Annotated in this window: 222 protein-coding genes, 4 tRNA genes and 1 pseudogene (2 of these 227 cut by a window edge); 52 read left to right on the forward strand and 175 right to left on the reverse strand. The window is 49.7% G+C overall.

Features of this window, described 5'->3' with window-relative positions:
* Window positions 1–241 carry the beginning of a type II secretion system F family protein gene (locus HC352_RS06345; RefSeq protein ID WP_168918095.1) on the reverse strand. The gene continues 578 nt to the left of window position 1, outside the view, so the window shows 241 of its 819 coding nt (coding positions 1–241); its start codon is at window positions 239–241; its stop codon lies off the left edge, out of view.
* Complete coding sequence (locus HC352_RS06350) at window positions 229–1467, reverse strand: TadA family conjugal transfer-associated ATPase (RefSeq protein ID WP_168918096.1); 1239 nt, start codon at window positions 1465–1467, stop codon at window positions 229–231. Before HC352_RS06350 ends, HC352_RS06345 begins: the two co-directional genes overlap by 13 nt.
* Before the next feature lie 165 nt (window positions 1468–1632).
* Between HC352_RS06350 and HC352_RS06355 the strand changes: the two genes are divergently transcribed.
* Window positions 1633–2646: a phosphotransferase gene (locus HC352_RS06355; RefSeq protein WP_168918097.1), complete on the forward strand. Its 1014-nt coding sequence runs from the start codon at window positions 1633–1635 to the stop codon at window positions 2644–2646.
* A 7-nt stretch (window positions 2647–2653) separates the two neighbouring features.
* On the opposite strand, the gene HC352_RS06360 is transcribed toward HC352_RS06355, so the two are convergent.
* Together HC352_RS06360 and HC352_RS06365 are read right to left on the reverse strand one after the other, a co-directional pair.
* The gene (locus HC352_RS06360) at window positions 2654–6175 is read right to left on the reverse strand and encodes an ATP-dependent helicase (RefSeq protein WP_211080642.1); all 3522 of its coding nucleotides are present in this window, start codon (window positions 6173–6175) and stop codon (window positions 2654–2656) included.
* Window positions 6172–9315, reverse strand: a complete 3144-nt coding sequence (locus HC352_RS06365) for a UrvD/REP family ATP-dependent DNA helicase (RefSeq protein WP_168918099.1) — start codon at window positions 9313–9315, stop codon at window positions 6172–6174. The genes HC352_RS06360 and HC352_RS06365 overlap by 4 nt, the downstream gene beginning before the upstream one ends.
* 239 nt (window positions 9316–9554) lie before the next feature.
* Here HC352_RS06365 and HC352_RS06370 point away from each other — a divergent pair, with 239 nt between their 5' ends.
* Window positions 9555–9779 (forward strand): DUF3107 domain-containing protein, encoded by a 225-nt coding sequence (locus HC352_RS06370; protein ID WP_168918100.1) that lies wholly within the window; start codon window positions 9555–9557, stop codon window positions 9777–9779.
* A 35-nt stretch (window positions 9780–9814) separates the two neighbouring features.
* Entirely contained in the window at window positions 9815–11347 is a 1533-nt protein-coding gene (locus HC352_RS06375) for a DEAD/DEAH box helicase (protein WP_168918101.1), read from the forward strand.
* 354 nt (window positions 11348–11701) lie between these two features.
* Here the strand turns inward: HC352_RS06375 and HC352_RS06380 are convergent, their stop codons facing one another.
* Window positions 11702–12325, reverse strand: coding sequence for a MarC family protein (locus HC352_RS06380; RefSeq protein ID WP_168918102.1), 624 nt, complete (start codon window positions 12323–12325; stop codon window positions 11702–11704).
* Entirely contained in the window at window positions 12325–13161 is an 837-nt protein-coding gene (locus tag HC352_RS06385) for a PHP domain-containing protein (protein ID WP_168918103.1), read from the reverse strand. Before HC352_RS06385 ends, HC352_RS06380 begins: the two co-directional genes overlap by 1 nt.
* 88 nt (window positions 13162–13249) lie before the next feature.
* Between HC352_RS06385 and HC352_RS06390 the strand changes: the two genes are divergently transcribed.
* The 5 genes from HC352_RS06390 (at window position 13250) to HC352_RS06410 (ending at window position 18478) form a co-directional block, all read left to right on the forward strand.
* Window positions 13250–14758 carry an aminopeptidase P family protein gene (locus HC352_RS06390; RefSeq protein ID WP_168918104.1) on the forward strand — a complete coding sequence of 503 codons (1509 nt, stop codon included), beginning with the start codon at window positions 13250–13252 and terminating at the stop codon, window positions 14756–14758.
* 71 nt (window positions 14759–14829) lie between these two features.
* On the forward strand, window positions 14830–16116 hold the full coding sequence (locus tag HC352_RS06395) for a magnesium transporter MgtE N-terminal domain-containing protein (protein WP_168918105.1): 1287 nt from the start codon (window positions 14830–14832) through the stop codon (window positions 16114–16116).
* Window positions 16116–16697 (forward strand): DUF1003 domain-containing protein, encoded by a 582-nt coding sequence (locus HC352_RS06400; protein ID WP_168918106.1) that lies wholly within the window; start codon window positions 16116–16118, stop codon window positions 16695–16697. The genes HC352_RS06395 and HC352_RS06400 overlap by 1 nt, the downstream gene beginning before the upstream one ends.
* Window positions 16698–16702: 5 nt before the next feature.
* Window positions 16703–17827 carry an Mrp/NBP35 family ATP-binding protein gene (locus HC352_RS06405; RefSeq protein WP_168918107.1) on the forward strand — a complete coding sequence of 375 codons (1125 nt, stop codon included), beginning with the start codon at window positions 16703–16705 and terminating at the stop codon, window positions 17825–17827.
* A gap of 21 nt (window positions 17828–17848) precedes the next feature.
* Window positions 17849–18478 carry an O-methyltransferase gene (locus HC352_RS06410; RefSeq protein WP_168918108.1) on the forward strand — a complete coding sequence of 210 codons (630 nt, stop codon included), beginning with the start codon at window positions 17849–17851 and terminating at the stop codon, window positions 18476–18478.
* 68 nt (window positions 18479–18546) lie between these two features.
* On the opposite strand, the gene tatC is transcribed toward HC352_RS06410, so the two are convergent.
* On the reverse strand, window positions 18547–19314 hold the full coding sequence (tatC, locus tag HC352_RS06415; protein WP_247645178.1) for a twin-arginine translocase subunit TatC: 768 nt from the start codon (window positions 19312–19314) through the stop codon (window positions 18547–18549).
* Window positions 19315–19323: 9 nt separating this feature from the next.
* Entirely contained in the window at window positions 19324–19515 is a 192-nt protein-coding gene (locus HC352_RS06420; RefSeq protein ID WP_168918109.1) for a twin-arginine translocase TatA/TatE family subunit, read from the reverse strand.
* A 179-nt stretch (window positions 19516–19694) separates the two neighbouring features.
* On the opposite strand from HC352_RS06420, the gene modA reads away from it, so the two are divergent.
* Window positions 19695–20456, forward strand: coding sequence for a molybdate ABC transporter substrate-binding protein (gene modA, locus HC352_RS06425; RefSeq protein ID WP_168918110.1), 762 nt, complete (start codon window positions 19695–19697; stop codon window positions 20454–20456).
* Window positions 20453–21958, forward strand: a complete 1506-nt coding sequence (locus tag HC352_RS06430) for an ABC transporter permease (RefSeq protein WP_247645179.1) — start codon at window positions 20453–20455, stop codon at window positions 21956–21958. The genes modA and HC352_RS06430 overlap by 4 nt, the downstream gene beginning before the upstream one ends.
* Here the strand turns inward: HC352_RS06430 and moaC are convergent.
* Genes moaC through HC352_RS06445 form a run of 3 tightly spaced genes read right to left on the reverse strand, consistent with a single transcriptional unit; the run spans window position 21955 to window position 24395 of the window.
* Window positions 21955–22428, reverse strand: coding sequence for a cyclic pyranopterin monophosphate synthase MoaC (gene moaC / locus HC352_RS06435; RefSeq protein ID WP_168918111.1), 474 nt, complete (start codon window positions 22426–22428; stop codon window positions 21955–21957). The genes HC352_RS06430 and moaC overlap by 4 nt on opposite strands.
* 30 nt (window positions 22429–22458) lie before the next feature.
* The gene (locus tag HC352_RS06440) at window positions 22459–23670 is read right to left on the reverse strand and encodes a molybdopterin molybdotransferase MoeA (RefSeq protein WP_168918112.1); all 1212 of its coding nucleotides are present in this window, start codon (window positions 23668–23670) and stop codon (window positions 22459–22461) included.
* A complete protein-coding gene (locus tag HC352_RS06445) occupies window positions 23667–24395 on the reverse strand; it encodes a HesA/MoeB/ThiF family protein (RefSeq protein WP_168918113.1) in 729 nt (242 codons plus the stop codon). The genes HC352_RS06440 and HC352_RS06445 overlap by 4 nt, the downstream gene beginning before the upstream one ends.
* A gap of 50 nt (window positions 24396–24445) precedes the next feature.
* On the opposite strand from HC352_RS06445, the gene HC352_RS06450 reads away from it, so the two are divergent.
* Window positions 24446–25423 (forward strand): molybdenum cofactor biosynthesis protein MoaE, encoded by a 978-nt coding sequence (locus HC352_RS06450; protein ID WP_168918114.1) that lies wholly within the window; start codon window positions 24446–24448, stop codon window positions 25421–25423.
* A gap of 3 nt (window positions 25424–25426) precedes the next feature.
* Here HC352_RS06450 and HC352_RS06455 read toward each other — a convergent pair whose 3' ends face one another.
* The 7 genes from HC352_RS06455 to HC352_RS06485 all read right to left on the reverse strand — a co-directional run bounded on the left by HC352_RS06455 (window position 25427) and on the right by HC352_RS06485 (window position 32661).
* Complete coding sequence (locus HC352_RS06455) at window positions 25427–25687, reverse strand: MoaD/ThiS family protein (protein ID WP_168918115.1); 261 nt, start codon at window positions 25685–25687, stop codon at window positions 25427–25429.
* Between the two features lie 27 nt (window positions 25688–25714).
* Window positions 25715–26773: a GTP 3',8-cyclase MoaA gene (gene moaA, locus HC352_RS06460; protein ID WP_247645180.1), complete on the reverse strand. Its 1059-nt coding sequence runs from the start codon at window positions 26771–26773 to the stop codon at window positions 25715–25717.
* An 85-nt stretch (window positions 26774–26858) separates the two neighbouring features.
* On the reverse strand, window positions 26859–27737 hold the full coding sequence (locus tag HC352_RS06465; RefSeq protein WP_168918116.1) for a 4Fe-4S dicluster domain-containing protein: 879 nt from the start codon (window positions 27735–27737) through the stop codon (window positions 26859–26861).
* On the reverse strand, window positions 27730–28356 hold the full coding sequence (locus tag HC352_RS06470) for a TorD/DmsD family molecular chaperone (RefSeq protein ID WP_168918117.1): 627 nt from the start codon (window positions 28354–28356) through the stop codon (window positions 27730–27732). Before HC352_RS06470 ends, HC352_RS06465 begins: the two co-directional genes overlap by 8 nt.
* A 140-nt stretch (window positions 28357–28496) precedes the next feature.
* On the reverse strand, window positions 28497–29459 hold the full coding sequence (locus HC352_RS06475; RefSeq protein ID WP_211080643.1) for a dimethyl sulfoxide reductase anchor subunit family protein: 963 nt from the start codon (window positions 29457–29459) through the stop codon (window positions 28497–28499).
* On the reverse strand, window positions 29459–30097 hold the full coding sequence (locus HC352_RS06480) for a DMSO/selenate family reductase complex B subunit (protein ID WP_168918118.1): 639 nt from the start codon (window positions 30095–30097) through the stop codon (window positions 29459–29461). The genes HC352_RS06475 and HC352_RS06480 overlap by 1 nt, the downstream gene beginning before the upstream one ends.
* A gap of 11 nt (window positions 30098–30108) precedes the next feature.
* Window positions 30109–32661, reverse strand: coding sequence for a DMSO/selenate family reductase complex A subunit (locus tag HC352_RS06485; protein WP_168918119.1), 2553 nt, complete (start codon window positions 32659–32661; stop codon window positions 30109–30111).
* Window positions 32662–32948: 287 nt separating this feature from the next.
* Between HC352_RS06485 and HC352_RS06490 the strand changes: the two genes are divergently transcribed.
* From HC352_RS06490 to mobA, 4 genes are read left to right on the forward strand one after another with little or no spacing between them, the layout of a single operon-like run.
* Window positions 32949–33629 carry a TetR/AcrR family transcriptional regulator gene (locus HC352_RS06490; RefSeq protein WP_168918120.1) on the forward strand — a complete coding sequence of 227 codons (681 nt, stop codon included), beginning with the start codon at window positions 32949–32951 and terminating at the stop codon, window positions 33627–33629.
* Window positions 33630–33644: 15 nt separating this feature from the next.
* Window positions 33645–33992 carry a twin-arginine translocase TatA/TatE family subunit gene (locus tag HC352_RS06495; protein WP_168918121.1) on the forward strand — a complete coding sequence of 116 codons (348 nt, stop codon included), beginning with the start codon at window positions 33645–33647 and terminating at the stop codon, window positions 33990–33992.
* Window positions 33982–34254 carry a DUF6457 domain-containing protein gene (locus tag HC352_RS06500; RefSeq protein ID WP_168918122.1) on the forward strand — a complete coding sequence of 91 codons (273 nt, stop codon included), beginning with the start codon at window positions 33982–33984 and terminating at the stop codon, window positions 34252–34254. Before HC352_RS06495 ends, HC352_RS06500 begins: the two co-directional genes overlap by 11 nt.
* A gap of 1 nt (window position 34255) precedes the next feature.
* Window positions 34256–34876 carry a molybdenum cofactor guanylyltransferase gene (mobA, locus tag HC352_RS06505; protein ID WP_168918123.1) on the forward strand — a complete coding sequence of 207 codons (621 nt, stop codon included), beginning with the start codon at window positions 34256–34258 and terminating at the stop codon, window positions 34874–34876.
* An 81-nt stretch (window positions 34877–34957) separates the two neighbouring features.
* On the opposite strand, the gene HC352_RS06510 is transcribed toward mobA, so the two are convergent.
* Complete coding sequence (locus HC352_RS06510; protein WP_168918124.1) at window positions 34958–35134, reverse strand: DUF3117 domain-containing protein; 177 nt, start codon at window positions 35132–35134, stop codon at window positions 34958–34960.
* Between the two features lie 81 nt (window positions 35135–35215).
* Entirely contained in the window at window positions 35216–35881 is a 666-nt protein-coding gene (locus HC352_RS06515) for an LOG family protein (protein ID WP_168918125.1), read from the reverse strand.
* Window positions 35882–35957: 76 nt separating this feature from the next.
* Here HC352_RS06515 and HC352_RS06520 point away from each other — a divergent pair, with 76 nt between their 5' ends.
* Entirely contained in the window at window positions 35958–36782 is an 825-nt protein-coding gene (locus tag HC352_RS06520; RefSeq protein WP_168918126.1) for a purine-nucleoside phosphorylase, read from the forward strand.
* Window positions 36783–36819: 37 nt separating this feature from the next.
* The gene (locus HC352_RS06525; protein WP_168918127.1) at window positions 36820–38508 is read left to right on the forward strand and encodes a phospho-sugar mutase; all 1689 of its coding nucleotides are present in this window, start codon (window positions 36820–36822) and stop codon (window positions 38506–38508) included.
* Window positions 38509–38710: 202 nt separating this feature from the next.
* Here HC352_RS06525 and deoC read toward each other — a convergent pair whose 3' ends face one another.
* From deoC to glyA, 12 genes are all read right to left on the reverse strand, one after another.
* Window positions 38711–39373 carry a deoxyribose-phosphate aldolase gene (deoC, locus tag HC352_RS06530; RefSeq protein WP_168918128.1) on the reverse strand — a complete coding sequence of 221 codons (663 nt, stop codon included), beginning with the start codon at window positions 39371–39373 and terminating at the stop codon, window positions 38711–38713.
* A 58-nt stretch (window positions 39374–39431) separates the two neighbouring features.
* Window positions 39432–40721: a thymidine phosphorylase gene (locus HC352_RS06535; protein WP_168918129.1), complete on the reverse strand. Its 1290-nt coding sequence runs from the start codon at window positions 40719–40721 to the stop codon at window positions 39432–39434.
* Window positions 40721–41191, reverse strand: coding sequence for a cytidine deaminase (locus tag HC352_RS06540; RefSeq protein WP_211080644.1), 471 nt, complete (start codon window positions 41189–41191; stop codon window positions 40721–40723). The genes HC352_RS06535 and HC352_RS06540 overlap by 1 nt, the downstream gene beginning before the upstream one ends.
* Before the next feature lie 68 nt (window positions 41192–41259).
* Window positions 41260–42531 (reverse strand): ABC transporter permease, encoded by a 1272-nt coding sequence (locus tag HC352_RS06545; protein ID WP_168918633.1) that lies wholly within the window; start codon window positions 42529–42531, stop codon window positions 41260–41262.
* A gap of 53 nt (window positions 42532–42584) precedes the next feature.
* Entirely contained in the window at window positions 42585–43856 is a 1272-nt protein-coding gene (locus tag HC352_RS06550; protein ID WP_168918131.1) for an ABC transporter permease, read from the reverse strand.
* On the reverse strand, window positions 43853–45406 hold the full coding sequence (locus tag HC352_RS06555; protein WP_168918132.1) for an ABC transporter ATP-binding protein: 1554 nt from the start codon (window positions 45404–45406) through the stop codon (window positions 43853–43855). Before HC352_RS06555 ends, HC352_RS06550 begins: the two co-directional genes overlap by 4 nt.
* A gap of 199 nt (window positions 45407–45605) precedes the next feature.
* Window positions 45606–46694: a BMP family lipoprotein gene (locus HC352_RS06560; RefSeq protein ID WP_168918133.1), complete on the reverse strand. Its 1089-nt coding sequence runs from the start codon at window positions 46692–46694 to the stop codon at window positions 45606–45608.
* 314 nt (window positions 46695–47008) lie between these two features.
* Window positions 47009–48124: a mannose-1-phosphate guanylyltransferase gene (locus HC352_RS06565; RefSeq protein WP_168918134.1), complete on the reverse strand. Its 1116-nt coding sequence runs from the start codon at window positions 48122–48124 to the stop codon at window positions 47009–47011.
* A gap of 20 nt (window positions 48125–48144) precedes the next feature.
* Window positions 48145–49419: a YihY/virulence factor BrkB family protein gene (locus HC352_RS06570; RefSeq protein WP_168918135.1), complete on the reverse strand. Its 1275-nt coding sequence runs from the start codon at window positions 49417–49419 to the stop codon at window positions 48145–48147.
* Window positions 49416–50288 carry an exodeoxyribonuclease III gene (locus tag HC352_RS06575; protein ID WP_168918136.1) on the reverse strand — a complete coding sequence of 291 codons (873 nt, stop codon included), beginning with the start codon at window positions 50286–50288 and terminating at the stop codon, window positions 49416–49418. Before HC352_RS06575 ends, HC352_RS06570 begins: the two co-directional genes overlap by 4 nt.
* 30 nt (window positions 50289–50318) lie before the next feature.
* Complete coding sequence (locus tag HC352_RS06580) at window positions 50319–51185, reverse strand: bifunctional methylenetetrahydrofolate dehydrogenase/methenyltetrahydrofolate cyclohydrolase (RefSeq protein WP_168918137.1); 867 nt, start codon at window positions 51183–51185, stop codon at window positions 50319–50321.
* A gap of 13 nt (window positions 51186–51198) precedes the next feature.
* Window positions 51199–52482, reverse strand: a complete 1284-nt coding sequence (gene glyA / locus HC352_RS06585; RefSeq protein ID WP_168918138.1) for a serine hydroxymethyltransferase — start codon at window positions 52480–52482, stop codon at window positions 51199–51201.
* Window positions 52483–52618: 136 nt separating this feature from the next.
* On the opposite strand from glyA, the gene purU reads away from it, so the two are divergent.
* The gene (purU, locus tag HC352_RS06590) at window positions 52619–53479 is read left to right on the forward strand and encodes a formyltetrahydrofolate deformylase (protein ID WP_168918139.1); all 861 of its coding nucleotides are present in this window, start codon (window positions 52619–52621) and stop codon (window positions 53477–53479) included.
* Between the two features lie 30 nt (window positions 53480–53509).
* On the opposite strand, the gene HC352_RS09150 is transcribed toward purU, so the two are convergent.
* From HC352_RS09150 to HC352_RS06605, 3 genes are read right to left on the reverse strand one after another with little or no spacing between them, the layout of a single operon-like run.
* Window positions 53510–54127, reverse strand: coding sequence for a sugar O-acetyltransferase (locus tag HC352_RS09150; protein ID WP_211080645.1), 618 nt, complete (start codon window positions 54125–54127; stop codon window positions 53510–53512).
* A 15-nt stretch (window positions 54128–54142) separates the two neighbouring features.
* Window positions 54143–54811: a response regulator gene (locus HC352_RS06600; RefSeq protein ID WP_168918140.1), complete on the reverse strand. Its 669-nt coding sequence runs from the start codon at window positions 54809–54811 to the stop codon at window positions 54143–54145.
* Window positions 54808–56031, reverse strand: a complete 1224-nt coding sequence (locus tag HC352_RS06605; protein ID WP_247645248.1) for an ATP-binding protein — start codon at window positions 56029–56031, stop codon at window positions 54808–54810. The genes HC352_RS06600 and HC352_RS06605 overlap by 4 nt, the downstream gene beginning before the upstream one ends.
* A 104-nt stretch (window positions 56032–56135) precedes the next feature.
* Between HC352_RS06605 and HC352_RS06610 the strand changes: the two genes are divergently transcribed.
* Window positions 56136–57530 (forward strand): PspC domain-containing protein, encoded by a 1395-nt coding sequence (locus HC352_RS06610; protein WP_168918142.1) that lies wholly within the window; start codon window positions 56136–56138, stop codon window positions 57528–57530.
* Between the two features lie 9 nt (window positions 57531–57539).
* A complete protein-coding gene (locus HC352_RS06615) occupies window positions 57540–57827 on the forward strand; it encodes a hypothetical protein (RefSeq protein ID WP_168918143.1) in 288 nt (95 codons plus the stop codon).
* On the opposite strand, the gene HC352_RS06620 is transcribed toward HC352_RS06615, so the two are convergent.
* Together HC352_RS06620 and HC352_RS06625 are read right to left on the reverse strand one after the other, a co-directional pair.
* Window positions 57765–58127 carry a YchJ family protein gene (locus HC352_RS06620; RefSeq protein ID WP_168918144.1) on the reverse strand — a complete coding sequence of 121 codons (363 nt, stop codon included), beginning with the start codon at window positions 58125–58127 and terminating at the stop codon, window positions 57765–57767. The two genes, HC352_RS06615 and HC352_RS06620, sit on opposite strands and share 63 nt — an antisense overlap.
* A 156-nt stretch (window positions 58128–58283) precedes the next feature.
* Complete coding sequence (locus HC352_RS06625; RefSeq protein WP_168918145.1) at window positions 58284–59279, reverse strand: malate dehydrogenase; 996 nt, start codon at window positions 59277–59279, stop codon at window positions 58284–58286.
* Window positions 59280–59899: 620 nt separating this feature from the next.
* Here HC352_RS06625 and HC352_RS06630 point away from each other — a divergent pair.
* Complete coding sequence (locus tag HC352_RS06630; protein WP_168918146.1) at window positions 59900–60418, forward strand: hypothetical protein; 519 nt, start codon at window positions 59900–59902, stop codon at window positions 60416–60418.
* Window positions 60415–60813: a GntR family transcriptional regulator gene (locus HC352_RS06635; RefSeq protein WP_168918147.1), complete on the forward strand. Its 399-nt coding sequence runs from the start codon at window positions 60415–60417 to the stop codon at window positions 60811–60813. Before HC352_RS06630 ends, HC352_RS06635 begins: the two co-directional genes overlap by 4 nt.
* 86 nt (window positions 60814–60899) lie before the next feature.
* Here HC352_RS06635 and pgi read toward each other — a convergent pair whose 3' ends face one another.
* Together pgi and HC352_RS06645 are read right to left on the reverse strand one after the other, a co-directional pair.
* Window positions 60900–62558, reverse strand: coding sequence for a glucose-6-phosphate isomerase (gene pgi / locus HC352_RS06640; RefSeq protein WP_168918148.1), 1659 nt, complete (start codon window positions 62556–62558; stop codon window positions 60900–60902).
* Between the two features lie 117 nt (window positions 62559–62675).
* Window positions 62676–64916 carry an alpha-amylase family glycosyl hydrolase gene (locus HC352_RS06645; RefSeq protein WP_168918149.1) on the reverse strand — a complete coding sequence of 747 codons (2241 nt, stop codon included), beginning with the start codon at window positions 64914–64916 and terminating at the stop codon, window positions 62676–62678.
* Between the two features lie 143 nt (window positions 64917–65059).
* Here HC352_RS06645 and HC352_RS06650 point away from each other — a divergent pair, with 143 nt between their 5' ends.
* Window positions 65060–67351 (forward strand): 6-phosphofructokinase, encoded by a 2292-nt coding sequence (locus HC352_RS06650; RefSeq protein WP_168918150.1) that lies wholly within the window; start codon window positions 65060–65062, stop codon window positions 67349–67351.
* A gap of 98 nt (window positions 67352–67449) precedes the next feature.
* Here HC352_RS06650 and HC352_RS06655 read toward each other — a convergent pair whose 3' ends face one another.
* The 7 genes from HC352_RS06655 to pcrA all read right to left on the reverse strand — a co-directional run bounded on the left by HC352_RS06655 (window position 67450) and on the right by pcrA (window position 77064).
* Window positions 67450–67722 (reverse strand): DUF3017 domain-containing protein, encoded by a 273-nt coding sequence (locus tag HC352_RS06655; RefSeq protein ID WP_168918151.1) that lies wholly within the window; start codon window positions 67720–67722, stop codon window positions 67450–67452.
* Window positions 67715–68899, reverse strand: a complete 1185-nt coding sequence (locus HC352_RS06660) for a cell division protein PerM (RefSeq protein WP_168918152.1) — start codon at window positions 68897–68899, stop codon at window positions 67715–67717. Before HC352_RS06660 ends, HC352_RS06655 begins: the two co-directional genes overlap by 8 nt.
* A 58-nt stretch (window positions 68900–68957) precedes the next feature.
* A complete protein-coding gene (locus tag HC352_RS06665; protein ID WP_168918153.1) occupies window positions 68958–70223 on the reverse strand; it encodes an MFS transporter in 1266 nt (421 codons plus the stop codon).
* 90 nt (window positions 70224–70313) lie between these two features.
* Window positions 70314–71234 carry a succinate--CoA ligase subunit alpha gene (gene sucD / locus HC352_RS06670; protein ID WP_168918154.1) on the reverse strand — a complete coding sequence of 307 codons (921 nt, stop codon included), beginning with the start codon at window positions 71232–71234 and terminating at the stop codon, window positions 70314–70316.
* Window positions 71235–71243: 9 nt separating this feature from the next.
* Window positions 71244–72416: an ADP-forming succinate--CoA ligase subunit beta gene (gene sucC, locus HC352_RS06675; RefSeq protein WP_168918155.1), complete on the reverse strand. Its 1173-nt coding sequence runs from the start codon at window positions 72414–72416 to the stop codon at window positions 71244–71246.
* Between the two features lie 105 nt (window positions 72417–72521).
* Window positions 72522–74561 (reverse strand): acyltransferase family protein, encoded by a 2040-nt coding sequence (locus HC352_RS06680; RefSeq protein ID WP_168918156.1) that lies wholly within the window; start codon window positions 74559–74561, stop codon window positions 72522–72524.
* A gap of 4 nt (window positions 74562–74565) precedes the next feature.
* Window positions 74566–77064 (reverse strand): DNA helicase PcrA, encoded by a 2499-nt coding sequence (gene pcrA / locus HC352_RS06685; RefSeq protein ID WP_168918157.1) that lies wholly within the window; start codon window positions 77062–77064, stop codon window positions 74566–74568.
* A gap of 129 nt (window positions 77065–77193) precedes the next feature.
* Between pcrA and HC352_RS06690 the strand changes: the two genes are divergently transcribed.
* Window positions 77194–78447 (forward strand): MFS transporter, encoded by a 1254-nt coding sequence (locus HC352_RS06690; protein ID WP_168918158.1) that lies wholly within the window; start codon window positions 77194–77196, stop codon window positions 78445–78447.
* Between the two features lie 20 nt (window positions 78448–78467).
* A complete protein-coding gene (locus HC352_RS06695; protein WP_168918159.1) occupies window positions 78468–79214 on the forward strand; it encodes a MerR family transcriptional regulator in 747 nt (248 codons plus the stop codon).
* Between the two features lie 153 nt (window positions 79215–79367).
* On the opposite strand, the gene HC352_RS06700 is transcribed toward HC352_RS06695, so the two are convergent.
* Window positions 79368–80729 carry an MFS transporter gene (locus HC352_RS06700; RefSeq protein ID WP_168918160.1) on the reverse strand — a complete coding sequence of 454 codons (1362 nt, stop codon included), beginning with the start codon at window positions 80727–80729 and terminating at the stop codon, window positions 79368–79370.
* A 172-nt stretch (window positions 80730–80901) separates the two neighbouring features.
* Here HC352_RS06700 and HC352_RS06705 point away from each other — a divergent pair, with 172 nt between their 5' ends.
* The gene (locus HC352_RS06705) at window positions 80902–82374 is read left to right on the forward strand and encodes a catalase (protein ID WP_168918161.1); all 1473 of its coding nucleotides are present in this window, start codon (window positions 80902–80904) and stop codon (window positions 82372–82374) included.
* A gap of 316 nt (window positions 82375–82690) precedes the next feature.
* On the opposite strand, the gene HC352_RS06710 is transcribed toward HC352_RS06705, so the two are convergent.
* The 9 genes and pseudogenes from HC352_RS06710 to HC352_RS09265 form a co-directional block, all read right to left on the reverse strand.
* Window positions 82691–83398, reverse strand: coding sequence for a hypothetical protein (locus HC352_RS06710; protein WP_168918162.1), 708 nt, complete (start codon window positions 83396–83398; stop codon window positions 82691–82693).
* Between the two features lie 621 nt (window positions 83399–84019).
* A complete protein-coding gene (locus HC352_RS09255) occupies window positions 84020–84286 on the reverse strand; it encodes a hypothetical protein (RefSeq protein WP_369801287.1) in 267 nt (88 codons plus the stop codon).
* A 51-nt stretch (window positions 84287–84337) separates the two neighbouring features.
* A complete protein-coding gene (locus HC352_RS09020; RefSeq protein ID WP_211080647.1) occupies window positions 84338–84790 on the reverse strand; it encodes a DpnI domain-containing protein in 453 nt (150 codons plus the stop codon).
* Window positions 84787–85710: a nucleotidyl transferase AbiEii/AbiGii toxin family protein gene (locus HC352_RS06725; RefSeq protein WP_168918164.1), complete on the reverse strand. Its 924-nt coding sequence runs from the start codon at window positions 85708–85710 to the stop codon at window positions 84787–84789. The genes HC352_RS09020 and HC352_RS06725 overlap by 4 nt, the downstream gene beginning before the upstream one ends.
* Window positions 85703–86650 carry a type IV toxin-antitoxin system AbiEi family antitoxin domain-containing protein gene (locus HC352_RS06730; RefSeq protein WP_168918165.1) on the reverse strand — a complete coding sequence of 316 codons (948 nt, stop codon included), beginning with the start codon at window positions 86648–86650 and terminating at the stop codon, window positions 85703–85705. The genes HC352_RS06725 and HC352_RS06730 overlap by 8 nt, the downstream gene beginning before the upstream one ends.
* 454 nt (window positions 86651–87104) lie before the next feature.
* Window positions 87105–87299 (reverse strand): annotated as a pseudogene (locus HC352_RS09260) (integrase core domain-containing protein); the annotation flags it as partial.
* Window positions 87300–87311: 12 nt separating this feature from the next.
* Window positions 87312–87542, reverse strand: coding sequence for an integrase catalytic domain-containing protein (locus tag HC352_RS06745; protein ID WP_168918167.1), 231 nt, complete (start codon window positions 87540–87542; stop codon window positions 87312–87314).
* Window positions 87535–87792, reverse strand: coding sequence for a hypothetical protein (locus HC352_RS06750; protein ID WP_168918168.1), 258 nt, complete (start codon window positions 87790–87792; stop codon window positions 87535–87537). The genes HC352_RS06745 and HC352_RS06750 overlap by 8 nt, the downstream gene beginning before the upstream one ends.
* A 165-nt stretch (window positions 87793–87957) precedes the next feature.
* The gene (locus tag HC352_RS09265) at window positions 87958–88197 is read right to left on the reverse strand and encodes a transposase (RefSeq protein WP_369801233.1); all 240 of its coding nucleotides are present in this window, start codon (window positions 88195–88197) and stop codon (window positions 87958–87960) included.
* Window positions 88198–89834: 1637 nt separating this feature from the next.
* Here HC352_RS09265 and HC352_RS06760 point away from each other — a divergent pair.
* Window positions 89835–90224, forward strand: coding sequence for a hypothetical protein (locus HC352_RS06760; protein ID WP_168918170.1), 390 nt, complete (start codon window positions 89835–89837; stop codon window positions 90222–90224).
* A gap of 621 nt (window positions 90225–90845) precedes the next feature.
* Here the strand turns inward: HC352_RS06760 and HC352_RS06765 are convergent.
* On the reverse strand, window positions 90846–91271 hold the full coding sequence (locus HC352_RS06765; protein WP_256367968.1) for a carotenoid biosynthesis protein: 426 nt from the start codon (window positions 91269–91271) through the stop codon (window positions 90846–90848).
* A gap of 270 nt (window positions 91272–91541) precedes the next feature.
* Here HC352_RS06765 and HC352_RS06770 point away from each other — a divergent pair, with 270 nt between their 5' ends.
* Window positions 91542–91862 (forward strand): TfoX/Sxy family protein, encoded by a 321-nt coding sequence (locus tag HC352_RS06770; protein WP_168918635.1) that lies wholly within the window; start codon window positions 91542–91544, stop codon window positions 91860–91862.
* Between the two features lie 237 nt (window positions 91863–92099).
* On the opposite strand, the gene guaA is transcribed toward HC352_RS06770, so the two are convergent.
* Together guaA and HC352_RS06780 are read right to left on the reverse strand one after the other, a co-directional pair.
* Window positions 92100–93665 (reverse strand): glutamine-hydrolyzing GMP synthase, encoded by a 1566-nt coding sequence (guaA, locus tag HC352_RS06775; protein ID WP_168918172.1) that lies wholly within the window; start codon window positions 93663–93665, stop codon window positions 92100–92102.
* Between the two features lie 182 nt (window positions 93666–93847).
* Window positions 93848–94876, reverse strand: a complete 1029-nt coding sequence (locus tag HC352_RS06780) for a virulence RhuM family protein (RefSeq protein ID WP_168918173.1) — start codon at window positions 94874–94876, stop codon at window positions 93848–93850.
* Window positions 94877–95036: 160 nt separating this feature from the next.
* Between HC352_RS06780 and HC352_RS06785 the strand changes: the two genes are divergently transcribed.
* Window positions 95037–95321: a hypothetical protein gene (locus tag HC352_RS06785; RefSeq protein WP_168918174.1), complete on the forward strand. Its 285-nt coding sequence runs from the start codon at window positions 95037–95039 to the stop codon at window positions 95319–95321.
* A gap of 33 nt (window positions 95322–95354) precedes the next feature.
* Here HC352_RS06785 and HC352_RS06790 read toward each other — a convergent pair whose 3' ends face one another.
* The 4 genes from HC352_RS06790 to HC352_RS06805 form a co-directional block, all read right to left on the reverse strand.
* Window positions 95355–95756: a PIN domain-containing protein gene (locus HC352_RS06790; RefSeq protein ID WP_211080648.1), complete on the reverse strand. Its 402-nt coding sequence runs from the start codon at window positions 95754–95756 to the stop codon at window positions 95355–95357.
* A gap of 58 nt (window positions 95757–95814) precedes the next feature.
* Window positions 95815–96600, reverse strand: a complete 786-nt coding sequence (locus HC352_RS06795) for an ImmA/IrrE family metallo-endopeptidase (RefSeq protein ID WP_168918175.1) — start codon at window positions 96598–96600, stop codon at window positions 95815–95817.
* 16 nt (window positions 96601–96616) lie between these two features.
* A complete protein-coding gene (locus HC352_RS06800) occupies window positions 96617–96946 on the reverse strand; it encodes a helix-turn-helix domain-containing protein (RefSeq protein WP_168918176.1) in 330 nt (109 codons plus the stop codon).
* A gap of 72 nt (window positions 96947–97018) precedes the next feature.
* Window positions 97019–97951 (reverse strand): pseudouridine synthase, encoded by a 933-nt coding sequence (locus HC352_RS06805; RefSeq protein WP_168918177.1) that lies wholly within the window; start codon window positions 97949–97951, stop codon window positions 97019–97021.
* 79 nt (window positions 97952–98030) lie between these two features.
* Between HC352_RS06805 and pta the strand changes: the two genes are divergently transcribed.
* The 4 genes from pta (at window position 98031) to HC352_RS06825 (ending at window position 103774) form a co-directional block, all read left to right on the forward strand.
* Window positions 98031–99650, forward strand: a complete 1620-nt coding sequence (pta, locus tag HC352_RS06810; RefSeq protein WP_211080649.1) for a phosphate acetyltransferase — start codon at window positions 98031–98033, stop codon at window positions 99648–99650.
* Window positions 99651–99707: 57 nt separating this feature from the next.
* Window positions 99708–100880 carry an acetate/propionate family kinase gene (locus HC352_RS06815; protein ID WP_168918178.1) on the forward strand — a complete coding sequence of 391 codons (1173 nt, stop codon included), beginning with the start codon at window positions 99708–99710 and terminating at the stop codon, window positions 100878–100880.
* Between the two features lie 2 nt (window positions 100881–100882).
* Window positions 100883–101338, forward strand: a complete 456-nt coding sequence (locus tag HC352_RS06820; RefSeq protein WP_168918179.1) for a GNAT family N-acetyltransferase — start codon at window positions 100883–100885, stop codon at window positions 101336–101338.
* 213 nt (window positions 101339–101551) lie between these two features.
* Window positions 101552–103774 carry a Rib/alpha-like domain-containing protein gene (locus HC352_RS06825; protein WP_168918180.1) on the forward strand — a complete coding sequence of 741 codons (2223 nt, stop codon included), beginning with the start codon at window positions 101552–101554 and terminating at the stop codon, window positions 103772–103774.
* Window positions 103775–103973: 199 nt separating this feature from the next.
* On the opposite strand, the gene HC352_RS06830 is transcribed toward HC352_RS06825, so the two are convergent.
* Together HC352_RS06830 and HC352_RS06835 are read right to left on the reverse strand one after the other, a co-directional pair.
* Window positions 103974–105362: a class II fumarate hydratase gene (locus tag HC352_RS06830; RefSeq protein WP_168918181.1), complete on the reverse strand. Its 1389-nt coding sequence runs from the start codon at window positions 105360–105362 to the stop codon at window positions 103974–103976.
* A 99-nt stretch (window positions 105363–105461) separates the two neighbouring features.
* Window positions 105462–106571, reverse strand: a complete 1110-nt coding sequence (locus HC352_RS06835; RefSeq protein ID WP_168918182.1) for a GuaB3 family IMP dehydrogenase-related protein — start codon at window positions 106569–106571, stop codon at window positions 105462–105464.
* A gap of 122 nt (window positions 106572–106693) precedes the next feature.
* Between HC352_RS06835 and HC352_RS06840 the strand changes: the two genes are divergently transcribed.
* Complete coding sequence (locus HC352_RS06840) at window positions 106694–107380, forward strand: exonuclease domain-containing protein (protein ID WP_168918183.1); 687 nt, start codon at window positions 106694–106696, stop codon at window positions 107378–107380.
* A 63-nt stretch (window positions 107381–107443) separates the two neighbouring features.
* Here HC352_RS06840 and ahpF read toward each other — a convergent pair whose 3' ends face one another.
* The 3 genes from ahpF to guaB form a co-directional block, all read right to left on the reverse strand.
* Window positions 107444–108988 carry an alkyl hydroperoxide reductase subunit F gene (gene ahpF / locus HC352_RS06845; protein ID WP_168918184.1) on the reverse strand — a complete coding sequence of 515 codons (1545 nt, stop codon included), beginning with the start codon at window positions 108986–108988 and terminating at the stop codon, window positions 107444–107446.
* A 3-nt stretch (window positions 108989–108991) separates the two neighbouring features.
* Window positions 108992–109555 carry an alkyl hydroperoxide reductase subunit C gene (ahpC, locus tag HC352_RS06850; protein ID WP_168918185.1) on the reverse strand — a complete coding sequence of 188 codons (564 nt, stop codon included), beginning with the start codon at window positions 109553–109555 and terminating at the stop codon, window positions 108992–108994.
* Between the two features lie 188 nt (window positions 109556–109743).
* Window positions 109744–110910: an IMP dehydrogenase gene (gene guaB / locus HC352_RS06855; protein WP_168918186.1), complete on the reverse strand. Its 1167-nt coding sequence runs from the start codon at window positions 110908–110910 to the stop codon at window positions 109744–109746.
* Between the two features lie 225 nt (window positions 110911–111135).
* On the opposite strand from guaB, the gene HC352_RS06860 reads away from it, so the two are divergent.
* Complete coding sequence (locus HC352_RS06860) at window positions 111136–111432, forward strand: WhiB family transcriptional regulator (protein WP_091282568.1); 297 nt, start codon at window positions 111136–111138, stop codon at window positions 111430–111432.
* 86 nt (window positions 111433–111518) lie between these two features.
* Here HC352_RS06860 and groES read toward each other — a convergent pair whose 3' ends face one another.
* Complete coding sequence (gene groES, locus HC352_RS06865; protein ID WP_168918187.1) at window positions 111519–111815, reverse strand: co-chaperone GroES; 297 nt, start codon at window positions 111813–111815, stop codon at window positions 111519–111521.
* A gap of 189 nt (window positions 111816–112004) precedes the next feature.
* On the opposite strand from groES, the gene HC352_RS06870 reads away from it, so the two are divergent.
* A complete protein-coding gene (locus HC352_RS06870) occupies window positions 112005–113216 on the forward strand; it encodes a class I SAM-dependent methyltransferase (RefSeq protein WP_211080650.1) in 1212 nt (403 codons plus the stop codon).
* 73 nt (window positions 113217–113289) lie between these two features.
* On the opposite strand, the gene tsaD is transcribed toward HC352_RS06870, so the two are convergent.
* From tsaD to glmS, 11 genes are all read right to left on the reverse strand, one after another.
* Entirely contained in the window at window positions 113290–114324 is a 1035-nt protein-coding gene (gene tsaD, locus HC352_RS06875; protein WP_369801288.1) for a tRNA (adenosine(37)-N6)-threonylcarbamoyltransferase complex transferase subunit TsaD, read from the reverse strand.
* 185 nt (window positions 114325–114509) lie between these two features.
* The gene (locus HC352_RS06880) at window positions 114510–115253 is read right to left on the reverse strand and encodes a succinate dehydrogenase/fumarate reductase iron-sulfur subunit (RefSeq protein WP_168918190.1); all 744 of its coding nucleotides are present in this window, start codon (window positions 115251–115253) and stop codon (window positions 114510–114512) included.
* Window positions 115250–117220, reverse strand: a complete 1971-nt coding sequence (locus HC352_RS06885; RefSeq protein WP_168918191.1) for a fumarate reductase/succinate dehydrogenase flavoprotein subunit — start codon at window positions 117218–117220, stop codon at window positions 115250–115252. The genes HC352_RS06880 and HC352_RS06885 overlap by 4 nt, the downstream gene beginning before the upstream one ends.
* A 13-nt stretch (window positions 117221–117233) precedes the next feature.
* Entirely contained in the window at window positions 117234–117950 is a 717-nt protein-coding gene (locus HC352_RS06890; RefSeq protein WP_168918192.1) for a succinate dehydrogenase cytochrome b subunit, read from the reverse strand.
* Window positions 117951–118137: 187 nt separating this feature from the next.
* Window positions 118138–118638, reverse strand: a complete 501-nt coding sequence (locus HC352_RS06895) for a GNAT family N-acetyltransferase (protein ID WP_168918193.1) — start codon at window positions 118636–118638, stop codon at window positions 118138–118140.
* A 15-nt stretch (window positions 118639–118653) separates the two neighbouring features.
* On the reverse strand, window positions 118654–119367 hold the full coding sequence (gene tsaB, locus HC352_RS06900; protein ID WP_168918194.1) for a tRNA (adenosine(37)-N6)-threonylcarbamoyltransferase complex dimerization subunit type 1 TsaB: 714 nt from the start codon (window positions 119365–119367) through the stop codon (window positions 118654–118656).
* Entirely contained in the window at window positions 119364–120272 is a 909-nt protein-coding gene (locus HC352_RS06905) for a hypothetical protein (protein WP_211080651.1), read from the reverse strand. Before HC352_RS06905 ends, tsaB begins: the two co-directional genes overlap by 4 nt.
* A gap of 2 nt (window positions 120273–120274) precedes the next feature.
* Window positions 120275–120802 carry a tRNA (adenosine(37)-N6)-threonylcarbamoyltransferase complex ATPase subunit type 1 TsaE gene (gene tsaE, locus HC352_RS06910; protein ID WP_168918196.1) on the reverse strand — a complete coding sequence of 176 codons (528 nt, stop codon included), beginning with the start codon at window positions 120800–120802 and terminating at the stop codon, window positions 120275–120277.
* Between the two features lie 54 nt (window positions 120803–120856).
* Window positions 120857–121981 (reverse strand): alanine racemase, encoded by a 1125-nt coding sequence (gene alr, locus HC352_RS06915; RefSeq protein ID WP_168918197.1) that lies wholly within the window; start codon window positions 121979–121981, stop codon window positions 120857–120859.
* Between the two features lie 10 nt (window positions 121982–121991).
* The gene (locus HC352_RS06920; protein WP_168918198.1) at window positions 121992–122825 is read right to left on the reverse strand and encodes an ADP-dependent NAD(P)H-hydrate dehydratase; all 834 of its coding nucleotides are present in this window, start codon (window positions 122823–122825) and stop codon (window positions 121992–121994) included.
* A gap of 10 nt (window positions 122826–122835) precedes the next feature.
* Complete coding sequence (glmS, locus tag HC352_RS06925; RefSeq protein WP_168918638.1) at window positions 122836–124692, reverse strand: glutamine--fructose-6-phosphate transaminase (isomerizing); 1857 nt, start codon at window positions 124690–124692, stop codon at window positions 122836–122838.
* 123 nt (window positions 124693–124815) lie between these two features.
* On the opposite strand from glmS, the gene coaA reads away from it, so the two are divergent.
* On the forward strand, window positions 124816–125757 hold the full coding sequence (gene coaA / locus HC352_RS06930) for a type I pantothenate kinase (RefSeq protein ID WP_168918199.1): 942 nt from the start codon (window positions 124816–124818) through the stop codon (window positions 125755–125757).
* An 84-nt stretch (window positions 125758–125841) separates the two neighbouring features.
* Here the strand turns inward: coaA and glmM are convergent, their stop codons facing one another.
* From glmM to truA, 4 genes are all read right to left on the reverse strand, one after another.
* The gene (gene glmM, locus HC352_RS06935) at window positions 125842–127173 is read right to left on the reverse strand and encodes a phosphoglucosamine mutase (protein WP_168918639.1); all 1332 of its coding nucleotides are present in this window, start codon (window positions 127171–127173) and stop codon (window positions 125842–125844) included.
* A 269-nt stretch (window positions 127174–127442) separates the two neighbouring features.
* Window positions 127443–127928 (reverse strand): 30S ribosomal protein S9, encoded by a 486-nt coding sequence (gene rpsI, locus HC352_RS06940; RefSeq protein WP_168918200.1) that lies wholly within the window; start codon window positions 127926–127928, stop codon window positions 127443–127445.
* A gap of 30 nt (window positions 127929–127958) precedes the next feature.
* The gene (gene rplM, locus HC352_RS06945; protein ID WP_091280310.1) at window positions 127959–128402 is read right to left on the reverse strand and encodes a 50S ribosomal protein L13; all 444 of its coding nucleotides are present in this window, start codon (window positions 128400–128402) and stop codon (window positions 127959–127961) included.
* A gap of 262 nt (window positions 128403–128664) precedes the next feature.
* Window positions 128665–129546 carry a tRNA pseudouridine(38-40) synthase TruA gene (gene truA, locus HC352_RS06950; protein ID WP_168918640.1) on the reverse strand — a complete coding sequence of 294 codons (882 nt, stop codon included), beginning with the start codon at window positions 129544–129546 and terminating at the stop codon, window positions 128665–128667.
* On the opposite strand from truA, the gene HC352_RS06955 reads away from it, so the two are divergent.
* Window positions 129545–130363 (forward strand): ROK family protein, encoded by an 819-nt coding sequence (locus HC352_RS06955; protein ID WP_168918201.1) that lies wholly within the window; start codon window positions 129545–129547, stop codon window positions 130361–130363. The genes truA and HC352_RS06955 overlap by 2 nt on opposite strands.
* A gap of 190 nt (window positions 130364–130553) precedes the next feature.
* On the opposite strand, the gene rplQ is transcribed toward HC352_RS06955, so the two are convergent.
* From rplQ to HC352_RS07005, 10 genes are all read right to left on the reverse strand, one after another.
* Window positions 130554–131048, reverse strand: a complete 495-nt coding sequence (gene rplQ / locus HC352_RS06960; RefSeq protein ID WP_168918202.1) for a 50S ribosomal protein L17 — start codon at window positions 131046–131048, stop codon at window positions 130554–130556.
* A 35-nt stretch (window positions 131049–131083) separates the two neighbouring features.
* A complete protein-coding gene (locus HC352_RS06965; RefSeq protein WP_168918203.1) occupies window positions 131084–132088 on the reverse strand; it encodes a DNA-directed RNA polymerase subunit alpha in 1005 nt (334 codons plus the stop codon).
* Between the two features lie 122 nt (window positions 132089–132210).
* Window positions 132211–132603, reverse strand: a complete 393-nt coding sequence (gene rpsK, locus HC352_RS06970; protein ID WP_168918204.1) for a 30S ribosomal protein S11 — start codon at window positions 132601–132603, stop codon at window positions 132211–132213.
* Window positions 132604–132656: 53 nt separating this feature from the next.
* Complete coding sequence (gene rpsM, locus HC352_RS06975; protein ID WP_091280295.1) at window positions 132657–133025, reverse strand: 30S ribosomal protein S13; 369 nt, start codon at window positions 133023–133025, stop codon at window positions 132657–132659.
* 120 nt (window positions 133026–133145) lie between these two features.
* A complete protein-coding gene (gene rpmJ / locus HC352_RS06980; protein WP_013170544.1) occupies window positions 133146–133259 on the reverse strand; it encodes a 50S ribosomal protein L36 in 114 nt (37 codons plus the stop codon).
* Between the two features lie 57 nt (window positions 133260–133316).
* Window positions 133317–133538 carry a translation initiation factor IF-1 gene (gene infA, locus HC352_RS06985; protein ID WP_013170545.1) on the reverse strand — a complete coding sequence of 74 codons (222 nt, stop codon included), beginning with the start codon at window positions 133536–133538 and terminating at the stop codon, window positions 133317–133319.
* 196 nt (window positions 133539–133734) lie between these two features.
* On the reverse strand, window positions 133735–134031 hold the full coding sequence (locus HC352_RS06990; RefSeq protein WP_168918205.1) for a ferredoxin family protein: 297 nt from the start codon (window positions 134029–134031) through the stop codon (window positions 133735–133737).
* On the reverse strand, window positions 134031–135332 hold the full coding sequence (locus HC352_RS06995) for an FAD-dependent oxidoreductase (RefSeq protein WP_168918206.1): 1302 nt from the start codon (window positions 135330–135332) through the stop codon (window positions 134031–134033). The genes HC352_RS06990 and HC352_RS06995 overlap by 1 nt, the downstream gene beginning before the upstream one ends.
* Window positions 135329–136201 carry an electron transfer flavoprotein subunit alpha/FixB family protein gene (locus tag HC352_RS07000; RefSeq protein ID WP_168918207.1) on the reverse strand — a complete coding sequence of 291 codons (873 nt, stop codon included), beginning with the start codon at window positions 136199–136201 and terminating at the stop codon, window positions 135329–135331. The genes HC352_RS06995 and HC352_RS07000 overlap by 4 nt, the downstream gene beginning before the upstream one ends.
* A 26-nt stretch (window positions 136202–136227) precedes the next feature.
* Entirely contained in the window at window positions 136228–136989 is a 762-nt protein-coding gene (locus tag HC352_RS07005) for an electron transfer flavoprotein subunit beta/FixA family protein (protein WP_168918208.1), read from the reverse strand.
* A gap of 97 nt (window positions 136990–137086) precedes the next feature.
* Here HC352_RS07005 and HC352_RS07010 point away from each other — a divergent pair, with 97 nt between their 5' ends.
* Window positions 137087–137701, forward strand: a complete 615-nt coding sequence (locus HC352_RS07010) for a TetR/AcrR family transcriptional regulator (RefSeq protein WP_168918209.1) — start codon at window positions 137087–137089, stop codon at window positions 137699–137701.
* Between the two features lie 44 nt (window positions 137702–137745).
* Here HC352_RS07010 and HC352_RS07015 read toward each other — a convergent pair whose 3' ends face one another.
* The 47 genes from HC352_RS07015 to HC352_RS07245 all read right to left on the reverse strand — a co-directional run bounded on the left by HC352_RS07015 (window position 137746) and on the right by HC352_RS07245 (window position 178817).
* Window positions 137746–138381, reverse strand: coding sequence for an MBL fold metallo-hydrolase (locus HC352_RS07015; protein WP_211080652.1), 636 nt, complete (start codon window positions 138379–138381; stop codon window positions 137746–137748).
* Window positions 138382–138385: 4 nt separating this feature from the next.
* The gene (locus HC352_RS07020; RefSeq protein WP_168918211.1) at window positions 138386–139702 is read right to left on the reverse strand and encodes an MFS transporter; all 1317 of its coding nucleotides are present in this window, start codon (window positions 139700–139702) and stop codon (window positions 138386–138388) included.
* Window positions 139703–139751: 49 nt separating this feature from the next.
* Window positions 139752–140627, reverse strand: a complete 876-nt coding sequence (locus HC352_RS07025; protein ID WP_168918212.1) for a MaoC/PaaZ C-terminal domain-containing protein — start codon at window positions 140625–140627, stop codon at window positions 139752–139754.
* Window positions 140628–140644: 17 nt separating this feature from the next.
* The gene (locus tag HC352_RS07030; RefSeq protein ID WP_211080653.1) at window positions 140645–142156 is read right to left on the reverse strand and encodes an AMP-binding protein; all 1512 of its coding nucleotides are present in this window, start codon (window positions 142154–142156) and stop codon (window positions 140645–140647) included.
* Window positions 142157–142191: 35 nt separating this feature from the next.
* Window positions 142192–143421, reverse strand: coding sequence for an L-carnitine CoA-transferase (caiB, locus tag HC352_RS07035; protein ID WP_168918214.1), 1230 nt, complete (start codon window positions 143419–143421; stop codon window positions 142192–142194).
* A gap of 10 nt (window positions 143422–143431) precedes the next feature.
* A complete protein-coding gene (gene caiA / locus HC352_RS07040) occupies window positions 143432–144565 on the reverse strand; it encodes a crotonobetainyl-CoA dehydrogenase (RefSeq protein WP_168918215.1) in 1134 nt (377 codons plus the stop codon).
* Between the two features lie 44 nt (window positions 144566–144609).
* A complete protein-coding gene (gene aes, locus HC352_RS07045) occupies window positions 144610–145569 on the reverse strand; it encodes an acetyl esterase (RefSeq protein ID WP_168918216.1) in 960 nt (319 codons plus the stop codon).
* 2 nt (window positions 145570–145571) lie between these two features.
* Window positions 145572–146870 carry an MFS transporter gene (locus HC352_RS07050; protein WP_168918217.1) on the reverse strand — a complete coding sequence of 433 codons (1299 nt, stop codon included), beginning with the start codon at window positions 146868–146870 and terminating at the stop codon, window positions 145572–145574.
* A gap of 297 nt (window positions 146871–147167) precedes the next feature.
* Window positions 147168–148001, reverse strand: a complete 834-nt coding sequence (gene map / locus HC352_RS07055; RefSeq protein WP_168918218.1) for a type I methionyl aminopeptidase — start codon at window positions 147999–148001, stop codon at window positions 147168–147170.
* 80 nt (window positions 148002–148081) lie between these two features.
* Window positions 148082–148666: an adenylate kinase gene (locus HC352_RS07060; RefSeq protein ID WP_168918219.1), complete on the reverse strand. Its 585-nt coding sequence runs from the start codon at window positions 148664–148666 to the stop codon at window positions 148082–148084.
* Entirely contained in the window at window positions 148663–149949 is a 1287-nt protein-coding gene (secY, locus tag HC352_RS07065; protein WP_168918220.1) for a preprotein translocase subunit SecY, read from the reverse strand. The genes HC352_RS07060 and secY overlap by 4 nt, the downstream gene beginning before the upstream one ends.
* Window positions 149950–150202: 253 nt before the next feature.
* Complete coding sequence (rplO, locus tag HC352_RS07070) at window positions 150203–150649, reverse strand: 50S ribosomal protein L15 (RefSeq protein ID WP_168918221.1); 447 nt, start codon at window positions 150647–150649, stop codon at window positions 150203–150205.
* On the reverse strand, window positions 150649–150831 hold the full coding sequence (rpmD, locus tag HC352_RS07075; protein WP_091280283.1) for a 50S ribosomal protein L30: 183 nt from the start codon (window positions 150829–150831) through the stop codon (window positions 150649–150651). Before rpmD ends, rplO begins: the two co-directional genes overlap by 1 nt.
* Window positions 150828–151535, reverse strand: coding sequence for a 30S ribosomal protein S5 (gene rpsE, locus HC352_RS07080; RefSeq protein WP_168918222.1), 708 nt, complete (start codon window positions 151533–151535; stop codon window positions 150828–150830). The genes rpmD and rpsE overlap by 4 nt, the downstream gene beginning before the upstream one ends.
* A gap of 25 nt (window positions 151536–151560) precedes the next feature.
* Window positions 151561–151932, reverse strand: a complete 372-nt coding sequence (gene rplR, locus HC352_RS07085; protein ID WP_168918223.1) for a 50S ribosomal protein L18 — start codon at window positions 151930–151932, stop codon at window positions 151561–151563.
* Window positions 151932–152468 carry a 50S ribosomal protein L6 gene (gene rplF, locus HC352_RS07090; RefSeq protein WP_168918224.1) on the reverse strand — a complete coding sequence of 179 codons (537 nt, stop codon included), beginning with the start codon at window positions 152466–152468 and terminating at the stop codon, window positions 151932–151934. Before rplF ends, rplR begins: the two co-directional genes overlap by 1 nt.
* 15 nt (window positions 152469–152483) lie before the next feature.
* The gene (gene rpsH / locus HC352_RS07095; RefSeq protein ID WP_168918225.1) at window positions 152484–152882 is read right to left on the reverse strand and encodes a 30S ribosomal protein S8; all 399 of its coding nucleotides are present in this window, start codon (window positions 152880–152882) and stop codon (window positions 152484–152486) included.
* A gap of 55 nt (window positions 152883–152937) precedes the next feature.
* Window positions 152938–153123: a type Z 30S ribosomal protein S14 gene (locus HC352_RS07100; RefSeq protein WP_013170568.1), complete on the reverse strand. Its 186-nt coding sequence runs from the start codon at window positions 153121–153123 to the stop codon at window positions 152938–152940.
* A gap of 5 nt (window positions 153124–153128) precedes the next feature.
* Complete coding sequence (gene rplE, locus HC352_RS07105; protein WP_211080732.1) at window positions 153129–153674, reverse strand: 50S ribosomal protein L5; 546 nt, start codon at window positions 153672–153674, stop codon at window positions 153129–153131.
* An 8-nt stretch (window positions 153675–153682) separates the two neighbouring features.
* Entirely contained in the window at window positions 153683–154027 is a 345-nt protein-coding gene (rplX, locus tag HC352_RS07110; protein WP_168918227.1) for a 50S ribosomal protein L24, read from the reverse strand.
* 3 nt (window positions 154028–154030) lie between these two features.
* Entirely contained in the window at window positions 154031–154399 is a 369-nt protein-coding gene (gene rplN / locus HC352_RS07115; protein ID WP_013170571.1) for a 50S ribosomal protein L14, read from the reverse strand.
* A 91-nt stretch (window positions 154400–154490) separates the two neighbouring features.
* Window positions 154491–154775 (reverse strand): 30S ribosomal protein S17, encoded by a 285-nt coding sequence (gene rpsQ, locus HC352_RS07120; protein ID WP_168918228.1) that lies wholly within the window; start codon window positions 154773–154775, stop codon window positions 154491–154493.
* A gap of 8 nt (window positions 154776–154783) precedes the next feature.
* The gene (gene rpmC, locus HC352_RS07125; RefSeq protein WP_168918229.1) at window positions 154784–155017 is read right to left on the reverse strand and encodes a 50S ribosomal protein L29; all 234 of its coding nucleotides are present in this window, start codon (window positions 155015–155017) and stop codon (window positions 154784–154786) included.
* Complete coding sequence (rplP, locus tag HC352_RS07130) at window positions 155014–155430, reverse strand: 50S ribosomal protein L16 (protein ID WP_168918230.1); 417 nt, start codon at window positions 155428–155430, stop codon at window positions 155014–155016. The genes rpmC and rplP overlap by 4 nt, the downstream gene beginning before the upstream one ends.
* Window positions 155431–155435: 5 nt before the next feature.
* Window positions 155436–156260 (reverse strand): 30S ribosomal protein S3, encoded by an 825-nt coding sequence (gene rpsC / locus HC352_RS07135; protein ID WP_168918231.1) that lies wholly within the window; start codon window positions 156258–156260, stop codon window positions 155436–155438.
* A gap of 2 nt (window positions 156261–156262) precedes the next feature.
* On the reverse strand, window positions 156263–156622 hold the full coding sequence (rplV, locus tag HC352_RS07140; RefSeq protein WP_168918232.1) for a 50S ribosomal protein L22: 360 nt from the start codon (window positions 156620–156622) through the stop codon (window positions 156263–156265).
* Between the two features lie 26 nt (window positions 156623–156648).
* Complete coding sequence (gene rpsS / locus HC352_RS07145) at window positions 156649–156930, reverse strand: 30S ribosomal protein S19 (RefSeq protein ID WP_168918233.1); 282 nt, start codon at window positions 156928–156930, stop codon at window positions 156649–156651.
* A gap of 17 nt (window positions 156931–156947) precedes the next feature.
* Window positions 156948–157784 (reverse strand): 50S ribosomal protein L2, encoded by an 837-nt coding sequence (gene rplB, locus HC352_RS07150; RefSeq protein ID WP_168918234.1) that lies wholly within the window; start codon window positions 157782–157784, stop codon window positions 156948–156950.
* Between the two features lie 29 nt (window positions 157785–157813).
* A complete protein-coding gene (gene rplW / locus HC352_RS07155; RefSeq protein ID WP_091280255.1) occupies window positions 157814–158128 on the reverse strand; it encodes a 50S ribosomal protein L23 in 315 nt (104 codons plus the stop codon).
* On the reverse strand, window positions 158125–158772 hold the full coding sequence (gene rplD, locus HC352_RS07160) for a 50S ribosomal protein L4 (RefSeq protein WP_168918235.1): 648 nt from the start codon (window positions 158770–158772) through the stop codon (window positions 158125–158127). The genes rplW and rplD overlap by 4 nt, the downstream gene beginning before the upstream one ends.
* A 5-nt stretch (window positions 158773–158777) precedes the next feature.
* Window positions 158778–159446, reverse strand: coding sequence for a 50S ribosomal protein L3 (gene rplC / locus HC352_RS07165; protein ID WP_168918236.1), 669 nt, complete (start codon window positions 159444–159446; stop codon window positions 158778–158780).
* Between the two features lie 13 nt (window positions 159447–159459).
* Window positions 159460–159768, reverse strand: a complete 309-nt coding sequence (gene rpsJ, locus HC352_RS07170; RefSeq protein WP_013170582.1) for a 30S ribosomal protein S10 — start codon at window positions 159766–159768, stop codon at window positions 159460–159462.
* A gap of 333 nt (window positions 159769–160101) precedes the next feature.
* Window positions 160102–161292, reverse strand: a complete 1191-nt coding sequence (tuf, locus tag HC352_RS07175) for an elongation factor Tu (protein ID WP_168918237.1) — start codon at window positions 161290–161292, stop codon at window positions 160102–160104.
* Between the two features lie 123 nt (window positions 161293–161415).
* Window positions 161416–163536, reverse strand: coding sequence for an elongation factor G (fusA, locus tag HC352_RS07180; RefSeq protein ID WP_168918238.1), 2121 nt, complete (start codon window positions 163534–163536; stop codon window positions 161416–161418).
* Window positions 163537–163579: 43 nt separating this feature from the next.
* Window positions 163580–164050 (reverse strand): 30S ribosomal protein S7, encoded by a 471-nt coding sequence (gene rpsG / locus HC352_RS07185; RefSeq protein WP_168918239.1) that lies wholly within the window; start codon window positions 164048–164050, stop codon window positions 163580–163582.
* Window positions 164050–164424, reverse strand: a complete 375-nt coding sequence (gene rpsL, locus HC352_RS07190) for a 30S ribosomal protein S12 (protein ID WP_013170586.1) — start codon at window positions 164422–164424, stop codon at window positions 164050–164052. The genes rpsG and rpsL overlap by 1 nt, the downstream gene beginning before the upstream one ends.
* A 289-nt stretch (window positions 164425–164713) precedes the next feature.
* Window positions 164714–166081 carry a PAS domain-containing protein gene (locus HC352_RS07195; protein ID WP_168918240.1) on the reverse strand — a complete coding sequence of 456 codons (1368 nt, stop codon included), beginning with the start codon at window positions 166079–166081 and terminating at the stop codon, window positions 164714–164716.
* An 85-nt stretch (window positions 166082–166166) separates the two neighbouring features.
* Window positions 166167–170144: a DNA-directed RNA polymerase subunit beta' gene (rpoC, locus tag HC352_RS07200; RefSeq protein ID WP_168918241.1), complete on the reverse strand. Its 3978-nt coding sequence runs from the start codon at window positions 170142–170144 to the stop codon at window positions 166167–166169.
* A gap of 91 nt (window positions 170145–170235) precedes the next feature.
* A complete protein-coding gene (gene rpoB / locus HC352_RS07205) occupies window positions 170236–173700 on the reverse strand; it encodes a DNA-directed RNA polymerase subunit beta (protein ID WP_168918242.1) in 3465 nt (1154 codons plus the stop codon).
* 458 nt (window positions 173701–174158) lie between these two features.
* Window positions 174159–174545: a 50S ribosomal protein L7/L12 gene (gene rplL / locus HC352_RS07210; protein ID WP_168918243.1), complete on the reverse strand. Its 387-nt coding sequence runs from the start codon at window positions 174543–174545 to the stop codon at window positions 174159–174161.
* A gap of 64 nt (window positions 174546–174609) precedes the next feature.
* Entirely contained in the window at window positions 174610–175134 is a 525-nt protein-coding gene (gene rplJ, locus HC352_RS07215; RefSeq protein ID WP_168918244.1) for a 50S ribosomal protein L10, read from the reverse strand.
* A 273-nt stretch (window positions 175135–175407) separates the two neighbouring features.
* Complete coding sequence (udk, locus tag HC352_RS07220; protein WP_168918245.1) at window positions 175408–176034, reverse strand: uridine kinase; 627 nt, start codon at window positions 176032–176034, stop codon at window positions 175408–175410.
* A gap of 193 nt (window positions 176035–176227) precedes the next feature.
* The gene (gene rplA, locus HC352_RS07225; RefSeq protein ID WP_168918246.1) at window positions 176228–176929 is read right to left on the reverse strand and encodes a 50S ribosomal protein L1; all 702 of its coding nucleotides are present in this window, start codon (window positions 176927–176929) and stop codon (window positions 176228–176230) included.
* Between the two features lie 105 nt (window positions 176930–177034).
* Window positions 177035–177469, reverse strand: a complete 435-nt coding sequence (gene rplK, locus HC352_RS07230) for a 50S ribosomal protein L11 (RefSeq protein ID WP_168918247.1) — start codon at window positions 177467–177469, stop codon at window positions 177035–177037.
* A gap of 122 nt (window positions 177470–177591) precedes the next feature.
* Entirely contained in the window at window positions 177592–178410 is an 819-nt protein-coding gene (gene nusG, locus HC352_RS07235) for a transcription termination/antitermination protein NusG (RefSeq protein WP_168918248.1), read from the reverse strand.
* Between the two features lie 34 nt (window positions 178411–178444).
* The gene (secE, locus tag HC352_RS07240; protein ID WP_168918249.1) at window positions 178445–178690 is read right to left on the reverse strand and encodes a preprotein translocase subunit SecE; all 246 of its coding nucleotides are present in this window, start codon (window positions 178688–178690) and stop codon (window positions 178445–178447) included.
* Between the two features lie 54 nt (window positions 178691–178744).
* Window positions 178745–178817 (reverse strand) — tRNA-Trp (locus tag HC352_RS07245).
* Between the two features lie 198 nt (window positions 178818–179015).
* Between HC352_RS07245 and HC352_RS07250 the strand changes: the two genes are divergently transcribed.
* Window positions 179016–180221, forward strand: coding sequence for a pyridoxal phosphate-dependent aminotransferase (locus HC352_RS07250; RefSeq protein ID WP_168918250.1), 1206 nt, complete (start codon window positions 179016–179018; stop codon window positions 180219–180221).
* Window positions 180222–180406: 185 nt separating this feature from the next.
* Here the strand turns inward: HC352_RS07250 and HC352_RS07255 are convergent, their stop codons facing one another.
* The gene (locus HC352_RS07255; protein WP_247645181.1) at window positions 180407–181681 is read right to left on the reverse strand and encodes a phosphotransferase family protein; all 1275 of its coding nucleotides are present in this window, start codon (window positions 181679–181681) and stop codon (window positions 180407–180409) included.
* Between the two features lie 110 nt (window positions 181682–181791).
* Here HC352_RS07255 and HC352_RS07260 point away from each other — a divergent pair, with 110 nt between their 5' ends.
* The gene (locus HC352_RS07260; RefSeq protein ID WP_168918251.1) at window positions 181792–182826 is read left to right on the forward strand and encodes an adenosine deaminase; all 1035 of its coding nucleotides are present in this window, start codon (window positions 181792–181794) and stop codon (window positions 182824–182826) included.
* On the opposite strand, the gene HC352_RS07265 is transcribed toward HC352_RS07260, so the two are convergent.
* From HC352_RS07265 to HC352_RS07285, 5 genes are all read right to left on the reverse strand, one after another.
* Window positions 182823–183980 (reverse strand): UDP-N-acetylmuramate dehydrogenase, encoded by a 1158-nt coding sequence (locus HC352_RS07265; protein WP_168918252.1) that lies wholly within the window; start codon window positions 183978–183980, stop codon window positions 182823–182825. The two genes, HC352_RS07260 and HC352_RS07265, sit on opposite strands and share 4 nt — an antisense overlap.
* A gap of 143 nt (window positions 183981–184123) precedes the next feature.
* The gene (gene rpmG, locus HC352_RS07270) at window positions 184124–184294 is read right to left on the reverse strand and encodes a 50S ribosomal protein L33 (protein WP_168918253.1); all 171 of its coding nucleotides are present in this window, start codon (window positions 184292–184294) and stop codon (window positions 184124–184126) included.
* Between the two features lie 54 nt (window positions 184295–184348).
* Window positions 184349–184422, reverse strand: a tRNA-Met gene (locus tag HC352_RS07275).
* Window positions 184423–184447: 25 nt separating this feature from the next.
* A tRNA-Thr gene (locus HC352_RS07280) sits at window positions 184448–184523 on the reverse strand.
* 123 nt (window positions 184524–184646) lie between these two features.
* A tRNA-Tyr gene (locus HC352_RS07285) sits at window positions 184647–184727 on the reverse strand.
* 138 nt (window positions 184728–184865) lie between these two features.
* Between HC352_RS07285 and HC352_RS07290 the strand changes: the two genes are divergently transcribed.
* Window positions 184866–185360, forward strand: coding sequence for a YajQ family cyclic di-GMP-binding protein (locus HC352_RS07290; RefSeq protein WP_168918254.1), 495 nt, complete (start codon window positions 184866–184868; stop codon window positions 185358–185360).
* 60 nt (window positions 185361–185420) lie between these two features.
* On the opposite strand, the gene HC352_RS07295 is transcribed toward HC352_RS07290, so the two are convergent.
* The 7 genes from HC352_RS07295 to HC352_RS07325 all read right to left on the reverse strand — a co-directional run bounded on the left by HC352_RS07295 (window position 185421) and on the right by HC352_RS07325 (window position 193097).
* Window positions 185421–186806 (reverse strand): FAD-dependent oxidoreductase, encoded by a 1386-nt coding sequence (locus tag HC352_RS07295; RefSeq protein ID WP_168918255.1) that lies wholly within the window; start codon window positions 186804–186806, stop codon window positions 185421–185423.
* A 174-nt stretch (window positions 186807–186980) separates the two neighbouring features.
* Window positions 186981–187655 (reverse strand): ribosome hibernation-promoting factor, HPF/YfiA family, encoded by a 675-nt coding sequence (gene hpf, locus HC352_RS07300; protein WP_168918256.1) that lies wholly within the window; start codon window positions 187653–187655, stop codon window positions 186981–186983.
* A gap of 234 nt (window positions 187656–187889) precedes the next feature.
* The gene (locus tag HC352_RS07305) at window positions 187890–188591 is read right to left on the reverse strand and encodes a ComF family protein (RefSeq protein ID WP_211080654.1); all 702 of its coding nucleotides are present in this window, start codon (window positions 188589–188591) and stop codon (window positions 187890–187892) included.
* A gap of 15 nt (window positions 188592–188606) precedes the next feature.
* Window positions 188607–190283: an LpqB family beta-propeller domain-containing protein gene (locus HC352_RS07310; protein ID WP_168918258.1), complete on the reverse strand. Its 1677-nt coding sequence runs from the start codon at window positions 190281–190283 to the stop codon at window positions 188607–188609.
* A complete protein-coding gene (gene mtrB, locus HC352_RS07315) occupies window positions 190280–191914 on the reverse strand; it encodes an MtrAB system histidine kinase MtrB (protein WP_247645182.1) in 1635 nt (544 codons plus the stop codon). Before mtrB ends, HC352_RS07310 begins: the two co-directional genes overlap by 4 nt.
* A 5-nt stretch (window positions 191915–191919) precedes the next feature.
* Window positions 191920–192594 (reverse strand): MtrAB system response regulator MtrA, encoded by a 675-nt coding sequence (mtrA, locus tag HC352_RS07320; protein ID WP_168918260.1) that lies wholly within the window; start codon window positions 192592–192594, stop codon window positions 191920–191922.
* A gap of 32 nt (window positions 192595–192626) precedes the next feature.
* The gene (locus tag HC352_RS07325; protein ID WP_168918261.1) at window positions 192627–193097 is read right to left on the reverse strand and encodes a DUF3499 domain-containing protein; all 471 of its coding nucleotides are present in this window, start codon (window positions 193095–193097) and stop codon (window positions 192627–192629) included.
* A gap of 56 nt (window positions 193098–193153) precedes the next feature.
* Between HC352_RS07325 and HC352_RS07330 the strand changes: the two genes are divergently transcribed.
* A complete protein-coding gene (locus tag HC352_RS07330) occupies window positions 193154–193582 on the forward strand; it encodes a metallopeptidase family protein (protein ID WP_168918262.1) in 429 nt (142 codons plus the stop codon).
* Between the two features lie 3 nt (window positions 193583–193585).
* Here the strand turns inward: HC352_RS07330 and HC352_RS07335 are convergent, their stop codons facing one another.
* The 3 genes from HC352_RS07335 to HC352_RS07345 are packed head-to-tail and all read right to left on the reverse strand — an operon-like array spanning window position 193586 to window position 198344.
* Window positions 193586–195064: a DUF5719 family protein gene (locus HC352_RS07335; RefSeq protein ID WP_168918263.1), complete on the reverse strand. Its 1479-nt coding sequence runs from the start codon at window positions 195062–195064 to the stop codon at window positions 193586–193588.
* The gene (locus tag HC352_RS07340; protein WP_168918264.1) at window positions 195061–197982 is read right to left on the reverse strand and encodes a glycosyltransferase family 2 protein; all 2922 of its coding nucleotides are present in this window, start codon (window positions 197980–197982) and stop codon (window positions 195061–195063) included. The genes HC352_RS07335 and HC352_RS07340 overlap by 4 nt, the downstream gene beginning before the upstream one ends.
* A 14-nt stretch (window positions 197983–197996) precedes the next feature.
* Window positions 197997–198344, reverse strand: coding sequence for a WhiB family transcriptional regulator (locus HC352_RS07345; protein ID WP_440130160.1), 348 nt, complete (start codon window positions 198342–198344; stop codon window positions 197997–197999).
* 172 nt (window positions 198345–198516) lie between these two features.
* Between HC352_RS07345 and HC352_RS07350 the strand changes: the two genes are divergently transcribed.
* From HC352_RS07350 to HC352_RS07360, 3 genes are all read left to right on the forward strand, one after another.
* Entirely contained in the window at window positions 198517–199164 is a 648-nt protein-coding gene (locus HC352_RS07350; RefSeq protein ID WP_168918265.1) for a TIGR03089 family protein, read from the forward strand.
* A gap of 66 nt (window positions 199165–199230) precedes the next feature.
* Window positions 199231–200388, forward strand: coding sequence for an LCP family protein (locus HC352_RS07355; protein ID WP_168918266.1), 1158 nt, complete (start codon window positions 199231–199233; stop codon window positions 200386–200388).
* Window positions 200389–200405: 17 nt separating this feature from the next.
* A complete protein-coding gene (locus HC352_RS07360) occupies window positions 200406–201761 on the forward strand; it encodes an LCP family protein (protein WP_211080656.1) in 1356 nt (451 codons plus the stop codon).
* A 10-nt stretch (window positions 201762–201771) separates the two neighbouring features.
* Here HC352_RS07360 and HC352_RS07365 read toward each other — a convergent pair whose 3' ends face one another.
* The 3 genes from HC352_RS07365 to HC352_RS07375 form a co-directional block, all read right to left on the reverse strand.
* On the reverse strand, window positions 201772–203088 hold the full coding sequence (locus HC352_RS07365) for a sensor histidine kinase (RefSeq protein ID WP_168918267.1): 1317 nt from the start codon (window positions 203086–203088) through the stop codon (window positions 201772–201774).
* A gap of 28 nt (window positions 203089–203116) precedes the next feature.
* Window positions 203117–203797, reverse strand: coding sequence for a response regulator transcription factor (locus HC352_RS07370; protein WP_168918268.1), 681 nt, complete (start codon window positions 203795–203797; stop codon window positions 203117–203119).
* 89 nt (window positions 203798–203886) lie between these two features.
* Window positions 203887–204927 carry an adenylate/guanylate cyclase domain-containing protein gene (locus HC352_RS07375; protein WP_168918269.1) on the reverse strand — a complete coding sequence of 347 codons (1041 nt, stop codon included), beginning with the start codon at window positions 204925–204927 and terminating at the stop codon, window positions 203887–203889.
* A gap of 114 nt (window positions 204928–205041) precedes the next feature.
* Here HC352_RS07375 and HC352_RS07380 point away from each other — a divergent pair, with 114 nt between their 5' ends.
* A complete protein-coding gene (locus HC352_RS07380; RefSeq protein ID WP_168918270.1) occupies window positions 205042–206706 on the forward strand; it encodes a DUF885 domain-containing protein in 1665 nt (554 codons plus the stop codon).
* Window positions 206703–207344 (forward strand): Maf family protein, encoded by a 642-nt coding sequence (locus HC352_RS07385; RefSeq protein ID WP_168918271.1) that lies wholly within the window; start codon window positions 206703–206705, stop codon window positions 207342–207344. Before HC352_RS07380 ends, HC352_RS07385 begins: the two co-directional genes overlap by 4 nt.
* Before the next feature lie 42 nt (window positions 207345–207386).
* Here HC352_RS07385 and HC352_RS07390 read toward each other — a convergent pair whose 3' ends face one another.
* The 5 genes from HC352_RS07390 to typA form a co-directional block, all read right to left on the reverse strand.
* Window positions 207387–208718 (reverse strand): citrate synthase, encoded by a 1332-nt coding sequence (locus tag HC352_RS07390; protein ID WP_168918272.1) that lies wholly within the window; start codon window positions 208716–208718, stop codon window positions 207387–207389.
* Between the two features lie 165 nt (window positions 208719–208883).
* Complete coding sequence (gene fdxA / locus HC352_RS07395; protein ID WP_168918273.1) at window positions 208884–209207, reverse strand: ferredoxin; 324 nt, start codon at window positions 209205–209207, stop codon at window positions 208884–208886.
* A gap of 94 nt (window positions 209208–209301) precedes the next feature.
* Window positions 209302–210987 (reverse strand): VanW family protein, encoded by a 1686-nt coding sequence (locus tag HC352_RS07400; RefSeq protein ID WP_168918274.1) that lies wholly within the window; start codon window positions 210985–210987, stop codon window positions 209302–209304.
* On the reverse strand, window positions 210987–211358 hold the full coding sequence (locus tag HC352_RS07405) for a hypothetical protein (protein ID WP_168918275.1): 372 nt from the start codon (window positions 211356–211358) through the stop codon (window positions 210987–210989). Before HC352_RS07405 ends, HC352_RS07400 begins: the two co-directional genes overlap by 1 nt.
* Window positions 211359–211368: 10 nt before the next feature.
* Entirely contained in the window at window positions 211369–213291 is a 1923-nt protein-coding gene (gene typA / locus HC352_RS07410; RefSeq protein WP_168918644.1) for a translational GTPase TypA, read from the reverse strand.
* A 120-nt stretch (window positions 213292–213411) separates the two neighbouring features.
* Here typA and HC352_RS07415 point away from each other — a divergent pair, with 120 nt between their 5' ends.
* Window positions 213412–214020 carry a PH domain-containing protein gene (locus HC352_RS07415; RefSeq protein WP_168918276.1) on the forward strand — a complete coding sequence of 203 codons (609 nt, stop codon included), beginning with the start codon at window positions 213412–213414 and terminating at the stop codon, window positions 214018–214020.
* On the opposite strand, the gene HC352_RS07420 is transcribed toward HC352_RS07415, so the two are convergent.
* The 6 genes from HC352_RS07420 to HC352_RS07445 form a co-directional block, all read right to left on the reverse strand.
* On the reverse strand, window positions 214017–215747 hold the full coding sequence (locus HC352_RS07420; RefSeq protein ID WP_168918277.1) for an ABC transporter ATP-binding protein: 1731 nt from the start codon (window positions 215745–215747) through the stop codon (window positions 214017–214019). The genes HC352_RS07415 and HC352_RS07420 overlap by 4 nt on opposite strands.
* Window positions 215744–217648 carry an ABC transporter ATP-binding protein gene (locus tag HC352_RS07425; RefSeq protein WP_168918278.1) on the reverse strand — a complete coding sequence of 635 codons (1905 nt, stop codon included), beginning with the start codon at window positions 217646–217648 and terminating at the stop codon, window positions 215744–215746. The genes HC352_RS07420 and HC352_RS07425 overlap by 4 nt, the downstream gene beginning before the upstream one ends.
* 144 nt (window positions 217649–217792) lie before the next feature.
* Entirely contained in the window at window positions 217793–219484 is a 1692-nt protein-coding gene (locus tag HC352_RS07430) for an ABC transporter family substrate-binding protein (RefSeq protein WP_168918279.1), read from the reverse strand.
* 185 nt (window positions 219485–219669) lie between these two features.
* Window positions 219670–221799, reverse strand: a complete 2130-nt coding sequence (locus HC352_RS07435; protein WP_168918280.1) for an ABC transporter ATP-binding protein — start codon at window positions 221797–221799, stop codon at window positions 219670–219672.
* Window positions 221796–222761 carry an ABC transporter permease gene (locus tag HC352_RS07440; protein ID WP_168918281.1) on the reverse strand — a complete coding sequence of 322 codons (966 nt, stop codon included), beginning with the start codon at window positions 222759–222761 and terminating at the stop codon, window positions 221796–221798. The genes HC352_RS07435 and HC352_RS07440 overlap by 4 nt, the downstream gene beginning before the upstream one ends.
* A complete protein-coding gene (locus tag HC352_RS07445) occupies window positions 222758–223765 on the reverse strand; it encodes an ABC transporter permease (RefSeq protein ID WP_168918282.1) in 1008 nt (335 codons plus the stop codon). The genes HC352_RS07440 and HC352_RS07445 overlap by 4 nt, the downstream gene beginning before the upstream one ends.
* A 268-nt stretch (window positions 223766–224033) precedes the next feature.
* On the opposite strand from HC352_RS07445, the gene lipB reads away from it, so the two are divergent.
* Together lipB and HC352_RS07455 are read left to right on the forward strand one after the other, a co-directional pair.
* The gene (gene lipB, locus HC352_RS07450) at window positions 224034–224837 is read left to right on the forward strand and encodes a lipoyl(octanoyl) transferase LipB (protein ID WP_168918283.1); all 804 of its coding nucleotides are present in this window, start codon (window positions 224034–224036) and stop codon (window positions 224835–224837) included.
* Complete coding sequence (locus HC352_RS07455; protein WP_168918284.1) at window positions 224816–225862, forward strand: lipoyl synthase; 1047 nt, start codon at window positions 224816–224818, stop codon at window positions 225860–225862. The genes lipB and HC352_RS07455 overlap by 22 nt, the downstream gene beginning before the upstream one ends.
* A 66-nt stretch (window positions 225863–225928) precedes the next feature.
* On the opposite strand, the gene HC352_RS07460 is transcribed toward HC352_RS07455, so the two are convergent.
* The 4 genes from HC352_RS07460 to HC352_RS07475 all read right to left on the reverse strand — a co-directional run bounded on the left by HC352_RS07460 (window position 225929) and on the right by HC352_RS07475 (window position 230149).
* Window positions 225929–227497, reverse strand: a complete 1569-nt coding sequence (locus tag HC352_RS07460; protein WP_168918285.1) for a class I adenylate-forming enzyme family protein — start codon at window positions 227495–227497, stop codon at window positions 225929–225931.
* Window positions 227494–228786, reverse strand: coding sequence for a M18 family aminopeptidase (locus HC352_RS07465; RefSeq protein ID WP_168918286.1), 1293 nt, complete (start codon window positions 228784–228786; stop codon window positions 227494–227496). The genes HC352_RS07460 and HC352_RS07465 overlap by 4 nt, the downstream gene beginning before the upstream one ends.
* Window positions 228787–228811: 25 nt before the next feature.
* Window positions 228812–229579 (reverse strand): alpha/beta hydrolase family protein, encoded by a 768-nt coding sequence (locus HC352_RS07470; protein WP_168918287.1) that lies wholly within the window; start codon window positions 229577–229579, stop codon window positions 228812–228814.
* Between the two features lie 117 nt (window positions 229580–229696).
* A complete protein-coding gene (locus HC352_RS07475; protein ID WP_168918288.1) occupies window positions 229697–230149 on the reverse strand; it encodes a protein-tyrosine phosphatase family protein in 453 nt (150 codons plus the stop codon).
* Window positions 230150–230373: 224 nt separating this feature from the next.
* On the opposite strand from HC352_RS07475, the gene HC352_RS07480 reads away from it, so the two are divergent.
* Window positions 230374–230686 carry the start of an NADP-dependent isocitrate dehydrogenase gene (locus tag HC352_RS07480; protein WP_168918289.1) on the forward strand. 1895 nt of this gene lie beyond the right edge of the window, so the window shows 313 of its 2208 coding nt (coding positions 1–313); the start codon lies at window positions 230374–230376; the stop codon falls past the right edge of the window.

The raw sequence follows: 230686 nt of genomic DNA on the forward strand, positions 1-230686 counted from the left end.
GCGTAGCATACTTTCGTTGCCGGGAATATCTCACCAGAGACGTAACTACAGTGCCAACAACTGCCCCGCACCCCATAAACACCACGGAAGGAATAATTATCATCGTACCTAAGCCGCCCAGTACAGCACCGCATAGTAGCGGTATCATACGCGGAGATAACCGAAAGGGGTGCGGATCTTGCCATGCTCGAATAACGATCAAACAACCTAGACCTACTAAGGCACCAACTATAAACCCCACGGTGCCTCCCCGATAAGATCTGCTACCTGATAGCCCGCAAATTCGAAGCGGTCTCGCCCAGGTATTTCGCCACCAACATAACGTAGCCCACTGCCGTCGTCAGTAAATATCTCAGACGTTTCAACGACGTCGCCTTCGATTCTCCCAGTAACTCCCACTATTTCACGTACTCGACGCACGCCACGGCGATCCCGGTGCACGTGCACAACAATGTCTATTGATCTCGCAACTGTTGGCACCACAAAACTATTAGTCACGTTATCGCCTGCTAGTAACGGCAAAGCGCACATTTTCGCAACCGCCTCGCGTGCTGAATTTGCGTGTATCGTGCACGCACCTGGAATTCCAGAATTTAATGCGATAAGTAAATCAAATGCTTCAGCTTGACGTACTTCGCCAATAACAATTCTTTCTGGACGCATTCGCAAAGCTTCTTTAACCAACCTGCGCAACGTGATTTCGCCCCGGTCTTCTAGATTTGCTGGGCGAGTTTGCATCGCCACCACGTCACGATGCGCCAGATTAAGTTCAAAAACCTCTTCGGCTGTCACAATGCGTTCCTGAGCGCTAACAGCCCCCAACAACGCCCCTAAAAAGGTCGTTTTTCCAGCTTGTGTAGCGCCAGAAACTAATACATTGAGGCCAATATCAATACTGGCATCTAAAAAACGTGCAGCTACATCGGTCAACATGCCTTGATCTACTAAATCTATGAGACGTCGTGGGCGCAGAACATACTTGCGAAGATTAACTGACCAATGCGCCCTAGTGATGTCTGGAATAACCGCATGGAGACGCTCCCCTGTTCGTAACGCCGCATCGACAAATGGACTGGATAAATCAAGACGCCGGCCTGAAGCGCGTAGCATTCGCTCAACAAGATCTCGTACCTGCTGGTCAGTTAAGACGATTGTGGTTAGTTCGCTTCGTCCGTGACGAGCTATAAATATCTTTCCTGGATCGTTTATCCAGATTTCTTCAATATCTGGATCATCAAGAAGCCGTTGAATTGGCCCTAATCCGCCAATGTTATCGCGTAGTTGTTGAACGATATCAGACTGACGCGTGACCCCTTGGGCACGTCCTTCAACAGTAAGTTCTTCATATTCATCAAGTGCTTGCTCAATAATTTGATCAAGCCCAGATAAGTCTTCTTGTGGATCTACCCCAGATATCTGTACTAATTCGCGCACTCGATCGTCTAACCATGCATATGCCGTGATCATTGTTGCCCTGCCCCTCCTTTCTGCTAGTTATCAGCGTATAAAAGCCATCACTAGCGACGTCGTGCACTTTCCACAGGTGTGGAAAACTTTAAAGGCTTGCGTGATTTTTGTGGTAAGGGGCGTGTGAGCAACAAAGAGCACCAGAAAAGTCGATACCGTAAAGGCATGAAGATGTCGCCTTATCATTTAGCTGCCCTTGCCGTCGTCGCTGTTGATGGTCTCAACGCTGTCTCTATTCGCGGACCATATTCTTCAGCGCCTGATTTTGTTTTTGGCGGCGTTTTAGACTCTACTGGCAAACACTGGATTGTTAAGGTTCCACGCACAACCCACGCGTCAACAGTTATCGAGGCCGAGGCCGGGTTAGCACCTGTTTTAGTTAATCGTTTACGTCACGGACAACTCCCCTTCGACGTTATGCGTCCTGCCGGTTTTGCTCCCGTGACCAACGGTCGCGCAGTTGTTTATCCGCGTCCGCTGGGAAAAACTATTGACTTTGAGGGGCTAACGATTGATCAAGCCCATGAACTGGGACGTACATTAGCCACCATCCATCAGCTTGACCCGACGACGATTACCGAGGCTGGAATGCCAGCTTATGATGCCGAAACAGTGCGCAAACGTTTATTGACTGAACTGCATGACGCTAGCGCCACCGGCACTATTCCGGCAATTTTGAACCGACGTTGGGAAAATGCCATTGAGAATCCGGACCTGTGGGCTTTTAATACCCGAGTTGTTCACGGTGATATCGCCGCCGATAATATTTTGTGGTCTGAAGGTCATGTCAGTTGTGTGTTGGGTTTTGGTGAAGCACATGTTGGCGATCCAGCCCATGATTTTGCCTCTTTGATGGCAGGTCTCGACGAGTCATTGTTTGACGCAATCGTCGAATCTTATCGTAATTCACTTGACAATGATATTGATGAACACTTCTTCACACGTACTGTTCTATTGTCCGAAATTGCACTTGCTCGTTGGATGATGTTTGGTATTCGTAACTCTGATCAGGGAGTTATTACTGAAGCGAACCAGATGCTCGCCGATTTGGCGAACGACGTCGCAGCTGATCCAGATCTTGCTCCAGGCCCAGTGTGGGAAGTAGACACCGTCGATCCTTCATTACCCATTGAAGAGGCTTCTGAAGCTGGTTTCCACACTGGACAGTCCGCTGAATAACACACGATTAATCAGTGCTCGACAGAGCATTGGTCGCACCGTTGGCTAACGCATCGCATATTGTTTTTTCGATTTCTGCTTCAGTTAAGTCTCCGGCATGAATCTCACGCCTAGCAGGATCACTTTCCCCTAGATAGTAGAAACATGCATCAATCTCAGCCAATGGTACATTGTGTGCTTTTGACCAAGCCAAACGATATAACCCTAGTTGTAATTCACGTGAATGAATTTCACTAGCAGCGGGGCGTACTCCAGTTTTCCAGTCAACAATAGTTACTGGTTTTACCTCCGAAATACTTGAGGTATCTAAGACCGCATCAATCACGCACCGGACAGGAAAACCAGCAATAAATATCTCTAGTGCTTGTTCGATAGCTAACGGAGCCATATTAACAAAGCGCGAGGACTCAAAACGTTTGACATATAGTTCAATATCTTCATCGGTTAAGTTAATATCAATATCAATAGGCATTTGATCTGGATTTAGAACTGAATCCACATCGAGAGTTAACGGCGAGTTGAAGCGTTGTGCGATCGCCGCATGGACACTTATGCCTCGTCGGCTAGCTACCGAGGCAGGTTGTGGAATTGGCCGTCGCTGATCCCGATAAAACTGCTGAGCATCGCTGATAAGCGAAACCACGTCTGACGCAGTTAAATGATCGCGTTTAACACTAGCAACATGCTGTTTACGTAACTGTTGGGAGCGTATATGCTCAAATGATTCAGTCCAGCTTGCAATGATCGGAGCAATCTCACGAACCTCGACCGGATATCCTCCTGCATGAGGCTCAACGCTTCGATCAACATCGGTTGGCCAAAATATATTTGCCTCGCTTAGTTTATTAACTAAAGATTCTTCTTCTACGATAGGCAGTGCCTGATCATCGCCCCATGCCACTACATCAGCAAGAATAGTAAAAGGCTCTTGATAGTTCGGATCTGGAGTTAGGCTCCCATCAAGATCTGAGATAAAAACGTTGGTGAAATATAGTGGCCAATCACCGCTTACTGCAGTATTTTCTTCTTCCCCGATTACCTCGCGGGCATCCCGATAAGCTTTACCGGCCTTTCCCTCATCCGCAAAATCATAAGTCAATAACATGAGGGTATTCTTCGGACGTGTCAACGCCACGTATGCCAAACGCCGTTCTTCATCTCCGGCATATGCGCGAACGGCCTGATCGTAAACACCATATTCTAAAATTGCTTGGACTTTTCGTATTTGAGCATCGTCAATATCAAGATAGTTTTGGGCACTAAAAAGGGGAAGATACTTAGCATCTGCACGTAATGGAGAGGGAAATACTGATGTGTTTTGATGCCATACTGGATAAGTTCGCTTAACATAATCGAAACGTTTTTCAACCATTTCCGGGATCGCTACAATATCCCATTCCAATCCTTTTGCCGCATTAACTGTCAGAATTTGTACTATGCCAGCACTAGGAATAACATCAAGCGCTAATGACGCATCTGCTGCCCCTGTTGCCTCTCCGCTATGCTCATGAATTTCCATGGCATCAACCCAAGCAAGAAAACCGCTCAGCTGTGCACTCGGATCTTGCGTTGTATACGTACCAGCAAGCTTGACAAATCCTGATAATGCGGCCTGTACTGCTGCTCCACCTTTGACCCGGCTTGCAGCGTAAATAGTCAAATCCAATGCTTTAATCGCAGAAGATACTAAGTACTCCAAACCTCGATGTCGTTCTTGTTCTAAAGACTTGAGAATTGATGCCAGATAAGCAAGCCTTTTTTGTCCTTCATCGCTAATTCCATCAACCGTCTTATGCGTTAATAACGCACTCACCAGACTAACTTCTGGACGGCTAAGTTTATTCTTAACCAGTTCGATATCTGTTTGACTAGATTGGTTCGATATTTGAGTGAGCATTGCGGCTCGCTCAACTTTAGCTAACTCGTTTGCATAATTGGAAAATTGGCGAATATCTTGAACACCAAGAGCAAAAAAATTAAACAGATACATAAGCTGATCATTGCGTTGCGGATTGTCAAGTATATTGAGCAAAGCTCGTACCGCACGGATTTCAGGCCGGACAATGCTTGATTGTCCACCAATAACTTCAAAAGGAACCCCAGCAGATTCCAACGCAGCAGTGACTGCTGGAGCGAAACTATGGTTACGTATCAAAACTGCGGCAGTGGGGATCTGCCCATCTTCTCCACAGCGCAATCGTGTAGCCAGTTGTTGCGCTAATGCTTGGTATGTATCACCCGCATAATGACGATGAATCCGAATAACCTCCCCAGCTGGAGCTTGCTCCCTTGGCCGAAGAGGGCAGATAGGTAAATTTTCATAGCTTAGTTTGCCCTGAGTAAGCTGATTTGCAGCCGCCAAAATACGCGTCGAGTTACGAAATGCTTGAGATAGTGAAAGCCGTGCGTCTTCCATAACATCGTAGTCATGTATGAAATCTGCGAATGCATTGGCAGAAGCACCACGCCAACCATAGATGGCTTGGTTAGGATCGCCCACAGCAGTAACTGAACGGGCCTGACCGAACGCGGCATGTAAAAAACGTGCTTGGTTTACTGACGTATCTTGATACTCATCAAGCAATATAACCGGGTATTGTTTCGCCAGAGATTCTTTTACGGCAGGCACAGTTTCTAAAATACGAGTAGCCCAGGAAACCTGATCTGCGAATTCAATCAGACTGTCTTCCTTTTTCTTCTCAAAATATGCTGAAACGAAATCCAATAACTGGATTCGTGTAGCTAAGCTTTTTAGAATTGGGGTACGGGAAAAAACCTTACTCATTCGATCATAGACCGCCCGCTCAGGAGACCCTTTTTCTAGCATTCCTTTTCTGAGGCGAGGTTCAAGCACAGTGCTCACTGCCTCAGCTTCTTCTTCCAAATAGGTACGGGCTTCCTTAATAGATACGTCATTATCAATTAATCCTGCGGCCATATCCAATGCCGCAGTAGTTAAGCTACTAACTGACAAGGAGGCAATACTTTCATGTAGTTGTCCGGCAGAGACAATCTCGAACATCAGCTGGAAACGCTCCGCTTCATTCATCAACCGCGCGGCCGGATCTTGTCCAATAAGCATCCCATATGATGTTGCAATATTCGATGCAAAAGCGTTATAGGTACTGATGGTAGGCCGCTCAAAAGTTACTTGTATCTGCGAAGCTCTAGAATTAAGGTCTGCCACGGGCTCGGACAGATGGGGGCTTTCGTCTTCATCATTTTCATCCGCGAAAAGCTGAACACCCGGCTCAAATAAACCACGTGTGGAAATGTCTTGTATTTTCCGGTTAACTCGCTGTGCAAGTTCCCCAGCAGCTTTTCGGGTAAACGTTAATCCGAGTATCTCTCCTGGTCTGGCTTGCCCCGATGCCAGTAACCAGGCGATTCGGTTAGCCATCGTAGCAGTTTTCCCGGAACCTGCTCCTGCGATCACTAGCGTCGCTTGATGAGATGATGTGATAACTGCCTTCTGCTCGTTTGTGGGTGGGAACTCCTCAGCCGCAATAAACTGTTCATACGTGATCATGAGAAAATGCGTTTCCCTTCCTGTGCCGGGCATAGTGTTTTATATGCACAACTGCGACACGATTGTTGCCTAGCAATCGCTGGAATTTCTTGCGATCGTTGAGCTTGAGCAGCATTGAGGATCATTTTTTCGATCTCTTGATAGCGCTGTGTTTCTAGTGCATCCTGGCTGGTAACAGAATATGTTTTTGTCGGAGTTCCGATATGAACAAGCTGAGCACCAAAGCTAGTTGTTGGAGTTTGCATCCCAGCTGGCATTTGCACCCCTCCTTGGGCAACTAACCACTGATATATCAACAATTGTGCATTGTTATCACCTTGTTTTTGGGAGGGTTTTGTTTTACCAGTTTTGAAATCAACAATGCGAACTGCACCATCAGCGCCAGCAACATACTCTAGTCGATCAATTTTTCCTGAGACAACGATGTCACCAAGATCAATAGTGGCATACAACTCGCGCAGAGCTTTTCCAGGATTCGCAGAAAGATACTCATAAAGTTTACCGATCATTGATTCGGCTCTTTCTCGCAATTGCTCAGCGACAAGATCGGAGCCAAAATCAAACGTCGGCCACAATTGGGCTAATCGCTCTTTCATAGCATCAAGATCCGGATCAACAGTTTCTTCAGCAATTTGATGAATCAGCGTTCCTAGATTAGCTAAAGCAACGTCACCTAATGCCTGCCCATGTGCCGAATCAAGTATTCCTCGCATCGGACAATCGAGAATATTCTCTACTTTCGACGGAGAAATCCGAAGTGCTTCCGTGGAAGGTTCTTGCTGAGTATATGTAATGTTATCTACCCAGATTTTCTGGGAAAACCCTTCAATATCTAACTCATTAAGTTGTTCAAGGAAATCTCGCGCTACTTGTCGTAGTTTCGAGTTATCACGACGTTGGGCTTGACGTAATTGCCCGATAAACGATGGCGTATCTAGTGTCAGCGAAGCAGTTGAATGGAATGTTAATGCCCCCTCTCCGTCTGGGAAAAGCCACGATAGAAAACGCGAAGGAATTATATCTTCGGATTGAATACAGGTAATTTCTACCGCACACGTCGCACGAGTCAGAGCATACAAAAGCATTCGAAGTTCATCATCTAAAACTTCCGACATTCGTTGTTTTGCAGCGATCGGTCTGCCAGCTAGTTGACTGCCTACCACCAAGGAAACAAGTTCTGGCACATGTGTGAGCGGATTGCGCAGCCGTAGGTTCGGCCAAACTCCTTCATTTAACTGGGAGATAAACACATGGCTCCATGTCCGACCGATCGTTGCACTCGGTGAGGTTAAGATAATTCCTTCATCATTAGCCGATACCCGAGCAATTGAGTCTTCCGGAACATCTTGTTCTTCCAAGACTCGTAACAGATCATCTATATGCGCTCCTTGAGGATCGCGATCTGTCAACCGTTGTGCAATCCGAAATAGCTGAATTACTGCATCCAAGTTTCGATTAGCTTGATCTGCATTTTTTCCTCCCGCCAAAGAAATATCGCGCCACTGTTCCGCTTTATCTACTCCATCCCACGTGACCCATAAAACTTCTTCCGCTGAAGAACCTTTGCGTAGTGACCTTCGAATATTGGCAAGAACGCGCCTAATCTGGTGAAACTGTGGAATTTGAGCAGCCGGTGAATGCGGATCTTCATCTATGACAGTAGCCAGAAGTTGTTCACCAACCCGATTACCACCCGCAACTAATTCCCAACCATGCAACCGCCCAAGGAGCACGGATAAATCAGATGCAGATAGCTCAAACAATGGGCCAGTAAGAACCTGACGGATCTCAGACACGAGGTTATCTTCCCCATATCCCCGTGCAATATTAATAAGCAAAAGTATATGAGCAACAACCGGTTGGAAACGTAGCGGATTAACAGCCGGTAGCGCCTGTACTGGAATACCATAGTCCAATAGAGCTTGACGTATTGTTCGATGCTGCGAGCGCGATCGAGTAACAACAGCCATCTGGGAATAATCGACCCCTTCATGGGCATGTAAGTACTGCATCCGCGTAGCCAAATAAGCAACTTCATCGTGCTCACTCAAAAGAACATGCCCAGCTATTTGACACGACGCAGCATGCTGATAATCAGCTAGCCTATGAGCTGCAGATCCGGCAACATGGATCGCGGAACTAACCTGAGCAATTATCCCTGCCATATCACCGCCGCCTCGGTAACGATGGTTCAAAACAAACCGTTGCGCCCCTAAACCACCGAGGTTTCTAGGGCGTTCAAGCAATACAGGCAATTTCGCAATTCCACCCCGATACCCCTGGACGCCAACATCCGGATCACCGCATGTTACGATTCGAGTGCCATAACTTTGCATAACTGCTAATAAGGTTCGCAACGCTAACGTACAATTCGATATGTCATCAACAAATACCCAGTCCCATTCAGGACGTTTACGCGCAATTATTTCACCGGGACGGTTATCCCACTGTTGCAAAAGTGCAGCCGCCTGAGTGACGATCCGAGAGTGGTCTGTACGATCGGGATTTGTTCGGCCCGTTCCTGCCTGTACTGCTAGTGCTTTTTCATATTCTTCTAGTAAATCACCCCCGATAACCCATGAAGGGTTGTGATTTTCTTTTCCGAGTTCACGCAATTCTTGGGCAGTTAACCCTAGTTCTGCAGATCGCGTCAGCAGATCTCGATACTCCCGCCGGAAGGCCTCCAACTGCGCCACTTGTGGATCAACTGAGCCAAGAAGACCTGCTGTGGGATAAAACCGGGTAGCGATATCGATCACGTCACGAATGACAGCATCTTGATCCGGTCCGGACAATAGTTCCGGTTCTTTTCGGCCAATTGCTTGTGCATACTCCGAGACAATAGCGAATGCAAAAGCGGTAATCGAACGCACTTTAATGTTCTCTCCCAAGACTGATAATTGTTCAACGATAACATTACGCATGTCACTCGCCGCCCGACGATCCGGGGAGAGAACTGCAATACGTGACTGAGGCTCAGCAACTAAGACTTCACTCACACATCTTTTAATCAACTCAGTTTTACCAGTGCCCGGAGCACCAAGAATAGAAAATGCGCACCCGCGTTGCCCAGTAGAAATAACCTCGTAACACGCTTCAATAACGGCTTCCTGCGAAGAATCAGGTACGGCGTGAGACATGAGCATCCTTCCTGTGCAACCAACCTCGTGTCTTTATGTTCTAACTCTATCCTCCCCCTCCCACACATTTCTGTGCCACCTCATCATTCATTATATTTACCCATGACCCGCGAGAATATCTGTTCGACCAGCGATAAATATATGCTCACAAAACTACGCCCTACGCGATTGCCTTGTCTGCTTAGCTGAAACTCGTTGCTAGGAAAGGTAGAATCACATATGGAAAGAAAGGACAAACCTTGGATATTACAATCGGAATCCGCGACGTTGCCGGCGCGGTGAACATTAGTGTCGATATGACTACCGACGAAATCAACAACCTTGTGACTGATGTTTTGACAAACCACAAACCACTTGTGTTGACCAGTTCAGACAATGAAACTGTGTTCGTACCAGCAGATGCCTTAGGTTACGTCCAGGTATCAGGAGCGTCCCAGCGGCGCGTCGGCTTCGGTTTCGCGTAAAAATGAAACAATAGCTGAATAAAGAAAGCATAAGTATGACTCAAACGTCAGGAATTGCGGATACATCACATGCATCCGTGCCAACACAAATAGAACCAGTAGCTGATATTGAAGCTGCCGGAAAAGACCTCAACCTTGAGCAAAAGACATTTGCCGACTACGGCGTATCGGCACCTATTGTCAGTGCGCTAGCCAAAAAAGGCATAACTCATCCATTCCCTATCCAAGCATTAACTTTGCCTGTTGCGTTGAAAGGTTCCGATATTATCGGTCAAGCAAAAACCGGCACAGGTAAAACCCTTGGATTTGGCATCCCCATGATCCAGCGCTGTATCGGTCCGAACGAAGAAGGATTCGACTCCCTCGAATTTCCCGGAGCACCGCAAGGCCTTGTTATCGTCCCTACTCGTGAACTTGCCAAACAAGTCGCCCAAGATCTCAAAGATGCTGGTGCTGAGCGAAACGTACGCATTGTCGAAGTCTATGGCGGACGTGCCTATGAACCTCAAGTCAAAGACTTAGAAAAAGGTGCCGAAATCGTCGTCGGAACACCAGGACGACTCATTGACTTAATGAAACATCGAACGCTAAATCTCAGTGCCGTACGAACAGTTGTTTTAGACGAAGCTGATGAAATGCTCGATTTAGGCTTCCTTGAAGACGTCGAAAAAATCCTCAGCGCTACCCCACCCACCCGCCACACGATGCTATTTTCCGCTACGATGCCAGGACCAGTTGTGGCTATGGCCCGGCGTTACATGTCTCAAGCAACTCATATCCGTGCGCAAGCCCACGATGACGATTCCAGTACCGTCAAGGCTGTTCGCCAAGTTGTTTACCGCACCCACGCAATGAACAAAATCGAAGTGCTGGCTCGTATTTTACAAGCGCGCGGACGTGGATTAACTATTATTTTCACTCGTACGAAACGAACTGCTTCGCGCGTTGCTGAAGACCTTGCGGCACGCGGTTTCGCTACTGGTGCGATGCACGGCGATCTAGGACAGGGCGCACGAGAACAAGCATTGCGTGCTTTTAGGCATGGCAAGATTGACGTTTTAGTTGCTACCGACGTCGCCGCCCGCGGTATCGACGTCGATAACGTTACCCATGTTATTAACTACCAGGCACCGGAAGATGAGAAAACATACATTCATCGTATCGGGCGCACAGGTCGCGCTGGCCACTCCGGTACCGCGATTACGTTCGTTGACTGGGAAGATACCCCGAAATGGGCTGTTATTAATAAACTGCTCTCACTGGGTATGCCAGAACCGGTAGAAACCTACCATACTTCTGATCATCTGTACACAGATTTGGATATTCCAGCAGAGGTTACTGGCCGGTTGCCTAAAAATCTACGCACCCGCGAAGGTCTGGCGGCTGAAAAGCTTGAAGACCTTGGAGAAACAGGTAAGAGCGCTAGCCGCGGCAGACGGCAGCACGGCTCCTCTGAGCACCGTAATTCGCGTGCTTCTGCATCGCTTTCACCACGCTCAGCCAGCGGACCGGAAACAAAAGAACGCAAACCCCGTCAGCGTCGACGAATTCGTAAAACAGATTCGTAAAAACAACTGACTAACGTCAGCATGTGGTGTGGGCTGGCAAGATCTTTTTGATCTTGCCAGCCCACACCACATGCTACTGGTACGATAAACTTGTTATTTTGCATCTTTATTCGGCGTGCCCCGAGATTACTTTGTGGCCTGATCTTTTTGAGCATTTTGCTCCGTAGCTGCCACATCGTCACGTTTAGCAATTTTGCCTCAATGAAAATGTGAATTTAGGTAAGTGAATGTCCCCCAATGGTAACGTTTTTATACATTTATGGGGGCCTTTAGCCAAAGTCACTATTATCGAGAGGTTTTTCCTGACAATCCACCCAACATGACAATACTGGTATGCGCCACACCATACTTGGCTTAGGTAAGGAAATTCGTATTGACGATAGCGATAATTCCATTAATCATCAGCTGTGCCGCAATCGCGGCTAGCAACATTCCAGAAAGTCGAGTCAATAGCATGATTCCCGATTCGCCCAAAAGTTTCAAAATAGGATTCGCAAATCGCATCGATAGCCAAGAAATCGTCAATACTGTTACTAATCCGAGAACCGTGGTGACGATCCTGGCCCAATCGTGACCAGCGTCGTCAATAAGCAACATAAAAGCAACGATAGATCCTGGTCCGGCGAGCAACGGCATTCCTAGCGGAACCATCGCTACATGTAAGTCACCATCTGACTCTCCTGGGTCTTCTTCTTGTCCGGTCAGTAATTGGAGTGCGATTAACAAAAGCAACAAACCGCCCGAAAGCTGCAATGCTGGCGCGGAAATGCCCAGGGCATTAAAAACCGTAAACCCGAAAAACCCAAAGAGTAACAACAAAATTCCGGCGATGAAATTTGCTTGAAAAGCAATCCGCCGACGGTTGCGCTCAGAAGCTTTCGCCGTGAGAGCCAGAAAGATGGGCAAGTTCCCCGGAGGATCAATAATGACAACGAGTGTTGCAAAAGCTGAGACGAACAACGTCGTATCGAATGACACTAGATAACCTCCGCGAAAGTCCCATCAATAAGCTCATAATATACGTCACGAGCCGTGGTGTTTTCCCCGAGCTCGTTAGGTTTTCCCGTCCCGTGATAGTCGGACGAACCAAACCTTGCAAGCCCATACTCTTTAACAATATCAGCCAACGCCGGCCGTGTATCGGCAGGATTGTCACGGTGATCTACTTCAATTCCAAACAACCCAGCTTGCGCCAGCTCGGCAAACGCGCTATCTGGAGCAACTTTACCGCGAGCCATAGCACGCGGATGTGCCCACACCGTTTTACCACCAGCTACGCCAATAAACTCCACAACCTCTCTAGCTGTGGGCGCATATTGACTCACATAATATGGCGAGGAACTCGCCAATAACCGTGCAAAAGCCTGGGAACGATTCGCAATCACTCCTGCTGCCACAAGAGCATCTGCGATATGTGGACGACCTAAAACTGCACCCGGTGCCGCTTGGGCAACAACGTCATCGAACGTGATGGGAAAGTCTTCAGCAAGCCGCTCAGTAATCAGTCGCGCACGATTTACTCGCGAAGCTTGCACTGTTCGAATATGCTCTTGGACTGCCCGATGATGCGGATCGAATAAGTAGCCCAAAATATGAACACGCACCCCATGACAGGTTGCAGTTAGTTCCATGCCACGCACGAGTTTTACTCCCAACTGTGACGCAGCTTGGCTAGCTTCATCCCAGCCAGCAACCGTATCATGATCAGTGATTCCGACAACATCAACATGTGCCGCATGAGCTTGCTCGATGAGTTTCGCAGGAGAATCAGTGCCATCTGAACATGTGCTATGGGTGTGCAGGTCAATCTTCATAGCTCCATCTTACTCGGTGGCTACCACGATATACTCACACCTAGCGTGAGGGTTTAAAATCCGCGAACTTTAGTGGGATAATGGTTGTATGAGTGATGAAAAACAAACTTTAGAAGAGCGTGCCCACAACCGCACGCAACGTCCACAAAGTGACGCATTTCGTTCGTTCATTGGCGAGGATTGGGGACAACGCCCCACTGGCCCACAACGCGGTGCAGTAGCTGATTATTTACCTGCCCGTCATCTTAAACTCGGCTCACAGTTTATTGGCGAACGTTTGGTTTTCCCAGCAGGAGATCTCCAGGTTCGTTCTAACGATACCGATTACCGCTTCCGCGCCCATTCGGCCTTTGCTCATTTAACTGGCTTAGGTGGCGAAGATGAACCCGGAGCAGTACTAGTACTTGAACCGCGCAATACAGAAAACCGCACTCCGGATGCCACCCATGACGCCGTACTGTATTTCCATCCGCGTTCCTCGCGTTCCTCTGAAGAGTTTTACGCTGATTCTCGCCATGGCGAATTTTGGGTGGGTGCTCGCCTTTCCGCCGAAGAAATGGCGACATTAACCGGACTTAAAATTGCACATATTGATTCACTGCGTGACAACCTGGCAAAAGATCTTGGGGAAGTAAATATTCGCGTTATCCCCGACGCCGATGCTCAGGTTACGGAACTGGTTCAACAGTTGCGCATAGAAAACGGTCTTGAATCTGATGCTCAAGAGATGAACGCGAAACTTGCGGAAGCCGCCTCTGAACTGCGCCTTATTAAAGACGAGTATGAAATTTCCGAAATGCGCAAAGCAGTAGACGTCACTGCCGCTGGTTTTGATGAAATTGTTGCTTCTTTCCCACGCGCTCGCACACATTGGCGCGGTGAACGTGTTATCGAAGGCGCTTTCTTCGCCAAAGCCCGCGAAGAAGGTAATGGCTTAGGTTATGATACGATTGCTGCAGCAGGAAATCATGCAAATACCTTGCACTGGATCAAAAATGATGGTCCGCTTGTTGATGGAACGTTGATGCTTATTGATGCCGGCGCTGAAGTTGATTCGCTTTATACCGCTGATATCACTCGCACCTTGCCAGTATCTGGAAAATTCAGCCCCACACAACGCAAAGTATATGACGCTGTTCTTGAGGCCTGTGATTACGCCCTTGAAGTTGCTTCACAACCTGGTGTGCGGTTCCGTGACGTGCATGCCGCAGCCATGACTGTGATTGCCCGCCATCTTGAACAGTGGGGTATTTTGCCAGTTTCCGCTGAGGAATCTCTCATCCCGGAAAACCAGTATCATCGCCGGTGGATGCCGCATGGCACCTCCCATCATCTAGGTCTTGACGTCCACGATTGCGCCCAGGCTAAACGTGAACTGTATCAAGATGCAGTACTAGAAGAGGGCATGGTCTTTACCATCGAACCCGGATTATACTTCCGCGAGGATGATCTTAAGGTTCCCGCAGAATTCCGTGGAATTGGCGTTCGTATTGAGGATGACATCGTCATCACCGCTACCGGTGCAGAGCGTATCTCTAACCATATTCCGCGTACTGCAGATGATGTTGAAGCTTGGATGGCACGCCTCGCTCAATAACACTTATATAGTTGCTGTTTTCTATTAAACCCGAGCGGGGAATCTCGCCACGAGGAAAGGAGAGTGAAGGTATGAGCACTCAAAAACCATCGCGCGTATTTGTTGGGCGCCTTGCTGGTGCCGATGTTTTCGACCCCATTGGTGATCGAGTAGGTAAGGTCAACGATGTGGTGGTGGTTTTCCGATTACGTGGCGCCCCGCTGGCGGTTGGTCTCACTGTTGAAGTTGCCGGAAAGCGACGTGTTTTTGTTCCGTTAACACGCGTGACAGCAATGAAAAATGGTCAAGTCATCACTACTGGCGTGGTCAATATGCGCCGATTTACCCAACGACCAGTTGAAACAATGGCTGTCGGGGAGCTTCTTGACCGCCAAGTAACGATCGTGGAAACTGGTGAGCTTGCCGAAGTTGAGGATTTGGCGATTGAGCAAACGCGTGCCCGCGAATGGCGAGTGACAACACTTTACGTTCGAATGGCTCGCGGAACGAAGGACGCAGGTAATACGCTTCTTATTCCGACGACGTCGGTGCGCGGCTTAGCAACAAAAGTATCGAACCAAGGCGCTACAGGCTTGTTAGCCCAAATTTCTGGACTCAAGGCGCCTGACGTTGCAGATATTTTGCGTGACTTACCAGAAGACCGCCTGCTTGCTGTGGCTCATGAGTTATCCGATGAACGCCTAGCAGACATTCTGGAAGAGCTGGGTGACGACGATCGAGTAGCCATTATGGAATCACTTGACGTCGATCGTGCAGCAGACGTTTTGGAAGTTATGCAACCTGACGACGCTGCGGACTTAGTTAACGAACTTCCTGTTGCTCAAGCTGAAGCACTTTTGGATCGTATGGAACCAGAAGAAGCACGTGATGTGCGGCGGTTGATGAGCTATTCGGAACGTTCTGCCGGTGGTTTGATGACTACTGACCCAATTATTCTGCCACCAGACTCATCCGTAGCGATGGCTCTTGCGCAAGCTCGACGCCCCGAATTGCCACCAGCTTTGGCATCCATCATTTTCGTTACTCGCCCGCCCCATGAATCTCCTACTGGCCGGTATTTGGGTGTCGTCCATCTGCAACGCGCATTACGTGAACCACCGTCGAATATGATCGGCGGTATTGTGGAACAGGTTGAGACGCTTGCCCCAGAAGATGGTATTGGAACGATAACCCGACTGCTAGCTACCTATAATTTGACTGCCTTGCCAGTCTTAGCTGATGAAATGCTTGTTGGGGCTGTTTCCGTCGATGACGTTCTTGACCACTTGTTGCCAGATGACTGGCGCGAAGCCGATGAGGCTGAACTTGATGAAGCTGTCGATGCACAGCATAGTTACGATGAGGAGGAGGGTGACTAATGGGAAACTTCGATGAACCATCGGATAAGCGTTCACGCCGAAGTAAGAAAGTTCGGTGGGATCCAGAGTCTGTTGGAGTTATTTCGGAACGTATTGCTCGTTTTTCAGGTACTCCCCAATTTCTTGTTTATCTAACGATTTTTGTGTTCGTTTGGCTAGCGTGGAATACCTGGGGTCCTGACTCTATGCGGTTTGACTCCGCCGAGCTAGGATTCACGGCATTAACGCTGATGCTCTCATTGCAAGCATCGTATGCTGCCCCACTTATTTTGTTAGCACAAAACCGCCAAGATGATCGCGATCGCGTCACCGCTCAACAAGACAGACTGACTGCGGAACGTAACTTAGCAGATACCGAGTTCATTACCCGGGAGATCGCATCTTTACGTCTCGCAATCAACGATATTGCCACCCGTGACTTTGTTCGTTCAGAAATTCGCGATCAACTTGGGATATATCGAGAAACAAATAGTGACCTTGAAACTGAACTACAAGAAAAGGACGAACAAATTGCCAAACTCGAAGCGAAAATTGCTCAGATTTTAGCCCTACAAGAACATACCGAAAAGAAGGTAGACTAAACCTCATGACTGTTTCGCTTGAAAAAATTAATGAAGCCCTCAGCACTGTCCACGATCCAGAGATTAGACGTCCAATTACCGAAATTGGAATGGTTGGCTCAGTTGACGTCTCTGATGACGGCAAAGTGACTGTTGGTGTTAATCTGACAACCGCCGGTTGCCCACTACGAGATAAACTCACCACTGATATTACAGCTGCGGTATCCGCTGTAGCAGGCGTCTCTAGCGTCGAAGTAGTGATGGGCGTGATGAGTGACGAGCAAAAGGCTGAATTGCAAAAAACTTTACGTGGCGGCACTCCCGAACGCCACAATCCGTTCAAAGATCCCGCCTCTCTCACCCGCGTATATGCCATTTCTTCAGGAAAAGGTGGAGTTGGAAAATCTTCAATGACCGTCAATCTCGCTACTGCGATGCAACGTCAAGGACTCAAAGTCGGTGTTGTTGACGCTGATATTTACGGTTTTTCGATTCCGCACATGATGGGTGTTGACTCTCCGCCGCAGGTCATGGATAAGATGATTATTCCGCCGGTGGCTCATGATGTAAAAACAATTTCTATTGGGATGTTTATGGAAGAAAACATCCCAGTTGTATGGCGTGGCCCAATGCTCCACCGCGCACTCGAACAATTCTTCTCTGATGTTTACTGGGGAGATCTCGATGTTTTACTCATCGATCTGCCACCAGGTACCGGCGATATCGCATTATCGGTTGCCCAGCTCATTCCGCAGGCTGAGATTGTTCTTGTCACAACCCCGCAGGTAGCTGCTGCGGACGTGGCAGAACGTGCTGGAATGATGGCTAAACAAACGGATCAGAGAGTTGTTGGCGTGATTGAGAATATGTCATTCTTAACTATGCCTGACGGATCAACAATGGAAATTTTCGGTTCTGGTGGTGGACAAAAAGTCGCACAAGAGCTGTCCTATATTCTCGGTTATGACGTTCCACTTCTTGGTCAAGTTCCGCTAGAGCAACCGTTGCGTGAAGGTGGTGACGCTGGCAAGCCATTGGCTACTCAAGATGTCACCTCACCAGCCCGTGAAGCTATCGATTCTATTGCTTCAACGTTAGCCAAGCGTGCTCGTGGTTTGTCGGGTAAATCTCTTGGCGTTTCGCCAGTATAGGAAGACGGAAAGCACATCAAGATGAGCGTCGAAAAAGCCCAATCATGGTTATATGCGGAATCCTTTGTCACTGATCACGATTCCATTGTGCGCGCCCGTCAGCAGGCTGGCGAACTTGGAATTGATGCTATCAGTCCAGCAACAGGTCATTTCTTGACGATGTTAGCTTCAGCAAACAACATCAAAACTATTGCTGACATTGGAACTGGAACTGGCGTTAGCGGCCTATATCTCCTTAATGGACACAATCAAGCGCATCTGACCAGTATCGATACTGATTCCGAAGCCCAAAATCTGGCTCGGCAAAATTTTGCTGACACCGGCCTTCGTTCCGGGCGTTACCGTCTCATTAACGGTCGTAGCTCTGATATTTTGCCTCGGCTAGCTGCCAATTCATATGACTTGGTCTTTATTGACGGCGATCTTTTTGAAGCCGAAGGAGATGTTATCGAGGCCTTGCGAATGCTCCGACCGCACGGGCTAGTTGTTGTTGCACATGCGCTATACCATGACCGCGTTGCTGATCCAGCACGACGTGATGAGCATACTGTTGCTATGCGGAACTTAGGCAAGATGCTCCACGATTCACCGGATCTTACGACATCGTTGATTCCATTGGGCGATGGTTTATTAGTTGCTGTCAAACATTAACGACGAACACTTAACAAGTTGTGGCGCCAAGCATACGAGCTTGGCGCCACAACCTTAAAAGTCACATCTTATGCGTGATCTTTTATCGCCTGCCGGCGTGCCACTTTAGCTAGATAACGTTCTCGAATCCACGAAATAAGTACTGCTAGCAAATATAGGAATAATAAGAATAATGCTTGGACAACCATCGGCCACGGACTAGGAAGTGGATTTGCAATAGCTGCGAAAACGAAAGCAATAACGGTTGCCCATCGCCAACCATGAATCATTGTTTTTGCTGACATAAGGCCAAGGAAGTTCACAACAACAAGTAATTCTGGAAGCAAAAATGACACACCGAAGGCAATCACTAAACGCATATAGAACGTGACATATGTATTGGCTTGCAGCAGGGACACTCCCCCGTCAGGTACAAAGGACTGTAATATTTCAACAGCCCGCGGCGCCATCCATACTCCACTTACTGCTCCACAAGAGAAAAGAACTACGCCGACGATACCAAAAATAACAACATAGACTTTTTCTTTACGACGCAGCGCTGGCGCGATAAATAGTCCCAGTTGGACAATCCACCATGGACTAGTAATGAGCACTGCTATCCATATCGCAACCGTGAGTTTGAGATCGAAAGCCGAACCAATCGTCGGAAAATTCAGACCTAAACTAGAGTCACCTGCTGCACTAACCGGCTTTTGAATAAAACTCATCACCGGATCATACAGATACCACCCAGGTACTGTACCAATAACAATGCCAACAAGAATTAAAACAAGCCGTTTCCGAAGTTCGCGAATATGGGCTAAAATCCCCATCCGTGCTTCTGGATTGTTCCCCACAAAACTACCTTACTTAGCTTCAGGATCCTTATTTTCTTTTGTCTGGGCCGATTCCGGCGGAACGTCATCTTGTAATTCTTTCATCTCTTTTTTCAAGACTTTTGCGCTTTGCCCAATCGATTTAGCAATCTCAGGCAACTTCGTCGCACCAAAAATGATAATAAGAACAACAATCAACACAACGATATGTGACGGTCGCATTTATTCCTCCCTCATCCATTATTGTTCATCGCCACATATACTATGGTGTAGCATGACGTGAACATATCCATGCCTCTAAGCATATTGGTATTTGTCATTATCTAATAGTTGTGACAACGATTTGATAAAACTGATAGGTATTTAGGCAACGGATCACATTTTTGACGGGAAAGGTTACAGTGCTAAAACGCAAATCGCTTCTTGCCGGGTTAGCAGGATTATTGGCGCTAGTTGGCTGTTCGAACACGCAAACAGCACCGGAGCCGACGCAACCAGTCACTATTTTCGCCGCCGCTTCGCTACATTCGGTACTGCCAGAGCTACTAGCTGAACTCGCCCCAAACACACCCGTAACTTTCAATTTTGACGGTTCTTCTGGACTAGTCGATCAACTTTCTGCTGGTGCTCAGGCTGATTTATTACTGACTGCAAATAAAAAGAATATGGATAAAGCTATTGCGAAAGATCTCGTTGACGAAGCTGATGTTTTCGCCACTAATACTCTCGTTCTTGTTACTCCTGCAGGCAATCCCGCGCATATCACCGGGTTCAATGATGGATCACTGACTAACAAGCACCTTGTCATATGCGCCAGGGAAGTTCCTTGCGGGACGGCAACACAAGAATTGGCAGAGCTAAACAAAACTGTGCTTTCGCCGTCATCCGAAGAACAATCCGTAACTAGCGTATTAGGAAAAGTGACAAGCGGCGAAGCAGATGCCGGGATTGTCTATAAAACAGATGCGCAAGGAGCCGCAGATAAAGTTCAGGTTATTCCAATTGAAAAATCCGACCACGTCATCAATAACTATATGATCGGGCTAACTACCCTGGCACGCAATAGTGACGACGCCCAGCGTATCTTCAACCTTATCGTTAGCCGAGCCGGCCAAGAAAAACTTGCGGACTATGGCTTTTCTACCACGACGGATCACCCGTGATACGCCAGTCTAAAACGCCGGTTCATTTGCCTTATGCGCCGTGGCTCTTGATACCTGCCTTATTAGCGTTAAGTTTCCTCCTCATCCCCTTGTGTGCTATTTTTCTGCGCACGCCCTGGCTTGATTTGCCCCGCTTAATCTCTAGTCCGGAAGCAACCGATGCCTTATGGCTTTCGGTGCGCACATGTCTGATATCGACGGCGATCACTACTGTTCTTGGAGCTCCCTTAGCTTTTGTTTTGGCACGCACTGCGCAATGGTGGGGCACAATAATGCGAATCATCGTCTTATTGCCGATGGTTTTACCGCCGGTTGTTGCTGGTTTAGCACTCTTGTTGACATGGGGACGGCGCGGGCTTCTTGGCCAATATCTTGAGTTAGGTGGCTGGTCAATTAGTTTTTCCACTATTGCAGTGATTTTTGCTCAAGTTTTTGTTTCACTGCCATTTTTAGTAATGTCGTTTGAATCTGCGGTTCGCGCAACCGGTTTAGCCTACGATAAAACCGCGCAATCTTTGGGGGCAAGCCGAACAGTTACTTTCTTCCGTGTCACCCTTCCGATCCTCAGCCCTGGTCTCGTATCCGCAATCGCCTTAGCTTTTTCGCGGTCTTTGGGTGAATTTGGTGCCACCATCACATTTGCGGGTTCACTACAAGGGGTTACCCGCACTATGCCCCTCCAAATATATTTACAGCGTGAACTAGATACTGACCAAGCCTTAGCTTTAGCTGTTGTGCTGATCGCTTTAGCAAGTGCGATGCTCGCAGTGACCGCGCTTTCGCATTACTATTGGACGCTTTATGGGCGGATAAGATCTTGGTTCGTCCGGCCGCATCTTGATTTTGACGACGAGGATCTGCTCGCTGTTCCTTCCTCGGGGCCTGATATCACAGTTCACGCCCACGTTCAGGACCGTGACGTCCATATTGATGCACATTTTCCGGGTAAAACAATTACAGCAATCATGGGAGCTAACGGTTCCGGTAAATCAACACTTTTAGAACTAATCGCCGGTTCTTTGCCGCCATCCATGGGCACAATAGAATTCACTACGCACAAACCCAGGATTGTGCTCTTACGTCAAAATCCGCTCTTGTTTCCACATTTGACCGTCTTAGGAAATGTTGAATTTGGGTTGCGAAGTGCCGGGATGTCACGAAAAGATGCCCGACAATACGCCAAAAAAGAACTGGCTCTTGTTGGCATGTTGGACTACGCCCACCGGAATGCAACCGAACTATCTGGCGGTCAAGCTCAACGGGTTGCCATAGCTCGAGCTATGGCAACTAGCCCTGATGTGGTGTTACTCGATGAACCATTTGAATCACTCGACGAAGCAACCACCGAATCACTTCGGAGCTCCTTACGTATCCGCCTTTGTGCTAGCGAAGTCACTGCTGTTTTTGTGACACATAATCTTCTTGACGCACAAGACCTAGCTGACTATCTAGTCATTCTTCGGCGTGGGCACGTTGATCGGACCCAAAAGATCGAACGTTAGTCCTGATCTCGGTGCCATTCGCCCGAGCATCCTCCAGCTTTGTAAATGATTTTACAATCTGTCATGAGCGCGCTCCGATCAACTCCTTTAACCATATCTATGATCGCGAGCGCACCCACTGTTACAGCAGTGAGTGCTTCCATTTCAACACCAGTACGATCTGCTGTCCGTACTGTTGCACAGATAGCAACATGGTCTTCTTCTAAGCTAAGATCAACACTCACCCCATGCACCCCAATCGTATGAGCTAAAGGCAATAATTCGGGAACCTTCTTGGCAGCTGAAATCGCGCTAATTCTGGCAACTGCTAACACGTCACCTTTGGGAACTGTGCCATCACGCAGTGCCTGCATCACCTGCGGAGAACAGATCACTTTACCAACTGCTTGAGCAACCCGAACTGTGGGTTGTTTTGCCGTCACATCCACCATATAGGCCTGACCGGCACTGTTTAGATGCGTAAATTCCATGGCGCTCCTTCGTCGTTCATCGCACACATATTAGCGAAAAGGTAAAATACGGATAGTGTCACCCGCATGTATCCACTCTGTTGTAGCTGGAGTTAAAGCTAAAAATTCTGCCCGCGGTAGTGACCCTACTAAATGCGATCCAGAACCACCAGCACTTGCCGGAACTACTCCTGTTGGACCGAGAATTGCTGGCATAAATTGGTCACGGCCGTATTTGTGACGCCAAGAAGTGCCCGCTACTCCCCACGTAAACATCTCATCAAAAGAGAGCGGTATTTCCCCAGATATAGAACGCAGCAGCGGGAGAACAAATAGGTGCATAGAAACAAAAACACTTACTGGATTTCCAGGAAGGCAGATCACCGGCGTCGATCCACTTCTTCCCCATCCTTGTGGTTTTCCTGGTTGCATAGCAACGTGGGCAAACTCAACTCCAGCAGAATGTAATCGGGCCTTAACCACATCAAAAGCACCAGCGCTCACTCCACCGGTAGTAATAACAAGATCACACTGTTCAACAAGAGCGGTAAATGCCTCATCGAACGCTGTTGGCTCGTCACTATGGAGCGACATTGTCATCACGTTCGCCCCGTATTCTTGGCATAGCCCACTCACCAAGAAAGAATTGGAATCTGGAATACTGCCATGTTCTAACGGCTGCCCAGGCGCTCGCAATTCACTGCCGGTCGCTAAAATACCAACTCGAACACCTCGATGCACACGTACATGACCGTATCCAAGCGCAGATAACGCTCCAATATGTGCGGGGGTAAGACGGGTTTGGCGGGTAAATACTTGATCTCCTACCGCAACGTCTTCTCCCATGTAACGCACATTTGCTCGTTCATCAACTGGCGCAGTGACCGTGATAGCGGCTGGTACTTCAGCACCCATATTGGCCATCTGCCCGGCAGTATCTTCAACTTTGACAACAGTATCTGCTCCGGCTGGCATCGGGGCGCCAGTCATAATACGAATTGCTGTACCTGCAAGTAATTCACGATGAGGTACTGCTCCTGCCGGAATATCATCGATCACAGACAAGGCCTGACCCACCTGTACATCTGATGCCCGCACTGCAAAACCGTCCATGGAAGAATTAGTAAAGGGTGGAATCGCGTAACGCGCTGTCACATCTTCACCCAAAATTTTACCCCGCGCCTGATCAATCGGTACGGTTACCAGCTCTGTGGGTGCACCTAAGCTCATAACGTCGTTGTAATGCTGTTGTACAGTTTTCATTTCTTCTCTACATTCTTATGCTTAACAATCGGCAGGGTGCGCATATCGGCGCTGAAAATATCAATAAGTGCAATGCGACCAGTCATTATCTTACCCACCCCGGTAATAATCTTGATAACTTCACCTGCCATAACTGACCCTACTACCCCACACAGAGGCCCAAATGTCCCTTTTTCTTGCGGGGATGGTAGCGAATGAAAATCAGGTGTGCGCGGATAAATATCGTCAAGCGTTACACTATGTGGGCTACGGTCATGAATAAAGACACTGACCTGGCCGTAGTATGCAATGACTGCGCCCCAAACATGTGGAATCTGATGTTCGTGGCAAGCATCGTTGACCAGATATCGGGTAGTAAAGTTATCTGAACAGTCCACCACCACATCATAGGAACTGACGATCTGCCCAGCATTTTGAGGTGTCATCCGATACGGGTAACGAATAATGGATACGTTTGGGTTTAGTTCAGTTAAGGTTTGTTCTGCACTGAGTGTTTTTTCCTGCCCAGCGCGTGGTGTTGTATGTATCACTTGTCTTTGCAGATTTGATAAGTCGACGACGTCGTCGTCAACTATCCCGATCGTACCTACTCCAGCAGCAGCCAAATACAGTAAAACAGGTGACCCAAGTCCGCCAGCGCCGATAACCACTACTCGGGCGTACTCTACTGCCGTTTGGCCGGTATCTCCGAAATCGGTTAATCGCGTGTGTCTGGTGTAGCGCACGTCTTTCCCTTTCCGTTTGCGTGTTAACAGTTATCCCCTAAACTTATTCCATGAGCCAAAACCTTGTGAAATTTGCTGTTATTACTGTTTCTGATCGCGTCTCCCAAGGAGTACGCGAAGATGGTTCTGGCCCATTAGCCTGTGAACTATTAGCCAAACACGGCCACGTAGTCTCCTCTTCAGTTGTTCCGGACGGGATTGAACCTGTCCAAGGCGCAGTACGCGAAGCAATGCTGAGCGGTGCTCAGATCATTCTAACAACTGGCGGTACTGGAATTACCCGCAGAGATCAAACCCCGCAAGCAATCTCCTCAATCATTTCTTATGACATACCGGGGATTCCAGCGCTGATCCGAGAACAGTCTAAAGTTGCTACTGCCGCACTAACTCGTTCAGTAGCCGGAGTTATCGACGATGGTAACCGGCGCGCAGTTGTTATCTCCCTCCCCGGTTCACCCGGTGGTGTAGCCGAATGTATATCTATTATTTCGGGGCTGTTCACCCATATTGCCAGCCAACTCGCCGATGGTGATCACATCCAAGAAAACTCTACGCATGCAACAGCCACTTATCACCTCGCTCACAGCAGCCAACCTTCCCATGGTTTAGGTGAAGTTATTGTTGCTGCAGTTCAACAAGATCCCATCGATATGGCGCAATTAGAGCAAAGCGTGCGCAGCGATGCAGCTGGAGCTATTTCAAGTTTTTGTGGCCGGGTACGCAACCACGATCAGCATAAAGGGGTAACGAGTATCGATTACTCAGCACATCCCAGTGCTAACGATATTATTACCTCAATCGCTCATAAAATTGCTACCGAATATGGACTGCATAAAATCGCAGTTATTCATCGTTATGGGCATTTGGAGATCGGCGATATCGCGTTAGGTGTGGCAGTGAGTTCAGACCATCGCAAAGAATCCTTCCGAGCCGTTGAAGAAGTAGTTGAGCGTATCAAACTCGAACTCCCGGTGTGGAAAAAACAAGAGTTTAGCGACGGCTCATCCCAATGGTCTGGGATGGCTTAGTGCTCACCCGCCGGCAAATGGCGGAAGAATATCTATTTCCACATTTTCCCTGTGGCTAACAACATCGTCATCAGCGAAGCGTCGCCCATCCACAAGCATGGCGCACATCCGCAGATGCTGGCCAAACTCTTGTCCATGTCGGTCAGTCAGTTCTCTCACCACATCGCCTAACGTCATCGTGCTTTCAGCATCAAGGCGATCTTCGGCCACTCCAGCAGCTTCAGCAATACCGGCAAAATAACGGACCACAATCGTAGTTTTCATCGTTCTCCTCATAACTCCACCACCGGGTTAGCCGCCGATGGAACTCATATTTCGTTCTGGAGGAATAAACCCCTCATCATTAATACCGTGACTGGCAGGTTTAGCCCACATTGCTGATTGCCACACAGCAGCGATCTGTTGATCACTAGCACCCGAGCGAAGCAAAGTGCGCACATCGTATTCGTCGTCGGAAAACAAACATGAACGAATCGATCCTTCAGCGGTAAGCCGCGTCCTATCACACTGAGCACAAAATGGTTGTGAGACGGAACTGATAAAACCCACTTGGCCGCCGTCGTGAGGGATTCCGCGGAAAGAACCTGGCTGCACATTCCATAATGCGGCTGGGGAACTGCCTCGCTGCGTTTCCTGAACCGCAGACAAATCGAAATGCTGCGATAGCTGATCAATTAATGCCTGCGAGGTAATCATCTCGTCTTTATTCCATTGACCACGCGGACCAATAGGCATATATTCAATAAACCGTAGCTGTGCCCCTAAGCGCAATGATAAACTCAGCAGCTGACCAACAGAATGGTCATTGACTCCTGGCATCACTACTGCATTAATCTTCACCGGCGATAACCCAGCCGAGACTGCGGCCCTAATCCCGTCTAGGGCGTGTTGAAACCGATCGCGACGAGTAAGCGAAAAATATTCTTCTTGCGACGAAGAATCTAAGGAAATATTGACTCGCCTAAGTCCCGCATCACGCAATGCCTGGGCTCGATGTGCCAAACCTAAAGCATTTGTTGTTAAAGAAATATCCGGGTGGCCCCCATCGACAGTATCAAGTTTCGCAGTTTCTTCAACGATTCGTTCAAGGCCTTTACGGAGTAATGGTTCTCCGCCGGTAAAACGCACTGTGGTGATTCCCAAAAGTTCAACGCCGATCCGAACCATGCGAATAACTTCATCATCAGAAAGTATCTTCGTCAGTGGGAGTAACGGCAACCCTTCTTCTGGCATGCAGTACTGGCATCGCAAGTTACATCGGTCAGTTAACGATACGCGAAGATCGCGCGCGCTACGACCGTATTGATCGCGTAACATACGTGGCAACGGCTCAGGCTGCTGGTAAACCACAATACCCCCATATCCATCTAGAGATACCTGACACTACTAGGGTGACAGTTATCTTTCAAACCATACGCGAGTACGTCCCGGAAACCTAGTCCAGATTTTCGCCAATCAGTGAACGCATAAGCTCCATTGGTACTGACTCAAAAGGATGGTCTTGACGATAAGTACACAACGGACACAGCTCAGTATCGCGAGTAACAAATGTTGCTCCACATTGCACACATGCGCGAGTTTGACGGCTCACTAGTTGCTGTTGTGGTTTGGTAGTAAGCGTAGACCACGACGACGGACCAGTAACTTCTAATGCGTCAACCGGGCATAAGTCCACACACGACAAGCATCCACGACATGCTCTGTGATTGTGCCACAAAGTATCTTTACTTGTGCTGCTTGGACTAGCGCCAGCAATATTCAACGCGTCATGAGGACAAGCTTTAACGCACACCCCACACATTGTGCACCCAGTGGCCTGAAGTTCAATACCAAGTGGCGCATGAAGTGGCAATGCATCAAGGTCACTGACTCCTAATAAAACCAGCGCCGCTAAAGTGCGTTCTTGATCATCACTTGTTAAGTCAAGCGGACATGAGATGCTCAGGCCTAAAATTGCACGGCGAGGTAACGGCATGTCATTGAGCTTCAGTGTAGTTCCAGCACGCAATCGTCGTTTATCGGATGCCTCGTAGCGGCACACACGCTCAGGGGTAAGACTTTCCCAGATAGCAATTTTATGTTCGAGTGCGCTGAGGTTCTCAGGACACGGATGGACATATACCGTATGTGCTCCCACCGCAAGCATCTGGGCAACTACTCCGTCAGAGGCATGAGCTAGGCACTCATTCCATACAACGCTAATCACATGCCGCTTTGGCTGAATAGGCTGAGCATGAGCACATGAAATAATGACATGGCTACCAGGTTCTTGAGCTGCTAGCCAACGCAGTAAGGTAGCAACAGCATCACTCATGTGGATACGTTAGGCCGATTGCGGTAAACCAAGTCTCTAGTGCGCCTTGAGTTAAGGCAATAACTCCGCGTAGCCACGCGGTAGTAGCTTCCTGAGATGCGTGAGCTAACATAGCGGGCATCCAGGTAACAATATGCTCCTTGGTAAACGAGACAGCAAGTTCTTGCGCCATATCGTGACCATCAAGTGCCGCTATACAACACCTACCTAAAAAATCGAGTTCTAGACCTATGTGATCGTCTGGCTCAGTGTTATATTTTGGCGCTTGAAGTGCGAGCTTGGCGTATTCTTGGCGCACCTCTAGAGTTTGCCTATCAAAAACAAGACGATCTTGCCCACAGTGTACGGATTCGTATGGGGGTACTTTCGCCGAAGCAGAAATGCCGTAGAGGGTGTCTTGATCAGTGATGATCGCGTCATCGTTCTCTGCACGCTGGGCCGATTCAGCCAAAAGTTCTAGACCGCGGGAGCTATACTGCGATAAAGCGGAATCAAGTGGCCACTGATGAAGTAGCCCGATAACATCGGATCGCGTTTGACCGTCAGCGGGCTGGATATGTAACCGCCCTAAGACGGTAAAAGCGGCGGCAAAAGCATCATACTCTGCTGGGCTAAGCACAGATTTTCTCCTTAAATATGGGTCTAGGGTAAGGCTACCTCGAGTCAGTGCGAATTGCATTGCCACTGGCACACTAACAAAACCAAACGTGAGCTGGGAAGGTCTTTCCCAGCTCACGTTACATCAAGCATTCATAAAGATTATCCAGTGATGGTTTGCCAGGTGTTCAGCCCGGCACGCCACAGACCATCGTAATGAATTGAGCGTCCCATAAATTCGGAAATAACAGCTAGCACGAACGCAGCAACAATAACAGCAATCAATATTCTATTGGGTATTGCAGACATCCGCGCTTGGTTGAAAGCAAAAACGCCTGAAATGACTACTGCTACTCCAAGAAGCAACAAGCGCCACAACAAGAAGCTGAAGGATATTTCCGAAGCTACATGTTCTGCTGCCGGGCCACCATGTACCAACGTCAGAAGGTACATGGGGTAGGTAATAAAGATAACCACACCAGCTGCGGTTGCAACCGCAGTTAGTCCTTGAAGCGCGGAACGCAAGAGCGAAATAAGATCCTCGTTAAATGCTTCTGCTTTATCTTTACGTATCTTCCCAAGCGGATCTCGCGTCCAGACGACCAACAATGCCAAGGCTACTGCCAACGGGCCAGTAAGTAAGGTCGAAGCAAAGAAGAAGACTGGAACAGTGAAGTTATTCCAAGCTGGAATAGTAATTGTCGAGTAATAGACTCCGCTCATTGACACAAGCAAGAATAATCCAGAAAGCGCAGTAAGGATCGCCAGGATTTCACGCAATCCACGAGTAAACCAGTTGAACCATTGCGAGATTGCAAAAGCGGCACCGAAACCACCGAATAAGACACCAGCAAATAGCTCACGGCTCAACCACGATGAAAAAATATTATTCATCGTGAAAATTGCATGGAATGGGTCATTCAAGTGGAAGAACGCGGCAAAAAATCCAGCAACGAGGAGCGGCCCAACCGCATACATTGCTACATCGGTAATCCGATCGATTGCCGCCACAGAAATTTTCCGATATCTACCCAGCAATTGAATAGCGCCGAGTGCCCAAAAAGCTCCCACCGACATTTGCGCCACGACGGTGAAGATAATCATGGGTAATTCGTGGATATTCATCAGATCTCCTTCGGGTTTGTAATCTGACCGGTGCCGGAATCCCATGCTTGAGCATCACGGTGCGGTGTAATAACAAGATGTGGTTTGGTAATCGATGAATCCGGCAGTGGAGCGACGGAATCAGTATCCCCATACTTTTCACGCAATTCATCGATTGGACCCCAATCAAGGGCGCGTGATGGACAAGCTGCTACGCAGGCTGGATCTTTTCCTTCGGAACGGTAGTCGTAGCACAAATCGCATTTAGACATATGTCCAGTTTCCGAATTGAGCTGCGGAGCACCGTATGGACAAGCCCACTGACAGTATCGACAACCCACGCACTTCGATTCATCAACATATACAGTACCGTCCGGGCGTCGGCTCATCGCCGTCGTCGGACAAACCTCCATGCACACCGCATTTTCGCAGTGATTACATGAAATTGAGGTGTAATAAGCAAATACGTTGGGCTCGAAAGTATTGCCATGAACTTGCCATGAACCACCCGAATATTCGACAACGCGACGCCAGGTGATTCCTACTGGAAGATCATGCTTATCTTTACAAGCAATCTGGCAGGCTTTACAACCATTGCACAGCGACTGATCAAAGTGGAAGCCGTATTGGGCGCCTTCTTTTGTGTAATCTTCAGCCATGATTGATCCTCCTAGGCCTTCTTAATTTCAACAGTGACAGTGTGTACTGCATTGCCACGGGCTAACGGTGACGGATGCAATGCACTCAACGTATTAGTATTGCCACCAATATCTACCGGCACATTTTGATTGGCTTCCTTCGGTGGAGCAACTTCAGATGTTGGCACAGGGGTGAACCATGCACCTTGTGGCAACGAAGCGACACCGGGAGCAATACGTTCCGTGACCTTGGCTTCGATCTTAACCGTACCGCGGTCATTGAAAGCAAAGACTTGATCGCCATTCTTAATACCCCGAGCTTGCGCATCAATTGGGTTGATCCAAATAGTTTGGATATGGGCTTCACGTAGCCAGTCAACGTTTCCGTAGGTTGAGTGCGTGCGCGCCTTGAAATGGTGTCCAATCAGCTGAATCGGATACTGTGAATCGCGCGCATCCAGTGCACCTTCCCACGTGGGGACATATTCTGGAAGTGGAACGAGCTTATCGCCTTCTTTGGAATCTCGGAAATCATCAAAAGTCCACTTTTCTGCCATACGCTCAAGGCGCTGAGAATAGATTTCAATCTTTCCAGATGGTGTATCAAGCGGATTTTCTACTGGGTCTTCCCGGAAGTCTTCCATCGAAACGACCGGACCAGCCAGTTTGCGGAAGATCCCCATTTCTCGCCACTGCTCGTATGTAGGCAACTCTGGATCTTTGGCACGTGCCTTTTCCACAGCTTCGCGTAGCCAGCCTTCCCGATCTTTACCTTCAGTGAATTCCTCTTCCACTCCTAGGCGTTGCGCTAATTCAGCACAAATGGTGTAAACGTCCTTGCACTCGTAAAGAGGTTTGATCGCTTGCGAAGAAAGAATACCGTAAGCCATCGGGCTGGCATTTTCTCCCGGATGCAAATCAAATTCTTCAGCTGCAGATGTACCCGGCAAGACATAGTCAGAATAACGGCAAGAGACGGTCATCTGAATATCGCAGTTAACAATGAGTTCGCACTTAGATTCGTCTTGCAAAATCTCAACAGACTTATTGTTATCACCAGTCTGATTGACGATTGAGTTACCGCCATATTGCCAGACCATCTTGATAGGCACATCAAGTTGAGTATTCGTTGGGTTGCCATTTTCGTCAACCGGGACCTTGAAATCACGAACGCCTTCTTTAGGCTTTTCCATCACGCCAGCATTAAACGTGTTCATTTGCGGACCGTGCTCGATAGCATCCAACCAGGCGAAGACTGGAATAATCTTCATCGATGGATTTGGCTTATTCGCAGTTAAAAGTTTCTTGATTGGCAAACCTGGCGAGGATTCACGGGCACCGTTACCACCGCCTGCAATACCAATATTTCCGGTCACACAGGACAGCAGGAAGATAGCCCGTGCAGTGTTCTCACCATTAGCATGACGCTGTGGCCCCCAACCTTGGGTGATCGCACATGGCTTAGCGCCTGCAATATCGCGAGCGAGTCGACGAATCACATCAGCGGGAACACCAGTGATATCTGCGGCCCATTCTGGCGTCTTTTCAACGCCATCCTTCTTACCTTCAATGTAGGAACGGTAAGAAGAATTTGCTGGAGCACCTTCGGGCATATGATCTTCATCGAAGCCCACACAGTAAGTATCTAGGAACTGCTGGTCATGAAGGTTTTCTTTCAACATCACCCAAATCATGCCAGCAATAAGAGCCGCATCAGTGCCTGGACGCAGTGCGATCCACTCGTCAGCTAGGTCCAAGGCGGTTTCCGAATAACGTGGATCAATAACGATCGTTCGCACGCCTGACTTCTTACGAGTTTGCTGTGACACGAATGTTAATCCGCCACCAGACATACGCGTTTCTAATGGATTGTTTCCAAACATCACTTGGAGTTTGGCGTTCGCGGCATCGTCAAGGGAATTTGACCCAAACCAGCTACCGTAGAAATACGGATATGCCGAGGTAATTTCAGTGGTGGAATAGTCTGAATAGTGGTCAAGATAGCCACCCCAGCAGTTAAGCAACCGAGCAAATGCGGTTGCGTCTGGCGGCCACGACGTCGAGACTACCGAGCCAAGCGTGCCGGTACCGTAATTAACGTAGAAAGCTTCGTTGCCGTACTTGTCTTTAATTTCTTTCATCTTGGCAGCAATCTCATCGAGTGCTTGCTCCCATGAGATTTCTTCCCATTGACCTTCGCCACGCTTAGTACCCGGCTTGCGCTTGAGTGGCTTCTTTAACCGGTCTGGATTGTAAATCCGGTGGCGAATCGAACGCCCGCGAACGCATGCTCGCACGGATTGGTTACCTAATTCGTTAGTTCCGGTATCATCTGGCAAAACACGAACAACCGTGCCATCTTTAACTTCCAGACGAACTGGGCACCGCGAACCACAGTTAACGGTACAAGCCGACCAAATGAGTTTTGAATCGTTTTTTTCAGCTCCATGCGCAGATGATCCCAGCCATGCTGACCCACCTGCTCCCACGAGGGTTGCGCTACCGGCAGCCACACCTGACCACTTCAGGAATGACCGACGTGAAATATCGAACGCACCCTCGCGATTCTCGGTTTTATCCACCATGAGAACCTCCTCTTTTTCCGTTATTTTCGCGGGCATAATTGTCCCCCAGTTACTGCGATAGTAGGAGTAATGAACACCCGTTCAATAGGACAAAGGTCCTCAACTGGACGCCTGTCAATTAACGCAATGAAAGTCGCGCTAAATCTAGTATCTTTACGCAAGCCCCACCTTTCGAAAAGACCTTTAGACCCATCCGCTTCGCCAGATATCCCATTCGTTACGCATTCATGCCGGTTAACATATAATTAACCCATTACCGAATAACGCTCAGCAGTGAAGGAAAATGTGTGACACCGCAGTCAACAAACACTCAAGACCCACGCTATTTACGCTCACGTATCCTTTTACGCGAAGCCATACTCAACCTCACCACACACAAACGCCCAGACGACATCACCATTGCGGAACTAACCAAAGCTGCCGGCGTCTCACGGGGCACCTTCTACGCTCATGCCACCACTCCAGCAGAGCTCCTCGCGACTATTCTTATCGCGGAAATATCGCCTAACTTCTCCCGAATTTCAACTCTTATCCACGACGAATCAAACCAATACCTACTCCGCTGGCGTGATATCTATATTGACTTACTCAAACACGTTCGCACCCATAACGCTATCTACCGGCAGGTTTTCCTAGAAAAACCTGAATCAGCCACCCTGGGCTACCTCACTACATACTTCCGCCAAGCTATCTCCAGCTATGTTCTCGGCTTCGTCACACACAACGAAGAACCCCTTACGCCACTGTGGATAACCATGGCAACTGAGCAGCAAGTACACAACACAGTTGTCATTATTTCCTCGTGGCTCGAAACCGATATGACTACCTCACCCGAACTAGCAATGAACACGTTCATGAGCCTGATACCACCATGGCAGCTAGCAAAACTATCCGACGACGGACGGATCTACCTACGCCGAACACGCGCCTTGCACGATATGCTAACCTCATCTTCAAAGACACCATAAGAAAGGAAGCAAACAATGTTCGGAATCAATGGCGCCGAATTTATTGTTGTGCTCATCGTCGGTGTTATTGTTCTAGGCCCAACTCGAGCCGCTCAAGCAATAGTCTGGCTACAACAAGGCCTCGCAAAAATGCGTGGCTGGTCCGCACAAATGCGAGAATACACCGCAGAATTACGCGCTCTTGACAAATCTAGCCTCAACGATGTCAACACCACACTTTCCGAACTCAATCCGGCACAACTCGATCCACGATCCATGATCCGCCAAGCTGTTGCCGAAGAAATGCAATTGTGGCTCAACGAGACCACAAACAACCCATCCCGCCCATCGCAAAACCCGAAAGAAGATTCTCATGACGCGTAAAGATGACCCCGCAAAAATGGCCCAAATGGAAGCCTGGCTCAGCGCAGTTAATGCCGAACTAGAACTCGATCCACAACTCATCGCAGATCACAAAAAACCACTACTACAACTCATTTCAACCGTCGCACACGGTCCGTCACGGCCCGGAGCACCACTGACTGCTTTCCTTGTCGGTTACGCAGCAGCTACTACCGGGGCAAACCCAGACGATCTCAGTTTACGACTCGAAGAACTCGCTCGTAACTTCCCAACTGCCGACTAAAATGCCCCTCACCGGCGTCATCTTCCTCGGCGGTGGACACGGAAAACGACTCAACGGCGTCGTCAAACCACTCCTCACCCTCGAAGGCAAAACTCTACTCGACTATAGTCTGCAAGCTCTTGATGATAGCGTCGGCCACACTCGCACCATTGCAGTTACTGCCCCTGATCACCGTCTCCCACCTGGCATGCCTCAAACACTGGAAGATCCGCCATTCGGTGGTCCGGTAGCCGGAATATCTGTCGGGCTGACATATCTGTATCCAAATAAAAACTATCCAGATACTGGTTGCGAACGCATCGCCATCTTCACTGGCGACGCACCTCTTGCCCCATTACTTCTCCCCCGGCTTTTATCGCACGCCACCGAACGCGATGGTGCAATATGCCAGTGGGACGGACGCCTGAACTATCTTATCGGCGTCTATGATGTGACCGCACTTGCCCGGGCACTGCCGGAAAACCCACACGGTTGTTCCGCCCGTAAAGTTTTAGGAGCATTGGACTTAGCTATCGTTACCGACGACGAACATTTCAGCGCAGATATCGACATACCCGACGATATCTGCCGGGTTCAGAGACTGATACACACCCATTTAGGCACACGTAGTGCTAACACATAGCTAGATATACCGTCACCACTATGACTCAAGTCGGCAACACAAACACTGTGTCGCCGACTTGACCGTTCATACTTAGTCGCTCTAACTACGCTCAGCAACTGCTTGTTGAACAACTTCTAGTAATTCTTGTAATTCTTCGTCATGAAGCTCAAGGACCATACGCCCGCCGCCCTCGAGTGGGATGCGCAAGACAGTACCATGGTTTGATCGCTCCGTTTCAAGCGGACCATCACCAGTGCGGGGTTTCATCGCAGCCATGAGACCTCCTCTCGTAAGTCAACTAGGCTGATATACACTATAATAATGCATCCCACTAGGCTTAGGGAGTAAAAATACAGATTAACTCTCTTGGCTTAGCACATGAGCAGCATGCAAGGCACGCACTACTCCCTCTGCGTCATCAACTACCGAAAAAAGGCCATTATAGCCAGGGGAAACCATTTGTTCACCAAGCATCGTCTGGTCCATCCACGTCATCAAACCATGCCAATAATCTGTCCCAACCAAGATGATCGGAAAGTTCAGCAATTTCCCCGTTTGAACTAGGGTTAATACTTCAAAAAGCTCATCCATTGTGCCAAAACCGCCAGGAAAAACAACCGCACCTAACACGTGTTTGACCATCGCGACTTTGCGAGTATAAAAATAGTCAAATGTTAATCCAACATCCAGATACTCATTCGACGTCACCTCTTGAGGGATCTCAATCCCCAATCCCACTGACAGAGCACCGCTGTTTTTCACGCCTCGATTGGCAGCTTCCATTATTCCCGGACCACCGCCAGTAACAATTGCTAGTCCTTGGGCGCCCAACAGTTGCCCTACACGATACGCCAGCTTATAGCGCGGATCCCCTACACTGATACGAGCCGAGCCATAGACGGCAATTGCCGGCCCGATCCCACGCAAAGCATCTTCTGCACGAGTTAAATCAGTAACTGTGCTAGACACCTGTGAACTAAGAGCGCCAGTTTGGGCATGTGGAATATTTCCAGATGACGTCATGACTATAGTCTACTCTCACCTTTGTTGGGTGCTGGTCACACCCCTATCTAAGCCGGGTTTTTGGTAGAATTCTCCTATGTTAAATACAGATATAACTCCGCACGAATTAGCCGCTCAAGCAGCCTCAGTGATTGCGGAACGCACCGGCGTTTTACGCCACGATATTGCTCTGACACTCGGATCTGGCTGGGGTGGAGCCGCCGAACTTATCGGCGATATTGTTGCTGATATTGACGCCGCTGACATTCCTGGCTTTCACGCCGCTGCTGTTGCAGGTCACGGCGGAAAAATAACTTCAATCAAACTCGCTTCCGGACATCACGCATTGGTGCTTGGTGCCCGCACACACTATTACGAGGGCAAAGGCGTGCGTGCAGTCGCCCACGGTGTTCGTACCGCTGCTGCTGCCGGTGCACGCGTGTGCATCTTAACTAATGGCTGCGGTTCTACCGTTGCAGAGTGGGGCCCAGGAACTGCTGTCCTCATCAAAGACCACCTCAACCTCACTGGCACCTCGCCTATTGAAGGGGCAAACTTCGTAGACCTCACTGATGCCTACTCCTCACGTCTGCGTACTATCGCGCATGAAGTAGATGGAAGTCTGCCAGAAGGCGTCTATACCCAATTCCCTGGTCCACACTATGAAACTCCCGCTGAAGTCAAGATGGCACGTGTGCTTGGTGGGGACCTCGTAGGAATGTCTACCGCGCTAGAGACAATCGCTGCGGCAGAAGCTGGCCTCGAAGTTCTCGGAATTTCATTAGTAACAAATCATGCTGCTGGTTTTGCCCCAACAAAACTCAATCACAAAGAAGTGCTCGAAGCTGGAGCTGCCGCTGGGCCACGGATTTCCCGTCTACTCGCCGATATTATCGAACGCATTTCCACTACCGTGCTATAAAACCATCAATTCACATTGCCATTATTTAAGGAGAATTATGTCGTACAACGTCGCTGAAATCGAAGAGTGGATTGCTCACGATCCTGATGAAAAAACAGCCAATGAAGTTGCGGAACTTCTCAAGCAGGCACAAAACGGCGATGAAGCCGCCCAAACTGAACTTGCAGATCGTTTCCAAGGGTTCCTCGAATTTGGTACTGCCGGCCTACGCGGCTCCATGGCAGGTGGCCCTTATCGCATGAACCGCGCCGTCGTGCGCCGTGCTGCCTACGGCTTAACCGCATGGCTAAAAGAAAAAGTTGGTGACGATGCCCTCGTCGTCATCGGATACGATGCCCGCTACAACTCAGCTGATTTCGCCGCCGACACTGCCGCAATCGTCACTGCTGCTGGCCTACGCGCAAAAATCATGCCACGTGCCCTGCCAACACCAGTTCTTGCATTTGCCGTCCGCCATTTCAACGCCGAAGCTGGCGTGATGGTTACCGCTTCACACAACCCAGCTAAAGATAACGGCTATAAGGTCTATACTGGTGGACGCGCAATCGACGAAAACGGCCGGGGATCACAAATCGTACCACCAGTCGATTCCGAAATCGCTGCCCATATTAAGGCTGCACCACCAGCAGACGAGATCGCCTTAGCAGAATCAGGCTGGGAAACTATTGGCGAAGACTTCATCGATACTTACGTATCTACCACAGTTGCAACTATCAGCCCAGATACCCCACGCGATCTCAAAATCGTCTACACTGCAATGCACGGCGTCGGCGCACAAATCATGCGTCGTGTATTGGCGGATGCTGGCTTTACTGACGTCGTCGAAGTCGCGGAACAAAACACCCCAGATCCAGATTTCCCCACCGTCTCTTTCCCCAACCCTGAAGAGCCCGGTGCCCTAGATATCGCTATCGCGTTAGCCGAAAAAGAAAATGCTGACCTCGTTATCGCGTCTGACCCTGATGCCGACCGCGCCTCAGCTGCCATTCCAGTCAATGGCGTATGGACGCAACTGTCTGGCGACGAAATCGGTTCAATTTTAGGCGAACAAATCGCTGCTCGTATCGCCCGCGAAGGCACAACCGGCACACTAGCTAACTCGATCGTCTCCTCGCAATTACTCGAACAAATTGCGCACCATCATGGTCTAGACTACGAAGCAACTCTGACCGGCTTCAAATGGATCTCACGCGCACACAATATTATCTTCGGATATGAAGAAGCCATCGGATTCTGTGTTGATCCAACACACGTCAAGGACAAGGACGGCCTATCCGCTGGACTCTTGATTGCCCAAACAGCAGCCCAACTCAAGAGCGAAGGAAAGGGACTGCGCGATGAACTCGATCGTATTGCCACCACTATCGGCTCGCTCTACCTGACCGGACCGGTAACAATCCGCGTCGAAGACCTATCAATTATCCCAGCAACGATGGACAAGGTTCGGCAAAACCCACCAACGGTACTCCTTGGATCGCCGGTCACCTCAGTGGTTGACCTTTCACATGGCACCGATCAGCTTCCGCCAACAAATGCGATGGTACTGCGTACCGAAGCTGGCGATCGTGCAATAGTTCGTCCTTCTGGAACAGAGCCAAAGGTCAAGTGCTACCTCGAAGTTATCGTGCCGTTAGATGGCCGCGATATTAACGAAGTACGAAGCATCGCTGCCACTCGTCTCGCGCAGTTTAAGACCGAGATGGGCGATGTTCTCAAACTAGACTAAAACCCTATCTCCAGCTTATACAGCTCTAAATTCTGTGGGTTCGCTAGATACCGTCTGGCGAACCCACAGAATTTTACTATGGTCATAGCATCTTCTAACGGCTGATGTGAGCATTAATGTCAGTATTAAAAGGAATAGCGCAAGCTGTGACTAGGATTCTCACAGCTTGCGCTATTACCTGATGCTACGTTGAGCCCACTACTCACTCAGGAAGTGTGTCAAGGACTTTCTTCGTACCGGACAAACCTAGACGAGTAGCGCCTGCCTTCATCAGTTCAAGTGCGAACTCGCCATCATGAATTCCACCAGATGCCTTGATTTCCAGCTCGTCGCCAACGGTCTTCTTCATCACTTCAACGGCGTGAACTGACGCACCACCTGTTGGGTGGAAACCGGTAGAAGTCTTGACGAAGTCTGCGCCAGCATTCATCGAAGCTTCACATGCCTTGACGATTTCTTCATCAGTGAGTGCAGCAGATTCAATAATTACCTTCAGCACTGCATATGGGATAGCATCTCGAACAACAGCAATATCGTATTCGAGCTCTTCCCAAGCGCCTTCCTTAGCTAAACCAATGTTGATGACCATATCGACTTCATCAGCACCAGCAGCTACCGCACGTGCAGCTTCGGTTGCTTTAATTTCTGATGCGACCGCACCTGATGGGAAACCACAAACGACAGCGAGTTTGACATCGCCTAGTTCAATTTCTTCTGGAAGTGGCAGCATCGACGGTGATACGCACACTGAATAAGTACCAAGTGCCTTCGCGTCTTCAACAAGTTTCTTCACATCTTCCATGGTTGCTTCTGGCTTGAGTAGCGTGTGATCTACGATGCCTGCAACTTCTTCACGTGTTGCCACGATTTCTCCTTTTCTTAGCAAGAAATGCTTTCCTTGCCTATGTTACTTGTTTCTTTCGTTATGAGATACGGTCTAGAACAACTGATGGACGTTCTTTATAGGCGCCACCGATTTCGATACCGCCTTCGAGGGAAGCGAGTGCTCGTTCGATACGCGATTCATCATCAGTATGCAGAGTCATGAGCTTTTGACCCTTCTTGACTTCGTCACCTGGCTTGGCAAATAGCTCAATACCAGCAGCGAGCTGAACTGGTTCTTCTTTAAATGCTCGACCGGCACCCAAGCGCCAGGAAGCAACACCTACACTCAAGGCATCGAGGGTAGATAGAACACCGTCAGATTGTGCAATAACATCATGGGTATGTTTAGCAACTGGCATTGGCGCGTCCGGATCGCCATCCTGAGCTTTAATCATCTTGCGCCACACGTCCATAGCACGGCCGTCTTTAAGGGCCTCTTCGACGTCGGCATCGGGTTGTCCAGCGGCAGTGAGCATTTCACGTGCCAAGGCAATAGTTAGTTCGACGACGTCAGCTGGGCCACCACCGGCAAGTACTTCAACGGATTCTTCTACTTCTAGTCCGTTACCGATCTTCAATCCAAGAGGGGTGGACATGTCTGTCAAAAGTGCTGTGGTTTTCACGCCAGCATCAGTACCTAGATCTACCATGGTTCGTGCTAGTTCTTGTGCCTTGGCAAGATCCTTCATAAATGCGCCTGAACCGACCTTAACGTCTAAGACTAGTGAATGCGTGCCTTCTGCAATCTTCTTAGACATAATCGACGAGGCAATCAGCGGGATACAATCGACTGTTGAGGTGATATCGCGCAGGGCATAGAGTTTCTTATCTGCTGGTGCTAGACCGGATCCGGCTGCGCAAATAACCGCTCCGGGACCTTCCAGACCAAGCTGGTGCATTATTTCTTCGTTAGATAGCGCCGCACGCCATCCGGGAATAGCTTCAAGCTTATCGAGTGTACCTCCAGTATGTCCGAGACCACGGCCAGATAGTTGGGGCACAGCCACCCCGTAAACTGCAACAAGTGGGGCTAGTGGCAAGGTGATTTTATCGCCTACACCACCAGTAGAATGCTTATCTGCCGTGATACGGCCTAGAGCGGAGAAGTCCATGCGCTCCCCCGATTCAATCATTGCATGGGTCCATTGAGCGATTTCTTCGCGATCCATACCGTTGAGGAAGATAGCCATCGCTAACGCAGCCATCTGTTCGTCTCCAACAACTCCTCGGGTATAGGCGTCAATTGTCCAATCGATTTCAGCCTTGGAGAGTTTATTATGATCGCGCTTAGCACGAATTACGTCAACTACATCAAACTTTTCTGCCATTATTTGTCCTTCTTCTCCTTTTCCGCATCACTTTCCCGAAGTGCGTACGGAGTATCAATTGTTATCTGACTTGTGGCTACAAGAGCTAAGTCTGCTGGTCCAAATCCTTGCGGAAGGACCTCATCCATCCGCATGATTCCTGACGGCATTGTCACGAGTAAATTTGGGCCACCGTGTTCGTAGAGTAATTGCCGGCAACGTCCACAGGGAACGATAACATCGCCGTTACCGTTAACGCAGTAGAATGCAACGAGCCGGCCACCGCCGGTGCGGTGCAGCATTGAGACAAGACCATTTTCAGCGCAGGTTCCAAGACCGGTAGAAGCGTTTTCCACGTTACAACCGGATACGAGACGGCCATCATCAACCAATGCGGAAGCGCCCACTGGATAACCAGAGTACGGCGCATAGGCAGTTTTCATTGCCTCAATAGCAAGATCTTTGAGTTCATCCCAGTTAATCTCAGGCATTTCGACTCCTTTCATTGTTGAATGAATGCGGTGGGCCGGCTTAGCCGGCCCACCGATCCACAAATTGTTTACTTAATGTACGGAATATTCTCTGCAGCTGGTGGCCGCGACTTCCCGACGAAGCCAGCCACTGCAATAATCGTGATGATATACGGAATCATGTTCACTAGCTGGGATGGAATTCCGCCATGAAGGTTTGGCATCAGCAATGCAACTGCTTTAGCAAAACCAAACATTCCTGCTGCACCAAGTGCACCTACCGGATGCCATTTACCGAGAATCATAGCAGCCAACGCAATATAGCCGTTTCCAGCGGACATGTTGTCGGTGAATGCTAATCCTTGCCCGATGGTGAAGAACGCACCACCAAGACCAGCAATTGCCGAACCGAAGATCGTATTACGAATACGAGTACGGTTGACGTTGATACCTACTGTGTCAGCTGCGCGTGGGTGCTCACCACATGCTCGCATCCGCAAACCCCAACGCGAGCGGTAAAGGAATACCGTCAGGAGAGCAACAGCAACATACATGATATAGACCAAAATTGTTTGGTCAAACAGCATTGGACCAACCACTGGAATCTCAGCAAGTAGCGGAATTCTAATCGATGGCAGCGAGTACTGATTGGTATTGAGGATTTCTGCGTTATCAGACATCAGTGTGCCATAGAAGAAGGTTGTTAAACCTAGGCAGAGCACGTTGAGCACAACACCAACGATAATCTGATCTACACCGTACTTGACTGAGAACAATGCCAGCAAGGAGCCTACTAGTGCACCGGCAAGCGGGGCCGCAAGCAAGCCCATGTATGGTGTCTTAAAGAAGGAGGCTGCCATAACACCGACGAAAGCACCAACGAGTAGCTGACCTTCGATAGCGATGTTAACGACGCCAACGTGCTCACACACTACACCGGACAATGCGCCGAAAATCAACGGAGTTGAGATAGCAACAGTGATACCGAGAGTTGATGTTAGTGTAATTGCACCTGCTGAGCCGCCACCGGCGAAAATCAAGAAACTAAAAATGGTCAAGACAGCCACAATAATGGTGGAAACTTTGTCTAAGATGCTTCCCATCTTGGCGTATTTTCCACGACCGAGCGCAGAAATCACTGACCACACAGTTGCCAGCGCAATGAGTACAAAGAATACCCACAAAGTTGTCACTGCTGGAATGGTGATATCAGGAATGTCTACTGATGATGCACGGTCATTCAGGCGCAGACGGGCATCACCAGTTGCTCCCATGGCAAAGAAAAGGGCAAGCAGGGTTGCTAGTCCATAGGTAACTGGGAATTTCCAAGAGATTTTACCAATGACTTCGCCTTGGGGCATGTTCGGAAGATCTGTGTTAGCTTGAGTCACTTTGTGTAAACCACGACTTTCCATTATGCCTTCTCCCCCTTTCCGGTAGATGCATGCTCATCTGAGGCGGTATTCTCCGATTCCGCCTGCTCAGATGCGTGAGCTGTTTTTGGTTGTGACACATTCTCACCTAATGTTGCAGCGTATTCGCGCAAGCTCTTGCCATCAGGCTTAGGCAGGCGGAACATCCAACGAACCAGTGCTGGAGCCGCAATGAACAGAACAATTACTGATTCGAGAATGAGAACCATATCAACTGGCACACCTTGAGCCTGCATTGAATATCCACCGGCTTTAAACGCGCCGAACAATAGACCAGAGAAGAAAATTCCCATTGGCTTATTGCGGCCAAGCAAAGCAACTGTAATTGCGTCGAATCCAACTGTTCCGGCAATACCAGATGTCACGCCTTGATGGGCTTGATACATCGTACCGAGAGCTTCATTTGCACCAGCTAAACCGGCAAAGATGCCTGATGTCATCATTGTCAATGTCGTGACTTTAGCGATTGACATTCCTGCTGTACGAGCAGCGTTCGGATTTGCGCCGACTGCACGAACTTCAAAACCGAAGGTAGAACGTTCCAAAATCCACCAGTAAACAAAGACCGCTATAAGAGCGAGGACAAGTCCAAAATGAATCTTAAACGGTGTAGGAAGCAGTGCTGGGAGTGCCGCAGTGTCACTAGCTACTGGTGTGACTGGGTTGTTCTGTCCGGGCTGATGCCACGAATCGAGCGATAGAACATAGGAAAGTGCAAGCGTAGCAATCGAATTCAGCATGATCGTGACGATAACTTCGTTCGCCCCGGTCTTTGCTTTCAAATATCCAGCGATACCAGCATAGATACCACCAGCTACAGCTGCTGCCACCAGCGCCACAATAAGGTGGATGCCATACGGAAGATCAAGGCTAAAAGACACCCAGATCGCAGCTAGAGCACCAAAAATAATTTGGCCAGCGCCACCAATGTTAAACAAACCTGCCCGGAAGCCGAAGCCTAAGCCAAGACCAGCCAAAATAAGTGGAGTAGCGAAAAAGAGCGAGTCCATCATTGGGCGGATCGCATATGCAAACCCACGGTTAAGTGCGGCCGCATTAAAAATTGATCCTTTAAACATGGCCACGTAGGCATCTAAGACGGATGCTCCGGTGATCACGATGAGGATCGCTCCCAAGGCGAAAGCAAGCAGGATTGCAATAATACCTACTAGCCAGCCAGAACGAGGAGCAGAATGGACAATAGCCTTAGCCCAAGTCCCAGCACTAATCGGAGTTGATTTCTTATTGCTCATGAGAGTGCACCTTCCTTTGCAGAAGACTGAGCTGCTGAGGCTAGGGCCTCTTCTTGTGGCACGCCAGCCATCATTAAGCCAAGTACATCGCGTGGAGTATCTGCTGGAACAATACCAATGATGCGCCCGCGATACATCACTGCGATACGGTCTGCCAATGCCACAACTTCATCAAGTTCAGAAGACACCAGAAGGACTGGCGTACTGGCATCACGTGCTTCAATAATGCGTCGGTGAATAAATTCAATGGATCCTACGTCAACACCACGGGTTGGCTGGCTGGCAACAAGGAGTCGGAGGTCACGGGAAAGCTCACGTGCTACCACAACTTTTTGTGCATTTCCGCCAGATAGCGTGGAGATCGGATCAGTGATTCGGGTGATTCGGATATCGAATTCTTCTACTTTTTCATGCGCGTTATCTGCAACAACTTGTGGGTGCATTGCTGGACCACTTGCATAAGGAGTATTTAAATACTGATCCAGAATCAAGTTTTCCGCGATAGAGAACGAAGCGACCATGCCGTCTTTGGAACGGTCTTCTGGAATAAAGCCGATACCAGCATCAATATTGCTACGAACGCTACTTCCTTGGATTTCGACACCGTCAAGGGTAATAGTTCCTTGATCCGGCTCTAATAGACCGAGGACGGCTTCAGCGAGTTCAGTTTGCCCGTTGCCTTGGACACCTGCAATAGCAAGAACCTCTCCGCGTCGTAATTCAAAGGAAATATGATCAAGGACGCGCGAACCGTTATCGTTAAGCATCGTGACATCATTGAAAGCAAGTCCGACTTCACCAAGTTGTGGCGCATCCTTTTCCAGTTGAAGCATAACTGGACGACCCACCATTTTTGTTGCCAGTTCAGTTTCTGACGACGTCGGGCTCGCAGTGCCGACGACAGCGCCACGGCGAATAACCGTAATATCGTCTGCTACTGCACGCACTTCGCGTAGTTTGTGGGTAATGAAGACAATTGATGTACCAGAAGCTGCAAGTTGCTTCATGATTTCCATCAGTTCGTCTGTTTCTTGCGGCGTCAACACAGCAGTTGGTTCGTCAAGAATCAAAATCTTTGCATCACGCGAAAGCGCTTTGACAATTTCTACACGTTGTTGTGCGCCAACTGGAAGATCTTCAATATATGCGTCTGGATCGAGATCAAAACCAAATTGCTTTGATACATCGATAACTGTTTGACGCGCTTCCTTAATATCAATCAGACCAGCTGTGCCGGTAGGTTCGTATCCTAGTGCCACAGATTCAGCAACGGTAAATACTGGAATCAGCATAAAATGCTGGTGAACCATTCCAATACCAGCCGCGACTGCATCGCCTGGCCCATCGAACTTTACCTTTTTCCCGTCAAGTAATATTTCGCCTTCATCTGGATCGTATAGGCCGTACAACACATTCATGAGTGTTGATTTACCAGCGCCATTTTCACCGAGAAGCGCATGAATATGACCTTCTTCAACGACGAGGTCAATATGATCATTCGCTACAAGAGGGCCAAACCTCTTTGTAATGCCCCTTAGCTCCAGCTTCACGCTGAACCCCTTTCGTTTCTCAGTTTCGAGTCAATCTGAGTTTTGTGTATCAATAATCATACCTTGCTTACAGGCATTTTTCTGACGCTGGCACTCTATTTCCCCACGTCAGATGCTAAGAAACGTGGGGATCTTAATCTGAACAGAATAAGATCCCCACGTCCCTACATTAATTCGTCATATCAGCTAAACCGCGAAATTAGTTAGCTGCTGGCGATTCAATCTTAAGTTCACCAGAGGCGATCTTAGCTTCAAGTTCCTTGACTTCAGACTTGAGATCATCAGAGAGAACTGAATCGAAGTCGTGGTAAGGAGCTAGAGAAACGCCCTTGTTCTTCAAGGTTCCAACGTATGGAGCAGTCTCGTACTTACCGTCCTTAGCGCCTTCGATGGCTGCCTTAACGGATTCGCCGATACCCTTCATAACAGAGGTAACAACGATGTCCTTGTAGTCAGGTGCCGAGACATACCAGTCGGAATCAACGCCGACGATGAAGATGTTTCCGGCTTCCTTCGCAGCAGCAGCTGCACCAAGGCCAACTGGGCCAGCAACTGGCATGATGATGTCCGCACCCTGCTCAATGAACTGCTGTGCCTGGGACTTACCGAGTGACTGATCGTCGAAGGAGTTGGTGAAGGCGCCGTTCTGCGTCTCCTTATCCCAACCGAGAACCTTGACGTCCGTACCCTTTGCCTCGTTGTATGCCTTAACACCATCGACAAAACCGTCCATGAAGATGGTTACTGATGGAATCTGTACACCACCAAAGGTAGCAACGGTACCGGTCTTAGTAGCGCCGGCAGCTACGTAACCACCAAGGAATGCTGCTTCTTGGGTGTTGAAGAGTAGTGCGCGACCGTTAGAAATTTCAACGGCATTGCCGTCAGCATCGGCAAAACCAGAATCGATGAGGCCGAAGTGGAGATCTGGGTTCTCCTCAGCTGCCTTCATAATTGCTGGCGCGAGCATGAAGCCAACGCCGATAACGAGGGAACAACCGTCATCAATCATCGTCTGAGTGTTTGGACCGAAGTCCGAATCACCCTTTGATTCAGCGGTGTTAATAGCAACGCCAAATTCCTTTTCGGAATCCTTCAGGCCGTTGTAGGCTGATTCGTTGAAGGACTTATCATCCCAACCGCCAGCATCGGATACGAGGCAAGCTTTAAAGTCAGACGCGTCTGCCGAGCCGCCTTTACCGGAATCTTTTCCGTCCGTACCAGAACATGCTGAGAGGGCCAATGCAGATGCTGCAGCAACTGCAACTAAAGACTTGAATTTCTTCACTAGTTTCTCCTGATCTAGTTTTCCAGTTTGGTGTATTCAATCACCAAAACCGTTCATCTACTAAGAATAGGCTGGAATTGCCAGACATGCCACCCTATAAGATGTTCTAGCTCACTTTCTGGATGTTTCGTAACCGAATCGTTACATTCAATGCTGGTGTCTCACAAATATGCCTCTTGACATCCGCAACGTGGTTACCTAAGCAGTCTGTCATCTCATATACTGACCGAAACGTATTGCCGAGTGAACCTCATTATTAACTGACGCCCGCTCTCACAGACTAAAGCAACTTATGAAAAGCTCCCATTCAAAAGCTATTGCAACGATGTCAGATTGTGTTCCGGTAGTTGTTCCACAACATTTTTCACGTGTTGTGCATCTTCACTCGCAGTCACCAGTAGCACATCACCGGTATCGACGACGATGACATCATTAACGCCAACTACTGCGATAGGACGATCATACGTAAAAACTGTCACATCATGAGAATCAACCGCTATCACCGGGGGCGCCTGTCCCCCATCGCTTGACCGGACAACAAGTCCATGACGCTCATTATCATCAAGCGACTCCCTGATCATATCGTCAACAGCAGCAAAGTCTCCCACATCTGTCCACCCCATCTGAACGGGCACTACCGCAACACCACCACGGGACGCCAACGGTTCGGCAATCGCATGGTCAATAGCGATCTTTGTTAATTCGGGCCACTCATGTTCAAGAACGCTACTGCGTTCAGTGGTATCCCATGCGCGAGCAATCCGCGAAATACCCTCAGCCAAACTTGGCTGGAAGGATTCCAACGCGGTCAAAAGTACATCAGCCTGAGCAATAAACATACCTGCATTCCACAGATATTGACCGCTGTCTACATATCGCCTGGCAGTATCAGCATCAGGTTTTTCTAAAAATTCTGCTGCTTGGAAGACGCCAGCTACTCCATCAACCTCATCTGCAGCACGAATATACCCAAAACCTGTTGCTGGGGAGTCTGGGCTAATCCCAATAGTTACCACATAGCCACGTTCAGCTGCCGTCATCGCCTGGTTGACTGCCCTGACGAACGCCTGCGGTTGACTGATAATATGGTCGGCAGCAAATGAGCCAACAATAACGTTGCCATGACGTTGGCGGATAATCGCCGTCGCTAATCCAATAGCTGCCATCGAATCACGTGCAGATGGTTCTGCAATAAACTGTTCTGCATCTAGTTCAGGAAGCTGACGGACCACATGAGGAATGTGAATGCCTCCAGTAACGACCATAATATTCGAACCAGCAACCGGCGAAAGGCGTTCAACAGTTTGGCGTAGCAAGCTCTGACCGCTACCTGTTAGATCCTTTAAAAACTTCGGCGATCCAGACCGCGAGATCGGCCATAATCTAGTCCCGGCACCACCTGCTGGAATGATCGCATGTAACGAGCTCATCTTCGCCCCTCACCCACTACCTAGTTTTCTTCACTGTCCCGAGCTAAACGCTCTCCCACGTCATGTGGGTCTGCTTGTGCATATTCACTCGACGTCGTTGGAACTGACTTTTTCTTATAAGCGTCCCAGGCAGCTTGCACATAAGCATCCCGCACGTCACTAAGCTGAGCTTGGGCATCTACCAGCTTCTCCTCCGCACGAGCAATCTTGCGTTTCATCCACGCGGCCCTCATGCCAGTCCACGGTGGCGCAATCTTCTCCTCTATAGTGTCGGTCGGATGCGGAGCAACCACACCAGTCATCGGATCAAAATTCCACTCCAAGGTACGCTTAACAGATTTAGTCACATAATTTGGGTACTCTTCTGAATGTTCAAGTTGGGAGCGAGTCGGTACTCCAGGTTTGGGCGGATTCGCAACAAAGGCAGCAGCTACCAGTGTCACTTGGGCAAGCAAATTAACCCAGATAAGCAACGTAATAATTGCTGCGAATGGAGCCAGAAGCGCATTACTCGACACTGAGGAAACCACCGTCGTACCCAAAACACGCAAGGTTGATGATCCGATTCCAGCCAGGAATGAACCTATCACCAAGTCTTTTAACGGCGGATGAGCCCCAGACATGACACTAAACAAGAACATGAAAATCAGCGTGTCAACAACTAATGCAATGGCAATGGGTAACGATTGAATGAAAAATGATCCTACAGTGCCAGAAACATCTAGCCACAACAAGATATGCTCGGAAAGTTGCGTCGAGACAGTCACTAGCGCCACTGTGGTCAAGGCTCCGATACCAATCATTAAAAAGCCGGAAATATCAAGTAGTTTCGCTTTGATAAAAGGACGTTGTAGATAGGTAATACCAAACATCCCTAAAATAGCAATGCGCAACGCAGTCATTAACGACGCAGCAGACCACAGCAAGACAAAAAACGAAATAATCGATGCGGGATTAATCGGGTTTTCGATAATGAGATCCTGTGGATCAAGCAGGCCCGATTCGTTTCCCTCGACCTTCAAAATACCTGGCAATGATGCATTGACAGTCTCAAACAGTGTTTGTTGCAGGTCCTTATTTCCACCGAGAAGATAGAAAAACGTCGTAAAACCAATAGTGAGCGCACCTGCGATAGCGAACAGAGCAGAATAAGCGATACCGCCCGATAAAAGATATCCACGCGCCCACATGTACCGTCCAAAAGCCCGGACAAAGCGCAGTTCCATAACCCAAGCAATTACTGCGTTTAGCCGATCCATAAGAGTAGGATGCGCAGTCACACTAGTGTCACTCATGCTTTCTCCATATCATAAGTAATGAGTAGTGGCGCATGGTCTGACCAACGCTGATCATATGACTTAGCCCGGTCAATTCGCACCGATTGGGCACGCTCAGCCAATTGTGGCGAAGCCAAATGGTAATCAATACGCCAGCCAACATTGTTATCAAACGCTTTACCCCGCTGGGACCACCACGTGTATTCGGCCTGGTCATCCCCGATCAGTGAACGTTGCACATCAACATACCCTAAGTCGCGCGTCCAGCGGTCAACATAAGCGATTTCTGGATCTAAAACGCCCGAGGTCCGATTGTGATTCGAACGCCAGTTCGTGATGTCTCGTTCGGTGTGCACAATATTAAAATCGCCAGCAACCAGAACATAGGGCACCTCTGCAGGGCGATTGCGTTGCAATTGTTCGAGCCGCATAGTTACCCGATCAAGGTGGGAATACTTAGCTGTCATTTTCGCTTCGTCAGTGGCATTGCCCGAATGTAAATACGCACTAACAAATGTTGTGCCATATTCCGGGATATCCACTTCAACCCAACGCCCGGTATCAACAGGCGGTTCGCTCGGGCGTTCCCAAACAGTTCTCGCATCGGCATCTGGATCTGAATCCGGTAAATCCGCACCTAAACCGATACTGACTCGACCGATATCCAACCCGTTCTTCACCGCAATAGCTACCCCGGCACGGCCCTTGATTTCACAGGCCTGCTGAACGATCTGATAATGATCACCCACGAGCTCCGGAACGAGCTCCTCTGGCGCACGCACTTCTTGCAACAGGAAAACATCTGGACTAGCCGATGCTATCCACTCTTGCATCCCCTTACGAACAGCCGCCCGAATACCGTTAACATTGCACGTTGCGATCAGCATATTTCTTTCTCCAGCTTCACTTTGTCATATTCACTTGGGCAAATATGAGACATGCGCATCGACGACGTTCGTCAAAAGCATCGCCCGAGTCATCGGGCCAACCCCACCAGGATTTGGCGAATACCAACCAGCCAGGTCAAAAACTGCAGGATCTACATCCCCAGCCATCACAGATTCTCCAGTTTCCGGATCGATGACTCGAGAGACTCCGACATCGAACACGGCCGCACCTGGACGCACCATATCGGGAGTGATCATATGAGCAACGCCTGCAGCGGCAATAATAATATCGGCGCGCCGAGTATGCTCCGCCAAATTTTTAGTCGCCGAATGGCATGCGTCCACCGTGGAGTTAATGCTACGCGAAGTAAGCAAAATGGCTAACGGTTTCCCTACGGTTGTACCGCGCCCAACAAGACAGACATTCGCGCCTTCCCATTGCACACCATAACGACGGCCCAGCTCCACAATCCCCATCGGAGTACAGGCAACTGGCGCCGGGATTTCGTTGGCAAGCCGACCAATATTGACTGGATGCAAACCATCAACGTCCTTAACCGGATCAATTGCTTCCAACACAGCGCGAGTATCAATATGTCGTGGCAACGGAAGCTGAACAATAAACCCGCTACATTTCGGGTCATCATTCAACTTCCGCACCTGTGCCAGCACATCTTCAGTTGTTGACTCCTCCGGCAAATCTATCCGGATAGATTCAATACCGATCTCCGCACAATCACGATGTTTCATATTCACATACATCTGCGAACCAGGATCTTGACCAACCAAAATAGTTGCCAAACCTGGAGCAGAATCAAGGTGCGCAATCTTTTCCTGCATCTCCACCTTGATCTGTGCAAGAGTGGCCCGTCCATCCATTTTTACCGGAATTGTCATGTGCGTAAACCTCTCAGTGGGTCTGATCTAAATCTGGGTACAACGGGAAGCGATCAGTCAACGCACTGACGCGTTCACGCAACGCCGCAATATCGGCCGTTCGGCCATCACGCAATGCCACCGCGATAATATCTGCTACCTCAGTAAACTCGGCATCGCCAAAACCGCGAGTAGCCAATGCAGGTGTACCGATTCGCAGTCCGGAAGTGACAGCCGGTGGACGCGGATCGAACGGGATCGCATTACGATTAACAGTAATACCAATCTCGTGTAGCAAATCCTCAGCTTCTTGGCCATTTAATTCATGGTTGCGCAGATCGACCAAAACCAAATGAACATCTGTGCCACCGGTCAACACCGATACACCCTTATCAGCAACATCAGATTCAACAAGGCGCTGCGCCAAAATCTTTGCACCGCGCAAGGTCCGCTCTTGGCGATCCTTGAATTCTGGTGTTGCAGCCAGTTTCAATGCAACTGCTTTCGCGGCAATCACATGCATCAGCGGGCCACCTTGTTGACCAGGGAAAACTGCCGAGTTCAATTTCTTCCCCAAAGACGCATCACGAGACAGAATCATGCCCGAGCGTGGACCGCCGATGGTCTTGTGGATCGTCGTCGTCACCACGTCAGCATACGGAACTGGGTTCGGATGCAAACCAGCCGCAACAAGACCAGCAAAATGCGCCATATCTACCCACAAGTAGGCACCAACTTCATCCGCGATCTCCCGGAAAGCTGCAAAATCTACGTGACGCGGATAAGCCGACCAGCCAGCAATAATCATCTTCGGCTTGTGCTCACGGGCAAGCCGACGGACCTCATCCATATCAATCAGATAGGTTTGCGGATCAACACCGTAAGAAACGATGTTGAAGTTCTTTCCTGAAAAATTGATCTTCATGCCGTGCGTTAGATGACCACCATGAGCCAACGACAATCCCATTACCGTATCGCCATGTTGCAACAATGCATGATAAATTGCGGCATTCGCTTGAGCACCCGCATGCGGCTGAACATTGACATACTCTGCACCAAAAAGCTTCTTCGCGCGTTCAATCGCTAAATTTTCCGCAATATCAACAAACTCACAACCACCGTAATATCGCCGACCCGGATACCCCTCCGCGTACTTATTCGTCAACACCGAACCTTGAGCCTGCAATATTGCCCGTGGCACAAAATTCTCCGACGCAATCATTTCTAATGTGGCGCGCTGACGACCCAGTTCATCTTCTAAAACCTGCGCAATGTCCGGATCTAACTCAGCAAGCGAGAGATTAAAGGAATCTGTCACTTCCAGCCTCCTTAAGGGTTTCCATAGTGGGTGAGTACATCTCTAGTCTACCCTCCCCCTCCAACACATTTAGCGATCAGCACTCACAAGCACAGTGAATTTCGCCGTCGTCGTCGAAAAAGCGTAAAATACCACTATGGAAAAATCGGTATTGAACGCACACTCACTTATTTTTACAATTTCTTGCCCGGACCAGTCTGGAATCGTCTACGCCGTCACCGGACTTTTAACCCAAGTAGGCGCTAATATCACCCAGTCGCAAGAATATCGTGACCCACGCCAAAACCGATTTTATATCCGTCTGCAAGCCGACGTCCCTGGCGGTCGGCTCACAATCGAAGCCGCATTCGCTGCCCTCGCGGCACGTTTCGAGATGGACTACACCATTTCCGACGCCAGCCCCATGCGCACCATCATCATGTGCTCGAAGGACCCCCATTGTTTAACGGATTTACTTGCTAAACAACGCGAAGGACGGGTACCGATCGACGTTGTCGCCGTCGTTTCCAACCACGAAACATTGTGTCCACATGCCGATTTCTATGGCGTGCCATTTATTCATATTCCGGTGACAAAAGACACGAAAGCGGACGCAGAAGCACAGTTACTTAAACTTGTGGACGATTGCGACGCCGAACTGGTCGTTTTAGCCCGTTACATGCAGATTTTGTCCGACGACGTGTGCCAAGCATTAGCTGGTCGAATCATTAATATTCATCATTCTTTCTTACCGTCATTCAAAGGCGCTCGACCATACGCCCAAGCTCATGCTCGCGGTGTCAAACTCATTGGCGCCACCGCGCATTACGTCACTGCTGATCTTGACGAAGGACCAATTATTGAACAGGACGTCGCCCGCGTCTCGCATGCCCAAGATGTTCCCGAGCTACAAGCAATGGGTGCAGAAGTTGAACGCCAAGTCCTCTACCGCGCAGTGCGTTGGCATGCTGAACACCGTGTCCTTCACGATGGTTTACGTACCGTCGTCTTCGAATGACACGGCAGTCACTGCATCACGTACCGCGATCTACAGGTGATCGAGTAAGTGCGCTGGCACGATATCTGAGGCCGACTTATCCGCTGGCAAAGCCTTACACACCCGCGCCGGACTGCCTACTGCTATCATATTTGCCGGAATATCTTTCGTCACTACCGAGCCAGCGCCAATGACGCTATTATCCCCGATGGTGACACCGGGCAGTACCATAACCCCGGCGCCGAGCCACACATTATCTCCGACGACGATCGGGCTACCGCCCTCCCAACCTTCACAACGTAGCGTAGATTCGAGCGGATGCCACGCAGTTAAGAGTTGTACCTGCGGGGCAATCTGACAGTTTTTCCCGATAGTAATCGGGGCGACATCAAGGAAAATGCAATCGTAGTTAATGAATGTTCCATCACCAATCCTCACGTGTTGACCATAGTCAACACGCAACGGCGCCCGCACAATCACGCCCTCCCCCACGCTACCTAACCAACACGTGAGGACCTGATAATGCGCGTCCCAATCGGCTGACGGCAACGCATTAAATTCATCTTGGCAAGCCATCGCATGGCGATGAATCTCTTGAAACTTTTGGCCTTCAGGCTTGTAGAGTTCGCCATTGAGCATACGCTGGTACAGTTCTTCATCACGAGTCATACGAGCCAGTCTACGCTACTCAATCCCGCGAGCTGCGGCCCACCGGGAAAGCTCATGGCGATTCGATAATTGGAGTTTGCGCAACACTGCTGAGACATGTGTTTCCACCGTTTTAATGGAAATAAATAATTCCCCTGCCGTCTCTCGGTAGGTATATCCCCGAGCGATTAACCGCATAACCTCTTGTTCGCGCTCCGAAAGCCGATCCAATTCTTCATCGCGTTCGGCTACGTCTGCCGCTTGCGCGCCAAAGGCATCAAGCACAAAACCTGCCAGCCGTGGAGAGAATGCGGCGTCTCCAGCGGCAACCCGCCTGATGGCTTCCACAAGTTCTTCAGCACTAACTGCTTTTGTCACATAACCGCGAGCGCCCGCACGAATAACGGCAACGACGTCGTCGGCCGCATCAGATACTGACAACGCCAAAAAACGAGTAGGAACCCCACCAGCTAAAACCCGACGGGCAACCTCAGCACCACCACCGCCGTGGCCTCCTGGAAGATGCACGTCAAGCAACACGACATCGGGAACAGTCTCACTTGCCAGACTAGTCAATACTGCCACGGCACTATCAACGGAATCAGCTTCGCCCACACAATCAACATCCGAAAACTGCGCAAGTTGTGCCCGCACACCAGCACGAACCAAGCCATGATCGTCAACAATAAATACCGTCAAACTCACGACGCACTCCCTTTAACAACCCGCATCCGCACCTCTGAACCACCGCTAGGTAATGGCGAACGGATCTCCACTTCTCCCCCAACTTTAGCAAGACGTCCTCGAATTGAGTCCCTAATTCCAGCGCGGTCACTCGGAATAGTATCCACATCAAACCCTGGTCCGCGATCACGAACAAAAACTTCGCATACCTCATCACTAAGCTGCGCAAAAAGCGAAATCTTTCCCGGAGCATGCTTCGCCGCATTCGTTAACGCTTCCCGGCTAGCGCCCAACAGCGCTTGAGTCAGCGAACTCGGTTGTGCGTCACCCGTTACCACAACGTCAATCTCAGTATGGAACTTCTCATCAGTATCTGCCGCGATATGGGCAATATCGTCGGCAACTGACGTTCCTTCCACCGCACGATCAGAATACAAATAGCGACGCAAATCCCGCTCCTGCGCCCGTGCCAGACTCGCCACTTCCTCCGGAGAATCTGCCCGCGAACGAATAAGCGCCAATGTTTGGAGTACCGAATCATGCAGATGAGCCGCAATATCGGCCCGCTCCGACTCGCGGATCCGCTGGGTATATTCATCACGCAACTGAGTACGGTTATGTAACAACACTGGAAGCACAACCACTGCCAGCGCTGCTACCACCGCCAGCCCGACCCCTAGACTCGCCATCGTCTGATAAAAACCATACTGCGTACTGGTAAAGGTCAATGCACCACTGATAGCAATTAACGCTCCGGTAATCGTCCACCCAATCGGAGCTGAATCATTACCGACAGGATGTGACCACGCAATTCCAGCACCGGCCAAAATAATCAATACCGGAATCAGATTTCCACCATAGCCACCATTAACTAGCGCGATTCCCACGGCGCTAGCTAGCAAAATAAGCGCAGTGAGGAACAGTGGCCGACGATTCGTATTTTTAACTTCCGGAGTATTTGCTAATGCCGGAATTAATCGACGTCGGCGGGCGCAAAGGCCACTATCTTGAGGCATCGACACTGCCAACACCACATATGCCATCACGCCAACACCAAAAAATGGCGTTGCTAAAACAAACGCCCATCGCCAGGCAACTACCGAACCACCCAAATGCACACTCAAACCACGCGCCACGCCCGCAATCACACGCGGTGAGCGCCGCGTTAGCGCCGGCCGTTCCGATACTCCAGGAGCACGCAAATGCGAATAGTCATTATTCCTCGTCATAACATCTATCATCACACATGCCTCCCACATATTTTGACCCCTGAGTAGCAAAATCAGGGACGAATCAGGGTGTCACCTCATAGCCACAATGCCCTTCCATCTGACACGATAAAAACATGAACATTTTTGAACGCTTGACCGCCCAGCCATTACGGCGGACCGACGATGGATACCTCGGTGGCATCTGCGCAGGGTTATCACACCGTTGGGAAATTTCCCCTCTCTTACTACGCCTCGCATTTATTATCATGTCGTTCTTTGGCGGCATCGGCGTCCTTGCCTACGGTATTGCGTGGCTTCTCCTACCACACGATCCAGATAATCGTATCGAGCTTAACGAAGTGGTCGAAGGCAGACTCTCTGGCGGGTTCGCAGCCAGCCTTGCAATGCTAGCAATCGGCGTCTGGCTCTTCTTCGAACAGCTTGCTCACGCCCGCTGGTTCTTCTTTTCTCGGTTTACTGGTTCCTTCATCACTGTTATTGCAGTCGTCGTCGTGGCGGTCATCGTCTTGCGAAATAAACAAGACACAACCCCGCAGCCAGCTCCTTCTACATCTCCTTCAGCAGAGGAAAACACAACTATGCTAACGCCAACTTCGCCAACGCAAGCAGAAAACATGCCCCCACTAAAACCCGTGGCATCTCAGTCATACTCTCGCACTCCGGTAGTATCTGGGACATACATTCTCATCACTTTAGCGTTAAGCGCCGCCGGAGCCGCAATCACTATGCTGGCTACACAGCGCACACTCGCATCTGCACTATTGGTACTCGGAGTGCCACTGACGATTCTTGGCATCGGTATCGTATGGGCCGGCATACGTAGAAAACGAAGTAGCTGGCTAAGTTTCATCGCAATGTTACTTGTATTTCCGGCCTTTACACTTGTTTCGTTGTCCTTCGTTGTTCCGACAAACATCATGAACACGCCACACCTAGACTTTTTCGGCAGTGGGGCACGCACCGGTTCTACAAGCATCTTTGACCAGCAAGAACGTCGCACTACACAGCTTGCCGACGGTAGCGAAATCAGCGCTGTTTTCGCCGATCCCAACTTTTTCCTCGATCGTGACGATCCAGTTATTTTAGAGATCGCCCTGACCGGACAAATATCCATGAACGATTTAGGTGGCTGGGAAATACGCAACCATAATGCCGAGACTTTTACTACCAACACCCCGCACATATATTCTCTCAAAACCGATGAAGACTTCGATGGCTCTCACGGTGAGGGGCCAATTAATATTAACGATTGGTATGTCATCCCAAACAATGTCATGCTCAATCCTTCACGATCCCCTAAAGTGCACGTGACAGTTATTAGTCCGGCAGCACAAAAAGATCCACAACTGGCTCGTCACATTAAGGTCAATTACGGCTTTGGTGACGTGAGCTTATCCGAAAAAATCCAAGGTAACGATGCTGTTGCATTCATTGCCCGCCAACGCGGGATCCCCATTGATTCCGACACACCAGATTTAGCCGCAAACTCAACACAATCGACAAAATAGGAGATCACCATGAAAATCGGAACATTCTTATGGGGCATAGTTATCGCCGTTTGCGGTGCAGTGGCTATCATCCGTGGCACTAGTACCCAGCTTGATCCATCTACGCTTGTCATCGCATTACTGCTTGTCTTTGCCGCTGCCTGCACCGTAGCAGCCTTTGTTCCCACGCGACGCCAGGAAAAAGAACCTGAGATGTATGCGCAAACTGCGCCAGCTTCTCACTCACCAACCATGTCACCTAGTCAGACTGAGCGGTTCGAGGTAGAGCCATCTGCCGAGCCGTCTCACGAAGCGTGAACGTTCATGAAGACTGCCCTTCTCTCCTGATGATTGATCAAAATATGAAGCGATAAACTCGACTTCATCCCCAGATGCATCAATGATCTCCAATCCCGTCCAGCGGATTCCTTGAGTGGAAACATCCGGTGGGCGGGTTTTTGGATGCCATGAGGTGAACACGAAGTCATCCCGGCCAAGAGCATAGGCACAGTACCTAGCACGCATTAATTCCTCGGGACGATCCGCTAAGCGCACACTGTCATGGAGCGGTTCGCAACAATCGGCATAGATTTTACCGGATTCACATGGGCATTTCATAGTTTCTCCTATTCGAGGTATAAGGGAAACCGGGTAATAGCGCAAACCTAGAGCTATATGGCCGGGGTTTGCGCGATTACCACGATTAGCCGACACTTTTCGGACGGTAACGCAAAAGGCGGGGACCACGTCCCCGCCTTTTGGTGGAAATCAATCTCAGATCAAGCCAAGTTCGCGAACTGCATCAGCTTCTTCTTGGAGAGCCTTAACATTACGCTCGATACCTGCCTTGGATGCTTCAGAAAGCTCAAGACCTTCAACAACCTTCCACTCTCCGCCTTCGGAGATGGCCGGGAAGCCGAAGATGAGTCCTTCTGGAACACCGTAGTGCTTGCCATCTGACCAAATACCTGGGGTAACCCAATCGCCTTCTGGAGTACCGTTGACCCAGTTGTAAACGTGGTCAATAGCTGCCGAAGCTGCCGAAGCTGCCGAAGAAGCGCCACGGGCTTCGATAATGGCAGCGCCACGCTTAGCAACGGTTGGTACGAAGTAATCAGAGAGCCATGCTTCATCAACAAGCTCAGTTGCTGGCTTGCCGGCAACAGTTGCCCAAGAGATGTCTGGGTGCTGGTCTGCCGAGTGGTTGCCCCACACGGTCATCTTCTTGATGTCCGAAACCTTCGCGCCAGTCTTCTCCGCAAGCTGGGAGATTGCCCGGTTGTGATCCAGACGCATCATCGCAGTGAAACGCTCGTTTGGTACGTCTGGTGCGTTGTGAGCTGCAATGAGCGCATTGGTGTTTGCTGGGTTGCCAACAACGAGGATGCGAACATCATCAGCTGCGTGATCGTTGATAGCCTTTCCTTGTGGGCCAAAGATTCCGCCGTTTGCGGCGAGAAGATCAGCGCGCTCCATACCCTTGGTACGTGGACGTGCACCAACGAGAAGACCGACGTTAGTTCCTTCGAAAGCCTTGTGTGCATCGTCAAAAATGTTAACGGACTCAAGTAGCGGGAATGCGGAATCATTCAATTCCATCGCAGTACCTTCAGCGGCCTTCATGCCTTGTGGGATCTCAAGAAGGTTCAAGCGAACTGGAACGTCAGCTCCGAGTAGTGCGCCTGATGCAATACGGAATAGTAATGCGTAACCGATATTTCCTGCAGCGCCAGTAACGGTGACGGTAACCGGAGTACGAAGCTCAGCCATGTAGTCAACTCCTATATTCTATGGCGCTGTTCGTTATTGAAACATGACGCCAGTTTGTCGTTGAGCGAGATGAATTCTCACACCACTTCTAAGAATACCTTGCCAACGAGTTATTCTGGGTGGCATTTAGTCCCGCTCGTCGTCTCAAGTTTGCCATCACTAGCCGGAGACATTGTGTTCGGCGGTTTTCCGCCATAAGTTGTATTGACACAATCCTTGTATTTAACTATATTAATTTTGTATCAACACAATGCGTTTACCGAGGAGAAGCTATGGATTCGTGGATTCCACTCTTACTGAATACTGGAGCTATCCTCATCGGCTCTGTATTTGCCTACTTGGTTTGCGTAATCATCCCGATAACTCATCGCATAGAAATTCGGCAGACGTCCCACTTTCCACCACACACAATTCCGTTACCGCCACCTAGCATAAACTTCATTCAGCGCCTTCAATGGCGCGAACAAGTTATTAAATCTAAACTTACAATTGCTTTTATCGTTATTTGTGTTGTCCAAATAGCTTTATTTGCTACAGTTCCTAGCTTTCCCCATTTTTCATTTCCCCTTAGCCTGCTACTAGGCTTGTTTATTCAGAGCTATCTTCGTATGCGCACTGACATGAAAGCTCTGTTAAACCCAACAACTTATCCTCAAACATCGCTAGATGCCAATCGCGTCTCGCGTGGCATTCAACTTCAATTCACTGATTACCTTCCTATGTGGGCGATACTAGGATATTTTGGCGCATCTCTTATCCCCCAACTGTTATGGATCTTCATCCAGCTACCTCACCTACCTCGACAAACTATATGGGTCTTCATGCTACTTGGCGCAAATATAGTGAGTATTCTCGGAATTTTCGTGATATCTCGCTATGCACGAACTCCAATTATTGCCTACGATATTGAAGATATTCATTGGGAAGACGATATACGTGCTGAATCAACAAATACGTTAATCCTTTCAACAGCCGTGATCCCCTGGGGGATTCCATTGGTAGCAGAAAATTTTTCCGCTTCGGCTGTGCCACTAGCACTCATGATGATTTATCTCGTTGCCGTACTCGTGATGGTAGGCATCTTCTATTGGGCTTCTCGCCAATATGCTCGACATATGTGGAGAGAAGTTAGCTCATGATTTTTTCTATTGACCCATCACTAGACGTTCCACCCTACGAACAGATCATCAATCAGATCGTTGCTGGTATTCGAAGCAAGCAATTACTTGTGGATACACGACTGGCTCCAGTGCGTCATTTAGCTGTAGAACTCGGAGTATCACCAGGAACCGTAGCGCGCGCCTACAAAGATTTAGAAACTGCGGGAATTTTACAAACGCGCGGACGAAACGGCACCTTTGTTTGCGCAATTCCCGATACTGCGCAAACCACGTCTCCTGCTAGTTTGGAAACTGCTCTTGCCGGGCTCATCAGATATGCACACGCTGAAGGTATCACGCTTGACGATCTACTCACTCGCGTTCGCACAGCGTTCTATTACAATAGCGCAGAGCCTAACGAAAGCGACAAGTAATCGAACTCGCTAGCGATAATATCTCCGGCAAACTTCACCATAGTATGAGGCAGGCCAGCTAATATCTGGCCTGCCTCAATCTGCGGTCACTTAGTGCGGTGTGCGCGATAGTATTCGATAAGCGCGCGAGTGGATTGATCTTCAGCCGCAAGCGCTGCCTTGTCTCCACTAACTGCGTTCGTGAGTGCCTTCGCCATCTGCTTACCAAGCTCAACGCCCCACTGGTCGAAGGAGTCAATTCCCCAGACGATTCCTTGAACAAAGGTGATGTGCTCGTATAGGGCAATGAGCTGTCCAAGGACAGACGGAGTCAGCTCTGGAGCCATAATCGAGGCAGTCGGCTTGTTTCCTTCAAACACACGTGCAGACACAATTTCTTCTGGCGTGCCTTCAGCGCGGACTTCATCAGCAGTCTTGCCAAAGGCTAGTGCCTTTGTTTGTCCGAAGAAGTTGCCGAGGAATAATTCGTGCTGATCAGCATCGCCATCCTTGAACGCATATGTTGGGTTAGCAAAGGCAATGAAATCAGCTGGAATGAGCTGTGTTCCTTGGTGAATCAACTGATAGAAGGCGTGCTGACCATTCGTTCCTGGTTCACCCCAGAATACTTCACCGGTCTTAGAGGTGACTGGAGTGCCGTCCCACCGAACGCGCTTGCCGTTTGACTCCATAGTAAGCTGCTGCAAGTAGGCTGGGAAGCGATGCAAGAACTGCGAATATGGCAGAACTGCGTGGGTGGCGGCATCCATAAAGTTGACGTAGAAAACATTGAGCATTCCCATGAGGACTGGGACGTTACGCGAAAATGGTGTGTTCTGGAAATGTTCGTCCATCTTGTTGAATCCAGCTAGGAACTCCGCAAAGTTATCTGGACCAATCGCAATCACGAGAGATGTTCCAACAGCAGAATCCACAGAGTAGCGTCCGCCTACCCAGTTCCAGAAGCCAAAAGCATTTTCTGGATCGATACCAAATTCAGCAACCTTATCGAGTGCAGTGGATACGGCAACGAAGTGCTTTGCTACTGCCCCATCAGTTGGCGCACCTTGTTCTTCAAGGGAGCGTAGCAACCAGGCACGGGCAATACGTGCATTAGTCAGCGTCTCTAACGTTGTGAAGGTCTTGGAGGCAACAATAAAAAGTGTTGTTTCTGGGTCAAGTCCAGAAAGCTTTTCACCAGCATCGGTTGGATCGATGTTGGAGATAAAACGGCACTCGATATGCTCCGCCTTAAACGGCTTGAGGGCTTCATATGCCATCACCGGGCCGAGATCGGATCCACCAATACCGATGTTGACGACGGTCTTAATAGCCTTTCCGGTGATTCCCTTCCACTGGCCAGAACGAACCTTAAGAGCGAAATCATAGACACGCTCAAGAACGCTGTGGACGTCGCTAATAACGTCTTGACCTTCAACGGTTAATGAATCCGTCTTCGGACGACGTAGTGCAGAGTGGAGAACTGAGCGATTTTCGGTAATGTTGATCCGCTCACCGCTAAACATCGCATCCCGACGTTCGGCCAAATTAACTTCGTTAGCCAATTCTTCCAGGGCAGCTTTCATATCATCAGTCAATACTGACTTAGATAAATCAACGAATAAATCTCCTGCACTGAAACTGAATTTTTCAGTACGCTCGGCGTCTTGCTCAAACCAGGAACGAAAATCGACATTAAGATTGTGGTTAATCTGCGCGAGTTTTCCCCACGCGGCAGTTTGGGTTGCGTCAATTGGGGTTGGCATGAGTTTCCTCCATTAGATATACATCAGGTTCCGGAGCTCATGATATTAGCAACCGGTAACACTTTCTTAGTTTAGCTTTTCTTTACACTACGCCGAGTATTCGATTTCTCACCATCTTTACTCATTGTGCGGTTCTGGGCCACCTACCAGATAGGTAAATGATTGGCCACGCCCGCCATCGGTAATTGCCCGATATTCTAGTAGGGTCCCTTCGTTAAATTTACTAATATCGTGGTAAATCTTTGGTTCTGGGCCACCTACCGACCCCAATGGGAACCACTCACCAGAGCCAATAATCCGATAGAAGAATGCCGTGTTAGCGTAGCGCCTATCTTGAGTATTAGCATGCAGTTCGATAAACGAATCAGATGTTTTTTCTCCCGTGAGTTTGGTAATACCGCTACCGCGTTCGAGTTTCTTACCTGCTTTAAACACCTTGATTCCTTGCGCCGGGACGTCGACGCTCAGTTCGGTTATTCCACCTTCACTGCTCGCTGGCGGAGTAGGAGTATTGGCCGGCACCGACACTGTTCCGTCAGATACCTCCATAACTAAGGACCAGTCAGCAGTCGTTGTTAGAACAGGAACTTTCGCCGTCACGTTATGATCGGCAGAATTGGTGACGACGACGTACTCAACGTCTTCATCAGGGTCAACGCGGGAAAAGGCGTATGTATTACCTTCACTGAGCAGTTCAATTTGTGCTCCGTTAGATAGTCCCGGATGATCTTTCCGATACTTTGCAAGCTTCGAAATTGCCTGATAAAGCGGATGATCGGTATCCATATGAGACTTTTTGCCAAATTCACTCCCGTCCAGCAAGGACTGGCTCTGGTAGGAAGGTACTTGAGTAGCAAATAGCGGTTGCCGGGCGTCTTTATCCCCGTCAGTGCCGGCGAAACCCTGCTCATCACCGTAGTAGACCACAGGTTGGCCACGCATGGTGAACATGAGTGCGTGCGCAAAAACCGACGAGGCGACTTTGTCTCCTTGAAGCTTCGATCCCACTCGACCCATATCGTGATTACCTAAAAACGTAGGGAGATCAAGAGCAGTAGCCCGTTCAGTTGCGTAGCGCGAATCTTGTGCGAAAAGATCTGATAGTTCTTGGGCATTTCCACCGTTAACAAAATTGACAATCGCATGCTGGAACGCGAAATCTAACACTGCATCCATATCTGTTTCGCGTACATAACGAGAAAGCGTTGGAACATCAGTATCGTAAACTTCGCCGAACATAAAGAAGTCTTTATTGGCTTTACGTTTAATTGCTTGTGTCCAGTGCTGCCAGAACTCCATATTGACGTGTTTGACAGTATCTATCCGGAAACCATCGATACCAGTTGCGAGCCAGTCACGGTAAATATCTTCCATTCCCCGCACAACCACTGGATTCTCCGTCATCAAATCGTCGAGCCCATAGAAGTCACCCATCGTCACCGATTCACCACTAAACGTAGAATCGCCACGATTGTGATAAAGATTGACGTTATTGAGCCACCCGGGTACTTTCTTTTCCGAGCCAGCTACTGGCGTGTAGGGGAACGACGACGGATCAATTTCCGGGAAGTCTTCACTTCCGGCAACATCAAAAATATTGACCGGCGAACCCGTTGTGTCAATGTAGGGCTTAATCGTCGTCGGAACGTATGTAGGCGACTCTTCTTTATAGGAAATAACGTCTGCCGTATGGTTCGTGATGACATCCATATACACTTTCATGCCACGTTTATGGGCCTGAGTGACAAGCTCCGTGAAATCATCCATTGAACCGATATGCGGATCTATCTGGGTAAAATCCGTCACCCAGTATCCGTGATAGCCAGCAGATTCATCCTCGCCTTTGCCCTGTACGGCTTTATTCTTCATAGGTGGCGATATCCATAACGCCGTAGTACCAAGGCCTTGAATGTAATCAAGATGCTTAATGATTCCTTGTAGATCACCGCCAAGGAAGAATCCTTCACGGGTTGGATCAAATCCTGACGTGTGTGGATCTTTTCCTAAACCGCCAGTGTCATTGCTGGTATCACCATTAGCAAACCGATCGGTGAGCAGAAAATAGAACTGCTCATCACCATTATCGGAACGGAATATCCCCTCCCGAGAGGCATCTGAACCACGAATCGCCGCATCAACACCTAAATCAGACGGGATAACGGAAGTTCCGTCAATTTTAAGATCGGCGCGCCCAGGCAATTCCAACCGATAGTCTTTTCCAGCAATAGTAATGATGTGCGAGCCGGCATCATAGTGGGTATAACCTTCTGGTTGCCCATTCGAACAACCCGAAATACCCACGCCAACTAACGCAATACTGGCACTGACAGCAATCGCTAATCTCCGACGACGAACCACGCATACCTCCAACCCTCTGCTTCTATTGTAAAACGCTCCTCCCACAGAATTCCGAACACCGCCCTAAGTCCAAAAGATTTGTGACGCAAATGTGGCAAGATGGGATACAGACAACATTATCTTCCTGCACTAAGGAGAAAAATATGCCGGAACTGTCTGAACACGTCACCGCTGACCGATGCGCTACAGGACCGAGAATTGGTATCCTCACCTCCGGTGGCGATGCTCAAGGCATGAACGCCGTTGTTCGTGCCGTTGTGCGTACCGCCTTGCACGCCGGAGCTACTCCTTTCGCGTTACACGAAGGATGGAAAGGCGCCATCGAAGGCGGTGACTTTATCCAAGAACTATCCTGGACATCAGTGTCAGGTATCCTTTCCAAAGGCGGAACAGCCATCGGAACTGCCCGCTCTGATGAATTCCGCGAGCGCTCTGGACTAAAGAAAGTCGTCCGAAATCTTGTCTTGCGCGGAATCGATCGCCTCGTCGTCATCGGCGGTGATGGCACACTTTCTGGAGCAGATGAACTACGCGAGTTCTGGCCAGAACTCCTCAGCGAACTCGTTGCCGAAGGCGAAGTAAGCCCAGAAGCTGGCGAAGAACACAAGCGGTTACGGATCGCTGGAGTTGTCGGCTCCATTGATAATGATCTAGTCGGCACGGATATGACCATCGGCACCGACTCTGCGCTGCACCGCATTATTGAAGCCATTGACGCAATCGCGGCTACCGCAGCTTCCCACCAGCGGACCTTCATTATTGAAGTTATGGGGCGCGCCTGCGGTTATTTGGCTTTAATGTCTGCTATCGCAGGAGGCTGTGATTACGTATTCATTCCAGAGCTTCCCCCTGAAGACGGTTGGGAAGAAGAAATGACAACTAAACTTCGTATTGGCCGGGAACGTGGCAGACGAGATTCGCTTATTATTCTGGCTGAAGGAGCTCTTGATCGGTCCGGCAACCCGATCACTGCCTCCCAAGTTGCTAGCGTTATCAAAGACCGCCTCGGCGAAGATGCACGTATCACTTCTCTTGGCCACGTCCAACGCGGTGGACAACCCACTGCCTACGATCGATGGATGCCCACTTTACTTGGGTACACTGCAGCTCTTGACATGGTAAAGGCCGGCCCGGACACTGAGCCAACAATCATCGGCACGAAACGCAACCGTATCGTGCGCATGCCGATGATGGAAGCCGTAGCCAATACCCGCAAAGTTAAGGCATATCTAAAAGAAGGAAACTGGGAGGCAGCCATCGAATCACGCGGATCTGGTTTCCGTGAAATGATCGATATTTTCGAAGCAATGTCCTCCCCCATGGCTAAAACCGAGCATGCTGCCAAGGATTCACCACGGGTTGGTATTATTCATGCCGGTGGTCTGGCTCCAGGTATGAATCCAGCTGCGCGCGCTGCGGTTAAGCTTGGCATCGATCGTGGCTACACCATGATCGGTATTGAAGGGGGATTCCCTGGCTTGCTAGAAGGACATACCCGCATACTTGAATGGGGTGACGTCGAAGGCTGGGCAGAAGATGGTGGTGCTGAACTAGGTACTCGGCGTACAATCCCAAGTATCGACCAATACTATGCACTATCCCGTGCAATTGAAAACGCCGAATTAGACGCTCTCATCGTTATTGGCGGGTTCAAAGGCTACAAGATGGCCTTCGATATGGGTCAAGAAAAAGATCGCTATCCTGGTTTCAATATTCCAATTGTGTGCGTACCAGCTTCGATTGATAATAATCTTCCTGGTTCGGAGCATTCCATTGGTGCCGACACCGCATTAAACACCAACGTAGAGATTCTCGATAAAATCCGTACTTCTGCATCGGCTTCACAACGTTGTTTCGTTGCCGAAACAATGGGCCGTAATACCGGCTATCTGGCGTTATTCTCAGCTATTTCTTCTGGTGCGGAACAAGTATATTTGGCAGAAACTGGCATCACTTTGCCACAGCTTGCTCAAGATACCCAACGTATGGTTCACGCATTCGAACACGGACGTCACCTGTATTTGGTGGTACGCAATGAGGATGCCTCTGACTACTACACAACCGATTTCTTGAGCCGCATTTTCGAAGAAGAAGGACATGACTTATTTGATGTACGCACCTCAGTGATTGGTCACGCACAGCAGGGCGGAAATCCGTCACCATTTGATCGAACTATGGCTGCTCGCATCGTTAATTCGGCAATTAATGTTCTTGACGAAGAATTGCGCTTCCAATCCAAGAATGCACGTTCCTTCCATATCGGCATGGTTGGTGGAGTTATTCAAGCTATGCCGCTGTCTCATATTGGCGACTTGATGGACATGGAAGCACGCACCCAATTCGATCCTTGGTGGCTACCGCTTAAGCATGTCGTGTACGTAGTTTCTGATCCTACCTACACTGGACCACTAGAAGATCTTGCTATTATCCAATAGCAACGCTGAAGATATGTACAATCGGTGCTCCGAAGAGCACCGATTGTACATATCATTACATGTTCGGAGATTACTCCAATGCCACCTCAACTCATGCGTCACACGACTGCTGGAGTATCTCCCCAATTAGCAAAATAAGCTAAGACAAGTGCCAACACAATAAGAGTGACAACATCAAACCAACGCGAGCGCACTTGTGGCACCATCCCGACCGGCAAAACTAATCGGGCCAGCGCTAATCCGCCAAGGCTAGCAGCAAATGTGTACATCGCCGGCTGAACGCCCCAAATAAACGACAAGATGATCACACACACGAGCCATGCCACAAGTAGTATGAAGAAAAATACAGAAGGTACACGATGCTCAGTCATTATCGCTACTTTCTACATCTGCGGAAGACTCCGACACAACAGAGTTTTTTCGAGGTAAGTGACTTGTTATATAGGTTCGCGATGTTGGATGCGATAAAAGACAACCAAGCATAAAAGGCAAACCAATCACAATAATACTCAGTCCAGCACTCAGTGCTGGTTCTGGCCCAGTAACTGCCATTCTGCCTGGCCCAATTGCCCCAGACGTCATAAAGGACACCACTGACACGGCCACTGCCCCTAGCCCCACTGCTAACGCAACATCAATAAGCTGAGCGCGCAACGCCGTCGTCGAAACAAACTTGCGAGCAACCAGCACCCCATAACCGCAGGCTAATAGGATCACTAGAACAAAAAGCCATATCATATTCTGGCCTGGAGCTGGCAATGCGCCAAAGAGCGGAATCGCCGGAAGCGGACCAGCGCTGACCGCAAAAATCGAAAAATTTGTCCCCGAACCAACCGAGAATCCAGCCCCAATCAGCCAGGAAAACATCCAGATAACATAAACTGGCAGATACAAAAGTTGCAGGAGAATCAATCCGATGCTCCCCATAAAACCCGTCAAATAAAACCCATGAATCTCACTGATAGCACTAAAACGGGCAATAATAAAAACTAACGTCATGACGCTAGGAATAATAAGTAACGCCAAACCAAGCCAACGCAAGTATTGCCATGCTTGAGCGACGAGTGACCACCACGGCAGACAATACAACAGATTTTCTCGGCCACTCCAGATCGCACATATTCCCGCAAGAATAGCAGAGCCAACAAGCCCAAACCACCAGTCACCAGGCGCCCGGCCAGCCAATGAAATTCCAGCCAAAATAGCTGGCCAACTCAAGGTAGCTGCTACAACATCCTGCCAGGTTTCGATATTGCGTCCGCGCCAACTTTGATATGAGGCATACATGACGATACCAGTAAGCGTCAATGGCATGAGCGTCAGCGAAGCATCACCAATGGATACGGCACCGCCAAAAATCGTTGTCCACCAACCAGTGGCAAAAAAGGCCGCATGTTGCCAAACAATATCCCCCATCATCTGGGCTGAGGCATTAAAAGTATAGAACACCATAACAACAAGGAAAATGCCGAACCACGAAAAAAATGGTGCAGCAATTCCACCCCGGAAGATGTACCAATAGCGAGAAAGATCAATATGAGTATTCATTGCTTCCCATCGTTACGTGTTTTACAAGTAAACGCACGGTATTGACATGGTGTGTTGCTTACGATTTCGCTCGATAGTTCCGAAAAGCAGGCAGAACCAACGCAAAAATAATGGTTCCGATAATAACACTCAGGCCACCTGCCCAGATTGTGGTAGCCGCTCCTAACGATTCTGCGGCCAGCCCGTGAAAGGTATCAGCAATACGTGGACCACCAGCAACAACGATAACGAAAACTCCTTGCAGCCGACCCCGAACATGATCATCAGCTGACATGAGCAAAATACCTTGCCGAAATGCCGAAGATGCCATATCCGCAATGCCACCAATCATCAAGGCGCCACAGGCTAGTCCCAACATCAACCTTGGGGCATATACAGCGTAGCTAGTTGCTAGTCCCAATAAGCTCATCGCAACTCCCCAGACGATAATCGACCACAGCACGGCCTGCCCGTATGCTCGTATTCGACTAATCCAACCGCCTAACAGCCCGCCAATCATCGCCCCTGCAGGCATCGCAGCATAAAGCAACGCAAACTCAAACCCGCCTTGTACTGGTCCCCCAAAGTTCACATGCGCAATCTCTGGATAAAGAGCTCGCGGCATCCCAAAAATCATCGCAATTAAATCAACAACAAAACTGCCTAATAAAATATGATGCCCCGATAGATACTTCAGTCCATCAATCACTGAGCGCATTCCGGGAGATCCCTGAGGCGTAGCAACTGGTAAGGCCGGCAACCAATAAACTGCATAATAGGTGGCGAACAACGTCAAGGTGTCAACAGCATACAAATAGCTGTAGCCAAGTACTGGGATCAGAGCTCCGCCCACAAGCGGGCCGATAATTGCGCCACCAGCAAATACCGTCATATTCAGGGCAGAAGCAGCCGGGATTTGTTGTGCCGGAACGATTTTCGGCAATATCGCGGTACGGGTTGGTTGATTAACCCCAAAGCAAGCTTGCTGAACGGAAAAAATGCCGAGCAAAAGCCACACATTATTTAGTGCTAATACCGCTTGGAGCCAAAATAATAACGATGTGAGGATAAGACCTGCGGTGGTAAATTCAAGTAATTTACGCCGATCCATGTGGTCTGCTAAACTCCCACCCCATAATCCGAAAATCACAAGTGGTACCAGACCAAACATTCCGGTCAGCCCAACCATCCCGGAAGATCCCGTCATGTCATACACCTGGGCAGGCACTGCCACGACGGTGAGTTGCGCGCCGATAACAGTAATAATGTTAGCTAGCCACAGCCGCCGAAAATGTGGGTGTTCTAAAGGCGCAGTGTCAGCAAAGATCTTTCGTAAATGTGCCACAGCGATCCTTTCACACCGTCACTAAAAAATCACATCCAGGTGAAGGACATAACAGGTTAGTCCTTCGCCTGGATGATAACAAGATTACAACTAGCTGTTCAGAATAGCACGGGCAATCTGCGCGGCTTCAGTTGGTGTTTTGCCAACCTTGACACCTACTGCTTCAAGTGCTTCTTTCTTTGCCATAGCAGTACCTGCGGAACCAGAAACAATGGCTCCTGCGTGTCCCATCGTTTTTCCTTCCGGAGCAGTAAATCCCGCCACATACCCAACGACTGGCTTGGTGACATGTTCTTTAATATATGTCGCAGCGCGTTCTTCGGCGTCACCACCGATTTCACCGATCATAACAATCAGTTCTGTTTCCGGATCTGCTTCGAAGGCCTTGAGCACATCAATATGGGTGGTACCAATAACTGGATCGCCACCGATACCAATACAGGTAGTGAAGCCAATATCTGCCAGTTCGAACATCATTTGGTAGGTCAGCGTTCCAGACTTTGACACAAGGCCGATTTTTCCTGGCCCGGTAATATCTGGTGGCGTAATGCCGACGTTTGATTGGCCAGGGGTAATAATTCCAGGACAGTTCGGGCCAATGAGTTGAACACCTTTGTCAAGTGCATAGCGCACGAATTCTGCGCTGTCTTTAACTGGCACTCCTTCGGTAATGACGACGACGAGGTCTAAGCCCGCATCAACTGCTTCGATAACTGCTGCTTTAGTAAAGGCAGGTGGCACGAAAATCACTGAGGTGTTTGCCCCAGTAGCTTCTTTCGCTTCCTGCACTGTTCCGTACACTGGAACCGACACAGTTCCAGCTTGCCGTTGATCAGCGTCGATACCAATTGGTTCAACATCAAAGTCCACGCTGGTTCCGGCTTTGCGCGGATTCGTGCCCGCAACGATTGCGGTGCCGGCACCAAGCATCCGGCGGGTGTGTTTTTGCCCTTCGGCCCCGGTCATACCTTGGACGATAACTTTGGAGTCTTTATTGAGGAAGATAGCCATGATTATTTCTCACTTTCCAGCGAGCTGAGCAGCTTTTGCTGCAGCTCCGTCCATTGTGTCTTCGAGCGTGACAAGCCGATGGTGTGCTTCGGATAGAATCTGACGTCCTTCCGCTACTTTATTCCCATCGAGGCGAACTACGATTGGCTTATTGGCGTTTTCCCCGAGTGTTTCGAGTGCACTGACGATACCTTTAGCAACTTCGTCACAAGCAGTAATTCCGCCAAAAACGTTGACGAAAACAGACCGAACATCGGGATCGTTGAGGACGACGTCGAGTCCGTGTGCCATAACTTCTGCATTGGCTCCGCCACCGATATCGAGGAAGTTTGCTGGCCCAACTCCGTATTTTTCACCGGCGTAAGCCACCACATCAAGAGTGGACATTACTAGACCAGCACCGTTGCCGATAATACCAACCTGTCCATCGTCAAGTTTGACGTAGTTTAATCCGAAGGCCTTTGCTTTAGCTTCGAGTGGGTTTTCGGTACGTTTATCAATATAAGAGGCATGTTCTGGATGACGAATACGCGCATTGTCATCAAGCGAAACCTTACCGTCAAGAGCAATGATTTCGCCGGCTGGCGTCTTCACTAGTGGGTTCACTTCTACGAGGGTGGCGTCCTCAGAAGTGTAGGTGTCCCAGAGTTTGAGCAGGACAGGGATCAGGGCCTTGTGTTCTTCTGTGGCAAATCCTGCAGCAGAAACAATTTCCCGGGCTTTTTCTTCCGTCATCCCAATATTGGGATCAACTGGTACTTTGGCAAGTGCTTCTGGTCGCTCTACCGCAAGCTGTTCGATGTCCATTCCGCCTTCCTTTGAGCACATGGCAAGATATTGGCGTTGGGAGCGGTCGAGTAAAATCGAAAAGTAGTATTCTTCAGCAATATCCGAACCGGCGGCGATAAGAACTTGGTAGACGGTGTGCCCTTTAATGTCCATCCCTAAAATATCAGCAGCTTTTTCTCGTGCTTCTTGTGGGGTGCGGGCAAGTTTGACACCACCTGCTTTACCGCGTCCACCGGTTTTAACTTGAGCTTTGACGACGACGAGGTCTGTTTGCGCTAACAGCTGTTCGGCGGCCTGTGCCGCCTGGTCAGGCGTTGTTACCACGATTCCAGGCAATACTGGTACGTCATGTTTAGCAAAGAGTTCGCGTGCTTGATATTCATATAGGTCCACGGAGTATCCTTCCGTTGTGGTCGTGTTCTTACGCCGTTGTCTCTACATCGAGACTCATTATCAGCCTACCGGTTTTCGGGGCATTGTGAAAACCTTGAGCGACTTTTATTCCCCATCCTCAGATCGGGATTTCTTGGATGCTGGCGGTTCAGTTCCCCATCCTTTTCCTGGATCAACGCCTTGTTGAGTAGAGAATTTTGTTGCTCCGGCAGTGATCGATTCTTTAATCAGTTTGCCGTATGCGTTCGCTCCTTCAATCGAGGTGTGGGTAGCATCAACTTGTAATAAATCTGGTTCCTTGGAGGCCAGGGTGTACCAGTCAATAAGCTCAACATTCGGATATTCGTCAGCAATTTTTTCTAAAATCTCATTTGCTGCTGGAACGAAGGTGGACGGCGAATAGATATTGACGAGGAAAATCATACGTTTTTCGCCAAGTTGTTCGATCGCATCACGAATCAGATCTGGTTGGGAAATTCCTCCGTTAGTCCCGAAGTCTAGAACCGCAACACGTCCGATATCACCATCTTTTTCCAGCTGCGAAATCATCTGGCTCGCCCCTGCCCATTGCTTTGACGGTTCACCGAATGCTTCCACCCCTGGCATCGCATGACGCAAACCCGTTCGCGATGCAGATACCATTGAATCACCAATAACCGTAACTTCATAGGTATCTGGAATAGTCGTATCAAGATCTTTGGATAAGACCGTGGGACGATTTGGCCGTGGGCCACCATCACTACTATTATCTGACTCGTTTTTGGCTTCATCACCCGCCGTAACCGGTTGACCATCATGGCCGTTTTCAATCAGAATCTGGGTAGTCGTTTTACTCGGGGCAAAAAATACTGCGGCTATTGTTACCCCGGTGAGACCGATGGCAATCACGCTCATTACCGTAATTATTTTATTGGTTTTTGCCGCATGAATAAAGGCACTCATTGCGCGCCGATATCCAATTCTGCGAATAGGATTTTCGACCAGACGATACGATAACTCGACGATAAGCATGGCTAATGCAATCGCTACCGCCGAGCGAAGTGCGTGAGCTGCACTGTGAACTGCCACCGGATATGCGGCACCGACTAGAACCAACACTGGCCAATGCCACAAATATAGAGCATAAGAACGCGTTCCAACCCAGCGAAGAACGCCAATTTCACCAACTTGCGCCAGGATCGATCGTGGATATAGCATCTGCGCGATCACGCATGTGGTAGCAAGAGAAGCAGCAAACATTCCGCCCATATATGCCCACGGCCCGGTATCTGGCATGATGAAAATAAAGACCACGAGGGTAATTAAGCCGCCCCAACCATAGAGACCATGATATGTCCGCCAATGTTTGGTAGAAAATATTTGCTTTTGCCGATCGGCCCATAAGAAAGCCAATGTGATACCCGCACTAAGCCCAAAAATATGAGTATCAGTACCGTAATACAACCGAGTGAGGTTATCTCCGTTGTACAAAATCATCATCAGTAATGCTGAAACGCTCATCATTGTTACTGATAAAACAACTCGAGCACGCAATGTGCTTATCAAAGCTAAAACAACAAGCATGATGATCGGCCACAGCAGATAAAACTGTTCTTCGATTGCTAGCGACCAAAAGTTTTTAAAGAGCAGCGGCGCGGTAGTATCGAAGTAGCTAGAGCCGTGAGCTATTTCTAGCCAATTCGTTGAAAAAGTCAATGCGCCGACGATTTGCCGTCCGATGCCAACAAGTAAATCAGAATTAATTGCCCAAGCACTTGGCACCACCACAATAATCAAAACGAGGAGTGCCGGAATGAGACGGCGTGCTCGCCGCACCCAAAACTGCCGCAAATTTAGATAATTGTTTTCGCGATCTTCGCGGAGTAACAACGTCGTAATTAAAAATCCGGAAAGGACGAAAAAGACGTCAACTCCTAAAAATCCGCCGCGCACAACTCCCGGAAATACGTGATAAAGAATCACTGATATAACAGCGAATGCCCGAATTCCATCAAGCCCCGGAATATATCCGCCTTGATCGTTAAACGCCTGCTGGGTACGCGAGCTAGGGCGCACTGGCCGCGTCTTATGCGGGCGTTTCTTCGACGGCGATTTTTGCGAACCGAATCGCCGCGGGGTACGCAAAGAGTAGGAGGATTCCGTCATAGCTTTAAATCTTTTCTAATGGCGCGAAGCGAAGCATCAACCGTTTAACTGCACCGCTTTCAAATCGAACTTTAGCTACCGTAGATTTACCACTTCCTTCGAAGGACAACACCTTTCCGATACCAAATTTTGCATGGCGTACAGTATCACCAGTATTAATTCCGCCAGTGACAACATCATCTGCTTGAGTATCACTGACTGGTTCCGGATCAGCTTCGAGAATTTTGCCAGGCTTAAACTTTCCGTTTCCACTGCCAATTACTGGAGCAAAATCGTCATCGTTAATGGCATTATGTCGTTTTGATCCCCAGCTATCGCGAGCGCTCCCCCATGATGAGCCACGAACCGTATCCATTGCTGAGTGTGCACGGCGCCATTCAATAACCTCATTTGGGATCTCGTCTAAGAATCGCGACGGTGGAAGCTCTTGCGGCGCACCCCATTGTGAGCGGGTTGCGGCGCGGGTAATGTAGAGCCGTTCGCGCGCACGTGTGAGGGCAACGTACGCGAGGCGTCGTTCTTCAGCTAGTTCAGTTGCAGAAGCCAAAGTACGAATATGCGGGAAAGTGCCGTCTTCAAATCCGGTAGCGAAAACAACCGGGAACTCTAGTCCTTTGGCGGTGTGAATAGTCATGAGGACGACTTCGCCTTCATTGTTTTCGTCTCCGTCTGGGATTTGGTCTGAATCAGCCACAAGTGAGATTTGGTCAAGGAAGTCTGCCAGTGTTCCTTCTTCATTACGCACCCGGAAATCAGATGCTACCGCATGGAGTTCGGCAAGATTTTCTACCCGTACCTCATCTTGTGGATCCTTAGATTGTTGGAGAGTGTCCAGATATCCGGAGGCATCCATTAACGCATCCAAAATGTCTGCTGGAGCTATACCGCTATCAGCTTGAGCCCGCGCGGTTTCCAGCATGGTAACAAATGAGCTCATGGCGTTACGAGCCCGCGCCTGTAATCCGGCTACTGCACTACGGCCAGCTTCAACAGCTTGTTCTGGATACGCCACATCGGCAAGCGCCTGACCGAAAGAAATACGGTATTGTTCAGCGTGCATGGCAACGGCTGATTCTGCTTTTGCCCCTAGTCCGCGTTTTGGTTCATTCAAGATTCGACGGATAGAGACCGTATCATCCGGATTAGCTACCGCATGCAAATACGCTAATGCATCCTTGATTTCTTTACGTTCATAGAAGCGAGTACCGCCAACAACCTTGTACGGGACGCCGGAACGTACAAACATTTCCTCAATAGCACGCGATTGGGCATTCGCCCGGTAGAACACCGCAATATCGCCATACTTATATCCGTGCTTGGTACGCACATTATCTATTTCTTCGACGACGAAGGCAGACTCATCAGATTCCGCATCCGCAACATAACCCACAAGTTTAGGACCGTCACCTGCCGCGGTCCACAACTTCTTTGGCCGCCGACCTTTATTATTGGCAATAAGTGAATTAGCAGCCGTCAAAATATTTTGGGTGGAGCGATAATTTTGCTCCAAAACAACCGTGGTAGCGTTTGGGAAATCTTGCTCAAAATCTTCAATATTGCGGATAGTAGCCCCACGGAAAGCATAGATTGACTGATCTGCATCACCAACAACGGTTAATTCCCCATGTGGCTGATCAGTTTCTTCACCAACAAGTTCGCGCACCAGCTGATATTGTGCCGTATTCGTATCTTGATACTCGTCTACCAGCACATGCCGGAAACGACGACGATAATGCTCCGCAATAGCCGGGTTATCACGCAGTAAACCCACCGTCAACATAATCAGATCATCAAAATCCACCGCGTTTGCCGCACGCAATCGCCGCTGGTATCCAGCATACGCATCAGCAATCATCTGATCGTCACGATCTACAGCCTGTTCCTTTGCCTGCCCAACTGTGACCATCGCATTTTTCAGATCAGAGATCTTCCGACTCAAGGTTTTTGGCGGAAACGCTTTAATATCAATATTTTCCTCTTGGGCAACAATCTTCATCAGCCGCGCCGAATCCGCCGCATCATAAATCGTGAATGACGATCGCATCCCCAACGCCTGATGTTCCGTACGCAAAATCCGCACACAAGCCGAATGGAAAGTGGAAATCCACATGCGTTGCGCGGTAGAGCCAAGCAAAGACTCCAGCCGTTCCCGCATCTCCTTAGCAGCCTTATTCGTAAAAGTAATCGCCAAAATCTCTTGCGGGCGCACCTGGCCAGTGGCAATCATATAAGCAATACGTGTAGTGAGCACGCGAGTTTTACCAGAACCAGCCCCCGCAACTACCAGCAGATGCCCGCCGGTATGCACAACTGCCTGCTGCTGTTGTGGATTGAGCCCGGCTAACAGTTCTTTCACCCGCGCATCATCACGCCCGCGAGCGCCGTCGTCACGCGCACGGGACAATCCAGGCGCAACTGAACTCATCGCAGGTGACTCCTGAGCCATAGCGATCTTCGACTTTAACCGATCCATTGCTGAAACAAACGCATCATTAGTACTCATAACACTTCAAGCCTAAAGGACACCTCCCACACATTTTGGTAAACACACGGGACTACCACGGATCTGTGGGCAAAATCGGCTCATTTTCCCATTGACTTACCCCCAAGGGCCACCTTTTACACTGACTTTATGACACAACAACCTGTCCCACAAGGAACTCAAAAAGCTTGGTATGCCGTCGCTTACCTTGCCTCAAACGCACTATCTGTCCTCGGCAACTCCCTGATCACAGTAGTTTTGCCCGTGCTCATCATCATGCGACTTGGCTCACCAACCTGGGCTGGCATCGTCGCCGTAGCCACCACCAGCGCACAAGTATGTGCCGGATTATTAGGCGGAGCACTAGCCGACCGAGTCAACCGTAGAAACCTCTGCCTCGCCGCCGATCTCCTATCCACACTCTCTGTCTTCAGCCTTTTCATTATCGACTGGATCGGACTAACCAGTGCACTGTGGTTTATCACCCTCGGAATTATCGGAGCATTCGCCGACGTCCCCGGGCAAACTGCCCGGCAAGCCCTCGGCCCGCAGGTGGCCACGTCGTCGTCGATAAAATATGAAACTATCACCGGATACTTCCAAACGCTGCAAGGAGGCGCGCTCATCATCGGCCCGGCACTCGCCGGAGTATTCCTCATAATGCCCGATCCGTCCTGGGCGCTCCTAGCCACCGGAATCTGTTCCCTCCTCGCCGCTTTCACTACTGCGCTTATCCCCTACGATATCGGCGAATACGAAAGCACAACACAAACACATGACCTCATCACCCAAATAACAACCGCCGTCACCCTAATCCGCAAAACTCCGCTCTTGCGTTTCGCCATCACATTTGCGATTGGAATCAACGTCCTCTACACAGTCACCCAAAGCTTTGTTCTGCCCACACATTTCACGCTGCTTAATCAGCGACACTACATCGCCTGGATTTTCACAGCCTTGGGAGGCGGAATGATGATCGGCGGAATCGTCTACGGGCTGTTATCCACAAAACTAGCTCGCTCCACCCTATTTCTCAGTAGCACCTTCCTCGGTTTTATCGGAGCGCTTATGGTATTGAGTTTATGGGACTTGTCCGCGGTGATCAACGGTGCCTTTTTCCTCGGTATTGCCTTTGCCATCATCAACGCCAGTGTCACAATCGCCATTATGGAATCACTACCCGAAGGAAAGCGCGGATCAGTCATGGGAATTATCCTCACTCTTATCCTTGCGGTTTACCCGCTCGGGTTCGGACTTGCCACATTGTTCTACACGTATAGCGGACTAGGCACAGTTAGACTAGTGCTCGCAGGCGGATTCGCCGTCGCTACCGCGTGGGCGCTTCTATCTCAACAAAGCCATGCACTCAATACTGCACCACACACTTCCCAGCCAACATCCTAGACCACCCTAAGTAGCTCAAGATGATCCTCTACTCCCAGCAACTGACTAAATTAACCGGCGCATCCCGCAAAGCCTTGCGACTCTATGAAGATCGTGGACTGCTAACCGCAATCGGCCGCGACACCAACGGCTGGCGAATCTATACCGCAGAACACCTCCTGCGAGTAGCAACCATCAAATTCCTGCAAGAATCTGGACTGACCTTGGATGACATTGCTGCTGTCTTAGCCGATAGCCAAACATCGCAACCATGGGACCTCGCCGAACAACGCCTCAAGGCGCGTATTGCCGAGGCCCAAGAAAAATTGGCCGTCTTACAACAGCTGAAAAACATGCGTACCCATGACGCAGATCTGCCACTCTATTCACCCGATATCCGCGACCTTCTCAATATCCTCATCAAGCGTGGCTACCCAGCAGAAATGGCCTACCGCAGTGGTCAAATCTTACAATTCTTGGAAATAACACTAGCTGCAGAACAATGGCAGGCAATCCTCCGTTTAGGAAGGAAAGAAGTCACCAATATTGACGACGACATAATCACGTTAGCCCGAGAATTTGTTGATTTAGCACATGTGCCCGCCGATTCGCCGCGGATAGATGAGTGGCGCGATAAGGCACTTTCTTATGAACAAACACATCCAGATACCGTACACACCGGTTTTAAGTCCCTGGGAATAGAACAAAAGATAAGCACTGTTCTTGATAGCTTATGGGCTGATGGGCTATCCCCGGCACAACTTCGTGCGAGCGCAATATTTGACTAAATCCTATGGAAAATGCTTTACCCACTGGATGAAGCTGGATGAATAAGACAGTGACTGTGCATACGATTTGCATATTCGTGCATTTAGCCGAAGAAACACAGGTTTTTGAGCAAAAATGCAAACCGTATGCACGCTGGTTAAGCAAACGAGCTTTTATAGCGCATCCAACGATGTCCCGTTCGTTTCCTTTGCGAACATATAGATAAGACCAGCTGCAAACAGCAAGGCAGCAAACAATATAAAAGCCGGTACAACGGCGTTTAAGGTCACTTCTTGTTTGACCACACTCCCACCGATCAAAAGCCCCATCGCTAGCGGGCCGAAGATTTTTGCCGAGGCGCCTAACCCATAGCCCAAGCCCAGGCCGGTGGCCCGCACATGGTTCGGGAACTGTTCGGCACCAAAAGCGTTGAGGATGCCGAACGCACCGTCGCCGAACGCCATCGCTATTACCACCCCGGCGAAGAACATCACCCAGGAACCGCCGGCACCTAATGATGCCGAGAATGCCATTAGGAATGAGCCGCCAGCCCCGAATACACCGCACATCAGTATCGTCGGGCGCCGCCCGATTTTATCGGCAAGCCAAGCTACCCCTAGCCGACCCAGCAAGTCCGCAAGGGAAACGAACATGAACAGCGTGGCGACCGTCGTCGTCGATAACAAATAGCCTTCGTGAAGTAACGTCTGGCCCCAGGACTGAATCGTGGCCGAACCAAGGACGAAACTGAACGTGCCGGCAGCAACGATGAGGAGCGAACGCCAGTGGTAGCGAAAAACCGTGCGATAGGAGGATGATTGGGTTTCGTGCGACGACGGTAGTGCACCGACCTCCTCAACGGGAAGTTCGAGCGCCCAAGCTAAGGATTGTCGCGCCTGGTCCGGCCGGCCGTGAACCAGGAGGAACCGCGGAGATTCGGGAACCGTGTGTAGCCAGAAAAGTAAGAGGATGGGCAGCGCACCCAAGGCAATCAGCCCACGCCAGTTGTCACCAAACCCCCACTGCGCAAGCGCACCTAAAAATAGGCCGAGCGGAATAAAAACCGAGGCCAGCCCGGAGAGGAACCCGCGATGTTTGGCCGGGACGAACTCTTGGACATACGGAATCGAGACAATGTTAAGCCCACCCACACCAATTCCCACCAGTATTCGCAACATCGCGAGCATGACCCAGCCACGCTCGGGAGTGAAAACTGAGGCTAGAGTGAAAACGGAGAACATGAGGACGCACCAGAAGAAGGCGCGTTTGCGACCGATGTTATCTGCCAGCCTGCCCCAGATAATCGCACCCAACACAGTGCCGAGCCCCGAGCAGGCGAGGATGATTCCTGCTTGCATGCCGGACAGTTGCCAAGGGCCGGTCAGGAGAGAAACAACGAAGCCAATGAGGAACATGTCGAAGAACTCTGCGATATTTCCGGCAATCACCAGGCCGATGAGCGACTTTTGGTGGCGGGTAAGCGGGCGCGAATCGATTTGCTGGAGGGCGGTTTGGAGAGATTGTGAGGGCGTCATGGCTATAGGGTATCAAGGCAGAGATTCGGTTATGGAGTCAGTGGCTATCAACTCACCGTTGACGGATTCACGGCTGACAAACTCGTTGTCAGCGAAATCTAAGACAATATCTCCGAAAGCCTACTAGACTAAATAATGCAGGTTTCAACTATTTTAATCGGAGGTAATCGTTATGACTCGTCGTCCTACTCCACCGGCATCCTCGGCTGAACCAACCGGCTCAACTATGTATAACGGAGCTCCTGCCGATTCCGATCGCAACTCGCTCTCGCAAGGAAATCTTGGCCCGCTCTTGCTCCACGATGTTCACCTCGTCGATACGCTTGCACATTTCAATCGCGAATCGGTGCCCGAACGCCGCCCGCACGCTAAAGGCGCAGGTGCGTTCGGCACGTTCACCGTTACGCAGGACGTGTCCAAGTGGACCAAAGCTGATTTTCTTCAACCGGGGAAGACCACTCGAACTCTAACTCGCTTTTCCACCGTCGCCGGTGAAATGGGTTCGCCCGATACTTGGCGTGACGTTCGTGGCTTCTCCACCCGCTTCTACACCGAAGAAGGCAACTTCGACCTGGTAGGTAACAACACTCCAGTATTCTTTATCCGCGACCCGATGAAGTTCCCACACTTTATTCATTCCCAAAAGCGCCTCGCCTCTAACGGGTTACGCGACAACAATATGCAATGGGATTTTTGGACGCTCAACCCAGAAACCGCACACCAAGTTTCCTATCTTATGGGCCCGCGAGGTCTACCGAAGTCGTGGCGTACCATGAACGGCTACTCCTCACATACCTACATGTGGATCAATGCCGCCGGGGAACGTTTCTGGGTCAAGTACCATTTCATTTCCGAACAAGGTGTGGAAAACTTAACCAACGCTGAGGCCGAAATTTTGGCTGGCAAGGACGCCGAATATCACCGTCGAGACCTATGGAATGCAATCGCAGAAGGCAATTTCCCATCCTGGAAGCTCTCCGTTCAGGTCATGCCTTACGAGGAAGCCAAGACCTATCGCATCAACCCCTTCGATTTGACTAAAGTGTGGCCACACGCAGATTACCCATTGCATGAGGTGGGTATGTTGACGTTGAACGAAAATCCGGAGAACTACTTCGCGCAGATCGAGCAGGCCGCATTCGCGCCGTCGAACTATGTGCCCGGAACTGGCTTCTCGCCAGATAAAATGCTGTTGGGTCGCGTTTTCGCCTACGCTGATGCTCAACGCTACCGGATCGGGCCAAACTACGACCAGCTACCGGTTAACCAGCCAATTCCCGAGGTCACAACGTATAAACATGACGGCCCGATGACTTACCATCATGTGGGTTCGGCTCCAACCTACGCTCCGAACTCCATGGGTAAGCCGTTCTCTGATTTTGAAGGACGAGTTGAAGACGGCTGGGAAGCTGACGGAGAGATGATTCGCGCTGCTTACGAGCTTCGCGAAGACGACGACGATTTCAGCCAAGCCCATGACTTGGTCCGGAACGTCTACACCGAGCAAGAACGTGAGGATCTTGTTGATACGTTGGTGAGCGCGACCGAAGGCACGAACGACGAAGTTTTCGAACGTGTGATTTGGTATTGGACGAACGTAGATGAAGAGGTTGGCGCTAAGCTGCGGGAACGGGCTAACCGGTAGCGTAGCAGGCATAGTGCACTAACTGGACGTTGCACGGTTCGGTAACGTTGCGTGCGATTCGGCGACGTTGCGTGCAGTTCGGCAGAGGTGCACGGTTCGACGACGTTGCACGGCAGCTACAGAACCACATGCGCAGTAGTTGTGGGAGCTTATCTATTACAGGACAAGCTCCCACAACCCATATTTACAGAGTTTTATCCGTTTGCCTGACGCGACCTTTACCGAAGAGTGTTGAAAGCGTGAACGTGCGTCACACATAGCCATCGAGATATGCCTGCCGGGAGGTATGTGGAATATCTGGGCGGGTCAGTTTTCCCTACGACCAGTCGTAGGTGAACAACGCGATGCGACTCTTAGGCTCGAAGAACAGCACGATAGCATCCGCCCCGCTACCGCAATAGTTGTAGCCGGCAACCTCGCCCACAAATAAGAATTCTCTGCCCTGATAGGACAGTGAAATCCCATCGTTGGGCAGACCGTCCGCTGGATCGATCGTCATCTCAAAAGCAGACGGAACAGGTGATGTCTCAGACCAGTTTCCGTACGAAATCTCGCCACCCAGTACGTCCATAAAAGCCTGCGGATTATTATCCTGCCACGGCAACAGCTTCCCCGTCGTGTGGAAACGGTCCCGACTACGCTGATAGATCGCCTTCATTTCTTCGATGACCTCAGCCATGTCTTCATCCTCGTCCCCATGAGTAGGTGAAGAAACGAAATAGTCTTCGCTAGCTAAGAATCGGTACTTGTTATCTGGGGTCAACTCGAAAGCCAGCCAGTTTTCCCCACAAAACTCGGTATGGAACTCCTCAGTCCCCTCCCCGATCAAACCGTCATAGGGCTCGAAGGGGTTCAACATGTGCACAACCGTGCCGCGCAGCTCTTCGAGAAACAAGCCCAAATCTATAGAGATCAAAGGCAGAAAATAGTTGGCGAGCCAAGGCTGATCTGGAACAAACACGCCCTCAGGGAAGGGAGATAACCCTTCGACGAGTTCACGGACATCTTCTTGATCGGCAGGCATGCTGTCCTCCTGTTTTCAATTCTCGCTCAACGATGGCGGGCGATTTGGGCATCACATCTAAAACCACACGGTTTACTTCCGCTACAGTATTAATAATTTGGTTATATATTCATACCAGAATATCACGCAAAAGCTGAGCCTAGTTCGAGCTCATCGCGTCCTTGAAAGAAGCCGAACGCATTACAATCGGACAACTAATAGGTGCGGCTATCACCTTGAACATCACATGAACGAATTTCGGCTGGTAGCCATATCCTTTTCTGCGCACACTGGAGCCACAAGTCCCAGTATCAATAATCGTAATTCACCAAATCTTAAGCCTGCGGCCAATAGCAGGCATTAACATAAGCTTTGCCGTCGGGAGATTCACCCTCGTATCTCACGTTATCCACTTCAGCTCCGCGGCTCGTTAGTCGTAGCACGCCGTCGTCGTCAAGCATGAGATAACCATCCCGGATCAAACTCTTGCTGGGCTTTTCACTTAAACGCTGCGATGCTGCTGGCGACCATCAACATCGGTGACGTGTGAGCGCAGAGAATAGATCTACTGGAGAGCTGTTTGCGAGGTGGAGATGAGAAGAGGCTAACTGGTGATAGCGTGGAACTTAGTACGTTGCTGAATCATATTGCTCTCCTATAGTATCCATTACCCAGGAACTCGATAAAACCTCTATCGCGTAGAAGCTGGAGCTGCTGACGTATCTTTGCTTTCACATTCTTATTTTGGGGATGCTTCTGGCTAAGGACATGCTCAAAATTATAGAGATCTCGGAGTGAAAATTCTGCGCTACCAAGCTGCTCGATACAGATCAAAACGTCTAGTAACCACCCACGTAAATTAGGGTTTTCGAGCCGCAAGCTGCTATTGGAAGATACTTGTTTGCGCACTTTTTCAAAATCAACGAACCGCCCATCTTTAATCAAATAAACTAACGCTTGCTACGGAATTTCACTAAATAAGATATTGCATCCCACCCAACCAGCACGTCTTGCCGTATCTGCCAGCGGTTTTCTCTTTTCAATGACTTTCGGCGCGAAGAAGTACTTCGGAACCATCAGTAAACTGTTGATGACGTAGGAGTCCTTATCATAAGACATCACGAATAAATCAGGATTCTGATTGCTTGATATCCGTTCAATCATTGTCGAATACGCACCATCAGTGATTTTGCTGCCTATTTTTCCAGACTTACTTTTCAGCTCATATTGCGCCGCGCATTGGCCACAAAACAAATCGGCAACTGGACGGTTATTTTCAAAATGATCGAGCTTCGGATTCCCGCAATACGGGCAATAAACATGCTGAGCAACCCAAGCTTCACTAGCAACACGGATCTGTTGGGAGCTACTCCGATACCCTTGAACGAGACTCATATCTAATTTCAGATTCATTGTTCTTGCCGTCTCTTCTCCCAACGCAAATTACGAGAATCCCATACAGCCCCGCCGGTTTCTCCCGCTAGAGCCGGGTCAATACAAGTTTTTACTAGCGCTTCAGCAGTCGCAATATTTTGTAGCTCTACCGGAAGCTTTGCTTCTTTAGCTATCCTTCGGAAACCATCTGAGTACTTGCTCAGCCAATCCTCTGGAACATGGAATGAATCCAGCGTCCCTAGCCGTCGAATCCGTGCTTCTGACGCTAGTTGTTTTGAAAGCGCATCTCCATCAATGTCTTCATTTCGCATGTAAATAATGAGGTCCACGAGGTCTCTAACCCGACTGGAGGCTCGGCCTCCTTCATAGCGTTGCATAGTTGCACATACTTTATCCGCTATAGCATTCACTACTGGATAAACACGATAGGTGAATACCGGAATCCCCTCGACACTCAATCGATTTGCCGGTTCAATAGCATCTGTTTCTTCAATCGCAATACGATCAACAACGAGGTCAAGCGTTATTGCATTGAGTTTCTTCGTTTTACCGAAAAGCACCGATATCTTTACTCGATAACCATCGCGATATTCTTGATTACTGGCGATCAGTTGCGGATCGGGCTCAACCGTATATTCAAGATAATCGCCAAGGTCAATTCTTGCGATACGCTTGAGCTCGGCAACAGCTTCTTCGAGATCGTGGCCGTTGTAGACGACGTCGGTATCTCGCGTATATCTCGCGTCAATCGTACGAGCGAGCATACCTCTCCCACCTTTGAGGATAAAAGCTGGCGGATCTTCACTAAATATTCTTTCTAGAAACCTCCCCGCATAATACCCTTCTATCGCGCGGTTCGTATCCTGGGAAGATTTTTTCGCGCTCTCTTTGACCGCGAGCTCAAGCGCACGCGCAGTGCGATAACGGCGTTCAGTCATCGGCGCTCTTCTTTCCCAGGATCGCATTAAGCTGACTAAAATCAGGCGTACTTTGACGGAACGACGCGTTAAGAGCTTCCATGGTTTCTTTCCCCAATTCTAGACTTTTAAACCATCCCTGGATCTCTGATGCCATCGAAAGAGTACGCATGAGTGATCGGTAGCTTTCAGAATACAACCCGGTAGTTTTCGCTATTGCCTCTGCAGAGTCTTTCAACATATTATGTTGAGCACGCATAGCCTTTCCGGCTTCTGTTATCATTTCAAAAGACTGCGCTAGAGTTGCAACACCGGCGTTCAACTGCAGCAAAGCAGCATTACGCGCGAACAAGTCGCGCGCAAAGGCTTCCCCATCACCTGCTGTATATCCATGCTTCTTTGCCAGCGGTTTAAGTAGATAGGCGAGGCGTTCGTGATCGAATCTATATTCATTGCGAGCAGCGTCAGCAATCATGTTTGCGATCAGGTCAGGATCTTCACCGAGCCGGATAAGATCATAAATAGTTCGTTCCAGAGTGGTTACTGGCACGTGCTCGACCAGAATAATATCTTTCGAATCAATCTCCTGACGAAAATAACGGATATCATCACGTGTGGTTTGTTTACGCACAGACAGCGTGAACGTATACGGAGAAGCATGAAAATCCCCAACACCATGCATATAGGCCGCAGTTCTGCCAGAAATAACCGCATCAAAGTACGGTTTGTTGAGCCGATCGTAAACTGTTTCTTTTGGAAAGACCGATAGCCACGCAGCCTTGACATCAGCATGCGAGGTTTGGTTACCAGACACATACTGGTACACGCCATAGGTCAGCTCTTCTACACGACCTGCATCGCGGAGTCGAGAGATTTGATTACGCCGCACTCCCATTTGTTGAGCTTGTGCAGTAGTGAACATACCCCACTGCGACATTGCTAGATTTTCAAGCTCTACCACACACACCACCTAATACTGCTTTCGTTTACATATCGTAAACGATTTAAGTATAGCAAAACAATAGCCTTGTGCCTTTTCGCCACGAATCCATCGATTTTAACTCAAGACCACGGCCACACTATCCGTCCCTTGCGCCTACCGCCCGTCCTGCTGTTCACATGTGGAACATTAGGGAAATGCTAACTGAAGTACCCCAGGTTTTGTTGCGTTTGAGTAGATGGGCATAGTCTGGGTGGGTGCAAGAACTTTGATCAGGATGCGAAGGATCGCGTCGTGCGCTTGGTAGAAGACCGTATTGTGGCGGAGAATGTTTCCTTGCAAGAAGCGTGCAAGATTGTGGCACCGAAACTAGGTGTTTTTGGCACACTGCTCGGCAATGGACTCAGGTAGCTCGCCGCGGAAGGGGCGCGTTCTTGAACGCATTGGTGTGGCCTAGTTTTTCGGGCCAGTTGGCTTAAGAGTTGACCGTGTTTTCCTGTTTGCATTGTTCCGCATATTGTCGTGGGCTGAGGTAGCCTAGCGAGGAATGTGGGTGGAAGTTATTGTAGTGCCATGACCAGTGAGCCACTACCGTGTGGGCGTGTTCTAAGTTCTCGATGCAATTATCTTCAAGAAGCTCGTCTCGCATTCGGTTGTGAAACGATTCAACAAACCCGTTATGTCAAGGCTGACCGGGTGGAATAAACGTCTGAAGCGTCTCATCCTCACCAGCCCATTCATGTAAGGCTTGAGAGATGAATTCAGGTCCGTTATCCATCCGGATCACCCGTGGCCTGCCACCATGATCGAGCGAGGCCAGATCGAGTAACTCGATAACCGAAGCCGCATCAAGTCTATCATCGATAGCGAAGGCAACATGTTCACGAGTGTATTGATCAATGATGTTACACATCTTGATCATCTTCCCACACCGGGCCTGAATCAAACTGAAAAATATGAGACCACACATCTTTAGGGTATTGACCAGGGGCGACCTTAGAGTGATCCTTACCAGTTAAACGCTTACGCTTCTTCTTTGGTAGCATACGTAGGCCTTCCTCGCGCCAGATTCGGCGGAAGGTTTCCCGATATACTCCATATCCTTGTGTTAGGGCTGTAATCCAGGCACGCTGGTGTCCCCACCGGCGATGATCCTTGAGCAAATGCGTGCATCTACTGGCGTAAGGAAGCGTACTTATCCGGCTTGAGATCACTTGCTCGAGCACGTTGGTAAGCACTACGAGAGAGCCCCACAAACGAACAAGCAAGCCTTTGCCAATAGCCCAACTCGATCAGATGCCATACTGCATCGTGGCGACGAGCTGGGCTTAAAAGTTTCCCTTACGACAGTTCCTTCCACGCTGCTTTTCCAGCTCTGCCTGGCCTAAAAGGCGCTTCAAGCGCGAGTTGTTCTCCTCACGTAAGTGCTGGAGTTCTTTAGCCTCGCTCCTCGTCATTGACCCGTAGGTAGCCTGCCACCGATGTAGCGTCGCTTCGCTGATTCCTAGCTCGCTCAGGACCTGAGCCGTACTCACCCCGCCTTCTTTAAGTTCCCGAGCCTTTTCCAACTTACGAACAATCTGTTTAAGGAGGTGTGTTTACTAAACTTTTTCACCATTGATCCATTCTCCCCACCCATAGGCAGGGTATCAATAGACAACACTCAAGTCACCTAACCCTAAAAACTTAGAGCACTCCACAGGTGTTTCCGCAGCACTAGTATTAAGTGCAATCAATTGGGTCGTACGTCTGAAAAGAACTCCGAAAATTGAAATTATCCAAATTTCTCCCAGTTACTATAAGATCATCAATAATCATTTTTATCCAATAATTATCAGTGTATTGAACGACATCATGACGCTAACTTCCTACAAGAGCCCACACCACGCGCTGCTACCAGCGGAATGGTTATTCCACGATAAAACGATCTTTTGTTAACGGTTACAGACTGTTTTTCACGTCTTGATAAATTCGATGGTTTTCTTGGAGAAACATTGTATATCTCATATCGCAGAGCCCCGTGGCCACTTCGCAATTCAGACTATACAAGTGAACTGCTACTGAAGTCTCCTTGGGCTCTCATTACCATACACCGACAAGACCACGGTGGATGGAAGTATAAGGATGTAGTTGTTCGAGCTGAACAATATGCAGGTAGAGTCTTTGGCTAACTGTTAGGAACTGAGGACTCTACACTATGCATAAAGACGTCTCACTTGTACCTAGTATCTAGGAAACCGGTCCATACTTCATAGGAGTCTATGCAAAATGGTTAGCGTAATAAAAAGAATTTCATTGGCGAAACAACCTCGGGGCGGTTATCTCCTCGTAAAATCATTTGAGAAAATTGAGCTACAAGACAATAAGAGCCTCTTTGAGGAAGAAATGGCAATGAAAACAGAGATATAGCTATTAAATTGCTAGGATCTATCAGCTAATCGTTAGATTATAAAAGCATCATCAGCGCTTGTAAACTAACTGGATCCGACTTTGTTTACCGATCAAATTTAGCGGGATACCGGCCAGTTCAAGATATTTTACAGATAATAAAACCGTTCCAAATATCAGAATAATGGTCGAGCGGAGCGTGGATTTCTTTAAGGTTTACGGGCCTATCACTGCTAATGATTTAGTTTTTATGGTGCCTTCACTGACTGGATTACTGCCGGAGATGGCGATTATCTAACTGCGGACACTCTATGGGACTTTAAAGTATCCAAGTCCATAAGGCCTACGTCTAAAAACACCTTTCAATTATTGATCTACTACATTATGGGAAAAGAGACAGACAACCCCACTTTTTCAAAGTATTACGAACCTTGGGATTTTATTCCACAGCATAACGTCATACATAGAATCAAAACCAGCCCAATCTCTGAGGAAACACTCAATGTGGTATCTAGCGAAATCATCGGATACTGAAATCCGCAGACGGATTTATATATTTACAACGCAACTCCTGGCCTGGATGTAGAAATACCGAATGCCGGAAGGCCCCAATAACCAGTTTTACTAATTACACATTGAAGAAAACTTAAACATTTTACAGTGCGCTATATGTTAATGAATCTACCAGATATATGGTAATAACCGTAGCGGATTTACCCGTGATTCACGCTGTCTAGAATCACCGAAGATTGGCTTTTCGAATTGGTTTCTTACTGCCAAAACTAAAAGATCATGAAACATTCAAAGGAGTCTAATAATGAAAATTAAAATCGATTTCTTTTCTCAAAATACGGTAGAAGCTATCGGAGCAGGCATTTATAAAGTAAGTGTAGTTAAACCTAACGGCGAAAGCGGAGTACTGTATGTTGGCGAATCTGTTTTTGTCCTAGTGCGTTGTGCTGTCCATTTGTATGAGTTGAAAAAGGACCCAAACTATTTTGGTTTCACTGCTAAAAGGATAGAAAATAGTCAGATAACCTTAAAATTTGAGTTATTGGAAAAGATCGAAAATAGAGAAAAACGTAAGGCCCGTGAAAAAGAAATAATAAAAGAAATAGGCAAAATTATATGTCAAAGTCAAGTAAGCGATCGAATGAAAGGAATCGAAGCTAAAATCGAAGCGCTTGAAGATTTTCTAAATAACTAAGTTTAAGAAGCTAACTGGCCTAGTAAAACCAGTTAGCTTCTTAAATAGATAATGATCTTCTATCACCAATTCATAGCAGTGAAAATCTGCCGTAGATATGTTATGTTTCCGGATCCTGATCTGAAAACGATTTACTACAACACCTACTCCCACTCAATCGTAGCCGCGGCTTCGAAGTATAGTCGAGCATCACGCGGTTCACGTTAGCCAACTCATTGGCGATCCAGTTAGGATTCTATGCGAGTACCTCAGATGACATGCAAGTCCAGTCCGTCACCCTAGCAGTTGTTGCCAAAGAGTAACACTGTCCTTCAGAAAAGTCCTCAGAATCTCGTCGCCTAACAGCAAGACAAAGCTGAAGCACCCGAGACCATCTACAGCGTGACTATCTACCGTTAACCTGCCGATAGCCTAGTAGCCGAGGGCAAGTTCTTATACCACACGACCCATTTCCATGTCGCCACAAGGAATGGGATCTCGAAAACATAAAACGAGATAAGACCCAGCTGCCCACCAAAATTGACAAAAATAAAAGTAAGTCCTGATATTCCATACAGCATAACAGGAACGATACTCAACCGACGCACACCCATCGAAGCTGCTTCTAAAGATCGTACTTGTTCACGGCGTAACTGATACCCGTGAACTAGACAAGACACGAATGCTACGAAGCCACCCTACATAGTTGTGTACGGGAACGCCGAAGTACGAGTCTCCATCCAGCCAGACCCACCATCCGTTTTCCACCGCAATTGGGTCGTAGTTTAAGTCAAAGGTGGTCACAACCAGTGCACCTACAACTGCTCGCAAAACAATCAGGCTAGGCGTATGCCTAGTAGGAATCGGGGAACCATCAATCAGCAGGTTTGTTATTACCCATGCAATGTAAAGAAGCGTGACCCAGCCAGAAACCACCGCAATAGGGATAACATCCAGTTTCAGCCCCATCAGCGCAGTGAAATAGTATCTGACAAAAATAAGACCGGTATGCACACCTATCTCTTCCAAGACATAGGCTATACCTAAATCACTGCCGATCATAGAAATCGCTGATTTCCCCCTACACTTTCACTGCATACCAAGTCATAAAAGCTAAAGTCACTACTACCAACGGAGCCATCACAAGGGGCATAAGTTCCGGATCCATCTCAAACAACATACTCGCTTCTGCCCTTCGTTAGATAAACGCTAACGGTGCCGGATAGAGAATATAGCGTATAAGGATCACGCATCGACGTCTTTGATAATGTTAGGATCAGGGCACAATAAGCGCGGATAATTTACACAGAACTATCTGCCCGATAAATGAAGGTCATTATGTTGAACAGTAAAGAGCTTTCAGAATACATCATGGATCAACTATCTGATCTTGGGTCTATTCGAAGTATCCCTATGATGGGCGGATATATCTTTTACTATAAAGAACGCATATTTGGCGGGATTTACAGTAAAGGTTTTATGGTAAAGATTACTGAGGCAAGCAAGAAGTATATGCCGGATAGCGAACCGGAACCTCCGTATACCGGGGCAAAACCGATGTTGCCTGTAACCATTCTGGATGATAGAAAAACGATGCAGAAGATGATTGAAGAAATGTATCCGGAATTGCCTGAAAGAAAAGTAAAGAAACCACGGTGATCGATTTTGCTTTCCGAGGCAAAACTCATGTTTGGCTAAATAGTATTTGCAAAATATCTATGTTCAACAAAGCGCAAAAAGACCGTAGCTAAAAGCTCCGGTCTTTTTGTCATCGATTGTCAGCCATTTTGAACAATTACTGGGATCATTCTTTTCGCGATCGTTACCGAATTTCCCCCAGTTGCTTGTGTCAATAGGCTAAAAATCCCTAGTTAAAACCATCTCTGCGGGTTACTCCTACTCCCACTCAATCGTGGCCGGCGGCTTCGAGGTGCAATCGAGCATCACTCGATTGACGTCAGCAACCTCGTTGGTGATGCGGTTGGAGATCTTAGCCAGCACGTCGTATGGCACGCGGGTCCAGTCCGCCGTCATCGCATCTTCAGAAGATACTGGGCGCAGCACGATCGGGTGACCGTAGGTACGGCCGTCGCCTTGCACACCAACGGAACGAACATCAGCTAGCAATACAACTGGGCACTGCCAGATCTCACGATCCATACCGGCCGCGCTGAGCTCTTCACGCACAATCGCATCCGCGGCACGCAAGGTCTCCAAGCGATCAAAGGTCACGTCGCCAACGATACGAATGCCAAGGCCAGGCCCTGGGAACGGCTGACGCCACACTAGCTTTTCAGACAAACCCAGCTCCAAGCCGATTGCCCGGACTTCGTCCTTAAACAAGTCTCGCAACGGCTCTACCAACGAAAACTCGATGTCTTCTGGCAAACCGCCCACGTTGTGGTGGGACTTAATATTTGCAGTACCGTCTCCCCCGCCAGACTCAACGACGTCTGGATACAAGGTTCCTTGAACTAAGAATGCAAACTCTACGCCTTCAGGCGCCTCAGCTAACAGCTTCTGCTGCGCAGCTTCGAAAGACCGAATAAACTCCCGGCCAATAATCTTGCGCTTTTCTTCTGGATCGCGCACACCCGCGAGCGCGTTCAAGAATCGCTCTGATTCATCCACAGCCACGATCTTCATACCGCGAGCTTCAGCATAATCCTCAATAACCTGCTCGGCTTCGCCCTTGCGCAGCAAGCCGTGATCGACGAACACGCAGGTGAGCTGGTCGCCGATTGCGCGGTGCACGAGAGCTGCGGCAACCGAAGAATCCACGCCGCCAGAGAGCGCACAAATCGCGTGCTTGTCCCCAACCTCGGCGCGGATCTTTTCGATCTGATCTTCAATAATCGATCCCGAATCCCAGTTCGGCTCGAGACCAGCGCCGTCACGCAAGAACCGCACGAGCATGTCCTGGCCGTGCTCGGAGTGCTTGACTTCTGGATGCCACTGCACGCCGAACATCTTCGCCTCGCGGTTTTCGAACGCAGCAACTGGCGCACCCGGCGTCGTTGCGGTCACAACGAAACCTTCTGGGGCTTGGGTAACTGAGTCTCCGTGGCTCATCCACACGTTTTCGGTTGCGTTTTCGCCAAGGATAACGCCACTATCGACGACGTCGGCCTGGGTTGCACCGTATTCGCGCAAGCCGGTTTTATCAACTTTTCCGCCCAATGCTTGGGCCATCTGCTGGAAGCCGTAGCAGATGCCGAACACTGGAACGCCAGCTTCCAAGATAGCTGGATCAAGACTCGGCGAACCTGGCTCGTAGACGCTCGATGGTCCACCAGAAAGCACGATGGCTGCCGGCTGCTTGGCAAGCAGGTCTGCGGTAGACATGGAGTGTGGGACGAGCTGGGAGAAGTATCCCGCTTCGCGCACACGGCGAGCGATAAGTTGAGCGTATTGGGCGCCGTTATCAACGACGATCACTGGGCGAAGATCAGTTGTATTCATACCCTCTAGACTAGCGAATGAGCACCCACCCACGCTATGTTCTCCCACATATCGAGCCTGTGATATCTCTCTTGGTGATACTCAACGCGAGACTTAGCCTTTTGCTCTCGAACGCCTCCGGTTACATTTACCTATTCACCGATTCACTTGCACGAGTCGGCCTCGCCTTCCTGAGCAACTCGCTAGTCAGTTACTCCCTTTGACGCTCGCTTTGCCTCAGATTCAATACTTTTAATCGTCTTGAGGTAGTCTTTCTCTACCGGAGATAAAGTTTGCTTCTGGAATTTTCGATACTCGCTGGTTGCCTTATCAACAGCTTGCTTATGACTAATCTTCCCAGCACCCGCTAAGACAGGTTTTCCGGTGGCAACCAGAATTCCGTCAAGATGCTCCACGTAGTCAGCCATATGCATCGGGTTACGCTCCATTGCCTGGATTTCTGCGAAATCAAAATACCCCGACACCAACCGGTTGAGAATTTTAAGCTCATCTTCAGTCAAATAGTTCTTGGCAATCTTTACTTCAGCCAGTACTGGTAAATCGCCTTTAAATGCGGTTAACCCCATAAATGCCTGGTTGGCATCGGCACGCTCATATATCAGCTCGGCAGCAGTATGCCCGTGAGTGGCATAGTGAAGTTTGTTTTGTACCATCTTAAAAAATGCAACCGATTCACTACTATTCGGATCATAATCAATGCTTGTTGCATACAAATCCAGCACTTGGCGATACAAAACTTTCTCTGAAGAGCGAATATCGCGGATACGTTCCAGCAGCTCATGCCAATACGCACTACCCCCCAAGTTCTTCAGACGTTGATCATCAAGGGTGAATCCTTTAATCAGATATTCTTTTAGCCGTTGGCTTGCCCACCGGCGAAACTGTGTCGCTGTTTTCGATTTCACCCGGTATCCCAGGGAAATAATCATGTCCAAGTTGTAGTGCAATGACAAATACCGTTTGCCATCGGATGCAGTTGTTCGGAATTTCCGAACAACTGCATCCTCATCAAGCTCACCTTCTTCAAAGATATGCTTGATATGTTCGCTAATGTTAGCTTTCGACGATTGAAACAGCTCAGCCATCTGTGCTTGGGTTAGCCACACCGTCTCGCCCTCAAGACGTACATCAATGCTTGCCGAGTTATCCGGGTTTTGATAGATCAACATCTCGCCGGAATCTCCACCCTCAACACTTCGCTTGTCACCCATTGTTTTCTCCTTGCACAGCACAACCAACCCGTTGCCACTCGGATCTGTCCATATCACTGAAACTTTACAGTCACACTTGAAAGTTTACGTCATCCCTCCACCATAAAAATGACTCGGCCGCTCACCGAGCTCTGCTAAGATGTGAGAAAAAGGAGGAACCATGAATAACGCCTTTAATGCCCAGCGATTCAGCCAGTATCTCGTCCGAGCGGGTCTTGCCTTCCTGATCGCTTACCTTTTATTTTCAATACTGGGACCGTACCTCGTTGCGTGGGGTGTAGAGGCAGATAAATCCGGAATGTTTATCGGTTCGATAATGCAGTTCCTCGGCACCCAGTTTCAGGCTTTTACCAATCCCATCATTGGCATCCTACTCTTGACGATTGGCCTGGGAGTCAAATACTCGATCCGTACCACGGACCACAAAACATCTCACGAAGGATAAACGCTACCCCGCATCTGCGTGCTAACTATCCTTTTAATAAAGCGTCCGATCTGAAAGTTTCGTATCTTCGAACGGGACATGCTCGTCATATTTACGCAGCTGATCCCACACTTTCTTTGCCTCCCCTCGGGAGGACAAAAGCCTTAACTGAACCGCTCGCAACAAAACCTGCTCGGACTGAAAGTTAGCAATTTGGCGCTTACGTGCAAGTTCAACGCCATCACCGTCATCAAGTATGATCGCGACCTTTTCCGTGGACTTATTCTTACGATTGTTGTCTTGACGAGCAATGCAGTGAGCAATGCCAACATACTCACCCAAATTTTTCGCCAGCCCATGCTGCAAACCAAATCTTGGCCCAGCCCAACCGCGTATGATCGACAATAGAGTACTCAAATTATCTTCAAGAACCTCAACCCGTCGAGAATCTTTCAACGTTTCCCACTTTTTTCGTCCATGCCTAAATCGGGGCTCTTTGAGCTTTCGCCCCATCTCATTGTCGATTGTTTCCGGCACATACAATGGTGCCCCTTGCACAAAAGCCAACAGAAAGTTCGGCCATCTCTTCTTGCGCTTGCTCAACGCTCAATCCACGAACGAGCACAACTGCATCAATCGGTATTTTTCCCTCATGGTATGCCTGAACCGTATCCATGATGAGCTGTTGCGAAGTCAATGGTTGCCTCGACTGAGCAACATCCGCATCGTACTGGGCAATCCACCCGTATTTATAGGCAAGATCGCGCGCTGAAAAACGCTTCAGATCCTCAAACTCTGCCTCATCGATCAAACCAGCATTCTTCATCTGAATCGCAGCGACACTGGGTGAAACTCGGTAGCGTTGAACGAGCTTCGCAAGCAAATCGACGCTATCTCCAGAAAACGACTGCGCAGTATCCTTCACTGCTTCGATCGGGCACAAAAGATTCCGCGCGAAAGAATCTGCTCGAATTTCCTCTGGACTACGCTTCGTACACTGGTACTCATGCGCCTGAGCAGAAATATCTCCAGCTTCAATATGACCAATTTCGTGCGCGATAGAAAATATCTGCCGATATGGCGAACGAGAAGTAGCAACACCAATAACGAGTTTTTGAGTCAACGGATCTTTCACAGTAAGTGTTGCTAGACCATCAGGCATATCTCGAACAACTACATCGAATCCAGCGATAGCCATAAAAGCAGAAACACCACCAAGCGGATCAACATCTAAATGATGACGAGTCCGGAAATCGTGTGCTAGCTCTTCGCCTTGCTGGGACGCAGACTTCTCTCGCATTATTGACCTGACCTACTCAAGAAACCGAATCGAGCATAATCCGCAACCGCAAAAACGGCAACAAATCATTGCGCACAGACTGTGTATCAACTTCCGCTTCCGATCGGGCCGCCCAATTAACACGATCCTTCAGCCGCACATCGTCGGTAAACTCATCGAGCGGAGCACTCAGCAGCCAACTCAACACCAATAGTTCATCTAGCTTCGGCTCACGATCACCACTTTCAATACGCGAAAGCGTCGCCTGCGAAAACACACCATCAGCTTTTCTGGCAAGGGCACGTGCGCTAATACCTTGCTCTTCACGGATTTCTCGGATTCGCGTACCAATATCTGCTGGCAACATCGTGAATCACTCCCCTTCATCCATGATTCAGTCTACTGCGTGAATCACTGACACGTCAATGTGATTCACTATTTATCCACCAATCGCCTTAGCCAACCGCGCCGAACTGGCAAACACGCGCTCTACCCCATCCACCGGATCGACGAAGCTCAGCTCGCGGGCGTGAAGTTGCAGTGGATATACCCGCGCGGCTTCCTCCTCTTTTGTGAACAGCCGCGGATAAAGCGGATCGCCTAAAATCGGCGCACCCACATGTTCAAGCGTCACCCGCAACTGATGGGTTTTCCCGGTGTGTGGAATGAGCTCCCATTGGGCTAGCCCGCCACCGCGCGCCACGATTCGCATCTGCGTCACCGAGTTGGGTTCACCAGGAACGACGTCGGTGGCCAGCGGCCGATATCCGCGCGCTAACCGCAGTTCCACGGTTTCCCAGGTATCGAACCCGGGAATATCGCGGGTGATCGCACAATACGTCTTCCCTACAACCCGGCGTTCAAACAAGGTCTGGTAGGGTTTGCGCCACTGCGGCTTGCGTGTAAGTAATACCAGGCCAGCTGTTTCGGCGTCTAACCGGTGAGCACATACCAGATCGTCGTCGTTAAACTGCCGGCGGGCTGCCACCGTAACCGTGTGCGCCACATGGGAACCGCGCGGAATTGTTGCCATACCGTGAGGTTTATCCACCACAATGAACCGCTCTTCGTCAGCAATCACATTTAACTCGATCGGCGATTCTGGCTCGTCTGGAACGGGACGAAAAATCCATATCCGCATCCCCGGAACATAAGGTTCGGCGCGAGATATCTCACGTCCGCCGTCGGCCAAAACGTCACCCGCATCGAGCAAGACCAGCCCAAGGTCACCGAAGCGCGTCACTATCCATTCGCCGATAGTTCGCCACGAACCGGGCTCTAACGTAACCGGTGTAGCGTTGATTCCACCCCGCAAAGCTGGGCGCACTGCCGCCCGATGGCGGGCACGTCGAACAGAACGAGGGGTACGCAACTATGTTCTCCTTTACCCGAAAGTCCTAAAACCGTGACAAAATAAAGACGTTACACCAAAGACGTTGAAAGGACCCGACGTGACGCACAGTCTGTACTTCACCGCAGCCGAAGGAAATGTTGGAACTCAAGCAATTGTTCGTACGCTCGTTGCTGAGCTACAAAAAACATACTCGTCAGTAGGCGTATTCCGTGCTTTTACTAACGGCCCGGTCGAACAAGACATTCAGTTCCAAGAAGCCTTGAGCCTTCTTGGCCGCGAGGATGACCTTCAGCTAGCCTGGGGCGCTACCCGCCAAGCATACGTGGATGACGAAGAAGCCGCAATGACCGACGTCGTCAAGCGCTACACCGATTACGCTCAACAGTTCGATGCGGTTCTTATTCTTGGTTTGCTCGACGGCGATCCGCTCAACCCGGGCGTTTTGGCTCGGATCGGCCGCGCTGCTGCCAACCTCGCTACCACCATTATGTTTGCCGTTTCGGGCGCGCTGCGTTCGGCTGATCAGCTTGCCACAATCGTCTCGCTGTCTGCCAACGAATTCACCCACGAGCACGCCCCGATTTCCGGTGTGGTTGTCTCGAATGCGGACGCTTCCGTCGTAGCTGAAGCTGGTATCGACAACGCGATCGTTTTTGCCGACGGCGAAGCAATCGAACTAACCGATGCTGGACGCAGCGTTTTAACCTCAGCAATGGAGCAAGGTTCCGACGTCGTCACCCCACTTTCTTTCCAGTCTTGGCTCATTTCGCGTGCCCGCGCCGACCGCAAGCGGATCGTCCTACCTGAAGCTACCGATCCACGCATTTTGCAGGCAGCTGACGAACTTTTGGCTCGCGAAGTTGCTGACATTATTTTGATTGGCGACGCCGATCAGATCCACGCCCACGCTGCCGAACTCGGCGTTGACGTATCCAAGGCACGCATTGTTTCAGTTGACGATCCAGAACTGAACGAAAAGTATGCTCAAGAATTTGCTCGCCTGCGCGCCAAGAAGGGCGTGACGATCGAGCAGGCTCGCGAGAAGGTTAAGGACCTGTCCTACTTCGGCACCATGATGGTTCACATGAACGACGCCGATGGCATGGTTTCCGGCGCGATCCACACCACCGCCCACACTATCGTTCCGTCCTTCCAAATCATTAAGACTAAGCCAGGTGCGGCGCTCGTTTCGTCCTGCTTCCTGATGCTCATGGAAGACCGCGTCTATGTTTACGGCGATTGCGCAGTCAACACCAACCCGTCTCCACAAGAGCTCGCCGGCATCGCGGTCTCGTCTGCGGAAACCGCGCGCGCCTTCGGCGTTGATCCGCGCGTTGCTATGCTCTCCTACTCCACCGGAACCTCCGGCAAGGGACCAGACGTGGACGCCGTCGTTGAGGCAACCGCTATTGCCCGCGAGATGGCTCCTGAGCTTGCACTCGAGGGCCCCATCCAGTATGACGCTGCAGTTGATGCGCACGTAGCCCAAACAAAGCTGCCGGATTCGCCAGTGGCCGGTAAGGCAAACGTGTTCGTCTTCCCATCCCTCAACGCCGGCAATATCGGTTACAAGGCCGTTCAGCGTTCAGCTGGCGCAGTGGCAGTGGGCCCAGTTTTGCAAGGTCTGAACAAACCAGTCAACGATTTGTCCCGCGGTGCACTTGTTGAAGACATCGTCAACACTGTTGCTATCACCGCAATCCAAGCTCAGAACTGACGCGCACACCGCCGTCGGCATTCGTCAAACTCCGTCATAGAAAGTAAGAAACGAACAATGACAGTACTCGTTATTAACTCCGGTTCCTCGTCCATTAAGTATCAGCTCGTGAACCCAGAAACCGGCGAATCGATCGCTTCTGGCCTCGTTGAGCGTATCGGTGAACCAGAAGGTCACATCGAACACAACTACAACGGCACCACCACCGATATCAACGAGCCAGTGCCCGACCACGGCGTGGGCTTGCGTGAAGTTATCCGACTATTCAATGAAGTCGGCCCGAACCTCGACGAGGCCGGAATCAAGGCAGTTGGCCACCGCGTTGTCCAGGGCGGAAAGCACTTCGATAAAGCCGCCATTATTGATGACCGTGTTGAAGGCTTGATCGAAGAGCTCATCCCACTCGGACCGCTCCACAACCCCGCCCATTTGAAGGGTATTAAGGTTGCCCGCGAACTGTTCGACGTGCCAAACGTTGCCGTTTTCGACACCGCTTTCTTCCAGCACCTGCCAGCTGAAGCTGCCACCTACGCCATCGACCGCGAGGTAGCTGAAAAGTATCAGGTTCGCCGCTATGGCGCACACGGCACCTCCCACCAGTTCATCTCCCGCAAGGTCAGTGATATGCTCGGCCGCGACGATCTCAAGCAGATCGTGATGCACTTGGGTAACGGCGCTTCGGTCTCGGCTGTAGTCAACGGTAAGGCCGTCGATACTTCAATGGGCCTTACTCCACTCGAAGGCCTAGTCATGGGAACCCGCACCGGCGATATTGATCCAGCTGCTGTTTTCCACTTGGCACGCCAGGCTGATATGAGCATCGACGAGCTTGATACCTTGTTCAACAAGCAGTCCGGCTTGAAGGGCCTAACCGGTTCGAATGATATGCGTTCGGTCTGGGAAATGGCACACGAAGGCAATGAACATGCTATTGAAGCCCTTGCGGTTTACACGCATCGTCTGCTGAAGTACGTCGGCTCTTACACGGCAGTGATGGGTGGCCTTGACGCACTCACCTTCACCGCTGGCGTTGGGGAGAACTCGTGGGAGACCCGTAAGATGCTCCTTGATCGCCTTGCTCCATTTGGTGTTAAGTATGATGCGGAAAAGAATATGATGCGGTCAAAGGAACCACGCATTATTTCCACGCCTGATTCAGCAGTGAAGGTTTTGGTTGTCCCAACCAACGAAGAACTCTCCATCGCCCAGCAAGCAATGGAAGTGATCTGAAGATGGCGGTAGATCTCGTCACTGACGTTACCCCGGAGCTGGAAGCAGCTTTCAGCCGGCTCATCGGACAGCTTTCTCGATCAGCTACACCGATGAACGGTGAACAGATTGAAGGCTTTTTAGCACAGGACTGCGTTGACTTGCTGGTTTTCCGGGACGACGACGGCGGTTCGGCTGGTTCGGCTGGCGAAGCACCAATCCTTGGCATGCTTACGTTGGTTACCTTTGAGATTCCGACTGGATGGCGCGCCTGGATTGAGGACGTGGTTGTTGATGAGGTAGCCCGTGGTAAGGGCGTTGGCGCCTCATTGGTTGTAGCTGCTGTTGATTTGGCCAAGAAACGTGGCGCAAAGACAGTTGATCTGACTTCTCGCCCATCGCGCGAAGCAGCTAACCGACTCTACCAGCGTGCTGGTTTTGAACTACGCGAAACCAATGTGTACCGGATAAACAACTAAATTCGCGCTTTCTACCTTCTAGCTGGGGTTTTGATGCATATATGCATCAAAACCCCAGCTAGTTTCATATCTCATGAAGCACATCACTGATAATTCTTACAAAAACTAGTTTCTCAGCACCTCTTTTCGCTATTCTTATCCTTGACAGATGAAGCATTCGAGGCGCTGCAAAAATTTGCATCATCTCGCACTAGATTCATACATAGGAAAGCAATGACTATTAAACGTACACACCGAGTGTCGGTTTTTCTCACAGCCACAGCACTTGTATTAATGGGGTTTGGAAGTGGTTTATTCACACCACTTTTCGCCCATGCAGACACTGAGCAAAATACTGGCATTACAGTTAATTTTGACTTTACTACACTTGAAGGCAAAACTAACTTTGCCGATCATGTTTGGGTCTACCAATGGTCAAACCCTTCTGGTACACCTAATACCGCGCACAAAATTGACCCTGCGCAAAAATCAGTAACATTCGAACCGCTAAACAACGAACCAACTGCTCACTTTATTGTTTTTATCGGTGACTATGACAATACTGGAATCAAGGTCTGGGATCTCTGGAATGAACGCGGCTCCCAAGCACAAACCGCTGACATTACGGCCAAACCTGGACAAAGTTACCTAGTAAAGTATGATCAGCTCCGCAAAAGCACTACTCCACAACCGGCAAAAATGTCTGAGCTATACACTCCGCTTTTCACGGGAGGCGAAATAGAACGTGGTAAAACGCTCACGCTAGATAGTCCAAGATTCACCGACATTTACAATGCTCCGGCTACACCAAGCACGAAAAAATACGCTGTTCAAGGTAATGAAAAGCTACAAGCAACTATCAACGACGCAGGCGTACTACTCGTAACACCTAAATACGATGCCCCACTCGGAAAATCCAAACTTCAAGTAACTGTGACATATACAGATGGCAGTACTGATACTATGCCTGTCAACATTGATGTTAAAGAAGCACCGATAATGGATCTTACCTACACCCCACAATCCATTACAGTTCACCAGGGCGAAACTGCAACACTTAATCCTAAGCTCGTTGGAGACAACGCCCTTGTTCCTGCCGGAACAGTGTATGCATTTAAGACTCTCCCACATGCTTCTTTGAGCATCAATCCAAACACCGGCGTTATCACTGTTGCTCCTGAAAATGATGCCCAGACTGGAACTTATGAACTTCATGTTAATGCAACCAACCAAGGGGTACTCATTGCTCAAGGTGATGCTACTGTCACGATTGTTGCTAAGGAAACTCCGAACTCGCCATCGACTGCGTGGGACTTCTCCTACGAGGATCTCACTGTTACCCAAAAAGAAGCTCAGAACGTTAATGTTGCCGCTACCCTTTTCGGTAAAGATAGCTCGCTACCTCACAGCATCACGTTCGACAAAGGCAACGATATGCACGAGTGGGTCACAGTAGACTCACAAACTGGCACTGTAACAGCTAAACCGGATGAATTCGTAGCCGCACAAACCTACACATTCCACGTAACCGTCAACCACCTCGACGGCACAACCACCTCAGTCCCAGTCACAATCACAGTCACCAAGGCACCAGATATTGATCTTGACACGACTGCGTGGGACTTCTCCTACGAGGATCTCACTGTTACCCAAAAAGAAGCTCAGAGCGTTAATGTTGCCGCTACCCTTTTCGGTAAAGATAGCTCGCTACCTCACAGCATCACGTTCGACAAAGGCAACGATATGCACGAGTGGGTCACAGTAGACTCACAAACTGGCACTGTAACAGCTAAACCGGATGAATTCGTAGCCGCACAAACCTACACATTCCACGTAACCGTCAACCACCTCGACGGCACAACCACCTCAGTCCCAGTTACAATCACAGTCACCAAGGCAGAGAACAGTCCTGAGCTTGATTCTCATCTATGGAAGCTGTCGTATGCAGACGTGGAAGTCCAGCAGCTCAAGTCTTCTACGACTGCCTTAACTTCTACCCTTTTCGACAAAGAACGCGCACTACCGCATGGTGTCACCTTTGCTGAAGGTGAGAACATGCCAAGCTGGATCACGGTAGACGCAAAGACTGGTAGCGTCACCGCAAAACCTTCTGAGTTTGTTGAGCTCAAAGATTACGTTACCTATGTTGTTGTTACCCACCTCGATGGAAAGACTGAAAACGTCGATATCAAGATCACGGTAACTCAGGCCGATCCTGAAACAACTTACCCGTTAACACCACTCAAGCCAGGAAAACATACAATTCCTGCACTTGAGCTCACGCCAGCACAGCCACAAGCTGAAAAGCCACAAGCTGAAAAGCCACAAGCTCCCAAGCCAGTCGAAACACCATCGACTGGCCTAGCAAAAACTGGTCTCGACCTTGCAGCTTTCACCGGACTAGCACTCATCTCGATGCTTGCCGGAGCAGCAATGGCACGCCGTCGTAACGCCTAAAGCGCGGCACAAATAGCTGTGGGGCGATGTGTATAACATCGCCCCACAGCTATTTTATACTGAGGCTTAAAATCACCAAGACTTCTGCATACTCAGTAACTAGCCCTTGTTCTTATTTTGTCTGTCCTACGAATAATGTTTTGCTGGGGTAACCACAAACGGATTACCCTAGCAAAACTTCAAGAACTAACTCTAGGTTTTAGAAATCACCAACCATAGTGGTGACATCGAGAGCCTTATTTAGAGTCTCTTCATCAATCTCACCACGCTCAACGAAGCCAAGGTCAATAACAGCTTCCTTGATGGTCATATTGTTCTTCACAGAATGCTTAGCAATCTTTGCTGCGTTCTCGTAACCGATGTGGCGGTTCAATGGGGTCACAATCGACGGTGAAGACTCAGCAAGTTGCAAGCAACGCTCTTCGTTCGCAGTAATGCCATCAACAGTGCGCTTAGCCAAAGTCTGCGCAACATTACCCAAAATCTCAATGGACTCAAGCAAATTCTGAGCCATAACTGGAAGCATCACGAGCAGATCTAAGTTGCCTTGAGCGCCGGCAAATGCGATAGCGGCATCGTTACCAATCACCTGAGCAGCAACCTGAACGGTAGCTTCTGGAACAACTGGGTTAACTTTCCCTGGCATAATTGACGAACCTGGCTGGAGGTCAGGCAGATGGATTTCACCAAGGCCGGTACGTGGGCCAGAGCTCATCCAGCGAAGATCGTTAGCGATCTTCACGAAAGAAACAGCAACAGTACGTAGTGCCCCAGAGGTTTCAACTAATGAATCCTGCGCAGCCTGTGCTTCGAAGTGGTTCGCTGCTTCAACGAACGGTTGACCAGTATGCTCAGCAATAAGCTCAATCACACGAGCAGAGAAGCCAGCTGGGGTGTTAATACCAGTACCCACCGCAGTACCACCCAATGGCAATTCTGCTAACCGTGGCAACGTAGCCTTAACGCGATCGATCCCCAAACGTACTTGAGCAGCATATCCGGAGAACTCCTGGCCAAGAGTGATAGGAGTAGCATCCATCAAATGGGTACGGCCAGACTTGACAACCTTCTTAAACTCTACGGCCTTAGCTTCAAGCGAGGTAGCAAGAATATCGAGCTTTGGCAGTAGGCGGTTATTAATCGCCGAAACAGCCGCAATGTGAATTGAAGATGGGAAGACGTCATTGGATGACTGAGAGCAGTTCACGTGATCATTTGGGTGAACCTCAATGCCGGAAGCTTTTGTTGCAATCGTAGACAACACTTCGTTGGTATTCATATTCGATGAGGTGCCCGAACCGGTCTGGAACACGTCAATTGGGTACTGATCATCATGCTTGCCGGCAATAACTTCATCAGCGGCAGCTACGATAGCGGTGGAACGCTGCTCATCAAGTGTCCCTAATTCAAGATTTGCCAATGCGGCAGCGCGCTTAATTTCAGCTAATGCGTGAACGTGTGCCGGTGTGAGAGTCTTGCCCGAGATTGGGAAATTCTCTACAGCACGCTGAGTTTGTGCCCGGTACAGTGCATCAACTGGCACTCGCACTTCACCCATTGTGTCGTGTTCGATGCGGTATTCGGTCATGTCAACCTCCTTGTTTAGCGCCCGTGTTGGCGCGACTATTTCAATTTTATTGTGGCAGACGTATCCACATGTAGGGCATACGTCCATTGTGAGTGCTTATTATGCTCGGACGGTTACTTCAACGCGTTGGAATTCCTTAACATCAGAATATCCCGTCATGGCCATAGAGTGACGCAGTGCACCAATCATATTCGTTGTTCCATAGGCATCAGTTGCCGGGCCGAAGAGAAGCTTTTCGAGTGGTCCAGCAGTTCCAACATGCACCCGTTCCCCACGCGGTAGCCGAGCATGATAGGCTTCACCACCCCAATGGAATCCCTGTCCAGGAGCTTCGTCAGCACGTGCCAGCGCCGTACCAAGCATAACGCCGTCAGCCCCGCAGGCAATCGCTTTCACAAGATCACCAGAATGGGATACTTGACCGTCAGCAATAACATGAACATAGCGACCACCTGTCTCGTCCATATATTCGCGCCGGGCCGCTGCCACATCAGCAACTGTTGACGCCATGGGGACCGTAGCTCCAGCGGTACGCACGTTCGCCGTCGTCGCCCCGCCACCAAAACCGGCTAGTACTCCAGCAGCGCCGGTACGCATGAGATGAAGGGCAGCAGTATATGAGGCAACTCCGCCAACAATCACCGGAACGTCAAGTTCATAAATGAATCGTTTCAGGTTCAGTGGTTCACGATTCGATGAGACGTGTTCGGCTGAAACAACCGTGCCCCGAATAATAAACAGATCCACGCCAGCATCGACGACGGTTCGCCAATGTTCTTGAGTACGTTGCGGAGAAAGCGCACCAGCGACGACGACACCAGCTCGACGAATTTCGTCTAACCGAGCGGTGATCAGTTCTGGCTTAACCGGCTCTCGGTATATCCGCTGCATCAGTTTAGTTGCATAACCGGATTCCGCGTTGGCGATAGCATCAAAATGTGGTTGTGGATCTTCATAGCGAGTCCATAATCCCTCAAGATCAAGAACTCCTACCCCGCCAAGTTTGCCGAGCGCAATCGCGGTGTGCGGGGAGGTAACCGAATCCATCGGTGCACTCATAATAGGGATATCTAAAAGGTGGGCATCTAATTGCCACGATACTGAGACATCCGTCGCATCACGGGTGCGCCGTGATGGAACAATCGAAATATCATCAAATGAATAACCTATTCGGGCGCGTTTTCCGCGGCCAATTTCAATCTCTGCCACATTCTAAGACTACCAGCATTAGCTGGTCACAGATGCCACCGACAGCAAGTGACATGAAAGTATGTCGGAGATAGCTAGTATGGTGAACATAGTTCGAACATCAAATACTGCGGAGAATACTTATGTGGACATCTCACCCTATGGTTGGATTTGATACCGAAACAACCGGTATTGATCCCACTCAAGAACGGCTCGTTACCGCTTCAGTTATCATCGTTGATTCAAATGAGGTAACTCGCCATTACTGGCTAGCTGATCCCGGAGTAGAAATTCCATTGCAGGCACAAAATGTTCATGGTATTTCTACCGAACAGGCTCGTCGGGAAGGTCAAGCCATTGACAAGGTCCTCAATGATGTTGCCGACTTACTCTGTCACCATATGGCAGCAGGACATCCTATTGTTGCATTTAATGCCGCTTATGATGTCACACTTATGGAGTGTGAGTTGCAACGCCACGGTTTACCAACATTGGCTGAGCGTTTAGGCCGTGCGGTAGGTCCAGTTATCGATCCCTATATGCTTGATCGCGCAGTTGATCGATACCGGCGTGGTAAACGCCGGCTTGAGAATCTTGCTGAACACTACGGCGTTGCCGAAGATGACTCATTCCATAATGCCGAAGCGGACGTGCTCGCAACCTTGCGCGTGCTAGGTGCCATGCTTCGCCGCTACCCTCAGCTCGCCGAAGAAACGCTCGAGTCACTGATGGAAACCCAACGCCAAACCTACACAGAGTTTCAGCAATATCTTGCTTCTCGCAATGGCCAACGTGTCACCGGCCCACTACCGTGGCCCGTAACTGTATGACTTACTGCCCCTCAATAAAGCAGTAGCCCGGCTACTAGGTAGCCGGGCTACTGACAATAACCGTCAGTGACGAATCAGATAATCAAATGCGCTCAATGAAGCATTAGCTCCGGCACCAAGCGAAATAAGTACCTGCTTGTATGGAATATCAGTGATATCACCGGCCGCAAAAACACCAGGCATAGAGGTGGCATTCTTGCCATCAACAACAACTGCACCTCGGTTGAGCTCTAGAGTACCTTCCAGCCATTCAGCATTCGGGATCAAACCGATCTGAACGAACATCCCGTTAGCTTCAACTTGGTGAATATCACCAGCAGCATCACGATAGGTCAGCCCAGTCATATCCGTACCATTGCCTTCAACGCTTTGTAAGCTAGCAGAAGTAACCACAGTTGTATTAGACAATGACGCTAGCTTTTCAAGCAGAACTTCGTCTGCTTTCAGCTCCGGCATCATCTCAACAACAGTGACATGAGTACAGATACCAGCAAGATCTATCGCCGCTTCGATAGCCGAGTTTCCACCACCGATAACTGCAACTGGCTTGTCCTTAAACAACGGGCCGTCACAATGCGGACAGAAGCTCACACCATTATTACGGTATTCAGTTTCTCCTGGAACACCAGTAGTCCGGTAACGAGCACCTGTTGCTAACACAACAGACTTCGCACGCAAGGTGATATCGCCGTCGAAATCAACAGCAAATAATGCCTGAGCGTCTTTGTCATGAAGTGCGGTAGCCGTCAAACCAGACATCACTTCCACACCGTAGTGCGTCATCGACTGATTAAGCTCACTGCCTAACTCAGTACCGCCAATTTTATCGATCACTGTTAAGTTCTCGATTGATGCAGTATCTAGGACTTGGCCGCCCACATTATGCGTAGCCACCCCAACACGTAATCCCTTGCGGGCCGCATACACAGCTGCTGAGGCACCGGCAGGGCCGCCACCAACAATCAGCATATCGAACGGCTCAACCGCATTGAGCTTCGCGGCACGCTTAGCACCTGAGTTCGTATCTAGCTTGGCAACAATTTCAGCAAGAGTCATTCGACCTTGGCCAAAGAGTTCACCATCCATATAAACCGCAGGAACTGCTTTAATGCCACGTTCATTAACCTCATCTTGGAACGCACCGCCTTCAACAGCTGTGTGCTTAATCAATGGGTTAATCACAGACATCGCATTAAGAGCCTGAACCACTGTTGGGCAGTTCTGACACGTTAACGACATATATGTAACAAACTCATGTGGTTCGGTCAGACCCTTAATCGCCTCAATCAGATCCTCGTCTTCCCGAACCGGGTGACCACCAACTTGGACAAGAGCAAGCACGAAGCTAGAAAACTCCTCCCCCATTGGCAATCCAGCAATACGAACTGACACATCCGAATCCACCCGGGCAATAGCGAACGATGGAGTGCGCTCATTGCTCACCTCGGCAAATTCGATCAGCGGCGATAATTCAGCTACCTGAGTGAGCATTTCCCGCATCTGCGCCGAACGCTTTGAATCATCAAGCGATGCTTCAAAGCGAATCGGCACTTTGATGTTTGTTACTAAGCCCTTAAGCTGAGTGATTGTATTGTCATCAAGAAACATCAATCAGAGCTTTCCAGCAAGGTCAAACGAAGGAGCTAGTGTCTCTTCGCCTTCTTCCCACTTAGCTGGGCACACTTCGCCTGGATGGTTGTAGACGTACTGTGCAGCCTTAACCTTACGAACCAACTCAGCAGCGTTACGGCCAACGCCTTCTGACGTGGTTTCTACATACTGAATAATGCCATCTGGATCAATAACAATCGTGGAACGATCAGCGGCACCCTGACCTGGGCGGAGAGTATCAAACGCGGCCGCGATTTCACATGTTGGATCGCCTACCATTGGGAAACGGATCTTCCCAATACGCTCGGACGACTCATGCCATGCTTTATGAGAGAAATGCTTATCGGTTGAGAAGGCGTAAACCTTAACACCCATCTTCTGGAACTCATCATAGTGCTCAGCCATATCTTCAAGCTCAGTCGGGCAGACGAACGTGAAATCAGCCGGGTAGAAGAATAAAATTGCCCACTGGCCCTTGTGGTCTTCATTCGTAAGATCGACAAAAGCCCCATTATGGTAGGCAGCTCCAGCCCATTCAGCGGCCTTGGTATTAATCAATGACATAATGATTCCTCTTTCTTAAAGTTTGTCAACTAACACGAATATCATCTATGACTATAGTCCCTCAGACTGTATAAAACTACCATCTACACTTCTGGCTTAATCACACCTCAAGGGTTTGACAAATTCTAATACCACAACCATAACGGGAGGGTAGTTCACGTGAACTACCCTCCCGAAAAAGTAACAGCTTATGCGTGATAATTCGGTGCGGCGGCAATATTTTGCACATCATGCGGATGCGATTCTCGCAGCCCCGCAGGCGTGATGCGCACAAACCGGCCACGCTTCATTTCCGCCATATTATGCGCCCCAATATAGAACATCGTTTGATGCAAGCCGCCAACAAGCTGATAAACAACTGATTCCACTGCTCCCTTTGCCGGCACTGAACCCTCTATGCCTTCTGGGACAATTTTTTCATCATATTTAACATCAGCTTGGAAATAGCGATCTTTAGAATACGAAACTCGCCCACGCGAACTCATCGCACCTAATGACCCCATCCCGCGATATGCCTTAAAACGCCGGCCATCAACTTGAACGACTTCTCCAGGAGACTCATCAGTACCCGCAAACAGTGACCCCATCATCACACTTGAGGCTCCCGCAACCAGCGCCTTGCCAATATCGCCCGAATGTTGCAAACCCCCATCAGCAATCAATGGCACACCCGCTGGTTCACAGGCCAAAGAAGCAAGATGAATGGCAGTCAATTGTGGCACACCAACGCCCGCTACCACTCGCGTTGTACAAATCGACCCCGGACCCACGCCAACTTTAACACCGTCAACACCGGCATCAATCAGCGCCTGAGCACCCTCCGTCGTTGCAATATTGCCACCAATAACGTCAACGTGAGCAAACTGTGGATCTGACTTAATCCGCCGGATTTGTTCTAAGGCTAACTTAGCCGCACCGTTAGCAGTATCGACGACGAGGATATCAACGCCAGCCTTCGCTAACGCCACTGCCCGCTCCCAGGCATCTCCCCAATACCCAATTGCCGCACCAACGCGCAACCGGCCCTGAGCATCAGTCGTAGCCTTTGACGTATTTTCATCTTCCCAATCATTCATTTCCGGAGTGGCCTTAACTTCCGCAACCTGCGCGGCCTGATCCTCAATGGATGAATTGCGATGCAAAATACCGATACCGCCAAGCCGGGCCATCGCAATAGCCATTCGAGCTTCAGTCACGGTATCCATCGCTGCGGAAATAAGCGGAACCTGAATTTTAATATTGCGCGTCAAATACGTACTAGTATCAACTTCAGACGGAACAACATCCGTTTCTTCAGGTAGCAAAAGAACATCATCATATGTCAAGCCAACGAGGGCGAAAGGATTGTCAACCATTCTCTTATCTTACTAGTTAGTTCTTGAGCCGAAAAGTCTCCTAGACATTGCGACGCGTCACTATTTCGCCGTCGGCAAACCAGCACTTAGTCTCAAACTTGTCAATGCAATCAACGCCACATTCAACACAGCACCTAATCGCATAATGGGTCTTGTTTTCTCATCATGCTCATTGGTAACGTAGATAAAGTTGAAAATTGCAAGAATGAACAGGACGTGACATTAGTGGTCGCCCGAATTAAGGATGTATCTGGAGCTCTCGTAGACTTCTGGGACTGGCAGGCACTCGGTAGCTGTAACAATATGGATCCCGAATTCTTCTTCCACCCGGAAGGAGAACGTGGAGGTCCGCGCCGTCGTCGTATCGAACGCGCCAAGCGAATCTGCCAAACCTGCCCAGTTATTGACGAATGTCGTGAATACGCACTCGTCAATCATGAACCATACGGCGTATGGGGCGGACTTTCCGAAGAAGAACGCAACCGGATCATTTCCGCCAAGCGCCACGGCCGTACCGCCTAAAACCTAGCCGATACGTTACGTTACGTACAACAGGCAAGAAAATGTCCCGTGAGCACATCGCTCACGGGACATTTCGTTATCTTATGTCAGTGGGTAACAACTGCCAAGACATCACGCTGGGAAAGAATCAGGTACTCATCAGCACCATACTTCACTTCAGTACCACCGTACTTGGAGTAAATAACAAGGTCGCCAACCTTAACTTCCATAGCAACCCGGTTACCATTGTCGTCAACACGACCTGGACCTACTGCAATAACTTCACCCTCTTGTGGCTTTTCCTTGGCAGAATCTACCAAGACCAGACCAGAAGCGGTGGTTTCTTCAGCTTCAACCTGTTTAATGACGATACGATCGTCCAGCGGCTTGATGGAGACGGACATCCGACTCCCCCTTCTTTTGCTCGAAAATACTAGCTTTCTGCCTGGTTTCGCCGTCGCGGTGTACGAAACCGAGCACTACGTGGTTTTCCACGTCCACTACTAAGAGTAAAACGCCAACTAGCACTCGGTCAAAAGGAGTGCCAGTAAATCGCTGAGCGCGAAGAGCCATTCCCATGAGATTATAGAAACATGAGCATGATTCAGCTACTCCTCACGCCAGATGGGCAACGTCTCCTCACCGAACTACCACCCTATACCCCCGAAGACGTATTTTCCCTCACGGCACAACTACGCAAACAGGGCTATGATGCCGAACTCGTCGCAGCGGCCCTTACCCAAAACCGGCTACGCGCCAAAGCAACCACAAAATTTGGCCCCTTCGCCGTCACCATGCTCTTCACTCACGACGGCGTCGAACAAGCAACCCGACTCCCCGTCGCCGCACACCATGCCCAACGTTTCTTACAAGCAGGAAGCCAACACGTCGTCGATCTCGGATGCGGCATCGGCGCCGATTCTATCGCCTTCGCCGGGCTCGGGCTACGAGTAACATCCATTGAAAGTGATACTGACACTGCTCGAGCAGCAGCCTTCAACCTTACTGCCTTTCCCGAAGCCCACATCATTCACGCCGATGGCCGAGAACTAGATTTAACGACTTTCCACGCTGACGCACTATGGCTCGATCCAGCCCGGCGCATTAATGGCAAACGGCTGACTAACCCAGAGCACTGGGCACCCCCACTATCACTGGCCCTTGAGCTAGCCGCATCATTTGACGCAGCAGGCATTAAAGTGGCTCCCGGCATCGATTACGATATCCTGCCACCCCAATCACATGTTGAATGGACAAGCGTAGATGGCGATCTACTCGAAGCAGTTATTTGGCTAGGTAACGCAGCCCCTCAACCAGGTCGCAGTGCGCGAATCATTCGCGGCAATCACACAACAGTGTTCGATTCTGAAAGCCACACCCCATCATCACCATCTACAACAGTAACCCCGCGCCCCCTCAGTGACTATATTTATGAACCTGACCCAGCAATTATCCGTTGTGGCGGGATTGCCAAAATATGCCAAGACTACGATATTGCACCTATCTCAGACAATATCGCATACCTAACAGGCTCCCACCCAATCAATTCACCGCTCGTAACCACTTTTAAGATTCACGACGTTTTGCCGGTAGAGCCGAAAAAAGTCCACGCATATTTAGCAAAACGCAATATTGGAATCGTCGAGATCAAAAAACGCGGAACAGATATTGACCCAAGCACATGGCGCAAAAAACTCAAACTCAATCCACACCACGGCGGACAAGCGACATTAATTGCTTCCCCAGTTGCTGGCCAACATCGTATCCTTGTGACCGAACGTTACACCGTTGCCAGCGATAAGTAGATTATCGCCATACCAAAATCGCTACGTACCGAAATCACTAGGTGTACTTTGCCTGAATTTAGAGCAGGAGATATCAGTAAATAATCGTTGTCTCGCGGGCCAGCCCGGTATCCACCGTAATGTTGAGTGGCGAAGGTTTAACTCCGTTACGAACCATTTCCCACCCTAATGCAGCAATCATTGCACCGTTATCAGTACAGTACCGAATTGGCGGGATACGAACGGTAACACCATATTCTTCAGCGCGTTCCTGAGCGAGTTCGCGCAACCGGGAGTTAGCTGAAAAACCGCCACCAATCACGAGCGTGTCACAGTTGTTACGCTTACATGCTTCAAATGCTTTACGGGAAAGTACATCGGTAACTGCTTCAGAAAAACCGGCAGCGATATCCGCCTTCGGAATTTCCTCGCCCCGAGCTTGTAGGCCTTCGATATGGCGAGCAACTGCGGTTTTCAGACCTGAGAACGAGTAATCGTAGGCATGCACGTCTTTATCTTTAACTCGGCTCAGTCCACGCGGGAACCGGATTGCGTTACGATCGCCTTCCTTCGAGAGCCGATCGATATGCGGACCTCCAGGGTACGGCAGTCCCAAAAGACGACCTACTTTGTCAAATGCTTCACCAGCAGCGTCATCTAAAGTTCCGCCCAATTCGACGACGTCAGTGGCAATATTGTGAATATCAAGAAGATGCGAGTGACCTCCAGAAACGACGAGCCCGATAAAACGCTCTGGGAAAGGACCATGGACGAGCTGATCAACGGCAATATGCCCAATAATATGGTTCACTCCATAAAATGGCTTATTGAGTGCCAGTGCCAGTGATTTCGCAGCGGAAACCCCAACTGTTAACGGACCAACGAGACCTGGTCCAGCGGTTGCCGCAATAGCGTCTACTTCGTCAAGAGTGACACCGGCTTTTTCTAACGCTGCATCAAGTGTTGGCACAAACTGTTGTAAATGCGCACGGGATGCGATTTCTGGAATGATACCGCCATAACGAGCGTATTCGTCCATAGACGTTGCAGTGACGTCTGCTAGCAGTTCTCCATCGCGTACAAGCGCGATTCCGGTTTCATCACACGATGTTTCTACACCTAAAATCAGTTCATTCACGTGTTCTAGTTTAGTTGATTCTGTTGAGGTTGTTTGAGCGAGCTTTGTTACATTCGGGACTTGTTATATCGACGACGAAAAATGAGCTATCCCCCAAAAGAACAACTGATCTCCAGTTATCACTTTCAGGGGATAGCCCATACCGCAGTTGCGGCTAGTGTTTGTGGCTAATCGTCTCAGCGACCGTGTGCCATTGACTTCATCAAGTCACGGTTGAGCATCGAAATGAGCTCTAATGGTACTTCCTTCGGGCAGGCAGCTGCACAAGCACCAACGTTTGTACATCCACCAAATCCTTCAGAATCATGTTGCGACAGCATCTTGACAACACGATCAAGACGCTCTGGCTGGCCCTGTGGGAGCAAACCGAGGTGCATCACTTTTGCGGAGGTGAACAACATTGCTGATCCATTTGGACATGCTGCTACACAAGCGCCACAACCGATACATGCAGCTGCCTCGAAGGCACGATCAGCATGGTCCTTAGGAACTGGTACTGCGTGTGCATCCGGTGCGGCACCTGTATTAACCGAAATGTAGCCACCGGCTTGAACGATACGATCCAGAGCAGAACGGTCCACAACCAAGTCCTTGAGGACTGGGAATGCGGTGGAGCGCCATGGTTCGATGGTGATCGTATCGCCATCTTTGAAGGATCGCATATGCAGCTGACATGTGGTAGTCACAAGTGGACCATGCGGATCGCCATTAATGACAATGCCACACTGACCACAAATACCTTCACGGCAGTCAGAATCAAATGCAACTGGCTCCTCGCCCTTAGCAAAGAGTTCTTCGTTTAGCTGATCGAGCATCTCCAAGAAAGATGCTGTTTCATCAACGTCGGCGAGTGTGTGGGTATCAAAGTGACCCTTATCGCCACGGCCATCTTGCCGCCAAAATTCAAGATTGATTTTCACTTGTAGCTCCGCTGCTTCATCTCGACGAATTCGTACTTTAGGTCTTCCTTGTGGAGAATCGGGGCACCGTCTTCTCCACCCCACTCCCAGGCGGCGACGTAAGCGAAGTTCACATCATCACGCAATGCTTCGCCTTCCTCGGTCTGGGATTCAGCGCGGAAGTGACCACCGCAAGATTCACGGCGGTGGAGAGCGTCGATACACATGAGCTCACCAAGTTCAAAGAAGTCAGCCACGCGGCCGGCCTTCTCCAAGGACTGGTTCAACTCATCTGGATCGCCAGGAACGCGAACATTTTGCCAGAAGTCCTTGCGCAATTCACGAATCATACCGATTGCCTTCTTGAGGCCTTCTTCGGTACGTTCCATACCGCAGTACTCCCACATAATGTGACCGAGTTCCTTGTGGAAGGAATCTACTGAACGATTTCCCTTGTTATTCACAAAGAATTCAACTTGCTTCTCAACTTCGGTACGTGCTTTAACAACTTCTGGGTGGTCTTCAGTGATCTTCTCAAATGGACCATCAGCAAGGTAATCGTTGATGGTGTTTGGAAGCACGAAATACCCATCAGCAAGACCCTGCATAAGTGCAGATGCACCCAAGCGGTTTGCGCCGTGATCAGAGAAGTTAGCTTCACCGGTGACGAACAATCCAGGAATAGAAGACTGCAAGTCGTAATCGACCCACAAGCCACCCATAGTGTAGTGCACGGCAGGGTAAATACGCATTGGTACTTCGTACGGATCATCGCCGGTGATCTGCTTGTACATGTCAAACAAATTGCCATACTTAGCAGAAACAACGTCCTTACCCATGCGGTTAATAGCATCGGAGAAGTCGAGGTAAACACCACGTGCTACGCCATCGATCTCTGGTCCAACACCACGGCCTTCGTCACACATGTTCTTTGCTTGACGAGAAGCGATATCTCGTGGAACCAAGTTTCCGAATGCTGGGTAGATCCGCTCGAGGTAGTAATCGCGATCCTCTTCTGGAATATCGCGTGGATCCTTCTTGCAGTCTTCAGCCTTCTTTGGTACCCAAATACGGCCATCGTTTCGCAACGACTCTGACATCAAAGTGAGCTTGGACTGAGAAGAACCATGCTGTGGAATACACGTTGGGTGGATCTGGGTGTAGCACGGGTTGCCAAAGTATGCACCCTTGCGGTGTGCACGCCAAATGGCGGTTGCGTTACAGCCCATAGCATTGGTGGACAAGAAGAAGACGTTACCGTAACCACCAGTGCCCAACACAACAGCGTCAGCCAAGTGGGTTTCGATTTCGCCGGTCACCATATCACGTGCAATGATTCCGCGTGCCCGACCATCAATGACGATCAGTTCAACCATTTCATGACGCGGGTATGCCTTGACAGTGCCCGCTTTCACTTGGCGCATTAACGCTTGGTATGCACCAATGAGCAGCTGCTGGCCGGTTTGGCCACGAGCGTAGAACGTACGCGAAACCTGCACGCCACCAAAGGAACGATTATCGAGCAGGCCGCCGTATTCGCGAGCAAATGGCACACCTTGGGCTACACACTGATCGATGATATTTGCCGAAACTTCGGCAAGACGGTAAACATTAGACTCGCGAGCGCGGTAATCGCCACCTTTGATGGTGTCGTAGAACAAACGGTAGGTCGAATCGTTATCGTTCTTATAGTTCTTCGCCGCGTTGATACCGCCCTGAGCCGCAATAGAATGTGCTCGACGGGCCGAATCTTGGTAGAAAAACGCCTTAACGTTGTAGCCCATTTCGCCTAACGAAGCAGCGCCAGCGCCACCAGCTAATCCGGTGCCGACGACGATAACATCAAGCTTACGGCGATTAGCTGGGTTGACGAGCCGAGCGTTAAATTTACGTTGTTCCCACTTGTCAGAGATAGGACCGGCTGGCGCCTTGGTATCCGCGATTGGTTCGCCTGCGCGGTACAGGCCTTCGATCAAAGTTTCAGTCATGATCTCATACCCCTTAAGCAGCGATAAAGCCGAGCAGGATAGCTGTTGGTGGAGTCATGAACCCTACAAATACAGCCAAGCCTACGAAACCGGCGATGATTTTGAATGCGCGTTGACGACGGCGAGTGTTCAATCCGAGCGTTGCCAAAGCAGACCACACACCATGGGTGATATGGAAAGCAATCGAAGCCAACGCAATGAAGTAGATCAACCACACCCACCAGATCGAGAAGCCATAAATCATGTTGTGATATGGATCGTGTGCATCGTATGGTCCACCGAGCTGTAGTGCCAAAACGGTGTACTGCAAGATATGGAAGACCACGAACAGGGCAATGATGATACCACCGAAACGCATGGTTGCTGCAGTATAGGAATACTTAACACCAACCTTCGAACCGGAGTTCACCTTGTACTTTTCGTGTCCGCGAGCTTCGTTGCCACGCTTCCACAGCTTAATAGCTGCGTACATATGCGCCACGATACAGAACAACAACGTACAACGGAAAATCCACAATGCCCACAGTTTAGGCAGGATCGGGTAGAGCAGACCATGCTTGAGCCAGTCTGCATAATGGTTGTACTCCTCCGCGCCAAGGAACATCTTAAAGTTTCCAAAGGCATGGAAGAGTAGGAAGAATACAATAAACAAACCGGTCACAGCCATGAGCACTTTAAGTGCAACAGTGGTTTTGCGACCTCGAATTTCTACAGATGTTGATTTAGCCACGCTATGAAGATAGCAAACCAATGAGCGAAAAACCGGGTCTAAAGTAGCAAAAAGTCTGTTAGTGTCACACAAAACATCGTGGCGGTTTATAACAGATTGGAGTTTTTCGCGTTATACCAAGGCTTACTCACTGTCCTGACATCATAAACTTACCTCGATCTATTTAAGTAAGTCTTTGGGCGCGAAATTACATTTCCCGAACCATAACGACGGCGTCGTCATCGGAGTAGTAACGCTTACGTCGATCTATCTCTTGGAAACCTGCCCGAGCATACATTTTCTGCACACCGATATCTTTACTACGCACTTCCAAAAAGACCCGCTGAGCATCGTATGATTGCGCAATATTCAACAAAATCTGCAATAGTTTGGTCCCAATTCCGCGACGTTGAATACGTTGAGCTACCCCAATCGTTAAAATCTCTGCATCCTCATAATGTGAAACTCCCGCAACGGCGAGAATTGATCCGAGCGATCGCAACGGATCGGGTTCTTCAACAAGGACGAGATATGTTCGATTCTCAGCTATAAGCTCGTCTTCCCAAACTGATTGCGGCCATGCATCGCGTGCAAAATTTTGCCGATCGAATTCAGCTATCCGGCCAGCCCACGATGCCGGTGCCCGAAAAAGCGCGAACCCAGCAAGAGTATCGGGAAAATTATCGTCTGGATAAAAACACGAATTCATAACCGCATCTGATTCTTAATTTCCCGTGTACGGATTACCTTGTGCTTGCGGCTGAGCATGAGCTCCACCATGAACATCTGGCCGGCGTAAATATTGTGGTTCAGTATCCAAAGAAATATCTTCTCCGGCTTCGATTCGCGCTAACCGTGATTGGACTAAACGCACCATAACATCGGGCGTAAAACCAACAACACTGCGCGAAACACCAACCTGCGGGTAAAGCTCTGGCTCACCGACAGCAAGCACTGCTGGCTGGTTTACTAAATCCTGAGCTAAAACGTCTGGCTTATAGATATTTGGTTCGGTGAGCTGGACAACGTCGTCGCCTCCCAAGGCTCTAAAACGCGCCGAGAAAACTTCCCGGCGCCGAGCATCAATCATAGACACGATCTCTTGCCCACCTGCATCGACTGCTGCAGCTAAGGCCATAATGTCGAGCGAGGAAAGCCCATAAAGAGGAATATTCCACGTCCGGGCTAACACCCGGGCAGTAACTAAACCAGCACGCAATCCAGTAAACGCTCCCGGGCCGGTGCCCACAACGATTGCATCTGGCTGAGAAATAGCAGTAGCGTCAAGCACCGTCCGCACCATCGGTGCTAATAACTCAGCATGGTGACGTTTTTCTGGAGAAGACTCAAAAGCTAACTGGTGAACCACACCTAGTTGCCATCGGGCCACACCAACATTAACTGCAGCGCTGGTGTCAAGTGTAAGATAGGTCGTCATTTTGTTTCCTCCATAGATGGTGTTGTGGCACGCTCAGATTGTTGCGGATGAATAAGTAGTCGAGCTTGCGCAAAAGGATCCCACCGATTTCGTCTGTGACGATGGGTATTATCCCCCGTATCCCGCACATTCGATTTGCTATAGGGATCGTTTTTGTTCTGATCCCAGCGCAACCAAGCAACTGAAAAAATAACCAAGCCAGTTAAAATTGCGATCACAATAATAACCCGCTCTGCCGTCATATGCGATTGTTTCATCGTCGGCCCCAAAGGTTTCGCTGGAGCTACCACCGGCAAATTATCGTTATCTATCAATTCACGCCGATGATCAATAAACGTCTCAAACGTAATACTTCCTAGCACAAAACCCGATCCCGCACTATCACCAGGCTCAATCATCCCGTCTCGATATACAAACCATGCTTTAAGTTCCGGATCGTACACCAACATATTTGTCTCAGTGCGCGAAGCCGCCGCCTCAGTAGCTAACCGTGGATCAGCAACAACTTTCGCATTTGTTCGCCGGGCAGCACCACTACCTTCAGTAGTCATCACCCCCACCGGGCTATCTCCTTTAACAACCGGAGCAACCCACATCCGCGACTCTTCAAAAGCCGTATCGGGCGTACGTAACGCATCTTTTTTATCGCTAAATGTGTAGACGTGATGAGCCACACCAACGCTAAGCAACAACGGATCATTAGCGATGTCTTGCCCAAAAACATCAGTTGCCTGGCTACGCATCAGCTCGGTTCCGATCGTTGCAAACCATTCTTGGTTCGCCGCATCCTCAGTATCTGTGGTTGTCATAACGGCAAAGCTGGGAAGCGGAAACAACACGGTAGTCAGCAGCAAAACTGCCAAGGACGCCAGCAAATAATGTGTTCGATACGGTTGCCGTCTCATAGTTATGCACTTTGCCATGTTGCGTCAGCTATATCATTGGCAAGCTGATGTTGGAGTTCTTCCCCACGTCTACCGTACGCATATACTTTGATGGTTCGTGGTGCGTCAGCGAACAAATCTTCGGGTTCTAAACCAGCTTGGGCACCTTGCGGACGTTCAATCATCACTTCGATACGATCTTCGGAAAGAACTTCAGCTTTACCACTTCCCCATTCGACGACGGTGAGCGAATCTTCTAAAGACGAATCCAAATCAAGGGCATCTAGTTCTTCGATCGACGTGAGCCGATATGCATCAACATGAACAAGATCCAAATCCGTGCCGTGATGAATTTGGGCAATCGCAAACGTTGGCGAAGAAACTGCGCCAGTAACCCCAAGACCCCGTGCGATGCCTTGCGTCATCGTCGTTTTACCAGCTCCAAGCGGGCCAGTGAGCATCACGAGATCACCAGGTTGAGCATGCTGAGCAATCACAGCTCCAATATGCTGAATATCGGCAACGGTTGGTGCGTTCAATGCGAGGATCATATTATATTCTTCCGTTCAATCATTCAGTCTAAGTATAGTGCTGGTAGGTCGCCTTTATTCCACTGGAATACGTGGGATTCGCGGCCCGAGGTTGCAAAAAATTTCATAGTTTATCGTATCTGTTTTTGCCGCCCAGTCATCGGCACTCAAGTATCCTTGTGCCGATGGCCCAAACAACACTGCCCGATCACCGGCCTGTGCCTGAGGGGCTTCAACAACAAACTGATCCATACACACAACTCCCCGAATTGGCGCTTGATGATCATTAAGTGTCACGGAGAGGTTATTAGACGCCCGCCGGGAAATACCATCAGCATAGCCAACTGGAACAACTGCTAATCGCGTGGGATGGTCAGAAACAAACGTGTGCCCATAAGACACTCCCACGCCTGCCGGCACATCACGCGTGAGCATCACATTAGCTTCAAGCGTCATCACCGGAGATAATCCTAGTTCTTCTGCACTAGCACACGCCGGGTTTGGGCTTAGCCCATAAAGGACAATCCCCGGCCGAACTATATCGTAGTGAGTATCTGGGTGCCATAAGATTCCCGAGGAAGCCGCTAAATGACACAGTTCAATATCCACATGAGCTTCCCGAGCATAACGGCGAGCTTGCTCAAATCGATCAACTTGTTGCGCCGTCACGGCACCCGAATCTGGATCGTCAGCACACGCTAAATGTGACCACAGCCCGATAATCTCCACAATCCCTTGTTCTTTTAAAGCTTTAACCTGATCAAAAACAGCAGGAAGCTCGTGGAGATCAAAACCACCACGTGTCATACCAGTATCAACTTTGATATGAATACGAGCTGGCCGGCCACAGGCACGCGCCGCCTGAGAAATCTCCTCAATCGCCCACGAAGCGCCAACTGATAAGTCAATATTTTGTTCAATCGCTCGCTGAAAATCTGACCCCGGCGTATAAATCCACGCCAAAATATGACCATGAGTATGTGCGTGACGCAAGGCGAGAGCTTCATCGAGTTGGGCCAAACCTAACCAGTCAATTCCGGCTTCCCATGCCCATTGAGCGATCAGCTCTACCCCATGTCCATAACCGTTAGCTTTGACAATCGCCATGATTTTGGCATCAGTATGTTGGCGGACAACCTCAATGTTTTGATCAAAAGCACGTCGCGATATCAGAGCGCGTGCCGGAGCTTGATTCTTCATACGTCTCACCTTATGGATTCAATACTTGCCAGATTGTTTGACCTAGCGCATCACTAATGTTACTCGCCTTAATCGGGTAACCTACCCCGTGATCGGCACGCGCAGCGAGATTTGCGGCACGTGCATGTAAGAAAGCAGCACATGCTGCAAGCCAACCAACATCAACTTTTCGCTGACCGTCTGCCTGCCATATTGCTAAGAGAGCCCCTAAGATTCCGGCATACACATCGCCCGCCCCAGCAGTTGCCCGCCATGGTGTTGCCCCAGTTTGCTGATAAATAGTGCCATCTGGAGTGGCGACGACGTCGTGCGCACTCGTTGTGACCACCACCGCACCAGTTTCTTGTGACGCCAAACTCGTGTATCGGTAAAGCTGGGCTTCCACCTCACCACGATTCACCGAATAACCCCGCCTGCCAAGTAGTTCGGTAAGTTCACCCGGATGCGGGGTTAGCACTGTTGTTGGGGAAAACTGTTTATCACAGGTAAGCCCCAAGGCACCAGCGTCGATAACAATCGGCAACCCAGATTCTATTGCCTGATAAACCACGGAAAAATCACTCTGTTGTGGATCGAGACCAGAGCCGACCAACCACGCTTGAACCTGGCCAGCAACGCAGACAACTTCCGGAAAACGTTGCATCACCAACGGGCTTTGCCCTAAATAACGAACCATACCCGGACCACACGCCAACGCAGCGCCCACCCCGAGAACACCAGCGCCAGGGAATGTCGGTGAACCCGTAACCACGCCTAACACTCCACGAGTGTATTTATGATCTGTTAGCCCTGGTATTGGCCACCATTGCCGAATATCGGAAGCTGTTACCGAACGTGTGCGCATACTTCACACTTTACTCAACCGTCACTGACTTAGCGAGATTACGCGGCTTATCAACGTCGTATCCTTTAACTGTTGCCAGCTCTGCCGCAAAAATCTGTAACGGAATAACTGTTACTAACGGCATCATCAACGTCGGAGTTGATTGCGGAACACGAATCACCGCCATAGCGTGCTCATCGACAGCACTATCGCCTTCCTCAGCAACCACAATAGTGCGTGCCCCACGAGCCATCACCTCAGCAATATTCGACATTACTTTCGAATGTAACACTGGCCGCCGTGGCGTAGGAGCAATCACGAAGACTGGCAGTCCTTCTTTAACAAGCGCAATAGGACCATGCTTCAATTCTCCGGCGGCAAACCCTTCAGCGTGAATATAGGCTAACTCTTTAAGTTTTAACGCCCCTTCTAACGCAATCGGAAAACCAACATGACGCCCTAAAAATAATACCGATTCCACATCAGACATCGAACGAGCCAACTGACGAATCTTGTCTTCTTGAGCTAACACAAATTCCATACGCTCTGGCATCAGTGCCAACTGAGCCATGTAATGGGAAATTTCATCAGTAAACTTATTACCCCGTAACTGAGCTAAGTACAGCCCCAACAAATAAGCGGCAGTGATTTGACTGGTAAAGGCTTTCGTGGAAGCTACTGCGATTTCTGGACCAGCGTGGGTGTAGAGAACCGCATCCGACTCCCTAGCAATCGTTGAACCATAGGTGTTGACGATCGCTAATACTCGGGCGCCCTGCTCGCGGGCATGACGCACAGCCATCAACGTATCCATCGTTTCACCAGACTGGGAAATGGCCACCACGAGTGTGCGTGCAGTGACAATCGGATCACGGTAGCGAAATTCGTGCGCTAACTCAACTTCCACTGGTATCCGACACCAATGCTCGATCGCATATTTTGCAACATGACCAGCATAGGCTGCCGTCCCGCAGGCCACCACAATAATTTTGTCAATTGCCCGCAATTCGTATTCTTCAATTCGTAATTCATCTAACTGTAAATGCCCATCAGGTGTGGTGCGGGCACGCAATGTTTCGGCAACAGCATGTGGCTGTTCATGAATTTCTTTGTCCATAAAAGTCGCATAGCCATCATGCAAAGCAGTATCGAGCTTCCAATCCACTTCGAATGGCTCAGTGGCCACTTCTAAGCCTGCAAAATCAATGATAGTTGCCGTGTGTGCAGTGAGCGTCACGATCTGATCTTGTCCAATAGCAAGAGCTTGGCGAGTACGACCAACAAAAGCGGCAACATCAGAACCGAAAAAGTTTTCGTTTTCACCGAGTCCGACGACGAGGGGAGAATTACGCCGAGCCCCTACCAGCCGATCTGGTTGATTAGCATATGTGGCGACGACGGCAAACGAGCCTTCCAAACGACTCACCACGTTACGCATAGCGACAGTGAGATCATCGCAGGATTCTAATGCGAGGCTTAATAAATGAGCAATCGTTTCCGAATCTGTATCTGAGGTAAAATCGATGCCTGCCGCGTGAAGCTCCTGACGCAACTGTGGCGCATTTTCAATAATTCCGTTATGCACAATCGCCACCTGAGCATCGGCAGACAGATGCGGATGAGAGTTTTTATCCGAAGGCACACCGTGGGTTGCCCATCGGGTATGACCAATTACTGCAGCTGCCAGAGGTAACGGGCGCGAATCCAGTTCAGCACGTAGGTCTGCTACTCGACCAGCCCGCTTCCGGACAACAACACCCGCCGTCGTCGGAACGGCTATGCCAGCCGAATCATAGCCTCGATACTCTAAACGTTCCAAGCCGGACAAAACGGCTTCTTGCGACGATGACGACGCTTGAGCGCCAATATAACCAACAATTCCACACATGTTGATAAACACTACAACGCAAGGTAGCGTGCGCGTCACCTAACCTGTCAGACAACACCGCCCTGTCCGGTTTCTCACCCCTACCAATTGGCGTTAGTTGTGTTTTATTGCCACAATCTAAGCATGCATAGCTCCGACCTTTCGGCATTCGTCACATTTAGTCGAGACGATTGGGCCAAACTCGCCCAAAGTACCGAATTGCCATTAACCGTTGATGACCTCGCACAATTAGCTGCTCTTGGTGACCCCATTACCATCAGCGAAGTCGATGCCATCTACCGGCCACTCACCGCTCTGATGCATATGTATGCCCGCAACACTGGAAGACTGTTCACCGAGTCAAAAAAATTCTTAGGCTTTTCCGATCTGCGGGTCCCCTGGATTGTCGGCATCGCTGGCTCTGTTTCTGCTGGAAAATCAACAGTTGCTCGACTCTTGCGAGAACTTTTAAGCAGGTCTCCTGAAACACCACGGGTTGATCTGGTCACCACCGATGGTTTCCTCTACCCCAATGCTGTGCTCAACGAACGGCAATTACTTACCCGTAAAGGCTTTCCAGAGTCCTACGACCGTCGTGCCCTGATTGACTTTTTGGCAGCAATTAAATCTGGACGCCGTCATGTTAGTGCACCTGTTTACGATCATGTCACATACGATATTGTGCCCACGAAACGCATCGTCGTCGACTGTCCAGATATTCTCATCGTCGAAGGACTCAACGTTTTACAACCGCCACCTAGCATCGTCGACCATGAGTTTTCTACAGTCTCTGACTTTTTTGATTTTACAATTTATGTTGATGCGCCAGAAGAAGCCCTCGAACGCTGGTATGTTGACCGATTTTTATCATTACGTTCAACGGCATTCACGAATCGTGACTCGTATTTCCGCAACTATGCTGACTTAACCGACGCCCAAGCTCGTAGCACAGCACAGCACATATGGGGCGCCATTAATTTGCCTAATCTGCGACACAATATAGCACCAACTAAAAACCGAGCTACTGTTATTTTAACAAAAGGCCCCAATCACGGTATTGAGACCATCCAAATTCGCAAACTCTAATCTGCCAGACATAAGTAAATACAACTATGGTGTGGATAAACATACGCGTTTATCCACACCATAGCAACAATATCTTCGTTTATATTACAGGGCTAAGCGGTGGGCAACCACATCTGCTAGACGTTGAGCAACTCCATCAGCTTGTTCTTGGGTAGGTGCTTCCACCATGACACGAACCAACGGCTCAGTTCCGGACGCACGTAGTAAGACCCGCCCAGTATCGCCCAACTCGCGTTCGGCTTGAGCAACTTCGTCCATCACCTCTGAGGTACGAGCCTTATCAACATTAGGAACATTGATAAGCGTTTGTGGCAAACGCTGAATGAAAGAAACTGCGTCCGCAAGCGTGCCACCACGTCGAACCATCTCCGAAGCTACCAAAATAGCAGTCAAAGTTCCGTCTCCAGTGGTTGCGTGATGCAAATTAATAACGTGACCTGATTGCTCTCCGCCGAGCATATAACCGTGTGCTAACATCTCTTCGAGCACATAACGGTCACCTACCTTAGTAGCGACGAGGTTAATATCAGCCTCCCGCATTGCTAATGTCAAACCTAGGTTCGACATCACGGTAGCAACCAGGGTATTTCCGGCTAGCAAGCCTTGAGACTTCAGCGATACTGCCAAAAGACCCATAATCTGATCGCCGTCAACTAACTTCCCCTGCGCGTTAACAGCCAAACACCGATCAGCATCACCGTCAAAGGCGAAACCAAAATCCGCTCCCGATGCAACAACCATTGCCTGCAACTGTTCCGGATGGGTAGAACCAGCATTGCGGTTAATGTTCTTGCCATCTGGCGAGGCGTTAATAACTGAAACATCCGCGCCGAGCTCTTGTAACGCTGCTGGCGCAACATTCGATGCCGCACCGTTAGCACAATCAAGAATAATTCGCTGGCCAGAAAGATCAGCACCACAACGAACAAGATGATCGATATACACCTGATCGGAAACGATAGCGTTTTCCCGCATATAGCCAACGCCTGCACCGATCGGACGTTCCCATTCTTGGCCAAGAACTGCTTCGATCTCATCTTCGATGGCGTCATCAAGCTTAAAGCCATCACCAGAAATGAACTTGATACCATTGTCTGGCATAGCGTTATGCGATGCCGAAATCATCACGCCGAGGTCATAGTCACGCGCTGCGGTTAAGTATGCGATACCGGGAGTTGGAATCTCACGTACGTGTTCGACGTCGACCCCAGCTGAAGAAAGCCCAGCGGCAACAGCATGGCTCAGCATTCCGGACGACTGACGGGTATCACGGCCAACAATTGCTTTGGGCCGGTGACCGTGCACATTTTGTGCTAACACCCGCGCCGCCGCTTCACCAAGCTGTAACGCAAACGGAGCGGTAATTTCACGATTTGCCAACCCGCGAACACCATCAGTTCCAAATAGACGTGCCATCATTTCTCCTCTAACTGCACTTATAACTATTTCAGCCTAATACATTCGTCATGCACATCGTGTGTCATTTCCCCGTGCAGGTGCATCACACTGCGGTGGCACTCCAACGGATATGACACCCGTGGCGAGTGTCTACAGCTAAATATTGTTGATCTTTCTTTTGCCACCAGCTATACATGCTCAGTAAAAAGTGTGGGGTGGAAACCATACGGTTTCCACCCCACACTTTCTATGCTAAAGTACAGCCCACATTCTCGTTGCCTGATAAATCAGCGCTTGGAGAACTGCGAAGCCTTACGTGCCTTCTTCAAACCAGCCTTCTTACGCTCAACAGCGCGAGCGTCACGGGCTAGGAAGCCAGCCTTCTTCAAAGCTGGACGGTTAGCATCACGATCGATTTCGTTCAATGCACGAGCAACACCGAGGCGAAGCGCACCGGCTTGGCCGGAGGTGCCGCCACCGTTGATACGGGCAACAACATCGAAGCGACCTTCGATGTCAAGTAGAACGAATGGTGATTTAACGAGTTGCTGATGCAACTTGTTTGGGAAGTAGTCCTCTAGAGTACGGCCGTTGATCTTCCACGAGCCAGTACCTGGGACGAGACGGACACGAGCAACTGCTTCCTTACGACGACCCAGGCCTGCGCCTGGTGCGGTCAGGGACACACCCTGGCCGGTCTTGGGAGCCTCGGTCTCAGAGGTGTATGAACTTGGGGTTTCCTCAAGTTCTACGGTTTCGGTGGTCTCAGCCACGGTTCTCCTTAAATCTTTTCCGGACAGGGGTTACTGTGCAACCTGCGTAAGCTCAAAGGCTTCCGGCTGCTGCGCAGCATGTGGGTGCTCTGCCCCACGGTAGACCTTAAGCTTGGAAAGCTGCTGACGTCCCAATGTGTTCTTTGGCAGCATGCCGGCAACAGCCTTCATAACAGCCTTCTCTGGGTTTTCAGCCAAGAGTTCGGTGTAGGACGTAGCGGTCAAGCCACCTGGCTGACCTGAGTGACGGTAAGCAATCTTCTGCTCGCGCTTCGAACCGGTCAATGCGACCTTCTCAGCGTTGATGATCACGACGAAATCGCCGGTGTCAGCATGCGGAGCGAAGTTGGGCTTGTGCTTCCCACGGAGCAGGATGGCAACTTGAGATGCCAGACGGCCAAGGACAACGTCGGTGGCGTCAATGACATACCACTTCTTCTCGACGTCTCCGGGCTTCGGTGAATACGTGCGCACTTTGCGTAGCCTTCGTTTCTTTAATCGCGGATAGCTTCATCAGCTGTTTTGACAATGGCTTCTTGCCGATCAACAGCTAACCTATCCAATGGTCAAGTTAACGTTGCTGGCACTGTTATGAGACGAGTGGGATTGCATCTTCATACAACATGCACAGCAGTAAGAAACTCTACTGTGATTTTCCGGCCTGGTCAAAGGAAAACCATTTCCTGTGGTGCGATTCATCTCAACAGACCACATTTCAGCGCATCTTCGTCGTCGATTAGCCCCGAAAACGACGCGCCCGCACGGCTTGACTCTCATACTCACTCGGATCTGGGTATCCAACATCTTCCAATGTCAGCGGATGCGGGGGTGCTACAACAACATAACCGTCACGGCAACGTTGTGCCAACCGGAGCTGAGGCCATCCTTCTTCACGCGCACCACGCCCAACCTCAATTAAGGTCCCCATCAACGTCCGCACCTGCGAATGACAAAACGCGTCCGCACGTGCACGCCCGATTATAAGTCCGCCAACTCGCTCAAAGCTCAACTCATACAGTGTACGAACCGTCGACGCCCCCTCGCGCGGCTTACAATACGACAAAAAATCATGCTCCCCCAACAGACCTTCAGCAGCTCGATTCATCGCCGCAATATCGAGCCGATCGGTCAGCCACAAAACATCACGACGCTGCGGATCCCAGTCTACGGTACTATCGGCGATCCGATATGAATACTGGCGCCACAAGGCAGAAAAACGCGCATCGAAATCATCTGGTACAACCTGAACGCCATGAAGAACAACGTCGGAGTAGCCACGTGGTGCAACCGGAATAGTCTCTCCTGCTGCACGTGCCAACATAGAATTAACGCGCAACAGCAGCGATTCTTCAGATGCACGAGTTGAACGTCCCGGTAGTGCCAGCCATGCATCCCGAGGGATATCACAATGCACTACTTGATGCCGTGCATGTACACCAGCATCTGTACGACCTGCAACAGTGACTTGTACCGGGTTTCGAAATATCACAGATAAGCATTTTTCCACTTCATCTTGCACCGTGCGCAGCCCTGGTTGAGTAGCCCAACCGTGAAAGTGGTTACCGTCGTAGCCTAGATCTAGGCGTAGACGCAGATTTTGCGATAGCGTCGATGTCATGACTGCAGAATCCCACATTCAGCTACCTGACCTCAACTCGGGACACGCCACACTCAGTCTTGATTTTGGCGGTTCCCGTGTTAAGTCTGCTGTTTTAGATGGCGATGGCACACAACTGGGTACGTACATCGTCGAATTTATGGATTATCCATTCACTCCAGACTCCCTCATTCGTGTTGTAGCGCGCCATGCAGCTACTCACAATGTGGCCTTTGAGCGAATAACAATAGGCATGCCCGGCATTGTACGGCGCGGAATCGTTATCCACACCCCGCATTATATTCGCTCCGGCGGGCCTGGTGGTGAGATTGATCCCTACTTGAGCGAGCAATGGGATGGGGCAGATATTCAACACATGGTCGAAAACTCTACTCAGTGCCCAACTATCGTCGTCAACGATGCCATTGTTGCCGCAGCCGCTGTTATTTCGGGTCGTGGGAGCGAGCTTGTCTTAACATTGGGCACCGGACTCGGGGTGGCCTTTGCCATTGAAGGAACACTCACTGAACATATTGAAGTTTCCCATGCACCCAGCCCGATTGGGGGAACATTCGACGACGTAGCAGGGGCGATCAATTATCCCCACACCAATCCCCAACAGTGGTCACATAATATTGTCCGAATCATTGAGGCCTTATGGCCCGTGTATCGTTGGGACCAACTCTATATCGGGGGCGGGAATGCTTTTAAGCTCACCGCCGATGTTCGTGACCACCTGAGCAGTTTAGGAACAATTTTCCTTGACTACGAAGCGGGCGCCCGAGGCGGCGCAGCGGCATGGAACTACGTTCCTTATCAACTGCGCACCGCCGATTAAAATTATTCCCTGAGATAGCTATACGAGCACGTATCGCTCTATGTAACGCATAGAGTCTTAATAGCCACCACACTAAGAAGCTGGGCAGTGATCATTTGATCACTGCCCAGCTTCTATGAGTTTATATGATAAGTACTCTGACGGACTTAAATAAATGTGATGCTACACATTCACTCACTCCGTACGATGATTACTTTTCCTCGGTTGCTTCTTCTACAGCCTCGGTTGCTGGCGCTTCGTCAGCAACTACTTCTTCCGCAGGAGCTTCAACAGCAGCCTTTTCAGCTACCTTTTCAGCTTCTTTCACAACAGCTTGCTTTGGCGAAACAGGCTCAAGAACGAGCGAAATTTCGGCCATTGGAGCGTTGTCGCCCTTACGGTTTGGAAGCTTAACGATACGGGTGTAGCCGCCATCGCGGTTAGCAAACTTTGGCGCAAGTTCCTCAAACAAAACGTATGCGGTTTCGCGCGAGCCGAGCACCTTGAGCGCAAGACGACGATTATGTGTATCGCCCTTCTTAGCCTTGGTGATGAGCTTTTCAATGTGTGGACGAACGCGCTTGGCCTTAGCCTCGGTTGTCACAACAGACTCATTGTGGATGAGCGACTTGCAAAGGTTTGCAATGATGAGACGCTCGTGGGCTGGACTACCGCCCAAACGTGGACCCTTAGCGGGACGTGGCATGATTTCTCCTAAAAATTATCTTGTTCCGCTGACCCTCAGGCCTGCGTTTCGTCACTGAAGTGCATTCCATACGTGTCATCGCCGAAGCCAGACATGAAACCCGCCGGGGAATCCTTAAGACGCAGGTCAAGCTTTGCAAGCTCATCCTTCACATCTTCAATCGACTTCGCACCGAAATTACGAATGTCAAGCAGGTCAGCTTCCGAACGAAGAACCAGCTCACCGATTGTATGGATACCTTCACGCTGTAGACAGTTCTGTGAGCGTGCTGGAAGGTTAAGAATGGTGATTGGGCGTTGCAAGTCAGAAGACTGCTGCTCAACAACCGGAGCTTCTTTAAGCTCAAGGCCTTCAACTTCTTGGTTCAGCTCTGCGGTCAATCCGAAGAGCTCAACTAGAGTCTTACCAGCCGAGGCAAAAGCGTCACGTGGCAACATCGACGGCTTGGTTTCGACGTCGACAATGAGTTTGTCGAAATCAGTACGCTGACCAACACGGGTAGCTTCAACCTTGTACGAAACTTTCACTACTGGTGAGTAGATGGAATCAACCGGGATCCGGCCAATTTCGTAATCTGGAGAATTGTTCTGCTGTGCAGAAACATAGCCTCGGCCACGCTCCACAGTCAGATCGATTTCCAATTTACCCTTCTCATTTAACGTAGCAATGAGCAGTTCTGGATTATGGATCTCTACCCCAGCTGGTGGGGTGATATCCGCGGCGGTTACCTGGCCAGGACCTGCTTTACGCAAGTACATTTGAACTGGCTCGTCGTTTTCGGATGTCACAACAAGATCCTTGAGATTCAAGATAATCTGTGCAACGTCTTCTTTGACACCTTCAATTGTGGAGAACTCATGGAGAACGCCGTCAATATGGATAGAAGTCACTGCTGCACCAGGAATTGATGACAGCAAGGTACGACGAAGCGAGTTGCCGAGCGTGTAGCCGAAGCCAGGCTCGAGCGGGTTAAGCGTGAACCGCGAACGGGTATCCGAAAGTTTCTCTTCGGTTAGCGTAGGACGCTGTTCAATGATCACTATATTTTCCTTTCACCGGGGCGCCCACTATATGACGCCCACAAGCCGAGAATTCTCGGCGCTAACATGTGTCATGATGACATCATCATGACACTGAGGAAAGGGGCAAAACCCCTCGCAGATCAAACGCGACGGCGCTTGGGTGGACGGCAACCGTTGTGAGCTTGTGGGGTAACATCGGAAATCGATGTTACTTCAAGACCAGAAGCGGTCAACGAACGAATAGCGGTTTCACGACCAGAACCTGGACCCTTGACGAAGACATCAACCTTCTTCATTCCAGCTTCCATTGCCCGACGAGCAGCGTTTTCAGCAGCGAGCTGAGCAGCGTATGGAGTGGACTTACGTGAACCCTTAAAGCCAACCATGCCGGACGAAGTCTGAGCGATGACTTCACCGTTAGGATCGGTAATAGAAACGATGGTGTTATTAAAAGTGGACTTGATATGTGCCTGGCCGGTTAATACGTTCTTCCGCATTGTCCGGCGCGGACGGCGCTGACTCTTTGGTGGCATTTGTTAAAATCTCCTGAAAATTATCGTCGATTCACACCCGTAGGTGGAACTACTTACTTCTTCTTACCAGCAACGGTACGCTTTGGACCCTTACGAGTACGTGCGTTCGTCTTGGTACGTTGACCGTGGACTGGAAGGCCACGACGGTGGCGCAGACCCTGGTAGGAACCAATTTCAATCTTGCGACGAATGTCAGCCTGGATCTCACGACGGAGATCACCTTCGACCTTGTAGTTTTCGTCGATATGGTTCTTTAGCTTAACGAGATCATCTTCAGTCAGATCCTTAACGCGAGTGTCCGGGTTAACGCCGGTAGCGGCGAGGGACTCAAGGGCGCGGGTATGACCAATGCCGAAAATGTAGGTAAGTGCGATCTCAACTCGCTTTTCGCGAGGGAGATCCACACCGGATAGACGTGCCATATGTGTGGCTCCTATATGTTCATTCCGAAGGTGTGGAGCATTGTCGTCCCGATTGGGTTTTGGCCTCCGGACCAAAAGATTGCGCGATGCGCTGACAATGCCTGTTCAGTGCGTTAGGACTTAGCCTTGACGCTGCTTATGGCGTGGGTTGTCACAGATAACCATGACGCGACCGTGCCGGCGAATAACCTTGCAGTTATCGCAAATGCGCTTAACGCTTGGCTTGACCTTCATAGTCTCTAGCTTTCTTTGTCGGTTGACGCAACGTTTAAGCTACGTTCATTAACGGGGTTACTTGTGGCGGTATACGATACGACCACGCGTCAGATCATAGGGCGTAAGCTCAACAACGACGCGGTCCTCTGGAAGGATCTTGATGTAGTGCTGACGCATCTTCCCAGAGATGTGTCCGAGCACTACGTGCCCGTTATCTAGTTCGACGCGAAACATTGCATTTGGCAGTGCTTCAACGACAACACCTTCAATTTCAATGACGCCTTCTTTTTTCGCCATTACTCCCGCTAACTTCGATTGGTTTCTATGACCGCGGTTGCGCTCATAGTTTGGTGCACTAGACCCATATCAATAGATACAAGACACCAACGCTCTATAATACGTGATTTTACGTCGAAAATGATAGCCCTTCAGACGTGCATCTCGTCACTGACCAGCATTCACCTATTACAGTGACGAGATCACCACGATCATTTCATCCCTCGCGGAACATTACCCCCATGGATGAGTCGGGATAGTGCCATTTCAATAACCCTGGTGGGGCTATTGCCAGACAAGTTCCGCACTCCAAACAAGCAGCATATTCGACCGATACCGATTTATCTGCTTCCTCAGTGTAGACATGTGCTGGGCATACACGTTCAAGCAACTTGCCTGCGCCAGTTGCACGAGCCATATCTTGATTAACCACGATATGAGAATTACCCTCATCTACTTCGTAGATATTACCTGCTAATCTCTCGGTTACTGATGTTGGTTTATAGTATGTCATTAGAGGCCCCTCACTGCTTCATATCCAATACGTGCAAGACGCTTCATCTTCAATCCTGATTGCTTAAATGCCGTCAAAGCTGTTTTTATAAGCGACTTACGTGGCGACAAATCGAGGTTATAGACACCGAAAAGTACATCTGCTATGAGCTTTCCAATATCGCCATACATTTCCTTATTATGCTCTAAGAAAGCTGGGGCCCGCTTATAGGTCTCCATATCCTTTCCCGCGAAACTATCATTGAAGTATGAGACGTATGTCTGTAACTTTTCTTTGCTGTAATCTTTTTGATTAAGGGCCTCATTAACTGCCTGCGCAGCCGCTTTCGCTGAGCATGCAGCTAAATCCATACCACGCACAGTAAAACCAGTATTTAAAGTTAACCCTGCTGCGTCGCCAATCAGCACTAACCCATCATGGACGAGATCATGCTGCATTTCTTTACCGCCCTCAGCAACCAAATGGCAACCGTATTCTAGTAACTCCCCGTCCTTTAAAAACGGAGCAATAAACGGATGCGTCACGAAATGATCGTGAATGTCGGATGAAGCCAACTCACGCTTTTGCAGATCTTCCAGCATAAGCACTACCCCAATAGAGATAGAATCCTTATTCGTGTACATAAAACCGCCACCAGCAACACCTTGAGTACAATCACCAACAATTGCATAAGCAGCGCCTTCATCATCTCTGAGATTAAATCGCTCTTTGATTATATCCTCGCCTATGCGAATGACAGATTTCACTCCTACCCCTAGTTGATTTGCCCGATTACGAGAGCGTAAACCGGCGTACTCTGCTAAGAAGGAATTCACACCATCGGCTGCAATCACGATGCGAGCACGTAGCTCATCTTCTCCAGCTCGAACACCAACTACACGATTAGATTCCAAAATCAACTCGTCAACCTTGATGCCCGGCATCACAGTCACACCGATTTCTTCGCACTGCTCCGCTAGCCACGGGTCAAACTTTGCTCGTAAAACACTGACCGCATTGACAGGATCAGCTAATCGTTGATCCCAATAATCTACGTTAACTGCCGAATCTTCATTCAAGAAGCTCAAACAGTTACGGGTAATACGTCGTTCGATTGGTGCAGACTCGAGAAAATTTGGAAAAATCTGTTCCATAATCCTCGAATATAAAATACCCCCAGATAGATTTTTACTCCCCGGCTCAACACCACGTTCAATCAGCAACACTTCATGCCCTGCCTTGGCTAGGAGATATGCTGAGACAGAACCTGCGATGCCTCCACCAACAACGATGACATCAAAATCATATTGTTCTTCGCTCACGATTCAATCGCTTTCGTTAGTTGCGGAAGGACATCATATAGGTCACCTACAATGCCATAGTCCGCTATCGAGAAAATTGCTGCATTTTCATCCTTATTCACGGCAACAACAATTGTTGAATCAGCCATTCCTGCTGTGTGTTGAATCTGTCCGGAAATGCCGACTGCTGCATATATTTCTGGAGCAACATGCTGACCTGAGATTCCTACGTATGTTTCGCGGGACATCCAACCGTTACCTTCTGCAAGAGGGCGGGAGCATGCTAATTCTGCCCCCAGAGCTTTTGCTAAATCACGAGCAATGTCGAGATCAGCTTCCTGTGCGAAACCGCGTCCTACAGCAACCAACCGCTTAGCGGCAGATATATTAACGCTCTCAGCTTCAACAAAATCTTCGGAAATAACCGTTGCATGGTAACTCATACCATTAGTGTTCTCCTCAGTTGGAATGTTTCCCTCGGACTCACCACCTCCATCGATGATTGCCACTACAGGCCCTTCGAATTCCACTGTTTCATTGGTAATCCCACCGAAACGTCCAACTATTGCAGTTGTTTGAGACAACTCACGAACTGATACTAACACTGGTGCAACTAAATGGGCTGCTACAGCTGTCCCCAATACACGCTCAGCCTCACCCTGACGTGCAACGATAACATCACCGCTATTAGCTTGGATTGTTTCAATTACAGCAGGAACAGAAGCTTCAAATGGCACGCCATCAGCAACATCTATCCTGATGACATGATCAACACCTTTAACTTCAGCTTTGCCCACAACAATTGCAGTAATCTTGTCAAATTTTCCACCTAAACTGTCTACTATCGCTTTGATACGTGAGTCGGTAGTAATAATCCATGCTTGAGACATAATCAAAATCCTTTCGGGTAGCTAATTTACAAAATTCCGTCTGACTTAAGAGCTGCAACAAATTCTTCGACCGCGTTATCACCAGCGAAAATCATCTTCTTTCGCTCTTGGACAGGCGGTTTGACGAATTCAATAGAACGTAGTTGCGGATGCGCAAGGGAAAGATCATCAGTTTCTACAGTGTCCAGCTTTTTCTTTCCGGCTGCGAGAATATCCTTCATAGAAGGTACTTTGACAGCTACAGCATCGGAAGTTGTGGCAACCACTAGCGGACCTTCAACTTCAATCGTACGAACGCCTTGTGAAGATTGCTGTTGTACAACATAACCGTTAGCGCTTTTTTCAATGGAAATAACTTCTTGGAAAACCGGCCATCCAAGAAAACCTCCTATAAGCCCCGAAACAATGCGAGCGCCGTTATCAAGTGAAGAATCTCCAGTGATAACTAGTTCAGCATCGGCAACTTTCTTGACTAGCTCGGCAAGCACACTGGCTACCGTAGTTGCACTCCATTCGCGAGCACCATCATCGGCTACAACAAGAGCTCTATCCAAGCCCTTCGAAAGAGCATTCTTCTTGGCCATTGAACCGGCAACATCTGCTCCACCGACGCTAATCCCAACAACTTCTTGGCTGTCCGCATCAGCTATTTTACGAGCCAAGGTAATAGCTACCGAATCATATTCAGATACCGAAGCTTTAGCTCGTGACCAATCAACTTCTCCGTGAGAATTAACTACTGCATCTTGCGGATTTGCCGCATATTTGTATGCAACTACGATACTCATTTTTCCTTCTTTCTGTTTTAATTTAGTTGACCTGCTCTTATCGCTAAGAGTCTGGGTTTTGAGTAGGATTAGCTTTATCGATTCTATGGAGGCAGTGATGACTCAAAGCACCAATCAAAGTATCGGCCGTCCACGTGATCCTGCGATCGATAAGCGTCTTTTGCAGGCTACAATCGAGCTTTATGGCGAATACGGCTGGCACACCCTGACAATGACGCAAATCGCTAAACATGCGGGCGTAGGAAAGTCGGCTCTCTATAACCGTTGGAAAACTAAAACAGCCATTATCCATGACGCCTTCACGCAACTCATAAAAATTCCAGAGCCCACTGGAACCACCTTGCGAGAAATTCTTTACAATGAAGCTTCGTTTAGGTTGTATGCCTATCTTGGAGAGTACTCTAAACCGTTGCGACGCCTGCTTTTTGAAGCTGCCACAATCCATGAGCCCGAGATCTACGCTCTTTACCAATCGATTTCCCGAGAGCCAACTCGTGCTCTGGTACGTCGCTTGTGGGACTTTAAAATATCGGGCGAGATTCCTGAGAGTGTCTCGTGCGTCCGAATCACAGATGCACTTGAGGGATCTATCTTGATGAGGACTTTCTATATTGCGGCAGATCAAAAATCGTGCTTCATTTCGGCTCCCGAATCTTACTTGAGCACTCTGGTCGATGAATTGTTGGCATTGTGCCACAAGGTTCAACCATAGCGTTCTAAGCGTGCTACCCCGCTTTTGTAGCTGACAATAGTTAGTCACCATTTCACGTTACTCCCCATGTAGTGTTTTTCCACATGTCGTATCTCGGCACTGAGCACAGTAGGTTCGCCGTGACCTGGAAAAATTTTGAGGTTAGCATCAAGTTCAGATAACTTTGCTAAGCTTTTCACAAGAGTCGGATAATGCCCTAGCGCATAATGCGTAGCGCCTATTGCCCCCTTAAACAAGGTATCGCCCGTAAATAAAATTCCATTCTTTTCACTCAATAGGCATACCGATCCGGGTGTGTGGCCTGGCGTATGAATCACTCGAAGATGCTCATTACCAAAATTGATAACATCTCCATCGTTCAAAAGTTGTTCACAATTTAGTACAGAATATATTGACCCTTCATCTAGGAATCCCGAAAATTCAGGCCTAGCTGCCACAACTACATCGTCTTTTCCAATAGCAACTTCAGTGGCAAAGTGCGAACGCAATTCGTTCACTGCGCCAATATGATCAGAATGCCCATGAGTGAGTACTAGCTTCGCTACTTTTCTATTACCAATGGCATCGAGCAGTCTAGTAGGTTCTGCTCCAGGATCAATCACGATAGTAGAATCTTGCGAAGTTAATACATAGCAATTTGCCTGCCAAGATCCGACAACGTATTTTTCCATCGACAACATAAGATCACTTCCCTTCAAAATTAGGTGATGATGTTACGGAAAGTGGCAAACCGCGAGTTTCCGGAGCCCAAGCGATTGACACTGCTAACCCAATCAAAGAAATGACAGCAGCCCCAATCATTAAAAATTCCTTGCCATAGGTATCTAAAAAGCTTGGAAGGATATAAATGGACACAACCGTACCTATACGGGAAAATGCCGTCGCAAGTCCCATAGCGCTCGCTCGAATATCCGTTGGGAATAACTCATTGGGGTAAAGCCACTGCAAATTTCCTGGTCCCCCAGAAAATAGTGCATACAGACTAAAACAAATCACAACAACAAACGCATGTGGCGTAGGGATAATACCTAACACCGCAGTTGAGACAGTCATTCCTACGAAACTCCAAATAATGAGTGGACGACGCCCCCAGTGCTCGGCAAGAATCATTGCTGGAATAGTCCCCAATAAAAACATAGTCCCGATAACGACTTCGCCGATCAATGCACTATTACCATCAGCTAAGCCCACTTGAGCCATAATTTGAGGACCATACGTATAGATGGCAAACATCGGAATTACTTGGCAAAGCCAAATCACCGAGACGAACAATACCCGTCTTAAATAGGTCCCCTGAAAAAGCTTCCGGTAGGAAGTTTTTTCGGTAACCTCGTCGTCGATGTGATAACCCGGGCCATAAATACGATCAATAATTTCTTGTGCTTCTTCTTGTCTACCACGCATATGCAACCAACGAGGCGACTCTGGAATTGACCATCGTCCAATTAAAATAAGTACGCAGGGCACAACTGAACTGGCAAGCATCCAGCGCCAAGAGTGAGAAAAAGCCATAAGCACATACCCTACTATCAACGCAACATTAGCTCCCAAATACCACACTCCGGCGATAATACCCAAGCAGATCGCACGGATACGCCGAGGCGCAAATTCAGCAATGATTGCCGTTGCAATAGGATAATCCGCCCCAATTGCAACACCTATCAGAAATCGTAAAACCACAATATGAAGTGGCGAATCAACTGCGAGAAAGAGAAGGGAAAGGAAGATAATCATCGCAAGGTCAACGATAAACATCTTCTTACGTCCCAAAATATCTGTTGCCCATCCGCCTACGAGAGCGCCAAACGTCAATCCAACCAACGCAGCAACTCCGATTAGACCACTCCAATGCTGGTCAATATTCAGGTCTGGTTTCATTTGAATGAAGGCTACACTCACAATGGAGAGCACGTATCCTTCCAAAAAGGGACCACCGCTTGAAAAAGCAATGACCTTTTTGAGGAATCGTGTCGTCTTAACATCGTCAAGATGTTTTGACATTATCTTCCTTCCCTTCTCTTTATTCATTGTTCAGTAGAGCTATTAAGCCTTACTCGAACTCAATGATTCCCCAATTCAAATGCGGCTTTGCACCTGTTTGTTCACTATCTTCATCGACCAACCGGAATCGTAGTTCTCCCTCGCCTACTTGCCATAGCTCAGTCTTAAGTGTGGTACCAGGAAGCACTGGTGAGGTAATACGCGTCTTGAATCGCTTAATACGCTCCGGTTCACCCGGCATATACGCATTAATTGCATGGCGCATAACAACACCCGCATAAGAAATTGCGTGAAGAATTGGCCGTGGTTCACCGTTTTCTGCAGCATATTCCCAATTAATATGCTGTGGATGATAATCACCAGACAAGCGGTAAATTAGTGCTTGATTCTCCGGAATACGTTCGGTAACAACAACATCTGGTTCGCGTTCGGGCATATCAACGATATCCTTCGGCGCAGCCGGACCACCCCAACCGCCGTCATATATCAAGCAATCCCACGATTCATTCGTGAATAACAACTTGCCATCTGAATCGTAAGTATCGCCAATATGCTGGGCTAGAAGGCCTCGTCCTGCCCCTCGGTCGTATAAACCCTCAAGCTTAACCATCGTTTCTACACGATCGTTTAGCTTGGTAATTGGCTGATGGAATTTAATATCAAAGCCCCAGTGCAATGAACCTGCATAATTGTATCCGTAATCAATCGTTCGGGTAACTTCCGAATCAACAATAAGCATCGCGCCAAACATCGGAAGCACTTTAAGTTGAGGATTACGTTCGTCGTGTTCGTCTAAATACTCAAGGCCATCTTTGCCGTCGATACCGGCACCACAACCCAGAGCAAAGAGTTCTAGATCTCGGAAGGTATACTCACGCACAAACGGACCAAAAGTCTGGCCGACCATACTAGTATCAATTGCCATGTTTTTCTCCTTAGTTATTACTTCGCATCATTACGAAGTTGTTTAATTAGTAGTTTTCCGTACAATCCACGTGGAATTTCATTACGAAATTCCACAATGGCTGGAACTTTGAAATCTGCCAAAGATTTCTTTGCAAACTCAATAACATCTCGTTCAGTTAACGATGAATTTGTACTCACAACAATGGCTTTGGGTACCTGATCATAAATTGGATCTGGAATACCAATAACAGCTACATCTTTAACTTCATCAAGCTGACTCAAGACAAGTTCAATTTCTCGTGCGGAAATATTTTCCCCAGATCGCTTAATTAGACGCGCATCCCGTTCAACAAAATAGAACCATCCTTCGTCATCTCGATAACCCACATCCCCAGTAGCGAGCCATCCATATGAATCTATCGTCTGCTTAGTATCTTCTTTTCCACGCCAATATCCTGCCATCAAAGTTTTACCTTGAATACCGCGAATGTATATACGCCCTTCTTCGTAAGGGAGAGCCACGCTTCCATCGTCGCGTCGTATCTGCGCCTCGTAACCAGGACCTTCAATACCCACAGCGGGCCACTTACTAGGACCATAAGGTATATCCGTTAGCACACCTACGAGAGTTTCAGTTAAGCCATAACTATTTACAATCTCTACATTGAAACGCTCTTTATACTCCCGCATTTCATCATCATTAATCGGCAAAAAATAATGCACAAAACGCACATTATGCTTTTTCTCTTCTTCATCGACAGGTTGCGCAAGCATCGTTCGCGCTATCATTGCCATCGATTGAACTAGCGTTGCACCGTAGGAACACACCTGTTTCCAAAAACGGCGAGCGCTATACCGCGATACAAAAATTAACGAAGCACCAATTGTTATAACGGGCATTAATGCCGAGAGTTGGAAATTCACATGCGTGCCCATCATCGACGTTAAATAACGATCACGTGGAGTCATCGCCAACTGCCAATTAACGTAAAATCCGGAAAATACAAAATTGGCATGTGTCAGCATAACACCCTTGGGGCATGCAGTTGTCCCGGACGTGAACATTATTTGCGCCAGATCTGTACTACAAATATGAATTTCTTTATCAAATTCTGGAGAATAATCATCGGCAAGTCGGGTGCTCTCTTCCAGCCATAGAACTTTTTGCCGATGTTTTTCCGGAAGCTCAGGAAAGACTAATCCCTGAATGGCGACGAGTTTAGGAGTACTTGTGGAAAGCAGATGGTCGTATTCGCTACTCGTAAGCGTTGGCAGCATTGGGACTACCACTGCCCCTAATTTACTTGTTGCCAATATCCATTCGATCAATTCGACTGAATTGCACATAATAAGCGCAACACGATCGCCTTTCGAAATAGAAAAACGCTCAGAAAGCATATTAGCCGTTTGATTCACCCGAGAATCAAACTCCCAGTAAGTGAAGGAAGTTGCCTTTCCAATTGAATTATCAATAAAAACAAGGAATTCTTCATTTGGACGTGTTTGTACACAGTTATCCCACATCATTGGGATTGTTTGACCACACATTTGAGGCAACTCCTTCACTTACCAGAACCTATGATCTACGCTTCGTCAATTTTGACAGTTCCGTTTTCAATGAAACGTTGAATATCTTCTTCACTGAACCCAGCACGTTCGAGCAAATACTTCGTATCCTGTCCCAAACGTGGCATTGGACGCCAAAATTCTCCTGGAAAGTTCTTGAACTTCGGGAATGTATTCAACCCAGTGACAGTTTTCCCTTCGCCGTTTTCCCACGTGATGAAAGTGTCACGTTCCTTTATATGCGGATCGCTAATGACATCCTCGAACTCGTTAATAGCCTGAGCCGCCATCTTGTGTTCGGAAAAATCTCTTTCAACATCATGACGTGACTGCGTTGACAAGTATTCTTCGAGCTTCTGTTCAATAAGCTCTGCCTGTGGATTAGACTTCCACAACGCTGAAGTTCCTTCTGGAATATCCTCAGTTCCCCACAAATGCCCAAGACCAATAACTTCAAGAAGGTACCTATTTTGTGGGACACCATAAATACACAAGGCTATGAACCCATCTGCACATGCATACTCGCCAATTGCACACAGATTTTGGTGTCGGCCACCCGGACGAGGATACTTAACACCTGCGTTAAGATAATCCATCATGTAATACGAACCGACACGCAGTAGCGTCTCGTGCATCGCAAGGTCAATCGACTCTCCTACGCCGCTTACCTTAACCTTGTGCAACGCTGCGAGTGATGCCGAAATGATCATCAATGAGTTAATGTAATCACCAGTATAGGGATGCATTCCTACTGGCTGATCCTCGAAACCATTTTGCGCGACCATACCAGAATATGCCGCAACTGTAAGGTCGTACGCAGCAGTATTGATCCGCGACTGTTTGCCACTTTGCCCAAATCCAGATACATGAACAATCACAAGGCGTGGATTAATCTTCCACAATACTTCGTCGGTAATTCCTTTACGTGCAAATACCGGACCCTTGGATGATTCGATAAAGATATCAGCATCTTTAATCAAACCAAACAGTACTTCTTTTCCCTCATCTGAAAACTGGTTCATAGAGATAGAGCGCATATTACGACGTTCCATTTCTTTAACCCATGTAGTGTCACGCATCGAATCGCCATTCCAATGGTTTTCTACCCAGGTAACGTCAGCGCCCCATTCTCCCATTATTGCTGCCGCAGTAGGGGCAGCAATCTCCATAGCAGAGTAGACCACCTTAATATCATCAAGAACACCAAAAGATGGTTTAGTTGTTTCTATTTCATAGTTATTAGTCATCTTTTTCTCCTTACCGATACTCACGCAAAGCCTGCTTGCCAGCAGTTAGAATCATCATTTCGTCAGTGCCACCAGAAACACGGTCTACCCGAATATCGCGGTAAAAACGTTGCAAGCGATGTTCACCTGTGATTGCCACTCCAGAAAGTACCTGTAGAGCTTCGTCGACGACCATGGTGGACGCGTGAGAACAGTAATACTTGGCCATAGAGCAATCTCCTCGACCCAACTCGCCTCGTCCTTGCTTCCAGGCAATTTCGTAAAGCATATTTCGCATATTGGTAATAGCGACTTTCATATCTGCAAATTTGAGTTGAATCAGTTGGTGAGCCGCAATTGGCTTTCCTCCTTGAATACGCTGATTTGCATACTTCGCTGCGTCTTCAAATGCACAAAGTGCAGTACCGTAATTTGTCAAGGCAACAAGGAAACGTTCTTGATCGAAATCCTTAACGCCACGCATGAAAGCGTTTCCCTCTTGACCAAAGATGTCGCTCTCATCAAGTTCAACATTGTCAAAGTAAAGTTCAGCAAGAGAATCCATACGCAACCCTAGCTTGGCTAGTGGTTCCCTAGTCACACCTTCCTTAGACATATCTACAATCCACTCGGTATAAACCGACATATCTTCACTATTACGCGCCATAACAATCATGTACGGCACTTTCATCGAGGAAGTTTGGAACGTCTTATGTCCATTGAGGTACACTTTGCCATCACGACGAGTGTAAGTTGTCTGCATATCATCCCAAGATGATCCGGCACTCGGCTCAGTCATAGCAAAATTATAGATTTGATCTCCGGTACCCAAATATTTCAAGAACATCTGCTGTTGTGGCTCACTACATTCACGCATAAGCCCGGCGATTCCCGGAAGTTGGTATAGGACGTAAGTAGGCCCACCTTCTCGCCCCAATGCCTCATATACAGCCGTAAGAGTGATCCAATCCATTCCTAGACCATCAAATTCCTCAGGCAAGAGGATTCGATCAAATCCGAGCTCACATAAAGCAGCTACCCAACGGTGGGGGTACTCTTTATTGGCGTCACACTCACGAAAGTATGCTTCCCAGTTTTCACTCTTCATCAGATCAGTGAATGAGTCAACGATGAGTTGCTGATCTTCAGTTAACGAAAAATCCATTGTTTTCCTTCCCTTCAGTGGCTTCAATTCCACTTTTGTTTCTGTTATTTGCTCTGGCTTTTGAAAAATACTGCTGCTCGTTTGAGACACTTACCGACTTCATCAATAAGCCTTCCATGATGGATAAAACCGTGAATGACGCCGGGTATCTCCACAAAGTCGTGCTCAATTCCGTAACTACGATAAATATCCGCAAGAGTACGCGAATCATCCTTTAACGGGTCTAAACCGGCAGCAAGAATAAACGCCGGTGGTACATCTTTTAGATCTTGCGAAAGGATATCGACAAATGGTGCAAATTCATCTTCTGGTTGGCTTAAATATAAGTTTTTATACATTTGGAAATCAGACTCGGTTAAACCATCCCATGGACCGCCTAGACGGCGAATTGATCTAGAGTCGTGAAGACCAAACCAGCCATAAATGAGAAGCATTGCCCGAACCGGAGCAGAACACCCTTCAGCCTTCATTTTCAAGAATGTCCCCATTGACATATTGGCACCACCGGAATCTCCGGCAAAAGCTATCTCCAATGCATCAACATGCATTTCTTGACCACGTTCTCGCACGTACTTAATTACGTCGATAGTTTCTTCGATCGCTTGTGGGTACTTAGCTTCTGGAGCAAGCGTATAGTCTATTGAAACGACGTTTGCCTCAGCTTCTTGCGCAAGCACACGCGTGATTCGATCGTGTGTGTCTACACTCCCTAGCGCAAATCCGCCACCATGAATAAAAAATATTACCGGAGCAGGCTCGGCACTTAAGCCACCACGATATAGCCGACAACTCACATTGCCATGTCGAGTTGGGACTAATATATTTTCCGAAGGAACCTTGGGCCCACCTTCATTCCACCATTTACGCTCTTGTTCGTAGGCAACTCGCATTTCCTCAATCGTTTGTCCGGGACGATAAAGGTCAGCGGCTAACCTGTTTTGTTGTGCTAAAGCTTCCTTTTGCGAAGGAGCTAATAGATCTGAAATATCAATCTTATTCGGCATTCTCACTTACCCCCCGATTGAGCATTTTCAGACGAAGCATTCAGACGCTTGACGTATAGCAACAACAGTGCCGAAAAAGTAGCAGCGAGCAACGCAGAACCAGCGAGAATATAGAAAATAATTGGGTACGCATCGTTACCCTGTTCATCAATTATTGAGCCGAACCAAGCTGACGAGAAAGTGTCAGGTAAGAAACCAATAACTGACAGTAGACCAGTCGCCGTACCAAAAACTTTTAATGGAACTTTTCCTTCAGATAACTGCGAAGAAACGACACCAAAAACACCGTTAGCAACAAAGCCAAGCAATACGACGATGATTGCAGCCACCACTGCCATGCCCGCATTTTGTGGCAATACGGTAAACGCAACGAGAGAAATCGCAACTATTATGGACGAAACGGCAATAATACGTGAAGGAGAACCAACAGCTTTTGCGATGAACCCAAACGCCGGGCCAGAAAGCAAGGTGACACCATAGGTACGCAAAATTGATACAACGGTTACTACTCCTAACGATGCCCCCATAACGTCCTGGAGATACGGCGTCGTGTAATTGACACCGGTGTAGTAGAAGTACACAAAAAACATCGTCAATGCAGACAACCACACTACCGGGTTACGGAAAGCAACGAATGCCATGGAGAGACTAAATCCGCCGTTTGCCGATGAAGCAATTTCACCTTCGAAACGAGGAATGAATAAGTAGGATAAAATGCCTAAAAGCAAAATGAGTACACCGAGGAAGATAAGCATCGTCCGGATGGCCATGATCATATTGCTTGCCATCCAAGAAACGATGACTAAGGAAATCAGACCCACTAATAGACCTGCTGCACCATAAAACCCATACGATATTCCAATGTTTCGCGAATACTCTTTTTCTTCCGAAATCAACCGTACAAGCTTAAAGCGGATACCCCACCAAATGAGAATAGTCGTAATACCCATACCGACGAAAACTATATAGAGCATCTGCACAGAAGGTAATAGAGCATAGATAAAAGTAAGAACTGCTGTACTACCAAATCCCACCCAAGCAAGAGTTCGAGTACGAATCTTATCGGCGATCACTCCCGATGGCAGATAACAGATGGTTGCGGTAATTGCATAAGCGGAGAGCATTTTTCCAATCTCAGCATTATTAGCACCGGTTGCCTGCATTAACGGATCATAAAACACGTTTTTTAGGTATGCAGGAGTATAGATGATTGAGCTACCAATAGAGACAAGTATGAGCAGAAAGAACCGGTGGCCACGGCTCAAATCTGAGGCATGTACTTCAGAACGTAGATGTTTCATAATATGGTCACTTTCATGAAAGGTATCAGGAGTGCAGAAGGTTCCAATGACAAAACCGAAACTAACGGCCGTGAAACTTTCGCATATAAAAAAATCGGAGTTAATTGCGGACTAGATGCGTCCTTAATTAACTCCGTAACCTGTGGCTTCTCGCTCGTTGGCGAGTAAAACCTTTCAGCATCACTGCTGGAAAGGATAAACCATTCAGCCATACCGTGACTATACCAATATAAATATTTTTTAAATTAGGGCTAATGTCCCCATCGGTTAAAAACAAAAGTAACTACACCAGTTAATTCAACTCAATGGAGCTACCGTAATACCAAAGCGAGCCAGCTCGCTAGCTCCCCCGTCCGGTTCGGTTAGCACCCAAATTCCTCCTTGATGCAAAGCCACCATATGCTCCCAATGGCAGGCATCCGCACCGTCGTCGGTAACCACAGTCCACTCATCAGCCAAGGTGTGGTTATCTTGCACACCGGCAGTGAGCATAGGCTCAATACATAAAACCATACCTGGCTTGAGTTTAGGGGTGCGAGCATCAATGGAATAATTGAGCACTTCTGGTTCTTGATGCATCGCATCACCGATCCCATGGCCGGTGTAATCTAAAACAATATCTGGACGAACACTATCATCTAGTGTCTCTACATACTCGTCAATCGCGTCACCAATATCGCCAACCCGCTTACCAGTGGCCATCGCAGCAATTCCAACCCACATCGACTCGCGGGTAATATCGCTCAAAGTCTGGCGAGCTTCGGTAACTTTCGGATCGCCACCGGGGATAACAACGCTAATGCATGCGTCCGCGTGCCAGCCGTCAACTACTGCGCCACAGTCAAATGAGACGAGGTCACCTGGTTCAAGAACGCGTGGCCCTGGGATGCCATGAACGATCTCCTCATTCACCGACGTGCAGATCTGACCTGGATAATCGTAATACCCATAAAAGTTCGACCGCGCCCCATTCTTATTCAACACCTCAAGAGCAACCTGGTCCATATCGGCCGTGGTCACTCCCGGACGGGCAGCAGCCCGCAACGCGGCATGAATCTGGGCAACGACCAAACCCGCTGTCCGCATTTTAATGATCTGTTCATCGGTCTTGTATTGAATTTTGTTTCCCACGTCGCTCTTCCTTCACTCCGATAATGGCGATAATAGTAAACTGCTAGCCACACATGTAGCTAGCAGTTTACTAAAATAGGTTACTTCAAACCCAGATGGTCTTTAACAGCACTAACGATTCGAGCACGCACTTCCTCAATCGTCCCCATGCCATCAACAGTAATGAGCTTATTACGATTTCGATAAGCACCAACGATCGGCTCCGTCGCCTCATGGTATACCGCTACCCGATGGGCGATAACGTCCGGAGTATCGTCTGCACGTCCTTCAATCTCAGCTCGCTTGAGCAACCGATGAGACACCTCTTCATCAGCAATAGAGATTTCGATCATCGCATCAATCTGTTCACCCTTATCGGCGAGCATCTGATCTAATGCGTCAATCTGCTCCAATGTGCGCGGATATCCATCGAGCAAGAACCCGTTCGTAGCATCCGCCTGTGCAAGCCGCCGCCGAACGATTTCATTCGTTACCGAATCAGGAACAAGATTCCCTTCGCTAATATATCGTTGGGCTTCAAGACCAATATCTGACTTTTCTGCAATTTCCGCCCGGAAAATCTCACCCGTAGAAATTGCTGGAATACCTAATTCTTGAGAAACCGCGGTAGCTTGGGTACCTTTACCAGCTCCCGGGGCTCCAGTAAGAATCAAACGAAAACTCATCGTAAGAATCCTTCATAATGACGTTGTTGAAGTTGGGCGTCAATATCCTTTACGGTCTGAAGTCCAACACCAACGAGAATGATGATAGACGTTCCGCCAAAGCTGAACGATGTCAAACCCATTTGGGTAAAGACGATTTGTGGAATCAACGCAACAATCGCCAAGTAAAGTGCGCCAACCCAAGTAATACGGTTAATGACATAACGCAGGTAATCAGCTGTCGGCTGTCCGGCACGAATACCTGGAACGAATCCGCCATAACGCTTCATGTTATCGGCAACTTCTTCTGGATCGAAGGTAATCGACGTATAGAAGAATGCGAAGAACAAGATGAGGAAGAAGTAAGCAACTAAGTACCAGAACGAATGCGGAGCAAAGTACGTACGAATCCACGCTGCCCATCCGTCTTGTGAAGACGAGAACTGGGCAAACATCGTCGGCATCGACAAAATCGATGAAGCGAAAATAACTGGAATAACGTTAGCCATGTTCAACTTCAGCGGGATGTAGGTCGACGTGCCACCGTAAGTGCGTCGTCCAACAACACGCTTTGCATATTGAACAGGAATACGACGTTGTGACTGCTCAACGAAAACAACCACGACGGTGATTGCCAGGAACATTGTCAAAACGATTAACACACCGAACCAGCCATGATTCGACTGGCTGACATTGCCAAGCATTGCAGGGAAATTAGCAGCAATACCGGTGAAGATAAGCAAGGACATACCATTACCGACGCCACGCTCAGTGATAAGTTCAGCCATCCACATAATCAAGCCAGTACCAGCAGTCATCGCTAAAATAGCAATCACGTACTTACCAGCAGATGCTTCAGGGATCGGATCAACACTACAGTTTTGGAACAATGCCCCATTAGCAACAGAAACGGTGACAGAGGATTGCAAGATCGCCAAGAAGATCGTCAAATAACGAGTGTACTCCGTGAGTTTAGCCTGGCCCGTCTGACCTTCTTTAGAGAGTTCTTCAAAACGTGGAATAACTACCTTCATTAACTGAACAATGATGGATGCCGTAATATAGGGCATAATTCCAAGCGCGAACACAGCTAGTTTTAGCATAGCTCCGCCCGAGAACATGTTGATTAATGTAAGTAGTCCTTCGCTTCCAGCCTCATCAAGACATTTCGTCACATTCTTATAAGAGACAAAAGGAGCTGGAATAAATGTACCGAGACGGTAAATCACCATAATCATGACGGTGAAGAGGAGCTTAGCTCGCAAGTCTGGGGTACGGAAGGCTGAGATCAGTGCGTGTAGCAAGGAAGTTCCTCCGATGTTGGATCCGGTTGATACCGGGCGCGGTATATCGGCAAGCCGATGTTAGGTCATGTCATAGCTTTAAAAGCTATGGTGGCTGGCTAAAGCCAGACACACGTACTGTGACAACTATACCCGGTATATAGTGGACAAATACAGTGTTAATTGAGTAATGTTTGAGACATTTTGCATGTAAAAGGCGGGCTCAGTATCATATGCGTGATACTGAGCCCGCCTTAAGTATTGTGAGCTATGCTCAGCGTTGCTCTAGCGAACCGCCTGCAGCTTCGATCTTTTCCTTAGCAGAACCAGACCAAGCGTCAACCGTGACGTTGACCTTAACGTTAATTTCGCCAGTACCGAGAATCTTAACGAGCTTGTTGGCACGAACTGCACCCTTAGCTACGAGATCATCAACGGTAATTGTGCCACCTTCTGGGAAGAGCGACTCGAGTTTGTTGAGATTAACAACTTGGTATTCGATCCGCGCCGGGTTCTTGAAACCACGGAGCTTAGGTAGACGCATATGCAATGGCATCTGGCCACCTTCGAAACCAGCCTTAACCTGGTAGCGAGCCTTGGTACCTTTAGTACCGCGACCTGCTGTCTTACCCTTCGAGCCTTCACCACGGCCCACACGAGTGCGAGCCTTCTTGGCGCCGGCAGCTGGGCGTAGATCATGTACCTTTAGAACGTCAGCCATCAGGCCACCTCCTCCACAGTAACCAGGTGGGCAACCGTGCGAATCATGCCCCGGACAACCGGAGTATCTTCACGAATGACCGACTGGTGGATCTTGTGTAGGCCAAGTGAACGAACAGTATCTTTTTGATTCTGCTTCGTACCTACAAGACCCTTGGTCTGAGTAATCTTGAGTTTCATCATGCACCAACTCCTGCGGCGGCAGCTTCATTCTCAGCACGCTGTGCTTCGAGTTCGGCATCTTCGCGTTCCTTGGCTTCGTGCTCGGTACGCTTACGAAGCATTGACTTAGGAGCAACCGCATCCAGTGGCAAACCGCGACGAGCGGCAACTGCCTCAGGCTGTTCTAGTTGCTTCAATGCTGCGATGGTACCGCGAACAATGTTAATTGCATTGGAAGAGCCCAAAGACTTTGAAAGAACGTCGTGAATTCCAGCGCACTCCATGACCGCACGAACTGGACCACCGGCGATAACACCGGTACCAGCGGAAGCTGGGCGAAGGAGGACGACGCCAGCAGCGTCTCGTCCTTGGACCAAGTGCGGAATAGTGGTGCCAATACGTGGAACCTTAAAGAAGTTCTTCTTTGCTTCTTCGGTACCCTTTGCGATTGCAGCAGGTACTTCCTTTGCCTTGCCGTAGCCAACACCTACGGTGCCGTTGCCGTCTCCAACCACAACAAGTGCGGTGAAGGACATGCGACGTCCACCTTTAACGGTCTTAGCGACACGGTTAATCGTCACGACGCGCTCAATATAAGCGTTGCGATCCTCGGCGCGACGATCGGTGCGACGATCGCCACGGCGATCATCACGACGGTTATTACGCTCGTTGCGTGAGCCGTCGTTCTCCGAGCCATTGGCTCGTCCTCGCTGCTGTGCAGCCATAAGAATTTCCTCTCGTTTTGCCAATTTACAGGGTCAGACCAGCTTCACGGGCGCCTTGCGCAACTGCAGCAACGCGACCATGATACTTGTTACCACCGCGATCGAAAACGACCTGGGTGATACCGGCGTCAACAGCACGCTTACCGACGAGTTCGCCAACAACACGTGCTTTATCGACCTTGGAATCGGATGCGGCGCGCAAATCAGCTTCGAGCGTCGAGGCGGACACAAGAGTCTTGCCTACGGTGTCGTCGATGACCTGTGCAACCATGTGGCGATTTGACCGAGTAACTACTAAGCGTGGACGCTCGGTAGTACCGGAAATACGTTTGCGGAGTCGGATGTGGCGGCGAGTACGTGAAACGAACTTGCCCTTGCCCTTTGGAGTAACAGCCATCACTTACCAGCCTTTCCGGCCTTGCGGCGCACGTATTCACCAACGTAGCGAATACCCTTACCCTTGTACGGCTCAGGCTTGCGAAGCTTACGAATTCGAGCTGCCATCTCGCCGACTTGTTGCTTGTTGATACCACTGATCGAGAACTTTGTTGGAGCTTCAACTGCGAAAGTGATACCTTCTGGAGCTTCCACGAGAATCGTGTGCGAGTAACCAAGGGAGAATTCGAGATTCGAACCCTTGGCAACGACGCGGTAACCAGTACCAACGATTTCGAGGGCCTTGGTGTAACCTTCGGTCACACCAATGACATTGTTTTCAATCAGTGTACGGGTCAAACCGTGCAATGAACGCGCAACGCGATCATCATTTGGTCGACGGACAACAATGGTGTTGTCTTCAACTTCAACGGTGATTGGAGCTGGGACAGTATGAGCGAGTTCGCCCTTTGGCCCTTTAACTGAAATTACATCGCCATCAATTTTGACGTCGACACCAGCCGGGATAGTAATTGGGAGCTTACCAATACGAGACATTGTTACACTCCTTCCTTACCAGATGTAGGCGAGGACTTCCCCACCTACGCCCTTGTCTTTAGCCTCACGGTCGGTGAGCAAACCAGAGGACGTAGAAAGAATTGCTACGCCAAGGCCGCCAAGAACCTGAGGAAGATTTGTGGACTTCGCGTAAACACGAAGACCCGGCTTCGAAATACGACGCAAACCAGCAAGCGAACGCTCACGGTTTGGACCGAACTTCAAGTTGAGGGTGAGCGTCTTGCCCACCTGGGCATCTTCGACTGTGAAGTCGGCGATGTAACCCTCACGCTGAAGGATGTTGGCAATATTTGCCTTCATCTTCGAGTACGGCATTGAAACCGACTCGTGGAACGCCGAATTGGCGTTGCGCAGACGCGTGAGCATATCTGCAATTGGGTCTGTCATAGACATCGGGCTTTTGCCCTTTCTCGTCGCGGTTTCCTATTAAGACCTGCGACGTAGATTCTTACCAGCTGGACTTCTTGACACCGGGCAGTTCGCCACGGTGGGCCATCTCGCGCAAGCAAACGCGGCATAGGCCGAACTTGCGGTAAACCGAGTGTGGACGGCCGCAACGCTGACAACGAGTGTAAGCGCGAACGGCGAACTTAGGCTTACGAGCAGCCTTTACCTTGAGTGAGGTCTTTGCCATCTTCGTCAGTCCTTCTTGAACGGGAATCCAAGGTGACGCAGCAAAGCACGTCCCTCTTCGTCAGTCTTAGCAGTCGTGACCACGGTAATATCCATACCGCGGACGCGATCAATTTTATCCTGGTCGATCTCATGGAAGACAGACTGTTCGGTTAGACCGAAGGTGTAGTTACCATGACCATCGAACTGCTTAGGCGAAAGACCGCGGAAATCGCGGATACGAGGCAAAGCAGTGGAAAGAAGACGATCGAGGAACTCCCACATACGATCGCCACGCATAGTTACGTGGCAACCGATTGCTTGGCCTTCGCGCAACTTGAACTGAGCGATGGACTTACGAGCCCGGTTGATCTGCGGCTTCTGACCAGTGATCGCGGTAATGTCGGCAATTGCGCCTTCCAAAACCTTCGAATCACGAGCTGCATCGCCGACGCCCATATTGACGACGATCTTCTCTAGACCAGGAATCTGGTTGATATTTGCGTACTTGAACTCGTCGTTCATCTTGGAACGAATGTCGTTAGCGAACTTAGTCTTCAAACGCGGAGTAATTTTCTCGCTCACAGTTCGATTTCCTTTCCACCACGACGTCCGATGCGCTCACGCATGATCTTCTTGCGACCATTACGCTCAACTTCAACCTCACGGAAACCAACACGGATTGGCTTCTTATCTGAGCCAACGAGGGCCACATTGGAGATGTGAATTGGAGCTTCAACAGTCTCAATACCACCAGTGGCAGCACCACGCTCGGTACGGCCGACCTTGGTGTGCTTCTTTACGCGAGCAACGCCTTCGACGATGACGCGGTCTTCAGCTGGGATGACAGCCAAAACTGTTCCCTGCATGCCCTTGTCACGTCCAGCGATTACCTGAACTAGGTCACCCTTCTTGATCTTCGCCATATCTCAGATCACCTCCGGTGCCAATGAAACGATACGCATGAACTTCTTATCACGAAGCTCACGAGCGACGGGGCCGAAGATACGGGTACCACGAGGCTCGTTCTCGTTCTTCAGGATGACAGCTGCATTTTCGTCAAAGCGAATGTATGAGCCGTCAGCGCGACGAGTGCTCTTCTTTGCACGGACGACGACCGCCTTAACGACGTCGCCCTTCTTAACATTTCCGCCAGGAATGGCATCCTTGACGGTGGCGACAATCGTGTCGCCAATTCCGGCGTAGCGCTTGCCAGAACCACCGAGAACACGAATGCAGAGGATTTCCTTAGCACCGGTGTTGTCAGCGATCTTAAGCCGCGACTCCTGCTGGATCATTTACATTTCTCCTGTCGTCGTGCCGGTTCTCGTTTTACGAGCCTTGCCGAACGGATGGTTTGCTTTCCCGGGCGTTGCCGCCCGGGATACATCACTTAGCCTTTTCGATAATCTCGACCACGCGGAAATGCTTGGTCGCAGACAACGGTCGGGTTTCCATGATACGTACGAGATCGCCAACCCGGACCTCGTTAGATTCGTCATGGGCCTTGACGCGCTTGGTACGAGTCATAACCTTACCGTAAAGCGGGTGCTTACGGCGGTCTTCAACTTCGACCACAACGGTCTTGTCCATCTTGTCAGATACTACATAACCACGGCGAACTTTGCGATGGTTTCGCATTGTGGTATCAGTCAACTTTTCTTGCTCGCTCATGTGGGACCTCACTTCTTAGCCGTCGGAGCGGTGCGAATTCCGAGCTCACGCTCGCGGGCAATGGTGTAAATGCGTGCGATATTGCGACGCACTTCCTTAAGACGACCGGAATCTTCCAGACGGTGGGTCACGGCGGAGAAACGAAGGTTGAAAAGTTCTTCCTTCGATTCCTTCAGACGCTCTGCGAGCTCAACGTCATTAAGCTTATCGAGCTCTTCAGTGCTGATGCCTTTAGCCATCATTCACCATCCTCACGAGTAATAAAACGGGTCTTCATTGGGAGCTTGTGCATAGCGCGCAACATTGCTTCACGAGCTAGTTGCTCTGGCACACCAGCAAGTTCAAACATGACACGGCCAGGCTTGACGTTTGCTACCCAGGTTTCTACTGGGCCCTTACCAGAACCCATACGAAGACCGAGAGCCTTCTTGGTCAACGGGCGATCTGGGAAGATGTTAATCCACACCTTACCACCACGCTTGACGTGACGGGTCATGGCAATACGTGCTGCCTCAATCTGACGGTTGGTAATATAAGCCGGCTCCAGTGCCTGGATACCGAATTCACCGAATGCAATCTGGTTTCCGCCCTTGGACATGCCCGAACGAGTCGGACGATGCTGCTTGCGGTACTTTGTGCGGCGGGGAATGAGCATGTAACTCAGGCCTCCGTTTCCTGGGTAGGTGCCGGCTCGGTTGCCGGTGCTTCAGCCGGTGCAGCCTTCTGCTCTACCGACTGGTTCGAACGTGCACCGCGATTTGGACGATCACCACGTCGACCACGACGTTCACCACCGCGTCCACCACGGCCACGTGGTGCTTCAGCGAGTGAACGATAGTATTCGGCGTCGGTAACGTCACCGCGGTAGATCCATACCTTCACGCCGATACGGCCGAAGGTGGTGCGTGCCTCATAGAAACCATAGTCAATGTTGGCGCGCAGGGTGTGCAGTGGGACTCGACCTTCACGGTAGAACTCTGCACGCGACATTTCTGCGCCGCCAAGACGACCGGAACACTGAACACGAATGCCCTTAGCGCCAGCGCGTTGCGCGGACTGAATACCCTTACGCATTGCACGACGGAAAGACACACGGGCTGCTAGCTGCTCAGCAATACCCTGAGCAACAAGCTGTGCATCAGCTTCTGGATTCTTAACCTCGAGAATGTTGAGCTGTACGGCCTTGCCGGTCAACTTCTCAAGATCCTGGCGAAGACGATCAGCTTCAGCGCCACGGCGACCAATCACAATACCCGGACGGGCAGTGTGAATGTCGATGACAACGCGCTCGGTGCGACGCTCGATGTTAACGCGGGAAATACCAGCGCGTTCGAGGTCGTTTTCCACCTTGCGGCGAATCTTGATGTCTTCTTCAATGTAATCGCGGTAGCGCTGACCTTCCTTGGTGGAGTCAGCGAACCACTTCGACCGATGTTCGGTGGTGATACCGAGACGGAAACCGGTCGGGTTTACTTTCTGTCCCACAATCAGGCTCCCTTCTTCTCGTCACCGACGATGACGGTGATGTGGCTTGTACGCTTCATAATGCGATTCGCACGACCCTGAGCGCGTGGCTGGATGCGCTTCATCGTTGGGCCTTCGTCAACGTATGCGGCGGTGATCTTAAGATCAGCTTCGTCGAAACGTTCGTTGGCCTGCTCAGCGGCGTAACGGGCATTTGCCATAGCCGATTCAAGAATCTTCTTGATATCGATGGCAATAGCCTGTGGTGCGAACTTTAGTAGGTCGACCGCTGCAAGAGCACGCATTCCACGGATCTCATTGATCACGCGACGTGCCTTCTGCGGCGTTACACGTACGTAACGTGCTTGTGCCTTGGCTTCCATAATCCTGCCTAACTCTCTGCGCTGCCTTAGCGGCGGCGGCCCTTGCGATCGTCCTTCTCGTGACTACGGAAAGTACGAGTAGGGGCGAATTCGCCGAGCTTGTGGCCGACCATGGATTCGGTGACGAACACCGGAACATGCTTACGGCCGTCGTGGACTGCAAAGGTGTGACCTAGGAAGTCGGGGGTAATAACCGACCGACGGGACCAGGTCTTAATAACGTTCTTGGTACCCTTTTCGTTTTGGGCGTCCACCTTTTTCATAAGGTGTTCGTCTACGAACGGGCCCTTCTTCAAACTACGCGGCATTGCTCATATCCTCCTGATCAGCGCTTCTTGCCAGTCTTGCGACGGCGCACAATGAGCTTGTCGCTGGGCTTGTTGGGATGGCGTGTACGGCCTTCCTTCTTACCCCATGGGGATACTGGGTGACGACCACCAGAGGTCTTACCTTCACCACCACCATGTGGGTGATCAACTGGGTTCATGACAACACCACGAACGGTTGGGCGAACGCCCTTCCACCGCATGCGGCCAGCCTTACCCCAATTGATATTGGACTGCTCAGCATTGCCAACTTCGCCAACAGTTGCACGGCAGCGCGCGTCGACGTTACGAATTTCGCCAGATGGCATACGCAGCTGGGCGTACTTACCTTCTTTAGCAACGAGCTGTACCGAAACGCCAGCAGAGCGGGCGATCTTTGCACCGCCACCTGGGCGCAATTCCACAGCGTGGATCACGGTACCAACTGGAATGTTGCGAAGTGGAAGGTTGTTGCCTGGCTTGATGTCTGCAGACGGACCATTCTCAACCATCATGCCCTGCTTGAGGTTGACCGGAGCCAAGATGTAACGCTTTTCGCCGTCTACGTAGTGTAGAAGTGCGATACGTGCGGTACGGTTCGGGTCATACTCAATATGAGCAACACGTGCTGGAATGCCGTCCTTATCGTGACGACGGAAGTCAATCACGCGGTACTGGCGCTTATGGCCACCACCCTTGTGACGGGTAGTGATGCGGCCGGAATTATTACGGCCACCAGTCTTAGAGAGCGGGCGCAGGAGCGACTTCTCCGGCGTCGATCGGGTGATCTCAGCGAAGTCGGCGACGCTCGCACCGCGACGACCTGGTGTCGTCGGCTTGTACTTACGAATTCCCATGAGTTCTTATCCTCAATATCCTGCCGGCGTTAGCCGACGATCTCGCCGTAGATGTCGATCGTGCCCTCACGGAGGGTGACAATGGCTCGTTTGGTTGCCTTGCGACGGCCGATGCCGTTACGAGTGCGACGAGTCTTGCCTGCACGATTCTGAGTGTTCACGGACTCAACCTTGACACCAAAGATTTTCTCGATGGCGATCTTGATTTCCGTCTTGTTCGCGGATGGGTGCACCAAGAAGGTGTACTTACCTTCATCCTCGCCACGAGCTGACTTTTCAGTAGCTACTGGGGCAAGAATGACGTCACGCGGATCCTTGTTGTGGAACGCTGCGTACTGAGTCACTTCGTCTCCTCCTTGCTGTGTGCACCAACAAAGGTGTCAAGAGCGGCTTGGGTGAAGATGACATCGTCGGCAACAAGCACATCGTATGCGTTGAGCTGATCAACGTAAATGATGTGAACTTGTGGCAAGTTGCGAAGCGAGAGAACGGCAGTCTCATCGTTACGCTCTAGTACAACAAGTGCGGTACGCTCGTCAACAACCTTATTGAGGAGGTTGAGAGCTGCCTTGGTTGAAGGAGTTGCCGAATCGACGATACCGGTGAGGACGTGAATACGACCATTACGTGCACGATCAGACAAAGCCTGAAGAAGTGCTGCGGCAATCATCTTCTTAGGGGTGCGCTGCGAGTAATCGCGTGGGCGCGGGCCGTGGACAGTGCCACCGCCGGTGAAGTGTGGGGCGCGGATCGAACCCTGGCGAGCGCGACCGGTACCCTTCTGCTTGAATGGCTTGACGCCACCGCCGCGGACTTCGCCACGGGTCTTAGTCTTGTGCGTACCCTGACGTGCAGCAGCAAGCTGGGCGACGACGACCTGGTGGATCAATGGAATATTAATTTCGAGATCGAACGACTCTGCGGGCAGAGTTGTTGATCCGGCCTTAGCGCCTGTGGTGTCGAGGATGTCAACCTTGAGGTCTGCCATTTAGATCAGGCTCCCTTCACGGCAGTACGGATCACGACGACGCCACCCTTGTTACCTGGGATAGCGCCAGACACGAGGATTAAATCATTCTCGGTGTCAATGGCGTGAATGGTCAAATTTTGTACGGTCACGCGAGCATTGCCCATGCGTCCTGCCATACGCATCCCACGGAAAACACGGGAAGGTGTGGAACAAGCGCCAATCGAGCCAGGCTTGCGGTGGTTACGGTGTGCACCGTGCGATGCTGATACACCAGCGAAGCCGTGACGCTTCATAACACCAGCAAAACCCTTGCCTTTAGACTTACCGATAACATCGATAGTCTGGCCAGCTTCGAAGGTCTCAACACCAAGTTCTTGGCCTAATGAGTACTCTTCAGCGTCTACTGTACGAATTTCTGCAACGTGACGACGTGGTGCAACACCAGCCTTCTCAAAGTGTCCTTTGAGTGGCTTTGTCACGTTCTTAGCCTTCAGCTCGCCAGATGCGATCTGGACTGCTGAATAGCCATCGATTTCAGGTGTACGAACCTGAGTTACAACGTTCTTACCAACACGAACAACCGTCACTGGAACGAGGTTAGCGTTCTCATCCCAGACCTGGGTCATGCCGAGCTTGGTGCCAAGTAGGGCCTTAACCGGCGCCACTTTAGCAGTAGTGATGTTCTTGGTCATTTTATGCGTTACCTCAGAGCTTGATCTCGACGCTAACGTCGGCTGGAAGATCCAGACGGCGGAGCGTGTCAATGGTCTTCAGAGTCGGATCGACAATGTCGATCAGTCGCTTATGCGTACGCATTTCAAAATGTTCGCGACTGTCCTTGTACTTGTGGGGCGAGCGAATGACCGTGAAAACGTTCTTCTCGGTCGGCAACGGCACTGGGCCCACGACCGACGCTCCTGTACGGGTAACTTCGTCGACGAGCTTTTTCGCTGCGTTGTCGATGACCTCATGGTCATAAGACTTCAGACGGATGCGGATCTTTTGTCCCGCCATGGCGTCGTCTCCCTCTCTTCTACCGCGGAACACTGAAACCCGCCATCGGGCGTGTCGCGGTTAAGCAATCAACAACGTCAAGCCCTATGAGATTTTTCAGTGAACCGGCCTTATGTACCGAAATACTTTTGCACTTCGGCCAAGTTCTTTACGTCTGGTTACAACCAGACAACTTGATAAGTATTGCAAACAAAGGCACAACTCATCAAGTCATGAGCGCAGTTGGTGTTTCATTCCACACTCATGATGACTTTTCACCAATTCTAGGTGAACTATGAGGGCCCTGCCAAAAGACAGGGCCCTCATAGAAGGTTTAGTTACCTAGCAGATACATTACTTGATGATCTTGGTGACACGACCTGAACCAACGGTGCGGCCACCCTCACGGATAGCGAAGCCGAGGCCCTCTTCCATAGCGATTGGCTGGATGAGCTCAACCGACATGTCGGTGTTGTCGCCTGGCATAACCATTTCGGTGCCCTCTGGAAGGGTGATCACGCCGGTAACGTCAGTGGTACGGAAGTAGAACTGCGGACGGTAGTTGGAGAAGAATGGGTTGTGACGGCCACCTTCGTCCTTACCGAGCACGTAGACCTGAGCTTCGAAGTTGGTGTGTGGGGTGATGGTGCCTGGCTTGGCAACAACCTGTCCACGCTCAACATCTTCACGCTTGGTACCACGGAGCAAGAGACCACAGTTTTCGCCAGCCTCAGCGTAATCCATCTGCTTGTGGAACATTTCAATTCCGGTAACAGTGGTCTTCTGTGGTGCACGAATACCGAGGATTTCGACTTCCTCATTGAGCTTGAGCATACCGCGCTCTGCACGACCGGTAACAACGGTTCCACGACCAGTAATCGTGAAGACGTCTTCGATTGGCATGAGGAATGGCTTGTCAAGATCGCGCACTGGATCGTCGAAGTAGGTATCGACAGCTTCCATGAGCTCTTCGATGGACTTGCTCCACTCAGCGTCACCCTCAAGAGCCTTGAGTGCCGAGATCTTAACGACTGGGAGATCGTCACCTGGGTAATCCTGGGACGAGAGAAGCTCACGAACTTCCATTTCGACGAGCTCGAGGATTTCCTCATCGTCAACCATGTCAGCCTTGTTCAAAGCAACGATGATCTGTGGAACGCCAACCTGGCGAGCAAGAAGAACGTGCTCGCGAGTCTGAGCCATTGGGCCGTCAGTAGCGGCAACAACGAGGATTGCGCCGTCCATCTGTGCAGCGCCGGTAATCATGTTCTTGATGTAATCGGCGTGGCCTGGGGCGTCAACGTGTGCGTAGTGACGCTTTTCGGTCTGGTATTCAACGTGGGAAACGTTGATGGTAATACCACGCTGACGCTCTTCTGGAGCATTGTCAACCTGGTCGAACGGGGTGAACTCGTTCAGTTCTGGATATTTTTCCGCAAGAACTTTGGTAATCGCAGCGGTCGTCGTTGTCTTTCCGTGATCAACGTGACCGATGGTGCCGATGTTCATATGCGGCTTGGACTTGTCGTACTTGGCCTTTGCCACTTTCGCCCTCCTGGGACTCGATGTTATTTGGTCTTCAGTTTATAAGTTTTGTGCGCTAGCACCAAACCGTGACTAAAGAGATCCTACTGGTCTATTGGTTGATTGTAAATCAGACCTGTTGGCTCACTCGCCACGGGTCTTCTGGATAATCTCGTCGGCAACAGCCTTCGGGACTTCCTGGTACTTCGCGAACTGCATGGAGTACACTGCGCGACCCTGCGTCTTAGAACGCAAATCGCCAATGTATCCGAACATTTCGGAAAGCGGAACGAGAGCGCGAACGATCTTGACACCAGTCGCGTCCTCCATGGAGGAGATCAGACCACGGCGAGAGTTAAGGTCGCCAATCACATCTCCCATGTACTCTTCCGGAGTACGAACCTCCACGTCCATTACTGGTTCGAGGATAACCGGGTTAGCGCGCTTAGCGCCCTCACGGAACACCATCTGGCCAGCAATCTTGAACGCCATTTCGGAGGAGTCGACGTCGTGGTACGCACCATCTTCGAGAGTGGCCTTCACATTTACCATTGGGAATCCGGCAAGAACGCCGTTTTCCATAGCAGCTTGAATACCAGCATCGACAGACGGAATGTACTCGCGTGGCACGCGGCCACCGGTCACAGCGTCAACAAACTCGTAGGTCTTGCCTTCTTCGTTTTCCTCAAGAGGTTCGAAAGTGACAATAACCTTTGCGAACTGACCGGAACCACCGGTCTGCTTCTTGTGGGTGTAGTCAATAGACTTTGCCGTGGAACGGATCGTTTCACGGTAAGCAACCATTGGCGCACCAACATTAGCTTCAACCTTGAACTCGCGACGCATACGGTCAACGATGATATCGAGGTGAAGTTCGCCCATACCGCCAATAACAGTCTGACCAGACTCTTCGTCCAAACGGACAGTGAAGGTAGGATCTTCTTCGGCTAGCTTTTGAATAGCAATACCGAGCTTTTCCTGGTCAGCCTTTGACTTAGGCTCGACGGCGACGTGGATCACTGGATCCGGGAACGTCATCGATTCGAGCGAAATCGGGTGGTTGAGATCGGTCAATGAATCACCAGTTGTGGTGTCCTTAAGACCGATAACAGCATAGATGTGGCCAGCGTGTGCGGTATCCACTGGGTTTTCTTTATTCGAGTGCATCTGGAAAATCTTTCCGATGCGCTCTTTCTTACCCTTGGTCGCGTTAAGCACCTGCGAACCGGCGTCCATCTTTCCAGAGTAGACACGGACGTAGGTCAAACGACCGAAGAATGGGTGAACTGCGATCTTAAAAGCAAGAGCTGCGAATGGCTCATTTTCACTCGGCTTACGAATAAGCTCAACTTCTTCATCGCGTGGATCAACGCCCTTAACTTCACCAACATCAAGTGGGGAAGGAAGGAAATCAACAACAGCATCGAGAACCGGCTGGATACCGATGTTCTTATATGCTGAACCGCAGTAGACTGGGAAACCTTCGCCAGCAATCGTCATACGGCGAATAACAGCTTTAAGCTCATCGATCGAAGGCTCTTCGCCGCCGAGATACTTATCAAGAAGTTCGTCGTCGTTTTCCGCAACTTGCTCAACGAGAGCAGCACGGTATTCTTCAGCCTTAGCAAGAAGGTCAGCAGGAATTTCTTCCTCAACAACCAAGTTACCCATGGTTGCGTTGCCCTTCTCATCCTTTTCCGGGAAGCGCAATGCCTTCATGTTAAGAAGATCAATAACGCCAGCGATATCAGACTCTGCACCAATTGGCAGTTCCATGATAATCGGGTTGGCGTGCAAACGATCCTTAAGGGTCTGAACAGAGAAATAGAAGTCCGCACCCATCTTGTCCATTTTGTTAATGAAGCAGATACGTGGAACGTTGTACTTATCAGCCTGACGCCAAACGGTCTCTGACTGTGGCTCAACACCTTCTTTACCATCGAATACAGCGACCGCGCCGTCGAGAACGCGGAGCGAACGCTCCACCTCAACGGTAAAGTCAACGTGTCCAGGGGTGTCGATGATGTTAATCTGATGACCCTTCCAGAAAGAAGTGACCGCAGCCGATGTAATCGTAATACCGCGTTCCTTCTCCTGCTCCATCCAGTCAGTGGTGGATGCGCCATCGTGAGTTTCACCGAGCTTGTAGTTAATACCGGTGTAGAAGAGGATGCGCTCGGTGACGGTGGTTTTACCCGCGTCAATATGCGCCATAATTCCGATGTTACGGACCTTATTTAGGTCGGTAAGCACTTCGTGTGCCATGGATCTCTTTCCTGATCATGCCGGGCTTACGCCCGACGTCGTTTTACCAGCGGTAATGCGCGAATGCGCGGTTCGCTTCGGCCATCTTGTGCATGTCCTCGCGACGCTTAACAGCTGCGCCGAGGCCATTTGCGGCGTCCATGATTTCATTCTGGAGACGTTCGAGCATGGTGTGCTCACGACGTCCACGAGAGAAATCAACGAGCCAACGAAGCGCGAGAGTGTTAGCGCGGCCTGGCTTAACCTCGACCGGAACCTGGTAGGTTGCGCCGCCAACACGACGAGAGCGAACTTCGAGCTGTGGACGAATGTTATCGAGTGCGCGCTTAAGAACGACGAGTGGCTCTTGGCCAGTCTTCTCGCCGACAGCTTCTAGAGCACCGTAAACGATACGCTCTGCTGTGGACTTCTTGCCATCAAGAAGCACGCGATTAATGAGCTGGGTAACGACTGTGGAGCCGTGAACCGGATCAGCAATGAGTGGACGCTTACGCGCTGGACCCTTACGAGGCATTACTTCTTCTCCTTCTTCGCACCGTACTTGGAACGACCCTGGTTGCGAGACTTGACACCCTGGGTATCAAGTGCACCACGAACGATGTGGTAACGCACACCAGGAAGGTCCTTTACACGACCACCGCGAACGAGCACGATCGAGTGCTCCTGGAGGTTATGACCTTCGCCTGGGATGTAAGCCGTAACTTCAATACCTGATGAAAGACGGACACGGGCAACCTTACGAAGAGCCGAGTTCGGCTTCTTTGGGGTTGTGGTGTACACACGGGTGCACACGCCACGACGCTGCGGGCTAGCCTTCAGCGCCGGCGTGTTTGATGAACTCGCCTTGCTGGAGCGGCCCTTACGGACCAGCTGCTGAATAGTTGGCACTATTTCTCCTGTTGATATGTCAATAGTCGAACTGCCCGCCTGCTCGCCTTTTCGAACCTGCGGTCGGAAAGACACCGTTCTTTCCTAACGTCCACGCATATGCACATTCGCAATACCGACCGTGTGGAGACGGGCTTTCACGTAAAAGCAAACGGTTTTCCGAATTGGCAACGTCATACGCATGGAACGGGCACCGTTCTTAAGACTAACGAATTCGCACTATGCCAGTCAAAGAATCAGCCTAAATATCTTAGTGGCACTAGGCACATAGGTGCGAAAAGGACGATATTTACCGGCGAGAACGGACAATAGCGTTAACAATCTCACACATATCTCCGAGGAGATCGTCAAGCTCAGAGAACTCACTATACAATTCGTCTGATTTATCTACGCTATTGCCAAAATGCTCCAGCTCTCGCAAAGAGGAATCTGCGCGATTCTTCGCCCCGGCCACCGTGGCTGCCAGCTCCGAACCGAGACTATCGCGCACTGTCATATCCGCCGTTGTTTCCCACAAGCTTAAAAGCTGACGAGGAATCGCTACCGCTTCAGCCACCTGCCGAACATAATCACGCACTGCCTGCATAAAGGTTGCCGTACGCGCAGTTTGCGTGCGCAAAGTCCGAATATCATCCTGCAGAGCTTCCCCAAGCATCACCAATGCCCGGAATTGATCATATGTACTGTCATCGTCTTCGTCGAAATCAAGAACTTCAGCCACAAAATGACCGTACATGTAAATATGCAACCGACTAAGGGCAATACGGAACTGCGTACGCGAAACATTCAACGTCAATTCATCTAGCTTGGCAGACAAAGAATCCATATAGCCACCAACGATGCCTTGCATTTGCACCCAAACAGTCAACGGCATAGTCAATGACGCAAGTTCGGGACGATCCGCACCATACAACGTAAATTTTTGACCCACTTCAGCCATATACGCCATATCTTCATCGACACGTTTCACAGTTTGCGCGATATCCGTGGCCATCTGCGAGAGAATCTCCTGAGTGGACATCCAGGAGCTGAAATGCTCATAAACTGCACGAGCCTTATCCAAAGCTGAAACCAGTGCAGATTCCCCAGAACGAACCGGGAAGCCATCAGCACGAGCTTCCCGCAACGCAACTTCCGAGACTAACGCGGCGTTTTGGAAACTCTCGTAGGTTGCAATACCTGCCCCGTGAAGCGTGTCTACTAACACACCGACGCCAATTTCGGCAGCTTCCCGTCGGTTCTTGCCAGCCGCCATTGCCTCGCGCTCTGCTTTACGCACAACCGCATAGATATCTGACACTGCCGAGTACAGCGAATCATCACACGGACGCGAACGAACCGATAGATAACCACCATCAGCTAACGGAGTGATCGTAGCAAAAACGCGATACTCAGACCCATCAGCCGCTAGATTACGCACATATGCCGCAAAAGGTTCTCCGGACTGCAGCGTATCCCACATCACCTTAAAAGCTGCACCAGGCATTTCCGGATGGCGAATAAGATTGTGCGGCGCACCTCGAAGTTGCTCACGCGAGTAACGCGACATTCGAGTAAATACACTATTTGATAAATCAATAATGCCCTTCGCATCCGTTGTTGAAAAGAATAATTCATCAACGGGTACAACATGCAAAGCACCAGTGGGTTCAACCATACCTGTGTTCCTTAGTAATAAAACAGGGAAAGCGGAGGTGATTTCACCACCGCTTTCCCTATTATCGCATTTTTATCGAAGATAATCAGAAATTAGAGCCGAATCCGTAACCGGCAGCATCATAATCATCGAAAGAGCCGTAACCATAGAAGTCATCAAATGACTCCATGCCCGCTCCCATAAACGAATTGAGCTGCTCGTATTCAGCACGAGCCTCATCGGTTGGCTCAACGCGCAACTGGCGCAGACTCTCAAGTCCAGTACCAGCTGGGATGAGCTTACCGAGAATGACGTTTTCCTTCAGGCCAGACAGCGGATCAGACTTGGCATTAAGCGCAGCCTCAGTCAAAACCTTTGTGGTCTCCTGGAAGGATGCAGCAGACAGCCAAGAATCAGTAGCCAACGACGCCTTGGTAATACCCATCAATTCGGGACGACCAGAAGCCGGACGGCCACCTTCAGCCAAAACTGCACGGTTAGCACTCTCGAAGACAGCAACATCAACCAATTCACCAGGTAGCAAACGGGTATCGCCGGAATCAAGAACCGTGACACGACGCAACATCTGACGCACGATAACCTCAATGTGCTTATCGTGAATCTCAACGCCCTGAGAACGGTAAACATGCTGAACTTCAGAGACCAAATGCAACTGTGTAGTGCGACGGCCAGAAATACGAAGAACCTTCTTAGGATCGATCAAGCCTTCAACTAGCTGCTGACCAACAGTGACATGAGCGCCTTCTGGAACAAGCATCTTAGCGCGTTTGCCAACAAGGTAAACAAGATCTTCATCACCGTCATCACGCTTAATAATAAGGCGACGCGAACGCTCCAAATCTTCGATTTCGAGCTTGCCTGCAGCCTCAGCCAATGGCGCTTCACCCTTTGGAGTACGCGCTTCAAAGAGCTCTTGCACACGTGGCAGACCCTGAGTGATGTCTTCTGCAGATGCTGCACCACCAGTGTGGAAGGTACGCATTGTCAACTGGGTACCAGGTTCGCCAATCGACTGTGCCGAAACAATACCAACTGCTTCGCCAATATCAACGAGCTTACCTGTAGCCAGCGAACGACCATAACACATGGCACACGTACCAACACGGGAGTTACAGGTCAGCACCGAACGCACTGAAATCTGCTTAATACCGGCAACGAGAAGCTTCTCAAGAGCAACGTCACCAATATCAGTACCACCGGCTACCAGCACGTTACCGTCAGCATCAGTGACATCCTTTGCCAAGGTACGCGCGTAAACCGAGGTATCGATTTCGTCATTTGGCAAGACCTTGCCGGTCTCCCACTGTTCCTTGGTAGCTTCCTTTTCAGTCAGTGTCGTTGGAACGCCATTCACCATCACTTCGCGCAGCTCATTGCCATCCTTATCAACAGCGACAATAAACTTGTTCAAGCCGCGAGAGGTGCCACAATCGTGCTCCCGGACGATCACGTCCTGGGCGACGTCGACAAGACGTCGGGTCAAATAACCCGATTCCGCAGTACGCAACGCGGTATCTGCTAGACCCTTACGAGCACCGTGGGTAGCGGTGAAGTATTCGAGTGCTGACAGGCCTTCACGGTAGTTGGAGGTAATCGGACGAGGAATAATCTCACCCTTAGGATCGGCCACCAAACCACGCATACCAGCAACCTGACGAATCTGCATCCAGTTACCACGAGCACCAGAGGTAACCATGATGTTCACGTTGTTCCACTCATCGAAGTTCTTACGCATTTCTTCAGCAACCTCATCGGTTACTTCAGTCCACAATGCAACTAAGTCCTTACGACGATCTTCGTCGCGGATGTTTCCTTCTTGGAAGTCCATTTCGATCTTTGCGGCGCGCTTTTCTGCGGCTGCCAAAATGTCCTTCTTCGTTTGTGGCGGAATAACGTCCGAAACTGCAATGGTCACGCCGGAACGGCCACCCCAGTAGAATCCAGTTTCTTTCAACGCATCAAGCGAGGCACCAACATCAACCTTTGGATAACGCTCAGCAAGCTCGTTAATGATCGCACCCAAAACCTTCTTGCCGACCACCTTATTGATGTACGGGAAGGTTGTTGGCAGGGCTTCATTAAAGATTGCTCGGCCAAGAGTTGTTTCGAGGATAATCGGATCGCCTTCATCGAAGCTCTCCGGAGCCTGCCAATCACGTGGTGGGACAATGTCATTAGCCGGGAAACGCAGGTTAATCTTGGCGTTGAGATCCAACTGACCAAGATCAAAGGCCATCTGTGCCTCAGCCACTGAGGAGAAGTAACGCCCTTCGCCGTCTCCCCCGTCGCGTACAACGGTCAAGTGATACAAACCAATAATCATGTCCTGTGCCGGAACAGTCACTGGGCGACCATCCGAAGGCTTGAGGATGTTATTAGCGGAGAGCATCAAGATTCTCGCTTCAGCTTGAGCTTCAACAGACAACGGCAGATGGACTGCCATCTGATCGCCGTCGAAGTCAGCGTTGAAAGCAGCACAAACGAGTGGGTGTAGGCGAATTGCCTTACCTTCAATCAACTGTGGTTCGAATGCCTGAATACCCAAACGGTGCAAGGTTGGTGCACGGTTGAGGAGCACTGGATGCTCACGAATAACTTCTTCAAGCACGTCGAAGACTTCGTCACGTTGACGTTCAATCAATCGCTTAGCTGCCTTGATGTTCTTTGCGAGCTCCAAATCAACAAGACGCTTTTGTACGAATGGCTTGAACAATTCCAAAGCCATCGTCTTTGGCAAACCACATTGGTGAAGCTTGAGCGTTGGGCCGACGACGATAACCGAACGGCCTGAGTAATCAACGCGCTTACCAAGGAGGTTTTGACGGAAACGTCCTTGCTTGCCCTTAAGCATATCGGAAATCGACTTCAACGGACGGTTTCCAGCGCCCTGTACTGGGCGACCACGGCGACCGTTATCAAAGAGAGCATCGACTGCTTCTTGCAACATACGCTTTTCGTTATTGACCATAATTTCTGGCGCATTAAGATCAATCATGCGTTGCAGACGGTTATTACGGTTAATAACGCGACGGTAGAGATCGTTCAAATCAGAAGTAGCAAAACGGCCGCCATCAAGTTGAACCATTGGTCGCAGATCCGGCGGAATCACCGGAAGTGCATCAAGAACCATGGCTTCTGGCTTCGTGCCGGAATGCAAGAAGGCGTTCACTACCTTAATCCGCTTCAATGCACGGGTTTTCCGCTGTGCTGTACCGGTTTCGATTTGTTCAACTAGCGCATCGTGCTCTGCTTCTAGATCGAAATCACGCAGGCGACGCTGGATAGCTTCAGCACCACGGAATGCCTTGAAGTAGTCACCCCAACGCAACACCATTTCACGGTATGCATCTTCGTCACCTTCAAGATCGCCGACCTTGAGCTTGGTGAACTTGTCCCAAACTTCTTCAAGACGAGCGATATCGTCTTCATATTCACGACGAACCCGGCGGGTTTCATTTTCTGCTTGGCGCTTGATCTTGGCACGCGCGCCAGCATCTTCGCCGTTCTTCTCAGCTTCGGCAAGTGCTTCTTCTTCAGCCTTGAGTCGCTTTTCGACGGCGGCGTCACGCTCTTTTTCCAGGTTTGCGCGTTCGAGTTCATATTCAGCTGTGAGCGCTGGCATGTCATTGTGCCGGCGGTCAGCATCTACGTCAGTGACCATATAGGCCGCAAAGTAGATGACCTTCTCAAGGTCCTTTGGAGCAATGTCGAGCAAGTATCCAAGGCGTGAGGGGACACCCTTGAAGTACCAAATGTGGGTCACCGGAGCAGCGAGCTCAATATGGCCCATACGTTCACGACGAACCTTGGATCGGGTGACTTCCACACCGCATCGCTCACATACGATGCCCTTGTAACGTGGGCGCTTGTACTTACCACACGCACACTCCCAATCACGGGTTGGGCCGAAGATCTGTTCACCGAACAGACCATCCTTCTCTGGCTTTAACGTACGGTAATTAATGGTTTCTGGCTTGGTAACAGTACCATGACTCCACTTGCGCACATCGTCTGACGTGGCCAGCGAAATATGGAGCTGATCAAAAAGATTGACGTCGAGCAAGATTCCTACTTCCTCAAGTAAGTACGCCGATTTTGGGGCATTTGGCGAGGTGAGTAGCAGGCGCGATAGCTACTCACCTCGCTGACGTTTGTTAGAGTTCCGAACCGGTTTCGAGGTCTTCTAAACCAGTAGTAATGCCGGCGCTTTGTGGCGCACGGAAGGCATCTTCGTCGGAATCTTGAAGGTTAATCGGGTTGCCGGCGGCATCCAAAGCTTCAACGTTAAGGCACAAGGAACGCATTTCTTGAACCAAAACCTTAAACGACTCTGGAATACCAGGCTCAGGGACGTTATCGCCCTTGACGATTGCTTCATAAACCTTGACGCGGCCGACGGTATCGTCGGACTTGATCGTCAACATTTCTTGCAAGGTATGTGCAGCGCCGTATGCTTCGAGCGCCCACACTTCCATTTCACCGAAACGCTGACCACCGAACTGAGCCTTACCACCCAATGGTTGCTGTGTAACCATCGAGTATGGACCAGTTGAACGGGCGTGGATCTTATCGTCAACCAAGTGATGCAACTTGAGCATGTACATGTAACCGACTGAGACTGGCTCTGGGAATGGATCACCAGTACGGCCATCAAACAACTGGGCTTTACCAGAAGCACCAATTAACCGATCGCCATCGCGATTCGGATGGGTGTTTTCCAAAAGTCCACGAAGCTCACCAGATTCAACACCGTCGAATACTGGGGTTGCGACGCGACCGTTGTGTTGGCCCACGACCGCATGTTCTGGAAGTGCAACTGCCCATTCTTCGCCGGCTTCGCGAGCTGCCGTTGCATCCCAACCTTGGGAGGCAACCCAGCCCAGGTGCAATTCGAAGACCTGACCGAGGTTCATACGAGATGGCACGCCAAGTGGGTTCAAAACGATATCCACTGGAGTACCGTCGGCCATGAACGGCATGTCTTCGACTGGCAAAATACGAGAGATAACACCCTTGTTGCCGTGGCGTCCAGCCATCTTGTCACCAATGGTGATCTTACGACGCTGAGCGATATGAACACGAACAGTTTGCCGTACATCAGCAGCAAGTTCATCATGGTTTTCGGAGGAGAATTCCTTAACACCAATGACGATACCGGATTCACCGTGTGGAACACGTAGTGAGGTATCGCGAACTTCCTTCGCCTTTTCACCGAAGATAGCGCGCAGGAGACGTTCTTCGGAGGTCAGTTCTGTTTCGCCCTTTGGCGTAATCTTGCCGACGAGGATATCGCCAGCTGAGACTTCCGCACCGATTCGGATAATGCCGCGCTCATCAAGATGAGCAAGCATATCCTCACCGACATTTGGAATGTCGCGAGTGATTTCTTCTGGACCGAGCTTAGTGTCACGAGCATCAACTTCATGCTCTTCGATGTGGATCGAGGTGAGCAAATCTTCAGATTGGCAACGCTGCGAGACGATAATAGCGTCTTCGTAGTTGTAACCATTCCATGCCATGAAAGCAACAAGGAGGTTTTGTCCAAGAGCAAGTTCGCCACCATCAGTTGCCGGACCGTCAGCAATAAGCGAGCCTTTTTCAACCCGATCGCCTTCGGAAACGCGTACCAATTGGTTTGTACAGTTGCCCGGATTAGAACGCTCAAACTTCAAAAGCTTATAGACACGGTGGGTGCCGTCATCTTCTTCAACATGGACAACATCAGCGGAAACTTCAGTAACCACGCCAGAAGCCTTGGCAACAATAACTTCGCCGGCGTCAACCGCAGCACGTGCTTCGATACCGGTACCAACATATGGTGCAACCGGACGAATCAACGGCACTGCCTGGCGTTGCATGTTCGCGCCCATAAGTGCGCGGTTAGCGTCGTCGTGCTCCAAGAATGGAATAGCTGCCGTACCGACGGAAACCATCTGGCGAGCTGAAACATCCATGTAGCCAACTTCGTCAGCCGGAACGAGTGCCGGTTCGCCACCTGGAAGACGAACGAGGACTTCTTCGTCAACAAAGTGACCGTTTTCGTCTAGAGCTGCTGATGCCTGTGCGACGTTGTAGCGATCTTCGTCAGCCGCATCAAGGTAATCGATTTGATCGGTTACCCGACCGTCGACGACCTTACGGTACGGTGTTTCGATAAATCCGAATGCATTAACGCGTCCGTAAGTTGCCAACGAGCCAATAAGACCAATGTTTGGTCCTTCTGGCGTTTCGATTGGACACATACGGCCGTAGTGCGATGGGTGAACGTCTCGAACTTCCATAGAAGCGCGATCACGAGACAAACCGCCTGGGCCAAGAGCCGAGAGACGACGCTTGTGGGTCAAGCCAGCCAATGGATTGTTTTGATCCATGAACTGAGAAAGTTGCGAGGTTCCGAAGAACTCCTTGATAGCGGCAACGATTGGTCGAATATTGATCAATGACGACGGCGTAATAGCTTCGGCTTCCTGCGTTGTCATCCGTTCGCGAACCATACGGTCAAGACGAGCTAGACCGGTACGAACCTGATTTTGGATCAATTCGCCAACTGCCCGGATACGACGGTTACCAAAGTGATCGATATCGTCTGTCTCGACTGGTACTTCTACCCCACCATCAACTGTAGTGATCGATGATTGATTAGCGTGCAGTGCCAAAAGGTAACGCAAGGTAGCGGTGACATCTTGGAGTTGAAGCTGGCGCTTATCAGACTCGGTCTGCGTACCAAGCTTTTTATTAATCTTGTACCGGCCAACCTTAGCCATATCGTAACGCTTCGGGTTGTGGTAGAAGTTGTTAATCAGTGCGCGACCAGCTTCCGCCGTCGGTGGTTCACCTGGGCGCAACTTGCGATACAGATCTTGTAAAGCTTCTTCTTGAGTCTTGACCGTATCTTTATCCAAGGTGTCTAGGAGAATCGGGAAGTCCTTGAACTCTTCACGAATCTCAGCTTCAGACATACCCAGAGCCTTGAGGAATACGGTAGCCGACTGCTTACGCTTACGGTCAACACGTACGCCAACCGAATCACGCTTATCAATTTCAAACTCTAACCATGCACCACGTGATGGGATAACTTTAGTTGAGTAAATATATTTATCAGAGGTTTTATCTGCCGTACGCTCAAAATAAACGCCAGGCGAACGAACCAACTGCGAAACAACAACACGCTCGGTACCGTTAATAATAAAGGTGCCTTGTGGAGTCATTAACGGGAAATCCCCGATAAAGGTAGTCTGTGACTTAATTTCACCAGTTTCATAATTCTGGAATTCAGCAGTCACATATAGCGCAGCGGAATAGGTAAGATCCTTTTCCTTACACTCTGCGATTGAAGCCTTCTCTTCTTCAAGATGCGGATTTGACAGGACAAGGCCCATCGTTCCAGCAGTGTTCTCGATTGGCGAGACTTCGTCAAAAATTTCTTCAAAGCCAGACTTTTCGCCTTCTGCAGCGCTTTCACGCCATTCTTCGGAACCGATAAGCCAGCCGTAGCTGGAGGTCTGTAGGCCGAGTAGGTCTGGGACTGACAACGGTTCGTAAATCTTTGCAAACGATACGCGGTCAGAAACTAGTTTGCCATTCACAACGGTAGGCGTCGGGGTGCTATGCACAGCCAAAGGTGATCCTTCCCTGGGTTCTGGTAAGGGATATGCGAGGTTCGTCTAAAAACTACCCACATTATGACCAGATTGCCGGTTAAATGTGCTATTTTCAAGGAAAAATGGTAGCCAAAAGGCAAGCCACGCAAGTTTCTAATTTACCTTTGGAATGCAAGAAAGTCTACCCCCACCGATGTGGAAGGGGTCACGACTCCTATAAACAGACGAACAATCCTCGAATAACTATGCGGCAGTCGCGCCCTGCATAATCTCATCGACTCTTCGTCAGGTCGAGTAAATCTCTCAACGCGAAAACTCTCCCACACTTCGCCACTAGATGCAAGTAGACACGGCCAAAAGTATTCCCAACCTCAATATACGAAGATCCCCCAAACGCGAACATTTGGGGGATCTTCTCAACCGCCGGTGTTTAACCAGCAAGCTTTATTTCATGAGTGCGGATGAAGCCGCATACCTCACTTAAGGGTGACAGTTGCGCCAGCACCTTCGAGCTGTTCCTTAGCCTTCTCAGCGGTTTCCTTGTTGACACCTTCGAGGATTGGCTTAGGTGCACCATCAACGAGGTCCTTAGCTTCCTTCAGACCGAGGGAGGTAAGAGCGCGCACCTCCTTGATGACTGCAATCTTCTTGTCGCCAGCAGATTCGAGAATGACGTCAAATTCGTCCTTCTCTTCAGCAGCTTCAGCAGCGCCACCAGCAGCTGGGGCAGCAGCAGCAACTGCAACTGGAGCAGCAGCTTCTACGTCAAATTCTTCTTCGAACTTCTTAACGAAGTCGTTGAGCTCAACTAGGGTGAGCTCCTTGAAAGCTTCGATGAGCTCTTCAGCGGTGAGCTTAGCCATGATTGGCCTACCTTCCTTTGCCTACGTGTGAGGCGGGTTATTGTATTAAGTTGTGCTACTGCTCTCAGGCAGCAGCTTCTTCTTGCTTCGCACGTAGTGCGTCGACAGTGCGTACCAACTTGGTTGCTGGTGCGTTGAAAACAAATGCAGCCTTCTGCATGGAAGCCTTGAGAGCTCCGGCAGCCTTGGCCAAAAGGACCTCGCGAGATTCGAGATCGGCGAGCTTCGAAACATCTTCAGCAGCCAGAAGCGTGCCTTCAAGAACACCAGCCTTAACGATAAGTGCCGGGTTTTCTTTGGCGAAGTTCTTCACTGCCTTAGCTGCGGAAGCGATGTCACCGGTGACGAATGCCAGTGCAGTCGGGCCGGAAAGCGCGTCATCGAGACCTTCGACGCCAGCTTCCTTAGCCGCGATGCGAGCGAGGGTGTTCTTCGCAACAACGTACGTAGCTTCTTGACCCATTGCGCGACGAAGAGTCTTCATCTGTGCAACAGTCAGTCCACGGTACTCAGTTACGAGAACGGCCGAAGAACCCGAGAATAGCTCCTTGAGCTCTGCGATCGCTGCAGACTTGTCGGTCCGTGCCATGGGACCTCCTTCCGATTGAATGCCGAGATCGGAAGTTCAACATCGCGAAACCAAAGCGGGAATAAAAAATCCTCATGCATAGGCATGAGGACGGGTGCAGATTACCTGCTGTCTTTCGTACCTACGCTGGCTTCGCCGTGCGAACTTCGTCCCGAAAATTTCGGGCGACCTGCGGTCTTGGGCAATTAGTAGACTACGTCTATTTGAGCATCTTGGCAAGACCAAGCTCAGTTCCGTGAGCGGTCCAACATTTTATAGCAACACCGCAGTCCACTACTGCGCCAATTTCTTCAGCTCCCCATCTATACGATGGAACAGCATATCGAGGGCAACAAGGTTATGCCCACCTTCTGGCACAATCAGATCTGCACGGCGTTTTGACGGCTCTACATATATTTCATGCATTGGCTTAACCGTGCCTAAATACTGCGACTCCACCGATTCTAATGAGCGCCCACGCTCCACCACATCACGTTTGATACGTCGCAAAATACGCACATCGGCGTCGGTATCAACAAAAATCTTTACGTCACACAAATCGCACAAACGTGGCTCGGCAAAAATCAAAATACCTTCAAGAATAAGTACCGGTGCAGGCTCAATGTGTTGGGTTTCAACTGCCCTATTGTGGTTCGCATAATCATAAACAGGTGATTCGATTGCCTGACCGTTCAGCAATGAGTGAAGATGGTCAACTAAAAGATCGTTATCGAAAGATTGGGGATGATCATAATTGAGCTGGGAACGTTCCTCATAGCTCAAATCATTATGAGCTTTATAGTAGGAATCATGAAAAATAACTGACGCATGCGGGGCAAACCGCGACTCAATCGCCCGCGTTAAGGTCGTCTTTCCACTTCCAGTACCACCTGCAATACCGATGACTAACGATGTACTCACGGAAATAACCCCTTTAATACGAGAATGGAACTCTGTGGAAAATAGTACCGTGAATCGTCGCCAAATACCTGATAAGCATCTGATACTAGATCAAATATCTTCGTGACATAAAACAAACGCGGAACTGATATCAGTTCCGCGTTTGTCTACAGTTACGTATGACGCATGAAGTCATACCGCCCGTTGCAAGGAATCAGGCTTCCTTTGAGCTCTTGGTTGCATCGATGCGAATACCAGGGCCCATCGTAGTTGATACGGTTGCTTTGAGTAAGTAACGACCCTTAGATGAGGCTGGCTTCAAACGCATGATCTCTTCGTGAGCTGCAGTGAAGTTTTCAATGAGCTGTTCCTTGGTGAAGGATGTATTACCAATGATGAAAGCAAGGTTACCGTGCTTATCAACACGGAACTCAATACGTCCACCCTTGATGTCGTTAACAGCCTTAGCGGTATCCATTGTCACGGTACCGGTCTTTGGGTTAGGCATCAAACCACGTGGACCAAGCACGCGACCTAAACGGCCAACCTTACCCATGAGATCCGGGGTTGCAACAGCTGCATCGAAGTCGGTCCAGCCACCTGCGACCTTTTCGATGAGCTCGTCGCCGCCGACTTCATCAGCACCAGCTTCAAGAGCTGCTTGTGCTTTGTCGCCAACTGCGAAAACGATAACGCGTGCCGTCTTACCAGTTCCGTGTGGCAGATTAACAGTGCCACGAACCATCTGATCAGCTTTACGCGGATCAACACCGAGGCGGTACATAACCTCAACGGTAGATGGGAACTTAGTAACGGACGTCTTCTGTGCTAGCTCAATCGCTTCAGCTGGCGTATAAATTTCGCCAGCCTGGATGAGCTCAGCAGCCTTACGATAATTCTTTGAGCGCTTTGCCATTCTGCTTTTCTCCTTGTCAGCAGTTGTGGGGAACGAACCCGCTCGGGCTCTACCACGATGCCACATGTGGCATCATCAGTTGCTCGGGATGAGCGGTTAAGATTCTTAGATCTCGTCGGTGGTCACGCCCATCGAACGAGCGGTGCCGGCAATAATGCGAGCAGCGTTGTCGATATCGTTGGCGTTGAGGTCTGGTTCTTTAGTCTTTGCAATCTCACGCAATTGATCTGCGGTGAGGTGAGCAACCTTATTGGTGTGCGGAATTCCAGAACCCTTCTTAATACCGGCAGCTTTCTTAATAAGTTCAGCAGCAGGTGGAGTCTTGGTGATAAAGGTAAACGAACGATCTTCGTAAACCGTAATCTCAACTGGGACAATATTTCCGCGCATGGATTCAGTAGCAGCATTGTATGCCTTCGTGAATTCCACAATGTTAACGCCGTGCTGACCCAGAGCTGGGCCGATCGGCGGAGCCGGGGTGGCCATTCCAGCTTGAATCTGGAGCTTGATCAGACCGGCAACCTTCTTCTTCGGTGGCATTTTGATCCTTCTTTTCTTATCTTACTACCGCCGTCTGGCAACGACGACGGGTGCCTTCGTATCGCTTAAAAGACCACTGTGCTACGGAGATTAAGCCACACAGTGCTGTTGACGTTAGCCAATCAGTCCATCTTCTTAACTTGACCGAAGGACAAATCGACCGGGGTTTCCTGGCCGACAAGTGTCATGAGAACAGTCAACCGCTGGTTAACTGCATCAACCTCAGAAATTGTAGCGGGCATTCCAACCCAAGGCTCAGTGGTAAGAGTCACTGTCTCACCAACGACATATTCAACTTCAAGAGTCAAACCGACAGTTCCCACTTGTGCGCCAGCGGATTCTGCCGCAGCCGCAGCTTCTTGCTCAACAACAGGAGTGAGCATTTGCACAACTTCATCAGGGTTGAGAGCTACCGGATTACGTCCGTTTCCAACGAATCCAGTAACGCCATTTGTGTCCTGGACAACTCGCCATGAATCGTCCGTCATCTTCATGCGAATAAGTGCATATCCTGGGATCCGTACACGCGAGATGAGCTTTCGCTGGCCTTTCTTGACCTCAAAAACTTCTTCCATTGGAACTTCAATCTGGAAAATATAATCTTCCATATCCAAAGAACGCATACGGGTCTCAAGGTCACGCTTAACGCGCTTTTCATACCCAGCATAGGTATGCAATACATACCAGCGACCAGGTAAGCCCTTAAGCTTGGCACGAACCATTTCTTCAGTCACCAGCTCCTCATCTGAGGTAGCCTCTTCATCATCCGAGACGGCAACCGGCTCAGCGGCCACATCCGCAGGTTCAGACGCTTCCTGATCGTTGGGTAGTGATTCCTCAACGGCAGTTTCTGCAGGTAGCACGATATCCGACGCCGGCTCAGGTACGGCATCGGAGAATACGGGATTACCGATTGTAGTGTCGAGCTTTTCCTCGGACATATTTCCTGCTTTCAAATGATCTGGCAAATAAGCGTTAGCTGAAGATGACGAGAACGAGTTGAGCAAATACCAGATCGATCACTCCTACGAATGCCATCACAACAGCAACAAAGAAAACGACCGTAAGGAATAGCTTCCACAACTCAGAACGCGTTGGACGCTGAACTTTCTTCAGTTCCACAAACACTTCACGGAAGAACTGGACGATACGAGCGAAGAAGCCAAGCGAATCTGATTTCGCTGGCTTATTGCCGTGACTAGACGCGGAAGCCTGGCTCACTTGGTTATCCTCTCGGTAAATGTGGAAAACGGCCCTTGTGGGCCGCCTTCTTAGCAGGGCAGGAGGGACTCGAACCCACAACCGCCGGTTTTGGAGACCGGTGCGCTACCAATTGCGCCACTACCCTATAGGGGAAAGCCACGTTACATATCCTACCGCAAGTAGGTTAACAGACGTATGCGTTCCACAACTCCCCCTACTTTACTTCGCATTTTCCTCTGACACAATATTGAGCATGTAATTAGTGCCACATCACTCTTTTTCAGACCCACCCATTCCTTAAATACAGGTGACATTCAGCCATTTCCGTGCCACCATAGGACATATGACACATAAAACACCACGCACTCGCGTATCTGCTCGACTCGGGGCTTTACAACCATCTGCCACACTCGCCGTCGACGCTAAAGCTAAAGCACTTAAAGCTGCCGGCAAGCCCGTTATTGGTTTCGGCGCTGGAGAACCCAACTTCCCCACCCCAGCACACGTCGTCGACGCTGCCGTTGCCGCCGCCCAAGACCCAAAGAATCACAAATACACCCAAGCTTCTGGTTTGCCAGAACTGCGCGAAGCGATCGCGATGCGCGCCCGCGAAGACGCCGGTATCACGGTTGATCCAGCTAACATTATCGTTACCAACGGTGGCAAGCAGGCAGTCTTCCAAGCTTTTGCCTCCCTCGTTTCCGACGGCGATGAAGTCATTCTTCCCGCTCCGTACTGGACCACCTACCCCGAAGCAATCAAACTATGCGGTGGTAGCGTCGTCGAAGTATTTGCTGGCCCAGACCAAAACTATAAGGTCACAACCGCACAACTCGATGCGGCACTGACTGACCGTACCAAGGTTCTGCTCATGTGTTCACCATCGAACCCAACCGGTGCCGTCTACACAGCTGACGAACTACGTAACATCGGCCAGTGGGCACTAGCTAACGGTATCTGGATCATCACCGATGAAATCTACGAAAAGCTCGTCTATGAAGGTGACATGTCCTACCTGCTGAAGGTTGTGCCAGAACTTGCTGACCAGACCATCGTCGTCAACGGCGTCGCAAAATCGTACGCTATGACCGGCTGGCGCGTAGGCTGGATGTACGGTCCAAGTGACGTCATTAAAAAAGCAGCTAACTTCCAATCGCATATCACTTCAAACGTCTCGAATGTTTCCCAGCGGGCCGCTATTGCCGCATTAACAGGCGATCAAAGCATACTTGCTCCAATGAAAGAAGCTTTTGATCGACGTCGGCAAACCCTCGTCGCCATGCTTCGCGAGATCGATGGCTTTGTTGTCCCCCAGCCTACCGGCGCGTTCTATGTGTTCCCCAACATTGAAGCACTACTTGGCAAGGAGATCCGGGGCCGAGTAGCCACCACGTCAGCCGAACTTGCTGAGCTGATTTTAGACGAAGCCGAAGTTGCAGTAGTACCAGGTGAGGCTTTCGGCGCACCCGGTTACCTGCGCTTCTCCTATGCGCTTGCCGACGACGATCTGGTTGCCGGTGCCCGGAGATTACAAGAACTCTTTGCTTAACCAGATAAGCACCTAAACGACGAAAAGTTGCCGGGAGAACGCGTTGGTGTCCTCCCGGCAACGTGCATATAAAACAGCTACTAGCCGTCAATAAACCCAAAATATAAATGCTGTGGCTGGCGCAAGAAATAGCGATTGTCATTACAATCACATTGTTAAGCGTGGCAGAAGGTTATCTTTTACCTTCACCTCAGCCACTTCTCAGCTACCTCTAAGCGAAACAGTGCCTCAGCCTGCCAGTTCTTCTTCCGCGAGCGCCGGGCGCCGGCAACCAATGAAAGCACCACGCCAGCAGCCGAAGCACCCAAGGCCTGCGGATCAACCCATCGCGCCACCTGCTGCGTCCAATCAGCTAATAATTCATCAATATGCGGATACGTTTTTGGAGCTAACCCAGGTAGCACCGACATGTGCCCCAATAAACAGCCCCAATCATGAACGCGGTAGCCCGGGCCTAAGCTATCGACATCTAAAATTCCCGAAACCTCACCGGTAGCCGGATCGATAAATACGTTCGCTTCATAAAAATCCCCGTGGGTAGGCACAACCGGCCCAACATCCGCCTGAGCTAATACCGCCCGAATTTCCTTAGCTAACGAGCGTGCCCGATCGGCATGATCTGGAATAACGCTCGCCGCGGCTTCCGCATAATGCTCACTTCGCTCAGCCCACGCTGGGCGCGCCGGCAACCCGCGAGCCACCAACGGCAAACTATCCAACGTGCCAGCTAACGAATCCAAGACGGCTCGCATTCGCACAATATGCTCGGGAGCTACACTCGCATACACTTTGTTCAGCGCGATTCCAGGCACTGCCGATGTCACAATAAAACCGCGCGGATCAATACGCTCGATCCGCGGCGCCGGCGTCCCGCTACGCTCAAGTATCCGCAGCCTGGTAGCAACCGCCTCAACATGCCCGGCCTGAGTGACCTTACCAAAGCTCACATCTTCGGTATCGTCGTCGATAATTTTAACTACCGCGCGTCGGGTTGGCCGATACGTCACCAACTCCACATCAACAGCGCGCCCTAGCCAGGTAGCCAGTTTATCCGGGTCACACGCTAAATCTAGGGCTGGTAATTGGGGATCACCAGGATGCTCCCACACATGAACTCGCATCTGGCGCCACGTCAACGTACGCCCATCGACCTCAGCAAGCCGATCTTCGTCAACCTGAGCAGAAGAAGCAACAACGTATGTGTCACGGCGGGTAACCGGGCCACACTGGCCATCCACAAAGTCCAACACAACACTGTAGCCAACCGAAACTCCGGCACCCGGACGATGATGAACCGCATGAACATTCCAGGAACGGACCACGCCACGATGAGCTAAGGCAACCGAAAGCATCTGTGCGACATCCGGTCCGGTCAGCAAAGACATCACGGTGCGTTCAGCATCAGCACGTTGACGGTGTACAGCTCGTTCACTAGACATACGGATCACGGGATTAGTCACGTATCCATTTATAGAGAAGCTTGCCAGGCAGTTCAACTCGACTACCTATCTCGCTCAGTTTCACACTCTGGCACATTGAAACGATCCGCGCACGCTGGCAGACTTGGCTTATGCGAGACCTTAATGCCCTTCCCAAAGCACATCTTCATTTGCATTTCACCGGCTCAATGCGGGTATCAACTTTAGCCGATATGGCTGCTGAGCAAGGGATTCGCTTGCCGGAGAATTTAACCGATAATGTTTCGCTCCACGTTCCTGCCGATCAACGCGGTTGGTTTAGATTTCAGCGCGCCTACGATGCCGCCCGTAAAGTGGTTCGCTCCGAGGAAGCAATGCGCCGAATTGTGCGCGAAGCTGCCGAAGATGATAAACGCGAAGGTTCACGCCGGCTAGAAATTCAGATTGACCCCACCTCGTATGCACCGTTTGTTGGTGGTATTACGCCAGCCTTAGAAATCGTGCTTGATGAGGCCGCAATTGCTTCCCGTGACGTAGGTATCGACGTGGGCGTTATCGTTGCTGCTTCACGTATTCGTCATCCTTTTGAAGCACGCACGTTGGCGCGGTTGGCGGCCAAGCATGCTGGAGATGGCCCTGGGAACGTCGTAGGTTTTGGGTTGAGTAATGACGAACGACGTGGGACGACCTCGGAATGGTCAGCTGCGTTTAACATTGCCCGCCGCGCTGGTCTCGCAGCGGTTCCGCACGGCGGGGAACTTTTAGGCCCAGATCATTTGCGAGAGGTAGTTGCTCATTTGCGTCCAGTGCGGTTAGGTCACGGAGTGCGGGCAGCCGAAGATCCTGACCTTTTAGCTCGGATTGTGGACGCCGGCATCGCTTTTGAGGTCTGTCCGGCATCGAATGTATCTCTTGGAGTTTATGGGCATAAGCATGACATCCCATTACGCACCCTTCTTGACGCCGGGGCCCAGGTCGCGTTGGGAGCTGACGATCCCTTGCTGTTCTTATCGAGATTAACCGATCAGTATCGTATTGCTCGTGATCTTGGTTTTGACGATTATGAGTTAGCGTTGCTGGCACATTCGTCAATCACTGCTTCGTTGGCAAGCCCTCAATCAAAGAGCGTTTGGCATGACGAGATTGATGCTTGGCTCGCTGGACCAGACGATGCTAACGGCTCTTAATCGAGGCTTAGACCGACGAAGACAGGCTCAGGTACCAATGTTACCCCGTACGCTTTTTGCACGCCGTCACGGACCTCTTGAGCAAGTTGGACAATATCGTTGGCACTAGCTCCACCACGATTTGTGATAGCTAATGAGTGATCGGTTGAAAGCGCCGCTTTATTGGGCAAACCATATCCTTTATCGAACCCTGCATGGGAGATAAGCCAAGCTGCTGAGGATTTCACAAGGCCCGGAACTACTGTTGGTTCGCCGCCAATTTGCCGAATAGTCGTGTGATCGGTGACTGGGAAGCGTGGCGCTTGTTCCGGTAAGTTTTTGGCCTGATCCAAAGTTAAGATCGGGTTGGTAAAAAATGAACCTGCTGAATAGGTATTTCGGTTAGCATCATCAAGAATCATTGACTTTGAACGCCGTAGTTCAAGAACCGCTTGCCGAACCTCGGCTGCGGGGGCACGTTCGCCAAGTTCAATGCCAAGTGCTGTCGCAAGTTGTCCGTATTTGATGGGCGCTCCGAGGCTAGCCCGGCGCATGTGAAAATTCACCTCTAGAACAATCCAGCGTGGACTTGGACCCAATGGGCCATGAACCATGGACGATTTGAGGAGTGAATGCCGGTAACCGAAATCAAGATCAGCTAGAAATAGGGTGGTAATTTTTTTAGCTAGTCGGTCATATACTCGTAGTGAGGCGATCGTTTCGGCAACTTCTTGCCCATAGGCACCGATATTTTGTACTGGGGCTGCCCCAGCAGAGCCGGGAATACCAGAAAGAGCTTCGAGGCCCATCCATTCGTTTTCGATGGCATAGACAACAACGTCATCCCATGGAGTTCCTGCGGTAACAGTCATCTGTCCGCCGCCACAACCGTCATCCATCGTCGGCGTGATGTCATTTCGCATATCACGTACGACGATACCAGTAAAATCACTATCAGCTGCCAGAATATTTGATCCGCCACCAAGGACGAGTAGCGGTAACTGTTGTTCATCAGCTGTGCGAATGGCGTCAATAATCTCGTTTTCCGTCTGGGCCTGGACCAGATGAGAAATGGGACCGCCAACGTTGAAAGTAGTCAGTTGTGCCAAAGAGGAGGCATCAGTTTGAGCTCGTGACGATGCAACTGGAGCAAGATCTTTCCGAGAGTGTTCCATCAATGTCCTCCTGTGTTATCTGCAATCTCTACTATAATCTGCTCCCCCGGCACGGCGGAAATATAGTTGATTGTGTACACCATTGTAAGCACCCATAAAAGTAAAAGCCCCTCCAAATGGAAGGGCTTTTGCTTAGTTAAACCTTATCGGGTCTCACGATGCGTCTGAGACTTGGAGCACCTTGGGCAGTACTTCTTGAGCTCTAGACGATCCGGCGTGTTCCGACGGTTCTTCTTCGTAATGTAGTTACGCTCCTTGCAAACCTCGCAAGCGAGGGTGATCTTGGGGCGAACGTCTGCAGACTTGCTAGCCACTGTTGTTACCTCACGTTCGGCTTGTTGAGAAGCGGGTGCTTCAATTTTCGTTTGTAGCGGGGGCGGGGTTTGAACCCGCGACCTCACGATTATGAGTCGTGCGCTCTGACCAACTGAGCTACCCCGCCTCAAATTCATTTCTGGTGAAATGAATGGAGCCCCGAAAGGGAATCGAACCCTTGACCTTCTCCTTACCATGGAGACGCTCTGCCGACTGAGCTATCGGGGCAACGTTGGAAAGCTTACCAAGAGGCATGCACAAAAACCAACTACTTGCGCAATTTTTTCGGTGATACATATCACTTCAATTATTGCATGGTTCGTATTGAGCATGAGCCCAATGACGATCCAGTGGCAGGTGAGGGATTTGAACCCCCGAAGGTTACCCGTCTGATTTACAGTCAGATGCATTTGGCCGCTCTGCAAACCTGCCATGCACGTTGTTTTTTACAACCCCGTGCGGATAACGAGATTACCAGCTCTACCCCATACCGTGTCAAACTATAAGCATGGAAAAGAGTGCCGTGCGCGTCACATTTTTCAAAAATGCTCAATTTTCTAAGGAGAAACCATGGCAGATTCATCATTCGACGTCGTCTCTGACTACGATTACCAGGAGGTAGATAACGCTGTAAATCAAACAGCTAAGGAGATTGGCCAGCGCTACGATTTCAAAAATGTCGGCGCATCAATCACCCTCAAAGGCGAAACAATTACTATGATTGCCAACACCCCCGAACGTGTTCTAGCAATCTGGGATGTTTTGCAATCAAAGCTCATCCGGCGTGGACTTTCACTAAAACAAGTCGATGTTGGCGAAGGCGAACCAAAGGCTTCCGGCAAGGAGTATCACCTCCTCGGCACGCTTAAAAAAGGCATTGACCAAGTCAACGCAAAGAAGATCACAAAATTGATCCGTGACGAAGGGCCAAAATCCGTTAAAGCTCAAATTCAGGGAGATGAAGTTCGTGTTTCATCGAAATCACGCGATGATCTCCAAGCTGTTATCGCGCTTCTCAAAGGCGGAAAGTTCGATGTAGCACTCCAGTTCGTCAACTACCGCTAATCGCACCTACTTCATGCCAGTGGGGCCCGCAGATGCTATCTGCGGGCCCCACTGTGACACTTAGTAAAGTTTCCCGTCGTGTTCTTCACCGCGCGAAACAGCTGTCATCGTCTCGCGCTCAACAACCTTTATTCTTTCCCGCCCAGCAGCTTGGCCTAACGACTTTTCGAAGTCTTCTAGATGGTGCCAACCTTCCCAATCGGTGTACCGGACACCGCGCTCATCGAGCACTGCCTTGGTAGCTTCCCAACCGACGTTTTCAGTGGAGGCATGTAACTTTCCGGCTTTATAATCATCAATCAAATGACCAATTGTTTCTTGCGCATCTGATTTGGTAGAACCAATCAAACCAACCGGACCACGCTTAATCCAGCCAGTAGCATACATGCCAGTCACAACATTCCCTTCATTATCCGTCACTCGTCCACCTTCATTCGGAACAACACAACGACGGTCATCAAATGGCGCCCCTGGAATTGGTGAGGAGGCATAACCAATCGCCCGATATACGGCCTGAACTGGGTAATCAATATATTCGCCAGTCCCCTTCACAGACTGATCTCCTTGAAGTTCCATCCGCTCCATACGGATACCTTCAACGTGATCTTCACCCAGAATTTCAACCGGGGCTTGCAGCATGTGGATATGGATACGGCGTGAAGCTGTTAAATCTTCAGGCTCTTGGAAGGCGTAGTTTGTGAGCTGATCAACTACCTGCCGCGTCATCTTTGACTCATCCATCGCTTTTTCTGAGCCAGCGTCATAGTCAAAATCGTCCGGATAAACCACAATATCAACATCAGGAACGTGCCCAAGCTCACGTAATTCCATCGGGGTGAACTTCACCTGTGCCGGACCGCGGCGGCCAAAAACATGAACATCAGTAATTGGCGATTGCCGCAACCCTTGTTCCACATTTTCTGGGATCTCAGTGCTCATCAAATCATCTGGATGTTTCGCCAGAATACGTGCAACGTCCAGTGCAACATTACCCACACCAAGCACTGCAACTTCTTTTGCTTCTAGCGGCCAGGTACGAGGTACATCCGGGTGCCCGTCATACCAGTAAACAAATTCGGAAGCGCCATAAACTTCCGGAAGATCGCCACCAGAAATATCAAATGGTCGATCACGATCTGCACCAGTTGCCAATAAGACCGCGTCATAGTGCTCATGTAGCTCGTCGAATGTGATGTCTTTACCAATTTCTACGTTACCAACAAGTCGAATATCGCCACGCTGGAGCACATTGTACAACGCAGTAATAATCGCTTTAATCCGCGGATGGTCAGGCGCCACACCATAGCGAACAAGACCATAGGGGGCAGGAAGCTTTTCGTACAGATCGACCTGCACGTCCAGATCCGACTTCGATAGAATATCTGATGCGTAAATGCCAGCTGGGCCAGCACCGATCACCGCTACTTGGAGTGGACGTTGAGTCACGATTACCTCTTTCAGCCGCCCAAGACGGCCTCGACATTATTTGGAAGAAACCACACACAATACTAACGGACGATTACTCAACAGATAAATAGCGGGTGAGGATATCAACACATAAATGAGGCACGTAACATCGTAGCTACGTGCCTCATACGTATGAGAACTTGTTATTCTAGGTTATTCGGTTTCCCCAGGGCCATGATCGATAGTCTTAGCATCGAGACGGATCACTCCATACGTCCACCCACGACGGCGATATGCTGCACATGGCTGGGAGGTTTCTTCGTCAATAAACAAGTAGAACGGGTGGCCAACAAGTTCCATTTCGTCTACTGCTTGTTCAACTGACATTGGCTTTGCTTCGTAGAGCTTTTGGCGAACAATAACCGGCGAATCTCCAACTTGAGTTTCTACAGTTTCCCCAACGACAGTGGGGCGAGTTGGCGTTTGTGTAGGCGCTTCTTCGCGCTCTTGAGAAGACGTCACTTCCGCGAGCAATTGATCAACATTGAGTTCACCAGCATCAACATCTTTAACAACATGGTGCTTACGGTCCTTCATTCGCTCACTCTTGCGGCGTAGTCGTTCAAACAACTTTTGTGCCGCCAGATCAACTGCAGCATACCGATCTGAGGTAGCTGCTTCAGCACGAACCACTGGTCCTTTATCTCGAACGGTGATTTCGATACGTTCAGAGATTTCCGCCTGCGCCGGATTCGGCTCATGAGTTACTTCAACTTCAACGCGTTGGGCACGTGGTGCAAACTGTTCAATCTTTGCCAGTTTTTCTTCCACAAACTCACGGAAGTTGTCACTAACTTCGGCATTGCGACCTTTAACTACGAATTCCACGATGATCTCCTTGGGTCGTGAGGGTAGTATCACCATAGATACTACGTTGAGGGACTACACTCGCTTAACGCGAGAAAAACACTCATCACCTACTTTCACAGCTATTGCACGACATCATAACGATGAACGTAACTTCATAGCTTCCACTACTAAGTATAGTGCTTCATGTCACAAAAGTGAACTGTAAGACCCTCCTCATCAGCATATTCAGCGGTGAGCATACTTCCCGCATATCTACGGACGATCCGTTACCGCCAAAACAACAGCTCCGACAACTCGCCCACCAGCCTGACTCACTGCCCGCTGCGCACCCAGCAGCGTCGCCCCCGTCGTCAGCACATCGTCAACCAAAATAACGTCATATCCCGAAAAACTTTTTACCGCGCGCTGTGCCCGCGACTTTCGCCCACGTTCAGCCACGTTACCGCCACCACGCCGGCTTTTCTTCGCCCGCAAGGCGTCAACAAAATCAACTCCAATACACTGAGCAAAGCTCCGCCCAATCACCCCGGCGACGAATCTACCGGCACGCCGGCGCGAGTTATGTGAAGCCACCGGAACAACCACGACATTAGGCCACTGCGCCGCTGGAAATGCATCCTCAATCTGCAAGTCACCAACAATATCTGCTACCAGTTGCGCAAAAGCCGCATCTACCCGGCAATCGTTCATGTTCTTCCAACGCACCAGAGCTGAGGCGACTGAACCGCTATACCATGCGCGTGCCCACACCGGAAAAATGCTCAAGTCATCACCTTGATCGTCAACAGCTAACAGATAACGCGCTCCGCTCTCGGCACGCCACCATGGGCCACGATGCCACAACCATGTACAGGAATCACACAAACTAACGTCAGGCGTCCCGCATCCCACGCACCAGCGGGGATAAATAATATCCGCTACCTGAGCGAAGAACTGCCGAACAGCGTGGACCACACCTACCATCATCGTTCACCCAGGAAATGTTGGTGCTATAGCATTCTCTAAAATCCGACGCCAACCACCAGCATCATAGGCATAGACATCATTAGCCGCAGTATGTAACACGATCGAATCATCATTGCGGCCGGCCGTCACACTCGTCATATCTTCGAGCGAAGACATAACCGAAATGCTTTCTCCCAAGGGCACCGAATACAAAGCATTCATCGACGAGGTTTGGCTCTTCCCAATAACCACTAATCGGGAATCTGACACCCACGCCACATCCGTCATTTCACTCAGACGCTGCCCAACGCGAATTGGTTCAGATAGCGACTGCGGAACCCCAGCTCCATCACGCACAATACCGGCAACTAGAGCCTGAGAAACTCCTTCATGCTCAGCGAGCATCACAATCCGCCCGCCCTCACGTGATACTGCAAGTGAGCGAATCTTATAACCATCAAGCCACGTTGCTTCTACCCGCGCCCGTTGGCCAGAAGACATATCAATTGCGGTCAACTGCTGATCTGGCGAACGCTCAGCAGTCCACACAAAACGATGACGATCAATCGATGGGGAGACTAATTCTTGCCCAGATAACAATTCTATTGGCACCCCAGCTGCATCTATCCGATAGATTGTTTGCCCACCTTGTCCCAAAGCCACAAAATCGGCTAATTTCTCACCATAAGGTGTGGCTAGATCAGACAGATCTAAGCTGGCTAAACCCTCCGAGTTCGGCACAAAATGTAGGCCATCATCTTTAACAACTGCAGGCTTGCCATCGGATAGAACAAGCATTTCCGATCCAGAATATGGATAGCTTGGAATATCAGCAATATTTTCACTTTCGAGCAAAGCTCCGTTAGCTAACAGCTCCACACCGGAAACTCCAGCTAGCGACGTGAAAGTTTTCATGAATTGGGTGTACAAAATATTGCGAGCCCGCGCCGGTAATTCTGCTACATCACTACTCAAATCAATTCGCGCAACACCCCCGTCAACGTTCACTACCGGATTAGTTAACGTTGTCCCAGCCGGCAAAATCGTTGTCACTGACCCCGCTAACCATTGCGGCGGCCCATCGACAATTCCGCGCGCTGCCGCAGAAACCACTTGAGAACGAGGGTACCATCGCACATCTGTGACGAATGCACTTTGATCTTGGATTGGGAAATAAAGCGCAGTACGCACAAAAAGTGTTTGGAATAACGAATCTGGCATTGTTACCCCGTCAGGGACGACGGCGATCCGCCACTCCCCCGACTTTTCGCGCACCAGTGAAAACTCGCTTGACAGGGTGGAATCTGCTGTTGCGGACGTATAACGACCCGTTGAGTCGACAATTCCACTCGCACCTACACTTACTCGGTATGCTCCCGAACGAGTTTGACTCACTTGCTGATTTTGTGAATCCGGATAGATACGTACCTGAGTTGTCGGATTCCAAACTTTAGCAGCGCCTGCGGTCAAATATTGACGCGCGACGACGAAATTATCCGAAAACCCAGCAGAAGAAGCTCGCATGAACCCTACAACAATATCTTCTGGTTCGGCATCTTCAGCTGGTCCTTGCGGATCCAGTACGATACCACCACTGGTTTGTTGCGAACGCTCCACAGCCTGCGGCAACCCTGACATCGGAATGCGTGCACACCCGCTTATCAATACGAAACACACAATCGCAGCAAGTATCTTTTTCATTCTTCCTCCACGCCTTGTGCGATCGGCATTGGGTAGGGTTCCGGAACTTCTAGCGGTAAGGGCCGAGTGAAATCATGACCAGGCAAGCGAGGAATGGTTAAGAGAAAAGTTGATCCTACGCCCAGCTCACCGATGGCCTCGAGAGTGCCACCGTGAATCAACGCATCCTCTTTTGCAATCGTTAACCCAAGACCTGTTCCCCCAGATTTGCGTACACGTGATGAATCTGCCCGCCAAAAACGGTCAAAAACGTGAGCTGCATGATCTTCAGATAACCCAACACCGTTATCTTGCACTCGTACAGCCACAGCGTCCCGCCCGCCAACAACAGACACCTTGACCGGTTTACCTTCCGCATGTTCTAGGGCATTCACCACCAAATTACGGATAACGCGCTCAATACGCCGAGGTTCTACTTGTGCATGTGTATCTCCGGCTATGTCTAAACGCACAATCACCCCGTTATCCACCGCTAACGGATCAGCCATTTCAATAACATTGCGGGCAATATCAGCAATATTCTCATCTTGTGCTGCCAAAGCCATTCCGCCCGCATCATAGCGCGAAATCTCAAGCAAATCAGAAAGCATCGCATCTAAATTACGCAACTGAGTATGCTGCAATTCTGCACTGCGCTTTAACGCAGGCGGCAAATCCTCACGCTTATCGTAAATAAGCTGACCAGCCATACGAATTGTTGTCACTGGGGAACGCAGTTCATGCGAAACTGCTGAAACGAAATTCGTTTGCACCGCTGACATTCGCTGCATCTTAGTAAACTGCTCTTCGAGGGAAGAAGCCATCGTATTAAACGACTCGCCAAGTTGTGCTAATTCATCTGATCCATAGACCGTCATCCGGGAATCAAATTCACCCTCAGTCAACTTTCGTGCATTGGCTGCTGCCGCCCGGATAGGCCGCAAAATAAAACGCACCATCAACCATGCCACAATAACGATTAATGCCAGCAAACCAACCATACTCAACGATAGCGCCCGCATTGTCGCATTCAATAAATCCTGCTGATTTTTCAACGAAAAAACAGCGTACAATTCATAGTCACCCGAACCAGGAATCGTGATCTGCTTACCCACGATAATCCCTGGAATATCATCATTTTTAGCTGAACTAATCGCTACCGACTGCCAACTCAAATCCGCATCACTACGTACAATTTCTCGCAACTGTGGCGTCACCAAAGAACGCACCCGCGTCGTCGTCGCTGTCTCTGGCTCCAAAATCGGCGTCCCCGTAAATTCTTGATCTGGGGAACGCAACAACACACCACCCAAAAGCTCACGAGCCGGATCATATAGCGAAGCCACTAATTCCAAAGCAACCCGCTGAGACTGCGCCGTCGTTGGGGAGACCGCAACTGAAAAACGTTCCTGAGCTAACTGGGTATCGGTCGCAAAACGTTCGATATCAACTGCAACCGTTCGATCAAAAACCGCATTTTTCACTTGGGATGTAATCAACGTACCGGTTAAGGCAATACCCACCAAGGACACACACGCGATAACCGTGATCGTCCGAATTGCCAAGGACGAACGCCACCGCAAACGATAACGGGTAATAACCTGTTCAATTCGGTCAAAAAAACTCTGCTTGCGTGATTCCGTCGCAACCACGCGAGTCATTCCTTAGCAGAACCTGCCCGATATCCCACACCGCGCACAGTCAGGACAACATCGGGATTTTCTGGATCACGCTCCACCTTAGCGCGCAACCGTTGAATATGAACGTTAACCAACCGGGTATCCGCAGAATGGCGGTATCCCCACACTTGTTCCAAGAGTTCTTCACGAGAAAAAACCTGATACGGTTTGCGCGCTAACACGGTCAGTAAATCAAATTCCAGCGGTGTTAAATGCAAAATTTGCTCACCACGTTTAACTTCATGAGCCTTAAGATCAATAGTTAAATCAGCAACCCGTAAGGTTTCCACTTCATTTTCCTGCCGGCGCAAACGCACCTTCACTCGTGCGAGTAACACCGAATTTTCAAAGGGCTTCGTCACGTAATCGTCAGCCCCAGCTTCTAGCCCAGCAATCACATCAACAGAGTCAGTTTTGGCACTCATCATAATAATGGGCACATCAGACTCTTCACGCAATTGACGGCACACCGAAACTCCATCGAGGCCTGGCAACATAACGTCTAACAAAACTAAATCTGGATGCTCGGCACGAAACAACGGCAAAACATGAGAGCCGTTAGCACATACCGACACCTCATACCCTTCGGACTCCAGCAGAATGGCCACCATCTCGGAAATGCCCGGATCATCGTCAACAACTAAGATACGCATTGTTTTGTGCCTTTCACATTACTCGACTAGCTCTAGTCTACCGGAAGGTCTCGGTCAGGTTGGTCTTCAGAAACAGCTGAGAGTTCATTAGTAGGTTCGGTCTGGGCAGAATCTTGCGCACCACCATCAACAACAGTGAAATGCGGACGCGGGCGCGGACGGGGCGTGGCCGAAATATCCATCGATGTACGCCGAATCTCACGTTGGGCTGGCTGTGGCGGGGGCACATCTTTACGGGATGCTTCTCGAATAGCATCCGCGAGCGCAGTGAGATCATCAGTAGACGGGGCAACCGGTTCAAATTCTGTTTTGAGCCGAATCATTTGCCAGCCAACTGGCACCGTTACCGTGTGGGCATGCTGGACACATAGGTCAAACGCCCCTGGCAGTGGCACGGGTGATAACGGCCCTAGGACTGCAGTTGCTTGCTTATAGTCATAGGTCATCGTGGCAACAGCTGCGTTTTTGCAGGCGCCTCGGGAACAATGTCGAATTGGACTCACATCTCCTAGTCTACATCTCTCGTCTTCTTCAGTAACAGTGGCGTAAAATAAGTTATGTGACTACATTACCTAAACGCGATCGTGGGCGTCGCCGTGATCGACATGGTCGCGGGATGCGCGGTCCACTTGTCAGCTCGCAATCGCCAGCCTACCGGACACGTGCCCAAAAATTTGACGATATTTTAGCGTTGGAATTGGCGGCATTTCGCCGCCATCTGGGCCGCCGTTTAGACCGCTACGATTTCGCCGTTTTAGATGTTCCTGCTTCAGATCCTGCCCCGTGGGAAAATGGGATTCCGTTAGCTCGTTTTTTACCTTTTGAGCGTCCTTCTCGAATTCTTGGCCGCTTAGTTTTTTATCGTATGCCACTGACAATAGCTGCTGACGACGACGATGATCCACGCATGTTTATTCACAACGTGATGGTGAGCCAGATTGCCAGTGCGCTAGATATCGATCCTGCTGAGGTGGAATATCTACAATAGCTTTTACGGATTAACGCTAACCCGCATCGCTTGAGCATCGGCTCCCTGCGCAGTCAAACCGATGACGTTAATTCCTCGTCCAGTATTGAGATCTGCAGTGGAATATACTGCAGCAGCTACCGGATTAGTAGCCGATATCCAGACGAACTCGAGGTCGTCAGGTAAGGTCAGCGCGGCGGTGTGCGTTACCGTTTCGACTTTCCGATATTGTTCTTTACCGTGAATATCATAGCCAGTGACAGTCACTGCGGTAGAAGAAGGAACATTCATCATCAATGTTGATGAGCCATTGAGGGCTGCACCACCAGCTTGGATCGGAGTTTGAGCGCCAATCCATGTTGTGTCAGTCAATGCCCCGTAGGTGAGCGACATATTAATCGCAGCGGTCACTGGTTCATCTGCCCTAACGCGCACGGTATAAGCACCCGGATCAATACCATCAAGGGTCAAATCAAGTACGGATTGAGCTGGAATAACGAGGTTATCAGCACCGGGCAATGGGTACTCTTTGTCACCGATGAGATCGACGTGAACTGTTGTGTCATTCTCATGCGGATTAACCAACCGTAATGTTGCTGTCGTTTGTCCCGGATCTGAAGAATTTTCCGGAGATTCGCCACCTTCTGCAGATGACTGGACGTCAGATTTAACAGCGCTGCCCTGGGGTTCACTGACCTCAAAACCTGGAATAAACACTTCTCGCCCGAGCGCGGCATGTCCGATAAAAGATAGCCCTTGTGGGGTAAACCCAGATAATACGTTTGTTTGCATCGATGCCCCAAATGCCCCTGAGTCTGATGATAATTCGAGAGCTAATTGGCTAGTATCATCAAGTAAACCATCAAGATTGACAGTTATTTTTGTACGCGCAGCGACGCTGATTTGTTGACGTTGTCTAACTTCCACGGGGCCGTTTGGACCAAAAGCTCTAAGGTAAACTGTGATCGGATTGTCTCCAGGATTCAATAGGCTTAACACGTTATAGGTCCCGACACCAGATTGGCTGCCTACGAGCCATTGAGTTTGCCGAGTCCACTGGCAGGGATTCGTTGCCAGACCGCGCATATCTCCGCCACCAACTTGCACCGTCGAGGCGCCAGTAATATGGCCATCCTGTACCTGTGCGTTAGTCGCATAAACAACACCAGTAGCGTCAGTGACACCTAGTTCTGACACAGCTGTAGGAACGACGGTAGTTGAGTCACGATCAGTTTGGGTAAGGATATCAAACCAGTGGGCGCCGTCAACAAAAACAACTCCATGCCCGGTAATAGATTCAGCTTCATTTGTAACGTTAACGCCCTCCGCCACTGTACGGATAGCTCCGCCTAAACAGGCTAATGAAAATGTTTGGTCTGTTGGAACATATTCAGTACTTTTAGCCGCCATTTCGGCGGGCGCAGGAAGGCTCACCGCAATAACGCCTACCGCGCTAGCTAAAGCCAGAACCGCAATACCCGACACAATTGGCTTTATTCTCATCGACTCCACCTCCGGCGGGTAATCGGAACGGCGAAAATAGTTGTAATAATCATCGCCACCAACTGTCCTATCGCTAACGGCGCATGCATTCGATCGTTATAGGTCACAGTTAATTCACCATGCGAGCCTGCCGGCATGATAAATACCTGCTGCCAATCTCGTTTATGACCAGCAATTTCAGTTCCATTGATACTGGCATGCCAATGTGGCGAGAAACGTTCCCCGAGCACGACTATGCGATCTGTGGAGCTCGGATTGACATGTTGAGCATGGCCTGCTCGAGCAATAATTATTTCATCTTCAGCTGGTTCTACCCGCCAAAAATCACCAGCTTCATGCCCAGAAACATACGAGATATTAGTGATTGCGTTTAACGCGCCAACAAGTTCAACCCGATTAAAATCTTCACTCACTGGCACCACGATCAGAGATATTCCATGCGCCTGGAGATCCATAGCAACTGAAGCCGAACGGCCCATAATATTGGCAACTGTTTGGCCGAGATGATCACGGGCCTGCGAATCAGCTGGACGGGCTTGTGCCACCATCGTTCTATCCGTTAGCTCGATACCATAACCTCGCCATAGTTCAGCTTCGATACCTGCTGGCGTCGGTTCCAAAGATAATACTTTTGCTCCAGCTCGCTGATCTTCAATTCCAATAGCAGGAAGAAGCGTAGCTGTTTGCGGGTGTAGTTGACGAATCTGTGAACTGGCCAGAACGAAATGCGTTACCGTTGCAATTAAGCCACAACACAATGCGGCACCGACAACACCAACACTTAGATGTTTAATACCAAAGGAGGATGATCGCAGCCACGAACGCGTCCCGGCAAAACCACAAGCTATCGCCATCACTAGACTGATCCAGGCAAGCTCTTGGCCAAATCCAGCCCAAAGATACATTGTTGCCACGGCGAACTGCGTCGTCACCAAGGCCCAGACAAGACCCAATATCGCAAACAACCATGCCAGACGAATCCGCCCATATAACGTAAGCCGCCCAAGTGCTATCACCGCAACAACAACAATCATCAATGGCAAGACATAGGCCAAAATGGCCGGAAAATCCCACGACATTACTTCATAAGGAACCAGCGATACAACGTCGACTGGATCTGCTTGGGAAGAAACTGGGTTGCCTGGCATCGTCAGGAGATAACGCCACCCGGCATATCGCAAGCCTGGAAGGTGAATGATAAGCGCCGGTAGAGGTATGAAAATCCAGCGCCACGCAAATTTTTGCCAAACGAAACTGCCAATGCCGATAACAGCGATAATAAGTGCAAAAAGTGGAGATGCCAGCGAAGAAACCATGGCAAAAAATGCTAAAAAGCCACTGTCTCGAACCGACCCACGCCACGAACCGCCAATAGCGTAGGCACATCCAGTAAGACCGATATATGCCACTACTCCAGCGATTCTGCCACTAGCTAAGGCATCGAGGAAGGGCGGAGAAACCAACCAAACAAGTGTGAGCACCACCCGTGCCTGCCAGCCAACGATAACCCGTCCCAATGCGGCATAAGCCAGTAAAGCAACCAGTGGCAATGCACAATACAACATGATGGTCACTAGCTGAGCTATCGTGAGATGCAAGGGCTGGAAAATAACCAAGGGCAATGCGGCGAACACCCATAACGGATCGACGGCTCCTGGGTAGCCATCCCCAGCAGGAATCCATCCTGACAGTGCCATCCGAATCAGATCAAGGCCAGTTTGTGACCCATATGCTAAATCACCGCCACTCAGCGCACCATTAAATGCCACGGGAATAAACAACACCCCCGCAAGGCCAAGAGCTCCCACGATGGCGATAGCACGACCAATCCGGCTTACCCGCCGATATTGTGCGTATTCTTTAATAGTGAATTGGTCTGGCACTTGAGCCATAAAACGAGCATCTGCATGTGCCCGCCGAGAATGACGTTTTGCTTGTTGGATAGCCCAAGGCGCTGCTTCGAGTTCTTTTAATGCTTTGCGGGGAACTTGGCGAACAGCGCGGATACGCAATCGTCCTCGTATTACTGCTTTAAGAGAGGCGATGGTTGCCCATCCAGCACCCAATTCAGCACGTGCATAAGCCGCATCTTTGCTGAGCAATCGCAACAAAGCGCGCGGAATACTCCCGACAACATATCCCAGCCAAAGAAGCGGTACCAGTAATGCGGGGGCGGCAAGAAGCGAGTTATAAAGTTGAGCCGAACGCCGGCGGGCAAAGGATGTGACAAGAGGTTGTCCCAGGGAAACTTGACCGTGACGTACCACTGCTCGTGGTTCGACGACGACGCGATATCCCGCTATCCGAAGCCGGCGCGAAAACTCTAAACCGTCGCCAAAAGGACCTAAGCGAGGATCAAATCCACCCAGATGCTGCCATGCGTGAGTACGCACAAGCATTCCGGCACTGCCGACAGCAAGTACGTCAGTACGATAATCCAGCTGTCCCTGATCCAGCTCTCCTGCCTCAATTTCCGGGACTCGGCGAGCAGAGCGGGTAGCATTAATACCTACTTCCAGTAGCTGGCGTGGATTTTCATCCCAGCTCACTTGCTTTGGGCCTACGGCACCAATCTGATGAGATGTTTCTCCAGTACGGAGAAGAAAGTCTAACGCTGAGGGTTCTGGAGCGGAATCAGCATGCACAATCCAAAGCCATTTATCAGTCAATTCCACCTCTGCTAGGAGCTGTGTAATCGCCACTCCTAGCGAAGGTTGCTGGCCCACAATCCGAACCTCAGCCATTGGTAATGCCCGCTGTAAGAATGGCAGTTCAGCTTCATGCTCCAGGCCTATAATGACCCGATCAGGCTTGTGCGTTTGCTCGGCAATAGCCGCAAGAGTTTGAGCTAGATATGGAAAATCACGGCTTTGTGAAAGCACAATAGCCGTGACTTGATCGCGGATTTTCTCCTGCATACTCACACTAAGCCTTACCCACGCAGGCCCTGGGCTACCTTTCGTTCGCGAGCTATTCGCTTACGATCATTATCAGAAGTACCACCCCAAATACCGTGACGGATATCGTTAGTCACAGCGTATTCGAGGCATTCAGCGCGCACTGAGCAACTTGCACATACTGATGTGGCTGGCGCCGTGGAGCCACCTTTTTCCGGGTAGAAAATATCTGGATCGGTTTGCGCACATAGCGCCTCTTCCATCCAGCTTAAATCCTCAGCTCCCTGCGTACCGTACCCGAGGTTAAAGATACCCTGCATGAGGGTTTGGGCGCTGCGAGCATCGGAAGAAGCTTCCGCCGTCGTAGCCGTTATATCCCACATACCAAGATCCCTTCGAAAATATTGCACTATGTAAATTACACGCGTGTCATACCCCAAAAGTCAAGGCGATAAGGCAAACTGCCCTCTAGCATTCGAAATAATCACAGATCTACTAATTGACTTGCATTATTCCAATTACGCGAACCGGACTTAAAATACGAAACGAGTTATCATGAATCAAAGCACCCACACTCTGATGGAAGCACTGCTAGAACGCGGAACTTCACCTGCCTTAATTTGGTATGGCGTATCCGAACGCATTGAGTTATCGGGCAAAGTATGCGCTATGCACATATCAAAAATTGCCCAATACCTTTCCGACGATCTAGGAGTTGATGGGGATAGCCATCTTTTTCTTGACCTCCCGGCACACTGGAAGTCAGTGTTGTGGAGCCTAGCTGGCCACGTTGCTGGATGCCATGTCAGTTACACACCTACCGAATTATCCTGGAACGACGTCGTCGTCACTGCACACCCCACACCACCACAAGATCAAGCCACCCACCTTGCACTAACTCTTGCGCCACTAGCTTTCGCATGGCCCGGAGACCTGCCCGATGAATACGAAGACGCCGCTAGTGCCCCTATGCGCTACCCAGACACTATCGACTTAACAACCTTCACTCCTCAAGATATCGCCGTTGAGAATCCACCCACCTCGTTTTCAACCTATGCGGTTGGCGCAGATGACCCACAGCGCCTTACCGCGCAATTCGCTGGGGCCGTTTTCAACCATGCCGCCCTAGTGATTATCACCCCACAAAACAATATTGAAAACATTCTTGCCACAGAAAATGCGCATGCGTGGGATATAATTTAAAGACGTATATTCTCCCGTGACTTGGGGGAGTAAAATTGACCGTGCGAAAAGAACCAGGAGCATTGCGTGGAAAAGTCGAATTCAACCGCCGAACTCCCCCACCGCTCAGCAACGCATCAGCGTAAAAGTGGCCCATGGCGCAAACGCTTACGCATCTTCGGATTAGCTGTTTTGGCCTTCACTCTTGTTAGTAGCAGTGCGTTAGCCACCATGGTTTACGAACTCCAACGTTCTATCGTGCAACACGATCTTTCCGCGTTAGTACAACAAAAAGAACGGCCTACCGAAAACCAAGCTCCACTTGATCAAAAAGCCGGCAAGCCATTAAACATTCTACTTTTGGGGGCTGACTTGGCTGACGGCGGTAGCCAACGCTCCGATACCACGATGCTGATGCATATTTCCGCTGATCGGCAGCGCATTGACGTCGTTTCCATCCCACGTGACACGTTAGTGGACATCCCACCGTGCGTTATGGGCAACGAAGATATGTCCTATCCACAGCATGACGCAATGTTCAATGCCGCATTCTCTACCGGAGGTACCTTCGGCGGAAGCGTTGCTCAAGCTGCCGCATGTACCTTGCGAACGGTTGAAGAACTCACGGGCGTCTACGTTGACGGATTCGCCGTTCTCAACTTCGACTCTTTCCGTGATGTTGTCGATACCATTGGCGGAATCGATATGTGTTTCAACGAAGCAATCGATGATCCACATTCCGGTATCCAGTTAGAATCCGGGTGTCATCACCTTAATGGCACCCAAGCATTGGGTATTGCCCGAGCTCGCTACTCTATTGGAGACGGATCTGATATTGGCCGTATCTCACGCCAGCACCAAGTTGTTACCGCGATTGCAAAAAAGACCTTCTCGCTCAATGTATTCACCGATATTCCAACACTCTATGGAATCCTGAAAGATGTCACCAGCCACATGGATCTTTCCAGTGGTCTGGGAGATATTCAATGGCTTGGTGGACTTGCCTATTCACTGCGCAATGTAGATCCTGATGCGATTAATTTTGCAACGATGCCGTATTATCCTGATGGTGCACGGGTTCGTCCATCACAAAATGCACAGCGCGTCTGGGATGCCCTTGTTAATGATCTTCCAATCCCCGAGGACGCCTCAGCAACCGATTCTGGTCCAGATATTGTTCGTAGTGTTACCCCTGAGCAATTAGATGAATTTACAAAATCTATTGGCTCAGGTATTGCGGACTAAGACCGATTGGATGATCAGTGACTCAGCCTCCTTCATTTGAGCCTCGCAAACGTCGTAACCGTCCCAGCGCACAAGGCGCCCGTCGAGTCGGGCGGCCAGCGCAGGCACGCCCTGCTCCGCCTCAGACGCCCACAGCGGGACGTCTGCCTCGGCGAACGGCTGGACCTAGCCCAACACCGGCCGTTATTCCACCGGCGTCAACTCCGCGCTCTTCGGCACGTCCGAATGGTCCACGTGGCCCTATACGACGTTCCGCCTTCACAGAGGCCTCACCGGCCACGCAACGGCCCACACCGATTGCCCCACCACCACAGCCAGTTACTCCAGCTCCACCACCAATACACGCTAATCAGCCCGCGCCAGTGAGCCGGATGAGCTCACCAGTTTCATCGCCTGCGAGCTTTATCGCTACTCGCGGAACACAAACACGCACTTGGCGTTTTTATGCTCGTTCAACAGGCATTATTGCCTTATGTTTTATTCTTTCGGTACTTATCTGGATCTACTATCTCTATAGTTTTGGCGATTCGCATATCACGCGTTTATCGGCACTTACTGGCCGTCCTGACACCCCAGGAACAACCTATTTAATCGTCGGCTCCGATGAACGCGGTGGAGTTGTTTCCGATCCAACTGAGGGGCATCGTGCCGATACAATCATGCTGCTTCAGGTTCCCGAATCGGGCACTAACTCGTTGGTTTCAATCCCGCGTGACACGTTGGTGGACTATCCAGATGGCGACTCTGGAAAGATCAACGCCGCCCTTAACATTGGCGGATATAAGTATTTAGTTGGAACTGTTGAATCATTAACTGGTTTAACCGTTGATCACTACGTGCAAATCGGTATGGATGGAGTTAAGCAATTAACTGATGCGGTAGGCGGAGTTAACCTCTGTCTCGACTACGATGTTGATGATCCGTACTCCACGCTTGTCTGGCAAGCCGGTTGTCACGATGTTGATGGCACAACCGCACTAGCTTTTTCCCGTATGCGCTATGAAGACCCTCTCGGGGACATTGGCCGTACGGCACGCCAACGCCAGGTCGTATCGAAAATTATTAGCAAGGCGGCCAGCGTATCTACCTTCCTCAATCCGTTCAAACAGCGTGAGTTAGTCGGCGCAGCGAGTGATGTTTTGACAGTTGACACCAATGATTCGCTTTTCGATGTAGCGTGGGCTGGCTTGGCATTGCGTAATGCCATGGGGCCAGACGGTGCGATGGGGCCACCGCCAATCAGTTCACTTAATTACATGGGCTTCGACGGGGCTTCCTATGTTCTTTTAGACGAGGATGTTGGGCCTACATTTTGGTCGCAAGTGACAGACGGCAGTGTAACGAAGGATTCCTTCGCTTCCTTCTCAGATTAATGCCAAAGGATTAGCGACGACGACGGCGTGAACGTAACGATATGAGTGTTGCGTGCCCATTATGTTGGCTAGCTTCCATCTGTTGGGGCGCCGCTGCCAAAGTAAGGGTGAACTCAGCTGGCTTACGAACAGTGAGTTCTAAACGTCCCCCATCATTTGAAGCTAATTCTCGGGCTACCGCCAATCCAATTCCGGTTGACCCACCAGTTGAAACGCCTTTGAGGAAGATTGAATCACCGAGCTCATCAGGAACTCCAGGGCCCTCATCACGAACTTTGATATGCACCATACGCCCAGCTTTGATTGGCGTAATTGTTGTTGTACCAGCCCCGTATTTTAATGAGTTCTCAATAAGGGTTGCGAGAATCTGTGACAGTGACCCAGGAGTAGCTAAAATCTGCTCATAATCCCCATCGTTGAAGACCAATGTCCGCCCAACATTGCGGAAAACTGGCTCCCATTCATCGTATTGTTGAGTACAAATATCGCGAAGATTCACTATTTCAGTAGTTCCTGAGGTACCGGTGGTTGAGGTACGCATCAGTTCTGTGACAACTCCGCCAAGACGATCTATTTGTTCAAGTGCTCGTTCACTTTCTTCTACGATATCTGGATCATCGGCGAGCATCTGGATTTCTTCGATGCGCATCGATAGCGCAGTCAGTGGAGTGCGTAATTGATGCGCGGCATCGGCGGCAAATTGGCGCTCAGCAGCGATACGGCTGGCCATCCGGCTGGCCGTACGTTCTAGCTCTTGGTAGACCAAATCAATTTCTTCAATACCGGATGCTGGCATCCGGGGACGGACCTGACCAGCTCCGATTTGTTCGGCCGTTGCAGCTAAGAGGACAAGTGGGTCGGATAGGATGCGAGCGCGTTGCCGAGCAAAGTATGCCCCAACCAGAAATGCAGCGACCACCAAAATAGCTACTGCTCCGAGAAGTCGCGCAATATTCGCTATCGCTGCATATTTTGGTGCAGAAATAGTGACGAGCGCGCCTTGGGGTGAGAATCTGCGCAGTTCAAAGCGGGAAGAAACAGCTGGATTAAGCGACTCAATGGTTTGTCCGTCTGGATATGTTACCGAGATATGAACTCCAGATAGACGCGAGGATTCTGCCAGAGAATCAAGCAGATTGGGCCACACTTTAGAATTATTCAGCTCTAGCCGACCAATTACTTCTACGACAGCTTGCGATCTCACTTCAACTGTTGTTTCGGCGTCTTTCCAGATCAAATAGCTTCCCAAAAGCATGCCTGGAACCGCTAGTAATAACACGGACACTGCAACAGCAACTCGTACTAGAGTAATAGTACGTTCGCGCATCCCACACCTTCTTTGGGGCTAGATAGTTTTATCTAACTTCGAACCGGAATCCCATCCCGCGAACAGTTGAAATGTAATGTGGCTCAGTGACATCATCACCAAGTTTGCGACGCAACCACGATATGTGCATGTCAAGTTTCTTCGTTGACTTCTCAGCATCTTTGCCCCACATCGTCGTCATCAACGTTTCGCGCGAAACAACCGAGCCAGCCGAGCGGATCAAAATTGTCAGGAGCTCAAACTCTTTACCTGTTAGCTGTAACTCTTTGCCGTCAATGTAGGCGCGGTGTGCAGCAATGTCGATGGTGACGTCTTGCGCTTGTAGCGTATCTGCCGGTTCATCAATTGCTGAGGAGCGACGCAGTAAGGCACGCACGCGTGCCAACAGTTCAGCTAACCGGAACGGCTTGGTAACGTAATCATCTGCTCCAGCATCTAAACCAACAACCATGTCGACTTCTTCAGCTCGGGCAGTAAGTATCAAAATTGGGAATGTTTGTCCCGCGGTGCGTGCTGCACGTGCCACATCTAGCCCGTCCATATCTGGTAGGCCGAGATCTAAGACCATTAAATCAATCGGTGTGTTCACTAAATTAACTGCTGCCTGTCCGGTATCCACTGCGGTGACGTCATATCCTTCACGCGATAATGCGCGCACAAGTGGAGCGGAAATGGCCGAGTCATCTTCAACTATTAGTACATTCGTCATTTCTATTCCCTTTATTTGTATTAGAACCAACAGTATATCCGTATATACCACTAATTCCCATAGTAAAGGAATATTCAGAGCTATGCTGATTAGGATTCGGGTTTTTCGACGACGTGAAGTTGAGCAGCATCGATACTTCCAATTCCTTGCAAGTTTGGAGTACCAAAAGGTTCAATACGATAAGCATGTTCGTCAAGCTTTTTTAAGGCTTCTGCTGTTGGCCGGTCCACTAAGATTCCCCCAACTGGAGCTATCGAGCACAGTCGGGACGCAAGATTGACCTTTGGGCCAAAAACATCCCCAAATCGGGAGACTAATCCACCCCAGACCATCGAAGCGCGGACGTGTGGCATCCCCGGAGTTGCACGTAAAGCTTTAACAATTTCCGATACGACGGTTGCGCCAGTTGCTAGATCGTCAGAAATATAGAGCACGGCGTCACCAACAGTTTTAACTACCCTAGCTCCATATGAGGAAATAACATCACGGGAAGTAAATTCAAAAGTTTGGATGAAATCGACAAGCTGGTGGGGAGATAATTCACCAGATCGCTGCGTAAACGAGACAAGGTCAACGAATCCGACTGCACGAGTTAATGGCATCGCTTCATCGCCAGCGTAGGACATGCCTTCTAGTTCAACTTCGGTGCGTCGCAAGAACGCAGTTAAGTGGCGGCGCCAGGCATATTTTGTTTGATATATCAAAAACTGTTCATAGTCTTGAATATGGTCAAGAACCCAGTAACGGGCGGACACTTCGTCCAGTCCATACCGATTTTCAGCTTCTTCCACAAGCGCTTCGTACTGCCATAAAACGATACGATCCGCGAGATGAGATTGGGCACGAATAAGGGAGTTTTGAGTATCTTCGTCCATCTTTCCACGCGCGACAAAATCTTGATGGGCGCGCATCACGTCAATGTCATATTCCGTGAAAAGAATACTATCTGGATTGGAGATATAGGGAAATCCCATGGCTCGCCAGAACCGACGAACTGTGTCAACATCCATTCCAGCTAGTTCAGCAGCTTGATGCACCGCATATTTTGGGGCACCGCCAAGGAGCCGTCGAGCGTGTTTTTCAACGGTCGTCAGCTCTTCTTCCGAATTATCATCATGTGTGTCCAGCATCACATCACTACTTTAGCAACTTTTCCCATTTTTGAAAACTCACACCATCTTCTATCCACACCCACCCTAGAGTACTACTATTTTCTTCGCCTCGTATGCCGGTAGACTATAGCTATGACTAGACCAGTAACAAAAATTGATGAACTTGCTAATAAATTCAGCCAACAAATTCTTGATAACTCCCCCGAATCTGTCACGTCCCTTGGACTGCCCGGTGCCGATGAATCAACTTTTTCCGATTATTCTCCGGAAGGATCGGCGTACATTGCCGATATTCAACGTGACACGCTAGCGCAATTAGCCCACCTTACCCCAGTTGACGACGTCGATCGCGTCACGGTCGCAGCTATGCGTGAACGACTAGGTCTTGAACTAGAAGATTACGACGCCTACGAATTTGGCGACATCAACAACATCGCTACCCCGCTGCAAGGCATCACCGAAGTTTTTGATCTTATGCCTACGGATACTGCAACCGATTGGGAGCTTATTGCCGCTCGTTTACATAACATCCCCCAGGCACTAGCCGGATGGAAGCAAACCCTAGCTTTACGTACCAACCAAGGCCCCGCTCACGCAAGCCGACAAATCGAGTTAGCTATTGCTGAAGCTATGCATGTTGCTAGCGAGGCTTCCGCACTAACCGCCCTTGCTCAGCGTGGTGCACACGCCTATCCACAGCTGGCGGCCACCCTCAATGAAGGAGCTAACCTAGCCCGCAAAGCTTATGGCGAACTCAGCGATTTCTTGCGTACTGATATTGCACCCCACGGCAGCGAGCGCGATGCTTTTGGCCGCGAGCGCTACGAACGCCGTATACGACAGTTCGTCGGCGCACGTCTTGATCTTGATGAAACATACGAGTGGGGACTCTACGAACTTGATCGGATTATCAACGAACAAACTCGCATCTCTGAAGAGCTCTACGGCCCAGGCGTAAATGTTACCCAAGCAATGGAACGGCTTAATAATGATCCTGCCCGCCAACTCCACGGAACAACACAACTCCAACAGTGGATGCAGCAAATATCGGATCAAGCATTACATGACCTCGACGGCACTCACTTCACAATTCCGGCCCCGATGAAAAAAATCGAATGCATGATCGCCCCTTCAGGCACCGGAGCAATTTACTACACCGGTCCTGCTGATGATTTCTCGCGCCCGGGTCGCATGTGGTGGTCGGTTCCCGACGGCACGGACACTTTCACCACCTGGCAAGAAAAGACCACCGTCTATCACGAAGGAGTGCCCGGGCACCACCTACAAGTCGGTTATGCTACCTACCTTAAAGATCAGCTTAATATGTGGCGCCGGAATTTCTGCTGGGTATCAGGACATGGCGAAGGCTGGGCACTATACGCTGAAGGTTTAATGCGCGAACTGGGATACATGGATGAACCTGGTGACTACATGGGAGTCCTAGACGCCGAACGTCTGCGCGCCTCACGTGTTGTTCTCGATATCGGAGTTCACCTGGAAAAACCCACCCCTTCCCGCTACCAGCACATAAGTCCGGTGTGGAACCGTGATGTGGCGTGGCAGTTTTTACAAGATAACGTTGCGATGGAACGCTCCTTCTTACAGTTTGAGCTCAACCGTTATCTAGGTTGGGCTGGCCAAGCCCCATCATACAAAATCGGCCATCGGTTATGGAAGGAATTGCGCACCCAAGCAGAACAGAAACACGGTGCATCCTTTAACCTTAAAGATTGGCACACCCAAGCACTTTCTCTTGGATCAGTCGGATTAGATGTTCTGCGTGAGGCACTGGCATGAAAAAACTCCTTTTAGGATCTGCTTCCCCGGCCCGCCGGCAAACTCTTATCAATGCCGGTATCACACCCATCGTCCGCATTGCTGACTTAGACGAAGACGCCATCATCAATGACTTCGCCACTAATCATGCAGAGCTCAGCCTACGCCAAAAGGCTCAGGCAGAAGTTCAGCTGCTTGCTACCAGCAAAGCCCAAGCAATTTATGCACTAGTGAAAAACGACGAACCCGCACCCACCGTCGTCGTCGGGTGTGACTCAATGCTAGAGATGAACGGGCGCATCGCCGGGAAACCACACACCCCCGATATTGCTCGTCAACGACTACGAGAAATGAGCGGAAAAGCCGGATACCTCCATACCGGCCATTGCGTTATCGATACCGCAAGCGGCAGGATCGTTGAAGGCGTCTCAACAGCAACAGTTCATATCGCACACCTGACCGATCACGATATTGAGGCCTACATCGCAACCGGAGAACCACTCAATGTGGCCGGATCCTTCACTATTGACGGGTTCGGGGGCCCATTTGTCGAACGAATCGAAGGCGATTATCACGGCATAGTCGGTTTATCATTACCGCTTTTGCGAACTTTACTCGCCGAACTTGGCCACTCCATCACGGAGTTCTGGTCACACTAACCACAAGTAAGGGGGCGTATGTACATACGCCCCCAACTACTCCTACACTTGGTAATCTAACGGTTCTTTAAATCCCGAATAGCTTTTCGTGCGCTGTCCCAACGGCACCCAATCACGCAACTGTGAACCAATATACACTTGGCGCGGCCGGCCGATCTTTTGCGTTGGATCGTCCACAAGCTCGTGATATTGCGCAATCCAGCCCGGCAATCGCCCTAAAGCAAACAACGGCGTGAACATCTTCGTCGGAAAACCCATTGCCTTATATATAAGACCAGAATAAAAATCAACATTCGGATAAAGATTACGTCCAATAAAGTACTCGTCTTCAAGCGCAACTTGCTCTAATTCACGTGCCATATCGAAAAGTTCTTCATCTCCAGATAAGGCTCCCAGCACATCGTCGGCAATACCTTTAACAATCGTGGCTCGCGGATCATAATTCTTATAAACCCGGTGCCCAAATCCCATGAGTTTAATATGATTCTTTTTATCTTTAACTTGAGAGACGAAATCACGGATCGGGGTGCCAGAGTCCCGCAAATGAGACAACATTGACAGCACTGCTTCGTTTGCGCCCCCATGGAGCGGCCCCGAAAGAGCTCCTACCCCAGCAGCTACTGAAGCATAAATATTTGCCTGCGAAGAACCCACCAACCGAACTGTTGACGTAGAACAATTTTGTTCATGATCAGCATGCAAAATAAAAAGCTTATCTAACGCATTGACGATAATCGGATCGACGTCGTTATTCTGGTAAGGAAGAGCGAAAGTCATCCGAATGAAATCTTCTGTATAGGATTTAGCTGTATCTGGATATAGCAACGGCAACCCAGTAGCTCGTTTAGAAATATAAGCAACCATCGTGGGCAATTTAGCCAACAAAATGACCGTAGCTAGGTTGCGCTGTTCGATATCTGTTGGGTCGAGAGTATCTTCATAATAAGTTCCCAGACCAGCCACACCAGCTTGCAAAATCGACATCGGGTGGCCCGAGGACGGAAAAGCAGTAAAGAATGATCGAAAATCTTCATGCAATAACGTATGGCGTTTAATCCGATGCGTGAAAGATGCCAATGATTCTACGTCAGGTAGCTGACCATAAATCAATAAATACGCAACCTCCAAAAAAGAGCAATGCGCGGCAAGTTGCTCAATAGGATACCCGCGATAACGTAAGATTCCAGCATCACCATCAATATAGGTAATCTCTGAAGTACACGATGCAGTATTAGTAAACCCCGGATCTAGCGTTACCGTGCCGGTACTGGCTAACATCGAGTTAATTTTAAAACCATCATTGCCTAATATCGCTTCAACGCGTTCGAGTTCCAGATTTTGGCCGTCAACTGCCAGATGTGCATTGCTTGCCATTCTCCGCCTCCTTTTATCGTCGCTACCGTTCGACGACGAATCGGTACGATATAGATCACATTACCGCAATTTCTTCAAAATGTTTTGATATTGAGATAAATTAGTGGAATAAAAATCCCCGACCCAGCATGCTTAAGCATTGACTGAATCGGGGATAGTACCGATTTAATCGTTGATTCCTTGCGGAAGATCGGCAATTAACGGATGATCCTTTGCAATCGGGCCAAGTTTGGTCGCCCCGCCAGGAGAACCCAAATCATCAAAGAATTCTACATTCGCCCGATAATACTCGCTCCACTCTTGTGGAAGATCGTCTTCATAATAGATTGCTTCAGTTGGACACACCGGCTCACAAGCTCCACAATCAACACATTCATCTGGGTGAATGTAGAGGGTTCGTTCGCCTTCGTAGATGCAGTCAACGGGACATTCGTCAACGCATGCCCGATCTTTGACATCTACACACGGCAATGCGATTACGTACGTCATGAGATCCTCTTTCTATTCTTCACGCTGTATCAATTATCAGCCCACGTGCGCTATAACGCTAGTCGACTAGTCATTCTCGGTCGTTTACCTCATTTTATTGACATGTCACTGCATGAGTAGGGCTGTAATGAACAACCTTTCGTGAATCTTCTACAACTTCGCCATGCAAGGACACAGTTCGCCCAACTTCTATCGAAAAACCATCCTTCTTATATGTTGACGGTTCACAATCAGCAGCTGGATTAGTCCTCGTTTCTGCCGGAACCACCCCATAGGGTTGACCTTGATGAATGGAAACATCAAAATACTTCGTTGACCATAGTCGAGTAGTAAGCTTTTGACCATCAACAAACGACTCAAGCACTACTCCATATGGGGTGGTATTCTTCCACTTCACATAAATGTGGTCATACCACAAAGTTGATTCAAGGCCTTTAGGATAACGATCATAATAAACCGTATGCGGCGTGTGCGCGACATCTTCTAATCCCGCACGATAGCCAACATTAAACACATTCGTTGCCAATTGAGATAAGCCACCACCTAATGCGGTAGAAGCAAATCCGTTGACAAAAACTCCAGACGAAACAAATCCCCGCGATTCTTCCAACGGACCCAGTGCCGTTTGTAAATCAAATGTTTCCCCCGGGCGCACAAGTGTGTTCGCCACATATTGAGAACCCACGATAAGATTCGTTGTCCGCACCTGATCTGAGGTAATCGGCGTCGAAATTTCGGACACAATTTCTGTAATTCCAAGTTTTTCAATATCTGCAGTACTTACTTGGGGATTAACCACATCAATACTTGCAGTTATCGTCCTATTTTTTGTACTCACCACTTGACGAAGATCAGCAGTAAATGATTGCGCATTAAGAGTTTCGCCGTCACTTGCTGGGGTAATCTTAACCGCAGAGTTTTCAATTTCAACCCGTGCATCAGAAGGAAGCGCCAATAGACCTGGCTGTAAATTATCGATTAAAGCACGCAACTTATCGCCGTCTACCGTGAATTCAACAGAATCTGAATAGGTAATATCAATCAAGTCACCAATATTCACCGGCGTCAATTGCACAAGATGATCTTTCACGTTAACCGATATGTCATCACTTAATAGTGGCGTTAGTACCGAGTCGATAAACTCTTGTGCCACTGAGGATGTAATGTGTGCTTCTTGAGAGGTTGAGGGAAGAAGTAACGGATCTCCTCCAGCTAGCCACGATTGAGCAATCACTTTTTGTGCCCCTTGCTCATCTAGCACAACCCCATCGCGAGCTTGTGACAAGCTAGCCTGCCCCTGTTCAATGGTGATATGCGCATCAAGAGCCTCTTGATTCACCGCAGTTGCGAGGGCCTGAAGCTGGTCCATAACCGCTTGAGAATCACTTCTCACATAGGCAAAATAGTTTTCACCGCCGAATAAATGCCGCCAGATGCGTGCCGGATTTAGGGAAAAACCGGTCAAGCCGGTGAGTGTCTTATCGTAGTCAACCGCTAAGTGCATTGCTTGCGGATCAAGGAAAGCCTGATCATGGTCAATACCTGCGATAGTAACTTCACGAGGTTGTATTAGTGCTTCATGGAGTTCAGTTTCTAACGTATGACGTGCTTGTTTCGCCGTCTGCCCAGAGACATCCACCCCTGAAATGGTTGTTCCTCCGGGGATTTGCCCAGCTAGCGAGTACGCTAAACCAACGTATAGCATAACGACGATGGCGAAAATTCCGCCCACGAGGAACATCCGTGATCGCACTAGCGAAGAATTTTTATGGTTCGTCACTACTTCTCAATTTCTGCAGTGCTCGTCTGACAACCTTCTTCTCGTCTACCACGATCAAACAAAGCCGGAAGCACACTGCTCACTGCTAACAACACAAGCCAAGCCTCTAAAGCCCAGGAATGATCAGTGTACAAGATATCGTCACTGAGTGGTGTAATAAGCATTACTCCAGTAACAATAACCAGTGTTAGCCCGTAGCACAGCCAACCGAGCCGATCTGCTATCCGATAAACAAACCAGGCACCGGAAGCTACTAACCCGGAGGCCATAATCAACCCAATAATTGGTTGATCAAGCGGGCCGGAATAGGCAACAAGAGATAATACTGCAGAAAGGGCTCCAACTAGTATCCCACTAATAGCGCGCAGCATATTATTGTGTTTACTTTCCAGCTGCCCGCTTACGGCGTGCGGCTTCACGTAAACGTTCTGTGGTATTGAGAATAACCTTTCGCACGCGCACAACTTCAGGTGTTACTTCAATGCACTCATCATCTGCAGCAAATTCGATACATTCTTCAAGAGTCAGCTTGCGCCGTGCTTGAAGCGTTTCAAAAGCATCTGCCGTAGCCGAACGCATATTCGTCATTTCTTTAGCCTTGACGACGTTGACTTCCATATCTTCGTTGCGCGGATTCTCACCCACGATTTGACCTTCATATGTTTCTTCGCCTGGATCGACGAAGAACGTTCCGCGATCTTCTAGACGTTGGAGTGAGAAGGCGGTTACTTGACCGGCACGATCGGAGACAAGTGAACCCGTATTGCGCGATTCAATTGTTCCAGCCCATGGCGCGTAACCTTCTGAAATAGAGGCCGCAATGCCGGTTCCACGAGTTTGTGTCAGGAATTGTGTACGGAATCCAATCATTCCACGCGAAGGCAAACTAAATTCCATACGCACCCAACCACTTCCGTGATTGGACATAGTGATCATTTGGCCTTTACGTGCTGCCATTAATTGGGTAACTGCACCAAGATGTTCTTCTGGTACGTCGATTGTGGCACGCTCCCAAGGTTCATGAATGACACCATCGATAACTCGTTTAACAACTTGTGGTTTACCAACAGTGAGTTCAAAGCCCTCACGGCGCATGGTTTCAACCAGGATCGCGAGCGCGAGTTCACCACGATCTTGGACTTCCCAAGCATCTGGTCGATCAGTGGGGAGCACGCGGATCGAGACGTTGCCAACGAGTTCTTGTGTGAGACGATCACGAACTTGACGTGCGGTAAGCTTGTGCCCTTTTACTTTGCCAGCTAATGGCGAAGTGTTAATTCCGATAGTCATCGAGATAGCCGGATCGTCAATATGGATCCTAGGCATTGGGCGTGGATCTTCCAAATCAACTAAGGTTTCGCCGATCATAATATTGGGCATTCCAGCAACCGCTACGATATCTCCAGGTCCGGCTGTTGTGGCTGGAACACGTTCCAGACCTTGGGTTCGTAAAAGCTCGGTAATGTGGACACGTTCAATGTCCGAATCTGGACCATTAGCTAAACCAACCCAAGCGCCTTTCTTCAACTCTCCAGAATAGACGCGGATGAGCGCTAATCGGCCTAAGAACGGCGAAGCGTCAAGGTTAGTCACTTGCCCAACAAGTGGTGCGTCTTCTTCATAAGTTGGCGCTGGGATATGTTCCAGAATCGCCCGGAAGAGGGGTTCAAGATTTTCATTAGCCGGCAGTTGGCCGTCTTCTGGCTGTACGGTATCTGCGCGTCCAGCTTTAGCGGCAGCAAAAATTACCGGAATATCAAGGATTTTATCCAAATCAAGATCCGGATTATCAATATCGGAAGCCAAATTGAGCAATAGATCTTGAGCTTCTTCAATAACTTCAGAAATCCGAGCGTCTGGCCGATCTACCTTGTTAATGACTGTAATAACCGGCTTATTTGCTTCTAGTGCTTTGCGTAGCACAAAACGGGTTTGCGGCAGCGGACCTTCCGAGGCGTCAACGAGAAGAACCACACCATCCACCATAGATAGTCCACGCTCTACTTCACCGGAGAAATCGGCGTGCCCAGGGGTGTCAATAACATTAATTGTGATGCCTTCTGGCGCCCCGAAATCTTTAGCTGACGGACCATGATAGGTAATAGCGGTGTTTTTGGCGAGAATGGTGATTCCTTTTTCCCGTTCCAAATCCCCCGAATCCATGACGCGCTCGCCAGTTTTTTCGACTGTAGCACGCGCATCAAATGCGCCGCCTTGCCACAGCATGCCATCTACGAGTGTGGTTTTACCGTGGTCAACGTGTGCAACAATAGCAACGTTTCGCAAATCGGCGCGTGTTTGAATCATAAAAGTCCCTTGATATAAATTGTTTTTACCTAGTGCAAGTCTACGACGCTACCGGCATACACTTCGCTTAGATACAACGAAATGCGAGCGAACGAACAACCTGAGAGAATAAGAGATATGAATGTAACCTTACGCGGTGAAAACAGCCACTTTTGGGCTTATCTCTTATGGATCTTATCCCTTGTTATCCTTGGAGCTTCGGCTTGGAACGGCGGATGGCGAGAGTTGCTTTTTGCTCTTCCAGTTGCCATGTTCTTGTCTTTTGTGGGCTGGGTTGGCTGGTGGAACCCTCGCCTTATTGTGCGTCCACAAGGTTTACATGTCATTAACTTAGCTCGGGAATACTATATTCCATGGTCAGATGTCGTAGAAGTGATGAATCGTTGGGGGCTCTATATTCACACACGTTCGGGAAAGAAGATTCCGGTGTGGGTGTTGCCAAGCCGTGTGGGATTGTTGTACAACTCGTGGCGTGAGCCAAAGCGTAGCTTGCCCCATCCGATCGATTGGACTGCAGCTGAACCGCAAGAGCTCATCGTTCCATTGCCGTTCGTCGCCGATTCGTTAATGGCTCGTACCCACGCAATCCGCTCTGATTCGTCGTTACGACGACGGTTAGCACTCGAAGGCGACACATGGGAAACGACGACGGTGCGCTTCCTTCCGCTTTCAATTTTAGGAACATTGATTCTTTTTATCTGCGCCGTAGCAACCTTTATCTTTTAGTCTTGCTGCCAGGTGTGCCAAAGTTTTGCGTACTGCCCACCTTGAGCAACAAGCTCGTCATGGGTTCCTATCTCAGCTATTTTTCCGTCAATCATCACGCACACGCGATCAGCGTCGTATGCCGTATAAAGCCGGTGCGCAATCGAGATAACGGTTCGTCCAGCCATCACTTTTGCTAGGGCTCGTTCTGTTGAACGTGCCGCACGCGAATCGAGTAGCGAGGTTGCTTCATCTAAAATAACCACATCTGGATCAAGCAAAACAATTCGCGCTAATGCTAGCTGTTGTGCCTGGTCTGGTGGCAGGTCACGGTGACCAGAACCAACAAGTGTTTCTAAACCATCTGGTAAGTCACGCACCCATGTTGCCTCAACAGTATCGAGCGCATCCCATAGTCGTATATCGCGTGCGTTCGCAGCCGCAAACCTCAGATTATCAGCGATAGTTCCAACAAAAATATGATTTTCTTGGGTTACTAGCGCCACTGTGGAGTGCATATATTTTTCTTCTATTTCCGTCACCTCAACACCACCAATACGCACATGACCTGACGATGGTGGGGTCACTCCAGCGATTAACCGGCCTAGTGTTGACTTACCTGCTCCCGATGGACCAACAATAGCCAGCCGTTCGCCAGGCTTGATATCTAGGGTGACATCCTTGAGAACCGGAGTATCTGCCCGATAAGCGAATGAGAGCTCCTCGATATTGATTGCTTCGCCAATCGGCAAATCTACACCAGCCACCCGATCTGGCCGAACTTGCGCAACTCCAAAAATACGCGCCAAGGCAACTGCAGCGAACTGTATTTCGTCAATCCACCAAGAAAGCTCATCAATGGGACCACGTAGTTGTTGGGCATACAGTGCCACCGTTGTCACCGCACCTACCGTGACGTAGCCTAAACCAATAAGCCAGGATCCCCACACCACCGCGATAATCATCGGAGAATACAGCACAACGATCATGGCAAAGGAGAAGATGGCCCGCATTAAGGCGGTGTATCGCTCATTTGTCCACTGCTCATTGAGTAATGTCATCGTTCGCGAAATACGATGATCGCGCATATTCAAAGCGTCAACTGTGCCAGCTTGTTCTACAGTTTCGGTAATATCGCCTGATATTTCAGCTTCTAACGCGGAAGATGCTAGGTAGGCAGCAATTGTGCGTCGTAAGTACCGGCGCACAATGAAAAATACTGGCACGAATGACAAGCTGACAACAAAACCAACTCGCCAGTCCACAAGTAGCGCGGCAATCACGGTGATGACGATTTGCATCACTAACATCACGATGCGGGAAATCCCTCGGCGTACCAAGAATTCGATACGGTTAACATCGGTTGTCGTCCGGCCAAGCAGATCACCAGTACCAGCAGATTCTACGATTGATAGTGGCAAATGTGTCACGGCACTGACTAATTCGACGCGCACATGATGGAAGACTTTTTGCCCTAATACTCGAGAAGCATACTCACCGGCTCCAGCAGCTAAGGATTGAACAATAACCGCTACAACCAAAATAATAATATTGGTGCGAATAACCGATAAGGGCATACCAGCGTTGACAGCATCAAACGAATGGCCAATGATCCATGGCGTAACAACACTAGCTATCGCAACGAGTGACTGAATGAGGAGCACACCAGCAACATCAGTTTTGAATTTTACGACGAGTTGGACGAGCCTACGCCTGATAGTAGCGTTTTGGGCAATAGGCAGTTTCACTTTTGCTCACCCCTTTCGCTGTTAGCCTCACGCCGATGTACCAGCGCCACATAGGACGGGTCTTTACTCAGCTCCTGATGCGTTCCACGCAATCGTTGACTACCGTCGTCGTTGAGCATTATGACGGTGTCAGCGTGGTGAAGCATGATTGGCGAAGATGATACGACTAGTGTTGTTTTATCTGCCCGGTATTGAGTCAAGGCCTGGGCAATACGCATTTCCGTATGTGAATCAACGGCCGAGGTTGGCTCGATAGCGATAAGAATCGGAGCTTGGGTAAGCACGGCGCGAGCTAATGCCAATCGTTGGCGCTGACCGCCTGACAGAGAGCGTCCACGCTCAGCTACGTAACCGTCTAAACCACCGTCAAGCCCATTCACAATATCTCCGGCTTCCGCAACCTTTAACGCTTCATAGAGCTGAGCATCATCGGCTGCTAGTGGATGGAAACTATGTTCTCGTGTTGCAATCCCAGAACCGTCACCAGTATCTGCCATCTGCACCGCAATGGGCCGTGGGAGTAAGTTATCTGCACGAGCACCCTGAAGATTTGATCGCAACCGCCCCTGAAATAGTTGTGCCACAGCATCTGATAACACAATTGCATTGCGCACATCGGGCAACGGCAGTTGTGCTAATGCGACAACATGAGAGCCATCATCAGCACGAATATCATACGAATCGTCAGTGCGTGCTAAACGCCGCGCGAACTCAGCACCAGCCTCTGGCCGGCCACATACCACAACCGTCAATCGGCCTGGATATATGCTTATTCCCGTCATGGAATCGGTCAGCGTTGCTTGGCGCCAGTCAATCACTGGTGGCGAAGTAAGAAGTTGGGCGTCGTTCGTCGTCGAACCAACGGATAAAATCCGGGAAATCCGCCGAGCACCTACTTTGGCATCCGCTAATACTTGAAAGAATTGTGTTGCCGCTGACACCGGAACTGAAAGGTAGGCTGTATAACCATAAAAGGCAACAAGTTGCCCATAGGTTAACTGCTCTTGATAAACCTGATAGATCCCTAACGAGATAACAATAGCGGAAAATAGCGCTGGCACGGCAGTTGTTAATCCGCCTAGCACAGCCTGGATAAACGAAGCTTGAATTCCAGTTTCCATAACATGGTGTGATTGGGCGCGATAGCGTTCGTTATACACATCCTCACCACCAACACCCCGGATAACACGTAAGCCAACCACGGCATCAGCTGCCAACGTCGTCAGCTTTCCGCGTTCTTCTCGATTAACATATAACCGTTGTTGGAGTGGACGAATTAAGAAACTCATTAATCCCACAACAACCGGTAGCCCGAGTGTGACAACTAAACCAAGAGCAACATTGGTACGGATCATTATCACTGCAATAACCGCAAATGCAACTGTTGCCGCTATTGTCTGTGTAATACCACTAATAAAATTACCTATTTTGTCAGCGTCAGACGTGGTTGCCGAAACAATTTCACCTGCGGAAAGTGGTTCTTTTTTAGTCAGTTGTCGCCCAGAGACATGACTAACGAGACGACGACGCCAGCTGTAAGTGCCACGGAGCCACACGAGTAAGACGAATGGCCCGCTTAAACTGCCAACAGCTCGAACGAAAATAACTCCGCACATGAGCAGTGCACCTGGTAGTAGCGCTGATGTCAGTCCGCTCTCAATACCAGAATCTAGGAAAATGCCCAGCGCCCACGGCACTAAGGCAGAACCGACGAACATGAGTAAGGAACCGAGGATAGCAACTGTCAGTAATTGCCAATTATCTCGCAGCGTTGAGGAAATGATATGTACTCTATCTGCACGAATCTGTTGTGGAAAATCGCTAAATCTCGGCCATGTTTTGGGCTGGGGGCCAACTTCATAGATACGTTGAGTGACAGTACTATGAGCCTTCTTTTTCATCTTACATGTCCTCTTTTCATTGACCTATTCCCCGCTCTGTATTGTCACTGTTGTTATAAAACAGTTGTGATGGCAAGACTGGTTTCCCAGTCTTGCCATCAGAACTGTTTAAGTACCTAGGTGTGCCTTAACACATTAGGATGCTCACTCGGTGTAGCCGATCTTCTCTGGAAGGAAGGTCTCGAAGGCCTTCGCACCGTAGTTAGCCAAGTTGGCTGGAACAGCGGTGAGGCTTGCACGGTAGTAGAGCGGGATGGTCATAACGTTGTCCCAAATGATCTTATCGACTTCATTGGTCATCTCGATACGCTTCTCGTTATCAGTTTCAGCGGAGATCTTTTCGACGTATTCGTCAATCTTTGGATCGGAAACCATGGAGAAGTTCGAAGCTGAACCAGTGCCGTAAATCTGACCGATGTTCGCCATTGGGTATGGCGTTCCGCGCCAACCGAATGCGATTGACTCAAATTCGCCAGCCTCAAGGACATTGGAGAATTCTGATGGCGGTACATCAGCGAAGACAACATTAATACCGATGTTCTTCATGTGCTCCTTAAAGAGCGCAGCAGCAGATTCGGATGTTGGAATACCAGTTAGACGGGTGAACTTAAAGGAAAGTTCCTTGCCGTCCTTTTCGAAGAACTTGGTGGTCTCGTTCATCTTGTAACCGAGATCTTCCAGATCCTTCATTGCGCCTTCTGGATCGAACTTCACTGAGTGATCTTCGTATCCGGCCTGGCCTGGCATGAAGAAGTGGTTACCAAGCGAAAGATCGAGTCCTTCAACTGGGAGACCAGCCATGTCAGTGGTCAGGAAGTCTGCCGAGTCAATACCCTTTTGTACTGCTTGGCGAACCTTAACGTCCTTGAGTGCCTCAGCGTTAGAGTTGAGGGTGATGTGGCGCCAAGAGGTTGAAGCCGACTGCTTAATTGCAGCGTTCTGGCGGCCCTTAACTAGCTCATAGGTTGCGGCATCAATGATTTGGTCAACGACGTCGAGCTCGTTATTAGCAAAGGCGTTTGCTTGTGCCTTGTTATCAAGAACTGAGATCGTAATAGTATCTAGCTTTGGCTTTTCGCCCCACCACATGTCATTACGCTCAAGAGTAATACGCTTGGTACCCTGGTCAATGCTCTTAAACTTGAACGGACCAGAAATAAGGTTGTTCAGAACGTTGACATCTGGAACCCAGCCTTCATTGAACATAGCTGGATCGGAGGTACCTGCAGCTGGCAGTGCGCCACTGAGGACTGATGACCAGTCTGGGTATTCACGATCGAACTTAGCGATAACTTCAAATTCGTCCTTACCCTGTTCGATAGAGACGATGTGCTCCCAACCGTCAGTTGATGCACAGTCAAAGCCGGTATCATCCGACTTACATGCATTCCAGTTTGCCTGGTAGTCAGCAACCGAAATCGGGGTGCCATCATTCCACTTAGCTTCTGGGTTGAGTTCGAGGGTAACGGTCATCTTAGAATCGCCGTCTTCCTTCTTCTCAACATTGTAGGACTCTAGATAATCCTTATTGACATCCCACGTGCCATCTTCAGCGAAAATGAGGTTGCCACCAGAAATCTTGGCGTACATATCGCTTACTTCAACGTTGTTACCGTTGACGTGAAGTGGGTTGAAATTCGTTGGCATCGCTGCGATAGCAAGACGAAGATCGCCGCCATCCTTGAGCTTTGCAGAATCGACGCGGTTAACATCCGACGTCGGTAGAGCGGCGGACTTGCCGCCTTCTGACGATTCCGACGACGCTGGGCCGGAACACGCGCTGAGTACAAGCGCGGAGGCTGCTACTAAAGCAAAGCCTGCTTTCTTAATTGTCATATGGTCCTCCTCTGGGACATAACTCCGACAAGAATTTGGAGTGATACCCTTTAGCCTAGTCTAGATTTAAAAAAAAGGTAAATTATTTTACTCATTTTTGAAGAAATGTGTACTAAAATACATCTGAGCCAGTAAAGTGTTTTACCGGCTCAGATGTATTTTAGTGTCGTAAAACTTACTCCACCCTAGAAAAGATTAACGGTACGCGGATAGTAACACGCAGCCTTATGATCCCCGCCCAATTCTTGGAAAGGTGGATGATGGGCATCGCATTGCGTTTGTTCTGCCGCTCCTAACGTCTTATACAACGGGCATCGCGTCACAAATCGGCACCCCTTAGGCGGATTTGCCGGCGATGGTAAATCACCCTCAAGCAAAATACGGTCACGATTACGTTCCTTGTGTGGATCAGGAATCGGAATCGCTGAAAGCAATGCCTGAGTATAAGGATGTTGCGGAGCTTCGAACACGGAATTCACATCGCCAACTTCAACGATCTTGCCCAGATACATAACAGCAACACGATCAGCGATATGACGAATAACAGATAAATCGTGTGCAACGAACAAGTACGATAGAGACATCTTCGAACGCAATTCATCAAGCAAGTTAATAACACCTGCCTGAATCGAAACGTCAAGCGCGGAAACCGGCTCGTCCAAGATCAAGAGTTTCGGCTCAAGTGCAAGCGCACGAGCAATACCGATACGCTGGCGCTGACCACCGGAGAAATTACGCGGGTAACGATTGACGTGTGCTGGCTCTAAACCAACCATCTTCATCAATTCTTCGACCCGTCCTGGAATATCTTCTTTCTTCCAGCCACCGTAACGCAATGGCTCTGCGATAATGTCAAAGACCGGGAATCGTGGATCCAACGAAGCCATCGGATCTTGGAAAACAACTTGCAGATCTTTACGAATTCGCTTGCGATCACTGCGACTAAGCTGAGTAGTGTCTTCACCCATGACAACAATTTTGCCGTTTTGCGGCTTAACAAGATCAAGAACTTGCATCAGCGTCGTCGTCTTGCCCGAACCGGACTCACCAACTAAACCAAGGGTTTCACCGGCGCGAATATCTAAGTCAATGCCATCTACTGCATGCACTGTACCCACTTGACGACGGAAAACAGAACCCTTCATCAGCGGGAAGTACCGCGTCATACCTTCAACGCGCAAAACTTCTTCGCGCTCTTCACGCGGGGCCGCAAACGGGGGCGGCACAGCTGCTGGCAATGGATAAATATCGGTGTATTTACGCGACTCGTGACGAATTTCTTCAGCACGCTTACAAGCAACACGATGCCGATGCGAATCAGCAGATTTAACATCCGCCAGAACAGGCTCGCCATCAAGGCAATGTGGTTGCGCAACTGGACAGCGTGCTGCGAACGGGCAGCCCGTAGGCTCAAAGAGCATCGACGGCGGATTACCTTCAACAGCTGCTAACTGGTATTCCTTCTTCGAATCCAAACGCGGTAACGAACCGAGCAAACCAATCGTGTACGGCATAGCCGAATGGTAGAAAATCTCATCAACAGAGCCAGATTCAACAACCCGCCCGGCATACATTACGGCAACCTTATCGGCCAAACCAGCAACAACACCAAGATCGTGGGTAATCATGATAACGGCAGCACCGAGCTCTTTTTGTGCTTGCCGAAGCACATCGAGAATCTGGGCTTGAATCGTAACATCCAGTGCGGTTGTCGGCTCATCCGCAATAATGAGTTCTGGCTTATTAGCAATCGCCATTGCAATCATGGCACGCTGACGCATACCACCAGAAAACTCATGCGGGAATGCCTTAATACGAATCTCTGGGTTCGGAATACCAACCATCGTCAATAATTCAATGGCCCGTTCTTTCCCCTGGGCTTCATTTAAGTCAGGATCATGAACTTTGAGCGCTTCAACAATCTGATCACCAATAGTATAGACAGGCGTCAATGCGGAAAGCGGATCCTGGAAGACCATGGCAACTGTTTTGCCGCGCACCTGCGACATATACGCATCGGAGCGACCTAGCACTTCGGTGCCATGGAGTTTTACCGAGCCATCAACCTGCGCCGATTGATCAAGTAACCCCATGATCGCCATTGACGTGACTGACTTTCCCGAACCAGACTCGCCAACAATACCCAAAACTTCACCAGAATTCACCGAGAAGTTAACACCACGCACTGCGTGCACAACACCGTCTTCGGAAGGGAAACGAACATGGAGATCGGTAACATCGACAATGGGAACGCCTGGCTGTGCCTGAGGAAGATCGCTCGATTCAAATGTCGTAGCATCCTTTTTCTTACTCATGCTTTCCCTCCGGACTTAGAAGTAGGATCAATCGCGTCACGCAAACCATCACCAATAAAATTCACTGACACCAGCATAAAGACCAACACTAACGCCGGTGGCACAAATAGCCACGAATGGGTCAATGCGGAAGACTGGCCCAAGCCAATCAAACCACCAAGAGAAATCTGTGGATCCTTGATACCAAGGCCAAAGTAAGACAATGTGGTTTCAGCTAGTACGGCACCCGCAATACCCAACGTAAAGTCAATAATGAGCAACGAGGAAATATTCGGAATAATGTGCCGCGTAATAACTACAAACGGTGGCACAGACATGTACTGCGCAGCATGAACATAATCAAGATTCTTAACTGACATCGTCATGGAGCGAACCACACGAGCGGTAAGCATCCAGCCAAAAAGCGCAAGTAGGAAGATGAGTACTGGAATAGATCCAGATTTTCCGCCAAGCCGTTGGTTAATAACTGCGATCAGCAAGAAAGAAGGAATGACGAGCATCAAGTCAATAATCCACGATCCGGCCCGATCAACCCACTTACCGAAGTAAGCAATTGACGAACCGAAAAGTGCGGCCCAGCCAGTTTGTAAAAACGCAACTGAAAAACCAATCATCAACGAGGTGCGCAAACCTTCAACCGTGAGGGCAAAAAGGTCTCGCCCACGGTTATCAGTACCAAACCAGTGGTTTGGAGATGGCGCCTGCAACGGTGCCGTGCGATCACGAGTTAGGTAATCCCACGGAGTTAAATAGGAGCCAAAAAGCGCAAAAAGAATAACGCCGATCAGCATGAAAACGCCCAGAACTGCAGTCCAGTTACGAAGGAAACGACGGCGAATCAGTTGCCCACGGGTGTAGCGATGGCTACTTTCCATTCGGACCCGAGCGTCCTCATTGAGCGCAGCTTGTACTGCATCGACGTCAGCCTGACTGACCATTGGGGAGTGTTCGGTATTCATCATCCCACCCTTACTCGAGGATCAACCATCGAAATCGCAACATCAGAAAGGAAAGCACCAGTAAGTGTACAGGTACCAGCAAAGGCAACTACCGCAGCGGTTCCATTGATATCAGATCCAGTAATTGTGCCCACTGAATAGATACCCATACCATTCCAGCCATATACCTGTTCGGTAATTGCCGCACCTAAAATCAATGTGGCAATTCCAAAAGCGAAGTATGTTGCAATCGGAATAAGCGCTGTGCGCAAGGCATGCTTACGAATCGCAGTTCCAAAGCGAACGCCCTTTGCCCGAGCTGTCCGCACATAATCAGCTCCTAAAGTATCAAGCATCAAATTACGCTGGATACGCGAATAAGAAGCGACTGATGACAGCGCCATAGAAATCGTTGGCAATAACAAATGCTGCAAGCGGTCTACAAGCTGTAAGAAAAATCCATCTGGCGGTATCGCCGATGTTGGCCCCACGAAGTTAAATATCTGGTATCCCGCAGCCTGGTTGGCATAGGTTGCCCCAATTTGCAAGAAAACAGCAATCACCATCGCTGGAGTGGAGATAATAACCATTGCCGCAATAGAAATAATCCGATCCCGCTTAGAGTACTGGTTAACTGCCGCCCACGCACCCAGTGCGACGCCGCCGATAATTCCGATGAAGAATCCAAGGAAAACAAGCTGCAGTGAAATAGGAACACGATTAGCAATTTCGGCGTTAACACTGGCACCTTGAGGAGAATAACCCCAGTCCCAGTGGCTGATCATGCCAACCCAGTTAACAAACCGATCAAGAATCGGATCAGTTGGATTAATGTTCCATCCAGTTAGACGCTCATCGACCGTGCGAACTACTTGCTCGTACGGAATGTTCTTACCAGAGGTAATCTCCGCTTCGATAAGCATCGAGCGTGGATCCAGCTGCGTGCCGGCAATAAAGTAGGCAAGGGTGACCGCTACTACCAGCAAGAGCAGATAGTTCAGCAATCGCCTAAGAATGAACTTTAACATGCGAGGCTTTCTGTCCGGCGGTGTTCTCCGCCTCGCAGGGACGATAAAACACCGGTTTTCTTATTCTCTTATCAGTGGAGTGTATACCGAAAGAATACTTCGAAACACATTCTAGCGTGAGTTTGAGGGTGAAATTCCATTCGATAGCCCGACTGTGATCACTTAGTCATAGTTATCCACCATTATCTATATGTATTCATTGGCGGTTTTCTTTGGGGTTGCTCACTTAAATTCGCGCATGACCAACGTCCCGGTCTAGGCTTGGAGTGTGCAGATCATAAATCTTCTCGATCACGGTCCCCTGCCTTATATGCAGGTTGACACTTTACAGCGCTACATCCACGAAAAAGTGGCTAGCCTCCAAGCTCCTGACTCCATCATCGTGTGGGAATCAGACCATACATACACTGCTGGCCGACGCACTCAACCACAAGACATTCCGAACGACGACGTTCCTGTCATCACCATGGATCGCGGCGGCTCCGTCACCTATCATGGCCCTGGCCAACTCGTGATTTATCCCATTGTTAAGGTGAAGCCGCCGAAAGACGTTGTTGCCTTTGTACGCACTACTGAAAACACCCTTATTTCCGCAATACAACCACTCGGTGTAGCCGCGACTGCCGTTTCCGGGCGCTCTGGCGTATGGATACCAGCACAACAGATGCCAACCGGTATTGAATCCAAGATTTGCGCTATCGGAATTAAATTCGCCAATGACGCCACCATGCACGGAATGGCTTTCAACGTCACCACTAATCTGGATCGTTTTATGCGCATCATCCCCTGTGGAATCACCGATGCCGGCGTCACGTCGCTAGCTCAGCTCGGCATCCACACCACACTAACTGATACTGCAGATCTTCTCGTTCCGGCGCTTAGTGATGCATACCAGCAGTTCCTTGCACGTCCCGACACCGTCGTCACCGCTCACCCACAGCCCGCTCAACTTTTAATGGAAGCCCGCAATCATCATCCTGCTATTCCCCAGCGAACCGGCGTATCATGGAAAGCTGATACCGGCGCAAAACCGCACAACAAGGAGGCGTCATGGCAGTCGCAGATCGGGTGAATCCCGAACACCGCAAACTATTACGTGTTGAAGAACGCAACCGCGAAACCCCCATCGAAAAAAAGCCTAGCTGGATTAAGACCACTGCTACCGTCGGTGCCGAATACACAGATATGCGCAACCGCATGGAAGGAGCAAGCCTTCACACCGTATGCGCTGAAGCAAACTGCCCCAATATTTACGAATGCTGGGAAGACCGTGAAGCATCCTTCCTGATCGGTGGCGATATTTGCACTCGGCGTTGTGACTTCTGTTTTATTAAAACCGGCCGCCCCACGTCTTATGATCAAGATGAACCCCGGCGTATTGCTGAGTCCGTTGTGAATATGCGCCTCAACTACGTCACCGTTACCGGAGTGACGCGTGATGACCTCGACGACGGCGCCTCCTGGCTCTACGCCGAAACCTGCCGGCAAATCCACCGGATGTCACCCACAACAGGCGTTGAACTACTCATCGACGACATGCGTGGCGGGGAAAAATCCCTCGCTCAGGTCTTTGAATCACGCCCCGAGGTATTAGCACATAATCTTGAAACTGTTCCCCGTATCTTCAAAAAGATCCGACCCGCATTCCGTTATGAACGTTCCTTGGACCTCATCACGTTTGCTTCAGAATCAGGGCTGATTACCAAATCTAATTTAATTCTTGGCATGGGAGAAACACGCGACGAGATCATTGCCGCCATGCAAGACCTTAAAGATGCTCACTGCGATTTGTTGACCATCACCCAATACTTACGCCCCTCACCGTTGCATCATCCTATTGATCGCTGGGTCAAGCCACAAGAATTCGTTGAGCTATCCACGATTGGTTATGAGATGGGATTTGCAGGAATTATGGCCGGTCCGCTTGTTCGCTCGTCATATCGTTCCGGCTCGCTATGGGCGCGGGCCATGGCGCATAAGGGCTGGGAGATTCCTGACAACCTCAAAGCTATCGGAGCTAGCTCAGCCCAAGGACTCGGCGTTGGTGGCGGACATGCTCGGCAGGAAGCCGCAACGCTTATTGCCCGGGGCCTATGATTGCAGACGTCAAAGGGGTGGGCCGCAAAATATTTTGCGGCCCACCCCTTTGAGATTATGTATTAGCTATCCCTTTCGGGCATCAAGGCACATTTTCTTGATTTGTGCCATATCAGTTTTACCATTGGCATTAGTTGGCAAACTCGGCACAACACAGACCGCCCGAGGCGCTTTATATCGCGCAATATGACTTGCCACAAAATCTCGTATAGTACCTAGATCCGGGGCTTGCTCCCCCGGTTTGACAACAATCGCTGCTGCGACTGCCTCTCCCCACGTTTCATCTGGGATACCAACAACTGCTGCATCTACAATCTGTGGCATCTGAAGCAATACGCTTGATACTTCTTCCGGAATGACCTTTTCCCCACCGGTATTGATTTGATAGCGCGTGCGACCCACAATCCACACGTGCCCCTCCGCATCACGGCGTGCCATATCCCCAGTCAGCAGCCAACCGTCACGAAAAGCTTCAGCGGTAAAACTAGGATCGTTCCAGTAGCTATGAACCACATGAGGTCCGCTAATAACTAACTCACCAGTATCTGCTTCTTGCCCAAATTCATCGATTATCTTGGCGCTAACATGGGCGAACGGAGAACCGATCGAACCGCGCGCTTGGGCGAGCAAATCTTGCGATAGCATAAACCCAGCACCACCCGTTTCCGTCATTCCCCACACATTTAATGGACGTAAACCGCTCTCTTCCATGCGCGCCAAAAGCGCCGGAGGACAGATCGCACCACCAATCAAAGGCAACCGGAAAGCAGTCAAGTCCCGCTGGGAGAAATCCGGGTGTGCCAATAATGCTGAATACATTGTTGGCACCGCAAACATCATCGCCACTCGATGCCGCTCAAGCTCCTGTAAAACCCTCCCCGGATCGAATTCCCGGACGATCACAATCGTTCCGCCATGCGAAAAAAGATCCAAAGTAGTGCCATTAAAACCACCAATATGGGTGAGCGGAACCGTCACCAGTTCAACATCGTGGTTAGAATACTCAAATCCTTCCCGAAAATTCTGCGAACCCCACCACAGTTGTTCATGAGTAAGATAGACCGCTTTCGGCCGGCCGGTTGAACCGGAAGTAAAAAGCATAGCTCCGCCATCTACCTCTGAAACATTAGTATCTACCGCCAAGCCAGTCTTCCACGCAGTAGCCTCCATAGGGTGGCTTTTTCGATAACATGCCGACAATCCCTGAAACCCTTTGGGGTAACCATTCGTTAATGACGAGAACTCGACGTCGTCATCAATAACAAAATATGAAACACCATGACGTTTCTGAATACGTGAACTTTCCAGATCGGCCACTACTACTCGCGGTTGCGCAAAATCCAGCACGTCCGCTAGCTCTGGGCCAGCAAAACGATACGAGATAGGAACAAACACTGCCCCAATCCGCGCGCAAGCTACGTGAAGCAACATGTGATAAGGACTATTGCGTGCAATCAGAGCAACTCGATCGCCCTGCCCGACACCGATATCGCCTAGCATAGCCGCTAGTTGTTTCGTTATCAGCGTAGCCTCTAACACAGTATAGGATGTTTCCCCATAGTGAATAGCGAAGCGTTGCCCATGCGAATGCGCGGCCATGTCCAGCGAGTAGGCTGGATTGTAGTGTGGTTTCATGCACCCATCCAGTAGGCTTCAAGAATACGAGCCATACCGAGCAAATCAGCAGGATTAGTGATTTCTCGTACGGAATGCATCGAAAGCATTGCCACACCAACATCCACGGTAGTCATCCCAAACCGGGTTGCGGTTAGCGGACCAATAGTGGTTCCGCATGGCACATCGTTATTAGAGACGAACTCTTGGGTGCTCACGCCAGCCTGATGTGCCGCCCGTAACCATGTAGCCGAACCGATCGCATCAGTCGCGTAACGTTGTTGGGCGTTAATTTTAAGTAACGGTCCGCCACCTAAGATTGGGTGGTGGGCTGGGTCATGTTTGTCCATCTTGTTCGGATTAACCGCATGCCCAGCATCAGCTGAGATACATGAAGATTGTGCAATAAAGCGCCAATATCCTTCGTCTCCCGCTATCGGCGAGGCGGCAACGATTCGCCGCAATGTACTTTCGAGGATTGGCCCACTGGCGCCTGTTGGCGTCCCTGATCCAACTTCTTCATGATCAAAAGCTACAAAGACGAGGACATCATCTGTTTGTCCCCCATCTTCAGCGACGGATAAAAAGGCTTGTAGTGAAGCAAAAACCGAGGTGAGGTTATCTTGGCGTCCGGCGCAGAAGAAGTCTTCGCCATCCGCTCCGCCATAAATGCGATAGGGAGCGGTGTCATAAGCGTAGAGGTCAGCACCGGCCACACTTGCTGGATCGATACCATCGCTGACACACACATGAGCCATGACGTCAGCTTCAGATACTGCCCAAATAGGATGATAATCGAGCTGGCGGGAAAGTTTTAATTCGTCATTTTGGCTACGATCCAAATGCGGTGCTAGTTGTGGAATTGTCATCAGGGCATCGGTTTTCACTAAATGACGTTCGCCGTCTGTGGTGACGATCTGACCGGCAATTCCGAGGTCACGATTAAGCCAAGAGTTCAGGAGTGGGCCGCCATAGACTTCGACGTTGACTTGGGAATAACCAGCGGCAGTTGATGTAGCTACTGGCTTAATTTTGAACGACGGCGAATCCGTGTGGGAGCCAATAATACGTGCGCCACTTTGCAGACTAAATTTTTCCGGTAGTTGCCAAGCGATAACCGCGCCACTAACAACCATCACCGCGCGGGTAGCATTTGACCATTGGTCGTGTTGATCAACGCGAGTAAATCCAGCTTCGGTTAGCTGATGAGCAACATTTTCGGCTGCATGATAGGAGGTAGGCGATTGGGTGATGAAATCACCGAAAGCTTGGGCATAAGTTAATGGAGTAAAACGATCAAGGTAATTCATACCTTGTAGTCTAATCCTTTACGGTTTAGTCTGCCCGTAGCGCTCCGAGGAGGAAAAGCCATGCATCATGTCCGGGACGGACAACATCTGCGTGGTTAGCCCCGGGAACAATGGCAATTCTGATTGGAGTTGCCGAATGTTGTTTGACTAAGGATACCGGAATTGTTTGATCATCTTCACCATGGATGACTTGGATGTTTAACCCGCCGGCGGCATATCCGGCTTCACCAAGCTCATTCATTCGGGTCATGGGATCTAACCGAGCATACATGTGTGGCAGATCTTCAGGTGTGCCACCGATCCACGAGGTAATACCCAGCGGATCTTCCCGACCGTTAATATTTGCTGTTAATTGGCAAAATGGCGCCAGACCGATAGCTTTAGTGGGCGGCAGTTCCGGATCGAGAGCAACGTCAATTGCTAGGGTGGCGCCGAAAGAGTGGCCGATCCACGTTGCTGAGGCAAGATCTGGACGGCGTGATAACGTGGCGATATCTGCCAAGGTCACATTAGGATTTCCGTGTTCTTTGCGGACTTCAACAAGAGCAACTCGATAGCCTTCTTCCCCCAGAGCCAATGCCGCTGGCCGCGCATAAGCAAGAGAAATTGGGGTGCGGTATCCACCGCCTGAGATAAAGACGAGAGTTTGTCCGTCCGCTGGGCCATACCATTCAATGTATTGGGCAGGATCTGATCCGTATGATTCGATCTCTTCACTGGCAACACTGAGCGCCGCCAAAGTTTCAAAGACATGGCGTTCAGGACTTATCGGTGTTACCTTATCATCGATCATGGCACAAGTATCGCGCACTTATCGGAAAATCTCATATTCATCGAGCCTATATTGACAAAGTTGAGTGATATGCCACGGTCACAAAACGCGCACTTTACGCTTTCATCTAAAACGTATTTAGTTGACGTCTGAGCCAAGATCCATCACAAATGCACGTTGGGCTGGAGATGCTACCGATTCTGGATTGTACTCGCGCTGGATGAAGTCGATCGCATCATGGGGATCCATACCGTCAAAAACCGCAAGAATCGCGAGTGCCGTACCGGTTCGTCCAACTCCGCCAGCGCAAGTTATTTCAATTTTCCTATCCACTGCATCGTTCCACGCTTCACGCAGTGTTTGGAGAGCCTGGGCAGGGCGGCGCGGCAAGCGATAATCTGGCCAATCAATTGTTATGGTTTGCCCGGCGTGTGACCGTACGGTAGACGCGCCAAATCGGTTACCCACTGAGGTTGTTAAAACGATTGAGATATCAGCCTGTTCTTCAACAGCAACGCGCCATGAACGTCCCCGGATTCGACGTCCCGACGGGAGGGTAATGACGCCAGGGCCATCATTCCATGTTGCCATTGCTGCCTCCTAGTATTACGCAAATGTCAGCGCGCACTATCATGTATGCATTCCAAAACTACCAATCACCCTTAACTTTTCCCTAGTGCGATAGTCACAAATCGCCTTTTGGCAATCAAACTCACATCTCCATGTTGATTCAGCCCACATTTCTCTTCATTCCTGATAATCTTTACATCAAGACATTTATTGTTAGCGACTGTCTCGTTCAAGGGAGAACAACCATGGCTCATATTATTTACACCCATACTGACGAGGCACCCATGCTCGCTTCCGCCTCCCTTTTGCCAATCATTTCTGCGTTCACACGCAAAGGCGGAATTGATATCGTGGCGCGAGACATATCCCTTTCTGGCCGAATTATTGCTGCCCTCAGCCACTATCTTCCCGAGCATCTACGCCAGGCCGATACACTAAGCGAATTAAGCGCATTAACTCAACGCCGAGAAGCCAACATTATTAAACTTCCCAATATTTCTGCTTCTTTGCCCCAGTTGCACGCAGCTATCAGCGAGCTGCAAAATCATGGATATGAGC

It is taken from the genome of Arcanobacterium buesumense (genome assembly GCF_012563545.1).
Classification (GTDB): domain Bacteria; phylum Actinomycetota; class Actinomycetes; order Actinomycetales; family Actinomycetaceae; genus Arcanobacterium; species Arcanobacterium buesumense.

What these genes read in the sequence shown, in the direction of transcription:
- HC352_RS06365 (WP_168918099.1), bottom strand. Translation starts at nt 9,315, where the DNA reads ATGTCTCACGCCGTACCTGATTCTTCGCAGGAAGCCGTTATTGAAGCG.
- HC352_RS07005 (WP_168918208.1), bottom strand. Translation starts at nt 136,989, where the DNA reads ATGAGTATCGTAGTTGCATACAAATATGCGGCAAATCCGCAAGATGCA.
- HC352_RS07365 (WP_168918267.1), bottom strand. Translation starts at nt 203,088, where the DNA reads ATGCGCGAACGTACTATTACTCTAGTACGAGTTGCTGTTGCAGTGTCC.
- HC352_RS07475 (WP_168918288.1), bottom strand. Translation starts at nt 230,149, where the DNA reads ATGGCAACATGGAATGATGGCCCTGGCGTCATTACCCTCCCGTCGGGA.
- HC352_RS06375 (WP_168918101.1), top strand. Translation starts at nt 9,815, where the DNA reads ATGACTCAAACGTCAGGAATTGCGGATACATCACATGCATCCGTGCCA.
- HC352_RS07430 (WP_168918279.1), bottom strand. Translation starts at nt 219,484, where the DNA reads ATGACAATTAAGAAAGCAGGCTTTGCTTTAGTAGCAGCCTCCGCGCTT.
- guaB (WP_168918186.1), bottom strand. Translation starts at nt 110,910, where the DNA reads ATGGTTGACAATCCTTTCGCCCTCGTTGGCTTGACATATGATGATGTT.
- HC352_RS07435 (WP_168918280.1), bottom strand. Translation starts at nt 221,799, where the DNA reads ATGAGTAAGAAAAAGGATGCTACGACATTTGAATCGAGCGATCTTCCT.
- rpsE (WP_168918222.1), bottom strand. Translation starts at nt 151,535, where the DNA reads ATGGCTGCACAGCAGCGAGGACGAGCCAATGGCTCGGAGAACGACGGC.
- HC352_RS06410 (WP_168918108.1), top strand. Translation starts at nt 17,849, where the DNA reads ATGAGCGTCGAAAAAGCCCAATCATGGTTATATGCGGAATCCTTTGTC.
- glmM (WP_168918639.1), bottom strand. Translation starts at nt 127,173, where the DNA reads ATGGCACGTCTATTTGGAACTGATGGTGTTCGCGGGTTGGCAAATCGT.
- rpsH (WP_168918225.1), bottom strand. Translation starts at nt 152,882, where the DNA reads ATGTCTATGACAGACCCAATTGCAGATATGCTCACGCGTCTGCGCAAC.
- rpsM (WP_091280295.1), bottom strand. Translation starts at nt 133,025, where the DNA reads ATGGCACGTCTATCCGGTGTGGATCTCCCTCGCGAAAAGCGAGTTGAG.
- HC352_RS06800 (WP_168918176.1), bottom strand. Translation starts at nt 96,946, where the DNA reads ATGTTGCCAGCAGATATTGGTACGCGAATCCGAGAAATCCGTGAAGAG.
- rplB (WP_168918234.1), bottom strand. Translation starts at nt 157,784, where the DNA reads ATGGGAATTCGTAAGTACAAGCCGACGACACCAGGTCGTCGCGGTGCG.
- HC352_RS06815 (WP_168918178.1), top strand. Translation starts at nt 99,708, where the DNA reads ATGACAGTACTCGTTATTAACTCCGGTTCCTCGTCCATTAAGTATCAG.
- HC352_RS07440 (WP_168918281.1), bottom strand. Translation starts at nt 222,761, where the DNA reads ATGATGAATACCGAACACTCCCCAATGGTCAGTCAGGCTGACGTCGAT.
- HC352_RS07250 (WP_168918250.1), top strand. Translation starts at nt 179,016, where the DNA reads ATGACACATAAAACACCACGCACTCGCGTATCTGCTCGACTCGGGGCT.
- HC352_RS06630 (WP_168918146.1), top strand. Translation starts at nt 59,900, where the DNA reads ATGAAAGCTCTGTTAAACCCAACAACTTATCCTCAAACATCGCTAGAT.
- ahpF (WP_168918184.1), bottom strand. Translation starts at nt 108,988, where the DNA reads ATGTTTCTTGATGACAATACAATCACTCAGCTTAAGGGCTTAGTAACA.
- rplD (WP_168918235.1), bottom strand. Translation starts at nt 158,772, where the DNA reads ATGGCAGACCTCAAGGTTGACATCCTCGACACCACAGGCGCTAAGGCC.
- HC352_RS06480 (WP_168918118.1), bottom strand. Translation starts at nt 30,097, where the DNA reads ATGGCTGAAGATTACACAAAAGAAGGCGCCCAATACGGCTTCCACTTT.
- rpmC (WP_168918229.1), bottom strand. Translation starts at nt 155,017, where the DNA reads ATGATGGCTAAAGGCATCAGCACTGAAGAGCTCGATAAGCTTAATGAC.
- mtrA (WP_168918260.1), bottom strand. Translation starts at nt 192,594, where the DNA reads ATGCGTATCTTAGTTGTTGACGATGATCCGGGCATTTCCGAGATGGTG.
- HC352_RS06745 (WP_168918167.1), bottom strand. Translation starts at nt 87,542, where the DNA reads ATGTGTAACATCATTGATCAATACACTCGTGAACATGTTGCCTTCGCT.
- HC352_RS07415 (WP_168918276.1), top strand. Translation starts at nt 213,412, where the DNA reads ATGAATGTAACCTTACGCGGTGAAAACAGCCACTTTTGGGCTTATCTC.
- rplC (WP_168918236.1), bottom strand. Translation starts at nt 159,446, where the DNA reads ATGACCAAGAACATCACTACTGCTAAAGTGGCGCCGGTTAAGGCCCTA.
- rplL (WP_168918243.1), bottom strand. Translation starts at nt 174,545, where the DNA reads ATGGCTAAGCTCACCGCTGAAGAGCTCATCGAAGCTTTCAAGGAGCTC.
- HC352_RS06420 (WP_168918109.1), bottom strand. Translation starts at nt 19,515, where the DNA reads ATGCGACCGTCACATATCGTTGTGTTGATTGTTGTTCTTATTATCATT.
- HC352_RS06990 (WP_168918205.1), bottom strand. Translation starts at nt 134,031, where the DNA reads ATGACATACTATAAACCAACATCAGTAACCGAGAGATTAGCAGGTAAT.
- rpsS (WP_168918233.1), bottom strand. Translation starts at nt 156,930, where the DNA reads ATGCCGCGTAGTTTGAAGAAGGGCCCGTTCGTAGACGAACACCTTATG.
- HC352_RS07265 (WP_168918252.1), bottom strand. Translation starts at nt 183,980, where the DNA reads ATGGAACACTCTCGGAAAGATCTTGCTCCAGTTGCATCGTCACGAGCT.
- HC352_RS07010 (WP_168918209.1), top strand. Translation starts at nt 137,087, where the DNA reads ATGACTCAAAGCACCAATCAAAGTATCGGCCGTCCACGTGATCCTGCG.
- HC352_RS06605 (WP_247645248.1), bottom strand. Translation starts at nt 56,031, where the DNA reads ATGATAGATGTTATGACGAGGAATAATGACTATTCGCATTTGCGTGCT.
- HC352_RS06545 (WP_168918633.1), bottom strand. Translation starts at nt 42,531, where the DNA reads ATGCCCCAAGGCGAAGTCATTGGTAAAATCTCTTGGAAATTCCCAGTT.
- rplR (WP_168918223.1), bottom strand. Translation starts at nt 151,932, where the DNA reads ATGGCTGTTACTCCAAAGGGCAAGGGCAAGTTCGTTTCACGTACTCGC.
- HC352_RS07380 (WP_168918270.1), top strand. Translation starts at nt 205,042, where the DNA reads ATGACTAGACCAGTAACAAAAATTGATGAACTTGCTAATAAATTCAGC.
- alr (WP_168918197.1), bottom strand. Translation starts at nt 121,981, where the DNA reads ATGAAGAATCAAGCTCCGGCACGCGCTCTGATATCGCGACGTGCTTTT.
- rplP (WP_168918230.1), bottom strand. Translation starts at nt 155,430, where the DNA reads ATGCTCATTCCCCGCCGCACAAAGTACCGCAAGCAGCATCGTCCGACT.
- HC352_RS07445 (WP_168918282.1), bottom strand. Translation starts at nt 223,765, where the DNA reads ATGTTAAAGTTCATTCTTAGGCGATTGCTGAACTATCTGCTCTTGCTG.
- HC352_RS07030 (WP_211080653.1), bottom strand. Translation starts at nt 142,156, where the DNA reads ATGTGTGGTCAAACAATCCCAATGATGTGGGATAACTGTGTACAAACA.
- HC352_RS06510 (WP_168918124.1), bottom strand. Translation starts at nt 35,134, where the DNA reads ATGGCTGCGATGAAACCCCGCACTGGTGATGGTCCGCTTGAAACGGAG.
- ahpC (WP_168918185.1), bottom strand. Translation starts at nt 109,555, where the DNA reads ATGTCATTGATTAATACCAAGGCCGCTGAATGGGCTGGAGCTGCCTAC.
- HC352_RS06575 (WP_168918136.1), bottom strand. Translation starts at nt 50,288, where the DNA reads ATGCTGATCGCAACGTGCAATGTTAACGGTATTCGGGCGGCTGTTCGT.
- HC352_RS06660 (WP_168918152.1), bottom strand. Translation starts at nt 68,899, where the DNA reads ATGAATACTCATATTGATCTTTCTCGCTATTGGTACATCTTCCGGGGT.
- HC352_RS06515 (WP_168918125.1), bottom strand. Translation starts at nt 35,881, where the DNA reads ATGACGTCATCTGGAAATATTCCACATGCCCAAACTGGCGCTCTTAGT.
- HC352_RS07260 (WP_168918251.1), top strand. Translation starts at nt 181,792, where the DNA reads ATGCGAGACCTTAATGCCCTTCCCAAAGCACATCTTCATTTGCATTTC.
- HC352_RS06690 (WP_168918158.1), top strand. Translation starts at nt 77,194, where the DNA reads ATGACACAACAACCTGTCCCACAAGGAACTCAAAAAGCTTGGTATGCC.
- HC352_RS07470 (WP_168918287.1), bottom strand. Translation starts at nt 229,579, where the DNA reads ATGATCGATGATAAGGTAACACCGATAAGTCCTGAACGCCATGTCTTT.
- HC352_RS06395 (WP_168918105.1), top strand. Translation starts at nt 14,830, where the DNA reads ATGAGCACTCAAAAACCATCGCGCGTATTTGTTGGGCGCCTTGCTGGT.
- rplA (WP_168918246.1), bottom strand. Translation starts at nt 176,929, where the DNA reads ATGGCAAAGCGCTCAAAGAATTATCGTAAGGCTGCTGAGCTCATCCAG.
- rplO (WP_168918221.1), bottom strand. Translation starts at nt 150,649, where the DNA reads ATGGCTGACGTTCTAAAGGTACATGATCTACGCCCAGCTGCCGGCGCC.
- fusA (WP_168918238.1), bottom strand. Translation starts at nt 163,536, where the DNA reads ATGGCACACGAAGTGCTTACCGACCTAAATAAGGTCCGTAACATCGGA.
- HC352_RS06635 (WP_168918147.1), top strand. Translation starts at nt 60,415, where the DNA reads ATGATTTTTTCTATTGACCCATCACTAGACGTTCCACCCTACGAACAG.
- HC352_RS06610 (WP_168918142.1), top strand. Translation starts at nt 56,136, where the DNA reads ATGAACATTTTTGAACGCTTGACCGCCCAGCCATTACGGCGGACCGAC.
- HC352_RS06830 (WP_168918181.1), bottom strand. Translation starts at nt 105,362, where the DNA reads ATGACCGAATACCGCATCGAACACGACACAATGGGTGAAGTGCGAGTG.
- HC352_RS07340 (WP_168918264.1), bottom strand. Translation starts at nt 197,982, where the DNA reads ATGCAGGAGAAAATCCGCGATCAAGTCACGGCTATTGTGCTTTCACAA.
- HC352_RS06955 (WP_168918201.1), top strand. Translation starts at nt 129,545, where the DNA reads ATGACTGCAGAATCCCACATTCAGCTACCTGACCTCAACTCGGGACAC.
- rpsQ (WP_168918228.1), bottom strand. Translation starts at nt 154,775, where the DNA reads ATGAGCGAGCAAGAAAAGTTGACTGATACCACAATGCGAAACCATCGC.
- rpsJ (WP_013170582.1), bottom strand. Translation starts at nt 159,768, where the DNA reads ATGGCGGGACAAAAGATCCGCATCCGTCTGAAGTCTTATGACCATGAG.
- HC352_RS06360 (WP_211080642.1), bottom strand. Translation starts at nt 6,175, where the DNA reads ATGATCACGTATGAACAGTTTATTGCGGCTGAGGAGTTCCCACCCACA.
- HC352_RS07350 (WP_168918265.1), top strand. Translation starts at nt 198,517, where the DNA reads ATGAATCAAAGCACCCACACTCTGATGGAAGCACTGCTAGAACGCGGA.
- HC352_RS06570 (WP_168918135.1), bottom strand. Translation starts at nt 49,419, where the DNA reads ATGAGTGACACTAGTGTGACTGCGCATCCTACTCTTATGGATCGGCTA.
- rplJ (WP_168918244.1), bottom strand. Translation starts at nt 175,134, where the DNA reads ATGGCACGGACCGACAAGTCTGCAGCGATCGCAGAGCTCAAGGAGCTA.
- HC352_RS07050 (WP_168918217.1), bottom strand. Translation starts at nt 146,870, where the DNA reads ATGAAACATCTACGTTCTGAAGTACATGCCTCAGATTTGAGCCGTGGC.
- HC352_RS06870 (WP_211080650.1), top strand. Translation starts at nt 112,005, where the DNA reads ATGAGCATGATTCAGCTACTCCTCACGCCAGATGGGCAACGTCTCCTC.
- HC352_RS06795 (WP_168918175.1), bottom strand. Translation starts at nt 96,600, where the DNA reads ATGCGAGAGAAGTCTGCGTCCCAGCAAGGCGAAGAGCTAGCACACGAT.
- HC352_RS06655 (WP_168918151.1), bottom strand. Translation starts at nt 67,722, where the DNA reads ATGACTGAGCATCGTGTACCTTCTGTATTTTTCTTCATACTACTTGTG.
- HC352_RS06760 (WP_168918170.1), top strand. Translation starts at nt 89,835, where the DNA reads ATGAAAATTAAAATCGATTTCTTTTCTCAAAATACGGTAGAAGCTATC.
- HC352_RS06350 (WP_168918096.1), bottom strand. Translation starts at nt 1,467, where the DNA reads ATGATCACGGCATATGCATGGTTAGACGATCGAGTGCGCGAATTAGTA.
- HC352_RS06525 (WP_168918127.1), top strand. Translation starts at nt 36,820, where the DNA reads ATGTCGTACAACGTCGCTGAAATCGAAGAGTGGATTGCTCACGATCCT.
- HC352_RS09020 (WP_211080647.1), bottom strand. Translation starts at nt 84,790, where the DNA reads ATGAATCTGAAATTAGATATGAGTCTCGTTCAAGGGTATCGGAGTAGC.
- HC352_RS06905 (WP_211080651.1), bottom strand. Translation starts at nt 120,272, where the DNA reads ATGAGACGGCAACCGTATCGAACACATTATTTGCTGGCGTCCTTGGCA.
- HC352_RS07000 (WP_168918207.1), bottom strand. Translation starts at nt 136,201, where the DNA reads ATGTCTCAAGCATGGATTATTACTACCGACTCACGTATCAAAGCGATA.
- truA (WP_168918640.1), bottom strand. Translation starts at nt 129,546, where the DNA reads ATGACATCGACGCTATCGCAAAATCTGCGTCTACGCCTAGATCTAGGC.
- groES (WP_168918187.1), bottom strand. Translation starts at nt 111,815, where the DNA reads ATGTCCGTCTCCATCAAGCCGCTGGACGATCGTATCGTCATTAAACAG.
- HC352_RS07310 (WP_168918258.1), bottom strand. Translation starts at nt 190,283, where the DNA reads ATGAAAAAGATACTTGCTGCGATTGTGTGTTTCGTATTGATAAGCGGG.
- HC352_RS06650 (WP_168918150.1), top strand. Translation starts at nt 65,060, where the DNA reads ATGCCGGAACTGTCTGAACACGTCACCGCTGACCGATGCGCTACAGGA.
- caiA (WP_168918215.1), bottom strand. Translation starts at nt 144,565, where the DNA reads ATGGATTTTTCGTTAACTGAAGATCAGCAACTCATCGTTGACTCATTC.
- HC352_RS06485 (WP_168918119.1), bottom strand. Translation starts at nt 32,661, where the DNA reads ATGGTGGATAAAACCGAGAATCGCGAGGGTGCGTTCGATATTTCACGT.
- HC352_RS07020 (WP_168918211.1), bottom strand. Translation starts at nt 139,702, where the DNA reads ATGTCAAAACATCTTGACGATGTTAAGACGACACGATTCCTCAAAAAG.
- caiB (WP_168918214.1), bottom strand. Translation starts at nt 143,421, where the DNA reads ATGACTAATAACTATGAAATAGAAACAACTAAACCATCTTTTGGTGTT.
- HC352_RS06455 (WP_168918115.1), bottom strand. Translation starts at nt 25,687, where the DNA reads ATGAAAACTACGATTGTGGTCCGTTATTTTGCCGGTATTGCTGAAGCT.
- HC352_RS07335 (WP_168918263.1), bottom strand. Translation starts at nt 195,064, where the DNA reads ATGAGAATAAAGCCAATTGTGTCGGGTATTGCGGTTCTGGCTTTAGCT.
- HC352_RS06695 (WP_168918159.1), top strand. Translation starts at nt 78,468, where the DNA reads ATGATCCTCTACTCCCAGCAACTGACTAAATTAACCGGCGCATCCCGC.
- HC352_RS06710 (WP_168918162.1), bottom strand. Translation starts at nt 83,398, where the DNA reads ATGCCTGCCGATCAAGAAGATGTCCGTGAACTCGTCGAAGGGTTATCT.
- HC352_RS06405 (WP_168918107.1), top strand. Translation starts at nt 16,703, where the DNA reads ATGACTGTTTCGCTTGAAAAAATTAATGAAGCCCTCAGCACTGTCCAC.
- rplX (WP_168918227.1), bottom strand. Translation starts at nt 154,027, where the DNA reads ATGGCGAAGATCAAGAAGGGTGACCTAGTTCAGGTAATCGCTGGACGT.
- HC352_RS06920 (WP_168918198.1), bottom strand. Translation starts at nt 122,825, where the DNA reads ATGCGCACACGTTCGGTAACAGCTTCCGATATTCGGCAATGGTGGCCA.
- rplQ (WP_168918202.1), bottom strand. Translation starts at nt 131,048, where the DNA reads ATGCCACGTCCCGCTAAGGGTCCACGTTTGGGCGGTAGTCCAGCCCAC.
- HC352_RS06540 (WP_211080644.1), bottom strand. Translation starts at nt 41,191, where the DNA reads ATGCCTGAGATTAACTGGGATGAACTCAAAGATCTTGCTATTGAGGCA.
- infA (WP_013170545.1), bottom strand. Translation starts at nt 133,538, where the DNA reads ATGGCGAAAAAAGAAGGCGTCATTGAAATTGAAGGTGTTGTCGTTGAA.
- HC352_RS06780 (WP_168918173.1), bottom strand. Translation starts at nt 94,876, where the DNA reads ATGGGTGACAAGCGAAGTGTTGAGGGTGGAGATTCCGGCGAGATGTTG.
- HC352_RS06820 (WP_168918179.1), top strand. Translation starts at nt 100,883, where the DNA reads ATGGCGGTAGATCTCGTCACTGACGTTACCCCGGAGCTGGAAGCAGCT.
- glmS (WP_168918638.1), bottom strand. Translation starts at nt 124,692, where the DNA reads ATGTGTGGAATTGTTGGTTATATTGGCGCTCAAGCGTCGTCATCGTCG.
- rplN (WP_013170571.1), bottom strand. Translation starts at nt 154,399, where the DNA reads ATGATCCAGCAGGAGTCGCGGCTTAAGATCGCTGACAACACCGGTGCT.
- HC352_RS06615 (WP_168918143.1), top strand. Translation starts at nt 57,540, where the DNA reads ATGAAAATCGGAACATTCTTATGGGGCATAGTTATCGCCGTTTGCGGT.
- HC352_RS07370 (WP_168918268.1), bottom strand. Translation starts at nt 203,797, where the DNA reads ATGACGAATGTACTAATAGTTGAAGATGACTCGGCCATTTCCGCTCCA.
- rpmJ (WP_013170544.1), bottom strand. Translation starts at nt 133,259, where the DNA reads ATGAAGGTCAAGCCAAGCGTTAAGCGCATTTGCGATAACTGCAAGGTT.
- HC352_RS06355 (WP_168918097.1), top strand. Translation starts at nt 1,633, where the DNA reads ATGAAGATGTCGCCTTATCATTTAGCTGCCCTTGCCGTCGTCGCTGTT.
- HC352_RS06500 (WP_168918122.1), top strand. Translation starts at nt 33,982, where the DNA reads ATGACGCGTAAAGATGACCCCGCAAAAATGGCCCAAATGGAAGCCTGG.
- HC352_RS06550 (WP_168918131.1), bottom strand. Translation starts at nt 43,856, where the DNA reads ATGAGCAATAAGAAATCAACTCCGATTAGTGCTGGGACTTGGGCTAAG.
- rplF (WP_168918224.1), bottom strand. Translation starts at nt 152,468, where the DNA reads ATGTCTCGTATTGGTAAGCTCCCAATTACTATCCCGGCTGGTGTCGAC.
- mobA (WP_168918123.1), top strand. Translation starts at nt 34,256, where the DNA reads ATGCCCCTCACCGGCGTCATCTTCCTCGGCGGTGGACACGGAAAACGA.
- HC352_RS07025 (WP_168918212.1), bottom strand. Translation starts at nt 140,627, where the DNA reads ATGGCAATTGATACTAGTATGGTCGGCCAGACTTTTGGTCCGTTTGTG.
- HC352_RS07425 (WP_168918278.1), bottom strand. Translation starts at nt 217,648, where the DNA reads ATGAAAAAGAAGGCTCATAGTACTGTCACTCAACGTATCTATGAAGTT.
- HC352_RS06620 (WP_168918144.1), bottom strand. Translation starts at nt 58,127, where the DNA reads ATGAAATGCCCATGTGAATCCGGTAAAATCTATGCCGATTGTTGCGAA.
- rpmD (WP_091280283.1), bottom strand. Translation starts at nt 150,831, where the DNA reads ATGATGAAACTCAAGATTACTCAGACCAAGGGTCTTGTAGGTACGAAG.
- HC352_RS06450 (WP_168918114.1), top strand. Translation starts at nt 24,446, where the DNA reads ATGAGCCAAAACCTTGTGAAATTTGCTGTTATTACTGTTTCTGATCGC.
- HC352_RS06390 (WP_168918104.1), top strand. Translation starts at nt 13,250, where the DNA reads ATGAGTGATGAAAAACAAACTTTAGAAGAGCGTGCCCACAACCGCACG.
- fdxA (WP_168918273.1), bottom strand. Translation starts at nt 209,207, where the DNA reads ATGACGTACGTAATCGCATTGCCGTGTGTAGATGTCAAAGATCGGGCA.
- HC352_RS07015 (WP_211080652.1), bottom strand. Translation starts at nt 138,381, where the DNA reads ATGTTGTCGATGGAAAAATACGTTGTCGGATCTTGGCAGGCAAATTGC.
- moaC (WP_168918111.1), bottom strand. Translation starts at nt 22,428, where the DNA reads ATGGAATTTACGCATCTAAACAGTGCCGGTCAGGCCTATATGGTGGAT.
- HC352_RS06700 (WP_168918160.1), bottom strand. Translation starts at nt 80,729, where the DNA reads ATGACGCCCTCACAATCTCTCCAAACCGCCCTCCAGCAAATCGATTCG.
- tsaE (WP_168918196.1), bottom strand. Translation starts at nt 120,802, where the DNA reads ATGATCCTCGCATTGAACGCACCAACCGTTGCCGATATTCAGCATATT.
- HC352_RS06565 (WP_168918134.1), bottom strand. Translation starts at nt 48,124, where the DNA reads ATGAGCTCGTTACATGCGATCATTCCAGCAGGTGGTGCCGGGACTAGA.
- rplV (WP_168918232.1), bottom strand. Translation starts at nt 156,622, where the DNA reads ATGGAAGCCAAGGCACAAGCACGTTACGTACGTGTAACGCCGCAGAAG.
- HC352_RS06625 (WP_168918145.1), bottom strand. Translation starts at nt 59,279, where the DNA reads ATGGCTGAGCTTCGTACTCCGGTTACCGTCACCGTTACTGGCGCTGCA.
- HC352_RS06785 (WP_168918174.1), top strand. Translation starts at nt 95,037, where the DNA reads ATGAATAACGCCTTTAATGCCCAGCGATTCAGCCAGTATCTCGTCCGA.
- purU (WP_168918139.1), top strand. Translation starts at nt 52,619, where the DNA reads ATGGAAAAATCGGTATTGAACGCACACTCACTTATTTTTACAATTTCT.
- HC352_RS06475 (WP_211080643.1), bottom strand. Translation starts at nt 29,459, where the DNA reads ATGAATATCCACGAATTACCCATGATTATCTTCACCGTCGTGGCGCAA.
- HC352_RS07460 (WP_168918285.1), bottom strand. Translation starts at nt 227,497, where the DNA reads ATGAAACCACACTACAATCCAGCCTACTCGCTGGACATGGCCGCGCAT.
- tsaB (WP_168918194.1), bottom strand. Translation starts at nt 119,367, where the DNA reads ATGACGACCTATCTTACACTTGACACCAGCGCTGCAGTTAATGTTGGT.
- HC352_RS07345 (WP_440130160.1), bottom strand. Translation starts at nt 198,344, where the DNA reads ATGTGGGATATAACGGCTACGACGGCGGAAGCTTCTTCCGATGCTCGC.
- sucD (WP_168918154.1), bottom strand. Translation starts at nt 71,234, where the DNA reads ATGGCTATCTTCCTCAATAAAGACTCCAAAGTTATCGTCCAAGGTATG.
- rplK (WP_168918247.1), bottom strand. Translation starts at nt 177,469, where the DNA reads ATGCCACCGAAGAAGAAGGTTGCCGGTCTGATCAAGCTCCAGATTCAA.
- HC352_RS07375 (WP_168918269.1), bottom strand. Translation starts at nt 204,927, where the DNA reads ATGCTGGACACACATGATGATAATTCGGAAGAAGAGCTGACGACCGTT.
- HC352_RS07195 (WP_168918240.1), bottom strand. Translation starts at nt 166,081, where the DNA reads ATGGTTGAACCCACTGGTGCTTTGCATGTTGTACCCGTTGATGAATTA.
- HC352_RS06495 (WP_168918121.1), top strand. Translation starts at nt 33,645, where the DNA reads ATGTTCGGAATCAATGGCGCCGAATTTATTGTTGTGCTCATCGTCGGT.
- HC352_RS06680 (WP_168918156.1), bottom strand. Translation starts at nt 74,561, where the DNA reads ATGACGGAATCCTCCTACTCTTTGCGTACCCCGCGGCGATTCGGTTCG.
- HC352_RS06535 (WP_168918129.1), bottom strand. Translation starts at nt 40,721, where the DNA reads ATGGCAGAAAAGTTTGATGTAGTTGACGTAATTCGTGCTAAGCGCGAT.
- HC352_RS07060 (WP_168918219.1), bottom strand. Translation starts at nt 148,666, where the DNA reads ATGAGTTTTCGTTTGATTCTTACTGGAGCCCCGGGAGCTGGTAAAGGT.
- guaA (WP_168918172.1), bottom strand. Translation starts at nt 93,665, where the DNA reads ATGAATACAACTGATCTTCGCCCAGTGATCGTCGTTGATAACGGCGCC.
- HC352_RS07290 (WP_168918254.1), top strand. Translation starts at nt 184,866, where the DNA reads ATGGCAGATTCATCATTCGACGTCGTCTCTGACTACGATTACCAGGAG.
- HC352_RS07100 (WP_013170568.1), bottom strand. Translation starts at nt 153,123, where the DNA reads ATGGCAAAGACCTCACTCAAGGTAAAGGCTGCTCGTAAGCCTAAGTTC.
- HC352_RS06705 (WP_168918161.1), top strand. Translation starts at nt 80,902, where the DNA reads ATGACTCGTCGTCCTACTCCACCGGCATCCTCGGCTGAACCAACCGGC.
- HC352_RS07385 (WP_168918271.1), top strand. Translation starts at nt 206,703, where the DNA reads ATGAAAAAACTCCTTTTAGGATCTGCTTCCCCGGCCCGCCGGCAAACT.
- HC352_RS06440 (WP_168918112.1), bottom strand. Translation starts at nt 23,670, where the DNA reads ATGAAAACTGTACAACAGCATTACAACGACGTTATGAGCTTAGGTGCA.
- HC352_RS07455 (WP_168918284.1), top strand. Translation starts at nt 224,816, where the DNA reads ATGGCAGTCGCAGATCGGGTGAATCCCGAACACCGCAAACTATTACGT.
- HC352_RS07465 (WP_168918286.1), bottom strand. Translation starts at nt 228,786, where the DNA reads ATGAATTACCTTGATCGTTTTACTCCATTAACTTATGCCCAAGCTTTC.
- HC352_RS06885 (WP_168918191.1), bottom strand. Translation starts at nt 117,220, where the DNA reads ATGACTGAAACTTTGATCGAAGGCCTGTACCGCGCAGGCGAACCAATC.
- HC352_RS06385 (WP_168918103.1), bottom strand. Translation starts at nt 13,161, where the DNA reads ATGAAGATTGACCTGCACACCCATAGCACATGTTCAGATGGCACTGAT.
- HC352_RS09150 (WP_211080645.1), bottom strand. Translation starts at nt 54,127, where the DNA reads ATGACTCGTGATGAAGAACTGTACCAGCGTATGCTCAATGGCGAACTC.
- HC352_RS06400 (WP_168918106.1), top strand. Translation starts at nt 16,116, where the DNA reads ATGGGAAACTTCGATGAACCATCGGATAAGCGTTCACGCCGAAGTAAG.
- rpsG (WP_168918239.1), bottom strand. Translation starts at nt 164,050, where the DNA reads ATGCCTCGTAAGGGTCCAGCGCGTAAGCGTCCACTCATTGCTGATCCG.
- HC352_RS06825 (WP_168918180.1), top strand. Translation starts at nt 101,552, where the DNA reads ATGACTATTAAACGTACACACCGAGTGTCGGTTTTTCTCACAGCCACA.
- aes (WP_168918216.1), bottom strand. Translation starts at nt 145,569, where the DNA reads ATGCCGAATAAGATTGATATTTCAGATCTATTAGCTCCTTCGCAAAAG.
- HC352_RS06895 (WP_168918193.1), bottom strand. Translation starts at nt 118,638, where the DNA reads ATGAATTCGTGTTTTTATCCAGACGATAATTTTCCCGATACTCTTGCT.
- nusG (WP_168918248.1), bottom strand. Translation starts at nt 178,410, where the DNA reads ATGTCCGAGGAAAAGCTCGACACTACAATCGGTAATCCCGTATTCTCC.
- HC352_RS07405 (WP_168918275.1), bottom strand. Translation starts at nt 211,358, where the DNA reads ATGCTGCGCGCTATTAGTGGGATACTAGTTGGAGCCCTTTCTGCAGTA.
- coaA (WP_168918199.1), top strand. Translation starts at nt 124,816, where the DNA reads ATGCATAGCTCCGACCTTTCGGCATTCGTCACATTTAGTCGAGACGAT.
- HC352_RS06465 (WP_168918116.1), bottom strand. Translation starts at nt 27,737, where the DNA reads ATGAGTGATGCTGTTGCTACCTTACTGCGTTGGCTAGCAGCTCAAGAA.
- pcrA (WP_168918157.1), bottom strand. Translation starts at nt 77,064, where the DNA reads ATGAGTACTAATGATGCGTTTGTTTCAGCAATGGATCGGTTAAAGTCG.
- HC352_RS06580 (WP_168918137.1), bottom strand. Translation starts at nt 51,185, where the DNA reads ATGACAATTCCGGTAAAAATGGATGGACGGGCCACTCTTGCACAGATC.
- rpsK (WP_168918204.1), bottom strand. Translation starts at nt 132,603, where the DNA reads ATGCCACCAAAGAGTCAGCGCCGTCCGCGCCGGACAATGCGGAAGAAC.
- HC352_RS06770 (WP_168918635.1), top strand. Translation starts at nt 91,542, where the DNA reads ATGTTGAACAGTAAAGAGCTTTCAGAATACATCATGGATCAACTATCT.
- pgi (WP_168918148.1), bottom strand. Translation starts at nt 62,558, where the DNA reads ATGCCAACCCCAATTGACGCAACCCAAACTGCCGCGTGGGGAAAACTC.
- HC352_RS06725 (WP_168918164.1), bottom strand. Translation starts at nt 85,710, where the DNA reads ATGACTGAACGCCGTTATCGCACTGCGCGTGCGCTTGAGCTCGCGGTC.
- HC352_RS07390 (WP_168918272.1), bottom strand. Translation starts at nt 208,718, where the DNA reads ATGGCAAGCAATGCACATCTGGCAGTTGACGGCCAAAATCTGGAACTC.
- HC352_RS06840 (WP_168918183.1), top strand. Translation starts at nt 106,694, where the DNA reads ATGTGGACATCTCACCCTATGGTTGGATTTGATACCGAAACAACCGGT.
- HC352_RS06520 (WP_168918126.1), top strand. Translation starts at nt 35,958, where the DNA reads ATGTTAAATACAGATATAACTCCGCACGAATTAGCCGCTCAAGCAGCC.